The following is a 230,686-nucleotide window of genomic DNA, read 5'->3' as shown; positions in this document are numbered from 1 at the left end:
TTATTGAATACTCCATTGAACCCTTGTTTTTTCAAAAAGGATTCAACTTCATCGAAGGCAATAGGAGATGGATGTAGATTTAATTCTTTAATAAATAGTTTGGGATTGTGTTCAAATTCGCTTATAGGATTGAACTGATATCCTTTTCCTAATGTGATAGTTTTCTGAAGTAGAGCCTCTTCATTGTTTTCATCAGTGAAGACTTCGAACTTAAAGGAAGGTTCAACAACAATGTTATCTCTATAGGAAATAGAGATCTTGTCAGTTGAACTAAATTCAACTTCATTTTTTACTGGTGACTCGTTAACTAATACAGATGCATAATCATTTTCCTGGATTGTAATTTTTGCTGGTTTATCTGGGTCTTCAAAATAAAACTTGTTATGCAAAAACTTGACCTTAGAAAATTTATCGGTCTCAGATTTTGAGAACCATTTCATCGTTTTTCACCCCCGATTGAAAAGGGAAATTCTTTTGCTAGCTGAATGGTTAGATAGCAAAGGAGGAATTGCATTTGGATACACCAAATTATCAATACTTTATTCAAGAATTCAAGAAAATATCCAAAATAGATTTGACGTCATATAAAGATGACCAAATGGTAAGAAGATTAGAGAATTTCATTAAAAACAATGAATTTAAGGACTTTAAAGACCTTGCTGATAATCTAAAAATAAATAAATCATTAGTCGAAAAACTAAAAGGATACATTACGATTAACGTTACTGAATTTTTAAGAAATGAAAAGATGTGGGATGATTTTTATAAACTTGCTATACCGATGATATCGAAAGGGAAAAGAAAAATTAAACTTTGGAGTGCTGCTTGCTCGTCAGGAGAGGAACCGTATACAATCGCTATATTATTAAAGGAAAATTTTCCGTCTCTGGATTTCGAGATTATTGCTACAGACTTGGACGAAACTATACTTGAAAAAGCGAAAGAAGGCAAATATAGAATCGAAAATTTAAAAGGGGTATTTTCTAAAGGAGTAATTGATAAATACTTTGATCAATTGGATACTAATACGATACAAGTTAAAAATGAAATAAAGCGAAAAATAAAATTCGAAAAACATAATCTGTTAGAAGATTTATATCCTAAATTTTTAGATATGATTGTTTGCCGAAATGTGCTCATTTATTTTAAAGAAGATGCAAAACAAAAAATTTATGATCGATTTTGTGCAAATCTAAATGATCAAGGGATTATTTTTATTGGAGCTACTGAACAAATATTTAAGCCAGAACAACATCATCTGAAAATCGTTAAATCTTTCTTTTATCAAAAACAAAAAGAGGGCATTTAAGCCCTCTTGATATTGATAAGAAATTAAAAATTTTTTGAGAATACTTCTAATACACGATCTGGTTTAAAAGGTTTGATGATAAATTCTTTTGCACCAGTTTCAATTGCTTGTTGCACCATATTTTGTTGGCCCATAGCTGAACACATAATAACTACAGCGTCTGGATTGATGGCTAAAATATCTGATAAAGCTTCTATGCCGTTCTTTTCTGGCATAGTGATGTCCATAGTTACGTAGTCAGGATTTAGCTCCTGATATTTTTCAACGGCGTCCACACCGTTTACTGCTTCGCCAACTACTTCAAAACCATTTTTCTTCAGAATATCTCCAAGCATTTTTCTCATAAAAGCTGTATCATCAACTATTAAAACTTTTTTTGACATAATAATCACCTCTTTTAATTAAATACCTAGCAATTCACTAGCTAGCTGTTTGGCAAACGGAATATTGATAATTTGCATTAAATTTGAATGAATGACATCTCCAACTTTTAAATCAAATGTAACTTTAATCAGTTGTTTGTCAGTAAATAACTCACCAAGTGTATGGGCAGTGTCCAGATCAGTATAAACAGTGTTCGGTGGATTGATATCGATTTGCAAATTCAGAAATTCAGACATCGATGTAGAAGCAGCGCCCATCATTTGGTTCATTGCTTCTTGTACTGCGCTAAGTTCAAATTCGCCTAGTTCCACTTGTTCGACTTTTCCTTCACCGCCCATCATTAAATCAGCAATGATGGCTGCATCTCTTGGTTCTAACATTAAGACATTGTGACCTTCTAGACCTTCAGCGTATTCGATTTCCACTAATACGTATGGATTTGGAAAAGATTTCAACAAATCTTCTTTATCTACGATCTCAACTTTTGGCGTAGATATATCTATATCTTGGTTTACTATTACGCTCAAAGCCGTACTAGCGTTTCCAAACGTGATATTTCCAAGTTCGCTTACTAAGTCCAAGAATTCATTTTGAAAACTTTTGTTTGACATTTAATCACCCCTTTATGTTTTGATCTTGAGATATAGTAATCAAAAAAAATAAAAAGTAAAAAAATATTCCACATTTTTTTTAGGGAGGGAAATGAATGATACGCCTTATGCTAGTAGATGATTCTAAGTTTATGAGGACATTTACAAAAAATTTAATTATGGAAGATGGTGAAATTCAGGTTGTTAAAGAAGCAAAAAATGGTGAGGATGCGCTTCAACAAATAACAAATGATATTGATGTTGTATTGCTAGATATTGAAATGCCGAAGCTAACTGGCCTAGAGGTTTTAGAAAGATGGAATAAAGAGAACATAGAAATACCGGTGATTATGTTTAGTTCTTTGACGAGAAAAGGAGCTGAAGAAACAATTAAAGCACTGGACTTAGGTGCTTTTGATTTTATTGAAAAGCCTCATAATCCAATTCTTCTAAATAAGAAAAAGGATGAGATTATCTCAAAAATAAAAATGGCCAGTAATCAAACTAAAAGAAAAAGGCGGCTTCCATCCAATAATGCAATAGTAACTGCTCAACCAATAACGAAGCGTAACACTTCAAGTGAAATTTCTTCTAGTATTAAAAATTTGGTATTAATAGGATGTTCTACGGGCGGACCAAAAGCTCTTAAAGAGATTATTCCTATGTTCCCAGGGAATTTAAATGCTGCTATTTTGATTGTGCAACATATGCCAAGTGGGGGATATACAAAATCTTTAGCTGATTCTTTGAATAAAACATCACAATTAAATGTGTATGAAGCTCAAAATGGACAAACGGTTGAAAATGGTTGTGTGTATATAGCCCCAGGAGGGAAACAGATGAAAATTAATCTTTCTGGTAACATCGTTTTAACGGATGATTCGCCAGAGAATGGTCACGCTCCATCAGTTGATTATATGTTCAGAGAGGTTTTTAAGAAAAAAGGTAATTATAATTTGGTACCAGTTGTGTTGACTGGAATGGGCGGGGACGGTTCCAAGGAATCTTTAAGATTGTCAAAAGGAGGCCTTGAGATAATTGTAGAATCAGAAAATACGTGTGTCGTTTTTGGTATGCCTAAGAAAGTAATTGAAAGTGGGGCTAAAAATATTGCATTAGATTTAGAAAAGATCCCTAATAAAATAATTGAAAAATTGAAATAAAAATAATTGACAAATTGTAATTTACTAAATATAAATTCCAGAAAGGGGTGATAGAATAGTGTTGTTTAAAAAAGTGAATTTGAGGCAAAAGATGTTAGCTCTCGTCTCGGTTGTAGTGATAGTACCTGTTGTATCAATTGTTTCTATAAATGCAAAAGATACAATAAGCGATGCGAACGAGACTATGAAAAAAGATGCAAAAGATACAATTGGAACTTTTAATGGTGTACTTGATATTCAGTTTAGCAGTCTCAAAACTGCTGTTGAAAATGCTTCAAAAAAGTTGAATATGTATACCTCTCCTGAAAGTAAGACATTAATTGAACAAAGAATTAATAGTTTAGGTGAAGGTGACAATAATATATTAAATGCCTTTGTTGGTTATGATACTAAAGAAATGATTAATACGACTGGTGCTATGGATAAAGATTATGATCCCACCACTAGAGACTGGTATAAACAAGCTAAGGAGAACTCCGGAAAAGTCATTATAACAGCTCCATATAAAAGTGCATCTTCAGGAAAAATGGTTGTTACGATAGCTAAAGAAACTCCTGATAAAAGAGGGGTTGCGGGTATAAATGTTAACATCGATGCTATCTCTACTTTGGTAAGTAATATGCATATAGGGAACACAGGTTTTGCTTATCTCATAGATGAAAATGGAAACGTTATTTCATTTAAAGGATACTCTGCGGGTGATAATGTTAAAGACAAATCAGGATTAAAAAATATGTTTGAAAATGAAAAAGGGGAATTTGATTACACTGCTAAAAAAGAAAACCGAAAAGCTGTGTATGATAAAAATAAAGAAACTGGTTGGGTTATAGGCGGCGTGATCAATAAACAAGACATAAAAGATCAGGCAATGCCTTCTGTATATAAAGGAATCATTGCTGGAGTTATTTTTCTGATTTTGGCATTAGGTGCATCTTATCTATTTATTTTGAAAATGGTTAAACCAATAAATGAATTGAAAAAAGTGGCTGAAAAAGTAACAAATGGAGACTTAAGAGAGAAAGTCAGTGTTACCACTAGAGATGAAGTTGGGGATTTAGGTAACCAATTCAACAAAATGATAGATTCTTTGAGAGATATGGTTTCTTCTATGACAAATACATCTGTAAATCTTGCATCATCTTCAGAAGAATTGTCTGCAAGTACTGAAGAAAATGTAACATCTATTCGACAAATTTCTGAATCAATCCAAGAGATTTCTAATGGCTCGAACGATCAATTAAGAAGTACGAATGTCGTTTCAAAAGTTATTCACGATATTTCAGAAAGTATCAATAATATGACTTCTCACGTAGAAGGCGTGACGGATTCAACATTCGAAACATCAAATAGAGCAAATGATGGAGTAGAGGTTATTAACGAGGCTATCAAACAAATTGATGTAGTTAAAACAAGTGCTATTAATACTGAAAAGGATTTAAACGTTCTTGTAGACAAAGTGAAGGAGATATTGAAGTTTAATGCTTTAATATCTGATATATCTCAACAAACTAATCTTCTGAGTTTGAATGCTGCGATTGAGGCTAGCCACGCTGGAGATAAAGGTAAAGGGTTTGCTGTTGTAGCTGACGAAATCAGAAAACTTGCTGAACAGTCTAGAGATGCAGCTAAACAAATCGGATACTTAATCAACGATATTACGGTTTCCACTGAAAATGCTTCGAACTCAATGTCTGAAAGTGTTAAATCTGTTGAAAGCGGTAATGAAAAAGTTCTTGAAGCAGGGAAATCTTTTGAAGAGATTGTTGATAAGATTACTGATCTTTCACAAAAAATGGGGCACATTAAATCAGCTGTGGAAAATATTTCACAGGGTACTGAAGAAATGGTTCAATCATTTACTGAAATATCTAACGCTTCTGAAGAGATAACAAGTAGCATAGATAATGTTGCAAGTGTGACAGATCAACAAAGCGCTTCAATGGAGGATATATCCAAGGCTTCTGAATCTTTAACGAATATGGCCGAAGAATTGAAAGCGATGATAGCTCGATTTGAGCTAGAAGAAAATAAAAACTAAGTTTTTTAGACCCTTCATATAAAGAAGGGTCTTTTTTTATAAAAACTTTTCAGAAAACGAATATATAAATTGTTGAAAACCTTTATATATCAGTAATTGAGAAACAAATAAAATTGCGATTTTTTTTGACAAAGGAACAGAACACGGTATATAAAATATTAACTCAAAGGAGGGGATATTTTTTGGTTAAAAAATTTACTTTAAAACAGAAGTTTTTAACTTTGATTACTGGCGTTTTAGTGGTTTCCGCTTCTTCGATTGTTGTTGTTAACAGTATACAGACGAAAGACCAAATGTCGAGCATTGAGAAAAATTCAGCAAAAACAACAATTAGCACGCTAAACGATGTAATAAGCAATACTTTCAAGGAAGAAATAAATAAAACTAAGTTTGCTGCGTCTTCAACTACCATTTTTTCAAGTGATGTAGATAAAGACAAAATTCACCTTATGATGAAATCATTAGAAGAAGCAGACAGCTCAATATTAATGGCTTATGTCGGTTTTGATAACAAACAGATGGTTTCCTTCCCAGAAGGTAATTTTGGAACGGACTATGATCCAACTACTCGCCCTTGGTATCAAGAAGCAAAGCAACATAACGGTGAGGTTGTTGTAACAGAACCTTATGTTGACCATACAACAGGAAAAGTAGTTGTCACAGTTGCTGCCGAAACAGCAGATAAAAAAGGAGTTTATGCAATTGATCTAAATCTAAGCACTATCACTGATCTTGTTCAAAAGGCGAAAGTAGGAGAAAAAGGTTATGCTTATGTTTTTGATTCCACTGGTAAAGTAATTTATCACAAAGACTATAAAGCAGGAAAAGATGTTACTGGCTTAGCTCGTATGAAAAAAATGTTATCTTCAACTTCTGAGAACGGCAACTATAGTTTTGAAGATAATGGCACAGAGAAAGTTGTGACTTTTACAACAAACGGTTTAACTGGTTGGAAAATTGGGGCCACTTATGATATGAGTGAAATAAGTACTCTAACAAAACCTATTATTACAGGAAGTTTGGTTGTTGCTATTATTGCTCTGGTTGTTGCTATTGCGGTTACTTATATAGTAGTGGCGGCTATGATTAAACCAATCAACCGATTGAAACAAGTTTCTGAAAAAGTTGCTGATGGCGATTTAAGAGAAACTGTTGATATTAAGTCTAAAGACGAAATTGGTGATTTAGCTAAATCGTTCAATAAAATGATTGAGTCTTTAAGAAATATAGTTTCTTCAATGGGTTCTACATCTGTAAATCTTGCTTCGTCTTCAGAAGAATTATCTGCAAGTACTGAAGAAAACGTGTCTTCTATTCGTCAAATTTCAGAATCGATTCAGGAAATTTCTAACGGTTCTAATGACCAACTGAAGAGTACGAATGTCGTTTCAAAAGTTATTCACGATATTTCAGAAAGTATCAATAATATGACTTCTCACGTAGAAGGCGTGACGGATTCAACATTCGAGACATCTAGCAGAGCTAATGAAGGTGTAGGAGTAATTAATGAAGCCATCAAACAAATTGATGTAGTTAAGACTAGCGCAATTAATACTGAAAAAGACTTAAATGTCCTGGTAGATAAAGTTAAAGAAATATTGAAATTCAATGCATTGATTTCTGATATTTCTCAACAGACAAATTTACTTAGCTTGAATGCTGCGATTGAAGCTAGCCACGCTGGAGATAAAGGTAAAGGGTTTGCTGTTGTAGCTGACGAAATCAGAAAACTTGCTGAACAGTCTAGAGATGCAGCTAAACAAATCGGATACTTAATCAACGATATTACAGTTTCCACTGAAAATGCTTCGAACTCAATGTCCGAAAGTGTTAAATCTGTTGAAAACGGTAATGAAAAAGTTCTTGAAGCAGGAAAATCTTTTGAAGAGATTGTTGATAAAATTACTGATCTTTCGCAAAAAATGGAGCACATTAAATCAGCTGTGGAAAATATTTCACAGGGTACTGAAGAAATGGTTCAATCATTTACTGAAATTAGTAATGTTTCTGAAGAGATCACAAGTAGCATTGATAATGTTGCTAGTGTGACTGAAGAACAAAATGCTTCAATGGAAGATATATCCAAAGCTTCTGAATCTCTAACGAAAATGGCAGAAGAGCTTAAAAATCTTGTTGCTAAATTTGAGTTAGAAGATAAATAAAATAAGAGGGGTTCCTCCCCTCTTATTTTTTGCACAAAAAAACCGCACCTTTTATAAGATGCGGTTAAAGTGTCGAATAATAACGATTAATATAATTGTTATCGTTATAAATTATATTTATTTTTTTGTTCTTTGTAAATAACAAGATTTTTGAAATGTTTACCTGTCAAATAGGCAAAACATACAAGAGAATGCAGAAGAAATGTAGCAACGTTCCAATTAAAACAAATAAATGCCATACAGCGTGATGGTGTTTAAATAATTTCCATAAATAAAAAATGCAACCTAGTGTATAGGCAACTCCGCCTAGAACGAGGAGAATGATCCCTTGTGAACTTAAATTTTGAATCAATGGTTTCCAAGCGAATATAATCATCCAACCCATTACAACATATAAAATGGTAGACGTGAAAAGATACTTTTTTACAAAAAAAGATTTGAAAACTGTTCCGAGGATAGCTAGTCCCCAAACAACACCAAATAGTGTCCATCCCAACGGGCCCTTAATGACAACTAAAAGGAAAGGTGTATAAGTTCCTGCAATAAAATGATAAATCGATGAGTGGTCTAATATTTCAAATACATCTTTGGCTTTCCCTTTAGGAAGGCTATGGACCATAGTAGAAGATGTGTATAGTAAAAGCATTGTCACTCCAAATATAGTGAAGCTCACTATATGCCAAGCAGTTCCGTACAAGGAAGAGAATACAATCAGAATTACCAAAGCAGCAATACTTAATAGAACGCCTATTCCGTGAGTAATTGAGTTTGAAATTTCTTCTCCTTTTGAAAAAGTATGTGTATTAGCCATTTGTTTCTCCTTTCAGAAAAGGAAGGGTAGATCTCAAAGAAAAGATACTAATCATCTATTCGGTTTAACACTGGCTAATCCTCGGTTTTAAAGTTTTTTCGTTTGGACCTGACTATTGAAAAAGTTTTAAAAGTTTAAGTGGATTAAATTGCAAGCTCTTCACGGTTTTGGTATAGTACTTTTTAGGCCGAGGCAAAAGGAGGAAAACAACAATGAAAAAAATGGCTATTTTATTATCTACAGTTCTAGTATTAGCACTGGCTGCTTGTGGTGGTCAAAAGCATAGCACGCCAATGGAAACAGCAAAAACATTTATGACTGCTGTAGCAGATGGGGATTCTGATGCAATTGAGGAATTAAACCACTCTAATCCGATGCTATACCCAACAGAGCAAATGATTAAGCTTGCGAATAAAAATAAAATGGTTGGAATGGATATTGACGATTTCACCTTTAAACAAAGTAAAGATGATGAGAATACAGTCACTGTAACCTGGAATAACGGCGATAGTGATTGGGAATTATACTTTGTTAAAGAAGAAGATGGATACTATTTTTCTAAACTAAGATAGTCTAAGGTTTTACATATATAACGCGAATATAGCATATTAGTAATTTGAAAAAGGAGCCGTAACCGGCTCCTTTTTGCTTTGAGAGTGGATGATGTTGTTCTAAAAAATTAAGATGGAAAACGGGTTTATTTGAATACGTTTTTTAAAATTTTACTACATAGTGTAAATATGAATGTAATATATGAAAAATAGTGTGAGAAAGAAGTTGGAGATATGGAAATAGAAAATAACAGTATTCAGATTGTTTTGCCATTAGAAAATGAAGATTACGGGCCTTGGATAAGAACACATAATTGTGATCCTGCCGGGCGAGCTCTTGCAGATAGACACTATTCTAGGCAAACCATAGGTGCAGCAAGATTTACTAGGCCAGGGAAAAATATTGTTCTTAGAACACCAAATGGAGATGCTATCTGGGCGAGTTGGATAGGGAGATTTCGCAGAGATGGTTTAGATGCCTATGAATGCACTATATTTCGTAATGAGTCTGAATATATGAGTAGTTATTTAATCGCCTTAGCAAGCCTTATAACGTTTTCCGAAGGACATAAGAAAGATGGGATTATAACCTATGTAGACGAACAGAAAGTAAAGTCCCAAAATCCGGGGTTTTGTTTTCAAACAGTTGGATATAGGAAGATAGGTTACACAAAAGTTAGGGGATTGACCATATACCAATTAACCGAAGAAAGGCTAAATGATTATTTTAAAACGATAGATAGAAATGAAGAATACAAACAGTATTTTGAAAACTTATATAGAGAAGCGGTTTATTGGGCGGAAAATGATGAAATATATGAAGCTATTGCAATTTTTGCTAAAGCGAAATCTGTTGAGGTTGCGCTTAAAGAGTTGTATAGAGTTGCGAAGAATAAGATGAAATTCCATTTATATAACAAGAAAGATTTCAGATATGTTCCAGATTTGAGCGAATTCTTGTTATCGGTTTATGGTGATTGGGTTCCTATGGATGAGTTAACATATTGGGAACAACATATTAATGAAAATAGATTTTCTATAGCTAAATAAATTTTTAGTACAACTTATTGTTGTACTTTTTTGTTTTTTTCTATCTTAAAAAGAAAATAGAAGTATAATTCGGACAGAACAAATAATTTAACGGAGTGATTATATATGAATAACATTATTGAAATGGGTAAAGTCTGCAAACTAGGACATATTGTGTTTGTTTCTTATCGAACTTCGACAGTGCTATCTGATTGGGACACATTTCACTTGAATACTATTAATGGGAAAACAGCAAATTTTCATACACCTTCAGTAACGCAATGGCATTGGAATCCTGAAATGAAGGTAAATGAAAGTCAGTTGAAAAATTACTTACAAAATGAAAAAGATGTAGTTGATTGTAGTAAAGAGACTGATATGTGGTTTAAAAAAAGAATGGAAGATGTAATGAAGTTACTTTAATAATAAGATGAAAGGATTGGATATAATGCTTGCTAGAGAGGCAAAGAAAACAACTTTTAGAGACTGGAATCAAGTTCAGAAGAGTATTTGGAATCAACTAAATGAAAAGTGGCCGTATTTCAACTTTGTAAATATCGGCAACTTAGATTTCTTCGTATCTGAGTATGCAATGAGGAAACCAATAGCTCCGCGAAATATGTCGAATGACAAATTTCTGGATATGGTTAATGTTTATATTGATTCCCAAATTTTAGATTTGTCTCCTTTGATTGAAAATAACATTGAATTAAAAAAAGAAGTTGAGTGCTTTGAGAAATTTTGTGATATTGCCTTGGAATGGTATATGGGGAGAGGGAAGAACTCCTTTTGTTGGTATTTCAAACCTTTAAATAGAGATAATATGAGCAATATTATAAGTGGAATAAATAAATTGTTTGGCGCTGAAATTCCTAAACATTACGAGATAATTTCGATTTTTGACCCTAATTCTGATACGATTAATCGAAAAATCGAAGAAGTACTTTATGAAAAGTTTAAGATCTTCGCACAAAAATGGACACCATTTATTGAAGAAGAAAGTAAAAAAGCTAATAACGCATTGCAGACTATTTTAGACAATTTATATAGCTAAAACAAGAAGATTCCAGCTATCGGAATCTTTGCTTAAGGCTGTTTTCGTAAAGTTTGTTGTTTTTTAAAACAAAGTAAAAAACAGGTTAAAATGCGGAAATAATAGAATAACTAAAAAAAGAAGTAATGGAAGGGAAATGATTAATATGGCATTAACAAACGTAAGAGAGTTAAATAAAAAAAATTTATTTACAAGTGAACAATTATTGAAATGGAAAAAGTTTGAAGGTAAATATCTAAATGTTTATCCTCGTCATTACGATTATTGGAAAGATGGAATTGGATATGTAACGGTGTATGAGGTTAGAGGTATTACTGATGAAATAAAAGAAAATTATCAGTCAGTAAAAGAAATACTTCGTATGGCGTAGTTTGTAAAAATTTAACATTAAATGTAGCGAGACCTTGGAAAACCGAGGTCTATTTTTGTGTCTAATAACAACAATCTATACGAAAAGAGCCTTTCGTAAACATTCAGTTATCTAAGGTCTTTTTTATAAAGCAACAATCTATCTATACGAATAAGAGCCTTTCTTTATATTAATTATTTTTTTTGAGTTGAAATTTCTGATTTATAATTAAGAAAAAAGTAAAGAAGGGTAAAAATGTTTTTTGTATTATTAACATTACTTTTCACAACATTGATCACAGGTGCAGTTTTAATCATCAAAGGACAATTTTTATTTGGTGGGGTAATTATTGGATTAGCTATTATTATCTCTTTATTTATTTATTACTATTATAAGAAAACCAAATATAAGAGAAAGGATTGGGACTGTGTGCCTGATTGCGCTCCTGACTGTGGGGATTGTAAAGGTCATAAAGGTTTAGATTGCGGACCGGATTTAGATTGCAGTCCGGATTGTAATTAATGATGAAAATGTTCGATATTGTACCTTGCCACCGAATGAGAGAAAGAAGTATTGTCGTTAAAGGATATGTTTTTCCGTTGTGTGCGAGATGCTCTGGTATACTTTTAGGCTATTTATTTTTTCCTATTTTGTTTTTTGTGCCATTGAATTTCCCGATTTGGATTGGGATAATATTAAGCATTCCTATGATAGTTGATGGATGGACGCAAAAGAGAAAATATAGAATGAGTAATAACACCTTAAGAATGTTAACAGGAATCCTATGTGGACTTGGCCAAAGCATTATTATTGTAGGTATGAGCCTTTATTTGATAAAAATATTGAATTATTAAAACACCATATATATGGTGTTTTTTATTTTGTGGTTAGTTTTATTTTTTTTATCTATTTTTAAAAAAAAGAATATAATAGGCAAAAAGATGACGGAGGATTATAAAATGAACAGAATTGCACTTGTTACAGAATCGTCAGCACGAAAAAATGAACCTATGAAAGCAAAAGAATTCTTTCGTGGCCCAAGAAGTAAGTGGGTTAATAATATTATTAAATATCTTGAAGTGTCTGGGATGCCTGGTGAGAATTGTTACTTTTTAAGCTTCGATAACCAACGAATAATCCGATTTGATGATGTAGTGAATCCTTATCCATTATTTAAAGGTAAAAGAAGCGCCTCTGAAGGGAAAAGTTTCGCTGCAAAGATTTTGGATTTCTTATTAAAATTTAAGGAAAAGCCATTTGTTGAACTTCATATGGGGAAAAGTATTTCCACTCCATTGTGTAAATTGCTTAATGAATATGGATTCTCATACAAGATTTTTGCTGATTCGGTTCCTCTTGGACAAAAACCTCTAGCTTACGAAGAACTAATTGCAGAAGAAGAGAAAATTAGAAAAGTGAAAGAAATTCGTAGAGGAAGCTGGCGAGTTATTCAAACGGTTAGTCAACGGACACCTATTGAGGCAAGAAAAATTCTAGAAGAATATGAATCAGTTGCGACATTATACGGTGTAGAAGATATCTTTCAAGAACTAAGGGATTTTATGAAGAAACATTATAAGCGAAATAAAGAGATGAAAAAAGCATTGAATGAATTTGAAGAGGTGATGAATAGTCATCCTGAATCAGATGAGCTATACGAATTGATTAAAAAGATAAACAATATTAATGAATTGTTTCTAAATATTGAACAGTTTGAAAGATATAAAAGCAAGTTTGGATCAGAGCTGGCTAAGTTTATGCGTTATAAAATTAAAGAGGGTTATGTGATAGAGATTGAAAAAAATATCAGCAGCATTCTTTTTAAATTGAGTGTAGTTTTAATGAAGAAAGTTTCTTAATAAAAAGTATAAAGAGCGGAAACCTTTGGTTGCTGCTCTATTTTTACAAGAAGTATAAGGATTGGCCGAGTTTGTTGTGAAATTATCTAAAATGTTAAAACAAAGAAGTTTGGAAAGGTTTGAATGAATTGAGTTTTCGTGTTTTGTCTAGGATTGGAATTGTATTGTTATTAGTTTATTTTGTTTTGTTTTTTTCAAATGGATTGGATAACCTGGCAGTGTTTAGCCCTTGGATACCTTTCATCTTAAGCCTTATTCTTTCTATTGGGTCTCTTGTAATATCTATGTTTGCAATTATTAGGGATAAAACAAATTTATCACCTTATTTAGCTGCGTTAATTGCGCTGTTAGTAGTTCTATTCACCATTGTTGTTTATCTGTTGCCAGAAGCAGGGATTCCTCCGGTAATCCCCATATTTTTCAGAAGTCGGGGATAGGAACTCATACTTATGAAAACAAAGTAGAACATATTTTTACTTTCTTGTTCTGAAAAATAATAAATTTGGTTTTTTATTAGAAAACAGAAAATTTGGTGGTATTATCAGAAAAAAAGATGGAGTGAATGAATATGTTTACGAAAAAAGACCAAAACAGAATAAAAGAAATAGAAGTACTATTTAAAAAAATAGAAATCATATATAACGAACTAGACTCTGATGTAAAAGAATTTATTCGCGAATTTCATACTGAAGAAACCAACATTCCATATTGTATTCGATGGGGGATTAATAATACAGAAGAATTGCTTCGTACAGAACTAGTATATGATATAGGTAACACGTTCAGCGTAATTGAACAAATTGAATTAAAAAATGGATATATTCCAACTGGAACTAAAGCTAAAATTAGCGATATAGATTTGAGAATTTTGTACAGTGAATCTTCAAAACCTTTTCAAATTGAGTTTGAGGAATTTGTGGCTTATAAAGAAAAAGATGAAGCAGATGGGATTTTTGAAGAATTTAGCCTGAATGAGATTAAAAAATGTCTAAAATAGAATAACGAGATATATTAATAAATATGAAAAATAAACCTAACTTTAATTAAAGTTAGGTTTTTTAATTTTTTTTCAATAGATTCGTTTTATTGCGATATCATATGGAAAAATGAACAAGGGTGATGTATATGAATGTATTGGAATTCAGAGAAACACTTTGATTAAGGTGCGACGGAGGATTGCATAGCAGATAGATATAAGGGTATATATTTGAATAACTATGCTTTTGAGGCCAGTGTGCCCACCTCTTGCTGATCCCTCGATATGAGGAAAGTAGCGCCCGGCTTGCCCCTTGAAATGTAAGTAGGGAAGGAACAACGAAGAGTTCCGCCTCCATCCGATAATATTCGATTTTATCGGAACGGAGTGTTTTCTAATGAAAAACGAAAAAAATACAAATTCAACTGTAAAACGTATCAAAGGTATCCATTCACCAATAAGATGGTTTGGTGGAAAGCATTATCTGGCAAAAGACATTATTCCTTTAATTCCAGAGCATCATTGTTATGTAGAAACTTTTGCAGGAGGGGGTCACGTATTAACCCAAAAAGAGCCTAGCAAAGTAGAAGTTTATAATGACATTGATGGAGATTTAATTAATTTTTTACTTACTCTAAGAAATTCTAGAGAAGAATTGTTAGCAGCTTTAAAAACATTGCCGACAAGTAGATTGTTATCAGAAGAGTGGTCCAAGCAACCATTACCTAAAGATAATTTTGAAAGAGCTGTGCGTTGGTATTATTTACTTAGACACTTAATTGTTCCAGCTAATAATGAAGATTTTAAAAGCGGATTTAGAGCTGGAAAGATTAAAAACACTGCTTTTGATTACCAAAATTCAATCGTGAGATTAAAACAATTCGAGGAACGTTTACGTAATGTTTTAATTGAATGTTTGGATTTTAGAGAAATTATCAAAAGATATGATGGGCCCAACACTTTCTTTTATATTGATCCTCCATATGTAGGTAGAGAAAACTATTATAAGGGTGGATTTACTGAAAAGGATCACATTGAATTGGCGGAATTGCTAAGGAATATAAAAGGGAAGGCATTAGTAAGTTACTATCCTGATCCTTTAATTGAATCATTATATAAGGACTGGAATATTAAAAGTATGAATGCAGTAGTTGGTACCGGTGTACATAAAGCAGAAAAGGGACAAAGTAAAAAGAGAGAAACTGAATTATTCATTATGAATTATGACAGTGAGAGTAATAAGATTGATAATGGACAAGAAGCATTAGATTTATTATCGTTAGGAATAGAACTGAAAGAACCTACACAACTAAAATTATTTTAGTAAATAAAATGAAAAAGACCGGATTATTCGGTCTTTTTGTTATTGAGATCCCACATTACAAGTTGAATTTTTCCTCTCTTATCATTCAGTATTGATTTATATATATTTTGGCCTTTGTTAGTATTAAAACATTTGAAGCAAAGTCCCTTTTTGTATGGGAAAAGTACCTTCAGATTTTGAGTTTCAAACATCCTTTTGCACTTAGCACATTTTCTAGGTTCGAATTTTTTATTCATTGCCGAACGTGAATTAAGTTAAAAAACTCTAAAAGACAAAAAACGCCCATTTTTTATGGGCGGAATTTAAATAAAGTTAATAGCACAATAAAAATTTATTTTGACCATTGTAAAACGTAACTATAATTCGGCAAACAATTGTGCCAGCGAATAATATGGAAAGCGGATGGAGATCTGGAAAAGTGAAAAGTACAGCATATGATTACCAAAATGCGGTGTCTCGATTAAAATCTTTTGAAAAAAGAATTCGCAATGTTATGATCGAATGTTTAGATCTCAGGGGAATTATCCAAAGATATGACAGCCCGAATACATTCTTTTATATCGATCCACCGTACGTTGGCCGTGAGCGTTGTTATAAAGGTGGATTTACTAAGCAGGATCATATAGATCTAGCAAAAATGCTTAGGAATATTAAAGGAAAGGCTTTAGTAAGTTACTATCCCGATCCTTTAATAGAATCTTTGTACAAAGGATGGAAAATTGAGACTAAGGAAGCTCACTGTGGAAATGGAATTGTGAAAGCAGAAAAAGGACAAACAAGAAAAAAACAGACTGAACTTTTTATAATGAATTATGGAGATCAAACCAAAGAAGTTGAACTAAACAAACAACAAAATTTATTCACTTTTGGTACTGAAGTGAACCTCCCCACCTAAATGGGTATGCACCCATTATAGATGGGGCATCTTCTCGGGTAATCGAACCTAACGGTTCGAAATGGGCCGAGCTATAACCTGGATTCCGACGGCTTATGATATATATAAAATTAGGCTGCTACAATGTTTTGTAGGAGTCTTTTTCCTTCTTCTTGTATATTGATTGCTGCATTATGATCTCGATCCATAATGTTACCGCAGACGCATTCAAATAAACGTTCAGGAAGGGGGAGGCTTTCTTTAACCTCGCCGCATTTAGAACATTTTTTAGATGATGGAAACCATTTATCGATTTTGATAAGCAGTTTTCCTTGGTCCTCGAGTTTGTAAGCTAAGAATGCGGTAAACATACCCCAACCATTGTCGGAAACACTTTTGCCGAAGTTGAGAGCTTTAGACATTGATTGCATATTGAGATCTTCGATCACAATGCAATCGAATGTATTGGCAAGCTCTCTAGATTTTTTGTGTAAATAATCTCGTCTTTGATTTGCGATCTTTTCTTGAAGTTTGCTTACTTTAAGGCGTTGTTTCTCCCAACGGGAGCTATCTTTTTTGCGACGAGATAATTTACGTTGTTCTTTTTTTAGTTTTTCTAGCGATTTTCGATAAAAGCGAGGATAATTGGCTTTTTCACCTTCGCTTGTTACGAACAGGTTTGTCATTGAGAAATCTAAACCAAGAACATTTTGAATAGACACCTCCGGTGTCTCTGTAACGTATTCCGTCAAAATAGAAATATAAAATTTACCTGTGGCTGTTTTTGAAACAGTCACAGACTTAATGATATGATATTTCGGAATTTGTCTGTGCTGTCTTAATTTAATCATTGTTTTGATTTTAGGTAACTTGATATGGCCGTTTTCTAAGAAAATATTTCCGTTCACAACGTTAGTTGTAAATGTTTGCTTATGTTTTTTAGATTTGAACTTAGGAAACTTGGCATTACCTTTAAAAAAAGCTTGATAAGCTTTTTTTAAGTTCATTTGCGCGTTTGCTAAAGTGAGACTATCCACTTCTTTTAGAAAAGGGAAGTCGGGTTTATACTTCGCCGGTGTAGGTTCTTTTATTTTTTTAAGAGCTTCTTTGTCATTTTTATAAGTTTTATATGTATCTTTTCGTTCGGCTAACATTTTGTTATAGACAAATCGAACACAACCGAAGGTTTTAGCGAACATTGAAGCTTGTTCTTCCGTTGGTACCAATCTAAATTTATAAGCTTTATTTTTCTTAACTTGGGACATATCCGTCACCTCCTCAAAACAAATGTTCTGTTTTATTTTATATAAGGTTACTAAAACATTGCAACAAGACAGCTTGAAACAAATAAAAAAAAGCGATTCATCCCCTCCTAAATCAAAGATTATAGAAGGGGAATTCTCGCGAATAATTGTTAAAGATATAAATATTAAAGACCGATTATTCGAAAATCGGTCTTTAAGTTTTTTTTAGCAGGTAAATTTTAAAAAAGGGATGATTATTTCTTAAAAGGGACAGAAGAAATATGGTGAATATTTAGATATAGGATGTGAATTTGATGACGAATATAAAAACATTTATTTCTTACCTGTTATCTATTATCTCAATACTGTGCATATTGAGCTTTTTTTGTGAATTTGTTGTTTCGGAAACATTACAAGGATTGCCTATATTCTTTCCAATTGTATTAAGCCCTATTGGATTAATTCTTGCAACGAACAGTTTAAAAAAACGGAAGGATAGTTGGTCCCTTGGTGCCATTATAGTCAACAGTATTCTTTTTGTTTTCCCAGTAGTATATATGATCTTGGGATTGATTATAGTAGGGGTTTAAGATGTTTTTTGATTTTTTTCTATTATAGTTGGTTTTAATTTTATAATATCAAAAACAAGTGGGAAATGGAGAGAAGAGCGGGAATGAATAAGTTGAATAGTGCATATCTAGATGGGAAAAAAGTTATTAAGGACGCTGTAAAAAAGGAAGGGAAATATGATTATGATCTAGCAGAAAATATTTTAAATAGCTTGAGGGATCCTCATAATGAATGCGACATCGATAAAGTTGGAAACATTATGCGAGAACAACAAGAAGAAATACAAAGACTGAAAGAAAAAATAACATTATTGGAATCCAAAAGTATAATAACGATTTCAACACCTTTCGGAAACATTGAGGCGAAAAAAAGTTGTGATCCTAATTATCCAGGAATCAATATAGATATTAATGGACCAGAGGGTATTCAAAATGCTGCACTGGTCGAATTTGATGAAGGAAATATTAAAATTCATAACTGGAAACAAGAAGAAGAGGACGCCGTGTATTCTTATCAATGGAATGAAGATTCTGAGACAAAATAAAAAACTTAAAAAAGGAGTGTATTAAATGTTTAATCAACAAGAACTTTTTGAACAACTACAATACGAAATAGAAGATCAAGCGGAATTTTATGATCCGAATAATAAGGTAGTATTAACAGAAAACGAAAGTGCAGAAATTGCAAAAATGATTTTAGATAAAGATACTGAAATTGAAGAACTCTTTGGTATGGATCCTAGTATAGTTCTGACTGAAATGGATAATGAAAATTATGATTGGGCACCGTTTCACAATGCATTGTATTCAGTGATTACATATTACAAAGCTTCTATCCTACAAAAAATCTTTTCACCAAAAGAAGATTTCATATATTAAATTTAGATGGAGACCAAATGAGGTCTCTTTTTTTATGGTGGAGGGTCACTTTAAAAAGTTTTTTAATTCACAAAGGAAAGGGTTGTTTTACTAAATGAACAATTTATCCTACGTAATAAAGTGTCACAAAATTGTCACATTATTATAATCTTATGACATCATTGGGGTGAGACAACGTTGAGTATTGAGAGTATTACCGTGTTATTATTACCAGTATTTTTTGTTATTTTATTAGGTTATCTTGCTGGATATTTCAAATTCCTAAATTCGGATAATGCAAAGGGGTTAACAACCTTCGTAACTAAATTTGCTTTGCCGGCTCATTTGTTTGTAGGAATTGTGACCACCTCTAAAGAAAAATTGGCTGAAAAGCTGCCTTTCTTTTTGGTTATGACTGTCGGTATGTTAGGGTTCTTCTTTCTTGTAATGATAATTAGTTCATTTTTCTTCAAGAAGAATATTACACGATCAGCAATATACGGATTGAACTCAACACAGCCTTCTTTTGCCTTCATTGGAATTCCTGTATTAGGAGGAATCTTTGGTACTGCTGCGGTTACTTTTCCAATAGCTATTACAGGAATAGTTGTTAATGCTTTCTTGATTCCATTAGCTACATTAATTGGTTCTCTAGGAAGAAATAAAGAAGGAGACGAAAAAATATCTAAGATTGTTATTCAATCATTGAAAAATGGCATTTCTTCTCCATTAGCATTTGTGCCGTTAATCGCGCTTATTTTAGCTTTATGTAATGTTACTTTCCCTGAGACAGTGACTGGAATGTTTGAAATGATAGGTAAAACTGTTTCTGGGGTGGCGTTGTTCGCTATTGGTGCCACAGTGGGTATCAAGAAACTTAACCTTAATGCAAAAGCATTTGGTATTTCATTCTTGAAAATTGTTGTGCATCCACTGTTTATGTTAGCTGTTGCTATGTTATTTGGTCTTAGTGATCAGGAAACAATTATGGCTGTATTACTAGTGGCATTTTCTTGTTCTTCTGTGGCCGTTATGGTTTCTTCAGATTTCAAAGAGTTAGAAACTGAAACAGCGTCTGCTTTTGTTATAAGTACAATTCTTTCTGTTCTAACAATTCCGATGTTCATAGCGGTATTATCTGCCATATTAGGGTAGACAATGGATCTTAGTTTTGTTAGAATGAAATCGTAATTCAACGTCCTTTTTCAGGCGGAACTCCAATGATCATTTTTTATCCTTTCCAACCTCCTAATTTAAGAGGTCCTGTGAGATGCGCTGGAGTGAACAAAACAAAAAAGCTACCCAAAAACGGATAGCTTTTTTGTTTTGTTCACTCTATAAATTAATGCTAACTTTTCAAGTTGTATTTCTTCTTAAACCATTTTCCAATAATCAATATGAAGATGCAAAGTACGCTTATTAGTATATCGATACTGTTTTCGTAAGTAATTAGTTTTCGAGCAATAGCTAAGATCAGGATGTCTATTACAAAATAGATATCTTTTTTTATTATGAGAATGGCGATTTCTACCCCGACAGCTAAAAGTAGGATGTCTGATAAGAGGATTTTATAGTGTGTTAATAGTGTTCCTTCGCTTATCTCATTAAGAATAAGTGTTGCGATCTCTTTGAAAGTAAATAGAATGGTGGCAAGGATAAGCAGCACAATAGCCCATTCAATAAGATGGAAAGAAGAGATAGTGGCTTTGAGAAACTTAGTGGATTTTTCTTTCAATTTTTTCACTTCCTCTTCATAGAACTAATATATGTTTGTAATTGTTCGTTGGAAATCCTTTTGAAGTGGACTAATGAATATCAGAGTGCATTAATATCCAATCAATTTGGAAGTAACCTTTTTGAGTTATTAACTTTATTTTATTTTTTGTTCCATAGTCTAATAATCCTTGTAATATATTAAGGAACTAATCGGAAGATCGAGTTTGCATTGTTCGTTGGAGGATTTACCGATATAACTATTTTTAGGAGGTTTTTCGAAATGAATGAATTAGGTATAAGATTATTTAAAGAAAAAGTGGAAGTTGGAGATCGTCTGTCTGTATCTTTTGAAGATGATTCATATTCTGGTATTGTAGAGACGATTGGTGAAAAATCCGTTACTTTAAGGAATGATAGAGTTTTAGATCTTTTCGAAGCTTTAACTACACCAGCTATTCTTGAAGTGTTCTATAATAAAATCTGGTTCTATTGTGTGACGAATAATGAAGGAAAGAACATTGCTGTTTAGGGAAATGATTTTTAGATAAAAAAAGACAACTGAGTATGCAGAAGAAGCGAAAGAAGATGGTTATACAAATATTGAAGTGATAAGCAAAGCAGAGTTTATTGTTAATGGTCGTACGAGAAAAATGATTAATAAACTTAAAGTATATAGTAAGGCAACAGTTATTTTCGCTGTTTGCCTTTTTCGTTTTTTCTCTGTTTGAGTTAATTTTTGATTTAGTCTTATGGTGGAGGATCTAGTTATACACCGGAATTAGTGGAAGGTTTTATTAAACGGTATAAGAGTTACCAGTAAGAGAACTATGGTTGGTTGATATTGAAGAGGGAAAAGAAAAACTAGAAATTGTAGGGAATCTTGTAAAAAGAATGGTTAAAAAATCAGGTTTGCCAATCGATATTCATTTGACATTGGATAGAAGGGAAGCTCTAAAAGGTGCAGATTTTGTTACTACACAACTTAGAGTAGGGTTATTAGATGCTCGAGCGAAGTAGGAATGTTAACTGATCCAAAGAACAGCAGCTTTGGTGAACCTCCCCGCCTAAATGGGTATGCACCCATTATAGATGGGGCATCTTCTCGGGTAATCGAACCTAACGGTTCGAAATGGGCCGAGCTATAACCTGGATTCCGACGGCTTATGATATATATAAAATTAGGCTGCTACAATGTTTTGTAGGAGTCTTTTTCCTTTGTTGATGAAATGATGGAAGCTCATAAAAAATACTTACCAAAATTCTTCTACTGATTGTTAAAAAACGACGTGTTTATTCATTCGCGTCGTTTTTTTGGTTTAAGGCAAAAAGTAAGAAGCGAAGCATACATATTAGAAATATATATTAGAAATTAGAAAACTCGCCATTGGATTTAATGAGTGATCGGCGAGTTTGTTTTGTGTGTTTATTATATTTTAAGATTTTGGTAATTGGTTCGTTTCAACATATTCCGCGTACTGTTCCCAAGTTAAGCCTAGGAATTCGTGAAGTTCCCTTTTCTCCTTATCTGAACTGTTGTGCCAGTCTTCAATGCGTTCATCTATGTTTTCTGGAGTTACTTTTTTCATTCTTTCCTCCTCTTGGATATCTTTTAATCTATTTTCAACGAATTCGTGCCAAGGTGATCCAATAACTTCTTTCGCTGATTTATCCCAATTTTCTTCTTCCTTAAATGTACTAGCAAAATATAAAACTACATCTAAATCATAATGAGGAAATAAAGGAGCAAACTTTTCTACATCTTCGGAAGAGAATTCACATTCATCTTCATATTCATTTCCTTCATTGTCTATTTTCTTTACACTACCGTTTGCACAAAAAACATAAGTGTTTGTACCTTCTTCGTAAGATCCACTTTCGTAATCCAAAGTTTGTTCGCCACACTTAGGGCAGATAGTTGCTTTTTCAATTTCTTCTTGCACGTTTAGATAATGATTGCAAAAAATTTCAGCGGTTTCAAGAGGCATTCGCGTTAATTTTGCATATTGATCCGGGTCATTATATATAGACATAGATACACTTCCTTTAAATGATTTTTAATATTATATAAGATAAATGAGCCCGAAAGTAAAAAAATGAAAAAGCGGTCCTTATGAAAGTAAGGTCCGCTTATAAGATTTATTTTGTAACAATTTTAACAGTAGAAGAAGTGTAAGTTTCTTCATCGTGACCCTGAGCATATCCACCCACAGAGTCCAAATACTGTTTGCCGTTTTTTGACTTACTGATATAAACATATACGGTATCTTCGTTTGTCGGAATAGAAACATCATAATGGTTTGACAGAACTAATACTGCTCCCATTTGATCAGCTTTTTCTTTTAAAAGTTTTGCAAATAATTCTTTAGCTTTCTTAGCATTTTGAGAATCCAGAGAAGTATAAGTATATTCCAGGAATATTGCTAAACGTTCATTGATAGAATCAGAATTATTTGTTTCATCTACGTCAGCATTATTTGCTGTTTCGACATCAATAAATCCGAAGTCTTCTTTTGGTCTTTTCTTTTCTGGTTTTCTATCGGAAATTTTTGTTAACCTCACAACTGCTCTAGCAACATATGCGCCTTTGTAAAATGCAGTTAAGAGTTTTTTATTGGTGTCAAAATTTGACAACAATGCATCACTATAAGAACCGCCTTTCCAGTGTTGGCAAGTTTCTACAGGGTATTGTCCCAAACGAATTGTTTTTTCAAAATCAGAAGTTTCGTGTACTTTTAAAGCATCGTCGCTTAATGATAAGTCTTTTTTCCAAATTTCCTTGGCTTTGTCAGTAATCTCGAGACCGATTTCCTTCGTGAAGTCTTCGTCAACAAATTTGATATCTGTTAACTTTCCTGCGATTTCTGCTTTAGTAATAAGAACAAGGTTCTTTTTTTGTCTACTTTCAGAGTTTCTATACAATTTGTTAAAGACCTTGGTTAACCCTTTTTCGTGAAAAGCAATGTAACTATCAAGGTTATCTTTTATAAATTCATCGCTGAAGTTCGTTATGTTTTTGAACTCTTGAAACTCTTCATCGCTCTCGTATGAAATCTTTTTGATTTGTTGGAGTGAAATACCTTCTTCAAGATCGAAATCCAAGATAACTTTAATGTCATCTAATGTCTTGATTTCACTTATGAATGGTTTACATTCATCATAATAAATGATAGTAAATAACGAAACAACATCATCGTTAGTTAGGATTGAAATTTCTTTCTTTCGTTGTTTGAATCCTTTTTGAGAGAATTGATCTACTAGAGATTGTATGAAACCTGGTTTAAATTTAAATGTGTGACTGTTTACCGTAACTCCCTTGCAATCTTTAGTATAGTTAAAGTTAAACGCAGGTAGTTGTCTCAACAATTTTAAACGATCGTCGATCTTAATATTTCTTGATATGGCTTCCTGATAAAATTCAAAATGGAAAAGACTATGTTTTGTGATTAATTCTTTAAACTCGTTTAAAGTTAATAGTACATTGCAATCTTTGAAATAACTAACAATCCCTCTTGCTTTATCAAAGATATTATACGGAGAATCACTAAGACTCATTATATCTGATTTACTTAAAGTATTTAGATTTACTAACTGTCCCATTTCTTCGTATAAACCTACGTGGACAAATTTGTCTAACTTACTGTATTGTTCTGTAGCAATTTCTATCACTGTGTCTAAGAACTTTTTCTTTTTATTTTTAATAAGAAATTCCACAAAGATCTTAGAACTCTCTGATAGAAGATCAGAAGTGAACAACACACTAATTTTTGGTCCGTATAACGTTTCAAAAATGTTTGCATCCGAATTTAACTGATTGTGTGCCAATTTCATTTCCATTTTTTTCAATTCAGATAATGAAGGTGTCAAATTTAAACGATAGTATTGAGACAATATTTCATAAATTTGTTTTATTGACGTTTTTTCAATTAATGATTCTAGTTTCTGTTCAGTCTCTTTCGATAATCCCATCTCTCCTAAAATATTACTTAGTCTGCTATGTTCTGATTGAGATAGCATTTTTCTCTTATCCAGCTGAAACACTTTGTTGTAATAGAGAACCGTTGGATAATTGTGGTAGTAATGATTTTGACGCGGATTTAAGAAACTATAAAGAGAAATTTGATACCCTCTAGTTATTACTTCGAAAACAAAAGTCCATATATTGTCTCTATCATAACTTGGTAAAGTACCTTCAATAAATCGATCTAATAGTTCTTCACTAAATTCAACATTGTGTTTATAACAGGAAAGTAAAAAATATAAAACTCTCTCTTCAATCGATTTACCAAATGAAGAGTTATCATACCGTTTGTAAAGTTCATTTATATTGCTAGCAGATTTAAATAATTCCTCTAGATGTTCATTTTTCAAAGATATATTTTCAGAAATGTTGATTAACCATAAAACCAAATTCGTATCGCAGTTATAATATGATAGCCACTGTACAATTGGTTTCTGAGATATAGATTCAAGTTTCATAATATTTTTCCACTCAGAAATGTTGAATTTTTTCGATGATTGATCCTGTTGATTAAGAATATAATCTTGAACTTCTTTATTTAATGAGAAGAATGCTTTGAAGTTAGTTACGTTATTGGTTGCTTTTTTGATTTTCATCATTTGTTTTTCTAATTTAACTGATAGCATTTTAAAATGCTCCTTTCATCATTTCGTTTTTTATTTTGGTTATGTTAGATTTTATGCTGGATTTTCTCAATTCTACGAAAGATTCGTCTAATTCAATCAATTTTTCTTCGATGATAGTATTCCATTTTATTAATTCGTCATTCGATAATATAAAATGTAAACACTCTCGAGCGTATAAAAGTTTTAATTCAGCTTTATGGTGTTGAGCAGAGAGGTTTTTTAGGATATATGATCGAAGTTCAGGTATGGCCTTGATTAACTCTAGATGTTCTTTGAACAATTTAGAATAGCTTTTTAAAACATAAGCAGAATTAAATTGTTTTTTGAAATTAGTTATTTCTTTATCTAATTTTAATTTCCGAAGTTGTTCTTCGCTGCCGAATAATTGAATAACTTCCTCTTTTGTCGAATCATCCATCCAACCAGAATCTGCTAGGTACCATAAAGATTCGCTTCTTTGGTCTTGAGAAATCCCAGCAGTCTCAACAAAATGGTCATTCAATAATAGTTTAATTAGTTCATCAACGTAATTTGATCTGTTTTCAATAGCATCAAGGTATAAAGAACAGATTGAATATGTTAAACGATCCAGTGATTTAAGATAAAGAAATCTTATCTCTATTTGGCTTCTAACAATGTCTAAAGGATACATCTCGAGGTAAGCGTCAATATCTGGTGAAGATGTCTCTGATAGATAATCAAATAACCAAGAAACATAATTTTCATTAATAAAGAAATTTGTGTTTTCAGGTGAATAAATTTTTAGTCTTAGAAGTTCTTTGAAGTAAACACTATAAAATCCAATTCGTAAGTCATATTCCAATCTTTTTGATTCTAATTCTTGTGCTAATTCTAAAGGAATACCATTGTCAAAGAATGGCTGTTCTTCAATTGTGCTGATCATATAATTGAATATTTCTTTTTTCTGCTCGTCGTTGAATATATCGCAATTGTAATAATCATAAAGTTTTTCAACTTCTAAATAATCAGCGAAACTAATATCTAAGACTTCTTCTGTAATAGAAATTATGGTATTGCGATTATTTTCATTTGGAATAGCAGGAATTAACTTGGCTAAAGTGACTAATCGAGTTTCGAATAACTTTCCGCCTTTGTCTAACCAACTATGTTTGTTATTTCGCACATCAGCGAAAAAACTATTAGGAAGATCTTGATCTTTTTTGAGAATCTCGGAAACATAATTAGTATAGATGCGTTCGCAGCCTGGGTGCGTTATTTTGGAATCGATGACTCTATTTGAGAATATATTGGTTGTTACAAATATCGTATATAATTGATAGAAGTCCAGAGAAGTCCAGTTAAAAGCATCTTTGTACTTATCGCTATATTTTGTTTCGGTCCTCAACATACTTGTAAGTAAAGTTACTTTGATGTGTTGTTCTTTGTTTTTAAATAAGGATTTTTTTGGCTTACCTAAATTTAAAAACGTTTGAACAAACAAAAGAACTGAGTAATGATCATTTATATCAACTTTGTATCGATCCAAAAATGCCAGACCTAAATCTTCATAGTAGTGTTCAAAACTTTTTTGAACACTATAATACTTGTCTTGGCTGCTCATCAGTAAATAAAGTTCGTCTCCAGTTAATGTTTCAATTATTCCTTTAATTTGTTCATCTACAAATTTCAAGTATTTCTCTGCTACTGAGTCTTCTTCCGCTAATTTAACACCGATAGGGTAAAGAAGGAGTTGAAGAAAACCATCATTTTTCTTTTTTGCATATGCGTATAACTTTTTAAACGCAGTTTTCTTTTGAATTTCATAAAAATCACCAGTGATATCATAATCACCAGAATGTGTTGAGATAGTTTTAGCGAAAACCAGTGAATGATATGCTAATGCAAATGAACGCGCATCCTGAATGGAATTAACTAAATTTCTTTCGTCGAATCGTTCCATCGTTTCTCCTATATATTGGAGATTATGATTCTTTTGGAATCTAGCGATTGTCGGAATATCTTTTATCATTAGCAAAGACAGATCATTTAAAAGTTCCTTATTAAATACTTGATTATTAGTAGTCTTTTTCATTATGAACACCTCATATATTTGTTTTTTAGTTCCTTTATCTGTTGCTTATTTTAAGCAGAAAATAAAAAAAGGTTGAAAAAAAATAAAAAAGTGAAGATTTAGTTAATTTTCGTTTTTGTCACAAAATAGACAAAAAGTGATTATATACATAGGAGAACAAAGAATTAAAAGGAGCTATTATATGTGATAAAATTCAGAAACATAAATTTAAAAAAGTGGTTGTACACACATTAGAAAATGCGATGTATGAAATTAAGGTCAATCACGACAAAAATTAGATATATTTTTAACTTTTAAGGGGTGTATGTTTCTATGTCTAAATTTGAACAACTTAACAAAAGCTTTATTAATGGGGAATGGGTGGAAGGTAAAAGTAACCGAACTTACGATATTACTGATCCTTTTGATAAATCTGTAATCGCTACGTTAAAATTGGCTACTTCAGATCAATTAAAAGATACTTTTAAAATTGCGGAAATAGCTCAAAAAAAATGGGCGAAAACATCAGCAAAAGAAAGAAGAGAAGTTCTTCAAAAAGCCTTGGATTATCTGAAAGCAAATCACGATGAAATCGTAAATATAATTGTAAGAGAAACAGGCGGAACTATTTTGAAAGCAAATATTGAATTAGGTATTACTTATGATGAATTGCAAGAATCTCTTAATATGGTAGATGCTCTCGATGAGGTACGAACTGTACCTGGAGCTATTCCTGGTAAAGAGAATTACATTCATCGTCTTCCGTTAGGTGTTATTTCTTGTATTACTCCATTTAACTTTCCTATGAATTTAGGTATGAGAACAATTGCTCCAGCTATTGCATTAGGTAATGCTGTTGTTCATAAACCAGATATTCAGGTTGCATTTGCCGGTGGTCAAATTTTGGCTAAAGCTTTTGAGGAAGCGGGTCTTCCTAAAGGTGTATTCAATTCAATCCTTACTGATCTTCAAGAAATAGGGGATGGAATGTTAGATAACCCGGCTGCACGTCTAATTAGTTTTACTGGATCTACAGCTGTGGGTAGACATATCGGGAAAATTGCTGGCGAAAACTTAAAACGTGTTGCATTAGAACTTGGTGGAAACGGACCGTTGGTCGTGCTTAGTGATGCTGATGTTGATCGCGCCGTTGACGCAGCGATTTTCGGTAAATTCGTGCACAATGGCCAGATCTGTATGATTACAAACCGTATTATTGTTCAGCGTAATGTCTATGATGAATTCGTTGAAAAATTCGTAGCAAGAGCAAAAGAACTGAAAGTTGGGGACCCTAAAGATCCTTCTACTGTAATTGGACCGATTGTTAATGAACGCCAAGCTGAAAAAGTGATTGGTTTTGTTGAACAAGCTAAAGCAGATGGGTTGAAATTGGCTCTTGAAGGCGAACGTAATGGGAACGTTATATCTCCGTTTGTATTTGTTGATGTTCCAAATGATTCTAAATTGGCACAAACTGAAATTTTTGGTCCAGTTGCACAAATCATTCCTGCTGAAACTGACGAAGATGCTATCCGCTTCGCTAGTGAAACAGAATATGGCTTATCTTCAGCGATCTTCACGAAAGATCTTGAAAAAGGGCATAAACTAGCACTTCAGATTGATGCGGGTATGACTCACGTTAATGACCAAACGGTTAATGCTCAGGCTAATGTTGCTTTTGGTGGTAACAAAGCTAGTGGTTTGGGTCGTTTCAGTAATCCGTGGATTGTTGAAGAGTTCACAGTTACAAAATGGGTATCAGTACAGAACCGATACCGTGATTTTCCTTTCTAAGAAAAACTAAATAAAAGAACTTACCTATTTGGGTAAGTTCTTTTTCATTTATTTTCTAAGTGAACAATTATTTTATATATAATGAGTAAAACCAATGATAAGGTGGAAGACAAAAATGGATAATGTAAAATATACTAAGGAAGAATTCGTAGAGTTTTGTAAAGAAGTCCAAAAATACAGTGAATATGAATATGAAAATGAACAAATGAAAAAGACAGAAGAGGGATATCATTATAATGCGGAGCTTAGATGTCCGGATAATTATAGAATCCCATTTAAAATTAAATTTGATGGAGAGCGTATTACTTGGGATGAACCTGAATTCTATAGTGATAAGTTAAACGATACGAAACCTTTTTTTGAAGATGTAATGGAAGAAATCTCAACCGCTTTTATCAGTAAAAAACAAAAATAAACATATATCTATTTAACTTACCTTAAAAAAAAGGTAAGTTTTTTTATTTTCCTGCTAATTCTTTGTAATTGCAAAAAATTTTTTTTATAATAAAAAACAACGATAAATATAAAACATAGTTCTTTATATAAATAGATTAAATGTAGTAGGGAGAGATTATCTTGGGGGCAGCAAAATTAACTTTCGTAGTACCCGTATATAACCGGGAAAAATATATCGCAAAGAGTTTAAAGAGTATTTATGAACAAACATTACAAGAATGGAAAATGATAATAGTAGATGATTGTTCTAATGATTGTTCGGTACAAAAGATCAAAGAACTTACTAGAAATGATTCGCGAGTCACGTTAATTCAGAAAAACAAAAATGAAGGTGTAGGTAAAGCGTTAGGAGTTGCTTTGCAATATATAGAAACTCCGTATTTTATGGTTGTTGATTCTGATGATTGGTTAGAAAATAACGCGGCCGAAGTTTTGCTGAACAAAATTGAAAGTTCTGATGATGGTGTGTCTCTAGTTTACGGAAATACCTTAACCTGGGAAGATGGGAAGGGCAAATTAATCAAAAAAGATTTAACAGTTAATAAACCATTTGATGATAAATACGATTTTATTATGTATCCTCCTATGCCGGCACCAAGAATGTTTTCAACAGAATGGGTTAAAAAAGTAAATGGTTTTGAAAATGATGATCCGTATGGAGGAAGATTTGCTGAAGATAGATATTTATTGTTGAAGTTGATTTCCGTTAGTAGATTTGAGCACGTTGATAAGATGATTTATAACATTAGAATACATAATAAAAATACAACTAAAAAAGAAAATAGAAAATACTTTGGAGAGGTTAGAAAATACGTATATTCAAAGCTGCTAAGAGAATGGGGAGATGAATTCGAGCCTGTATTCGAATGGCTTGATTCAGGCTGGTTAAAATTATGCGCGTTGAAACCGAAACATTAAAAAACAGAGGAAATCATCCTCTGTTTTTTTGTTATAATGTTTTACTTTTCACCATCTAAGATGGAATGGATTAAGTGATAATCTTCGTTCATCAAATTGTGATTCTCCAGCGTTATCAAAGCTAATTGAATAGCTCTATGCATTCGGTCTAACTCATTTTCTTTCTCCTGTTTGTATGTATTGTATTGCTCTCTCACTCGTTTGACATCATTTTCTCCAAGCTCGATTAGTTTCTCATAATTGTAATGCGGTTGGTTACCAATCCAGAGTTCGTATTCTTCTTTTCCAGGAAGATAGTTGGCAGTAAAACATAATGGTTGACCTTCTTTTTTTAACATATTAGTTAGTTCACCGATATTCTTAATCTTAGTGTGTAAGGTACTCATTTTATTCCTCCAAATTTTTTACAATTCAAACAAACGGAACTAATTGCATTTGATTTTCGTTTGCTTGTTATTAAGGTTGCTAAATAATTGTACAATGAATAATTTCCTAATATGAAAATCATAAAAATAATATTGCAATTTAGTCTGTAAATGAATAAATGAAAAGCAGAAGGGGAGAGGTTGAAATGCACTAATAACATTAAGGAATAACTCTATATTTTTTTAAAATTCTCTTATATGGTGATTGTGGAGAATCGGAAACAAAGAGTTTCAACTTATCATTCCAAAAAATACAAACAAAGGGGTAAAGGTTATGATAATCGAATATTTTGCCAATAAGGGTATCAATCCACATTTCTTTTATTTATTTTGTTTTATTATGTGTATTGTTTTATTAATAGTTGTTCTTGCTATTGCTGTTTCTAATTTGAATGATCTTATTAAAGGACCTTTAGTTTTACTAATTGTTTTTTGGTTAGCTATTGGTGTCACTGGTTTGATTAGCTCGATTGATGAAGAAAAGAAAAGTATGCCAACTACTTTAAAAATTGAAAAAAGAATTGAATTAGAGCCTTTTAAGAACATAAAAGAATGTACATATGATAATTATCTTACTGTCAAAGATTATTCAGATATAACTAAACTTATATACAAAAAAACAACAAAATATGGAGAGGTTTTGAAAACCATTGAGGCTGGGAATAACCCTCTAATTTATAAGAAACAAGTTGATCAAGATAAAGCGGAATTGATAATTGTAAAAAAAGTCTATGCAAATGGAAATGTACAAAAATATTACCCTTATGAAGTGTATGGCCAAGATAAGGCTGAATTTTTCAAGTTAGTAATTCCTAAGAGTTGTAAGGGATAAGGTGAGGAAGAAGGTCTTTATCATCAAGAATTATATACCGTTTATATCTAGATGGGGGTTTTCATTTGTTGGTAGAGTTTCTCGCAGGATTAGGTATAGGAAGAATATTTTATTTAGTGATTTTTGTATTGATATTTTTGATTATTGTTGCTGCATTTGCAATTGAAATAAATTTCTATTCTAACATTGCGTTTAGTTTTAGGGCATTCATTTATTTTATTTGCGTTGTCATTATATTAGCGTTAGTTCATATGTGGGGGAGCATAGTCCAAGAATTGAAAAATGATTTTCCTACAAAATATGTAGAGGGAAAGGCGTATGAAATTAAGGTATTTGATGGTGAAAATGAATGTGATTTTGAGTCATACATAAAAAGTGGGGCAGTGCAAAAAGTTTTTAATGAAAAATATGGCGAGAGAATTGAAAAAGAATATTTAGATGGATTCTTTAAGCGTGTTGTTTACAACAAGAAAGAAGACATAAAGAAACCAGTTATAAAAGAGTTAAAACAAGTATATAAAAATAAAAAAATACAAGATGTATTTCCATATAAGGATACGCCTACTTACCAATTGATACTGCCTGAAAAGTGTGATAGCACACATTAAAATTTTATTTAGGGGGGGCGTTATGTTAGTTAGATTCCTAACTGATTTAGGATGGGGATTAGGACGGGGAATTGAAATCATTTTTCTGATATTGATTTTTGTTTTAATCTTCACGTTGGCTTTTTTATTAGACAATCCTAATAAAACAAAATACATAAAAGTGGTGGCTTCGGTGCTTACTTTAATTATTGTAGGAACGTGTATTGCATTGTGGATTGATTTAGAGAGAGAACTTAGTCATTTACCGACTAAATACTCAGTTGAGAAATCGATCAAAGTATCATCTTTTGAATCCAAAAAAAAATGTAGCTTTTCTTCTTATGTTGATAAATATCATTATGTTCAAAAGATAACGGAAAACGAACTTGGTAAGCATATAGATGACTATTATTTAGAAGGGCGTAATCGTGTTATTTATAATATAAGAGAGAATGTAAAAGAGCCTGTATTAAGAGTCATACAAAGAGTTTATAAAGATGAAAAAATACAAAAAGAATTTCCGTATCACGATAATGATGAAACTTATCAATTAGTTCTTCCGAATAAATGCAGTAATTAAACCAAACTATATATAGATAAGAGTTTTAATATAAGAATCAACTCTGGGTACGATTCACTGGGGAACGCTGGCAACATTCAAAAGCAGCTGGATGCGAAATCCGCTGCTTTTTCTATTGTTAATTTGCCGATAAACAATGTGCTATTAAGTGTTTTATTTAGCTTGTAAATTTGAATTTACTTCTCAAAAACCAATTAGTTATCTAAGAAGCGTCTTTTTTTATTTTTTTCTTTTTTTTCAAAAACTGATGTTATTATTTGAAAAAATAAAAAGGACTGATGTTAATGAGTTACTTTAACGCAAGATTATATTTAACGAATCCACTAAATTTTATCGAACTTAATTTAAAAAATGATCTAATAAAAGAAAAAAAGAACATTGGGAAAAATGAAGTTGAAATTTATGCAATGGACCGTTTTGATGTTTTTCTTTTAAAACAGATGGTTGAATCAGAAAAATCGGTTAAAGATCAATTTACATTGTTTAAAATGGATATGACATCAAATGATATTGAAGAAATGGTAGCTAAAGATGTACAAAAACATAAAATTGTCGCTTTTGAAAACAATGCTTATTTTTACACAGAGAATGGATATTTAAGAAAAAAATATTTATTAAAAGTAAAAGAAACGGGCAAATATTTATGTTTTGTAGAGAACATAACAACTGAAGAAAAAATTGAACAAAGAGCAAGTTGATTAATCGAGACAATAAACTCCATCAATAAATACATAGAAGCTTAACCATATCGGTTAAGCTTTTTAATTTTTCTAAATAAGAGAAGGCTAATCATAAAAATATGGTATTGAAAATCCAATTCTTTAAAGAATAGAATGTTATTTTAATAATTATTTGCAAGGGAGAAAAAAGACGTATGAACTATGAATTATTCAAGAGTATTAATCAATTTGCCGGTTCACACCCTTTCTGGGATGCTTTAATGGTTTTTGTCTCAGAAAGAGCACTAATTATTTATGCTGTCGTGCTGTTATTGATGTGGTTGTTTGGAAAAGAAGAGCATAAACACACTGTTTTAGTAGCAGCGGTAACCGGTATAGTTGCACTAGCATTTAATTTTATCATTGCTCATATTTATTTTGAACCACGTCCATTTGTTTCTCACACTGTCAATTTGTTAGTTCAGCATAAAGCAGATGCATCGTTCCCTAGTGATCATACGACAGGTGCTTTTGCTTTATCTATAGCTGTCTTATTGTGTCACAGAAAGATCGGTTTCTGGATGATTCTGTTTGCAATAATGACTGGTATCTCTCGGATCTATGTAGGAAATCATTATCCTTTTGATGTGCTTGGGAGCATTATTATAAGTATCATAGTGAGTTTGCTCGTTTACAAAATTAGGCCTCTCCTGAAACCTGTCTCTAGTTTTTTTATAACAAAATTAAGTTTTAAATTTAGATAGACTGGGGTTGTGCTGGATGACTGATATAGAGATTATTGACATATTTGATGAAAAATACTCTTGTTGTTTAATGGTTTTAGGAAGTATCCACGATTTGAAAGTAGAGATAGATAATGTGGTTAAAACCAAAGAGGTGGATGGAGAAATACTGTTAGACACATTGCTTCATTCGGGAAATGGTGATGATCGTTTTTATACCATTCAAGCCGATCAAGGGAAACTGAATTGGGATACTTTAGAATTACAGCTTATTTCTAAGCGAAGTGAAGTGAGGAAGAAAATTTCGAAAGTATTAGCTGCGGATAAGCATCTTGTTTTAAATTCTACATTAACTAATGTGCAGAAAAAAATGGTATTAGCGGGGATTGGAATATAAAATTCCTACAGACTGATATGAAGCCATCCTAGAACCAGAAGATCGTGCCTCGATATGTATACAAAAACTTAAATAATCTTAATTGTAACTTTCTTTTCTTAAATTAGAAGGTTGCAACACACAAAATCCTAGGGGGCTTCTAGGATTTTGTGTGTTTTACTGCCTTTATTTACAGCAGCCAGAAGCACCCCTATATATGCTGAAAAAACTTGCACTTTTTCGCCAAACACTTGTTTTCACAAATTTTAGAGAATAAACTATAGACGTTGATTAATTTAGTCATATTTATTCTGTATGAATCCTTTTGCGCAGAAGTCCTAGGGGAAACCTCTGGGATTTCTGTGTTTTTATATGCATTTGTCCAGCATTCAGAACCGGTACCCGAAAATAAAAGAACAAAAAAATGAGGGTATATTTTTTTTGGAAAGTACAGGGTCCCATAAGGAATCTGCTATTTTTCTTTTGGAAGAGTGTAATAAAAAACGACGCTTAAAACCAAAAAGATTATAGGAATAATAACTAAATTGCTGGCAATCAGACTTTGGTCAATCGCGCTTTCTGCTGTATCAACTGTTGAAGTCATCAGAATCACGTCTTTTAGACGGTCGAACACTTGAAGCAGAAAAAAGGAAAATAGGCTTAAAAACAATGAAATGACCGAGTATTTAATACGCATAATTAAACACTTCCTCCTATTCCGTTGAAAAAATTTTTTTGAATTTACTGTCAACTAAATGTATAATAGCATAGAACGCCAAAATAAAGAAGGAGGATTTTGCTTTGAAAGTAGGACAAAGGAAGTGTTTTAAAGGGCTGTTTAGCAAATTGTTGATGATGAGTTTGGTTTTTGTTTTAGCTCTACCGGTTTACTCAATATCTGCATCGGCTTCAGAATCAACTAACATCGAGAATTTACATCCTGAATCCGATGGAGCTACTGAGGGTGGTGTTCTTCAGGAAGCTGTATCTGACAATGAAGACTATGAGATAGTGGACGTTACTTATATTCCAGAATCTCAAAATGACGAAAAAGCCTCTGTGCAAGCTGTTTCAACTTGGTGGGAGACAACAAGAAAAGACTATCAAGGGATTAAATATGGTGGGTGGAAGACGCTAGTTGAACGGAACTCCGGAAATTCTGGTTCAATCACAATTAAGTTCACCAAAACCCGTTCAAATTCGTATTCCGGCCAATTAAAGGTTACTAAAAAGATAATGGATGCTTTTGTGGGTTTTGACATAAAGAAAGAATATCAGGTATCTGTTGACGATCGACATACTGGGCTAAGTAAGAAAAAAACGTATTTGGCTCAATACAGAACAAGAAATAAAGAATGGAAAGTTACACAAACGCAATACGAGTTAGAAAACTGGACTGGAAAAAAACGAAAAGTTGGAACGAAAGTTATAACTGTGAAAAAACAAGACGGTTTTAATACTCGTGTAAAAGCAAAATAAAGAAATGAATTCAAACATTTCAACATAAGTTGTTGCAATACGTAATGTAGGATATAATTAACTCACAATTACCATACTACTAGATTTTTTTGCAACAATTTAAAACATCCAACATCCAAACACTCGAAATCCTAGGGGGTAACCTCTGGGATTTCTGTGCGTTTACAGACCTTTTTCTACAGCACCCAGGAGTACCCCCTTGTTTTCTCGAAATAAATATAATAATCAATAGACGGCAATAATAGAGTGGAATGCAATTGCAATCTACTTATTTATTAATTTCTTTTCCAATTTCAGAAGCAAGTTATCACAGAAAAGTAATAATACTGACACAAAAATCCTAGGGGCGGCAACCTCTAGGATTTTTTTGTTCTTCTATGCTTTTTTCTAGGACGCCCAAGAGTACCCCCCATATAAGCTGAAAAAAAGAGGAGTATTCCTGATAAGAACGGGTTATCGTACCAACAAAGAAACAAAGTTTTTAAAATAATCTTCTGCATCTTCAAGACTTACACTATCAAAAAGTTCATTCACTGATTGCTCTACATAAATAGCCGCCTCTTTGCCAAAAATCATTTTAGACAATACGAAGCGAGTAAACGTTAACACATCAGATTGTGTGGTTACGTCAGGAAGCATATTCCATAGTATTCGCATAGCAGCGTTAGCAGTTTCTGGTGGTAGATCAGGAGTAAGCATCATCCCTCTGTATATGTACCCCATAGCTACCTCTTTAGTTAATTTTTTTCCATAAATAACAGCTCCTTTTTCTTTTTTTAATTCCATATGAAGTACAACCATTACATCAGTAAAAAGCAAGCTTTTTTTTTATTTTTTTGGCCAAATGTTTTGTACCAACTAAAGTAGGCGATTCTTTTAGAAAAAAATATTTTTTCGCCAACAAAAACGTTTTTTGAATAAAATGATTGAAAAATAATAAACGAAAAGGGATGAAGGTAATGTTGTCATTGGTTACGATTGAAAAAGAAAACGTGAAAGAAAAACTTTATGAACTATTCTATTTTGATAATGATATTATTGGTGAAACGGGTGAAAAATTTGTTGATAACAAAGCCAAAGAATTGGGACTTAATTCTACGCTAGATTTGTTTATATATGAAGCTGAATCTCAAACTTCTGATTACAAAGAATTAGCTAGAATGGTTGTCGATAAATTTACTAAATATCCTGAAACCAAAGAGTTTTATAAAGAAGTGACTGCTAAATTTGAAAATGTAGCAGACAAAATGGTAGTAGCTTTATCAGCGCTATGAGTAAATCTATAAAGGTTTGGCACATTTGTGTTAAACCTTTTTTATTTTTATTGAAATTTATTTTGGAAAACGTTGAAAAATCGAAATGTAAAATAATAAAATATAATTGTTGATTATGAGGGTGGCCTCGTAATTGACGAGGTCCCCAAGAAAATCAGAAGGGGATAATTGAATGACAATAATTGCAGAGAATGAAATTGAATTTAAAAATTTCTTAAATGATGGTTATGAAACAGGAGTCTTCAAACTCAAGCTTAAAAAACTTGGTGAAAATCGAGAGAAGAAGAAAGTTAGTATGCTTGTCTATAAAAGAAAAACTAAAAATAATGTTTTCACTCTTTATAAAAAAAGTGATAATAATCATAAAAGTGAATTTGCAGTGTACAAAAAGGAAAATAATACACTGTTCACCGAAGATGCTAACCAATTCATTAGTTTTCGAATTAACTTCTCAGAGAAAAATGAAACTTCTCATAAAACCATTATTCATTCTCCGAAAAAGGAACAACATATTGTCTCTAGAAAACAACCGGTTGCTGTTAAGCCTGTGAAGAATGAAGTATCTAAGAATCCAGAGTGTACAGTTCAACCATCGAATCAGATGCTAGATCGAATTAAAGAAGTATTGTCTAATGAATTAAAGAATGCAAAAAAAGTTTGGGCCATTTTAAATAATGGTGAAGAGTTGCAATTAGATAATAATGTCTTTGAAGAATCTAAAGTTACATACTTGGGTAATACCAAAAACTATGTGAAGTTGCTTGATATCCAACAACTTAAGTTTAGAAAAAAACTATATCTCTGATTCGAAAAAGCGCAACCTTTATAGGTTGTGTTTTTTTAGTTTTTGAAGGGAAGTTTCGAAAAAGAAACAATAGAATATGTAGATACGAAAAATTTTTTAATAATTTATGTGAAACTATTCACAAATTATGAGGAGTGAAAATTTTGATCAAAAGTAGAAAAACAGTCATTATAGGGACAGGATTTGTTGGATCTAGCGCGGCATATAGCATTGTAAATAAAGAAATTTGTGATGAATTGGTGTTAATTGACGTAAATGCGGAAAAGGCGAAAGGAGAAGCATTGGACTTGTCCCATTGTGCAGATTTTTTGAATTCTCGAGTCAAGATTAAAGCTGGAGAATATGAAGATTGTAAGGATGCAGATATAGTAGTCATCACAGCTGGTGCAGCGCAAAAACCCGGACAAACGAGATTAGACTTATTGGAATCGAATATGATTATTATGAAAGTCATTGTATCAAATATTATGAATAGTGGTTTCGATGGTTTGTTATTGGTTGCTTCTAATCCGGCAGATGTAATTTCTTATATTGTGTGGAAGTTATCCGGATTGCCGAAAAATCGGGTTATTGGTACTGGAACATCATTGGATTCATCTAGACTTAAAGTCAATTTGAGTGACATTTTCAACGTAGATCCTAGAAGTATAAATGGGTTTACGTTAGGAGAACACGGAGATTCACAATTTGTCCCTTGGTCTTCAATCACAATAGGAACAAAGTCTATTTTAGAAATAATGAAAGAGGATCAACAAAGCTTTAAGGGAGTAAATCTCGATGACATTGAAAACCAGGTTCGAAAAGCTGCGTATGAAATCATTGAGAAAAAGGGGTCTACTTATTATGGGATTGGTGCAGCAATAGCAGGGGTTGTTCGTTCTATATTTAACGATGAACATAGCGTAAGAACTGTGTCAACACTGTTGCAGGGGGAATACGGCCACCAAGATATCTTCACAAGTGTTCCAGCCGTGCTTACAAGCGAGGGAGTAAAGGAGATTATTCAATTAAATCTTAACGATGAAGAGAAAGAAAAATTCTCTCATAGCTGTAAGGTGTTGAAACAAAATTTGAATTCTCTGAAATTAAGTTCCTAAAAAACATTGTAGTTAAGCCAAACGATTCTCACAACAACTCAAATCTCTTCTAGATGATCTTAGCCATTTTCTTTGCCACTTAATAAGGATTCTCGTATTCCCGGCGTCTTTGTTTATCTAAAACCGTGTATAAAGGAATTTCAATATATTGCTGAATTTTAGCTGTATCAAAAAACATTCCTAAAAGCCGCTCAGTTTATTTCAACGCGGTTTTTTTTGTTTATTTTATCTAAACGTAATATTATCGTATAAGATGAAAATATAAAGGATACATAAAAATAATATAAGAAAATGGAGTGTTTAAAATGAGATTTTCTGCTGAACAATTACAAAGATTTGCTGAACAAAACAAAGATAGCGAATTGATTTCGGGTTTAATCGGAGATATTAATGAGCTTGTTTTAGCTTTAAAGTATTCGCATCGATTTGCTAAACGTGATAGCTCATACGATAAACCATTTGTTGAAGAGGTTTTAGCAAACTACCCTGCAAATTATCCTCGCAATATTTCAGCAGACAAATAAGCATTATTCGATCCATTCCTTAAAGAATTTTCTAATTCTAAAAAAATTTAAAACAAAGGATGATGTTGTGATGAATGATATTTTTGGAGAAGTAATATATAGTTATACAAGATCTCAAGCGATTGAAGATGGTGTTCTTATCGATATAACTAAAACGGCGGAAGAAAGAGGCTTGAAATTACCTACTGCCGTTACATCTGCTGTTTGGTCTTATATGATTGATAACGAGAAAGTATCTAATCCTGAACAAATTGACGTAAAGACTCGGGATGTCGTTAGTCTGTTGAAATTAGCAATTACAAGCTCCAAAGAGGACAACAATACTATTGAGTATCCAATTACAAGAAGAAGTGAAGGAAAATATGAAGAGGTTGAGTTAAAATGTGTAATTGGTCCTGGTGACAATTTAGAGCCTGTTCTCACTATTATGATGCCTGACGAAGATTGAAATCATTATAAATTTAAAAGTCATCTATTTGTGGATGACTTTTTCAAATTACAAAAAATAACTTAAAAGACCAACCTTTTAATTTTTTCAAAGGTTGGTCTTTTAACGCACCTTATTTCCAGAACTCAACGAAGAGTCTGAATGCAAATAAAGAGAAGCCGCACTCTTTGTTTGCAATTGTATTCTAACACATTAATTTCTATGGTGGAAGACCTTGGTTAAGTTAGTGATACCAGTAGTATAACAAATGATATTCACAGTTTGTACGTTCCAAGTCAAAAAAATGGAATTAAAATAAAGTGAACAAATTTGAAGAAAAACGATTATTATTGTATAAGGAACTTACAAAATAAACGAAGGAAGTATGGCTATGAACCAACAACAAGTCTTACGAGAACCATTTAATATTGAAACACATAAAAAAACTTTTATTAACTACTTGGAAGTCATCATTTCAAAGGAAGGTGCAATTATGTATGCTGTTCCTTCTCATCAACAAAAGCTGATCAACCTTGCTTGTGAAAAGCTTAAAATGTCGAGAGAGGATTTATTTAAAGCTTGTCCGCAAGAGTATTACTTAGATATTATGACTTGGTTGTGTAAAATAACTGACAGCGTTGCTTTGTGGAATGAATCTATGTTAGGTAGAGCCAATGAAAAGCAAGTCGATGCAATTAACGAATTAATAAAAGCGGATTTGTATAAAGGCCAAATCAATAAATAATATCAATATTGTATGGTTAGCTTATAAAAAAATAAAACATTAGGACACCAATTTAGGTGTTCTTCTTTTTTTCTGTGTTTTTTTGTTTTTTTTTTAAAATTGATAAATTTCAATTATAGTGAAATAGCTGAAGGAAAACATAAAGCAAAAACGGAGGAATATTTCTGATATGGTGAAACTTAGAGAGATAGATGTCCACAAATACTTACATAATCCTTATAGATTTACAATGGATGCTTTGAAATCAACAGTGGATGGTTCGACCAGAATCACATTTAATCCCTATATAGAAAATGGAGGGAAATTTGAATTAATAGTTGAATTTAATCATATTAACTTTTCTGATTATGTAATGCTAAAAACAGCATTAAATAAGAGTAAGCATATTGACGACACCGATTATAAGATTAGTCATATTATGTATAGTGATTATTATTCAAAAGAAGAATTAAATCAAATGGTAATCCCCTTTTCTCACCACAGAATAAACTTTTATAGCTGTGAGGTGGTTAAAGGGAACCTTTATCGTGCGTCTGATATGTATGGATCCGACCTTGAATACCACCTCTATTTTTTATATATAGAGGATATTGAAAAGTATGTTGCGGTGAAAATTTGTTACTTCGGATTATAGATATTTGAAAGGGAATGCTAATGCATTCCTTTTTTTAAAAAAACAGACCATCTAGAACTCTTGGGAAGTTAGGATGATCTGCTTTTTTGGCAACAAACTCAACGAGTATCCTGCCTGTGATACATAGTGAGAATTCACTTTGTACAATTACATATCTCAAACAAAGAAATGAGGGTATTACTTTGTCATACAACAAGATTTTACCACATCTTAACGAATGTAATCAAGAAAACCTTGACTGTCTTTAAAGAAGGAAAAATACTGTCATTAAGAGAATTGATAAGCAATGTAATTTTTCCTTATGACTGAATAGAGAAATCTAGGATTTCTAGAGGTCTCAGTATTTTGAGATCCAAATAATTAATTATCAAGGAGAACAATCTGTGGAAGAAATTAAATACCGAGTTGTATACAAGGAAACAAAGAATGCTCCAAATAAAGTTATTTCAAACATTTCTTTTGAAGAAATGCTAAAGTACTTCGAAAGGAAAGATGTTTGTTATTCTATAAAGGTTTATGAATTCCGAAATGGCGATGCTTGGGAGCAAACTGTAGATATCAAAGAAGGAAAAACAGTTAGAAAACAGAAGATCAAAAAACCAAATTGTACATACCAAAGACATTTTTCCTTAGATGAGATGTTAAATAAAGCTTTAAATGCAAATTCTAAACGAAAAGAAAATCCTGCTGAATTGTTATGGGATATCATAACTGGAGAGGATGTTTTAAAGCCGAAAATCTCATTGGTTAGAAAAGATGATGACGATGATTAAACTAACTGAGCAGAGTGGAAACTTTGCTTTTTAAAAAAGATCTGTATTTCAAAACATAAAACCTATGCGAAAATCAAAATTTAATATGGTTTGATGAAGCAAAAAAATTGTAGTTTTAACATATTATAACGATTATAACATAGATAGAATCAAATTCATTTTAAAGCATATGTAATTCTCCAAAAATAGAGTTAAAGCTCTGTTTTTTGCTGTTTAGGTATTTATTTTTTGCTTTTTTTCACAAAAGAGAAACTCGTTATATTATATTAAAAACATCATAGTAATGGGGGGGCTTGAATATGGTTACACAATAAAAAAAGTAGATGCCTCATAACTTGATTCCAATTATTTAAAAACATATGATTAATGCAATAAACAATGAAAGGGAGAATAACATATGACTGGTAAAGAATTGATTAGCTTGTATAAGAGCGGAAAAGAAATACAAGTGGAATTCACTGAAGAAGTTTTAGAACAAGAAACTAGATTTGAAGAAGGAATGAGAGCTTACATATCTGGAATAACTGAGCCTGATGAAGAAGGGATGATAATAATCCAATTCGAAGAAAGAGGATATAAGGAATTTAATAAATCAATGGAAACACCTAAATATTTTACAGGTGAGCCTGGTGTATATGAAAAGTACAGCGATTCTAAATATCACAAAAGTTTCAATGGGAAAGAAACCCTGTATGAAATGGATTACTTAGAAATGGAAAAGTTCACTATTATTGATGAAGGAAGCAAGGAGCTTTTTCAGAGATATTTAAAAGAAGGGCAAGAGATGTCCTATGTGAACTGGTTAGAGTCTTTAGTTTTAAAACATTAATTGTAGATAGATTCTATCTGTGACCTGACAAAAGAAAACTCAATAATTTATTGGGTATCTAAAAAACGGAGCCGGTGATGTATTAGTGGTAAATATAGCAGGTGAAAGAATAAAAACTCTAAGAGAGAGAAATAATTGGTCTCTTAGAGATTTAGAAACAAGGATGAATATTGATTACACTGTGTTGAGTCGAATAGAATCTGGAGGAAGAACTGTGACGGATTCTGAGTTACTTCAGTTCGCAGAGTTATTCGGAGTCTCGACAGATTATTTAGTAGGTAATAACAGTTCGTATAAAAATGAATATAGTAAGACCAAATCTGAATTAGATTTCAATGATCCTGATTTACAAATTGCTGTCAAAGATTTGACGGATTTCTCAGAAGAAAAACTAAGGCAAGTTGTTGAATTTATTGGTCTCTTGAAAGAGAAAGAAAGAGCAAAAGGTCGTTTTGTGAAGGACCAGGGCAATAAATAAGCCGCTCTGACCTGGATGACCTCTGCTTATAACGATGCATATAAATTTCGCCCAACTTATTTCATAATGAGTTGGGCTTTATTTTTTTGCGAAAAATAAAAAACGCACAAGTTTGCTTGTATAATCTTTAAAAATTAAAAGGAGCGTAACTAAAATGCAAATGAATATGTTTCCGTCAGAAAAACAAGAAAAAGAACAAGCGAAACTCTTGCAAGAATTGATTACTCTAAAGAGCAGCGTGATCGAGGAAAATGAGTTCAAGAATTTTTTTGGAACAGTGGAAGATATCAATCAGAAAAAGATAGAAGTGAACAAAAAAATAGAAACATTTAAGTGCAAAGTGAAAAAAACTTTTCCTAATTTGTCTATTAATTGATTTTAGATTTTCGATAAGGATGTTTTCGAAAAGATTGTTATTACTTCACCTAAATCTGTATTTTGGGTTTATAATTTAGAAGAAATCGAACAAAAAATCCTTAAAAGGGGCGTTTAATTATGCAATATGGACTAAAGCGAGAATCTATTGAAAAAATCATTAAAGGGATTTGTAAGGCATCAAATGAAATCGAATCATTAAAACAACAAAAACAAGAAAACATTGAGTTGATTGAAAATCACGTTGAAACACAGGTGGAAAAAGCTGAAATGGCTTTAACTATTTTGAGTCATACTCAAGAATTTCTAGAGAATTTTGATTTTGTGGTATTAAGCAAAGAGGAATTTGACTATGTTTGCAAGTATTTGTAGGAATAGAAATATATTATACACACAAAAGACCTTAAGGTATCTTAAGGTCTTTTTTTAACAAAAAGCGAGAATGTTTACGAAAAGAGCATTTGATAACAACCTTCAACCTAAGATGGTGAATTTAATTTATAATAAAAGCAGAAATAGTAAATTAACGAAAAGTATCCTAGGATGCTTTTTAAGATTTTGATCCATTTAAAATGAGAATTTGTAGAATCGTTTGTTATGCTCTTTGTTTTAAATGGATAGGGAGAATGAATATGATTAAGGGGGTTGCAAATTGCCTAAGTTAAAAAACTTATGGACAGGAATGCAAAGAAATAAAGATTTGATTTATTATGTTGTTATTTTGTTTTTCTTTGGGGCTGCTGCTTATTATGGTTATAAGGGTTATGAATACTATAGAACTGCTGAAGCTGTTAAAGATGGGAATGATCTATTAGGAAAGATCTTCACTCCATTTCTATTGGCTGTTATTCGCTTTATCATCGTTATGCTTCTGGGCGTATTTGTTGCGATGAATATTGTGGCTAAACCATTGAAAAGAATAAAAGTAATGCAATTTGAAGTTGAATTTAACGAAGTTGCTAATGAAATTGCGAAGGTACAGGACAAGCAATTGAATCAGGTGCATTTTCTTTCAACCATACTGAAAGAAAGGGATTATTTTATAAGTAAGGCTGTCCATCAATCGGATCTAAATGCTTTTGATGGTACTCCAATCAGTGATGAATTAGATGGGCAAGAAATGAGCTACGTACTAATTGATAATCCAATTATAAATCGGTCCGACAATAATATGTACAAAGGGGTCATTGAAGAAGTATTTTCAAGATATGAAGATTTCTTCAATAATGATTTAAACATTAATTTATCCATTCAAGTCCTTACATACGGTAACGAAAATGATGATTTGTTCTCTAATCCGCATTATAATCGCATTGCAAATAAATTGTCCACCGAAACAGATCCAGGAAAGCAAATGATTATTAGGCAAAGGTTTTTTGGTAACACGAATTTTTTAATGTCTTTTAGGGAAGAGTACAATAATAGGTTTGTTGTGCTTCTGGAAAGCGATCAGCATATATTTACTGACTATGACAAAGAAGTAGTAAATAGCATCTTGGAGTTTGGGAAGTGGGTTCAAGACACGGTCTCATTAATTCCTGAACAATAGGTTGTGATTTGCGTTGTTTTAACTACGAGTGTAAAATATGGACAAAGGAGTGATGATTATGAACACTACTTCTAATAAAACTGATTCTAAACAAAGCTTACCTAAGACATCTTCTTTTAAGAGGAGAACCAGAAAGGAACTTTTAAGGAAATACAGAGAGCAACAAGACTTTGAAATTGAAAAGGTTAATGTATCTAAAAATGATCCGGTTATTAGTAAAATGAAAAATGTGCTGGAATCTATAAAATAAAAGGCCCCTAATTAGGGGTTTTTATTTTGTCTAAAACGCTCGGAGCTAATTGCTTTAATGTCTCCTCTATAGAAGAGTAACCAATCTTGTTGATTGAAAAAGAAAGATTATCTTCTTGGAATTTTCTAATCCTCATTAAAAAATCAACTTTGCATTCTTCAATTGTTTTCTGTTCCATCTATATCACCTCATTAGTTAACTTATTATATGCGGCCATTCTTTGTTTATTCATAATTAAATCGATAATATAGAATTCCTTTATATTAAGAGGAAAGGTATTCAGTTACTCTAGGGGTTAAGATAATCTGATTAGACGAGACCAGAGGGTTTTATAGAGGTTAAATTGAAGAAACTTTTCCACATTGTTAAATATCCGATTATATTATTGTTGCAGTTTCAATAATATAATAAGGAAGGTGTCATATGTCTGACAGAAAGACGAATAACCATCTGCATTATCGAGATATGATGCAGAAATACTTCACGAAGTTTATAACAAAGGAAAATGGCTATCCTTTGCGTTCTCTCGGCATCAATACTTCACCACCGTAGGTATTGATTTGGGTATTACTGACTTCGCTATTCTTTCAACTGGCAAAAAGGTAAATAACCATCGCTTTACAAAAAGAATGGAGAAGAAACTTAAACGCGAACAGCGTAAGCTATCTCGTCGAGCACTATTAGCTAAGAAGAAGAACATCAAGTTAATCGATGCTAAGAACTATCAAAAGCAAAAAATAAAAGTAGCTCGTCTTCACGAGAAAGTAAAAAACCAACGCCAAGACTTCTTACATAAATTATCTACTGATCTCGTCAAAAACCACGACGTGATTGTGATCGAAGATTTAAATACCAAAGGTATGTTAAAGAACCGAAAGTTGTCTAAAGCTATTTCTGATGTCTCTTGGAGCGAGTTTGTCTCAATGCTGACATACAAAGCTGAATGGTACGGGAAAAGCCTCGTCAAAATTGATAAATGGTTTCCTTCTAGCCAGATTTGTAGCAACTGTGGTCATCAAGATGGTCCGAAACCGCTTCACATTAGAACCTGGACTTGTAACAATTGCGACAGCGTTCACGACCGTGATGTCAACGCTGCAATGAATATAAAAAACGAAGGTTTAAGACTTATTGCCGGCGGGATCAACGGCGTAGCCTGATAAAATAACTAAGATCTATGGCCAAAGGAAAACCGATTGGCTAAGTCTGGTGTTCTCAGGAATCTCGGTACTTTAGTTCCGAGTAGTTCAAGGTCATCGATCATAACAATGTCAAAAGGTTATGTAGAAAGTTCGACGATTAAAAAGATATGGGAGATGATAAAAATGTTAGAGCACATTGATCGTTTTGAAAGAGAACTCAGAGAAGCAGAACGTCAGAAAGGACGAGAAGAAGGGCGTGAAGAAGGGCGCGTTGTAGAAAAACTTGAAATTGCAAAAAATCTTATTGGAACTCATAATGACCAAGAAATTTTGAAAATAACGGGTATCACACCTGAGCAGCTGAAAAAGTTGAAAAACGAACAATAAATTTTCAGGAGAAACTCAACAGAGTTTCTCTTTTGTATTTTGTGAAAAAAGGACAAACGACGCAGTAATGTATTTCAATATTAAGAAAATTATGTTATATTCCAAGTGTGAAATATAAATTATTAGTTGAAAAGGATGAAACAGCTTGAAAAAATCGAATTATTTTGGAATCGCAATAGTTATCTTAGGTGCTATAATTACTTTATGCTCAGTAATTTTCTTTAAAGAAACATCGTATTACTCGGTGGTCAAATCGATAGGAATCATATTGTTGTTCATTGGAATTATAATGGTGCCTACATATTTAGGAAAGAAACAAAATGATCGAAAATAAAAAATAATGAATTCCTAAGCCTGGGATGCTTAAAAAGTCGAAAGATAAACAGTAAACACCATTGAATTAATACCAAGTAGATCGAAAAATCACCTCTGTTTTTTTTATTTTTGTTAAAAATCGTTATAATGAGCTTGTAAGTCAAAAAGTTAAAGATGAATAAAAAGCGAGGTATCTACTGTGTTTGTTGAAATTGATTTAGATGAATTAAAAGACATTATTAACTTGTTCGAAGAAGATAACGGAAAAGAAGTTGAAGCTTATATTGATAAAGGGCGTCTATTTGTAAATGGTGAAGAGAATGAATTAATGTTGCGTCTTAATAAACATACAAATATTTTAACTATAGCAAGAATCCAATTTAAGAATACACGAGTTGGAAATGGACAGAAGATGCTTGAGATTTTAAAGGAATACGGAAAAAAGAATGGATATAAACAAATTATGATAGAGAGCATATTAACTGAAGAAGGATATAACTTTGCTAAGAAACACGGATTTGAGAAAAAAGATTACTTTGGATTTATGGAAAATATGATTGAGGGAGATTATTATCTAAATATATAAAAAACAAAAAGGCCTTGATTACAGGCCTTTTTTAATTCTTATTGTACTTCTAAGTGTAGATCCCCAGGATTAGTTTTCCCTGCTCGTTTTATAACAAAATACAAGCCCAGTGTTATGAAAGTTGGGATAACCATACCTAAGACTACATACAAACTGAAAGCACTCCACCCTTGTGTAGCTAAAATATTTAAAGGGGCAATCATTGAATTCAGCCCTAATCCTGCTAATTCGTATGAAGCTTTGAAATCAAATAACGAAGTTGCTATTGGGGCACAAATAGCTGCCGCTATAAATGGCGGAATCATTAATATAGGTTTTTTTATTAGGTTCGGAAATTGAACCTTTGGTGTAATGAGAAATTGAGCTAGAAAGCCTCCGAAATCGTTTTGTCTTAGCGACATTGCTGTGAACCCAACAAATTGTACTGTGCATCCAATTAGAGCGGCCGCACTTGATACCGGATCCATTTGAAGTGCGATTGCTATAGCAGCAGATGACGCAGGTGACATTAGAAGAAGGCTCCACACTAAGGCGATAACAATTGATCCAATAATAGGAGAACCCTCGACAGAATGGGTAATCAGTGAACTTAACCATTGAATTAACGGAGTGGTTACAAGAGAAAGCCCGTATCCTGAAATACCTCCAATAAGGACAGCTCCTGTTGGTATAGCCATAATATCTAACTTAGTTTTTCCAGTGATTCTTTTACCTACATATGTAGCAATGACAGCTGCAAGAACTGCGCTTAACGGTTGGCCGGTTACGATTGTGAATGCTCCATTCTCAGTTAACTTAATAGCCGAAGCTCCAATAGAACTGCACACCATAGCACTAAACAAAACAAGTGTGTTCCCGCCTAATTGATAAGCAATTCCTGCGCCAATAGCAGGGGCCAATAGAACCTTTGCTGTGTATCCAATAATTATTAATGCTGGCCAGTGGCTAAACTCTCCAAGTGTCTGCAATAGTAATCCGACACCTAATGTAACCAAAACAGCATTAGCAATTCCTGTTGATGCTTTATACATCCTCTCAACGATATAATCTTTCATTATGCTCGTCCTTTCTTGTTGTCATTAGATCGATAAAGAGAAATAAAGCACTTTTTATGACTCTTCATATATGATTTCAAAGATTTTAACACTTTTATAGTGAGATTTAAATACTCTTTATGATTTGTTTTCTTAAAAAAATAAATTTTCTAAAAATAATTCCTGGATATTCCCTTAATTGTCATCTAGAGCATACAGTTATTGTTCGGTAATTAATTGAAGAATGTTATCTAGTTTTGCTAATCCATACTTTTTGATTTATTTATTTTTTTCTCCAAAAGAAAAAGATATTTGTATAATCTGAGCAGAGAATAGGGTTGTTTTTATATACAACTAGAATGTTTAAGGAGTGGTTGGACTAATGAACACAGAAAGAAATGAACGAGTTAGAATTAATTCTTTAACAAACGATAGAGGACCACAAAAACATTTTGCGCGTAAAGGGATCGCAGAGTCGTTAGCGGAAATGAATTTTAAAATTGACTACACTTTATCATCTACTAATGTATTAGATAAATTACATAATGCCATCAAAAAATTTGTAAAAAAACAATTATCAATAAGGGAAACACAGAAAGAAAAAATGGATTACATTAATTCATTGGACATAGACACAGTTATCAACTTGAATGTGGAAGAAGCCAATGAGTTATCTGACCAAGAAGACATAGAACATACAAAAAGAATAATATATTCTTGTATGTCAAAAGCTAATCAATCTAAAATTAATCAAGAAGAAATGAATGTAGGAAAAGTAACTGTTTATAATGATTATTTCTCTTTGATTGGTTACTTTGCTTTTGATTGTGTAATCAGTAAGAAATGGGAGGGCGCGGAAGTCTATTTTCAAAAAAGTCCTTCTAAGAAAAAAAGGCCATTTAACATAGAAGAGCTTGTGGCTACTGTTATAACGATTCAAGCATTAAGAAAATACGAGAGAGAGCATCCAGGTTTATTAAAGGAGCTTTTGGTTGAAAAGTTCATCAACAAGGAGAACCAATTAATTGGAGTTCCTCCAAGTTTTACAGGAATTAAAGAAGAATTTTTATCTGTTGCAAAATCACTGAAAGCGAACGTAAATAAACCTACCATTTTTGTGGATAGAAAAGATTTATGCTTGTCTTTTCAATACCAAGAAAGATTTGATATTGAATTGTACGAAGGAAAAAAGACGGATTGGTCAAAATCATATCCTTATCGCCAAAAAGTAAATCAAGCGTTAAGTTCAGTGAGGTTTGAGAATTTAGTGGATCTCCGGGATCTATTCCTGGATGGTTTGTCTTCTTTTGAAGAACAGGATTATAAGAACTATAAAGAACATCCGTATTTTCTTGCGCTAGTCAATGGATTTGTAAGAGATGCTAATATAGCTCAATTCGATTATGAAGAGGAAACTGACTTCAGAACTTGTGCAAAAGCATTTCAAGAAAAAAAGAATATTAAATTAGAGCATAGAAAAAGAATGGAACACAACAAATTCTTAAACTTCTACGGAAAAGTAGAATTAGATAATGATGTACGTATGCCGTTGTTCGATATTGCTGAAAAAGATCTATTAGAAATTTCAGAAGCTATACCGTTTCCTATAAGAAAAGACTATGAATTTAAGATTAAAAAATTAGGGAAACACCGCGCTGAAGGGTTGTTTTATCCAGGGCTAAAAATGGTGATCATCGATGTTCGCAGCCCAAAAAGTTTTATACACGAGGTTGGCCATCAACTGGATCATTTATTTGCTGAAGGAAAAAGAAGCCGGTATTATAGTGAAACAGCTGCATTCCGACACATTAGAAATCTTTATACTCAAGCGATGGATAAGAAAGTAAATGAATTACCAGAGGATAATTTGTTTAGAAAGCAATGGGAAGGCAATACGAAATATAGTAAGCTTTACTTTCTGAATCCTACTGAAATATTTGCTAGGAGTTTTGAAGTTTATATGTTGAAATACGGCTTATCTCTTAATTCATTGCTTAAAACAGAAGATCTTTTAAAAGAAAGCATACCGCATATTTTAGACGGTGAATATGTAGAAATCATCACAGAATTTTTTGATGATATGCTACGGAAATTCGAAAAAGAGAGTGAGGAATTCACGAGAAAAGAAACAGATAAACCTAAGAATAAACAAAAAGTTGTTCAAATGATATCTGTTAAAGAAACTCATAACAGCCATTCAGTATCAAAAGTATCTGAAATAAACGTTATGACAGGAATTGAACAATTATCGTTGTTTTAATATTTAATAAAAATAGAAGGATTACATCTAAAATGTAATCCTTTTTTCGTTGAGAAATTTAAATTTTTTCTATAAAGAATAAAAATCAGCCTATAATATGTTAACACAGACGAAGTAAATATTTAATGGAGTTGATAAAATATGTTTTATGCTTTTGTTAAGGAACCAATCAGCGAAGAAGAGTTAAAGAAAACTAAATCTTACCAGATGCTTAGACTAATCGAAGGAAAAGGTGGATACCAGAAGCTTTCTTTGGAAGAAAAGCAACTTGTAAATACATTGTTTAATGAACTAGTCTACTGCGATGCTTACAGAACCGGCCTTGTTAAAATTGGTGGATGGATTATTGACTTCACTAAATATTTGAAAACATATTTAGTGAAGGACAAATTTTATGGTTGGATGGAAATCAAGGCCTTCAATAAAACCTCTATAAGACAGAATGCTATAACTCCGTCCCATATTTTAAACATCCAGGAGCTTAAGGAATGAAGAAGGATTGCAACTGAACAATTTCAAAAATTCAAAAGAATAAATACTAGGAGTGCTAAATATGTATACATTAGAGAATTATAAAGAAAAAACTAGATCATTTGAAGAAATTCAGTCAGAATGGCAGGAAGCAGTTAAAAGAAGTGGGAGCAATGAGGAAGATTTTCTAAAGCAAGTTGTTTGGGAGGAAAGAGATGATGAAAGTTATGATGGTGAATGGTACATATACGGTCATATCACTGATCTAGATGGCAAGAAAAATGAATTAACATTTCATTATGAAAAACATACTGGTCTCACACTAGATAACGTAGTTTGTAATCCTGATATTGAAAAAAAGTTGGTAAACTTAGAAGGGGAAATCTATTCTATTATTAGAGATGTCTATAACGGAGACTTACTTCTTGACCTTTACCAATATAAACATACTGTCAGACATTTCGAGGCAATGGAACAATTAAATAAGCTTAAACATAAAAACCTGAAATTGACGGACGTATCCAGTAATTGTATTACTTTCATTGATGAAAATGGGAAAGAAATTAAACTAACTGTTCAAATAGATACTGTTAAATTTGAATAAGCGAATAAATATATAGAGCTCTTCTATGAAGTAGCTCTTTTTTTAATGAAAATTAGTAGAGACTAAAAAATCACTATATAATATGCATATACCAAGAAGGAGGAACCCATAAATGACTAAAAACAATGAAAACAAAAAACCCACGGTAGAGGAACAGGTTTCTAAATTTAGAAAGCTGGTATGGGATTGCCAAAACGAAATTTCTGCTGTAACGACTAAATCAAAGCAAGCAAAAATTGAACTTGAAAGAGCTTATATTGCAGAATCCGCTAAAAAGTTGAAAGAGTTTGTTGAAAAAGAAAAAGGTCAAGTTACTGAACGAGACTTTATTATTTTCCTGAATGACTTGGCCGCTAATTTGAGGGATACGTGGAGGTAAAGAAGAAAGTTCAATACGTATATTTAATAAATTGCAGCCGAAAGATTAGATTGGTTAGGATACAGAGAGCTTTGTTCAAACAACCTGCTAAAACAACTGGAATTCGTAATGAGAGGAAAATGAAGTTAAATGGAGAGTTTAAAAACGTTGATTAATCAGATAGAAGAGAAGCATTTAGATTTCATCCGAAAGAGCGGTAGTATGTTTCCTGGTGAATGTGTATGGTCTAGTCATCTATTGGGATCATTCCTAGCAGCAAGAGGTTATAAAACAGAAATTGTTTACGGTTCGTATGGAATGCATAATCTATTTCACGTTTGGATTAAGGTAAATGAAGAAATTTTAGATTTCACATTATTTCAGTTTTTAAACAACAAACAAAAGAGCCGTTTCTATGTTGAAACATCAATTGATGAATTGCTTGAATACATTCTAGAAGCTCAGAAAAGCTTTTGGATTGAGTCTAACAGCCAATATTTTGATTCTTATAATGAATTAGTTGCTATTGAACCATTGTATGTCGATGTGATTAAAGATGATGGCATTACATATGGAGAGTTTTTAAATAATATTTCTCAAAATATAAACCAGTATCAATCACAATTAAACTTTGAAGTGAAATTGAAGGAGACCAAGAAAAGTTTTAATGATTTTTTAAATGAGAGCGGTTTAAGAATCGGAAAAAAATTCTTCACTAAATATTGTATTGCTAAGGCCTGTTAAGATTGGACAGTGAACCTCCCCACCTAAATGGGTATGCACCCATTATAGATGGGGCATCTTCTCGGGTAATCGAACCTAACGGTTCGAAATGGGCCGAGCTATAACCTGGATTCCGACGGCTTATGATATATATATATAAAATTAGGCTGCTACAATGTTTTGTAGGAGTCTTTTTCCTTCTTCTTGTATATTGATTGCTGCATTATGATCTCGATCCATAATGTTACCGCAGACGCATTCAAATAAACGTTCAGAAAGGGGAAGGTTTTCTTTAACCTCACCGCATTTAGAACATTTTTTAGATGATGGAAACCATTTATCGATTTTGATAAGCCGTTTTCCTTGGTCCTCGAGCTTGTATGTTAAGAATGCGGTAAAAATACCCCAACCGTTGTCGGCAACACTTTTGCCGAAGTTGAGGGCTTTAGACATTGATTGCATATTAAGATCTTCGATCACAATGCAATCGAATGTATTTGCCAGCTCTCTAGATTTTTTATGTAAATAATCTCGTCTTTGGTTCGCGATCTTTTCTTGAAGTTTGCTTACTTTAAGGCGTTGTTTGTCCCAACGGGAGCTGCCTTTTTTACGACGAGATAATTTACATTGTTCTTTTTTTAGTTTTTCTAACGACGCTCTGTAGAAACGAGGGTAATTGGCTTTTTCACCTTCGCTTGTTACGAACAAATTTGTCATTGAGAAATCTAAGCCAAGAACATTTTGAATAGACACCTCCGGTGTCTCTGTAACGTATTCCGTCAAAATAGAAATATAAAATTTACCTGTGGCTGTTTTTGAAACAGTCACAGACTTAATGATATGATCTTTCGGAATTTGTCTGTGCTGCTTTAATTTAATCATTGTTTTGATTTTAGGTAACTTGATATGGCCGTTTTCTAAGAAAATATTTCCGTTCACAACGTTAGTTGTAAATGTTTGCTTATGTTTTTTAGATTTGGACTTAGGAAACTTGGCATTGCCTTTAAAAAAAGCTTGATAAGCTTTTTTTAAGTTCATTTGCGCGTTTGCTAAAGTGAGACTATCCACTTCTTTTAGGAAAGGGAAGTCGGGTTTATACTTCGCCGGTGTAGGTTCTTTTATTTTTTTAAGCGTTTCTTTATCGTTTTTATAAGTTTTATATGTATCTTTTCGTTCGGCTAACATTTTGTTATAGACAAATCGAACACAACCGAAGGTTTTAGCGAACATTGAAGCTTGTTCTTCCGTTGGAACCAATCTAAATTTATAAGCTTTATTTTTCTTAACTTGGGACATATCCGTCACCTCCTCGAAACAAATGTTCTGTTTTATTTTATAAAAGGTTACTAAAACATTGCAACAAGACAGCTTGAAACAAATAAAAAAAAAGCGATTCATCCCCTCCTAAATCAAAGATTATAGAAGGGGAATTCTCGCCGATAATTGTTAAATATAGAAAATAGAAACCATCAATTTTGATGGTTTTTTTCACGAAAACAAAAGGGAAAGACCAGCTTTAAGTGATTTTCTATTTCAGCAATAAAATTAAAGTAAATGAGGGAAGCGGGAGATGAATTTTAATTTCTACTTGTTTTTCAAAAAATAAATATTATATAAAAAGTATGTAATTATTTTTTGTAGTTGAATTGGAGGAATTACATTATGAATAAAATAGGTATTATATTAGGAAGCACGCGTCAAGGAAGAGTAAGCCCACAGGTAGGGGAGTGGGTAAAACAGATTGCAGATAAACGGGGAAATGCACAATATGAAATTGTAGACATCGCAGATTACAATTTACCTTTTGTTTCTACAACTGATGGTAGTGAGCCTGGAATCAAGGATTGGCAAGAAAAATTAAATAGTTTAGATGGGTTTGTTTTCATTGTTCAAGAATACAATCACAGCATTACAGGCGCTTTGAAAAATGCTCTTGATACAGCTCGTGATGAATGGAATAACAAAGCTGCTGGCATTGTAAGTTACGGATCAACAGGTGGTGCTCGTGCTGCTGAACATCTTAGAGGTATTTGTGGTGAATTGCAAATTGCGGATGTGCGTACACATCCTACGTTATCGTTATTTACTGATTTTGAAAACGGAACAACTTTTAAGCCGTCTGACATACATATAGAAAATGTTAATACAATGCTCGATCAAGTAAATGCTTGGAGTTCAGCTCTTAAAGGGTTGAGAAACAAAAAATAAGTGTAGTTTTAACATCGAAACTCTGTGATCCTCAGTGATTCCAGAGTTTTTTAGTTTAGTAAGCATTAGATACCACATAAGTACCTTACAGTGGATTAAATAAAGCATCTATCTATTTAGTAATAGGTTAATGACTAATGTATGAATTGTTTAAGGAAGGTGAAAAGGTTTTAATTAAATGATTGTGTAATATAATAAGGTATGAATTTTTTTAAAATGTTTCCTAAAACAAAGAGAGGTGATTAGAATGAATAGGGAAGAAAATCCAAAAAAAAACCGGGGGAACTACATTATGAATGCTCTAAAAAGTAAATCTGTCCAAGCAGCGTTTAAAACCACGGGCGATTTAGCTATGATCGATGCTAAGATCAATAATACGCATATCGTTTATATTAATAAGGACGGTCAAATGGTAAAAGAATATCCTGACGGCAAGATTGAACCTTTTGAAGGTGAAAAAAATGAATAATGATCCAAAACAACCTACTCTTATAGTGTTTGCGGGTAATAATGGAAGCGGAAAAAGTACCATTCGCAGAAGTATATTAGAAAAGAGCTTGTACGTGAGTACTAATATTGATACAGATTTAACTGCAAAAAGACTTAGAGCTGAAGGAGTTAAATCTGCTGATAGGAGAGCTTCTGAATTAGTTTTGAGACTCATAGAAAGCTTATTTGCTAAGAAAGAAAGTTTCTCTTTGGAAACAACTCTTTCTGGCAAAGGTGCAATGAGGCGAATAAAAGAGGCCGAAGAATTAGGATATTATGTAATAATGTATTTTGTGGGTTTAGATAACGTCGAATTAAACATTAACAGAGTTAAAGTTCGAGTATCAAATGGTGGCCACGACATCTCTGATGATGACATTAAAAATCGTGAAACGTCAACGATTAATAACCTACTTGAAGTAAATGAATATATAGACTACCTGCAAGTTTTGGATAACTCCGGAAAAGAAGCACGAGGTGTATTTGTTAAAGAAAACAATCAAATGACTTATTTGACTAATTGTGTGCCTAAGTGGTGTGAAGTTATTGAAAAAAGCCTTATAAAAGGAAATAAAAAATATAAAATCTAAAAAAGACTGCTACTGCGGTCTTTTCTTATTTTCTTAAACTCCATTTGTGGTATGGAAATATGAACATAATAAAAGAAACCCTTGTCTGGTTCTAAAAAAACAATTATTTCGCCTAAAAAGTCAAATTCCTGCTAATATATCAACAGTATAAAAAGACATCAAAAAAGATAAGTGGAGGAATTAAAATGGGGGCTAATAATATTAGAACAATGGAATTAATAGGTGTTGATGATTGGAATAGACCAGTTTATAAATGTCTTGAAACTGAAGTCTTGTATAAAGACATAACACTTGGAAGCGATAATCCGGCATTGTATGATTGTGGTAACGATTTTGACGGAGAACCAGGTTTCCCCATTAAAGATGATTTAGAAATACACTTCAAGGAAACAGAAAAGCAACCAAACCCAGAAGATCGATTTATTTATATGCTATTAGATAGATTAAGAATGGATTGTGAATATTATCTAGGGAATGGTGGCAGAAATGTAAAACATCTGTGGGCAGATAATGAAAAAGAACATATCGATAAAATGAAAGAGTTACATTCTGGTTTCTCTGATGACAGAAAACCGGAATGGTTATCGTATGAAGAAATTTTACAATATGAAAATCAAATGATTAGCAGCAAGTAAAATTTTCAAAAATGAAGAATATCTTTAAAAGAGTAAAGGGCGGTCGAAGATGAAAAAAGAAATTAAAGATCTATTAACACAGGTTGAAAACTTAGGTTGGAAAGTAGAAGAAGAAGGAGATAATGAATACCGATTCGGAAAGTATAGTCCGGCCGGTCAAGATTATAGTATAAGTGTTAATGGAGAAACTTACGAAGAATTGATGCAAAGTATTGATCAAGCGTATGAAGATTATGATGTATCAGAAGAAACATATCTATGGCTAGACAATACTGGTCACGGGAAAAATGGAGCACCTTTCCATATGAAAGACGTACTAGCGGATATGGAAGCTTGCAAAGAAATGATATTAACTTTATCTAAAGGATTAGCTTTATCTAATGAATTAGATTATTAATTCGATGTTTTGATAAAAAATAAAGACTTGTTCCTTTTGGAATGAGTCTTTTCTAATTTTCCGATAAAAACAATGTAAGAATCAAGGGGGACATAAATAATAATGAGCCCAGAACCATCCAAGAGTTAACACGCGAAGTTCAAAAATGATTGGGTTTTACTGGAGAAAGAACAAATTCTAATAAATTAAATTAATATGCTGCAAAAAAAGAATTAATTAAAGAAAGTTATGAGCCTGAATTATGTCTTTAAATTAATTAGAATTTATCCAAGTGACAGTTAGAGAAGAATAAAAGATGAAAATAAAAAAAGAAAAATCCGTTTTGTTGGAGATGGATTTTTTTATATGACAAAAAGAAAGAGAAAAAACAAATAACTTTTTGAATTTCGGAAAATCGGTTAAACACCCCTATTTTCAACACATTTGGCATTCCAGATAATATAGAATTATCTGGAATGTAAGGTATAAATCTCAAAATCAAAAGTAACCTTCAACAATTGAGACAGAAAAAATTTCAAAAAACATATACTTATAATCATAATTTTTTTCTAAGGTCTATCCTTCATTTAGATAGACCTTTTATCATTTAATTGATATTTAGCTTTAGCTTGGGCCTTATTTCTTCAAGTTTTTTGTGTGTATGAGACAGAATGAAATAAATTTAATTAATCTTTAACATAGCATCGTTCTTTAATTACGGTCTCGCACTTTACTTCTAATACATCAGTTTGGCCATTGGATAATCTTGTGTACACATAAACCCAAGTTTCATTGCCTCTTTTGAAGTGATCGAAATCGTAAGCATTCGGATATTTATCTCTTATCCAAATTAATCCCGGCAGAGTCTCCGCCATTGCTGGTGATCCAGATACTAGCAAAGCTCCCACAAGCGCTGTAGCTCCTGCTATCTTTTTGAGTCTGCTTTTTAACATTTCTACTTCCCCCTTTTGATTTGTTACCCACTGATTGATTGCTTGCTTAGTAGGTAATCTGATCTTATCACCTTATAAGGCAGAAAATTGTCGTATTTTGTAGGCTTTAGTTGCATTTTCATAAAATATACATATTTAATATTTATTAACAACCGCTTCTCTCTCGTACGCTTATCAAAGTATTTCATTTTCCTCTATACTTCTCTAGAAAGCAAAGTAATCTTTGTGCAATGTCTTTATGTATAAAAAAGAACCAATATACTTGGTTCTTTTTTGTATTTATGATTGCCTTATAAGTGGCATATAACTATGCTTTGATTAAATCGTTTGAATTTAAGTATCCTTGAACATAGATCATATACTCTGATCGATCTTTTTCTTGTATTTCTTCTGAAACAGTGTTTTTCCATACATAAGTCTTTTCGAATGTTTTCTCACACATAATCTTAATGATATTCTTAAGATTATCTCCGCTTCCATAAAAATCTTTTGTTCTTAAATTTCCTGGTTTTCTTATGCATTTCTCTCTTTGTTCATCTGTCATAATGAAGTGATAAATGTACTTATCAATTACTAACGAATTAGAATAAGAGTATTTGCCGCTATTTAACCGTTCAATCAAGCCGTTAATTTTGGCGGTACTAATTTTGCAAGTCTCTCCTCCATCTTTTAAATTGTATATTTGTCCGTGAATATTGGTATTGTAAAACGTAATAACCTTTTCTAAAGTGTCAATAATAATAGGGCTTTTAAGTCCAAAATCGTATGCATAATATCTTTCCATTCTAAACATTCCCTTCTTAGTTGCTATATTATTTCAGTGAGCCTTGTTTAATTTAAAATTGCACTTGGATCATTTAACAATTTTTCAATAAATAACGGGATCTGTTCAAAAGCGGTATACCTTTTATTGCTGACTTTTCTTCTCGTATTGAGTTACTACCACTTCTTTGGGTACTACTTCAAATACTATGACGTGATATCCAAATATGGTCTGAGACTCAGTGGATCCTTCCTCGCGCTCCACTTGGAAGTAAGCTGTACCGGATGAATCAGTGATCTTATACACTTGGATGGACCACTTACTCCAACGTTCATCACTATCCTCGTTACCAGAGTGAACTAGTTTAGCTTGTTTATCCATAAATGCAGACTCGATCGATTTAGCTACGTCGTCCATTTGTCCATAGTAATTGCTTTCTTCGTGCTTGCGAATAGCTTCTCGTAGCTTATTAATCATATTGTTCATACAAACATACTCCCTTATTCTAAAAATCCATTATCGCTGGTAGGTTAATATCTTTCCATTGGATTGACCAAAAATATAATGTGATTTCGATTAATCTAATTTGGTATGAGATTTCACATTTTTTGGTTTTTACAAGCTGTTTCTTTATCTTGTTCGAGTTTACTCACAATGTCCCTGTTCTCCTTTGTATCAATAATATACCAGCCTTCTAAGCCTTCAGCGCTTGAAGTGAACAGTTTGTAACCGTCTTTCTCAGTTTGCTTCCCTGCTTCTGTGTCGCTGTCAAATTTTTGTGCTGGAGTATTGGCCAAATCATCTATTATTTGAATAACTTCTATCCCTTCATCAATCCGAAAAGGTGAATAACCTCTTTTTACCTCTTCAATGCTCCAACCTGTCTTTTGGCAATAACCTTGTAATTTATGTTTTGCATTACTTCAGTTCCTCTCTAAAAATGATTTTTATCTAAAGAAATAGTAACTTGTATTTTTGATATTTGGAGAAAAAACTCAATTAATTAACATATTAGTTAGGATACTTTTTTAATGGATGATAAAAAAACGCAGAATGCTCTGCGTTTTTAAAAAATATATAAGTTACTCAATACTTTCTGTATCCCATTCCACTTTGATATCTTTATGCTTATGAATGTAGGTGTATTGACAGTCGTCACATATTCTTTTGAATACGTATGAACCTCCATACTCTATATCTTCTTTATGAATCTCATCTTGTGAATATGTCTTGTTCGTTACTTCCCCTTCTCTATTGCATAAAACACACGCAGCATATCTAGTTTGTCGTTCGCTCGCAGTACCTATCTCTCCTTTGTGCATATGTTGACGAAACGTCTCACTGAAGTCATTATATATAAAAAATCAAACTAAGTATAAATATTTTAAAAATGTTATATTATTACGTAGTATTTTTTGCAGTGAAACAGTAAGTATTATCCTTTCCTTACATTTGAAATTATTTTTCCTAAACTGAATTAAATGGATAGTATACCTATTCAAATACCGCAAAATAAAAAAACAATACAAACAAAGAGGGTTAATCTAATAAGATTAACCCTTCTTTTTGCATATGGATAACACACTTGATGTTTAATAATAAAATTGCTGAATTTTAATATGCAATAGTAGCCGCTTCTAAGGAATTCAATTTGAGAAGGAGGGTAATATAATACTTCCTGCTTCCTCCCTCCTCTTCTATCCTTTTAGATATATTTTGTTTACATATCCCAAAGGAATATCAGTAATGATCCGAGTATGGTGAATAGAGCCATAAAAATCATAAAATATATGCTTGCGTAGATAGACCATTTATCTTTTGTTTCCCCTGCGTGCATAAATACCAGGAATTGAAGTAGTGCTTGAGCAAATGCAGTTCCAATTAGAATAAACATTCCAGCACCAAATGATAGACCTGTGAAATAAACTAGTAGTGCAATCCCCGTTAAGATTAAGGAAAAAATGAATCCAGTTACTTGTTTTACAGGAAAAAGTCCCTTCATTTTACATCATCCCTTTCAAATAGATGAAACTGAAGATGAAAATCCATACTACATCGAGGAAATGCCAATATAGAGAGAAAATGAAAGATTTATTAGCAGTTTCTGGAGTTAATCCACGTTTTTTTATTTGAGTAACAATTGCTATGCCCCAGAATAAACCGAATGTGACGTGAGCTCCGTGAGTACCTAATGTAGTTAATAACATTGCCGTGAATGCGCTAGTTTGCAAGCCGGCACCTACGTGGATATAGTGGAGAAATTCATTCACTTCAAAACTTAAGAACCCTAATCCAAGAAGCAGCGTGATGATAAAGAAAGTCATCATCGCTTTTTTATTGTCTAAACGCATTGCATTGATTCCTAGACCAATAACAAAGCTGCTAACTAAAAGTAAAATTGTTTCAAAAATCACTGGAGAAATCTCAAAGATATCTAAACCAGATGGACCGCTCCCTGTTCTTCCTTCTAAAACAAAATAAGAAGTGAACAAGGTAGCGAATAGCATAATTTCCGCTCCAAGAAAGATCCAAAAACCAAAGATATTTACGTTGTTTTGATTAGTACTATATTCAAGAGGTTGATTACCGTTTAATTTCATTTCTGAACACCTTCTGTTTCATAAATTTCTTCTACAGAGATATAACGGCCGTGATCTTTTTCAAATGAACGATATGCTAAACAAACGAAAATAGCGATCGTAGAAATAATTAGTAACGGCCATAAAGCGAATACAAATGAGAAACCCCATACAAAGAAAATTGCGCCCATAATGAACGGTAATCCGCTGTTGTTTGGCATATGAATTTTTTCAATTTTTTCTGGGAATAGTTCATTTTTATTTTTCTTAGCATCCCAGAATGGTTGTTCTGAGTTTACTTGTGGAGTAACAGCAAAATTGTATTCTGGAACTGGAGTATGTGTTGCCCATTCTAAAGTGCGTGCATCCCAAGGATCTGAGCCGATATTTCTTGGGGAATATCTAAAGCTGTAGTACAAGTTATACACGATTAAAATGAATGCAACAGCCATTATTCCCGCTCCGAAGAATGCTACCATATTCAATGGACCAAATCCTGTCTCCGCAGAATAAGTGTACATACGACGTGGCTGTCCGTCTAAACCGGTAATGTACATTGGGAAGAAAGCTAAAACGAAGCCGATTGTTAATAACCAGAACGTCCATTTCCCTATCTTTTCGTTTAGCATAAATCCGAACATTTTAGGAAAATAGAATGTGAAGCCGGCAAGCATTGCGTATACAACGCCTGGAATGATTGTGTTGTGGAAATGAGCTACTAAGAACATCGTATTGTGGTATTGATAGTCTGCTGCTGACATCGCAAGCATTACCCCTGTCATACCACCAATAACGAAAAGAGGAATAAAACCTATGGAGTAAAGCATTGGGACAGTGAATCGTATTTTCCCTTTATACATTGTGAATAACCAGTTGAAAATTTTAACTCCGGTAGGAACAGAAATCGCCATAGTTGTAATAGAGAAAAAGCTATTTGATAATGCCCCTTGGCCCATTGTGAAGAAATGGTGAGCCCAAACCAAGCAAGAAAGGCCTGAAATAATGACCATAGAAGCAACCATTGATTTGTATCCATATAGGTTCTTACTTGAGAATGTTGAAATGATTTCGCTATACATACCGAAAGCCGGCAATATTAAGATATAAACTTCTGGATGTCCCCAAACCCAGAAAAGGTTTGCCCAAAGCATATCCATACCGCCATTAGTGGTTGTGAAGAAGTTTGTTCCGAATAAGCGATCCATCGAACCCATAGCGAGTGTTACCGCTAATACAGGGAATACAGTTACAACAATAAGGTTAGAGATTAATGAAGCCCAAGTGAACATTGGCATTTTCATTAGTGTCATACCAGGTGCTCTCATTTTCATAATTGTTGTAATCATATTAATACCTGTCATTAATGTACCCAATCCGGAAATCTGAAGAGCAATCATATAATAGTTAGATCCGACAGATTCACTAAATTCTGTGCCGGCAAGAGGGAAATATGAAGTCCATCCTGCGTCTGGTGATCCACCAATAACGAAGGAAATGTTAAATAGCATTGCACCGAAGAAGAAAAGCCAAAAACTTAATGCATTTAATCGTGGAAATGCTACGTCACGAGCTCCAATTTGGAGCGGAACTAAATAATTCATAAAAGAAAAGATAAACGGCATTGCCATAAACATAATCATAATGACGCCGTGAGTAGAGAATACTTCGTTGTAATGTTGAGGATCAAGCAATTTATTATCAGGTGTAGCAAGTTGTGCCCTCATCATAATGGCATCTACGCCACCGCGGAACAACATAATTAAAGCTGAGAATAAATACATAATACCTATGCGCTTATGGTCGGTTGTTGTTAACCATTCCTGCCATAAATAACCCCATTTTTTAAAATAGGTTAGCCCTACAATAATAGCGATCACGGTTAGCCCGATAGCAACCATTGACGCGTATATAGCTGGACTTGGATTAGGTATTGCAAAACGATCAAAGAAATCCATAACTATATCTCCTATTCATTTAATATAAATTGATAATGATTTAATTATCTTGTTGATTGTGGTGGTCGTGTCCGGAATGACTATGTTCTGAAGATGTTTCTGATGTTTTATTATCTTCGTTGGTCATATTAGACATATCCATACTTTTCATCGTTTTTGAGTCGTGGTTATGTTCTGGAGCTGGTGAGAAGCTTAGATGTGTTCCTGTGAATGTCAGTTGACCAAGATGTCCTGGTTCTAACAACTTGTTGAACTTCTCTTCAGTGAGTGGTTTGGCAGTTTGTTTTACTTCCTTGACCCAATCTGTAAAGTCAGTTGCAGACATTGCGGTTACATTGAATGTGTTTTCAGCGAATCCTTTTCCGCTAAAGTTTGCGTTTCTACCAGTCATTTCTCCGGGTTCATCGGCTGCTAAGTACAAAGTTGTAATCATATCAGACATTGCGTATTTTTGTCCTCCCAGTTGTGGTATCCAAAAACTTGTGATTGGTCCATACGAATACAATCTGAATTCAATTGCTCGATTTGTTGGGATGTACAAATAATTGACGGTTTCAATATTTTCTTCTGGATAGCTAAAATGCCATTTCCAGTTTGATGAAGATGCGTAAACAACTAAAGGTTTACTGTCGTCGTATCCTTTCGGTGTTGATTCAACAATGTAATTACTTTGTACGGATACAAATGACAGATAAGCGACAATGAGTACAGGAATTCCTAATACAATCCCTTCAACCCACTTGTTTCCTTTCATATAAGGTGGCTCATAATCTGGGCTTTGATTTGATGCGCGGTACTTAATTAGTACAAAGATTAAAATTGCAAAAACAACAATAACAATAAAAGACATTATTCCAATAGATAAGTAAATATCTCTAGCTTGTCTTTCTGCTTGTGGTCCTTTAGGATCCAAAACAGTTAATGGTTCACAACCTGCTAAAACAGTGATCATCATTAATATCATTGAGATAAATAACCCTTTAAATTTCATATAGTCCCCTTCCCTTCTATTAAGTGTTAATGCTTAAAAAACACCACACCATTGTTAACTAATTTTTTATTAAAACCTCTTTTGCAATTGTGGCAGTTTTAAAAACATAGGGACTCCACATTGGGCTTTGTTTTAGCAAAAAAAGAACCATTTAATGTAATGGCTCTTGTGCGAAATCATTATGATAGTTAATCCGCTTCCTTATGGTTTGTTTCCTCTCATATCACAATATAAAAGGTGCTGCTCGCTTATTTGCAAGTGCACGAAGTCTAAGTAAAAAGTTAGTATTTAAGTTCCTTTGATTGAATTGGGGTAACCATCTACTTTGTTTCATATTTTGTGTTTTTTTCCCTATTTTATTTTATGGTGTATATTATTTGTAAAACGACTAAAGGAATGAATGCTAAAGTATGAAAAAACTCTATTATCATATAACCTTAGATTTAGATCACGATGGAACTTTTTATCCTAAATTACCTTCCTATATGTTTTCTTTCGAAGACATAAAAACGAATCGGATTTGTGTATCTGATAGTCTAAAAGGTTGTTTGAGTGCTTTCCCAAAATATCTTAATGAGGGAGACTATTTGAAGGTTTTTGTCATAGATACAAATAAACTTGGGATCACTAATGGAGAAATCAATTCTCCGGAAAAGTTGTATTCGAAAGAGCTGCTTAACGATTCTTTGATTACTAATGAATCGTGGATAACAAAAGAATTCACTGTGCCAAAAGAAGATCAGTATTTTATCAAATTAAGCTGGTTGGAGACTTCAGGGAGACAAGTATTTTCTAACTCAGTTTTCCATACTATTGCTAACGCCTATGAACAAGAAATTAGAAAAGTTTGTTCGATTGATGATGAAGTTATTAACTTTTTCGATGTGAGTGAATTTTTGGAGTTTAATCGAGAAGTTTATCAAAAATTTGAAAATGAGATCGATAACATTTCGATTGTAGCTGATTTTGGTATGAATAAAGACCGAGATGAAGAATCTCGAGAAATTTTTTTTGAAGACAGAGAAGACATTTTGATGAGATTAAAACAATTCATTGTTGAAGAGTATTCTACAGTAACAATCATTAGTTATACTGAAGAGGAGATGTTGATTGAAGTGCCTCCAAATACCGATGTATCTGGAATATTCTTATATCATAATCGTCTAACAAAAGACGATTTCATAACTGCTTAAGGAGATTGCATTCGAGGAATTGATAATTCTGAGCAAAGCCGTGCGAAAAAAATGGAAACACCTACAACAAATAAAACACTAAAAAGGTCTATTTTATAGATCTTTTTTATTTCAGTTTATAAAAAAACAAACATTTTTGGTTTATTTATCAAAATTGCTTTATGTAAGGTATTATTTTAAAAACAATTCAAAGGAGACGGTAACAATGAAATTAGTGCTTCCGCAAGCAGAAGAAAAACGGTATGAAAGAATTGAAGTTTGTCTTGGAGACAAAGTGAGAATGGCTGAATGGGACGGAATTGAAGTTGAAGGAACTGTCAGTAAAGTCTCGAAAGAACAGATTGAAGTTAAGGATGCTTCTTTCTTAGGTGGAGCTTATAGTGATGATGTGATGAATTATGAACAGCTTAAAGATAAAACTGAGTTTGCGTTCAATGTTAGAGACCTTGCTTTCTTAAAAGTAGCAACACTTGAGGATAATGGACCTTTAACACTTATAAATAAAGAACTTGCGCAAAATTATTGTGGGTCTGAATGTATATTGATGTCCCCCCTATTCCACGACTGGTACAAAGCTTATGTTAAAGATTTTAAAATGTTTGATAAATATAACGGCTATAAGATTAAGATTGACCCATCGTTAAGAGGATTATCGGTGTATGCTGTACCAAATAAAGAAACGATCGAACACGAAAAAAATCCTGAAGAATATTACAGTATCTATTTTTACAAAAACGGCAAATTACAGATGAGCAATATTTTTAGCTGCACGGCAGATAAACTTGATAAAAATGTTACTGAGAATTGCAATATGTTTAAATCTAGAACGGGTAATATTAAATTTGCATACAAGTTGACAGGAGAAAATAGAGAAGTATTAGAAAGAGGAACTGAAACTAAACGTTATTCGATTCAATTTCAATAAAATTTGTTATCGATGTTCCATAGGTTAATATAAAAATAAAGACAAGTCATTTATGACTTGTCTTTTGAGTTGATTGATACAGATTTGTTTCTTTTGGATAGAGATAAATCATATCCTGATGCATCGGCCAATAAACCTGTGTATCTAGTTTGGGAAGATCTTTTCCGCTCTCCTTTCTAGATATCGTTTTTAGAGCAACTGAAGATCTATTGGCTAATTCGCGTTAGGATAACTTCTGTTGTGAACGTTATGCCATTAGTTCTCCGCCTAATTCCATTCTTGTATATAGTAAAATGTCTTCCGCTTTTTGTTGCTCTCTAAGATCAAGATCATTGAATCCTGTACCTGCGTTGTTTTTGTGTTTTATTTCATTTTTACAGAAATAAATAGTGACCTTAGATGTTATCAACCACTATCATAAATATATAAATATAATTTTTCCGCAGTCAAAGGCCGTGTTTTTGATCATTTTTTAATTATTTTTATATATTGGAATAACATTAACCATTTTATTAAGAGAAGCGAAAACAAAAAGCGACCTTACATAATGAGGTCGCAAAAATATTTATTGAGCAATAATCTTTTTTGTTTCTTCTAAAAGATGCAAACTATTGATTCGTTCATTTTTGAACAACTCCGAAATCAAACTTAATTTTTCGAAATCAGAAAGTTGATGTTTTTGTTCAACTTCTTCGCATTCGTATACTTCATCTTGAAGTATTTCCAAAAATCGAGAGTGTATGTCTTTGTTTTCTTTGGATTCGTAACTCCAATTGTCAAGGGTTTTTCAGGCGAGTCTTAACAGATCATATGCATCTCTTTCCTCCCAACTTAAAACGCTTTTTGCAAGTCCAGGAAAAAATCTGTCTCTTTCGGTTTCAAATCCTAATGGAATATCGACTGATTCTCCATCTGCGGTATAGCAGATAAGATATACTTCTTCATCTCTATCAGCGTCACCAACGACTACATTTTCAATTTTCTTTTGGTGAATATGTTGATTATAATAATCTTGTAGTTTTACAAAATCCTCATCCGTTTCTACTCCAGCATCATCATCTTCTTCCCCTGCATATCTGAAATGGATTGGGTAAGTTTCAGAACCAATGGTAACATCAGCTTGTATATAGTGGTTTGCCTCTATGTCTTGTATTCCGGTGAATCTTTTTCCAACAAGAAGTGGTTTGAAGTGTGTTTCAAGCCTATTTGCATAAATTTTTGTAAATAAATCAAGTGAAATTTGACGTGAAATAGAACCCATATATTTTTCGATCTCCTTTTGTGTTCTTCTAATTTTTTATATTGTATCTAAGTTTTTATATTTTTTTAGAAAAAACGAAAAAGAATTTTTTCTTCTCCGCTCTTAAAAATAAAAAAAGAGGAACAAAAATTGTCCCTCTTTTTAAGTATTAAATAGCGTTTGTAATTATTTTTTGATCTAAAATGTTTAAGATCTCATTTAGAATTACATTCCGGCCTAGTTCCCAAATAGCTTTGAAAGGCTTATCGTAGTGTTTGCAATAAGCTTTGGTTTTATCCATCGTTGTGTGTCCAGAAACGCTATACAAGAAAATCACAACGTCTGATTTTTTAACTAGTGTTTCAATCCTTTCTGGCTTTTCGCCTCCGTCAGCCCAAAGAAATGAGCCTCCTCTTTCTTCTATCATTTGTTTATACTTGGTTTTTTGTGTTTCGTTACCAACAATTAATATAGATTTATCTGCTAGTGTTTGTTCTACCTCTTCTTTTTCGTCTGAAGAAGTAGAATTTTTTCTTTTTGTTTTTGAAATCTTTGTAGAATTAGTATTCTTTTCTTCTCCGTTCATTTCTTCTCCCATATTTTTGTGAAGCCAAATAACTCGTGCATCATCTGGTCTTCCCGCGGGATAGGCAATGTCTATTACGTCTCCTTCTTCAAGTTTAAATTCATTGATATCATATTCCTTAATAATAATAGTATGAGGAGCTTCATTATATCTAATAGCTCCGGACGTATAACTATTTGAAACGGTTAACATACCTGCTTCTTTTTCGACGAGACAATAATCGAGTTGTATTCTATTTGGACAATTCGGGTCCTCGGACTTCTTGGCTAGTTCGTAGTGATATTTTCCTTCTTCACCAATTGGTTCAGCATATACATAACAATTGTTTTCTAAACCGAGATCTCTGATTACAGATTCAGGGACATAAGCTTTTATTTCAGGTAAAGCACCAGCTTTAATATTACGTATAAACTTATACATTTTTCTTTCATTAACTTCATCAGCGCCATCGCTTTCGTTATCATTAGAAAGTTCGTGGTCTATGTTGTTATTTGCTTCGTTTGCTGTGCTCTGTTCATTAACTCTAGTGTTTATTGCTTCTAGTTCGTTGACAGCATCCGTTTCATTTCCTTCGGTTATAATTTTTTGTTGGATAAGATTCTGCCTAAAAATTTTAAAATCATATAATTGGTCCAAAAAATCAAAGTATTTATTTATATTGTTTCTACTTGCTTGAAGGTCGTCGTCAGTCATTTTTTGAATGATTTGAGTCATTTCAGACTTAAGTTTGGTTTTCGTTTCTTTATTAAGCATAGTGCTTATGCCTCCGTTATTTTTCTTATTTAACTTAGTGTCATTGTTATAGCATTTAGACAATACAACTTCTAATTATAATGTTTTAAAAACGTTCAACTAATTTCTTTACTTTTTCCTGGAATTCCTCTTCTGTGATCTCATTATTTAGTCTAGCTTTAACTAATTCTGTGTGATCGTTTTTCACTTCTAGGTTTTCAATTTCGTTTGATACTTTTGCTTGTTTCATTGCATTCTCTAATCGTTTTTCAGTCATTGTTTTCACCATCCTCTTTTCTTAATTATTATTATTTTACCATTAAAACCCCTATCGTGTAAGCAATCGCATTTCCTTTTTATATATTTACTTAAATATAATTTTTTTCAAAAAACATATTTTTTTCTTTCCATTTGCTATATTTATTCTTATTGTGTATAGAGATATGGGAGGTGTTAAATGTTTATTAAAAATGAAGTGAGGCTATTCTTTCTATCTATTGTGCACATTTATATTTATGCCGGTTTATTGTTAGTGTTCACTAAAGGGAGTTTGCCTTTGATTTTAGCAACACTAAGAGAGTTACTGTTTCTTTCGGTTTGGTTTCCTCCTGTTATTATAGTCATCTGTATCTTACTTCCCTTCTTTCTTTTAATGTATGTATTAAAGAAAAAGAAACAATACAGTTTGAAACGGAATATCTTATACATAATCTGTTCTTGGTTATTTTTTGGTGTAATCTACAATGCAATTTTAATTGGATATAAAACCATTGAACAAAATACAGTTTTCAACTCAGAAAGTATTAGTATTGCGAAAAAATATATTCCTATGGATAGCTGTATTTATAAGATTGACAAAAAATCTGCTTTAGATAATGATTGGAATGAAGGTAGCGGAATAACACAGAGTTATCCCATTTTATTTATTCAATACTCAGATAAGGTGAACGGACATTGCGTTGAGAAACCACAGAGATTAAAACGTTTCGAACTTCAAAATATGAATGGTAAGTGGTTATCGACAATAATGGCTTATCAAAATGAATAAAGAGCGCCTAATTTAGGTGCTCTTTATCAAATTAAATTATTTAAACTATATATTTACTTTGTCCATCATCAAAATTTAAAAGTGATGTTGTATCAATTATTGTTGTTTAACAAATAAATTATTTCCTCCTCGATTTCTTTCCTCAAATCGTTCTGATCTAAATTATATAATGTTCCGATTCCAGAGTTTTTAAAACCGCCATAGTAATACCATAATTCAATTGTGGCAGCATAAAAATCATCATCAACTTGAGGATCAAAGTTAATAGCAATCTGGGAGCGGTATTCTTTTTCTAAGCATCTATCGGATGTTAAATCATTAATCTCATCTCCATCTATATCCCGGCAAACCCAAATCTTTAAATTATGTTTGCCCTGTTGCTTGAATTTATTTGCATACTGGTTTTGAAGAGATATTCCGAGTTGTTCGCCGAAACGTTCTAATTCTTCTATCTTCTTTTTTAAGTCTAAGTTTATATTGTTATTAGGAATTTCTATATATTTTTTATTTGAATTTAATTCTTTCTTTTTAAAAAAGTGTTTCAAAAAATCTCTCCTTTAGTTTATTATTTTTGCGTTATGAACCTTAAAAAGAAAGACCTACCTAATAAGATCTTTCTTTAATGTTTTAAATGCTTTTTTGGATAATTTGGGACAGAATTTCTTCTAATTTTAAAGTGTTACTAACAGAAGCAATCATCGCCTCCATAAAATCATCTTTTTTGTTATCTAATAAGCCCCAGTCTAAATTATAACCGGCAGATAGAGATAACTGGCGAATAAATTCTCTGGTAGTCCGTCCATTACCCTCTCGAAACGGGTGTATTACATTCAGTTCCGCTAAGTAATAAGTTATTTTCCTGATAAATTCATCTAAGGATAATCCTTTGAGATAGTTGTCGTTTTTCAATTCAACATTTAGTAAATAATTTAAAGCACTTTCAACAAACCTGGCATTCGCAAACTGAAAGTTTCCCTTTGCGATATTTTCTTGACGAAATTCGCCTCTTATAGAAAGTTTCCCTTTAAGATTGGCAGCGGCCATTTCCATTTTATCAAGATATACATCTTGGAAAATGTGCTTATGTAAATCTTTTAGGTGTTCTATATTAAACTTGCCTATAACTCCTTCTTCTAAGGCAAGTTCGGACAATCTTCTATAAGTATGAATAGTTTCGAACTCATTTAGCTCTTTTTGAGAAGTTAAGTGTGCCTTGTTAATTAAAATGTCTTTATAATTATCATACGTATAGCGAGAATTCATTTCCATTTCTTCACCATTTCTAAAACCGCTTTAATGTAAACTGGTTCAGAAATTTCTCCTTTCAATCGTTTTTTTATTAATTCTTCTTGCTCTTTAGGAATGATGACTCCCTCTATCTCTAAATTGGATCTAGCTTGTTTCATAGCTTGTAAAATTGTAACCATACAACTCCTCGATTCCTTAAGTTTTATATAAATATAATGAGTGATTCCAATATGTCAAAGTGAAAAAACATAAAAGTTAACAGATTTCTGATTTTTATTTCGAATCAGTTAGTTAACATAATATAGCTATTGTAAATTAAAATAATGTGAAATAAAAAAGGCATACTAGCTGCCTTTTTTAAGTATATATGAAAGTAAATGCTTGATGAAGTTTAATACAATTACCTCTCCCCTATTGTTCCGAAACTTCGGCCATTTATATAAAGTATTAATATAAAGTAATATAACGTAATACAATATATTAATATTACACTGTAATGAGTTCACAATAAGACAAAAGGTTTAAATCTCTGTCCTCCGAGCGGTATGAAGAACTTTTAACAATGGTTTTCCCGATCAGCTGTAACCACTTTTATGATTGCTGCTTGGTTCGTTCTTATAGCATTAACATTAGATCGGGGTCGTGGCTTGCTATCTTCTCATCAGTTCGCGATAAGCTTTTGCGCCTTCTTCGTTAGGTGTTATTCCTCTTTCATTGAGATAATCTAAATTCCACATACTTAATGATTTTAATAATTGTTGTCTTGCATTTTCTCCAAATACGTCCTCTTGGATATCCTCTAACTCAAATGCTGGAATAGCAATATCGCAATCCTCTTCGTAAAATAAGTAGTTTCCCAACACCGTAGCTCTATTGATAGCTGCGGTGGATAGATTCTTTTCAGCAAACCCTTTACTAATTCTCATTCCTCCGTGTGAAGATGTTGTTACGATGGACACTCCTCTTTTGATAATTTTACAATGCTGAACTGCTCCCCAAGGTGTACTCATATTAAATCTCTCCTTATTTTTTTTTCTTATCTTAGCTCTTTTTTAGCGAAAAAGCAGAAAAAACAAAAAAATTCTCCGGGCGGAATTATATCAATTAATATGATGTTTGTTATATAATATATCTCTTATTTCACCTGTGGCGTAATCGTGTCCAAAGTCAACATAATAATTATATAGTCTTTTTCTAAATTCATCGTCTAAATCCTGATTGTAAAAGAAATTCTCTAATGAAAGGATTTCAATAAAAAAAACATCTCCAAACAAATCACCTGTTAAGAAGCGCTGTCCGTTAACAAATCCTCTGTAGTCATAAAAAGTTTGTAAAAGGTCATCTATCGATTTTACTCTAAGTCTTCCCTTTTTGGTTTGAAAAGTAATTTCGAACCCAGACAGATACACATCTTCAAAAAGTGTGTTGCCTGTTAAAGTTCCTTTTATTTCAACAATATCGTCGATCAAATAATCTAAATAATAATGTTCTTTTAGTTTGTTTAATAACCAATTTTTTTCTTTGTTTAACATTTTGGTTTGTAAGTTCATTTACAGCATTCTTCCCCTTTTGAATAGTTTCGAATAAATTTTAGATTCAGTAAGTATATAATTTCAAGAAGTGGGGAAAAATAAATCTTGTCCTCGCCCACTCTGTGTTTCAGTTTGTTAAATTGGCAAACTGAAACGAGTGAGGTCCGATAAGCCGTGAATTGATCTAAAAATCTTCACGTCTTATTTATATGAAGTGAATTGTGAATATAGAACTGTTAATCATCTAAAAAAGCTTCTCTAATAAGAGAAGCTTTAGGTTTTATATCTTAACCAATCAAAGCGAGTGCTTCTTGGTTGGTTATGTTAAAGTTAGGGCCATCATATAAATAAACTTCTTTATTTTTCAAGACCTTTTCATATTCTGTTTTGCCTTGATAATCATCGATAACGATTTGTTCTTCAGTTGTCATATCTTTATATTGTTTGTTTCCGTAACTTGGTGGAAGCCAACCTTTCTTGCGACTTCCGTAGAGATTGAATCTAGCTAATAGTTCTTCATTTGTAAATTCGATATGGCAGGTTCCCTTTTTGAAGAAGGTAACCATAAAGTATTTAAGCTGAATTTTCTTTGTGGTTCCTGTACGCTTAGCGTTCGCTAAATTCTCTTCTAAGTTTGAGTCATTTATAATTCCTCTGTCTAGATAGCTTAAGGCCTTTTCAATGTCATTTAATTTCTCTTTTACCTTATAACCGCATTCAAAGGATTGATTCCAAGTAGAAAAGGCATTTAAAGGAATGATGACTTTTTTGTTTATCTTCCAGCTTTTATTTGTTTTCCACCCATTGAAGTAATGAATATTGTTACCTGTTTGTGGGTGCCAATGGTGTTTGTGCGAGAATTCTTCGAATAGATTAATGATCGTATCCTCAACGCTTTGATTCATTAATCTGCTAATATCCTCTTGAAGTTGATAAATGTTGTATAGTGAAAAATCATATTTCACTAATTCTTTTATTTTTTCGTAATATTCTCTCCGAAGATTAGTTGTGAATAACTTGTTAAATTGGTCGCTCTGAAATAAAGTGTACCAATATTTATATCTAACGGATTCGATAAAACTGTTTATTTTGCTATTGGTGGTGGATGATAAGTTATCTCCGTTAATATTTAAAGTTAAGATCGAATTCTTATAAGAATCCTCCTTGAAGGAAGTAAGAATATACGGAGACATTAGCTGAAATTCATTGATCAGCTGCACTCCTGCTTTCACTTCAAAATTGTATTTTTCTACAATTTGTTCTAGAAAATCGGTTGTTGAAAGCTCAGTATCATCCAAGTTCATTTCTTTTGTAATATGAATGTTTTCCTCAGCTCTCAGATTGTCTAAAAGAACACTATTTTTCATTTTAGGTATTCTCACCTTAATGAGAGCGACCTCAACCATTGTTTTACGTTCTGCCTCTGCGAATGCTTCTTCAAGGAATTCAATTTCTGCATTGTATTCCTCAAGTTTCCTTAAAAGATCTTTTTTTGCATTAGAGTGTGGATTCTTGATTGTTTCAGCGTTCAATAAACATACAACCTGGCCTCCGCTTTTCTGCATATCCAAGGCTTTTAATAAGTGTTTATCACCGTTACTAAATGGTGGGTTTAAGATAATCAAGTCGTATTTCTTATATGTATTGAATGTTAAAAAATCGTCGTGTACAACTCTAAAATTCTCGCCTTTAAGTATATGCCTTAATTTTTCATCAATCTCAATTACATCTATATCCAAGTTTTCAGAGTGATATTTAGATTTATATAGATTGAACTTTTTCAGAACAGCTGTGGCAATATCTCCTTTTCCCGCGCTTGGTTCTAGAACGCTTTTTAACTTCTTAAAATTAACTCCATCTAACATCTTCTCAATAACATCGTTTGGTGTTGGATAAAATTCAGTGTGCGTGAACATAACTTAAACTCCCCTTGATCTTTTTTTAGATTATATATGTTTTTTTAAAAAAATATATTTTTTTAAAAAATAATTGAATTTATAATAAAGTTTCTTTAATATAAACATTAATCAAAGAGATATATTAGGGAAATCACTATTTAGATGTTTTGACAAACTATACGGAAAAGGTTGTTGAAAAGATGAAAAGAGGTATTGTGCAAGACATTATTGATGGGGCGAACACTCAGATTAATCCAGTGGTATTAGAGACTGCGGGAATTTTGAAGGACTGTTATTTTGTTTGGAAGATAGATGAAAGACGTAAAGAGCGCGGGATATCTCAAAAGGATCTAGCTAAGTTAACAGGGCTAAGAACAGGGACAATATCAAACTGGGAAAATGGTAAGCAAGGAGGCGTTATTAATTTAACAATATTGCTTACTTTAATGTCTGCGCTTCAGGTTACAAAGATATCTGATATTGTTGAAATAAGGGTTACTCCTAACATTGAGGGTGAGTTTGGAGGAGCACGAAACGAATGGATCTCATCTAAAGAAATGCCGTTTAAAATAAAAGAAATGTTTCATAAAAATATTAAAAAGAAAAATGCAATTCTTAATCTAAAACATACTGAACAAATATAATTACATAATAAAAAAGACTTTCTTGTAAGAAGGTCTTTTTAATATTTTATTTTTTGATCTCTGTTTGAACCTAAAAGGTTTTTTTCTGTATTGGGGAACTTTTAGAAAACCAAAATAAATAACGTTCTTATAACATTCTTTTGGTGTGATGTTTTTCTTGTTGAATTTCTTGTTTTTTGCGCTGTTTATTGCTTATTTTCGGACAAAAAAGGAAAAGACAATGGTTGATTTCTCCATTGCCTTTTTATCAGTTATTTCTCGGAATGTAAGCCAAATCGTATAAAAGTATCCATTTGATTTTCATTCAATTCTTGAAATCTTGAAATTTCTAATGCTTGGCCGCTAGTGGGATCAATATATTTCTTCGATTTTTCAATAGTTACTGTTTTCAAATTCCAAAAACTTTTGAAGTGATCATCTACTGCGTCTTCAAGAGATCTCCCTCCTAAAGCAATGGCTACAGGCGATCCTTGAATTTTATGATTTCCAATTAAAACGTCATACTTAACAAGAACAAATTCCAAGACTTCATCCTCCTAAAATTGAAAAAGTGCAATTACTAAATGTTTAATTTTTTAATCTTCCTAGAAACCAAATGATTAAGAAATTCATCGCAGCCATACCAATAAATAGAACAGAAAATGCTAACAAGTTTCCAAAGAATAATGGTTTAAAGTCTCCGTAAATAGGTTCGGAAACATTTGATAAGGTAATGATATAGAATACAAAAGCCATCCAATAGCAAAATTTTATATCTTTTAGTAGGCTTTTTATTTTCTCCTTTGTAAACTTTTTGCGATTTTTATTTTTCATAATTCATTCCTCTTAAATTTAAAAATATGATGTTTAAATTCATATAAAAAACAGAGATGAATTAAAAAAGGCCCCTATTGAAGGGGCTCTTCACCAATCAAGTTTCCATTCTTTCTGCTACTTTGAATGTTCCGCTCTGAGTATGGAGAAGTGAAGTTCCTAATGTTCCGGCTGCACCAAGTAAAAGAACCGCGCAAATTAATAATTTAGTTTTCATATTGCATCTCTCCCCTTTTAATGTTTTTTCTACCTTTTATGGACCAACGGTAAAACTCGTTAGCCCCATCGAATTCACCCTTCTTGGTCAGTAACTCAGCAACCTCAATACCGTATTCCTCCATATCCGGATAATGCCTATGCTTATCGAAGAACTCGAACGCTTCAGTTATCACTGAATAGTCTGACTTCAGAAAAAGGCCTTCGACGATTTTGAGTTTTTCTTTAATCAAATCAATTCCGTGCTGATCGGCAATTTGTTTTGATTCTTTGTAATATGTTTCTGCTCCTGAAATATCCCCCTTCTTCCCAGTGATGAAAGAAATCAAGAACAAGGCTCTCGCTATATATGCCTCATTAGCGTCAGGGATTTCAAGGGATTTGAGGAAGTATTGGGTTGCTACGTCAAGTTCTTCCATCTGATTATAACATAAACCGAGGTTAAAAAGGGCTTTTCTGCGCAAATGGCTCGCATTTTTTTCGGTTCCGTCAAGATCTTTGGCATCTTCTAAAGCTTTCTGGGCGAAATGTAAAGCCTCTTGAGATCTATGATTGTCCAGCCAATTACCTGAAATGACAAATTGACATTGTATTTTTCTTTCAACATATGTAGGCTTTCCATCTTCGGTTTTGTCGCAGTTAGAAAATATTCTGTAAGCGCGTTGGGCATAATTCATTGAGAAATAAGTTTGTTTCATATGATAGAATACTTCTGACAGTTTGAAATAGAATTCTGCTTTTTCTAGCTCTATATCGTCGCCTTCTATTTCATCAAGATATTTTTCCGCAAATCGGTAAAAACTAAGTGAATCGATTAACTCACCCTGCTTGAAATGAAACATCCCAGTGAAAAAGTTGTAATAATACTCGAGCAATGATGTTAGTTTTGAGTGATTTTTGGATAAATTTTTGTATTGATTATTGACGTCTTTAGCTTTCTTCTCGGAAATCTCATTTTTTATTTTCGGGTACTTATATTCAAGCATTAATTGGTGACGAAGTTCCAATAAACTAAAGTATAAACATACATCTTGATTTTCTTGCATCTTATGGGCATTAGGATCAACTATTGGTCGGAGTTCCATTTGAAGTTCTTCTGCTTTCCCCACCCATTCATTTTTAATGGCTTTGTAGTATTGGTTTAATTTAATGGCGACGTTCTCATAGGGAATCAATGTTTCTTCAGTGGCCAACTTATACACCCCTTTACAAATAATCATTACCATATATTAATAATTATAGCACAGATTGGGTAGGTGGAAAGATGCGTATTTGAACGTTTTGAAATTTTTTGAATAATTTGTTTTGACTATGAACACTTAAATTGCCTATTTAAGATGTGTATTCCTAGCTACGTCGTTTACCTTATATGTACTAAGTTCTTCTATATGACAATTTTATTTGGATGTTTATTTATTTTTTGCTTTGAATAAAGTTATTTGTATGTATTATTAAGGTAGACTAAATGAAGAAGGAAGTAGTTTATATGAAAAAAGAGACGGTAGAAAATATAATTGAAGGAATGCATAAACTAACGAATCCAACTGTTAAAGCGACTGTAAGTGTTCTTGAAGAATGTTATCTGGTATGGAAAATAGACGAAAGAAGAAAAGAACGCGGACTAACGCAACAGCAATTGGCTAAAATGACGGGGCTACGTCCAGCTACTATTTCAAAATGGGAAAATGGAAAGCAAGGTATTGATGTTAACTTCACTATATTTTTTACAATAATGGCAGCTTTAAATATTACTAAATTGTCCGATATTGTAGAGGTTAGAATTCCACCCGAAATGAACGATCGTTTTGAATCAAATAGTAATGAATGGATTTCTGATAAAAGAATTCCTTTCCAAGTCCTTGAGATGCAGCACGAAATAGCTATGAAAGCTGCTCAAAAATAAAAAAACAAAAGACTTCCTTATTTCAGGAAGTCTTTTTTTATTGCTGCCGGTTACTTATCAACGTACATAATAAAAATAAAGGAGTGAAGACTATGAAAAAAGATGAAGTAAATATTAAATGGCAAGGTTTTTTTGTTCCAGAACATATTCAAGCTTTGAGAGAACGACAGAAAGAGCAAAAAGAAAAATCTCCTGTCTTAGATGAACAAAAACTTGAAGAAATGAACAGTATAGTGGCCGAGGGAATGGAACATAACATCCCTTTAAGCTTTAATGTTTATAATGAAAAACTTGGACACTTCGAAAATATAAATGGATTAGTTCATTATGTTGATGCTCAAAACAAACAATTTAGAGTAATGGATAGTGAAGAAAATATCCGTTTAATTTCTTTTGATAAAATAGCCGATATCTCTATGAACTAAAAAAAGACCATTATAAAATGGTCTTTAATATTTTTATTTGTTCAGATGACGAAGAGAAAATTCAAACAAAATGGGAACTTCCATTAGATGTATCGGGTAATCTATACCTTCGACTTGAGACATAAAATCTTGTCTTAACTTGCGTACTACACCATCAGCATCTAAAACACTAGACTCTCTCCATTTAATGATTTCTTTGATTGCTTGTTTGAGTTCATCGGTAGAGAGCTCTTTTGCGAGTTCTTCAATCGTTTTCATTGAAATAAGTTCTCCTTTTCTTATGTTTTTTTAAATTCATAAATAAAATATATTTTTCCGCGGCTTTATTATTCATTTTCCCAAATCGCAATGAAGTTATCATCGCTGTGTTGTGATCTAGACAAGATCCAAGGTTCTTTGATTTCTCTGTGCTTTAATTCAAGGAGCGGTTTTTTACTATGAACGTGTTTATTACCGACAAAAATATACTTATTGATATTTGATAATAGTGTTTCTTCATTAACGCCGAATTCACTTCCTCCTCTCCAATGTTGGTCTGGATTATACTTATGTGTAACCCAGGCTGCGATCACATTTTCTGGTTGATATTTTCGAACAGCTGCTAAAGCATCTAATTTCTCTACATTTTCCCCATAAGGGACAATTGTTTGTTGTAAGAGTTCATAATGGGCCTTAACTTCTGGTCTATGTTGCAAATAATTATCTGTTCCTTTGATGCCCAAAGACTTTGCTATAGTTCCGTTGCCAGATCCAATTTCGATTGTTGAAATGTAATCTTCTTTAATTTCCTCATAAATGAATGAAATTAATTCTTTGGTAGGTATCGAATAAAATCCTTTTTTTACGCAAAAAGTGGTTAAATGTGTTTGGGGTACTTCTTTTAGATCTTCGTAAGAAAGAATTTTCAGGTTCCCTTTTTCATCGAGTAATAATTCATCTAAATAAGAAACATCTTGTTTTTCAATGAAGGAAAAATCAAATGATCCAAGATTAACGTTTACCAATACTAAATCCTCCTAAGAATAGTTATAGAATTAATATACATCATTTATTTTTTTATAAAATAAATTCTCTAAAAAAACTGATTTATGGTGATTTTAAGATTGATTGTTTTGTTATTCTTTTATTCGCTATGCTTTATCAATTACTATCTGAATTTGTGGCATTTTTTATAATCTTGTTAACCTTTTCAAAAAAAGGTTAACATTAAAAGGATAATGATGTACAATCATCATATCATCCCGTTTTTATACAAGAGTTTTAGTGTTTGGAAAAGGAGATGGATAAGTAATGAACAAAAAAATTGTTATTACCACTTTAGTAATAGTTGCGATAATCTTAGCTGGTATTATATCAGTCAACTTTTTTTATAATTACCAAGCTAAAAAAATAGCATCTAAGACGGAAACTTATTTAATCACTGAAGAAAATAAGAAAAAAGAAGATCTTAAAGAAGTAAAAGGCATTCGATCTAAAGTTGGAGACTATGGGATTTTGGTTAGAGTCATTTATAAAAACAAGCCAAACATACATTACTTCTACATATCAAACAATGGCAAAATTCAATATGAAGGGAAGGAGGATTTGAGTAAAGCCAAAGATCCTGTTCTCAATAAAAAATGATTGATAAAACAAAGGAGGAACAATTTTGTTTGTTCGTATTTTGACTGTCTGTTTAGTGGTTTTAGGTTGTTTGTTCACTTCTGGATTACAATCAGCTGAAGCAGTTAAATACAGCAATGGTCAGACAGCAAAAGCTGGTGATGTTTTAATTTCAAAAAAGTCATTAGACAATTATTTGGTTGGTCACGCTGCTATAGTTGGAGGAGATGGCTCGACTGCAATAGAGGTTTATAAGGGTCGATCTACCGTGAAAAGTTCTAAACTGGGTGATTGGTTCAAAAAACAAGACAGAGGATACAACGTAATGCGTTACAAAAATTCCGGCATAGCAAGCGGTGCTGGAGCTTGGGCGAGTTATAATGTGGGAGCTAAGTATAACTATAAGATTGTTTCCACTTCAGCTCTGAGAGACTGGAAAGACCTATATTGTTCCAAGTTTGTTTATCAAGCGTTCTATTTTAGTGGTGGAGTTAAACTTAAAATGATAGGAGATCAAGGTGAGATGTGGGAGTATCCCCCAACATCAAGCTGGGTGATCAATCCAAACTTAATGACTGTTATGGAAAACTTCACTCGAGTTAAGTAACAAAAGAGCATATTCTCGGGCGAAAAATAGTGGGTTTAAAAAGGAGATAAGTAAAACTTATCTCCTTTTGGTATATAGTTATTTAAATTTTCACCTAATTTTCACCTTTTCTTTGAAGTTTGTTGATCAGTGAACCTCCCCGACTAAATCAAAGATTATAGTCAGGGCATCATTTGACTTAAATACGGTCTACGCAAGCTGTTTAGCACCTTCGGTGCTTAATGCCTGATGTAAACTAATGAATGAAGCCAAAGTCAGCCGAGTTCTAGTTGCCAGAGAAGGAATTTTTGCCTCCACAGACAACCTTTTCTTTTCAGAAAAGGATTTAAGAAGTTCTCTAATAAAATATCGAGCTCCGATATTATAAGTTGCATTTAAATCAGCGTGATAGACTTTGCCTGTTTGGAAAACGGCAAGGTCTTTTTTGCTATTTCTAGTCAGTTCACCTGATCCGTCAAAAGCTAGTGCAGATGTGTATTTTGCGTTCACACGACGAATACGCATACCACGATAATGGGCCATTTCTTCTACTTTGTTTTGGATGCCAAGCTTGCACCAATGGTGCAACCTATGACGAAGTTTCTTGGATCCATAATAACCTTTTGGCATTTTCATTTTCCCAAGGTACTCAAATACAATTGCGTCTGCATTAAATTCCTCTGCAAACTTGATGATTTCAGAAGAAGTGTTGTTAATAATGTGTTTCTGCAATCCATTTATTTTGCGCCAGAAATGAGGTGCAGCAATTTTGCCAGAATGAGATTGTGCCTTTTTCAGTTTGTTTACTTTCGTTTTTAAACGGTCTTTTTCTAATGGTTGATTGATAAACTTTCGTCCAATGACAGTTCCATCAAAACGCATAGCTGAACAAACTGCTGAATTAGTTAGACCTAAGTCAACAGCTACAATCACTTGATCTCGTAATTTTGTTTTATGTAAAGAAATCTTTTTGCTGTAAGAGAAGTTTAAAAAGTACTTTTTCCCGACTTTAATAAGCGTCGGACTATTTTCTTTCCAACTCTTATCGACTCTGTTTTTTAGGTTTTTATCGTTGAAAACGACTGTTTCCCAAACCCAGTCATTGTTTTTGAAAACTTTAATTTGTGCCTCGTTTTTAGAAATTTGATTAAACATATTATTTTTATAAAAAACCGGAAATGCCTCGTGTCCGAAGCTTAAAACAGGCGGGATCTTCTTGAACTTCTTTCCTTCGGAAAGAACCTGCTGTCGTTCCTCTTTCCAGTTTTCTAAATTAGAACGATAACTTTTCACAATCCCGAATGCTTTAGAGATCGCAGATCTCCTAAAGTAAGAAGGAAATTTATAAAACTTAACTGAGAAATCATACTTTGGCGAAGGATTGAACTTTGTTCGATGGATTAATTTCTCGACAGCTGTTACACAGGATTTTGTGCTCAAACTACCTAAACTATTAAATTCAGAATCAATTACACACACGATAAAACTTAAAGCTTCTCGATATACAATGAGTGTTTGCTCAAACGTTTTTTCTCCGTGAGATAGAATTTTACACTTAATCGTTTTAGTTTGTTCTGCCATCGAACTAATCCTCCTTTCCAAACGTATGTTTTATGATATAATCTTAATACATAATACATTTAGTTGTAAAGGAATGATAGCCGTATAATGTATGAATTTAATAGGAATAGACACTCTGTTTATAGTCTTAACTATCATTTAGTTGTTGTCACAAAATATAGAAAAAAATGCATCTCTGAAGAGATGCTAAATCGTTTAATAGAGATAGCAAATAATGTTTTTTCTTCGTTTAAATGTGAATTAATAGAAATAAACGGAGAAGAAGATCACATACATCTCTTGTTTAAAGCTCCTCCTCAAGTACAATTATCAAAGTTGATAAACAATTTTAAGACAGTATCTTCTCGATATATTAGAAAAGAGTATCAACAGGAGCTGGCTAAATTCTATTGGAAACCCTATTTTTGGAGCAATAGCTATATGATTTTTTCTGTCGGGGGAGCTCCTTTGGAAGTGATAAAAAGGTATATAGAAAACCAAGGTGAAAATTCCTCGGCTAACCCCTCCTAAACGCTACGCGCTATAGAAGGGGAATGCGCCGAGTTGTTTCGTTCAAAATGTTCAATAATTTGCAGTAAAATAAGATAAAATGATTAAGGTGTTGGGAAAAGGATGAGGCCTCTATACAAAGAAACATTGGAATTAGTTGAAGTTAAAATTAAGGATTCCAAAAAATTCATTACATCTAAAAAGATATTAAACCTTGTAAGTTTCTTAGTTTATTTTTCACTAATTGCTTTTAACGCAAAATTTTTAATTTCTAATATTGTTTCTCAGGATAAAACATTAATTTTATTTTCTTGCATTTCCCTATTTGCTTTAACTATGATGTTAAAGGTTCTCTATAGATTTTCGGATGAAATGAAAGGTGCTATTTCTGTTGAAAAACAAAGAATAGAGAAACTAGAAAAAATTAAAGTTTTAATTAATGATAAACAACTGACAGATATTAAATTAAAGGAGAAAATTAAAAACATCCTTGTTGATTTAAAATGAAAAACTTTGACCAGGAATATAGCAGTGAGTCCTGATCTGCTTCAGTATTCGTTCATAAAATGCATTAAATAAACAATGCGTATTATTTGGAGGTTTAAATGGAGTTACCTAATGCCAAAGAAATGTTGAAATTGATTAATGAACAAATAAATGAATATAAAGAGTTGAACAAATTAAGAAAAAGAAAAAAACTTATTTATAATTTAGTTTTTTATTTAGCGGTAACTCTAAATGCACTATGTCTCATTTCAAATATTCTCTATCACAATAAGACACAACTATTACTACATACTGTTACTCTTTTATGTCTTGCGGCTGCTTATAAATTTTTTCTTCGACTTATAGATGCATTAAATGGTTTAATCGATGATGACAAGGAAACGATAGGGAAATTAGAAGAAATTAAGAAGCTAAATGTTGGTATGCAAGTAATAAAACAGAATGTAGACGAAATTAACGGAAAAATAGCTAAGATTAGGGAAACTGATGATTTAAAGAATTGATTACGTTAATACAACAGAAAAAGATGCCTCTTGGCATCTTTTTTTATAATATAGATTTATATAAGGGTATTTTCAAAAGAAAATAATTCTTTGTTTTTTTCTTTTAGAAGGTTGATTAACGCTATATCGTCTGTATCTGAATAATACCTTTGAATTAATTTTTCGCTAAGTATATTGTTTGTCCCTTTTTCTTTGAGTACCTTTTGCACAGCATATTCAGAAATGGGATTTGTAAATTCGACACTTATAGGATATTCATTATATTTTTCCTCATATAAATTGAAGAAGTGTGACAAGAGTTTATGTGAAAGTCCGTATCCACGATAATTTCGAAAAATGATAATGAGGTCTAAATGAAGAAGTTTATCTAAATGACCGCAAATACTTCTGTTTTCCTTTTTAGCACAGATAAAGGTATCTTCTAAAGAAACCTTTTCGTGTAAAGAAAAATCTATTTTCCCTAATGTTTCTTGATCACCATTAATACCTTTTTGGGTACACAGAAAAAGTATAAAGCGCTGACGGGACTTACCTCCTTCTATTTTTTTATCATATTCTCTTAAGGAGAACTTCAAATTTTCCGCTTTTATTGCCATTTCTATTTTCTTTTGCTTCTCAATTTGCTGCTTTTTTTCAAATTCATTCTTCTTTTCAAGATCTTCAGGAGAAAAATTAAATAAATCATCAATCCAGCTGTTTATCATAGGATTTTTACCCCTCATTCCTAATTGTATATTCCTTGTAATATTTTTTTTATTATATACACATATATTGTTTATTTTAATTTTTTATGAAAGAATAGCAGGTCGTTATCCTACTACTTAGACCCTATTTTTTATTTATTTATTATTTTTCGTAATGTTTTGAGCATACTCAGAAAGTTCTTTTGCCGTTTCGCTGATTTGATTGATACTATTTATTAAATTTGTTGTAATAACGTTTTGCTCATTGGATTCTTCGCTAATTTTTTGAATGTTTTCGTTTAGGTTGGATAAAAGTTCATCAATTTTATCTATAGTTGTTTTAATCGACTCTGAATGAGCTTTTGAACTTCCTGCTAAGTTTCTAATTTCGCTAGCAACAATGCCAAAACCTTTTCCGGCCTCCCCTGCCCTTGCTGCTTCGATTGATGCATTTAAGCCTAGTATATTAGTTTGTTCGGAAACTTCTTTTACGAGCCTAACGATCTTATCTATGTCTTTATTGCTTTCTATTATGTTGTTAGACTGATCAGAGACTGAATCGATGTTGTCAGCGAGTAATTGATATGAATCAGTTAAATATTTTAATGATTCACTGAAAACTCTAACTAAATCAAACAAGCTTTTAGAAATTTCATTTATTTTTTCGTAATTCTTTACACTGCTTGCGACACCGATGCTTCCAATCAAGGTTCCATATTCATCTCTTACTGGTATAGTATTAGCCACTAATGGGACACCGAACACACTCTCAGGTATGAAGCTGTTAATTGGCTTGTTCATCTTGACTGCTTCATACATCCCGTCTCCCTTTTGTAGCAAATAACCTGGTGATATACCTAAAGTAAAAGTCTTCCCAGGAATGCTAATCAGCATATGTTTTGTGTTAGAAATACCTATGGTTACATCTTCGATAAATAAGTCAACCATAGTTGGAGCTAAATGAACTAAATTTTGCAAAATTGGATGAGTATCTTCGATATTCAAGTATTATTCAACACCGTTCTATTTAGAAACATTTAAATTATACAGTGCATAAGCAGCATTTCCTTTAATTGAGAAAACAGGGAATAATTAAGTGTGAACAATTTGTCGCCAATGGCTTGCATATGGAGTATAATGTTTACTGTTAATCTTATTTGTATACTTCTTTTTTGGCGATCTTATTGAAAGGATCGTCTTTTTTTATAAAACGTATGCCCTCTATTCTCAAACCACTTTTTTTAGTGTATGATAATAAGACCAACCAGTCTTTTGGCGAATTCTATTATTAAAATATGAATTCGTCTTTTTTTATTCTGTTTTCGTAAAGTTTGTTTAGTTTATGAGAGATATTTTTCCACATTTGAAAAAACAACGTTAAGATAGTAAAGTAAAGACGAACCTATAAGGAGTGAAAAAAGTGGAAATCATAAGCGCCCCATTAACAATAAAAGAAATCAAGAAAAGAGCAGATGAAAATAATTTTATTGGTGGTGTTGTAATTGTAAAAGCAAGTGAAATGTACAACCACACTTATGAAGATTTCCTTGATACCCTATCAAAAAGATTAACAAATAAAACAACTTTAAGGGATATTGAATGGGAAATTGTAGGCCATAATGATGGCGGTTCTGTTCTTATTGAAGTTTCAGGAGATGTAACTGGCATTATTAAAAAAGATAATTAGAAGTAAGAGCTGTATATTTATATAGCTCTTTTTTTATGATCTTTTGAACATTTTGGTGGTATTATGACTTCATCATATTTGACAGTTAGAAACCAGCGCATTTACCGCTCTTTTTCAACGTACTCGAAAAAGATATTCAATTTTCAAGAAAGCATCTCTACACGAAAATAACGTGTTTTAAAAATTAAATGAGGGCGAATCCTAGAATTCGCCCTCATTTTTATAATGAATGATGGAATATATAAAGGTTTATGTTCAGTCTTCCCCTATTATTTTCACTTCTGTTTCGAGTTGAACGCCAAATTTAGAATAAACTGTGTCTTGAACATATTCGATTAGTTGAATGTAATCAGTTGCTGTTGCAGAATCAATATTTACAATAAAACCGGCGTGTTTAGTTGAAACTTGAGCTCCACCAATTTGTTTACCTTGTAACCCACTTTCTTGAATGAGCTTTCCTGCGAAATAACCTGGTGGTCTTTTGAAAACACTTCCGCAAGATCGATATTCGAGGGGCTGCTTTGATTCTCGTTGGAATGTTAAATCATCCATTTTTACTTTTATGCTAGATACTTCCCCTTTCTTGAGTTCAAATGTTGCCTCAAGGACGAGAATCTTTTCATCTTGGAATCTACTTTTTCTGTAGCCCATCCTCATTTCATTCTTGGTGATGGTTTTTAGATTACCTTTTTCATCTAAGACCAATGCTTCTTTGATAACTTCAGAAATCTCTCCCCCATATGCTCCAGCATTCATATAAAGGGCTCCGCCTACTGTTCCGGGGATTCCACAAGCAAACTCCAACCCAGTTAGACTGTGTGATAATGCAAAACGTGATGTTTCTATAATAGCCGCGCCACTTTGGACAGTGATCTGTGTATCGTCTTTCAAACTGATTTTGTTTAGATCTGATAGAAGGATAATAATCCCTCTAATTCCGCCATCCTTAACAATTATGTTAGAGCCAAATCCTAAAAACGTGAGCGGTATATCTTTATCTCTAGCATATTTATAAATGGCTTGTACATCTTCGTAAGTGGTTGGCTTAATAACAATGTCGCCATTTCCTCCTGTTTTTGTATAAGTGTAACGGCTTAAGGGTTCATTTATTTTGATATAGGTTGTATTTAAAATGTTTGATAGATCATTTTGAATGTTGTTCGGTGACATATGTTTCTCCTCTTAATTCAATGTATGGATTAAGTCATTAAATTATGACTTCTTTTTTAGTAACAGGTGCTTATTATATGATTTGTTTTGTGAGAAACCAAGGAAGGTTAACTTGTTTATATATAGATTTAGAAATGTTTTATCTGGTTGGTTGCTCTTTCGATGTAATACTTTGAAATGGCCAAATACTCTCTAAAGTACCATTTAGGGGCTTCTTCGGGAGGGGTTTTTGCGGGAATTGAATATAAGGCGAAGCCTTGATCTTTTGCAATTAACCTAGCTCTGTAAATATGAAAGTAATTACTAACAACAATCCCTTTTCCGTTTTTAATCTTTTTCGGAAGTAATCTTTCAGAAAAAGAGATATTCTCAACAGTTCGAGACGATCGATCCTCAATCTTAATTCTAGACTTAGAGATTCCTTTTGATACTAATGCATCTTTAATTGCTTGAGCTTCGGAAATTCTTTCGTTTGGTCCCTTTTGTCCGGATGCAATAGCAATTGTGTCGGGGTTCTTTTTTAGATAGTCAGACGCGGCATCTATTCTTTCTTGAAGAGTTGGAGAAGGGTGTTTTCCGTCCACCTTAGTTCCTAGGATTATTATATAATCAGCGTTGATAGGTACATACGTTTTGGCATTTAGCATTATCTGTATCTGTAGAAAAGCAAAGTAAAGGATAAAAACTACTGAGAATAATAAACAATATATAAATAGCTTTTTATTCAGTTTTTGGCGAACGCTTGGTATATGTAACACCTCTCTTCTTTTTGAAAAAATTTTCTAGAGAATAAAACAATGTAGTTAGCGTGTCGCTTTGCAACTGTTCGAGCGGAACTCGAAAATAAAAAAACAGGAATTAATCTGTTCCTGTTTCGCTTTTTGTGATTTTTTTATAAAACCTGCAAAAAAAGAGCTGGAATATGAATTCCGCTCTCTAGGTTTATTGATTATATAAGCTTAGTTTAAGGTTTGCTTTTTTGTAATATTTTTAGTGACTACTCCATAGTTTTCGTAGAAGTCTGCTTCGTAAATATCTTTTAACTCCACGGTAATATCTTCGCCCATTTTGTGAGACAAGATGTGAAATACGTTACCTTCTTTAATGGGGCGAACCAGGAAATCACTTTTTTCTGAGAGTACAAATTCAGATGACATAGATTTAAATAAATTAATAATGCCTTTTTCTGAATAAGAGGTTTTTTGTAATAAGTTTTGATTAACTTCTTTAAACTGTATTGTTTTTTCATTATACATTATCATAATTAGGTGCACCGCTTCCCTTTTGTTTTTTTCATATTATACCTTACTTGAATGTAAGTTTGGAGTCATCTACGTATTTAGCGAAAAATTCCCCGTTATCTTTTGTGGCCAGTTCAAAAACTTTATTACCTTCTTTGAAATAAGTCGATTCAAAAGATCTAAATGGAATAACCGTTTTACATAATACTTCATCCATTTTTGTGCTTTGATCTATGCCTGTGTATTGGAATACAAAGCTAATTTTGTTTAAACTGTCGGCTAAGACAACCCAATCACCTGGCACTAAATCAAAGACTGATGGTAGCTCCTCTCCGGATCTAGGGTCTATTCCATCGTTTCCAAAGAAAGCTTCCATTGCTAAAAAGAATGAATCGGGTGATACGAAACGTTCTTCGCAACGTAAAGGTAAGTGTGGATCGATATCCATAGATATGTTAGCGTCAAAAGAAACGTAATGTGAGGGTTCAACTTGCTGCTGCCAAAACGTATTAGTCGTTTGAAATGATTTTAAAATTTCTATTCTTTCTTCTTTGGTGAACACTTCATATGTATACATATATAATTAACCTCTTTCCGTTTATGTTTTACTGAGATTAATCATATTCAGAAAGTGAAAAAACGGTGGAAATTATAAAAAAAGTACGCAGCAAGCTTTTTCGGTTTTCTTCTTTAGGTTTTAATAATGTGTGTTATCATTTTTAAAACTTCAAGGAGGAAGATGGATTGAAATTAGCGGAAATAGCAACACTAAATCTCAAAAAAATTGAATCAGCGGGGCCTTTCCTTGTGCAAAAAGTGATCAATGGGACAAAGCCGAAGACAAAATGTAATTGTAAGATTTGTGGTGAGCCATTAGATATTGGTGAAATTGCGAGGATAGAAGCAGTTATGGGATTTGGAAAACCTATTACAGTATCATTCTTCTGTGAAAGAGATGTAAAGCAGTTTATTGATCTGCTTATCACTCATTATGATTGGAGTCCTAAAGGTTCTATTGCTTTGAGTGATTTTGGACCAGATGGTGAAATTGTTCAAGAGTTTAGAGGCGAATTGGTACATTGTTTATAATTTGAGCATACTCTCAAAAATAAGTCTACATTGCACTTGAAAGAAATATACAGAGTACTTATCTAAAAAAGAAACATTTGAGGAGAAATACTGTTATGAGAATTTTAACTTACACTGATGAAGAAATTCGTCAGAACATTAATGAAATCGTCTTTATTAAGATGGATTTTTCATCAAATAGGTTTGAAACGATTCAAGTAAAAATTGAAAAAATAACTGCAAAACAATTCAATGTAGTAAAACCAGTTAAAAAGATTGTAAGATTTTCTGATGTAGGTTTATTTTCTTCTTACTATTGTGGATATTTTTTCAAAAAAGATGTAGAAGTTGCTGTGAAAGAGTTTAAAGCGAAAGAAATTGAAAAACTTGAAAATAAAATTCGTAACGCTAAAAAAGAAATTGAAAAAATAAAAAATATTGAAACAGGCAAATAGAAAATAAAAAGCAGAGCTCTATAGTTTCTCTGCTTTTTATAATTTAATCATTAACTTATGAGCTCTTTTACTTTAGATTGGTTCTTTTTTTAAAAAGAAAATAAAAAAGCAATTAGGATTAACCTAATTGCTGCGATTTATTTTACATTGCTATAAGTTCTTTTTGTAGATTAATTATATTATTTTCCTTTTCCTCGAACCCGTTTTCAAGAGCAAACTTTTTCATTTCTTCGGTGATAATGCAATCAAGAGTTATTTTTTCAAATCCATTTTTATTTGCGTACTTCGTTAAAAATTCAAGAGTTTCCAAAGCAACACCAGATTCCTTGTTCTTGAACTGTATATTTCCAATAACCAATTCTTTATTTGTCGCATTAATCTTGAGTATGAATTCATTCACACCACTGGAAATGAATAATCGATTATGTGAAACCCAGTGTTCGGGTACGCAGTAGTTAGCTGCATCTTTTTCGAATAAATCAACCAAAGTTTCAAATTCCTTGCTTGTGATTGTTTCTATCATTTTTTAAAATCTCCTTATTGCCTAATTTTTTAGAAAAATGTGAATTTGGAACATTGTTCTTTTTATATATCACGTACAAAACAAACAGCGAGGTTTATTTAAAGTCTCTTTGATTTTTTTAATTTTTAGAGCCATTAAAGATGAAACAATATTTGAAGCAATTGCTTCAATTGGGCGAACATTCACTGAATTTCCCAATATTTCATATTTACGAGTGTTGGAAATCCCTTCGGGGAATTTGAACCACTCAGGATAGTTCATCATTCTCATCACTTCTTTTGGACTAAATAATCGCCACAGATTTTTTTTTGGGTGTTTCAGATAAGAGCACACTGTTTGCCGCTTCATATAGCCTTTAACAAAGCAAGATACTTTGCTATCATTTGGTTCAACCAAAATGTTATTGTTATCTGCTGTGAAACCTGTGTGTGCATATTTTATTTTGTGTGTTGTTAAAAATGTTTCCATAACTGTGCCTTTTATTGGACTCCACTCATCTACTGGTACATCATCTAAAAAGTCCTTTACCTTTTTCCTTCTAGAAATCGGGATACTTGGTCTTTCAGGAAATTCAAAATCAGATTTCTCTCTAAAAGCAACTGCATATCCTCTTTTTCTGGTTTCAACTGCTCCTAAATCATAGCTATCAATTGTTTCTTGGTGCCATTCCGGAAATACAGGTGATAACATCTTTTTGATTTTATGGAATGTTTTGCTTTTGAAATAAGTTGGTACATTTTCAAAAAAGATAGAACTTGCTCCAGATTCCAATATAATTCTTACGATGTGGAATGAAAAATGTTCAATTATGCCTTTCATTTTCAAACCTAGGCCGCTATATTCCACGCAAGGAGGTGAAACTAAGACAATGTCTGCTTTTGGGACATATGCAGGGTTAACGCTCCTTATATCTCCCCAATACAAAAGAGTTTTTGAAAAGTTATTTCTAAATGTTTCGACTGTCCAAGACATATAACCAGGTTCTTTTCCTTTTCTTTCGAATGAATCGGGATTATTTTCTGGGATATCGGAATCAACAGCAAAAACCGAGTCGCAAGCTTGTGTATTTACAAAGGCAGAAGTCATTGCGCCTCCTCCGGCAAATAAAGAAATCACCTTAAATTTTCGAGGTTCATCATTCCAAAAGTCATTCGTTTTAACTCCATTCAACATCTCGAAAGACATTTCTTTGTAAACGAAAATTTCTTTATCTTTTACAACTACATCGATTTTTACCCCTATGCCAAGTACTGAATCCACATTACGGTTGCAAACATCAAGAAGTGGTTCACCTCTTTTTTTATGTACTTTATGTGTTTGTCGTTCTAATGCATTAGCAGCTCTAATATGAACTACATTATCTTCTGCTGAAACAATTAAACCCATACCAGGTTTAAAGTTTCCAGCTCTTAATACTGCTTTTTCTAGCCATAAACGTGTGATGCTTTTATTTTTTGAACTATAAGATGTGCGATAATTTCTAATCATAATTGCATTTTTTAATATGTTCTTTAAGTTAATCATTATCTCAAAACTCCTTTGAAGTTTAGTATCTGAAAAATTATAAAATGAAATATTAATAAATGCTAAAAAACAAAAAAAAGAAGCAACGATATTAAGTTGCTTCTTTTCTCTAATTGCTACTTACAAGATTATCAAATTGGTTTTGAAATGACATAGGTATTTTTTATAAATTCGTTTTCGATTAGTTCGAAGTTATCTTTATTAATCTTTTCGTCTTCGTATAAATCAGCTGTTTTTAGCCCATTTTCAATTAGTTTTTTTCTTGTTGGTTTATCTGTTAAAATTTGTTCTACTTGTTTTCTCATTAAATCATAGTTTTTAAAATTAAACAACATAGCGTTTTTGTTATCAACCGCGTATTGTTGGATTCCTAGATTATTAGAAGCTACTACTGGAGTTCCACAGGACATAGCTTCTAATGGAGGTAAGCTGAAGGCCTCGATTAAAGATCCATTTATATATACTTCAGCTAACTGAATGATACGAACAAGATCGTTTTGTTCAGGATTTACTATAGTGTCTACTAAATGATGAGAATACTCTCCGGGATTTGGAGTTACCCATTTAATTCTCATATTATGTTTTTCAGCAATGGGGATTAAATTATCGATTGTTTCCTTAGTGTTTTTGAAAATGTTTGTTGAGTCTCCGATTACTAATAGATAATCTTCCTTATTAGAATCCGGATTATAATTAAACTTTTGCTTGTTAACACCATTTGGGACAATCCAAGCTTTCCGTCCGTAATTATTCTCCATTAGATGTGAAATAAAAGACGAAACCCCCATATGAAAAACAGGAAGTGAATAAAATAGTTTTAGTTTGTTTATTTTTTGAGGATCATTAGAGAATGTGTCGTAGTCTCCTTGTGAATAGAAAACTGCTTTTTTAAAATGTCTGTATAAAGGGAAAATTAAATCCCAATGCGTAGCAAATGCAACTTCGTAATCTGCTGCAAACAATGATATTGATTCATCGCTATCATAAGTTAATACTTTCTTTGTGATTGGACCTATCTTTAACTGATGTTCTTCGAGAGTCGTGTTATACGGAATAAAATAGTCTATGTCATACCCTTTCTCTGAAAGCATATCTCCTAATTTAAAAATCATTTTAACTCCGCCGGTCCAAGCGGCGTGAGGTAAAAATACCGCAATTTTTTTCACTTGTTTTTGTTTTTCTACTTGGTTAATGATTTTTTTATTTGAAATGCCATTCTTATAATAATTTCTTTTTTGGGGATGGCTTGAATAGAACTTGTATAAATTATAAAGGTCAAAATCAGTTTTATTATTTGTTGATACGAGCGTTTCTAAATATTCGGGGTCTCCATCGATTAATTTTCCTGTTGCCAATATTCTCTGAATGTGGATTTGGCTTTTAGTTTTCCAAAAATGTTCTACTTCTTCCCCTCTTTTCAAGAACAAATCTAGCGCTTTGCTTTGAATTATGTTTGTGTCCAAGATTATTGCCTCCCTAAATAAAAGATTTAATACGAGATAATGAATGTTCGTCTTATTTTTATTTTTTTATATTTTATCCTTTTGGATGGAGCTAAAGGATGTAGATATGAGTGTATATAATAATTGAAATGAAGTTTAAAATGTGTGAGGTGTTTTATGTATTTTAGAGTAAAGAAGAATACGCATTTAGTTATTTTATTTTTAGGAATTTGCTGCATTGTTTGGTGGGGAATTGTGTGTAAAATGACCTTTAATTCGTTAGTTCGTATTCCTTTTCTTCATTTTTTACCGTACATTTCTTTCTTGGGTATGATGGGATTTAGTATTTTTGGTTGGGTTAAATTGTATCTTGCAGAAAGAAAGATTACAAAGGCTTTAAAAATTGAGGATAAATAGTTTTTGTAAATTGTTGTTGCTGTATAAGTAGTAGTATAATTAAGAATGGAATTGGAGGTAATTATATGAAAAATAAATTCCAAGTGAAAACCATCATAGCTTGCCTATAAGTGACTAATTAGACTCCTTGAGATCCCTTATAGGCGAGCGTTTTATTCAAGGGGGTTTTCACTATGAGAAAACGTAATAGTGGTTATTATCGGCATCACAGAGAAAGAGTGATCAAAAAAAAATTAAACATTCTAAAAAATGTTTGGAAAGTAAATGGCGACAATCATCCTTGGATCGAATGTCCAGGTAAATTATCGAAAGCGAAATTAAATTGTTCTTGCAAGCTATGTAAATATGAAAAACACTATGAAATTCCGACGTCTAAAAATAAGTCGAAATTAGATATTATGAAAAAAGATATTAAAAGCTATCTTGAAGGTGATTTTGAGTAACAAAAAAAGCAATGGAGATATCCATTGCTTTTTTTTATTCCACTTGACCTTCAAATCTGATTAGTGGACAAGTTTTCCAATTGTAACTTTTGACTTCTTCCCACGTTTTAAAGTATGCGATTAGGGATTCGCTGATCATTAAGTTACAGTACTCCTCCTTTTCGTGGAATATAAAGATTGGTTTTCCAATAGCATAAGCAAGGCCAATTTCAAACATTGTGCCGCTATCAGTTTCGTCATAAATGGCAAAAACCAAGTCAGCACTTTTGACGTTATCTACGTCATTTTTAAATACTACGTCACGCCAAGGTTGTGTATTGTATATATACTCAGAAAATTGATGTTCTCGTGGGCTAAACACGTCAAATCCCATTTCACGTAGAACTTTCTCTGCTATTGATAACCTTTTTTCTTGGGTTTCGTTAAACCAACCGCTAGCTAAATAAATACGCTTGCCTTCTAGATTCATAATTATCCCTCCTATTTGATCGTAAAAGTTTTCATATGTTTTTATTATTCTCCTTGAGCATTATATATAAATTCTATCTCGAATTTATATACATAGTGAAAAAAACTTAAAAACAGCAGCTTGCGAAAACAGTCTAAGATGAACTTAGCAATCATTCATTTTTTTGTTTTTTTCTTTTATCTCTAACACGTTCTTTCTCTAGTGAAATTTGATTTTTTATTGCGTCGATAATTATTTTTTGTTCACCTTTGGTTACTGTCCTTTTTGGTTCGTAACGCTCAAGATATTCTCTAAAAGAAGAATTAAGAGTTAAAATAGGAATTTGCTTGGAATGAACATCAACTTTTACGGATGGATTTACAAAATAAACTATACCTTGGATCCAATATTGATACCCTACCTCTTTTAGTATTCCAGATAGGCGATAAACGTGGGTTTTAACTTGTTTCGTAGGATTATAAAAAGGATTGGCATATTTTCCACCTAATTTTGTTTCTTTGAATTGAACCCATCTTTTGTCTTCACTTTTGCCAGTTATAACGCCGTTGTGATTTTTAACTTCGATTAAGAATACACCTTTTTTTCCTACTACAATAAGATCTGTTTCGCTTTCTTGATGTTCGTATAATAAAGTTACGTTAGAAAACACAGTGTAATCAGGAGGTAAATTTTTAACTAATCCTAATGCTCGCTTTTCTCCTGAAAGACCATTTAAATTTATTTTTACTTTTCTGCCTAAATAACCTGTCATTAAACATACAAATCCTAGATAACCAAATCCGTAGTATTGCATAATATTAAGAACATCCATTAAAACAAATATAAAAAACGAAATGAACCATAAAATTGTAATAAAAATTAAGTACCTATAAGTATCTATCCGAAGAGGGTTGTGAGCTTTATACGTTCTAGCCATTTTACACCTCCTCGAAGAAAAATGGATGCCTCAGTTCTTTAACAAATTTTTCGGCAGCATTTATTTCTGTGAGTTGTCTATAAGTAGATAGCTCCCAGCTTTTATCCTTTCTATGTAAAGTTAATCTATTGAAAGAGTATGTTGGAGCTCCAGGCAGAAATGAGATATAAACTAAATTTGGATCTTCGATTAAATTAGAGCCTGTTTGAAACCTTGTTTCAGCAACTATGGTTTTGCTATAGTCTTTGAATAATCCTTCGCCAAAATCAAACATTGTTAATACAGCTCTTTTATAAGCGGCGGAATCTAATGTATGATACATACAGAAATTCCAGGCCGCTTCTTTGTTTGGGAATTGCCTCTCATCTAAAACAAAGTTCATATAATAATCAGCTCCTTTTTTTAAGTTCTTTAGTTCCTCGTCTTCTTGAATAATATCAAGCTTTGCTTTCTCAACTTTTAGGAAAAATTCTTTTTTTACTTTCTCGACTTCCTCGTATATATCGAAAATCTGAATAACATTTTTTGTGTTAACTAATCTTTCTGATATGTTGTTGTACATAAAAAGAATGTTTGTCATTTCTTTAGACTGATCTAAACTGATCACATTGAACTTGCGAAAGTAAATATATTGGCTTCCTATTCTTAGTTCAGAGCCAGGTTTATATATCATATTGATATACTTAAAAGCTAAGTTTAAATGAAGCAACGTTAGGAAATCTGCTACATCGGGGTATATAAGGCCATTTGTGATATCGTCTATATAAGGCTTGGCATTAAAAGATAGAGAAAAGAAGACTATTTTCTCTTTTCTTTTGACTTTGGATTTTATTATGTCCAGAGAACTTTTGTATTTAAATTTTTTGTAACGTTCTTCATCTTTGTTACCCGTAGTTGTCATAAAACCAGGATTAACAGTTAATAGCTCAACAATCTTTTCTTCTACTGAAAGTGAGCTGGATACTATTTTCTCGTACTCTTTCTGACAATTAACAGGGATAAAATAGTTTAAACCGTATTCTTCTATTGAAAACATATGTGGTTCCCCCCTTAATTTCGAAGAAAATACCAAAAAAGTTGTTAAAAGTCAAAGTAATTTAAGAAAATAAAAAAACGCAAAGCTTCTTTGTCTTTGCGTTTTATCTTTATATGTATTAATCGTTGTTCCTGATACCTAAATAAAATCCATCTGAATGAACATAGTCTTCTAACGACCAAATTCCTTTTTTTTCTGTTCTAGCCTCTTCTTGAATTTTTTTAAAATCATCAACATAACGTGTGTTTGGAGCATAAACATATGCAACTCTGGCAAGCCCTTCTTTTAACAAAAGTTTATTTATCATTTGTCCATTCACATAAACATATGCCAATAGCCTTCCATATTTATCTCTTTCAGACACATCTTTTTCAATTTGAACTTCAGTCCCTTTTTTCAACATACTTTTTGTATAATTGCTCGCTTTTTTTCCAAAAGGTTGTACGCCTACTCTTGGAGAAACAGTTTCGGGAGTATCGACTAACAAAAACCTTACTTTTTCTTCTTTGTTATTGATTGATACTTTGATGGTGTCTCCGTCAATGACTGATATAACAGTTGCTTGTATTGTTGCATATTCCGAGACATTTTTTGCATCGGTTTTGGTTTCTGATGAAGATTGCGTTTCTGTGATTTTGTTTGATTTTATTTGGTTTAAGCTGCACCCATTTAATAAAAAGAAAACAGAGCATAGAAAAACAAACCATTTTTTCATTTCTATATTCCCTCCTTGAAGTGGAAATATTATAAAATGAAAAAATGGTTTTAGGTGCATAAAAATCTAAATAATAAGAAGAATAAAACAAAAAAACTTAAGAACTGTATCTTGATAAGGCTTCATCGAAGAAATCGCCGTAATCAAGCATTATTCTAGTAAGAGTGGTGGCTGCCAAAAAAGTAATTTTATTGTTCTTTATAATTTTGACACAAGGATAATAAAATAGATCCTTTTTCAAATAACGATAGTTATCATCCTCTATAACTAATTTTGCATTATAAAGATTATTAATCACAATCTTTTTAGCTTCTTCAAAACTAAGTGATGGATTTCTGGACCTTATAATATATTCGTTTACTGCGTGAATTGAGGCATCGTATTCAACGTTGTTAAAGACCATCTCTCAATTTCGATTCAGCTTCAGACAACATTAATAGTCCTAGATCTGATGTAAAATCTTTGGCAACGTCATTTAAACCTATAGTGAATTTAAACAAACCGTATTTTTGTATTAACTCTTTTAACTTGTCTCTTGCAATTGGTGATAGAGGTCCTACGTGAGATTTAATATAATTGACTACCTCTGGCCATTCATCTGAGATATTAGCTTCTATCTCTTCTAATGTGGAAGTTGAGATTGAACTATTTTTTTCAGATGGACTCATAGAAGATATTTGTATCTTTTTTGAATTGTCCGAAGTGTTACGATTAAGCTCTCTTGTGCTTAAACTTAATTTTTCACCGGTTTTAATGATCTTCGCTTCCATTATTTGATCTACGTGGAAATAATCATTAATGTCTTCTACGTAACCATTTAATATCTCAGAAATATGGATAAATCCGTTGATTTGAGGACAATCGATAAACTCAACAAAAGCACCATATCCCATTATTTTTACGACTTTAACTGTTACAACGTCTCCGATTGATAAGGAATCTTTATATTTACTTATTCCTTCTTCATCAAGTTCGTTCTCTTTGTTCGGCACTTCTTCGGCGTCAAATTCTTTCTCATTATTATGCAACAATGAATAAAGATCCTTGGCTTGTCTACTATATAAATCAACTCTGGTGAATTTAGAAAAATCTATTAAGATATTTAGAAGTTCTTCTTTTTCAATTGTTTTAACAACCTCAACTTCATTGGGGACATCGAAATATTTCATTTTTGCATTGAATTTTTTAACAAATTCTTTAAATGCCTTGCCACTGAAATATTTAAACACTTCTATTAAATTAATCCATTCTTCTAAAGAATTGGAGTCCAATAAATAAGAATGAATATCTTGTATTTTAGAAGTGTATATTTTAGTCATATGTGGTGTGTGAGTGTTATTTTCAATCACTTCTTTATTGTTAATAGAATCTAAATTATCCTTATCTTTTATATCTAAAGTTTTGTCAGTATTAGCTGATTCGTTACCTAAATCATTTTCCAATTCTTTTTTTAGAACTCTGTAATAATAGGATTTCACTGTTTCAGGATTTTTACCATATTGTTCTGCAAAGCTCAGAAAAAATTTTTTTAATTCACCTCTTTTGAAACCGCCATTATTCATTTTTTCTTGAAGTGTTTGCTTTAATATTAACGCCAGGCTTTCTTCCATAAAGATCCTCCTTCGACTTAACTTCTAATATAAATAAACATCGATCAGATGGAACTATACTACTTATAGTAAAGAAATAAAAAGTCAAATGCAAATTGTTTTTCTTGTTTTTAAAAGATGAATTTGGCAAAGAGACAATTTAAAATAATTAGCCTTTTTTATTTTAGAACTGGAAATATAGTTTATAACCAAAATATAAAATAAAGTTTTATTAATTTTTTTCTAAGGGGCTGATTATTTGAGTTTAAACAAACAACAAATCGAGGCTGTCGAAACTGTTGATGGTCCTCTGCTTATTTTAGCAGGAGCTGGGTCAGGTAAAACAACTGTATTAGTCAATAGGATAGAGAACCTTATAAATAATAGAAAAATTGATCCTGAAAATATTTTGGCGGTGACGTTTCAAAACAAAGCTGCTAAGGAAATGACTAATAGAGTGTTATCTAAAATAATACATCCTAATATTAATGCTATAACCTTAAGCACTTTCCATTCCTTGTGTTTAAATATCCTTAAAAATGAGTCATTTAGGACAGATGAGATAGGATTTAATTTTAAAATTTACGATCCGGATGATTGTTTGACTTTATTAAAGCAATGCATTAAACAATTGGGATACCAATATTCGAAAAAAAATAAAGATAATTACGTTAATCCTGCTTCTATGTTAACTTCTATTTCTACTTTTAAAAATGAAATGGTTAATTCAAAATGTCTTATAAACGAAACGAAGGAAAATGATTATCAGGATTGGGACCGTATTCTTCAATTAATTGAATCTTATGTTTGGGAAGAGTTAGAGATTTTGCATAAAGTTTATGCTATGTATGAGGAGGAAATGAAAAGATTGAATGCTATAGACTTTGATGATTTTTTATTTAAAACAGTTAGGATTTTTCTAAAACATCCCAACATATTGAAATATTATCAAAGCAAATTTCGTTATATTATGATTGACGAATATCAAGACGTTAATAGAGTGCAATATACTTTGGCAAAATTGCTAGCATCGAAACATAGAAACTTAGCCGTTGTAGGTGATGACTATCAAGGGATATTTGGTTGGAGAGGAGCTGATATAAGAGGGATTTTGTCTTTCGATAAAGAATATCCGGATGCTAAAATTGTTAAATTGGAACAAAATTACCGGAGTACAAAAAGAATTATTCAAGCAGCAAATGAAGTCATTTCGAATAATGTTAATCAAAAGCACAAAAAATTATTTACAACCAATGATATTGGAGAAAAAATTAATTTATATTGTGCATATTCAGAACATAATGAGGCTGCATTTGTCGCACGAAAGATCGAAGAAATGAGAAGGAAAAAAGGATATGAATATGGTGATTTTGCCATTCTATATCGTTCAAATAAAAAGTCTGCCATAATTGAAAGTAAATTGACTCAAGAAATGATACCAAATAAAGTTCTCAGTGGTAAAAGTTTTTTTGATCGAAGTGAGATTAAAGATTTGATGTATTATCTGAAATTTATTGATTCTCCTGATGATCCCATATTTATGAGAAGGATTATAAATACTCCGAAGCGAGGTATAGGTGATGCTACTGTTGAAAAAATTCAGATGTTGAGTCAAACCTTTCCGCTATTCAGTATATTGGGGGATCCTAAAGATCTTAATAGGGTTAACCAAAATACTAAACTAGGATTAAATGATTTTTATAAATTAATCTCTAAATTTTATGAAATGAAGAAGCGAACAAGTGTATCTAAATTGATTGAAGCGTTAGTTAAAGAGTTAGACTTGGTAAATACCGTATATTTTTCTGATGATAAAAAAAAGAGAAAAGATCGTTCAGAAGCAATCGAACAGTTTATTGTTATTTCGAAAGAAATGGATAAAGAAAGAGAAAATTTAACACTTAACTCTTTTGTTGAGGAGTTATTGTTAGATTCAAGCACTAAAGAGAGTGAAGAGGGATTTGTGAAGTTAATGACGATGCACGCTTCTAAGGGGTTAGAATTCCCTGTGGTATTTCTAATTGGTTTCGATTCGAAATCATTCCCTTCGCTACAATCAAAAACTCCTAATGAATTAGAGGAGGAGCGGAGATTATGTTATGTAGGAATAACTCGTGCTAAAAAAGAATTATTTATAACCTATTCAGGTACATTAATGGTTAGAAATAAACAGGGTTTCCTTGAAGAAAAGAATGTTGGGATGTCGAAATTTCTAAATGAATTCGATTTCAAATTGGTGGATGTAATAGAAACAGGTTATTTTTAATATGTTTAAAAATAAAAGCTACAGAAACTTAATATGAGTTAAGTCTCTGTAGCTTTTTATTTATTTCTAGGAAAATGAATTATGTTATTTTGTTTTTTTGGATGGTAAGTGTATTGGTACACTTCTTTGACCCAATCTAAAATTATCTCCTGATGTTCAATGAGGATTAAACAATCTTTAAGGTCTTCTATATTGTGATTTTGTTTTATATTCTCGCAAAAACAATCGGTGTTACTATGAATAAACGTAGCAGAAGATACATCAAGTATGATATCAGATTTTGTTTTGATTACCCTTAAACCATAAATAGAGTAACTATTATCTAATATATTAAAAGAAATATTTATTAAGCCATTGTCTTTGTTGATATTGTTTAACGTAAAAAAAATATCAAACACTTCTTTTGATTTTTCAATATATATTCCAAGCTTAATCTCTTCCTTGTTTTGTTTTAAAAATAATATGAAATTATTTAATAGTTCTTTTCTTAAGTCGGAATCAGTAAGGATTTCCTTGTTCTTAGCGTCACTGTATACAATAAACTCTGCTTCAGAATTATTGTCTGCTTGAAAAGTTAAAAAATATATATTGTTATAAAACTTTATGTACGCTTTTAGCCCTGTATCCAATGGATGTATGAATAAAACTTTAAAATCCAAGATACCCCCTCCTCAACATATGAACTTTGTTGACCATATTGACTTATGGAAAAATGTCAAGAAAAGGCGTTTTAAAGAGGTGGTCCGATTTTGTTATTAATTTGATGATCATCACTCACACTCTTTTGACTTTAGTTGTCAGTAGTTCATATTGTCTGAAGGTTTTTACAATTTCTCGTTCCTTGCAGTTGTCAGAGATCTCAATTCGGAAACCCAGAGAGAATTTTTCAAATATGAATTTGTTAATTTTGAATTAATGGTTATAATCTCTTTCAAATAAGGCGGGTGATAAATTGAAGATTTTTGATGAAGGGATTTTTTTAAGCCATTTGGAACTAGAAGTAGCTAAGAGCGAAAGATTTGGGTACCCTTTTTCGATATTAGCGATTAAAGCTTTGGATGCATATATAAATACAGTTATGTTACTTAACTCTATTTTGGAAGCTAATTATCGAAAAACGGACTTAGTTGCAAGACTAACTGATGGAACATATGTAATTCTACTGAATGGCACAAATGAAAATAAAGCTCAACAATATCTAAGTCGTTTAATACAGACAGCTGTCTCTGAAAATAATATAGCTGTCATTGCTGGAATAACTAATTATCAGGATTCAGATGATGCTAAAAAAATAATGAATCGCTTATTAGAAAAAATAAAATAACCATCGATATTTTTCGATGGTTATTTTATATAGTAGATAAATTAATTATTGGAAGTGCGCAAAAATGACACTGAAGTCCATCCTTTTTGGATAACTAACTTGGAAGTTTTTCAAGCTGATAGTCTTTAGGATATCTGTTGGGTGATTTCAATTTGTTTGTTTTGCTTGTGCAATATAGATCTCTTATAATAGATTCAGCCTCTTTTAAGTCTCTTGCTCTCCAACCTGTATCAATATGTTGGTTGAATGGCATATCAATCAATATAGCTTTTCTTCCCTCTTCTTGAAACCTCTCGAAAGTAGAAGGCTTGTCATCTATAAGAATGTCTCCTTGAATCATCCACTTACAACTACAAAATATAATATTTGATTGAGGAAAATCAGGAAAATGTTCTTTTACCCACATTCGTTTATCATCAGCAGGATTTGAAGTGTGTGCTTGATTCAAAGAATTATTATTAGCATCAAAGAACACACTTTCTTGAAAAGCTGTTCCAGTAGGAGAATCGCTAACTATATAAACATCTGCTATCTCTTGTAAATTTTTCATAAATTCCTTGGCATAAGGTTTAACTTCTAATTCTCTAAATAATCCTGGATATTTAAAAATCTTATAACAATCTTTCCCTTTGCTTGAAAACTTGCTTAAATCCCAATCATCTACTTTTTTATGGTTTATTTTTTCACCAAATATTTCATTATGTATATTCCAATATGATTTTGCAAAATCTGCTAATGTATCATCCATATCCACTAATATAACAGGTCTTTGTTTTTTTGATGTTTCTTGAGCGTGAATCATCGGTCGCAATCTCCTTTTCGGATTCGTTTTTATGTTTTTTCGTTTTTTTATTTTTTTTATAATTATATACAAAAAACGCATATTAATCTAATCATCAGCCTGCTTTTTAAAATATTTTTAAAAAATTATTTTAAAACAGTTAGTGGATCAACATAGGTAAACGTTGATGTTGAATCATCATAGTTTGTGGCTATTGAAAAATGCAAATGGCTACCAGTTGAAATTCCTGAGTTCCCCACTTTAGCTATCAATTGTCCTTGATTGATGCGCTGACCTGGATTGACAAATAGATTACCAGTATCCATATGACCGTAAATGCTAATTAATCCATTATCGTGTTTAATAACAATCCAGTTTCCGTAACCGCTGCTAGTTCCTGATAACAAAATAGTTCCTGTTCCAGCGCTATAAATAGGTGTTCCTGATGGTGCGGCCATATCTATGCCGTTATGTAATCTAGAAATTCCTAAAACAGGGTGGAATCTATAACCATAAACTGAGGATATAGTATACGAACCAGCTTTTAAAGGTGATACTAATACTTGATCTGGAGAAAGAGGTATATCGGCTGTTCCTTTATTTTCATTTCTTTTTTTCACGGCTTCATTAATTTTCTGCATTATTTCAGAGCTTGCTTTTTCTTCTTCAACTAATTCATTTTGCATTTTTAATTCTCTATCTTTATGTTGGCTAAGAATTGTGTCTTGTTGAATTTTCTGTTTTTCTTGTTGTTGTTTTAGAGTTGTTAGTGTGCTTTTATATTTTTCAAGTATTTTCTTGTCTCTTTCCAAATTACTTTTTTGTTCCTTAAGTTCGTTTTGTTGTATCTGAATCGATTCATACAGCTTTTCATTTTCGTCTGCGATAATGTTAATCAAATCAAGTGTTTTTAAAGAATCAGATAAGTTTTGTGTTTGGAAGAAAAACTGAAAAAAACCATAATCTTTATTTTCGTACATAAAGGAAATTGTTTGTCCAAGTTTCTCTTTTTGGCTATTTATTTCTGTTTGTTTTTTTGAAATTTTAGTTTGAGTACTAAAAATTTTTTTTGTTAAGGTATCAATTTTAGATTCAGTATTATGTATCTTTGAATATGTATCATTTAATGTGTTTTCTATATTCATAATTGATTCTTCAGTGTCATCTATGTATTTTTGAATTTCACTAATTTGAGTTTTAATATTTTCTTTATTGTCTTCAACTTTTTTTAAATCGTCTTTTAATATATCTACTTCTTGATTGTCGTCTAAGGCTAGTATATGCACATTTGGAACGACTGATAATAGTAATGATGCAAATGTTAATAACAGAATTTTTTTATTCATATTAACCCCTCATCTTTAAAAAGCCCTTTTATTCTATTTTAAAATTGTTTTTTATAATACATAATTAAAAGTGGTTTTACATACACCTAATTCTTTGTTAAGTTTATTTTCCTTTTTAATAGATGACTTTTAAAAAAAGGTGCAAATTTTGCACCTAAACATAAATCAATATGGTGTTTGATTTTGTTTCGAAATAAAACAGGCCTTTATCCAACCTGACTTTTGAATCTTCGACAAAAGGGAATTGTATGACTTTATCGTTTATTGTGAATTCTATATAACTGTATTCATCCTCGTCTAATTGAATTTTAGTAATAGACCCATCGTTTGGAGTACCGTTATAAATTAACTTCACTTCTCTATCCAATAAAGTTGCTAAAAGAAAGTCGAAAAGCAGAAAAATAATTTGGTCTTTCGTATTTGATACGTATAATCTCAAATCCATCACCCTTTCTTTTGATATTTTTCTAGTCCTTTTCATAATTAATTAGGTAACAAAAGTAAAGAAAAACAAAACAAAAAATGGAGTGATAAAAATGAAAAAAATTTTAATAGGTGGTATGATATGTGGAATATTTATTGTTTCGGGATGCCAAGGCAATAAAAATGATTTTATGGCTCAAACTGTAGAGGCGCAGCCTAAGAAAACTTCTATCTATAATGTTGATTATGATCTTAACGTAACATCAGAGGGCAGTACAATAAATGTAGAAGTAACTATTGATAACAAAGAAAATAAAACAATCCCTTTGTTAACAGAGAGCAATGATTTATTTGATGTTAAATTAAAAGATAGAGATGGCCACCTGATTGACCAAACGAAAATAAAAAAAGACGGTAGAAAAGAAATTTTAAGTAAAGAAAAGGTTAGTTGGAGTACATCATTTAAAGTTAATATGAATAAAGAATTTAATGTAGAAGCTGATTTGATGCTGAAATCTAAGCCTTATAATAAATACGTGTTAATTGATGAAATCAAAGATAAACCAGTGTATGTGTGGATAAAAAATTCGACTGATACTGATATATCTTTTGTTCCTAATGAAAAAGCCGTGTATACATATCAAACATCAGATAAAAAGAAACAAAAAGAAGAGTTTAAATTCTTTAATAAAAACAAGGTTCAGTCTTTTTCCAAAGAAAAAGGTGTGACGTTATATTCTCAAGAAGATGACGGTATTTATAACTTCATATCGCCAGATCCGGTAGGTGATATTGATGGCACGGATTTTATCAGCAAGGAAAATATGAGTTTGTTAATCCCCTTTCCTATTGAAAAAGGTACGACTTGGAGTGCGGGAAAGAAAAAATACGAAATAACTGATACTAATGTAAAGGTGAAGACAAAATTAGATGATTTTAAAAAATGCATTGAGATAACAGAAATTGATGGAAAAGAAAAAAGATATTATTATTATCAAGAAAAAGTAGGATTGGTTAAAATCAAAAAAGCTAGAAAATTAATGCCTTCAAAGACAGAACTTGAATTGATTGAAATTGAAAAACCAAAAAGTTAGTTGTCAAAGAAACCCCGTATTTAAAATACGGGGTTTCTTGTTAAAAGTTTTTAAATAATTCTATGTCGTATTGATGGTGTACTTTAATCACTTCGTCTTCTCCGAATATGTCGTATCTTACCTCCCCTGTTTCTAATGAAAAATGATCTTCAGGATTTTTGGAAGGAAAAATAAAGCCATTGTGAATTATGCTGTTACCTTTAATTTTTTGAATGCACTTTTTATAAAGAATTTGTTTTGAAATATCTTGTATACCTGGCTGATGAATATTGGTATCATAATATTTTGCATCATATAAATAAACTTTGCCATTATTCTCGAAAATTATATCAGGGCGATGGGAACTCGTCTTATTTTCATTTCCTTTTATAAGCCAAGTTGCCTTGGGGAAATAACGACTCCACATATAAGAACAGTCATTTGTATATCTCTTGCATAATTGTTCAAAAAAGAAGTGAGGGTTTTTAGTTCCTATTAAAAGCCCTTTGTTATGAAGGTTTTGATTTTTAATTATATTGTACATTGATGTTAAAACTCTTTTTTCTCTGATTAAGTTAGTTTTATTGAGTTCTTTTTGAATTTCAAAACATAAATCCTCTTTGCTAGGAGCTGAAAAATTAGGTAACGAAGATAAAAACGTAAAAAAAGTTTTTAAAATTGGATATTGTGATAACAAAAAATTTATGCTTAATATATGTACTTTTTTTATATCTTGGCTGCTTAAAGTAAATGAACTTGAGATCGGATTGTCCCAATATAAGTTGGTATTAATTATTTTTGGTGTTTGATTGAATATTCTTTCCCAAGAAGGATTAGACCAATCATTTTTGCTGATACGATGATAGCTATTTAATAAACCATTTATACAATAATCCTGGACAACAAAGAATATATCCTTATAATGGCTATCCTCTTCTTCTAAAGGGGCGGCAATTGAATTGGAAAACTTCAATAAACAATTATGGAATATCTCAGTTTCCTTTGTTGTGAAAAAACAGCTGCTACCATTTCTATATTTAGGGTGTACTAAAAAATGATCGTTTTTTTTATAATATGAACCAATAAAAACAAATTTAATAGAGTCCCCACTCTTTTCGATTAATTTTTCCTTTTCTAATAACAAAAGGGTAGAATTATCTACCCCTATATTTCTTAATTCAGAAATATTGTACAATTGATTTTCAGTGAAATTGTATCTTTTCATATTGTAGTATTTCTATATTTCTAATCCTTAAAGGCTGAAATGAAATACGTCTCCTCCGTCCATAAAAACTTTTTTGATTTCACTCGTATAAGAATGGGTAAAAAAATGATTAGAGAGGTCTTTGAATACATTCTCTTTTAGGTACAACACAACATCATAGAAAAATTCTTCTGATGTGATATTGTTGTCTTCAGATGGCTTTATAAAAAATGGGCCAAGTAATTGATCTTCTTTTATAAAAGGAATGTCGGATAGATTTTTATTTATTGTTTTCCTAATTTTGTTCCAGGGTACCGATTCGTTTCTGTTCGGTAATGTTAATGAATATTTATTTGTTATATGTTCGTTTTCGTCAATACCAATATGATGGTGCTTCCATCTTCTAAAAAACGCTGAATCAATGGGTAATGTATATTGATCGCTGTTATTCAAAGTTCCCCATATATATAAATTACTCGGCAATGACATTTTATGAGGAAGATCGGGATGATTTATTTCTAAATAACTTAACAAATCCTCGGTGGGTTCGATTTCGTATGTACTTCTTCCATTTTTATCTCTTTCAATTAATTGAAGAAAATCACCAAAAATTTCGTTTGTGTTTCCTCTATTTAATTCATCGATAATTAGCACATATTGTTCTGTTGGATTCTTTAAAGATTCTAACAATACTTTTAATAACATTCCGGGTTGATACCTATAAACCAAGTTATTACTTTTGGTTTGAACTGGTTTAAAAGTTCCGATGAATTGACCATATGTATAATTTTGATGAAAAGTAACTCTATAAATGTTCTCTTTTTTAAAAAATTTCTCGGATTGTACTTTTAACATATGGCTTTTCCCTGTTCCTGGTGCACCTGAAATCAACCATTGGTGAGGATTTGGAATGTCAGCAACAATATCAACCGCTGTGTTGTTTTCGATCGAAAAACTAGTAGTATGTTTTATTTTATTTTCTTCTTGAATAAACAAATTAGTTTTTTCTAAGTCCAAACTTGTCCCTATTAAATCCTCTTTTTTTGCACCAAGAAATAAAAATCTCGCCTCTTCAAAGTATTTGCAAACTATTAAATAGTCTCCCTCAAATAGAAGTTTTCTAAACTCATAAAATTGGTGATCATCTTTTTCTTTATAACCTAAAGATATTCGTTCCCCTTCTCTTTTCTCTTTAGAAAGATGAACTTTTACAAATTCTTCGTCTATATGATCTAGACCAGAAAAATAAAAATTACGCTCAACTTTATATTCAGTGGGTATCTTATGAAACATATGCCCACAATTTTCTAAAGAAAAACGTACTGGTATTTGAGTTAAATACCACTTTTTAAAATGCCCTTTATTTGTACTATCATTTTGATACCTGAAATTTTCAACAACAGGAAATATAAATCTTTCATTTCCTTCGAATCTAATATCGGCATCTCTTGTTTTTTTGTCATTTATATTTTCAGTAACTATATGTCTTTTTTTCAAAGGTTTTATTAGTATCGAATCAAATATTGGCTTTGGATTAAATAAATATTTAAATTCGTCGTTGCCTTGGTTGTCAAAAATATTTTGCAGAACTTCTAGGCCAATTTCTAAACTCACTTTGCTACGCTCCTAAGAAAGTTTTATTTATTATATTTTTTTCTTTTTTTAAAAAACAAGGTTTTTTAAATTTTTCTTAAAAAATATTTTATTTCACAAAAAACAAATAACTAAAAACGACCTTATAAAGGTCGTTTTTAGTTAATCTGACTTCAATTCTGAATATGTATATATTAAGGTTAATCCATTGGATGCATTGGATGGATTAAGTATGTATTAGTTATTTATGAATATGATATCTGAAAAAACTGTTTTTCTGTTATTCAACAAAACTTGATTAAACGGGATACCTTCGTTGTGCAATTTTTTTTCCGAATAACGAAGATAAGCGTTTATTTTTTTTTGTATCTGATCGAAGTCTTTTTTTAGAAGTAAGTTTGCTTTTGAATTACATCCTGTTTGGTGCTTGCAAATTATAAACAATCTATTGGAGTCGTGTTTTCTTCTTTCTTTGCTTTGGTTTTCATAAAGCCATCTAATCAAATCATTTCGGTATGCGCGATCGCTGTCATATTGAAATCTTGTTTTATTAAACTTAGTTGGATAACTAGAAACTTTTAGATCGAATGGTGTATCCATAATGTAAAAATCAATTGTTTTATGCGCAAAGTTCTTTTCTTTTTTTACAATATTGTAAGAACAGAATAACGTTTCGGCCATCTTGCTTGTTTGTGTATTGAACCACCTATGAATTAGGTAATTGAAATCTCCTGAAGGTTTCTTCTTGTATAGATAAATCAATTCGTCAAATGATTTGGCTGTGTATACAATTTCATCTGTCAATTTATCGTTTCTGTTGTTCTGTATTCCCCATTTTTTCTTTAGATAAGGTACGGCTTTGTCTAATTCTTTTGAAAGATGTTTGTAATATAAAATTTCTTTTCGCTGTATCGGGGTTGTTTTGAATTTTTCGTATGGGTTAGGAAGATCAAAACTTCTATTCTCCAAATGTCATCACTCCAATGATTATTTTCAAATCATTATAGGAGATATAAAAAAAACATCGGAAAAAAATTTTTAAAAAATATATAGTTTTTCTAAAATAAATATTTTTTAAAGAAAATAAACAAAAAATAAAATATCTTTTATCTTGTATGCTAGACCTGCTTATCCAGTTGTGATTGATTGAGTGAGTAAATTCTTATTGATTACCGTCGGCACCCTAGCAAACTATAAAAGGACTCGTAAGTCTTTTAACTAATTTTGAATATAAAATGACATAAATTTTGGGAGGGGCTTTTTTTGAAATTAAATTTACCAGATAAGATTAATTTGTATGATGAACTTAAAAAACAAGCTAAAAAAAACCAAAACAAAGTTATAATTGAAGATCTAAATGGTGCTCTTTCATATAATGACCTTTTGTTGAATATAAATGTTTTAAGCCGAAAAATTAAACAGATTACAAGAGGAGAAGAAAGGATTGGCCTATATCTGCCTAATATTGTTGGTCAAGTTGTTGTCTTGTTTTCTTTGTTTAAAAATGGTCAAGTGCCCTGTGTTTTAAATTTTTCGATGGGGACTCAAAGCGTTTTGGATTGCATTGAAACAGCTTCTTTGAAAACAGTTATTACGTCTAGAGACTTTGTTAAAGTTGCAGATTTATCATCTGTTATTGAAGAAATGGAAAAGAAGGTAACCATCGTCTATGTAGAGGACTTGAAAAACAGTATTGCTGCAAAACATAAAATAATTGGACTTTTAGAAACGAAAATAAAGATACCAAGAAAAAGCAATAAAGAGGAAATAATTTTATTTACATCGGGAACAGAAAGTAAACCAAAAGGTGTTGTGTTAAGTCATTTGAATTTATATGCAAATGTAAAGCAAGCATTGTCGGTGATTGATATCAATGAAAATGATAAGATATTTAATTCACTTCCTCTCTTTCACTCTTTTGGATTAACAGTGTGTGTTATTCTACCTTTAATTTCGAATATAAAAACGTTTTTATATCCTTCCCCCCTTCATTACAAAGAGATTCCTAAAATGATACGAAAAGACGGGAGTACAATTACTGTTGCTACAAATACGTTCTTAGATAATTTTGCGAAATATGCAACCAGAGAAGATTTTAAAAGCCTTAAGTATGTAATTTCTGGTGCGGAAACTTTAAAAAATAATGTTTATGAGAAATACCAAAAAGAATTTGGGATAGATATACTACAAGGATATGGAGCAACCGAAACTGCCCCTATCATATCTTTAAACACTCCTAATTTCAGTAAATTTGGCAGTGTAGGAAAGCTAATACCTTTGATGGAAGCAAAAATAGATAAAGTTGAAGGGATTGAAAGTGGAGGAAATCTAATTGTCAAAGGTCCGAATGTAATGAAAGGTTATATAATAAATGGAAAGGGTTTTGTTCCCTCCAATGAATGGTACAATACTGGAGATATAGCAAACATAGATGAAAATGGATATATCACAATTCTTTCTAGGTTAAAAAGATTCAGCAAAATAGCTGGAGAAATGGTGTCTTTAAATAAAGTTGAAGATTTAGCTATAGAATGTTATGGAAGAACGTCATTTTACTCTGTTAGTATCCCTGATAAGAAAAAAGGTGAACGAATAATTTTATTTACAACAATTGATAACATTTCAGAAAAAGAACTTAAGAAATTTATTAAAAGCAAAAAAATATCTTCTCTGTATATACCGAATAAAATAATCTTTATTAAAGATGTGCCATTACTGGGAAGCGGAAAACCTAATTATAGAGAATTGGAAAGAATGGCTTCTGAATAAAAGAGGGCCATCTTTGCTGAAAAATAAAAAAAGCAATGTTATATTGCTTTTTTTAAATTAATGTTATTGTTGAGTTTTTTTGATTTTTATCTCATTATTGAATAACCATAAGCTAAAATATCCTTTTTCCCACAAAGATTTCATAATGACTAAGAAAATTGGTGCTAATATTATGCCAATCACTCCGAATAACAAAGAACAAGTTACCATACCACTCAACATTAAGAAAGGTGATATTCCCAAAGAGTTTCCCGTTATTCTAGGTTCCATTATATGCCTGAAGCTAACAATTACTAACCATAATATCGTGAGTTTAATTGCTGTGGCAATTTGGCCAACGATTATTAAGTAAACTATCCACGGGATAAATAATGTTGACACGCCTAAAAGTGGAAGTATATCAAAAACTCCGCTTATGAATGCAAGAAATAAAGAATTATCGACACCAATGAAAGCTAATGATATCCATACAATAACGAAAGTAAATGTTATTAAAATAATTTGAGCTTTTATATAAGATTTTAATCCTTTGATAGTATCTCCAAAAACAGAAATTGTAAAAAATTTAATGTTTGTAGGCACGTTTTCAGAAAGGAAAAGTCCAAATCTTTTCCATTCGAAAGCTAAAAATATTGATAGTATATAGCCGATAATAATCTCTACAAGTAATTTTGAAATTAAGCTGACATTTGAAAATAACGCAGTAGCTATACCATAAATCCATCCTGTTATTTTAGAAGAAACTGAACCCATTTGTGATTTCGCGTTATCTGTTACTACGTGAGGTACTTGATTAATTTGAGATTTAATAGATCCAACATATTTTTCAAAAGTTTCTTGTAACCAAACTATCCATTCCGGTAAGTTCTTGCTAACGTTCTGTGCCTCAAAAAATAATAAAGTTCCAATTGAACCGATTAAAATAAGTAAAAATAAAGTTATTAATGTAATACTTATTGTTACGGAAAATTTATACGAAAGACCTCTTTTATTCAAGAAATTTATTAAAGGTCTATATAGTGCATAAAACAACAAAGAAAAATACAGTGGAGCAGCATATATGAAACTAAATTTCAAAATATAAAATAACATAACGAAGGCAATTAAGAATAGACATAGGTTTGTTATGTATCTCCAATTTACTCTCAAATAATTTAACAAAATGACTTACCTCCTCTCTCTTAATTCCTAGAATATAGATGATGATTTAGAGTTTATTTCAACAAACCAACTTTTTAACTTGTTCTAATGCCATCAATTTGGTTCTATAACACCTTTTGTGGATTTATATGTTTCTTCACTAATATAGTGTCGTTCTACATAAGAATCGTTGCTAAGTATTGTTATCCCTGAAGAGTCGACATTTGCGGTACCTTTCTGGATTGGGATAGCACTATCTTTAGTTGCATTGTCTATAATAATGCTAATTTTATTATTTTTTATTGTTTTTCCTATTAATAAATAATTGTAAGACATTGTCGGAAGGTTATATCGACCAATTAATATGTGTTCAGTCTCATTATTAGAAAAAGGGATCACACCTTGGACAAAATAAACTCTATTTTTATTGTAATCAGTCTCTTTTTTATAAATCTTCTTAAAATTTTCTGTTTTAGGGTTGAATGAAAATACTTTAAAAAATGTTTTGTTTTTAGTATGCGATAAAACAAACAACTCTTTTCCTTCGTAGTTACCGTCCATTTCTAAATAAAGTAGTTTATCAATAGTTTCATTTTGTTTGTGTTTGGATTTATATAATTCGAAAACTTCTTTGTTCTTTAATTGATTGTAAGAATCGTTATCACTCTCCCCGTTTGCTAGGACGGGCTCGAATTTTGAGTTGCTGCACGCTGAAAGGGTGAGTAAAAAGAGCAAAGAAATAAATAGATATTTCTTTTTCACATTGATCTCCCCCCTTATTAAGTTAAACTGTAAAGATTATATGTTTTTCGAAAAAAAATTCAATAATAAGTTTCCAAAAAAATAAATTAAGTCATTCCCTTTTAAAGCAATTTAAAAATATAATTTCTTTGATTTAATACTGATTTTAAGGAGTAGATTACTTATGAAAAACGATTTTGGAAAGATTGTTACAGCTATGGTGACTCCATTCGATAATAAGAACAATCTTGATATAGCAGCTATAAAAGGTCTGGTAAATCATCTAGAGAAAACAGGATCTGAATCCTTAGTTTTAGCCGGAACTACAGGAGAAGGACCAACTTTAACTGAGAATGAAAAAATGATTTTGCTTAAAGAGGTTCTAAAACAGAAAGCTCCTGAAACGAAAATTATTATGAATGTTGGGACAAACAATACCAATGAAACCATTTTGAATGCTAAAAAGTGGAGTGAACAAGACGGCGTAGATGGTATTATGGTTGTTTGTCCATACTATAACAAGCCCAGTCAAAGAGGATTGTACGCTCATTTCGAAGCTGTAAATAGAAATGTTAATAAACCGATTATGGTATATCATATCCCAGGAAGAACTAATGTCATAATGGAATCCGACACAATGATAAAAGTGGCACGGCTCTCAAATGTAAGTATGTTGAAAGATGCAGAAGGCAATATTGAAAAACTTAGTATGGTGATTTCTGATACTAAAGAAGATTGGTTCGTTTATAGTGGAGATGATCCTTCTATCTTGGAATATCTTGAGATCGGAGCAAAAGGTGTTGTGTCTGTTGCGTCACATATTAAAGGTTCTAAATTACAGGAATTATTTACACACTTTGAGAATGGTAATAAAACTAAAGCCCGTGAAGTACAAAAGGAAATTAAAGACAGCTCGAAATTTCTCTTCCCTTCTTATGCACCTAATCCTGTCCCGATTAAATATGCATTAAGTAAAATGAAAATGATTAATAGTTCTGTAAGATTACCACTAACAGAAATGGATGTTGAAGAAAAAGACAATGTTGTGAATGGTTTGAGGATTAGCTAAAGTTTAGGACGAGGAGAATCCTCGTCCTTTATTTATACTTTTATTTAGTTTTATTTCGCCAAATAAATCGTCGTAGGTTATAGAGCTTAGACCTCTCCCTAATTTAGATATTTCGTTAGCTTCTATCCAATCTTTTTGAGTTAACTTATTGAATTTATTGTTTTTGAGTTTAATTTTTTTAAGTTTGTTTTTTTTCATAGCATTACCTCGTTTCATTTTACATTTTAACAAGTATTCGAAAAATATTTTCTTTGTATAATAAGAAAAACCTCTAACACAACATAGTGATAGAGGTTAGGTTATATTATTTAGAGGTTTAAATAAGGAGTTGGGTCTACTGCGTTTGCTTTATCGTAAGTCCATTCTCCTTTGTGCAGTTCGAAATGTACGTGCTGACCCGTTGAGTTTCCAGTGGAACCCATCCAACCAAGGAATTGGCCGCTCTTAACTTTGTCTCCTACTTGTACTGCTCTGGAGCCACTCCGCATATGTGCATAAACAGTCTCGTAATTTTGTCCATTTATTGTGTGTTTGATAAATACTACCTCTCCGTATGAGTCTGAAGTATACGATCTTGATACTACTCCGTCGGCAGCTGCTTTAACTTGGACATTTCCGCTTTTTGCGAAGTCTATTCCATAGTGGAAACTCCCCCATCTCGCCTTGAATCCCGAACTAATTACGCCATCGGCTGGACGATTAAACAAAGATTTTGTTTGTGGATTAGTGCCAGACACTTTTAGTGATTGTCCTACGTAAATGACATCGCTGGATAATTTATTTAATTTTTTCAGATTAGACACGCTCAAATTAAACTTGCTTGCAATTTTAAATAAAGTATCCCCTTTTTGAACTTTGTATGATGTTGTGGAAGGAGTAGATGTATTAGTGGGTGTATCTGTTGTGGGGCTGGATGTTTGCGCTGAACCTTTAACAATTAATTTTTGTCCTTTATAGATTGTTTCTGAAGTTAACTTATTTAATGATTTTAAGGTACTTACAGATATATTATGTTTTGAGGCGATACTCCATAATGTATCTCCGGGGGAAACAGTGTATGTAGTGGTTAAGGACGAGGTTCCAGATGAAGATTTAACTGTTTCGTAAGTTGGATCAGAAAAATAACTTGAGTAAGAGTAACCTTTTTTTCCATTCACAGAAATGTAGTACCAGCCACTTTTTGTAGACAATATTTCTACCTTTGCCCCTTTTTTTATGGTGGTAACGATATTATAATTGTTTCCTGCTCCACTTCTAACATTTAACCAAGAAGCTCCAGTAACAGTTCTATATTCTTTTTTAACTGTAGAGGTTGAAGTGCTTGATGTCTGACTTGTAAATAACTTTTGACCTGAAAAAATTGTATTCGTCTTTAAGTTGTTTATCGATTTTAGTTTATCTAATGAAATGTGATTATTTTTTGCAATGCTGTATAAAGTGTCACCATTTTTCACTGTAATCGTACTTGCAGAGGCTATAGTTGGCACGGATAAGGCGGCCACCAATAAGCTTGTTGTTGCAATTGTGAGTTTTTTCATATTAAACCCTCCTGTTAGAAAAGAAAAGGAGTTACTTTGCTAGGTTATATGGATGATCTATGAAAATTCAAGAAAAACAGAATAAAAAATGTGAAACTTTCACAAAAAACTTGTTTGCAATCTTTATTTTCAACGGTTTTTAAATACTATCTCGTTGTATAAGTCCAACAAGCTAATTCCCGTTGTATCCATAATATCTTTTTTTTGTGCATTTATTTCTTTGTTAATTGTATTTGCTATAGGAATAAGTTTTTCCGGAAGCAAATATTCAACATAAAGGTGTAGATTCTCTCTTTCTTTGTTGTAATAAAAAACTAACGGTAAGTATTCTATATCGTTCGGGTCTAAAACGTCCTGAAAAAGTAATATTTCTTTATTATATTCAAAGATACATTGAATGTATTTCCCTTCGCATACCCCGAAAAAAAGACTTTTAAAATTTTCAAGATGAATGGAATTTAAACCATCGTAGTAAGAATCATCATTTTGATTATAGTAATAAGACATTAAGGGAAAAAAAATCTTGCTACTTAAATTGTTAGTGAAAATATCTACTTTTTCTTCTGTAAGCGATTTGCAGATTTCGAGATCGTTAAATTTATTCCCGCAAAAAGGACAGAATTCTATACCTGATTCTATATTGTTGTAATGGTGAATTGAACCATATAAATATTTAATTTTATCTTTTAATATATCTTCGATATGAAGATCTTTTAATATATATAGACATTGGTTTATTTTAAAAATAATATCGAAAACCATATCTTTCCCTTGGTATTTAACATCTACATATTCGATCTTCTTATAGTCTTGGAACTTAAATATCCTCGCGCTCATTTCATTCACCTCCAAAGGGTCTTTTATCTTCTTCTTAATCGCATCTATCTTTCCTTTTTTAAAAGGGAAAACCAATAATGATATAAATGTAATAACAGAGGTGATGTAAAGATGAAACTAAAATTATTTGCCATTACTGGGATTGCTGCTATTGCTTTAGCCGGTTGTCAAAACGTTCAGAATGGGGAAACAAATCATTCAGATGCTGAAAATGAAAGTAATAATTCAGTGAAAAAAGATAATTCAAGTGAAAGTAAAAGTTCTACGAATAAAAACCAGGAAACTAGTCAAGTTGAAAAAGCAAAAGATAATGAAGTTTCGAAAAAATTCAATTCAGAAATATCTACAAATAAACAGGCGGGATCAATTACTTCTTCAAAGAAACAGGAAGATAAACACACTGAAGATGATCAAAATGCATTAAAAGCTGAGAACATTATAGTTACCTATTTTAACGCTATATCTGCTGGTGATCTTAATACATTGGATAAAATATACCCCTCTGGAATAGAAGAAAATGAACAATTAAAAAAGATGTTTGAGACCAGTAAAATTACTGCTGATATAGTCGATATGAAAAAAGTTTCCTTAGATCAGAATAAAGCTCAATACAATGTAGTGGTAAAACTATTTACAAAGAAAGATGACCAAAATTTTACAAACAACAAGTCGAAGTACACATTGATGCTTGATGTTTCAAAAGGAACAATTACAAACAAAGCAATAGATTCCACCGATTTCTTGGAATGATTTGAAGAAAGTCCTTGAGAGTTTTTACTGTCGGGACTTTTTTTGTTTTTTTCATTTTATCTAATTTTTAATTTTATAATTATCCATATAAAACAAAAGGAGAAATATACATATGATTAAAACTTTGAAAAAAGATGTTGTAATAGTACTAAATGAAGAATTATCCAAGGAAAAAGGTTTTTTGTATGGGGATGATGTTTTTGTTGGTATGGACCATAGTAAGCCTAAGACAATTTTTAGCCGTAATGATACTAATAGGAAAGATATACTGAAAGCATTGTATGCAATAGAACTTCATCTTAATTTGCTTGGTCTTGAATTGAAAGAAAATAGTAATTTTTCGGAAGAAGAAATTGGAGAAAAACTTTTAGAGGCTTTTAATCCCCCTCACGAAGAAACAGATTTCGATCTTATTACTAGTGGAACCGAGTTAGCGATCTTCCCTACTGATCGTTCAGAGGAAATTGAAGAGAAAAATGATGATAATCAAAGCGAGCATATTGATTTCACTCAAACTGACCAGAACCAAAAACCTGAGAAACAATTTAAAGAAAAATTAGGCGAAAAGATTTCAATCGATTTAGAGGACACGGAGTCTAAAAAACTTTCGCGAGAAGAAAAACGGAAAATTGTTAATGAAGGTATTCTCAGTGCGCTTGAACAAGGTAAAGAAAAACTTGTTGACATTTCTCAAGTAGTCAATAAAAGGGTTGAAGTATCTGACACAACTATTAGAAACAATTTGATTGATATGGTTGACTCAGGAAAAGTTGAGTTAGCTAAACGAGGAACATATAGACTCGTTAAGTTAAATGAACAGTTAGTTGGAAAAGATTCTGATATTAATATGAAGTTTCAAGATCAGAAAAAATCTCTTAAAGATATAGAAGTTACTCCAACGAATAATGTCGAGGTCGTTAAAACAGATAAAGCTATCCTTGATAAAAGACAAAGTAATATTGAAGATAAACATCAACAGAATACAGTTTGTAGGTTTAATAAAGAAAATGTTGAAGATCAAAAAAATAAAATTACAGCTTCTACCTATCCTCCGCTTTATCGTGATAATGAAGCAATTAGACATTATCTAGAAGAACGTGGAGTAAAAGAGATGATTATCAAATGGGTGCTAAACTATCGTTCATATAATGCGGACCGTTTTGAAAATGCTGCACAAGAAATTGTAGATCGTATTGAAGAGTATCCTGTTTATATTGGTCGCGGGGTTTCTGTATTAGAAAAAACGCTTGCTGCTATGATGAGAGATCAGCCGTTATCACTTAAAGGGGAAGCTGGTACAGGAAAAACCACTCTTGTAGAAACAGTTTCGAGTTTGTTGAACTTACCTTTATTTTCCGTCAATGGATCATTAGAATCTAATAAAGCAACACTCGTAGGTGAAAAAGATATATCTGATAAAGGACGTCTTATCACTAAGGATGGGCAAATGACTAAGGCTATGAAATGTGGAGCCATTCTATATATTGACGAAATCAATATGATGAGACCTGATGTATTAGCAATTGTAAATGCTGCCACTGATCACCGAAAAACATTCTTTAATGATGTATCTAAAGAAACTATTGTCGGACACAAAGATTACCGTTTTATTTCTGCTATGAATGTTGGTTATGCTGGTGTTAAAAAAATGAATGAGGCAACTATGGATAGGACCGCCTCTATAGTTTTAAGTTATCTTGGTAAATCGGAGATAAAGACGTTGCTAAATGAAATTGCAAAAAGAGAAAATGAAAAGGCTAGATTAGATAATTCCCCAGAATTAGGAATAGTTGATATCACTAATTTAACAAACATTTATTTAAAGTTAACAAGCGCGGTTATGACTAGCGGATCTATTCCTGTGTTGGCTGCATCTACTCGAAATATCATTCTATTGGCTAAGTTAGTTCCTATTTTAGGTTACGAATTAGCGCTTGAAATGATGTTGGAGAAATTTGAACCAGAAGAAGCTTCTGTGATTGTTGGCGTTTTGTCTAAGGACGACTTGTTCGAAAAATTGAATATCAATGTCGCGAATCTTCTTCAAGAAAATTAAATTTTTATAAATAATAGCCTCTCTCCCCTACTTGAGAGGCTTTAATAAAAAGGAGAAAAAAATGATTTTAGATAATTTTTTAATTCAAAATTCAATAAATGGTTTCTTTAAAAGTTCGATTTGGGATTTTGAAGATATTGTGTCAGTAGATGCAATGAAACAATTAGAAATGACAAGGTTGATATTCGATGATGGAGAGGAATGCTATACGACAGGAAAAACAATTGTAATCGGTAAGAGCTTTCCTGTTTTTAGAGACGAGTCAAATAATATTGCTTATAGAAGAGTTCAAGGGGTTTTAATACACGAACTTGCTCATTTGCTTTATACAGACTTCAGAGAATACAGCAGCTTTATCAACACAGCTCCTCATAAATTTAAAACAAGCAAAAATATCGCCAAAAATGTATTGAATATTTTAGAAGATTACCGAATAGAGAAAAAAATTGGTGAACGCAATGAATTTTATAAGAAGCTTTTTTTAATGGTACGCTATCATATCATAAACGATCTTAAAAATCACATTAACGTTAATATTGAAAACGATGCAGATAGACTTAATGTACTAATCAACTCACTTTTATTGATAGGTTATATTGGAAGCCCTTTTAAGACAAAAGATAAAACAACTAATGAGATATTGGTTGAATTTGTTCCATTGGTTAAAAAAGCTACATACGCTTCCTCTACTAAAGAAGTGTCAGAAGTAGCTGGAAATATAATGAGTTTATTAAGAAATTTAAATATAGAAGATACAGATTTGGCACTTAGTGATGAAATAAAATCACTGATGGGGAAATTAAAACAAAAAGGTTCATATTTCGCTTCGGAGGCAAATACTACAGGAGCTAATATTGATATCCTTTATACAGGAAATAATGAAGCTGAAGAGGTAGATCAAGTAACCGATATAACGAAAATGTTAGAAAAAGAAGAACAAAAAGCTAAAGAAAGTTTATCGGAAATGGGAAATCTAATTCAAGAAGAAATGTTAAAACTCGAAAGAGAAGATATAACGGACAAGATTTTGAATAACTACTTAAATTCCGACTCGGAAATAAAAAAAGAAAAGAAACTGAACCAAGAAGAATTGGCTATTGAAGAATTAAAAAAAGAATTGCCAGACCACCATTCTCATAAACGTATTCACATTAAAAAATCTGTCAACATCGAAACGTATAGCTTGGATCATTATGAATTGATTAAAAAAACTTTGATTTTACATATAAAAAAAACAATCTCTCAATTAAATAAGCTGATTGAGATAAAGTTTGATGATTGGCAGTATAATCAAAAAAGAGGCGTTCTAGATACTGATTCCTTAGTAAAATTCTTAAAGTTTGATGAAATGGATATTTTTAAAACCCAATATCCGGAAGAAGAGAAAATGGCTATGGATGTTATGTTATTAGTTGATTGCTCCGGATCAAATTCAACTAAGGTTTTAAATAAAAAGAATAATGAACGCTTATCCCGTTATAAGGTGAATCAAATGATTTCTTTATTTCTTCACGAAATATTAAAAGGAATTGAATGGAAGCATTCAATTTGGGGATTTTATTCAGGGACGTCTGAAAACATCTCCCCTATCGTTCCATTCACTGATTGTTTCGGAAAAAAATCAGGATTAAAAATAAGAGATATTGGTGCAAGAAGTGCAAATAGAGATGGGTTACATATTCGTATGGCCGGCAGACATTTGGCCGGAAATGCTGATACAGAAAGAAAGCTGCTTATCGTTCTTTCGGATGGACATCCTTCGGCTAAGGGATATAGCGGGGAATCAGCAATGAAAGATGTTTTTGAAGCTACACAGGAACTTAAAGAACTTGGAGTAAAAACAATCGGAATTTTCTCTGGCGATGAATCTGAGAATAGATACTTTAGTAAAATGTATGAAAATCACATTTTTTTGAATAACGAGGGTATATATGATTTTCCAGATGAAATATATAAGATTTTGGTCAAAGAGTTTGAATCTGAAGACGTTTGATAGAATTTGAAAAGCAGGACAAATCCTGCTTTTTATTATTTTCTTTTTTTTTCGAATCAATCAAATAAGTGATTATAATTTATCCATACATAACGGAAGGGGTTTTTATTAATGGAAATAAAGCTTGCTGCAATAACAAATCTTAAATTTCGCGCAAAAAGAATTCATAATCGATTTGATTTTAAAACAACAGATACGATGAAAAAAATCGTTTCTCCCACAAACGCTTTAGATTTTGAGGGTGATATTGAATCGATGTTAATTGATGCGAATGAATTAGTGTTTATTGCGCTTGATGATAATCGAGATTATGCTAACGAGATTTTCAAAAAAACAAAAAAATTATTAATTGATGGGAGTAAAATTATTTTGAATAAAGGATCAAATCGAGAAATGAGCGATTTGGTTTTAAAAGAATCCCAAGATATATTAGACCTTTTATACGTAATTGAAGAAAATGGCGAGCAATTCAAAAGTTTTATCTATAAAGATAAACACTTTTTTGACGAGAGATGGTTTTTCAAAATTGCACAAAAAATTAAATTGTTAAGTGATGTTAATATTTTTTTTAACGAATTAAATGGCGGAAACAATGCAATCAGAGTAAAAAATACAATTTTAAATCCTTACGGAAAAGAAATTCATCTATATGGAATAGATAGAGATATTGATTGGGGAGAAGAATCCCGAAATAAAGGAATTGAAACAGCTCGTGGTGGGATTCACGAATCTAGTTCTTATTGGGCTGATATTTGTTTCTGTGCAAATCATCAAATAGATTTTTCTAACGAAGAGTATAAAAACACTGTTAACTCTGAGATATATAATTTTTACCGCGAACACTTGGTTCGAAAAAATGGTGGATATTTTGTTTTCAATTATCCTTATTACCGAATAGACAGAATAAAACATATCTTCAACAACTATGAGTTAATTGCAGCAATAAATACAGATGATGAATTAGGGAATATTATTTTTGTTATGAAATACGTGAATTCATCAGATGCTACAAAACGTAAGATTAAAAAAATAATGTACAGTCATCAAAAATTGCCTAATGAAATTTCTTTTGAAATCGAGTATCGATCAGAAGGTTTGTTAGAAGTTAGAACTTTTAGAGGTAAGTATGTAGATTTGAATGATATAAAAGCTGAATTTAGGCACTTTGATGACTCTGCATCGTTTTTGTTTAATTATTACCATCCGCAAAACAAATTGAAAAATCTTAGCCGCCCACTTATTGAATACAAACCAGGACACATTCCGGCAATGGCGACTTCTGAGATTATTAATGGCAGATATGTTGATGAGGTTTTAGAGAAAAAAACAGGACATAATTTTGGGTTTGATCATTTGTTTTCTACAAAAATTGTAAAAAGAGATGTTGAAGAGTATGAAGAAAAGATAGATAAAGAAGGTAATAAAATTACAGAAATCAGTCTGAAAAAAAGTAATATTATTGTTTCAATAGCTTTGACAGCACTTGGAGAATATATCGAATTGTTTTCAAATGAAAACAACGAATAATATTAATATTATATATTAATATTGCATTACATTATATTAATACTTTTTGGAGGTATTTTTTTGGGCAATTATAGATTGAGTTTCAACAATGGTGAAAGACAGTTTGAAATCAATACTGATTTATTAATAGCTAAAAGAACGGAAAAAAGAAATGAAATGCAAATTCTGGCTGTTTCGCTTTATCATACAAAAACGGAGCTAAATAAATTGATAAAGAAAAACAGCGGAGCTAATGCTTCTTTGAATGGTCATCCTGCTTACAAAAAAACAAAGTTTATTATCAATAAATTTTCTAATTATGAAAAGAATGAAGTACAAGGAAAATATCATCAACGAGTAACTTTGGTTAGAAAAAAAGAACTTTTGATTGATGAAACGAAAGAATCTTATCCTATTGTTATGTTGCCAAAGGAAGAAACAAAAGATTTACAGACAATCATATTTGAATATGTGAGAGACAATATTGTATCTCCCCTATTCCCTGATGTTAGGTACCCTCAAGTGCTTGCTGGGGAACTATTCATAAGTTGTGATCAAGCAGAAGAAATACTACAAAATATTGAAAACGGAATAATTGAAACTGAAGAGGAAAAATTAGCATCAGAAATGTTGGTTATGTATCATCAGTGGGCAAATTACTTGACCACCGAATTAATAAAAAGAAATAGACTTCATCATTTAGAGGTTATTGCTTGTCCTCGTGAAATTATTGCTTATGAATTAATGATAAATGAAAAAGAAATCCGTGATATTATTAGTACTGGTTTGCAGTATGGATATATTTATCTTTCCAAGAATAACAAGGTAGAAAAAAGATATGACAAATTTGATGAATATATGCCTGTTTTTTCTGGAACTTTTAAAAAGCGTATTGAATCTATTGCACAAACCGAACATTATTACGGCAACATTCGCAAACAAACTCAAATATTTTTAGAGAGATTAGGAAATAGTCCGATTTCTATACAAATAGATGCTATTGAAGCTGGACTGAAATCGTTAAAAAAACAAAAGCGATTTAACCTGGTTGGCCAACCTGGTGTAGGGAAAACTTATATGATGTCTTCAATAGCATTTTTGGATTCATTGTACAATAAAAAGCCTATGAAATTATTGGTCTACTCTCCGGACCATTTGGTTGAATCTGCTTGGCAAAGAGAAACAGAAGAAACATTAATTGAGGCTACATATCATCATATTACTTCTGTATCTGACATTATCAAATATGATAAAGAGGGCTACTTAACAGATACTAAACATAGAGTGTTTATTCTTAGCCAATCAGCAGCAAAGAATGGATATTCATTGATACCAAACGTTCATTGGGAATCAAAGTTGTTGCCTGCGCCGGAAGAAAGTATTGTGAGTTTAATTTCATCAAAAGTTTTTGTGTGTACAGATTGTGGTGAGGTTATTACTAAGAGGATAACAAATCCCAATAGAGAAAAAGGAGAACCAAAAATCATTGAAGTCCCTGTTCCTATTGATCATTTCAATACTGAGCGATACAACAATAGAAAATGCAACTCTTGTGGCTCTATTTTATGGGGAGTATCTAATAAAAAAGGTATTTCTTTCAAACAGTTTATGTCTGGTGATAAAAAACAAAGTAAGTTTGTTTTAACTGATATGGGATTTTTACCAAGGGACGAAAAAAGTTTGCTATCTATAATCAAAGACTTGAGTGAAAAACAAGCTAAGGATCCAAAAAAATCTAGGGCCTCTAAACTTAAAAGTTTGAGAAAAGCGCTGGAACAATTAAGGGGTAATGAAAAAACAAAAAATATTATTTCCTTATATAAAGTCCCTGTAGCAGAATTCATCTTCAAGAAATACAAAAGTGTATTTACTCATTTGATAATTGATGAAGCGCACGAAATACAAAACAACACTTCTTCTAGAACTCAAGCAGCTGGTAAACTAATTGCATCAGTACCTAAAATTATTACGGGAACAGGTACAATGATGAATGGTTATGCTCGATCTTTATTCTATACTTTTTTTATGTTATATCCTAGAAAAATGAAAGAGGCAGGGTTTGAAGTATCTGATATCGAAAAATTCCAAGTGGCATTTGGAGTTACTGAAAAAAGATTTAGATTGATCGATGGAAAGAAAAAGCCAATAGCTCCGAAGTCTAAACCGGGCATATCACCTGTTATTTTCCCAATGTTTTTACAAGATACAAGTGTGTTTATGTCAATGGATGACTTAGACGAGGAACTGCCTAAATTAGAAACAAAACCGATCGGTGTAGAAATACCGAAAGAAATAATACAAGGGAAAGAAGAATTAGAAAAGGTTGTAAAAAAAATAGCTAAAGGAAACATTAAATTATTTAAAACGATAATACCTGCTCTTTATTCTTATTTGGATATGCCAACCGTTCCAAAGATTATTAAAGATGAAAGTGGTAGTGTTGTATACAAAACTAAGGTCATTCCTGATGCGAAAGACTACAAATTAGAAAAGTTAAAGGAAATAATCAAACACGAAATACACAAAAATAATAACAGGGTAATTGTTTATACTTATTATACTGGTGATGGGATTAACGATTATCTCAAAGAAAAACTCCTTGAAGAAGGTTATCAAGTGACCGTTCTAAATAAGAATGCAGAATACAGTTATTCCTGCGAAGGTTCTAAAAAGAAAATCCCTAAAAAGAAGCGAGAAGAATTTATTAAAGAAGAAGTTAAAAAAGGAGCTCAGATTCTTATTACCAATCCGGAACTCGTTAAAACTGGTACAAACTTAGTTGATTTTGCCCCTATTGTGAGATACCAAATGGATTATCAAGTGTATACAGAAAGACAAGCAAGAGGAAGAACAAGAAGAATTGGCCAAGTAAAAGATTGTACAATTTATTATCTGTATTACTTTGACTCATTACAAGAAGATATTACTAAACTAATGGCCACAAAAATCGTTGCATCCGAGGCGATCGAAGGAAATATGGATGCTGCTGGTTTGGAAGCAATTACTGATACTAGGAGTCCTGAAGAGGAACTTTCCAACCTCTTCTTTAAAAGTATGGATTTATACTAAATATAAAAAAAGATCGAAATTCAAATTTCGGTCTTTTTAGCTTTTTTGAAGAACATTGGGAAATTATATTCTTCGAAAAACACTGGGGAAATTTTTTTATTCTTCATATCCAACCAGGGCACCATTTCCCAATTGTTATCGAATATTGTTATCTTTGAATGTGTTCTTGTTTGAAAATGCGGATTTAACAGTATGTTGAAGAATTTGCTTCTTTTTGTAGTGTGGGCTATCAAGAGATTAGGGTGTTGTTTTTGAAGTAAATCCAGTGCTTTCCCTTCTCTAAAAATTAGATTATTAAATGCGCGTATTCGGCACCCTTCTTTTGTTAAAAAGAAATCAATAATTTCGTTATAAGTCTGATCTACGTCCATCAATGGAAGGAAATCATCTTTCCAATTTTCTATTTGGTTAAAATAAGGAGCTTTTTTATCTGACCATAATCGATAATAATGTTCTGTTTTAAGAGTCCATCTTGTTTCAAATTCTCCTAATGAATCACCAAACATTTCTGGCCAGCGATTAAGTACAACAGAGTTTCTTGTTCCAGTAAGTTTCTCTGCTGCAAGGTTGAACTCTCGAACAATATTGAAAGTTGTGTCGAGTTCTTCTTTGGACCATCCCCCTACCCTCTCATATAAATCGCCTTTGAAAGCAATGATAAAGCGGAAATTATAAGGATATATCTCTCTTATTGCTTTGGCTATCATCTGCAAATGAACTAATGTAATATACTCTGCTATATCAGGTTCGTATCTACCGTTGGATACTTCTTGCTTTTTAAACTTTGGGGAAAATGCGGTAAGGAAAAAATCAATTGGTGCCCCCTTTGAAATTTGTTTCTTTAATTTTGTTAAATATGTCTCTTTTATATACTGAGGTGTAATATCGCTTCCTTCTAAGTGAATGACTGAGTTATCAGAGAACAAAAAACGAAAAATAGCATCAGCTATAGTGTCCTCTTCCCTTATTTCTAGGTTGTATCTATTTAAAAAAGAATTAAACTTTAGATCATCGAATGTTAACTCTGTAAGTTTCAACCTAATGCCTCCCTTTATATTTAATTGGTATAAGTATACTCAGAAATTAAATAAAATTAGAAACAATTATTAATTTTTACTGACTTAGATAATTGTTTTTAGAAGCTAAAGAAAAATATAATGCCTATACATTCAACATAACCGGTTAATAAAAGGGGAAAAACTGTGAAGATACAATTTAGAGGACATAATTTTGAATTATCGGAGTTCAACAAAGAAATTGTTATTGATAAGATTAACACTCTGCAAAAGTACTTTGAAAGTGAACAATTAACAGTCAAGGTTTCAGTAACAAAATTTCAGCGTAGCACAGAAGTTGATATAACTATTGTTGTTGACAATAATTTGAGGGTGCATTCAAAGCAAATAAACTATGATTTTTATAGTGCGCTTGTTCTTGCGATTGATAAACTTGAGACGAGAATTAAAAAACGAAAATACACATCTGGCGGTTTTAAAGTGAATAAATAAATAAAAAAAGACGAGATATATTCTCGTCTTTTTTTATGATAGTTCGGTAGAACACCGAAAAATAATCATCAAAATTGATAGATGATTTTCTTCTAGTCAGATTTGTAGCAATTGTGGCCAACAGGGCGGACCGAAATTACGTTACATCAGGACCTGGACTTGTATCGAGTTCGGCTGTGTTCACGATCGTGATATCAACGCTGCAAATGAATATGAAAAACGAAGGTTTATGACTTATTGCCGCTGGAAACAACGGTGTATCCTGATAAAATAACTAAAATCTATGGCAAAAAGGAAAACCGATTGGCTAAGTTTGGTGTTCGCAGGAATCTCGATACTTTAGTGCCGAGTAGTTCAAAATCTAGTAATTAAATTTTCTGCTATTTGAACTGCATTTAATGCTGCCCCTTTTAATAAGTTGTCCGAAACAACCCAATAAGATGCTGCGTTTTCTTTGTAAATATCTTTTCTAAGTCTTCCTACCGTAGTATCAAAAACACCTTCTGAATTTCTTGGCATTGGATACATTTGTTCTTTTGGATCATCAATAACTTTGAGGCCGTCAAAAGAGTTCCAAAGTGCCCTTAAGTCATTTTCGTTAATTTCTTTTTCAGTCTCGATATAAACCGATTCGCTATGTCCCACAAACACCGGTATTCGAACGCAAGTTGCGTTAACTTCGATATTGTTATCGTGCATTATCTTTTTTGTTTCATTAATCATTTTCATTTCTTCTTTTGTAAATCCGTTATCTTCGAATGAGTCTATTTGAGGTATTACATTAAAGCTAATTGGATGATTATAAACTCTAGGTGAATAGTTCTCTTTTTTTAGAAATGCGGATGTTTGATCTTTTAATTCTTCGATAGCCTTTTTCCCGGTGCCTGAAACAGCTTGGTATGTCGAGACTACTACACGATTTAAACCATAATTATCCAAAACAGGTTTAAGAGATAAAACCATTTGTATGGTTGAACAATTAGGGTTAGCAATAATACCTTTATGTTTGAAAATGTCTTCTGGGTTCACTTCTGGTACTACTAACGGAACATCTTCTTTCATTCTAAAATGGCTAGTATTATCGATAACAACAGCTCCACTTTTAACAGCATATGGGGCAAACTTTTTAGAAATGCTGCCGCCGGCTGAAAAAAGAGCAATATCTATTCCTTCAAATGATCTTTCCGTTAATTCTTCTACAACAACTAATTTTTCTTTATAAGTTAAAGTTTTCCCAACTGATTTGGATGAAGCTAAAAGCTTCAACTTATCAATGGGAAAATTCCTTCTTTCTAAGGTTTCTATCATTTTTTGGCCAACAGCACCTGTTGCTCCTACAACTGCAACATTATATCGTTTTGTCATTATAAACACCTCTAAATAGATTTCCCGTGAGATTTTTTTTCGGGTTTTTTTGAATCTTCTCGTTATATTTGTATTTTCAAAGTGACCACATTAGACTGACACATATTTATTTGTATAAAGATAGCATTACCCTTCTTGTTGGCCCGAGCCAAGTAAAAAAATAGAAAATGAAGGGGTTATAAAAAGGATAAAGAAAGTATTTAAAAACTTACTGTGCATTTGGTGGTGGTCATTCGATGATGAAAATACAAAGAAAAATCGAAAGAAAGTTACAAGAAATAGATGAATTGCTAGAAAATTGGAAATGTAATGATGATGACTGTTTAAATATAGAAAATGAATTAAGAATAAAATTCGAACAAATCTTTAATCAACAGTTGGTTTTAAATAAAAAAATGCGTCATTTAAAATTAGAAAATGATAAAAAAATATCAATTTACCAAGACAAAATTGAAGAGTTTTTCAGATCAGTTTTTCTTAATTATAAGAATAGATATCCTATAGAAATTGAATATGAAGACTTAATTAATAATTATAAAGATGATCCTAAAGTATTTTTGGTTTTAGGGGTAAGTGGAATAATTCAAAAAGAAAAACTCATTGAAAAAATATATCATTCTGAGTTCAAAAGGAAAATGTCAAGTCATCCAAAGAATGACTATCCTCTTGCAAGATCAATTAAAAGAAAATTTATAATCCATTCTGGACCTACCAATGCTGGAAAGACCTATGAATCGTTGGAAAAGTTAAAAATGAATGAAACAGGTATTTACCTAGCTCCTCTTAGGTTGCTCGCTGTGGAGGTATTTGAAAAATTAAATATGGAGGAAGTGCCCTGTTCCTTGAAAACCGGAGAAGAAGAAATAGAAGTTCCTTTTTCAACTCATATTGCTTCAACAATTGAAAAAGCGGACTTTGACACCTGTTATGATTTAGCTATCATTGATGAAGGACAATTAATTGGAGATCCAATAAGAGGGGCATCCTGGACAAGAGCTGTATTAGGTTTATTTGCCAAAGAAATTCATATATGTTGTTCTGTTAACGCTGTTCCAATACTTAAAAAAATAATTACTGATTGTGGTGACGAAGTTGAAGTTATAAAACATAATAGAAATACACCTCTAATATTCGAAAAGGAAAATTTCTCATTCCCCGAAGATGTAAAACAAGGAGACGCTTTAATTGTTTTTACTCGTAATAAAGCATTAGAAGTTGCATCGATTCTAAGTAAAGTGAATATAAAAGCTAGTGTTATATATGGGAATCTTCCTCCTGGAACTAGAAGAAAACAAGTGAAACAGTTTATTGATGGTGATACTAAGGTTGTAGTCTCGACTGATGCTATAGGTATGGGAATAAATTTACCTATTAAACGAATTGTGTTTCTTGAAACAGAAAAATTCGACGGGAATTCCCCGCGAGAATTGATTGATCAAGAAGTTAAACAGATTTCGGGAAGAGCTGGTCGCCAAGGTATATATCCTGAAGGGTATGTCAATAGTTTCAAAGATAAAGAAAAAATAAGTGGTCAATTGAAAAAGAAAGATGAAATTATATCAACTTTATTTATAAAACCAAATAAAGAGGTACTCTTGTCCATTAATGTTGGAACCCTAAAAGAAAAACTTATTTATTGGTTAACGTATGCTACTGAAATACCTTATATTAAAAAAGCGGCTATAGATGAACAACTCATTTTAATTGATGAAGTTGATGAAAAATTAAATGGAATATTGAGTGAAGAACAGTTATATAAGGCTATACATATACCGTTTGATTTCAAGAACGAATATCTTTTAAAAATTTGGAATAAGTATTTAACAGAAACATTAATCAAGGAAATTCAATATACACGGCCGGATATTATCCAAGATGGAGAACTAGATGAACTAGAAACTTTATATAGACAAATTGATTTGTATTATTCTTTCAGTAAGACTTTTAATAAAAATGTGGATGACAATTGGGTTAATCGACAAAGAACGATTTTGTCTGAGAAGATACATAAGAAGTTGATCGAAGATATAGATGAGACCGCTTTTAGGTATTAATATTGGCAACAAAACTAAAGAATATAAAAAGACCGCCTAATAAGGCGGTCTTACTTTTTAACATCGTACTGATTTTGTCTTTTTATAAATTCATAAAAAAGTTTGTAATTATCCATCTCTTTGGAGAAAAAATCAGTGTCAATATCAGTTGTTGTTTTAATGCTATCTTTGCAGGTGTACTCAAAATATTTGTAATCTTTTTTTCCTAAAGGTTTTCTATCGGTTCTAACTTTATTGTGAAACAATTGATAACATTTTTCTGATGGAATGTTAAATTTACTTTCAGATGAGAACTTTTGAATTTCTCCGCATTTGTAATGGATGATATTTTGTTTCTCAAAAGCATCTAACTGATGTTTGTTTCTTGGGAAATAAAATCGTTCTTTTTTATCTGGTTCTTGCGAAATGTTCCATAGTAGTACAATTTCTAACCGATCTTCATATAAATGGTGTGAATGAAGTTCAAATTTATTGACTTGGCTAAAGGTTACTTTATGTTTACCGAAAGATTCTACATATCTTTTTATTTCTAGAGTCGAGAGATTATGCTTTGAATTAATTAAAATTGGATAATTCATTCTTATCCCCTCTTTTTTGAAATTAAATACTTAGTATGTTATTTAATCATTGATTTATATTTACCTCTTACTTATGAAGAAAAACCGTACCAAGGCGGGGTCAAGGTTAATTGGAGGATTTTATATTACCTGACAATAGGAACGTGTAATTCAAATGCTCGGTGAAGTTCATTTATTGCGGATACTGAATCTGATGATGGAACTAGAATCCATATCGTTGTATGGGAGTCAGTTGTTTGGAAAATTGGTATATTCCTTGTATACAAAGTTTGTACGACTTTTCTAATAATACCTGGAACTCCTGTTATGCTAGCCCCTACTAATGAGATTTTAGTAACATCATTTCTGGATTGAAAGGTTAGATTTAGGTTTTTTAATATCGAACCAACTTTTTTTGATTTACAAGATTGAACAGTAAATGAAACTTTATCTTCAGTTATATTTATCAAATCTAATGAAATATTACTTTTTTCAAGTTCGCTAAATAATTCGTTTTGAATGGAATAAGACGTTTTACAATCAACAGTGAATTGAATGATCTCGTCTGTTTGAGTAATTCCCGTTAAATATTGTTGGTTGTTGCGCTTGTTTTTGCTATCTAATTCGCATTGATTAGTAATCAATGTACCTTCGTTATCAGAAAAGGTTGATCTCACTCTAATGGGAATATTATATTGCATTGCTATTTCTACTGCTCTTGGGTGAATTACTTTTGCTCCCATATAAGCTAAATTGCATATTTCGTTATATGTTGTTTTGCACAAGATTTGTGCATCTTTTACAATACGAGGATCGGCTGTCATTACTCCTTCGACATCGGTGAAAATATCGACGTATTCAGCGTTGATGGATGCGCCGAGAGCTGTGGCAGAAGTGTCGCTACCCCCTCTACCTAAAGTTGTTATCTCATTCTGCTTTGTTTGTCCTTGAAACCCTGTTACGACTACAACATCAATTTTTTTTAATTCGTTATAAATTCGCTCGGGTCTAAGTTCAGTTATTGCGGCTTCGTTATAAAAATTGTTCGTTATAATGCCAGCTTGCCCGCCTGTCAGAACAGTATTAGAAATTTCTAATTCATTTAACTCACTGGAAAATACACAGGCTGAAATTAATTCGCCTGTATTCATTAAAAGGTCTTTTTCTCTTCTCTTGATATTTGGAGCAAGGCTTAAAAGCGTATCGGTTGCATAAGATTCTCCTTTTCGCCCCATTGCTGATACAACAACTACAACTTTATAACCATTGTCTATTTGTTTCTTTATATGATCATAGCAATGATTTCTATTCTCTTTGTTGGACACTGATGTTCCTCCGAATTTTTGGACGATGACTTTCAAGTTAATATACCTCCGCAGCTCTTTGGGTTAAATTTAATTGGTGATTAATAATTGTTTCATCTAATATAGTAAGAAAATGATATATCTCTTTTTCAGTTATGATTAACGGCGGTAGTAGTCTTATAATATTACCTTGTATGATATCAACTAATACTCCGTTTTTTAAAAGTTTAAGTTGAAATTCTTTTGCTTCTTTTTTTGTAAAACTTAAAGTTATGCCAAACATCAAACCCTTGTATCGTATTTCTTTAATGATTTGAGGAAATTTATTCTTAATAATATTTAAGCCGTCTAATAATATTGACGATTTATCTTTAACATTTAGAAAGTCGTTTCTAATTAGCACTCTTAGTAAAGTTAATCCTAAAGCTGTTGCTAGTGGAGGATTTGCCCAGGTTGTTCCGTGATCTCCTGGATTATAAGTATCCGAAATTTTTTTATTTGCAATTACCCCGCCTAGCGGAATTCCTCCTCCTGCTCCTTTCCCGAATAATATGATATCCGGTTTAACTTTGGCGCTTTGGTAGCTAAACAATAGACCAGTTCTTCCCATACCTGTTTGTATTTCGTCAACAACAAATATTGTATTTGTCTCCTCGCATAGCTGTTTAGCTCTTTTGATAAAGCTATCTTCTATTGGAATTATCCCTCCGGAACCCAAAACAGGTTCCATCATAAATGCAAGTGGTTTTTCTTTTCTTAATAAATTTTCAAACTCGCGAATATTATTGGGACTGCATTCTATTGCATCGAATAAATTGTTTGAAGGATAATCTTGGTACACTGATTCTTGCCTTGTGAAAGTTAGTGATCCAAAAGTTCTTCCGTGAAAGCTGTTTTTTAAAACAATAATTTTTCTTCTTTCATCGTTAGTTCTTATTTTAAACTTGAATAACATTTTTAACGCTGCCTCTGTTGCCTCTGTTCCACTCGTGGTAAAAAAAACTTTCCCTTTTGTAGAAAGTTCTGATAATTTTTCAGCGTATTCTATTGCAGAGGGTGTAAAAAAGTGGAGCGGAGAATGAATTATTTGCACAGATTGTTCCTTAATAGTATTTATAAGGATAGGATGATTGTAACCAAGTTGATTTACTCCCACTCCAGAAAACATATCTAGGTAGGCATTATCTTTGTCGTCATATAAATAACAACCTTGCCCCTTTGTAATCGCAAGTGGTAATCTATGATAAGCGGGAAGTAAATATTCAACGTCTTTTTTTAGCCAAGACAAGGAGATCCCCTCTTTCAAAAATTAATTAGTTTTTCTCTTTTTATTTACTTTTGTCTATTTGTATCAACAAATAAAAAAACCTTTATCAACAAAAAAGAAAACCAATTAGCTTTTAATTGATTTTCTTTTTGAAAAGTATCTTATTAAATAATAAATAAGATCTACCAATAATGAAATTAACAAGTAAATGTATAAATAACTAAACACAAGAAATATTGGTATGAAAAAGAACACTGCGCTACTTAATTCCGGCCATAAAAAATATAATAAGGCTACGAATATCAAAGTAGCTATTCCGTTTTTAACATTGTAATTAGTATATAAAGATTTCATCTTAATACACCGCCTGAACAAAAAATTATCTATATTTTAGGTTAATGCCGTGATAGTAGACTTTTCTTTCCTTGTCGAAATTTGTCCAACAGACTTGCCCCATAGCTCTTCTTGGAACATTCTCTTCGTCGAAAAATATTTCAACAAATTCTGCTTTTATTTCATAGTCTGTTTCTATCCTTAAACCTGAATAACTGATATCGAGTATCGTTACAATTCCTATTTGATTAAAGTCAGATACTACCGCTTGATATTCTACGCTTTTTCTTTCTTCTTTTCTTAAATTTTCAACTACTGTGTATTCTTTTACCGAAAATTCATAAACCGGCTTCCCGTCTAATTGAGTTAAGTTTTTAAAGAATATCTTAAAGAATTGTATACTTTCATATGATGAGTAAATAAGGTTATATTCTTCGTTAGTCGAAAATGGGACGGGTGAACCTGTTAAACTTCTAGGAATAAGTGTGTAAAGTTCTTGTTTTTCTTGGTTGTAATCAACTATTTTAACATTTGTGAGAAATCTATGATCATTTGTAATAACTTCTGCTGTTTGATGGAATTGCATCTATACACCTCCTGTTTAGTGGATTATACAAAAAAATATTTTTTTTTCAAAAAAACAATAAAAAAAAGCACCTGCGAACAAGGTGCTTTTTCAATCTAACCTTAAAAGAATTCTACTCTTCAAGTAAGTCATTTAATTTGTGTCCTACTTCTTGGATTGCTTCGTCTTTGGCAATAACATAAGAAACCCCGTTGATCATATCTGGTCCGGATTTAAAGTCTACTGTTTCTATGTTTTCGCTATTTAAATTTCTCATTTTCAAGGCTAATAACCCTAAATCTTTGTAACTTATATTTGAATCGAAATTATTATCAACTACTTTTATGATGTCGATTATTTTCGGAATATTACGCAAAGAAATAGTTTGGTCAACAATCGCTTTAATTACTTGCTGTTGTCTTCTCATTCTTCCGTAATCACCCTCGGCATCTTTTCTAAATCTAGCATAGTTTAAAGCTTGTATACCTGTTAACTTTTGTTTCCCTTTCTCTAAAGTAAACATAGTATGTGTTATGCGGTCACTAAACTTGATATCCTTTTCTACATCAATTTCCAACCCACCAATTGTATCGACCATTTCTTGGAACCCTTTGAAATTTATCGTTGCATAATAATCAAGCGAGATTCCAAATTCATTTTCGATAGTCTTAGCAGCTAGATCTACTCCTCCCTTTGCAAAGGCAGCATTTATTTTATCGTGCCCTTCGTAACCTGGTATTGTAACTCTAAGGTCGCGAGGAATAGAAAGTAATGACACTTTGCTTTTTTCAGGATTTACTACTGCAACCATAATAGTGTCGCTTCTATTTGATTTAAAATCATCACCGTCTACTCCAAGTAACAACATAGCAAAAGGCTTTTTTGTATTCAAACTAGCATTTTCATCAAAATGTTCGATGTTTGAAATTTTTTTCACTTCCTTCACAAACTGTTCTTCTGCTGTTGGATCCGGATTGATTGCTTTCCATATGTATTGATTAAACAAAAAGTATCCACCATATGCTATGATTCCTAATAATAATATAGAACCAAGAAACTTGATAAAACCAAGAGCTTTCATATTTACACCTCTTTGAATTTAAAACATAAGCAATTATCAATTTATTCTGTAATAAAAATTAATTCCCTACTGAACAATTATTTTTAATAAAATAACACGCAAGCGGGTTTTTTACTAGGTTTTGGTTTATATATATAATATAGAGATAATTTAAGGAGAATTAGATAATGAAAAAAAACGAAATTAATTATCAAGAATTCAAAAATATGATTACAAAGTTTATTAAGTTGCCAATAATCGAAAGTCAAGGTGATCCCTGGGTTCTTAAAGTTAAACTGACTGATGAACTTATTTTAAAGATGGAATTAGAAAACATTTGGAATCAATATCTAAAAACCAGAGAGTTCTCAATTTTATTGAATTATATACAAGCACAAAAAGAAGGCCTAATGTCTTTACAGACCAATGGCAATGATTACGAAGAATTAAAGGGGAATTTGATTCCAACTATAAGATCTGACAAATTTATAGATAACTTGAAAGCTGGAGATAATGTTATCAAAAAAAATATAGGCGGGGATTTAAACGCTCTTGTTATTTTAGATGAAGAAAAATTCACAAAAACAATTGACAGAGAATTATATGATTTTCTTCCAGAAGATTGTGTGGTTTTTAAAGATGCTATGAATAATCTTCTGCAAAAGGGTTGGATTGAAGAAACTAAACTAATGATTAACGAGTTATTTGATTTGTATATTTTTGAAGAAAAAACTAATCATTCGTCCCACTTTCAATTTTTTGTAAATGAATGGATGGATATGCGATTTGGAGATTGTTATATTGCGTTTCCAACAAATAAAATAGCGTTGGTATTAAAATTAAAAAATATTGGGTGGAAAGATCACATTGAATCTTTGAATTATTTCGAAAAAGTTGTGAGAAATATTTACATTTCAAAAGAATACTCTCTTTCGGACACAATAATTAAATACCAAGATGGAAAACACGAGTTATTGTAAGTTCGAGTTTTAATATACTATATTGCATTATATTATTTTGTATTACAAAGTAATATAAAATAATATATTGTATTAAAACATATGCGATACACACTTCATTAAAAATGAAAAAACATACAAAGGTTATGGAGGGAGAAACAATGGGTATTTTGAATTTTGGGAGATCTACAACAGCTCCCCTATTTAAAGTTGTTCGAGATGCAAATTATTATTATGAAGTGAAATTAAGAAAATCAACAATAAGTTTTGTTCGTACTGAAAAAGAAGCTTATGAACTTATTTCGAAACTAGAACCAAAATACAATTGGAAAAAGATAAAAGACTTGAATGATTTATCTAGAAAAGATCGGGAGTTTTACGAAAGTATTAGGCCGTTATTAAGACAGTATAGTGTTCCTGAAAGATTTAATGGAAATTACCTGATCAATAAAGATGAATTCGGAAATGTTTTTTATAGGCTGCAAAAAAATAATCAGACTGTTTGTGGTAAACATTTATCAGATGGTTTAGCAATCCGCGAAAATGATGATAATAATAACTTGTACCATCTAGATAATGTTTATAAAGGCGAGACTATTACAATTATGAATTCAGAAGATCAAATAATTGAATTGTATAACAAAACAAAAGAATTTATTCCCTATCATTTAGAAGATATTAATAACTATATTGTTGATGAGCCTCTAATTAAAAAATTTTTAGAAGATGCTAAAATCTCTATTGTTGAAAATAAAGAAATACCTAATGTGAATCTAGAGGCCTTAAGCCGATTTCAATTTAGAATTATGGGTGGAACAGATCCAGAAAAGATGAAAGTTTATGTTGAATCGATGAAAAAACTTAATAATATGATCGGTTTGAATGCAGTTAAGCAAAAAATAAACATCTTTATTAAAAACGTTTATGCCGAACGAAAATTAGAAGAAATTAATCTAAGAATCAATTCATCTTCGTTGCATTCTTTATTCGTCGGACCACCAGGTACGGGAAAAACTGAATTTGCGAGAATTATAGTTGAGTTGTTTTGGTCTTTGGGGATGATTGCTGAGAAAAAAATCATAGAATTATCTAAAGAAGATCTTGTTTCTTCTGCGATTGGTGGTACTGAGGAAGTTACAAAAGAGAAAATCCAAAGGTCTATTGGCGGAATTTTGTTTGTCGATGAAGCGTATATGCTGAAAGGAATAAGCGGGAGTCAAGAAGATTACGGAAAAATAGCTTTAGAAATCATTATGAGAAGTATGGAAAATCACAGAGATGATTTAATGGTGGTATTTGCAGGATATCAAAACGAAATTAATGAGCTTTTAAATGAAAATCCTGGTCTAAAATCTCGTTTTGCTCTAACTTTTAATTTTGAACAATATACACCACTTGAATTATCGCTGATCACTCAGAGAATGATCGAAAATCAGGGATTTGTAGCAACAAAAATCACTGACGCATTGAAGATGCTAATGAGTAAAAAAGCAAAAAACGCAGCTCTTCAAGGGAATGCAAGAGATGTTAGAGTTTTCGCTGAACAAATAATCAGAAATCATAAGAATAGAATTGCCGAAAATTCCGAAATTAGTTTAACTGTTATAGACCCTGAAGATGTTCTTTCGTTAATCAATAATACTAAGATTGAAAATAAAGAAGGACTTTATCAGATTAAATTGGAAGCTGAGAAGGAATTGAATGACTTAATTGGGCTAAACAATATAAAAGAAGAAATAGTAAGTTGGTCTAATTATGTTACTGTTGAAAGAAAGAGGCAGGAAATTGGCGGATCCGCCTCCCCTATTAGATTGCATATGACATTTGAAGGTAATCCAGGCGTAGGTAAAACCACTGTGGCCAGAATTATAGGAAAAATTTTGAATGGAAATGGTATGTTGTCCAAAGGTCATTTTGTCGAAGTGTTTGGTAAAGATTTGGTTGCGGGATATATGGGACAAACTTCTGAAAAGGTTAAAAACATTGTTAACAGTGCTCTTGGTGGTGTTTTGTTTATTGATGAAGCATATAGTATGGTCAAAGGCAAGGAAGATACATTTGGAAGAGAAGCTGTTGATAGGTTGATAGTTGAAATGGAGAATAATGTAGATGATTTGGTTGTTATTCTAGCGGGATATACAGATGAGATCAATGAATTATTTCAAGCGAATCCTGGATTCCAATCAAGAATTGCACGGAGATTTTTATTTGAGGATTATTCTTCTGCTGAACTTATTAGCATATTAAAATCAATAATAAATAAAAATAATTTCACTTTAACGGACGAAGCTGAAGCAGAAGTTGAAAAGTTGATCATCAGCCGCCTTAATGACGATAACATTAATGGAAATGGTAGATGGGTTAAAAGCTTATTTGAAAAAATAAAAATGTCGCAAGCAAATAGGTTAATGAATTCAGTAACTGAAAAACCAGATTTTTATAATATAGAAGCAATTGATGTAAAAAAAGCGGAAACTAAAATATGAAATGAAAAACGCTGCTAAATTAGGCGGCGTTTTTTGTGATCAAGAAAGACTTCTCTCTCCCCTTCGCTCCCCTGTTTATTTTGCAATCTTTTTATTTGTAACTTAAATATATTAACATCATATCGCTTATATAATCACATTACATTTTTAATATATTATTAATATATTGTATTAATAATATATTGTATTAATAATATATTTTATTGATTTAGGTGTTAATTATACCTTGTACACTTTCGCCTCACGTATAACTCAAAACTTTATCCTTATTTAGAATAAATATTAAATCCAGTAAAAACATCTTAGTTAAGAGTATTTAGAGTGTGATATGCAATGACTGTTGTTAAGCTGCAAGAGATGCCATTGACGTTCAAATAAGCCTAAGCTCCCCTACCCTATCATAATCATAAAAATGGTAGTTAAAATCAATCGCTCTTTTAATAACAATATAATTTATTATAGTTTTAATATATTATTAATATATTGTATTAATGCTATTAATAGTCATAGATATGATTGAGTCGTTTTCAAAATGCTTTCTTTCCTTCTTTCTGATATTAAATAAAATAGCCGTCATCAACTTAAAAGATCCATTTCTGATTTTCTATGAACTTGCCCCCTAACAAATCAGACTCCAATCAATTTTCAGAGTAATAATTGATTACAAATTATTGATTTCCGAATATTAAGGGTTTTCAATCTATACGCTCGAAATCAATATTTTTGATCAATAATTATTAATAACATTTTTGATCTCTTCTGCAATTGATCGATATTTATTGATTATTTTTTTGATTGGAGTTATTCATTTGCGATAATTATCAATAATTATTGATCGTTTTTTTGATGTAAAGTGATTGCTGGTAATTACATCTTTTTATTGTTTGAATAAAGTACGATTTATTGTTTTTGATTTATTTTGATTGATAATTATCGATCAATTGTTATTGATCGATCAACTGTCATCAGTTGAATGCGGTGAATCAATTAATAATTATTGATCTCGATTGATCAAAATAATCGATTCTTAAATTTGATTGAAGTTGATTACTTTTGATTGGTTTTAAACTTAAAATCACTAATACAGAATCAAAAAAAATCTATCCAGAAATTGATTGGATTTGATTGATTTTGATTGGAAATACATCATATTATTATGTATCATTATTATTAGGAAATCGATTGTGGAGGTGGAGAAGAGAATTGGTCGATAAACAGGAATTGAAAAGTTTTTTAGAAGAAAAGTTCACAGATGATCCGCTTATGAAAGAAGTCAGGGATCTTAATTTATATGATGAAATATATAAAAATGGTTTTTTAGACAATTTGAATATACGAGATACATATTCTTTACCTCAAGCGGCTGAAATGCTGGGAATGAAAGATTATGCTCTCCGGAACAATTTGCATAGGCACTCTTTAGATCAATATTTTGAACCTATAAAGGTTGGGAATCAGTATAAAGTTGATTATAAAGGAATTTTTAAATTTCGTTTAATGGAAGTATTAACTGACAAAGCTGGGAAAACGCCAAAAGACATTGCTAAATGTGTCGGAACAATTCCAACTAGCGGTTTTGTCCATAGAAGAGGGAGTTGGAATAACCAAAATGTAAGTAACGAACCAGATTTAGCTGCAAATCAACAAGAATTGAATAACAAATTAAATAGTATTGAAAGAAATATATGGCTTATGAGGTTTGAAAAAGAGGTTGATAATTTTAAATACTCTTATGAACAAGCAAAAAGGTCAATTATTGACTGGGAAAATAAAGTTGCTTTGATAGGAATAGAGATAGAGAATTTAGAACTACAGAAGCAACTAAAGAAACAAGAGGAAAAAACACAAGCCGTAATAAGAGAAAGTCATAAAAAAATAGGGGGAGTAAATGGTAACTCAATTGGATTTAGCTTTAAAAACCTTTTTAAGAGTAAATCAGTTGACTACGACAAGGAAATAAGCGGGGTTATCTCACAAATTGATTCTCAGATGTTGAATTTTACTCCCGACCAAACAATAGAAAAAAACTTAAAAAGGCTTAAGGAACAACTTAAAGAATTGCAACAAGAAAAAGAATCTTTAATTTTGGAAGCACAACAAAAAGAATTGGAGTATAATGAAAGGAAAAATAAGTATTTTATGGCAAAAAAACAATTTGATTCATTGTTTTCTAATTCAACTAAAGAATACTTGATTGAAGATAATCAAAACAGGGGCCCAAAGGAGTAGTGGTTTAACCTCGACTTATATTATATAAAAAGCGAATCATAACATAATATGATTCGCTTTTGTATTAAACATCCCGGTCATAATTTACAGAATGATTCGTAGATAGTCTCAAGTCTCATTCCTCTTGAAGCCTTTAAGTAAAAAAAGCTATTATCAATTTTTTCATTTTGTAAATAATCAATTAACTTTTGGCTATCTTCAAAGTATCTAATATTGTTGTTTGAGTTACAGATGTCATATGCAGCTTTCATTTCTCCGCCTACTAAAAAAAACTTACAATCTTTAATATGGCTTATAAGTTTCCCTACGCTTTGATGAGTCTTTTTTGATTGATTTCCCAATTCAAAGATATCACCTAATATTGATATCTTATTTTTATTTATATCTATTGTTAAAAAGGTTTCTAGTCCTCTTTGGATAGAAGAATAACTAGAATTATAGCAATCTAACAAAAATGAATTATTATCATATTCAACATACTCTAATCTTAATGGCTGATTGATGAAACTTTTTAATCCCTCAGAAATTAGGGTAGGGGAGATCCCTAGTTCAATAGCAACTTTAATTGAAAATAAAGCATTCTTTGCGTTATGGAAACCAAAAGTGGGTAAACTATAATTATAACCTTCGAAATGAAAACTTAGCCCGTTTTCATTTTGCGTAAACATACATATTTCTTTTTGACTGATAGTTTTGCCATCTACTCTTTTTAAAAGTGGTTCATCACCATCAATAAAAACAGAGTGATCGTTCTTTAACCCCTCTAATATTTCCATCTTTGCTAATGCAATATTTTCTCGAGAACCTAAAAGGCCTATATGAGACTCTCCGATGTTTGTGATAAGGGCAATATTAGGTTCAGCAAGATTTGAAAGTGCGCTAATTTCTCCTAAATGATTCATTCCCATTTCAAGTATGCAAACTTCTGTCTTCAGAGGCATTGATAATAATGTTAGTGGTACTCCTAGATGATTATTGAAATTCCCTTTATTTTTATGCACTTTGAATTTTGTTGATAACACTGAATACAACATCTCTTTAGTAGTTGTCTTTCCGTTAGATCCTGTAATAGCAATTACTATGGGATTTATTTTTTTGCGATATTCAGAAGCTAGACTCTGAAAAGCATTTAAAGTATCGTCAACGAAGATGTAAGTTATTTTATCAATAAGATGATCAGGAATTTTGTTTTTTCTATCCCATAATGCTGCTATAGCACCATTATTAATTGCGTCCTCTATGAAACTGTGGCCGTCTTTAAGTTCACTTTTTATAGGAATAAATAGTCCATTTGTGGTTATTTCTTTACTGTTAAAATGAAAGTTTGTTACACCAAGTTTTATAATATAATCTAACACTGTTTTTTCCTCCTAAAATTATTTTATTAATATTTTTTAAAAAATAACCTAACCCATTGTTTTTTATTGTAAGAATTAAATATGATAATTGAGATTGTAAAAGGTGTTATTCACCTTATTAAAAATAATCAATAATTACTTATCAGGAGGACAAAATATATGTGTGGAATAGTAGGCTATATCGGGCGCAAAAAAGCGCAAGATCATTTAATTGCAGGATTAAGTAAACTTGAATACAGAGGATACGATTCAGCTGGTATTGCTACGATTCAGGAAAATCAAGTTAGAGTGGACAAAGCAAAAGGGAGAATAGAAAATTTAAGAAAGATTCTTGATTCTAATAACCAGGCTACTGCTGGTATTGGACATACTAGATGGGCCACGCACGGGCCTGCGACAAGGAAAAATGCACACCCTCATACAAGTAACAGTGAAAGATTTGTGTTGGTTCATAATGGCATCATTGAAAATTACCAAGAACTAAAAAATGAATATCTAACAGATGTTGAGTTTCAAAGCGATACAGATACAGAAGTAGTAGTTCAATTAATGGAAAAAATGTATTATAAAACAAACTCTACATCTGAGGCCTTCAGATTAACGCTAAATCTGTTAGAAGGAAGTTATGCTATTGCTATGATTGATCTGGAAGATGAAAATACTCTATATGTTGCTAAAAATAAGAGTCCTCTACTTATTGGTAAGGGAAGAGGAGAAAATATGGTAGCTAGTGACGCAATGGCAGTCATCAATCTAACAGATGAGTTTATCGAATTAGAAGACGAAGAAATGGCTTTCTTAACAGCTGATTCTATTTCTCATTTTAAAATTTCTGGTGAAAAGGTAGAAAGAGGAACATTTAAAGCTGAAATAGACCCAGGTGATTTAGAAAAAGGGACGTACAGTCACTATATGTTGAAGGAAACTGATGAACAGCCAGCAGTAATCCGTCAATTAATTAATGAATACACTCATAAAGAGCAGTTCGACATAGATAATAAATTAAAGAAAGATATATTATCAGCAAAAAGGTTATATATTGTTGCTTGCGGAACAAGTTATCACGCTGGTTTAGTTGGGAAAAAACTATTGGAGAAACTTGTTGGAATCCCAACTGAAGTACATATTGCTAGTGAATTTACTCAAGACCCCCCGATGTTTGAAGATAAATCCTTCGCAATGTTTATTTCTCAAAGTGGAGAAACAGCAGACAGCCGAGAAGCCCTGCAAATGGTAAAAAAATTAGGAATTAAAACACTTACACTTACAAACGTAAAGGGGTCAACCTTATCTCGGGAAGCTGACCATACATTGTTGTTGTTTGCGGGACCAGAAATAGCAGTTGCATCGACAAAAGCGTATACAGCTCAAATCGCGGTAATGAGCATCCTCGCAGATGTATTACGCAATGAAAAGGGGCTTCCTGAACAATTCGAACTAAGAACAGAACTTTCTAAAATAGCACAAGGTATGGAGCAAATGGTCGATCAAAAAGACATCTTTGAGGATATTGCTAAAGAATATCTTTCCAATGCAAGGAATTGTTTTTTCATTGGAAGAACGATGGATTACAATGTCTGTCTTGAAGGTGCTCTTAAATTAAAGGAAATCTCTTATATTCAGGCAGAAGGGTTTGCTGGGGGAGAGTTAAAACACGGTACTATTGCTCTAATTGAGGAAGGCACGCCGGTAATCGTTCCAATTACATCTGAGGATGTTAATCTAATGATTCGAGGCAATGTACAAGAAGTAAATGCAAGAGGAGCTAAAAGCTGTATATTAGCTATGGAAGGTCTTGAACAACAAGAAGATCGATTTGTGTTACCAAAAACTAATCCTTTGTTATCTTCTTTGATTAGTGTTGTTCCAATGCAATTAATAAGTTATTATGCTGCTTTACATAGAGGTTGCGATATTGATAAACCACGAAATCTAGCGAAAAGTGTTACTGTACAATAAACAATTCGTATAGTAAGTAATACATCATTGACTAGTTTGCATTACTTACAAAAACTTAGTAATAACGGCTTAAAAAATTAAGCAAATTTCAGTAAATACTGGGATTTGCTTTTTTTAAAAACTAAAGGAGAAGTTAATAAAATGAAACTTAATACATTATTGAATCAAGTAAATTATGAGCTTGTTACAGGAAGTTTAAACATTAATATTACCAACATAACTTATGATTCTAGAAAAGTACAAAAAGGTTCGTTATATGTATGCATTCAAGGAGAAAAGTTAGATGGTCACTCTTTTGTTGAAGAAGCAATAAAAAAAGGGGCAGCTGCGATATTGGTGCAAAAACCCGTAAAAATTAATGATAAAAGGAGAACAACTGTAATTAAAGTGGATAATTCCAGGGTTGTGTTATCACAAATATCAAACATTTTCTTTGGTAGTCCGTCTAAAAAAATGAATATTGTCGGGGTAACAGGGACAAATGGAAAGACATCAATATCATATTTAATCTCAGAAATGTTAATGAGAATTAAAAAGAATGTTGGAGTAATAGGAACTATAGGAATTCAATTAAATAATTCGGATCTAAATTTATCAAAAACTACACCAACAACGCCTGACTCATTGGAACTTCATATGATCCTAAATGAAATGATAAAACAAAAAGCGACAGATGTTGTTATGGAAGTAACATCAATCGCTTTAGATCAACACAGAGTAGATGATTGCAGTATAAACGTCGGTATTTTCACAAATTTAACAGAGGATCATTTGGATTATCACGGGGATATGGAAACTTACCAAAAAGCCAAAAAAAAGTTGTTTGATCTATGTAAAGTGGCTGTTATAAATACAGATGACCCGACCGGAAGATATTTTACTGACTATTTCAAGGAAAAAAACATAGAGAAAGACGCACAATTAATAACATATGGTATTGAAAATGATGCTGATATTACTGCTAATAATATTGTGTTGAAGGCAACTGGTTCATTATTTACATTGGATTTCAAAGGGGAAGAATACGCAGTCAAAATAAATCTTCCAGGTAAATTTAATATTTATAATACGTTGGCTGCTATAGGTGCTGCAACATATTTGGGAGTCCCTATAGAAAACGTTATTGAAACTCTTGCGCGTATAAAAGGTGCTAGAGGGCGTTTTGAAAGCATAGAAACTAAAAAGGGGGCATCTGTTGTAATTGACTATGCACACACTCCAGATGCCTTGGAAAACGTGTTAAAAACGATTGTCGAATTCAATCCGAGAAAGATTATAACTGTTTTTGGATGTGGTGGAGATAGAGATAAAACAAAAAGGCCTATTATGGGTGGAATATCCTCGAAATATTCAGATCTAAGTATCATCACTTCTGATAACCCTCGAACAGAAAATCCTTCAGAAATCATAAAGGACATAGAAAAAGGTATAAATAGATCGAATTATTTGATTATAAGCGATAGGGAAGAAGCGATTAAATCTGCTATTGAAAAGGCTGGAAAAGATGATCTGGTATTAATTGCTGGAAAAGGGCACGAGACTTATCAAATGATTGATCAAAAGACAATTCATTTTGATGATATGGAAGTTGTGAAAAAATATATATAAACAAAAAGAATGGGTTTTTATAACCCATTCTTTTTGTTTTATAGTAGCTGATAAATTTATAGTTTGTTTTCGCTAATAAAAGGGTTGTAAAAAAATATAAATAAGAAGAAATGGATTTTAAAACTAGATGTGGAGGTAAAGATGAGAAAAAACGCGGGGAAAATTGCTATAATAATTTTGTTTATTGGACTATTATGGGGCAAAGTAAATTATGTTCAAACTAATGTGTTCGATTTAGACCTTGAAAATAAAACGCAGCATTTTATTTTAAGTTTCAATCCATTAAGTAGTGTTTTGCTGCTGCTTGGTATAGGAATGTTATTTAAACATTGGGGAATATTCACTGCCTATCTAGTTGGAACATTTGTTTTGTTTGCTAACGTTTTATATTTTAGAGAACTTAATGATTACATAACGATACCTGTTCTTCTACAAACCAGTAACGCTAGTACTCTGACTAGTAGCCTAGGAGACATATTGGAATGGAAAGATATTTTTTATTGGATAGATGTAATTTTATTGTTTGTTTTAATGTTGTGGGTCAAGAGAAAAAAAGAAATCAAATGGAATGGTAAACAAGCAAGCATCTTTATCTATTCATCAATACTTATATTTTTAATTAATATGGGTTTATCAGAAAAAGAAAGACCTGATTTATTATCTAGAACGTTTGATAGAGAAATTCTGATCAAAAATATTGGTTTGTATAATTATCATATCTATGATGCCTACCTGCAAAGTAAAACTTCTGCACAAAAGGCAATGGCCGATAGTGACGAGATCAACACAGTTTATAAGTACATAAAAAGCAAGCATAAAGATGTAAATGAAAACTTCGCTGGTATTGCCAAAGGTAAAAACGTGATAGTGGTTTCCCTAGAAAGTACACAATCCTTTGTCATTGATAACAAATTAAATGGTCAAGAAATAACTCCGTTTATGAACAAATTTAAAAAAGAAAGCATATACTTCGATAATTTCTATCACCAAGTGGCACAAGGAAGGACGTCTGATTCAGAATTTCTTTTAGAGAATTCGTTATACCCTTTGGATAGGGGATCGGTGTTTTTCACCCACGGAAGAAATACCTATTATGGGCTACCTAAAGTGTTAAAAGAAAATGGTTACTATACAGCCGTGCAGCACGCAAATAACAGTTCATTTTGGAATAGGGATATTGTTTATCCAAACTTGGGGTATGATAAGTTTTTTGATGTGAATTCTTATGATGTTAACGAAAAAAATTCGATTGGTTGGGGATTAAAAGACAAAGACTTCTTCAGACAATCTATCGAACATATAAAAAATATGCCACAACCTTTTTATACAAAAATGATTACTTTGACAAATCACTACCCCTTTGTTTTAGACGACGCAGATGCAACAATCGATCAAGGTAATTACCCAAGTAAAACGTTAGATCGTTATTTTCAAACTGTTAGGTATACAGATGAGGCTTTGAAGCAATTTGTTGAAGAATTGAAAAAAGAAGGGTTATATGAGAACTCAGTTTTGATAATTTATGGAGATCATTTCGGTATATCAGAAAATCATAATAGATCTATGGGAATGTATCTAGGAAAAAATATAAACGACTTTGAATACTTCCAACTTCAGAGGACTCCTTTATTTGTTCACATTCCGGGATACACTAATAATAAAATTATGAGTAAAGTATCTGGGCAAGTAGACTTGCGACCTACGATTTTAAGTCTCCTCGGAATTAATGATCCTAACCCGATCACTTTTGGACAAGACTTATTATCTGAAGAAAGACCAAGTTTTGTGATAGAAAGAGATGGTTCTTTTGCGACCAGTGATGTGGTATATAAAAATGGAGTTTGTTATGATAAGTATACTGGTGGAGAAACAAATATTGATAGTTGTAGACCTTATATAGAAAAGGTGAAAATGGAGTTAACCTTCTCTGACCAAGTAATTTATGGGGATTTATTAAGATTCCTTAACAATATCGACATTGAAAAAACAAAAAAATAAACCACAAAAAAGATGAGACTATACAATCGTCTCATCTTTTTTGTGATTAGAGGGAAATCAAATAAAGAGAATAACAGATCAAGTGGGCTAGGGAGGAGGAGTAATAATTGGTTTTTAATTTATCACTTCAAGAGTCACTGGGATATATGCTATTATTTTGGGTCATACTGGAGTATAGAATTTTTATTATTCAAGGTAAAAGACCTAAGAGGAATGACAAGAAATTAATAGTAAAGTTTGCGATAATGACTTTCACATTCGCGATCACCGCAGCAATATTTATGTCTATAAGCGAAATAGGTGATATAAAAGAATATCAACAGTTTTTTTATTGGTTGGGAATTTTCATAATGTTGATCGGTGTAGTTTTAAGACAATACAGTATGCATATATTGGGTAATTATTATGCTGCAACATTGCAGCTCCAAGAAGCTCCCAAACTCATACTAAAAGGCCCTTTTTCACTTTTAAGACATCCTTGTTATGCTGGATTTATGTATGCTTTATGGGGGATAGGTCTAGCATTGTTGAATTGGATTTTACTAATATGTATAGTAGCATTTTCGCTAACTATATTTCTTATTCAAATTAATGTTGAAGAAAAGAATTTGAAAACGTTTTTTGGAAGCGACTATGTTGACTATCAAAAAAGAACAAAAAAAATAATACCGTTTATTCTATAAAAGGTTGAAAAAGCAGCTCCTATTAGCTGCTTTTGTTTTCGATATTATAGTTAAACTTGTATTCTACACAGTAATCCTTTTTGCAAACATTTTTCATCCAAAAATTACAATAGCCTTCATTATCTGTTGAAGGTGTATATAATGAACAGTTTTCGCAAGCTTTTTTCATATAAATCTCTCCCATATTTATAACTTTCTATTTCTGGCCTTTATCAATCTAGAAATATTTTTATTGAATTGATGGAACAACTCATATTTAAATTCATTAAGGGTCTGAATTAAAAATATATCATCTTGATTAATAGGCAATCCTGATCTCTGCAAGAAAGTCCGAGAATGAAATGGTCTTTCATATTCTTCTATCGTTTTTTCTAAAAGCCTTAATTCTGTTGGAAAATTGTTAAAAGATTCTTGGAAACCTTCTAATAGTTCCTGGTAACTAATAGGGAATACTTTAAAAAATTCTGGATTCATTTCTAATTTTAAAAATGGAAAATAATCAAGAAGGAAAAAAACATAAAGTTGTTTTATTTGATTTGGCTTTAAGTCTTTTAATTTTTTTATATATTGATTTTTTGTTGTAAAGGGGAAATCTTCTGATTTAATTGAGTCTATGGTGGTAAAGAATAGCTCGATTATTGTAGATGAACTAATTATCATATAAGAGTAAATTGATGGGGAGTCATCTTTTTTAATTTGTTTGGCTAGTTCGAAAGCAGCTTCGGACCATTTTTTTAAAATTTTATTATTCAATTTATCACCTCTTTCACAATTGGTTGGGTTTGGGTGTTACTTTTTTAAATATTTTTTTTCAAATTCGTTGGCAGGTAAAGGTTTTGAGAAGAAATAACCTTGAATTCCATCGGTGCCGATTGACCTTAAAATTTTTAATTCCTCCTCGGTTTCTACTCCTTCCGCAATAACCTCTAAATTCAATACGTGTCCGAGTACAATTATTATTTCTACAATTTGTTTCATTTTTGAATCTGAAAGGATTCCTTCGGTAAAAGATTTATCCATTTTCAACCGATTAACTGGAAAATCTTTTAGATAAGATAGAGATGAGTAGCCAGATCCAAAGTCATCTATTGCTAATCCACAACCTAACTCTTTAATTTTATCTAGTACGTTTAGAACATTTTTTTTGCGTTTCATAGCAACTGTTTCGGTAACTTCTATGGTTAAGAGATGTGGCTCTAACCCAAATTTTCTTAAATTTCGTTGGATAGTTCGATAAACATCTTGTCGTTCAAATTGTCTCCCTGAAACATTAATACTAATTGGAACAACTTTGTTTCCATTGGATTTCCACTCTTTTAATTGTCTACAAGCTTCTTGAATTACCCAAGCACCTAAAGTATGAATCATTCCAGAAACTTCTGCTAAGGGAATAAAAATTCCTGGAGAAATTATTCCTTGTTCTTCAGAGTACCACCTAATTAGAGCTTCGGCGGATATGATTTCTCCTGTATTGGCATCAACTATTGGCTGGTAATGGAGTTTGAATTCATTGTTTTCAATTGCTTTTCTTAGATTCCCGTTAAGATGGAATTGTTCGCTTTGATCAATAATCATACTTTCATTGAAAAAGCTGTAATAATTTTTCCCTTTTTGTTTAGAGTGATACATTGCAGAGTCAGCATATCTAGTAAGATCCTCTGAACTATTTGTGTCATCTGGGAATGTGGCTATTCCGATAGAAGAAGAAATTAAAATTTCGTGACCTTCAACTTCAAAAGTGTCTTGGAACCCTCCCAATATTATTTTTGCGATTTCAGTTAATTCGGATTTTCTATGGAAAGTATCAACAATGATAGTGAATTCATCGCCGCTCATTCTGTACAAATGACAATGAGAGGGCAACAAGTCTTTTATACGATCAGAAGTTTGTTTCAATAAGGAATCGCCAGCTGAGTGTCCTAATGTATCGTTTACATTTTTAAAATTGTCTATATCAAAAAAGATAAGAGCAAATTTATTAGAGTTTTCTTCAGCTTTGTTTACTGTTTTGATAATTTCTTGTTGGAAGCTCGCTCTATTCGGTAGGTTAGTTAAAGTATCTTTATAGGCTAACTTATAAATGGTTCTTTCGTATTCTTTTTGTTTGCTTATATTTTTAGCGATTCCGTGTATACCAACAATAATGTTATGTACATATATAGGGAATAGAGATAAGGAAACAAAGATAGGGCTCCCTTGTTTTTTGATCATAACTGTATCATAGTTTTTTCTAACGCCATTTTTAACGTGTATAAGGCTCTCTACGACCTTTTTAAAGTATTCAGGTAGTATAAGGGTAGAAAACGGTCTATCGAGTATCTCGTCCCTTGTAAAGCCTGTAGCGTCTAACATTGCGTCGTTAATATCAGTGAAGCAAGAATCTAAATCTAAAGAGAATACAAAATCAGGATTTTGATCAAATAAAGATTTAAATCTATGCTCCCTTTCTATAACATTTTGTAAATCTCTATTTTGTATATCTAAATCTCTCATTATGATGACAACATATTGTACTTCGTTATTTTTCCCTATAACTGGGTTAAAGCTCCCGTTAACTACAATGTGATCATTTGCCCCATTGATTCTGAAGCTAATTTCGTGTCTTTCGTTCTTTTCGAAAACTCTATTGATAATATGAGTTATATGAACATTATCATCTTCGTGTATGAATTCAAGGAAAGGTCTTTTTTCGAAAAAAGATGGGGGAGATTCAAGATAAGTTTGGTGTGAAGGTGTTGCAAATATAATTTTTGATGAAGAGTCAATAATAGATATCATATCGTTTGTTTGGTTTGTTATAGTTTTATATATTGGGTGATTTTCAAGTTCTACATTTTCGTTCCAAACGATATATAACGTGTATTCGCCATCTGAAAATAAGATTTTACTTTTTTCGAAGAAAACAGGTATATGTTTACCAGTGGAATGAATTAATGAGTCTTCCTCTGATGAAAACAAGCAATCTATAGGTTTCATTAGTATGTCGTCTTCATACTTATCTGTTAAATGGCAAATATAATGATTAACGGATACGATTAATGATTCGTTATTAACCAAAAAAGTGCCAGTGTGATAACGGTTCTCCATAAGTTAATTCCCCCTAATCTATAATTTTTGAAGATAATAATCTATATCCCCGAAAAAATCCATTATTTAAGAAAGAAAAGTGCTTATCTTTTGTTCAACTTGTCAGTAAGTCTTGTTCGGTGTTTTTTTTGATAGGGTTTCACCTAAGAAAAGGGGATAGAAAAGTGAGATGGTTATGTAAAAAAGCCGGCATATTCATACCGGCTTTTTTATTTTTTGGTTAATTCCAACCATTCTTTTTCATATTTCTTTCTGTATTCTTCGTGTTGAGGAAAGGTTTCTGCATAAAATGTTTGTCCATTTGGTCTAGCATAAAAGTATATAGCTTTAAATTGTTTTCCTGCTGGATTTAAAGTTGCGTAAAATGATTCTTTACTCGGAGCATTAATTGGTCCAATTGGTAATCCAGGGGTTACATAAGTATTATATGGTGAAACAGTATCTATATCGTCGTAAGTCATAAAAACCTTATGTTCTTTATTGGCATAAGATGCTGTGATATCACTTTCCAATTTCATACCTTTAGCTAGCCTATTATAGAAAACCTGAGCAACTTTGGGTCTATCCTCGGAAAATTTCGATTCCTTTTCTACAACAGAAGATAAAGTCAATAATTGATCAAATGTGTAACCTGAGTTCATTATTTTTATTTTATTCTCTATGTACCATTTGTTTGTTTCCTCCAACATCTTTTCTATTATTACGTGAGGAAGTGTGTTCTTCTGGAAATCATAAGTGTCTGCGTGTAAATACCCTTCGAGCTGAACCATTTTTTGCTGATTATATTCTGGTAACCAAAGATATTTTTTTCGTAGCTCACTGTAATAATCTTTGTCATTCACTGTTCTTAGAAAGGCATCTTTATTTACTATGTTTTTTTCTGAAAGTATGTTGCTCATTTGTTCAATTGTGGTGCCTTCTGGGATCGTAATATAAGCATTTGAGGATTCGTCTAATGCCGAATTATCGACTTTATTCAATTCAGCGATTAGCGAATCAAATGTTTTAGAATCCAATTTAAAAGTTCCAGATTTGAAACTAACTTCAAACTTTTTGCTTGTCCAAGGTGCTAGATCATAATACAATTGCTTAACCCTTATGTAATAATAAAAAACATCTGCATCCTTTATTAATCCGTTTACTTCTAATAAGTCTGCTACTTGTCTAACTGAAGTTCCCTCGGAAATGTCTATGCTTCCTGGAGAAACATTTGATTTATCTTTATACCATAAATAACCCCCAGTTGCAGCAAAAGAAATCGCCGCAATGAAAATAATAAATTTGATAATTAAACCTCTCATTGGTAAATTTCCTCCTAAAAAAAAGTTCCTTCTAAGCTATTCGACTAGCGAAAGAAGAAACCTTAAAAAAAGGGACAACTAATTAAACCAATTCCAATGATTTTTTTTGTTCATACCTACACCCATTAAAAAGTTTGCAGGATAAATATAATTTTCAGTGTATTGGTACACTTTAAAACGACGGTCGTAGATGCTTACCTCGGTAACTTCTCCGAAGTCATTCATAACAACAAATGATTCATTAGACCAATGGATGCCTAGAACTTCGTAATCTAAATTGTTTTCGAAGCTAAGATCATCGTGAGTTTCGTGGGGGATATTTGCTAAGCAATAAAGAGAATCAACTCTTTTGTTGCAATTTTTCATATGATTTTTTAAATATATTGATGAAAATACCTGCATTAATTTATTCCCTTTCTTAGTGATTATTGATTTTTCAAATTATAAAATACTTTTTTCTATGAAGGCAATATAGTAGACAGGTTAAATTGGACTTAAAATGTATCCCCGGATTTTTTAATATTTTTTAAGTTTTTGCTGAAAATTTCGTTATAAGAGAACGGGGAGGGATAATATGATGTGTGATCATTGCAAACGCAGATATGATTATGATGAAGAAGAATTTTACGAATGTGATATATGTGATTATTGTATCTGTGATAAATGTATGCGTAAGCAAGGAAAGCAATGTAAAAAATGCAACGAAGGCCGCTTAAGTTATCGATAATCCTTTTGGATTTCTTTATAGCCTAAATGCTTTCAAAAAATTAACCCCTTGATGTTTTTATTCATCAAGGGGTTTTTATTATGAAATATTTTTAATTTCTTTTGCTATGCTGCCTGTCAATTCTTGAACAAGTTTGAGATTTTCGCCTTCCACCATAACACGAATAAGGTTTTCTGTTCCGGAGGCTCTAACTAAAACTCGTCCATTACCAGAAAGCGTTTCTTCTGCTTTTTGTATGGCCTTGTTGACAGAAGGGCTGTTTTCCCAAGCTTTTTTGTTGTTAACTCGTATGTTGGCTAATTCTTGAGGATATTTTTTAAAGTCGCCTAGTAACTCTGAAAGGGAAGACGAAGATTCTTTTAAAACATTAATTAATTGAAGTGCGCTTAAAATTCCATCTCCGGTAGTATTGTAATCTGAAAAAATTATATGTCCGGATTGTTCTCCTCCTAAGCAATGTCTTCCTTTAATCATTTCTTCTAAAACATAGCGGTCTCCAACTTTTGTTTCCACTGTATTTACGCCGATTTTCTTTAGTGCTTTTTTGAAACCGAAGTTACTCATTACTGTTGAAACGACTGTGTTGTTAGAGAGTTTTCCTTTTAATGATAATGACTTAGCACATAAATATAATATCTGGTCCCCATCTATAATATTTCCTAGCTCATCAACAGCAATTAATCTGTCCGCGTCTCCATCAAATGCTAATCCTATATCAGCATTATGCTCTAACACTTTTTCTCTTAAAAAGTCTGGATGTGTGGATCCGCAACCTGAATTTATATTTGTCCCATCAGGATTAGCGCTATAGGTATAAACATCCGCACAAAGACTTTTGAATAATGTTGGTGCAATTGTTGAAGCGGCGCCGTTAGAACAATCTAAAACAATCTTCAAGTGCTCAAAAGATTGATCGATAGTATCCTTTAAAAATTTAATATAAAGATTGGCAGCATCTTTGTTGCTAATTGTCATTCCTATATTATCGTTTGTAGGATTGGGAAGTTCGTTAATATTTTCTAAAAAATATTCAATTTGCAACTCTATTTCGTCTGCTAATTTAAATCCGTTGCTGTTAAAAAATTTAATGCCATTGTCTTCAAATGGGTTGTGAGAAGCAGAGATCATCGCTCCACCATCAGCAATTTGTTTTGTTAAAAATGCCACTCCTGGTGTTGGTATGATGCCTAATTGTATTACGTCTACCCCCGAAGAAGTAAGACCAGAAATAAGAGCATATTCTAGCATTGGACCAGAAATTCTTGTGTCTTTTCCTATAACAAAAACTGGTTTCTTTTTGAGTGTACTATTTGCTTTAAAATTCTTGGTTAAAACATAACCAGCGCTTTTTCCAAGTTTGTATGCTAATTCTGGTGTAAGGTCTTTGTTAGCGATTCCTCTTACTCCATCAGTACCAAAATACTTTCTCATAATATATATTACCTCCAGCTATACTTTCTTTTTGAACAATTTTTGAAAATGGTGGATATACCTTGTTTCTAATAAAACAAAATTTAAAATGTTTCACGGGAAACATTTCGCAAGAATATTCAGTATATTTTTGGATTTTTCTTAAAAACAAGGAACAAAGATAAAATTTAGCAATATACCAACATCGATAATAACAAGCGAGGTGAGGATGGTGGAAAAAAAATATTACATTCTAATAGGAATACTGATCGGTTGGGCAAGTTATTTTGTTTTTCCGATTGAGAAACCAGCACTAACGTACTTTATTGGAATATTTATAGGGTCTATATCCTTGTTTTATATCCGACAAGAAAAATATACTCATAACATATGGATTCAGTTGGCTTTATGGGCGATTTTGATTGTTTTGTTCCCTTATTATTTTGTAGCTGGAATGGCTGTTGGTATAGGGACACACATAGGTTTAGATCTAATGAAAAAATTAGTTAAAGGAACGCAACTAGGATTTTATCAACAATGGATGTTCACAATGTTTCTGATTTTAATTAATTCCATTGTTGTAGTTGGAACAGCTATAGGAAAGTTTTTAAGTTATTGAACCCGCCGCATTAATTGCGGTTTATTTTTTTGAAGTAGGTGAGGTATAAATGGGGATCCAACAAATGTTAGACAATAAGCGTATCAAGAAATATATGAAAACTGTAAATTTGATATTAGAAGAGCATCAAAAATTATCTGAATTAAAAGATGATCAATATAAAGTGTTAACTGAAGAATTAAAAGATAGAGTGAAAAATGAAGAAAGCGTAGATGATATTAAAATAAAAGCATTTGTGCTGGCAAGAGAGGCTGCTAAAAGAGTCCTTGGTCTAGAAGCATATCCAGTACAATTAGTAGGAGGACTAATATTATCAGATGGAAATGTTGCTGAAATGAAAACAGGGGAAGGTAAAACCCTTGTCTCTTTATTTGCAATATATTATCAAGTTGTATTAGGAACCAAAGTTCATTTGATAACAGCTAACGATTATCTTGCAGAACGTGACAAAGAAGAAATTGGGAAAGTTTTAGAATTTCTTGGTGTTTCTGTTGGTTTAAATGCAACTCATCTTTCTGCTGAAGAAAAAAAGAGTGTATATAAAAAAGATGTTATATATGGTACTGCTTCTGAGTTTGGTTTTGACTACCTAAGAGACAATATGACAGGTTCACAAAATGATAGAGTTCAAACTGGTTTAGAATTCGTATTAATAGATGAAGCTGATTCGATACTCATTGATGAAGCGCGTACTCCGTTGATAATTTCTGGACAAAAACAAGAAGATTTAACTCTTTATAAAAAAGCTAAATTTATTGTTAGTACCTTTACAAAAGAAGATTATGAGTATGATATAGAAAAGAACACGGTTTGGATGACCGAACAGGGGATAGAACGTGCACAAAAATTTTGGAAAGTAGATGATTTGTTTGCAGGAAATGAGAATATATTAAGAGCGACAAACTTACTTTTAAAAGCATACTTCACATTGAAAAAGGATAAAGATTATGTTGTGCAAGATGGGGAAATCCTGTTAGTAGACCAAAACACTGGGCGAATAATGGAAGGTCGTAGATTTAGTGAAGGGTTACATCAGGCTATTGAAGCTAAAGAAGAAGTTGAAATTAAAGACGAAACTATAACCCTTGCTACAGTAACTATCCAGAATTACTTTAGGATGTATCAAAAAATTGCTGGTATGACTGGTACTGCAAAGACAGAAGAAGAAGAACTTCAAAAAATATATGGTTTAGACGTTCTTGTCGTTCCAACCCATAAGCCTATAGCTAGGATTGATGATGAAGATGAAATTTATTTAGACAAAGAGCAAAAGGCAAAGGCAATTATAGAAGAAGTGAAAAAACGACACGAAAAAGGTCAGCCAGTTTTAGTGGGTACATCTTCAATAGAGGATAATGAATGGTTAAGTAGGCTATTTAGACAAGAAAATATTCCTCACGAAGTCTTAAATGCGAAGAATCACGAAAAAGAAGCTGAGATTATATCGAGGGCTGGAGAAAAAGGCGCTGTAACTATTGCAACCAATATGGCCGGTCGTGGAACAGATATAAAGCTTACTAAAGAGACTAAAGAACTTGGAGGGCTAGCTGTGATAGGAACAGAAAAACACGAGAGCCGAAGAGTTGATAATCAATTAAAAGGGCGTTCTGGGAGACAAGGGGATCCAGGATACAGTAAATTTATTTTGTCTTTAGATGATGAATTAATTAAGAGATTTAATGGTGAAAAAATCAAAGAATTAGCTCTCAAATTAAGATTTCCTAAAGAAGAGCCTATCAAGCACAGGATGGTTGTTAAAGCCATAACAGGTGCCCAAAAAAGAATGGAAGGTTCTAACTTTGATATGAGAAAAAATCTATTACAGTATGATGAAGTAATGGATATACAAAGGAAATTCATTTACAAAGAAAGAAATGAAATAATTGAAATGAATGAAACAAAAGATTTCACGAAAAAAATGCTGCAAGAATTTGTTTCTTATGAAGTTAATATCAGATACAACCCTGGTGATCCCAAAAAGATTATGAATTGGTTAGTTAATGAAGTTACAGGTGCTGTAGATGAAAAGAGCTTTGATTTGGATGATGTTAAGGATATAGAAGAGAGAGTTATAAAAATTGTATTGAAACAATATGAAAAGAAAAGAGGAGAGCTTGGTGATGAACTAATGGACAAAGTAGAGAAACCTTTGTTTATGGATTTATTAGATCAGTTCTGGATAAGACACCTCGACCAATTAGTCCAATTAAAACAAGGGATTCATTTAAGGGCCTATGCTCAAAACAATCCGCTTGTTGAATACCAAAGGGAAGCATCAGAAATGTTTCAAGAGGTGCTTAGTGAAATAAAAAGACAATACTGTATGAATGTGATTCATATGAAAGTTGCCCATATAGCGCAAGGTTAATCATTGATAAGTTGCCTTGCTAGAATTTTTCTGTTTATTATGTTTTAGAGTATATTATTTGTTACTTGGAATTAGAGAATTGTAAACAAACGATTAATTGAAAAAGAAAAAGCCTTTCACAAACGTGATAGGCTTTTCAAAGTTATACTAAATATCTATTTTTTCTTGTAAACACCCAGTTATAAAACACAACTATTAACAAAAATACAATGAACATACATACAAACATAGAGATTACAAAAGCTATTGTTTGTAAAAATGATAGAAGTGGCAGCGCATAAGAGATTCCTTTTGAAACACTTAATAAAACCAACACAAAAGGTGAGAAAGTTAATACAATCAGAGTCCATTCTGTTAAATTTCGGGCAAACCAACCAAACCAGGTGACAGCGGGGTTATCGCGCATTTTTCTTAATTGTTTGATGGACACATTTTCAAAAAATGAATAGTATACATACGAAAATATACATAAGAAAATAACTGATATTGCGCTCAAAACATAAAACGTATAGGTTGATCCTGCGAAACTGTTTGAAGTTCTAGTAAATAAAAAGCCCACAGAAACAATATAACCCAAGATATACGCAAGTAGTTTCATTCTTACACCTCCCTTAATATAGTCCTTAGATCAAACTTTGTTTAAAAAAGAAAATATCCTTATAAATTGAACGCTTTTGCCAAAGGAATAAAATAGTTTTTCGAAAAATAATTCAATATTAAATTAACGAGGTGCGAAAATGCAATTAAGAAAGAACAACATAGATCCAAATCAAACAATTAATTACTTTGTTCATAATAAAATTAAATCTGGGCAAAAATGCGAGAATAACGAAGAATGGGCAAATGAGTGGCTACAGCAATATGTTAAAAATAATTCCAGGAAAGAAGAGAAACTTTATAAAGCTTTTCACAGCATTCCTAAATATATTGAGGTTTGGGAGCAAAGAATAAACAAAAAGTCCGCGGAAGTCAAATCAATCAAGGAAAAAGTAATTCCAATTGATTTTTCTTACAGAATGAGAGCTAAAGAATTACTAGAAAAAAACAGATATATGACTAAGGTTCCTTTTGAAGAGTTGCATCCAGAAGAATATAAAATGATTGTTGAATGGTTTGAATATAAAAAGGATTTACCTGAATATCTCAAAGGGATTTTAAAATATCGTCTAACTCTTGAAGAGAAAATTGAGAAATTACTTGGGGAAAGCATTAAAGAACTCATTTTAAGATCCCAGAATTTCATTTTTTATTTTTTCTTAGTGTTTTTCTTTGCGATTTTAATGCTTATCAATCTATAGAAGAAGAGTTATTTATGCATTATGATGCGCTTTCGTTTCTAAATTAGGTTTTAGACGAGAGATAATACTATGACTATGAATTTAAAAATATTTGTTGAAATAAAAAGGCTACTTTAAGGTCATTCCTTATAGTAGTCTTTTTGCGTAAAAGGGAAGTTTTTTTGGAACGATTTGCTTGAAAAAAAAGTTCCAATCTTTATGTAAAGATTGGTACAGCTCCCATAGGAGGTGAAAATGGGTGGAACAGCAGATAAAGCGAATGTATCAAGCATCAAAAAGATTAAAAGGGGATAGAAAAATAGAACATCTAGAATGTCTTTTGAAAAATTGTCTTAACAACAATAATCAAGTTTTGTATGAATATTTGGTTAGATTGGAATTAGTAAACGAATATAAAGACACAGGAAGTATCAAAAAAGCTATAAAACATTATTTAGAATGTTTAGAAATACAGTCAAGTGAAGAGTTTAATGTTAAGCCGCTGTTTAATTTGTTTCCATTCATTGCAAAACATATAGACTCAATATTGGATATTAATCTAAATGAAATAAATAACTTCTTTGAAAGAATGCAAAGGCTTTTTGAATTACATTCGAATTCCCTTCGGTGTTATTACCAGGAATATTATAATTATCTTATGAGGGTTGGGAAATGGGAAGAGGGTTTCGTTACATATTCTAAATGGATGGTAGAGAGTAGAAGTGGTTATTCGGAGAGTATTGGGGAGGAAGAAGCGGATCGAGCTTTTTACTATTTTTCTGTAGGTGATTATCAAAATGGAAAGTATGTTTTTGATACAGTTAAAAAAGGTATTGAATCCTCTCCTGGTACAAGGGCTTACGCATACCCTAAAGCTATTAGATATTTTTTGGAACTTAGAGATTGGGAAATGACAAACATACTAACACAACAAGGGTACAGTTTTTGCAAAGATAAAATTGATCGGTTGGAGGGGGTTGCGGATATTCTAAAGACATTATCAATTTTAAACCCTAAAAAGGCTATAAAGTTATGGAAACATCACCGGTATGACTTTTTAAAGACTGATAACTCTAGAGCAAAGTTTTCTTTTGGTATTTCTGCATTTATTTTAAATAAGGTGTTTAAACTTTATTCAAACGATGAAGTTATTCAAAATAAGTTCAACGAAAATATAAAGGAAATGTATGATATACAAAGTTTGATGGATAATAGGAATAATAATGAAGCCTATCAAGATGAATTGATGTATTGGGTAGAGATACAAGATGCTCTTTATAAGGAAAAATCAAGCTTATAGAAAGCAGGAATTTTGAAAAAGCACTAAAATATAAACAATGTAACAATTTATAGGAGGCATTTTAATGGGTAATATATTCGAAAAATTATCAGAATTAATCGTTGAACGTATGGGCGTAGACAAAGAGCAGGTTACACCAGAAGCCAGCTTTAAAGAAGATCTTGGGGCAGATTCCTTGGATGTAGTAGAATTTATAATGGAGCTTGAAGATCAATTTGAAATTGAAGTTCCTGATGAAGATGCTGAGCAACTTCGAACTGTAGCCGATGTTGTTAAATATATTGAAGATAAGCAATAGAAGAAGATTAATATAAAGATTGTGTTGTGTATAAAAATATAAAGGCTGTTAGCATATAAGCTAACAAGCCTTTATATTTTTTTGACTTTTTTGTGATGTGGCTCATATTTATCAATAAAAAACTGTCTAAAATCTACCCGGCTTGTAATCAAAGAGAATCCGTTCTTTGTGGCAATTCTAATTGACCCTGTTTCCTCGCTGACTACGAATATAATAGCATCAAAATTTTCGGCAGTTTCAATTGCAACCATATGCCTTGTTCCTAACGTACCGAAATTGTCTCTTTTCTTTGCGGATAGGGGAAGCTTACAACCTGCATATTGAACGCGTCCCTTATTAATAATTACTGCTCCATCGTGTAACGGAGTATTAGGGTAAAAAATGTTGCTAATCAGAGAGGAATTTATGTGCGCATCAAGATGAGTCAAATTTTCTGAAGCTGCGGAAATATCTCCACTTTCATCCATAATAATAAGTGCTCCGTGCTTGTGCTTTGATAAATTAAAGAGGGAGTCTTCTAATGTTTTTAAAGTGGCGTTGCTCGGCCGTTTAGGGCCTGAGAATCCTCCAAGTTTTTTCAAAAACATTCTTAGTTCGGGAGAAAAAATTAATATTGTTCCAAAAATTAAAGTCTGCGTACCTAATTTGAGTAAAAAAGAAGTTTTTTCAAGATCGAACTGTTCTGCAATATACGAGAGTAAATATATCACTAATATGCCTAAAGCAATTTTTAAAGCTTCTGTTTTTCGAATAAATCGATATAAAACGTATACGATTATGATAATAAAGAAGTAATCTAATAGATTATGCCATAACAAAAGTTTCTCCTCCTTAATAAAAAACGGCACCAATTTTCAATTATTTAATTATCTCTAGAAAAGAAAAAACCTTATTTTTAAAAATAAATATTTTAATTTCTCGTTGTTATCAGAGAAATCTTGAAAAGATCTTTTTTTTAGATATAACCCCTTATAAGGGGGGGGAGTAGTTTGTGGAACGGTATTAAAGAATACTTTGTCTTTGAGCAAGATTCAGAATACGTTATTAGCTTTAGACTAAAAAAGTGTTATAAAAATATAATTAATCAATCGTTTAGATACTTATTAATTGATCAAGAAGACAGGTTTGTAGTTTATCGTTCTATTACAAATGAAAATGACTCTTTAGTGATTGATAAAAACGTCTTTTTGGTCCAAGAAGATGCAATTTTATTTATAAGAGAAGAGATCCAAGGAATGATCGACAAGAATCTTTTATATTTCATATTCGGCAAGTGAAAAACTAGAAGATTCTGAGTTTCTCTTTTTTATTTAAAAAAAAGTTGAAGCTGGCTTCTTTCTTTTTTGAGACTCTACAGTTTAAAATTACAACGAAATTAATTTATTTTGTCGGAGGAATTATGATGTTCGAAAAAGAAAAAGAAAGCTTGCTAAAAAAAGGTGTCAATAGTGAGGTTAAAAAAATAGATGCTTTATTTATATATGACGGAGAGGGATACGTAACGGGGATTAAATATCCTGATGAGTCCTCTTATCTTGGTAAAGACATAAAGAAATACGGAGAAGGGTAACCTTCTCTTTTTTTATTTTTCTTAAAAAAAACGGGAGTAAAGTTGACAAGAATCTTTTCAAACTTATAACAGATTTAAAGGGGGATTGATTGATTTGAAGAATCAAGTATATTCAATTGGTTTATCCATTCTATTTCTGTTATCAACAATACTCTCAAATATCATTTTAAGTTTATTTGGAATAAATCTCTCCTCGATGATTAATTCAATGATGTATGGTGAGTTTGGTCCGATAATCATTTTTTTAGCAACTGATATTTTATTAATTATTATTTTTGCTATATGTGTGTTCTTTTTTGCAAAAAAAATGGGCTTCAAGGGGAAAACGCAAAAAAAATTAGGCACCTCTAAATTGGCTTCTATTAAAGAAATGGAAGATATAACTGGAGATGATGGGGTTCTATTAGGAAAAAAAATAAGATTATCTGCAAATCATAGTTATTCACACATTCTTTTAACAGGTGTAACTGGGAGCGGGAAATCCACTAGTTTCTTTATTCCAAACCTTGTATCTCTTCCGGACGCAAGTTTTATAGTAACGGATCCGAAAGGGGAGTTGTTTGAGAAAACAGCTATGACTAATTTGAAACAAGGGAAAAGAGTATTAGTGTTTAGCCCATTTAAAAATGATACCTTGAAATATAACCCTCTATCACTGTGTAGAAATGAAACTGAAATCAGAGAGTTAGCTCAATCTTTATTAATTAATGGAAATGCAGCTATTGAAGCTCAAACCGGTCAGAAAGGCGGGGGTTCCGAGTGGATAAATATGTCTACACCTTTATTATCAGCTTTCTTGATATATGTAAAAATGCTAGGTGCTCCTAAAGATAATATCAGTTATGCTTTAGATTTAATTATAGAAAATGATTTAGATACTTTGAAATTTATGATTGAAGACTCTCATCCAGTTGCCGAAAAGCAATTCAATATTTTTTTGCAGTCGGCGGGCAGTGAACAAACTGCGTCCTCAATTAAAACTGTACTTTCTACAAATCTTCAAATGTTCGTAGATCCAATGATTCAAGACTTAACTTCGGTTAATGAGATTCACCCGGAAATGTTAAGGGAGAAGCCTACGGCTTTGTATGTGGTGGTCCCTGAACATAGAAGTGATTTTATGAGTCCATTAATGGCCCCGTTTTATTCACAAATGATTGGTAGGTTAATAGAGATTGAAGGAACGCCGGTATTTTTCTATTTAGACGAATTTGCTAACATTGGAGTTATAAATGGTATTGACAAGTATTTAGCAACAATCCGCTCACGAAATATGTCTATCTCATTAGGTATACAAAGTATAAACCAATTGAAACAAAGATACGGGCAAGAAACAAGCGGGACAATACTTGATAATTTAAAAACCAAAATGATACTACCAGGATCAGCGTATGAAACGGCACATTATTATTCTCGACTTATAGGAAGCGAAGAAATTAGCACCTATAGTACATCTGATCAGGGAAGGAGTCCAAAAAGTTATTCTGAAAGCAAAACAAAGAGGGAACTGTTTTCACCGGATGAAATTAGAAGGCTTCCTAACGGTAAAGTTTTAATTGTTACTGATAACAAAAACCCGTTTATGGATGATCAAAACAGATATTATGAAAATCAAAAATATCTTGATTTAACAAGTGAAAAGGCAAATATCGATGAGTATGTAAAATGGTATAGGGGAAGATTGAATAAAAAATAAAACCGCATTGATATGCGGTTTTATTTTAAGATTATATAGAAATATGAATCAGGGTCATTTTTGTTATCCTGCAACCATTTTTTTGCTTTGGCGATGATTGATTTTTTGCTATTGCCAGAAAAATCTTTTCGACCATCTACAAAAATGTTCTTATCTTTTTTTTTCGACCAATTAAACCTTACTTGTACGTGAATTTTCTCGTACTCCTCAAGTTCTTCGACGTCATCCGTATCTAGATAAGAGTCGAAATAAACATCTGAAAATCCCATATTTAGTAAGGCCTCTTTCAATTCTGATAATTCTTGTTTTAAGGCTTGTTCGTAAACAGGCATATGATACCCCCGTGGTTTAGTATGTACTTATTTTACTTTCTTTTTAATGTTTTGTTTAAAAAAACAAAAAGGGTATTAAATACCCTTTATTTTGCTAAAGCCTTTTTAGATTCTTTCTTGGATTCAATTTTTTGCTCAATTGAAGCTGCTTTAGATTTGTTTGCCTCAACATTATCTCTATAATTTGAAACAGCTTTGTTGTAAGCATTTTTAATACCTTTGATTAATTTAGAGTTGGCCGCAACATTTGCGATTTTTTTGACGCCTGACTTTTCAATCATTTTGTCTGATGCAGCAGCGGCATACATAATAGAATAATTTAAAGCAGTTTGTTTATTCAGATCTTGTTTAGACATTTCTATATTTACCTTGTTATGGATTAACTCGATTGATTTTTTGCTTTCTTTGTATTTTTGGGCTGTCAAATTGGCAACAGGTTTTAAAACTAATTCATTGGAAGACTTTAAAAGAGCGCGAGTTTTTTGAAATCTGCTGTGATAATTTTTCTTACGCTCTAATATGAAATCTTCTTTCATATCTTTTCCCTTTGTTACCGCTGAATTAACTAGCTGTTTTCCTTTCGTTGCTGTATTGTTAGCTAATTTCTTTCCCTTGTTCAAAGCATCAAGAAAAACGGAATTCACTTTTTCTCTGGCTTTTTTATACGATTTGGAGGAAAAGCTAACTTTTTTCTTAGTGTTAAAATGTTCAATAGGCATACTCACTTCTGCTTGACGGGTCCTCATTATTAAATTTTGTTTCCTTAATTCTCTATTATTTGTTTTTAAACTATTATTTGAAGTAGTTAATTTGCCATTTTCTATCTCTAAGTTATGAAGTTTATAAGCAGTATTGATGTAATGTTCAATTAAATTTTCTCTGCTCACATTTTTTAGTTGATCTCTCATTTGCTGCTTCATTTCTTCAGGTAGTTCGTTATCTCTTCTATTTGTCATTGAGATTCACCTCCTATATTTTTTACATCATAATGCAAATTTTATATCTTTCAAGGAGAAATAAAAAAAGATTGTCCTATTTTTCTAAATAAGACAATCTAAACAAAATCATCACGTAGGCTCTAATGTTTGTGGGTCGAAACCTTCCTTCTTGAAAACTTTGTTTACGACGTGATTCCAAGCGTGTTTTAAGGTTGGGAATTTTTCAAACTCCGTTTCAGCTTCGTAATCTATTTCTACTTTATAGAGAAAATGGAATTCTATCATAACCATACCGAATTTAATTTGATCATTTTTAGAAAACTCTTTTGTGTTTGAATCCCAATCAATTTTGTATGCGTCTATATCGAAATGGTCTTCAATTAAAACAGCAAAGGTTGCAAGTGTTTCTTCCATAATATCATTTGGGTCTTTCATTGTAATTCCTCCTAGAGATTAACAAATATAATAATAAATATGTAGCTTTTAAAATCAATGTTTTTATAGATTAATTACTTCTATTAGTATTATAAACAAAAAGGATCTAAATTCCCCGTTTTTCACAAAAAAGAAGCCTTTGAATGAAAAAGGCTTCTTTTATATTCACTTAGATATTTGATTGATTTTCATTTTCACTTTTTCTAAGACTGTGTCGGCATCTTCTTTGTTTTTTACGACATCTAATTTATCCATATCAATTATTAATATGTCGCTATCTTTGTATTCGGTTAAAACCCAATTATCGTAACCTTCCCAAAGTGTTCGGTAATAATCGATAAGTTTTTCGTCTTGTTCAAACGCTCTTCCCCGTAAGCTAATTCGATGAATAACTGTATCGAAGCTTGCCTTTAGGTAAACCATAAGATCTGGTTTTTTTGAGTAAGGTAATTCATTGATATCCGCAATCATAGTGTTTTTAAGTTGATTATACATTTTTAATTCTAAATCGTTGATTCTACCTAATTTGTGATTGATTGTAGTGAAATATTCATCTTCCGCTAAAGAACGATCTAGTACATTGAAACGATTTTTTTTCGCTTCCCTTATACTTTCTAGTCTTGTATGCAAAAAATGAAGTTGCAGCAAAAAGGGGAGACGTTGCTCAAGTAGTTCTTTTTCGCTTAATGTGTAAAACAAGGGGAGAATAGGATTCTCTTCTTGTTTTACACTTTCATAAAATACTTTAGTTCCAAAATTTTCAGCAATTAGTTCTGCGACCGTGGTCTTCCCTAACCCGATCATTCCTCCAATAGTAATTATAATGCATTCCTCCAGTTTTTTGGTTGTAATTAATTTTAAGATTTAGCATTTTTAAAAGAAAAGGGGATAGAATACATTTTTTGTTTTATGATAGTTCGGCAGAACACCCGTGACTTCAGTCGTGGGATGAATGTCGAACGGTCTTTTGCTTTGAAAAGGAAATAACGTTTGCTATAATCAGAACATATGTTTCTGAAAAACAAATGAATGGAGGTGAAGAACTTGCTCAGACACCGCGCTTATAAATTTCGAATTTATCCCACAAAAGATCAACGGATCTTAATACATAAAACCTTCGGTTCTTGTCGTTTTCTCTTTAACCATTTTCTGCACGAGTGGAATCAAACGTATGAGAAAACCGGGAAAGGACTTTCTTATAATGCTTGTGCGAATCAATTGCCTCAGTTGAAAAATACATACATTTGGTTAAAGGAAATTGATTCTACCGCGCTTCAGAGCTCTGTTCGTTTTTTAAGTGATAGTTTTACTCGCTTCTTTAAAAAGCAGAATCGAGCACCACGATTCAAGCGAAAAGGTGATGAAGTCCAATCGTATAAAACGGTGATTCAAGGTAAAGCGCAGAACGCCAATGTTACGATTCAAGACAATAAAATTAAACTACCTAAGCTAGGTTGGGTGAAATTTGCAAATAGTCGCAATGTGAACGGCCGGATTCTATCCGTCACCGTCAGAAAAAATGCAGCTGGCAAGTTCTTCATCTCTGTTGTGTGCGAGGAAATGATCAGCCCAAAACCCAAAACCAACAATACCGTAGGTATTGATTTGGGTATTACTGACTTCGCAATTCTTTCAACTGGCAAAAAGGTAAATAACCATCGCTTTACAAAAAGAATGGAGAAGAAACTTAAACGCGAACAGCGTAAGCTATCTCGTCGAGCCCTATTAGCTAAGAAGAATAACATCAAGTTAATCGATGCTAAGAATTATCAGAAGCAAAAGATGAAAGTAGCTCGTCTTCACGAGAAAGTGAAAAACCAACGCCAAGACTTCTTACATAAATTTTCAACGGATCTCGTCAAAAACCACGACGTGATTGTGATCGAAGATTTACATACCGAAGGTATGTTAAAGAACCGAAAGTTGTCTAAAGCTATTTCTGATGTCTCTTGGAGTGAGTTTGTCTCAATGATTACCTATAAAGCTGACTGGTACGGGAAAACAATCATCAAAATTGACAGATGGTTTCCTTCTAGCCAGATTTGTAACAACTGTGGCCATCAAGATGGACCGAAACCACTTAACATCAGGACCTGGACTTGTAATAATTGTGGCTGTGATCACGACCGTGATATCAACGCTGCAATGAATATAAAAAACGAAGGTTTAAGACTTATTGCCGGTGGAATCAACGGTGTAGCCTGATAAAATAACTAAGACCTATGGCCAAAGGAAAACCGATTGGCTAAGTCTGGTGTTCTCAGGAATCTCGGTACTTTAGTGCCGAGTAGTTCAAATAGGTCTATGAATATTAATCTCTTTGAATAATGTAACTTGTTGGGAACGAAAAGAATTGAATTGTTCGTTTATATAATTTAAACAATCTGTTCGGTGCTTATCGAGTTTAAGTTCTATGTTTGCTTTTATCTCATTAAAATATTCCCTCACAATCTTATAATAACTATTAGGATGAATAAAAAGAGTTGTTATATCTAAACAATCAGTAGTTACTCCGTGCTTTTTTAAGAATAGCAACAACGTGTCTCTTGATATCTCTTTGTCTATTAATGACAGTGTACAATTATTGCAAGCTTTTAGAAATCCGTTGTACCTATGCATAAGTAAATCATAGCCTACATAAAATCCATAATTCATATATTCTTTGAACAATTCTTTATCGTCTAGACTAAAAGTTGATAGTTCACTTAATATAATTGGATTGATGTTACAGGTAAATGTGTCCTTTGAAAAATATAATAAAGATCCGTTAATAAATTCATCTAAGTTCATATGTTCTTTGTTGTGATGTAAGCCATTCCCCCAACATATCCAATCATATAAATGAGAATAATATGTTTTGCTTGTTGTGGATGGAAACATAATGGGTTCTATAGTTTTTTTGTATATATTAGAAAAACTTGATAAATGTTTAATAATTTCAGATCTCTTTGTTTGATAAGTTGTTTTCATTTTTTCTCTCCTTTCGTATGATTTTAAAATAGAATGAGAAGGAAGTGAAAAAAAAGATAAAAGGAGAAGATGCTATGTATTTTGTTGTCTCGGATCCCCACGGTTGTATAGATGAATTAAAGGAAATTTTGACTTATTGGGATAGAAAGAAGGATACTTTAATATTAATGGGTGATTTAATAGATAGAGGGCCAAACAGTTTAGCTTGTTTGAATCTTGCTTTGGAATTGAATAATGAAGGAAATGCGATAGTTTTGAAAGGAAATCACGAAGAATTATTTCTTGAGTGGTTGGAACTCGAAGGAAGAGATAAAAGTTTAGAGGGTTTTTATTACCTGGAAACGTTTAATGAGACGGTTAATTCTTTTTTTCCTAACGAAAATGTTCTGTTAAAGTATACCAAAACAAGAATATCTGAAGAAATAAAGAGAAATCATAAAGAACTAATTGGATTTATGAAGATGAGACCTATTTATTATGAAACAGAAAAACTAATATTTGCGCACGCGGGATGTAACGGAAAGAGAAACTGGAAAGATACAGCTGAGAGAGATTGCACAACAATCAGAAATGAGTTCATTTATTCTGAAAACAATACCGGAAAGAAAATCTTTTTTGGTCATACAACTACTGAAAACATAAGGGGAGTTAAGGGATCGAATGAAATATGGGTATCACCCTGCAAAACGAAAGTAGGTATAGACGGAAGTTGTGTGTTTGGGGGGCAATTAAATGCAGTTTTGCTGGATAAAGAGGGGTCAATTATTAATTCATATAAAGTTTTAAAAAAATAAAAAGTGAGGATTGAACCTCACTTTTTTAGGTACTCTTTTAAGAAAGTATAATCTCCGTCTATAATAATTGCTAAAGCTATAATGTATTTTCTGTTTCTTTCGATTGTGACTTTACTAACTGGGACTATAGGGATTAAATTTTTGATAGGTAACTTCTTACTTGTCCAAAAAATCTCTCTCAAATCATCTGTATTAATCAATTTTTTTGCAACTAGCAGCGCATTTTTTCTGGCATCTGAATGTTTTGGAGCCTTCTCATATAAATCTGAAAGATCTACTTTGAATTCTTTTAGAACATCTTTGAAGCGAATAATTTCTTCTTGTCTTTCGTTTTTCTCTACCGTACGGTTATATTCACCAATAGAAATATCTACTTCTATTTTTGTTGTAGCTGTTGTTTTTCCGTATTCATTTTCGTAATGATCAATATCTTGAGTGCTAAAGTTGATTAAATTTCCATCTCTGTCTTTAGCTTCTTTTCTTATATAATCAATCACTCTATTTGAAATAACGGTTTGTGCAAAAGATAGAATAGATCTTCCTTTTTCTGGTGTGTATTTTTCGATCGCTTCGTTAAAAGCAATTAAACCGATACTAAATTCATCATCATATTCGTTTATACTACGCTTGCACACATTGGCCACTGTTTTCGCAATAAAAGGCCTGTATTGATTGATGAATTCGTTTTGTATATCTTTGTCTCCATTTTGGATCTTCAGAACGGTTGATTCTAAGCTTTTTTTACTTTTTATGAAATAAGAGAACATCTTAGCTATCTGGAGCACCTCCCGTTCTCGTTCTTAGAGTGATCATATCTTGTAAACTAAATCATAATATCATATTTCAATTATAACTGAAAGAAGTTTTTAATATACTGCTTTTTAAAGGTAAAAGATAAAATACTAAAAAATATATAAAAGTTCAAAGGTTTAGGGGAGGCGTCTAATGGCAGGAATATTAATGAGTTTTATATTGTTTCTAAAACAGTTTTCTTATTTTGGGGTGCTTTTCGCTTTGTGCTTTGAGTTTGTTCCAGCTGAAATTGTTTTGCCACTAGCAGGTTATTGGATATACCAAGGTGATTTCAATATTCATTTAATGGCTCTGGCAGCATCTATAGGGGGAGCAATTGGGCCGATGACTTTATATGCACTAGGTCGATATGGCGGCAGACCAGTTATTTTAAAATATGGTAAGTTTTTTTTGATAAACGAAAAACAAGTAAATGCATCAGATCGATTCTTTAATAAGTTTGGCTCAAGTGTTGCTTTTTTTGCAAGGTTTTTGCCAGTCGTAAGAACAGCGATATCTATCCCTTGTGGGATGGCGAGAATGAGTTTTTTAAAATTTTCGCTATACACTTTCCTTGCAACTTATCCTATTACTTATCTTTATTTGTATCTCGGATATAAGTTAGGTCCGCATTGGAAAGAAGCAGCAGGATTGTTTAACCAATATATGAAACCAATTGTTTTGGTTTTGTTACTCTGCTTCTTGATAATAATCGCTTTAAAAATATTTAAGAAAAGAATAACTAAAGTAAAAGTGCAAAAGTTATAATTGCACTTTTTTATTTTTTAATTTTTCCAAAATCACAAAAATCAAGTTATAAATATATAAATTACCAAACTTCTACGTTAGGGGAATACTCAATGGAAAAAGTAGCTGAATACAATATAGACGGAGTAACAGTTGTAAAAGGGCAGGTATTAGATCATTTAATGGAAATCTCAAGTTCAATGGTTAAGGATGCGGATAATTTTCAAGAGTTGTTACCAAATAGTAGATGCGATTTTAATTTGGGTGAAATCTTAAAAGAGTTTGCAAAAAGTAATTTTCTAAAAGATGAAATTGTCAATGAGATTTTAAGTATTGAGCAACATTTGAAAGTTCTAAGCCTGGGTTCGGTTGATTTATTCTTTCTAAAAAAAATTAAAAGAATCGCTTTAACAGAGTTTGAATATTATGAGTGTCCATTTGTAATAATCGAGACTGAAGATAGCGAAACATATTTGTTCTCATACCGAGACAATCCTAACACTACATATTGTGTATGTTCGGAAGATGATCAGAAATATAATCAAAAATATGAATGTTGTGGTATTAATTGCGATTGGGATATTCCTGTTATTGTAAAAATAAAAATGGATGGAACGGTAATTAAGTATACATACAAGGGGGAACAACATTATCTTTGGAATTGATAAATATAAAAGGTTGAGTTTATTTTCAACCTTTTTTTATTTTCTTGAACAACCGAATTATATCAATATATTTGAAATCTATAATAAACATTGAATTTTATGTTATAAAACCTAACACACTTTTTTTGATTTACTGAAGGTATTAGAATAATTAGGTTAAATATGTCATATAACTTTACATCAAAATTAGGAGGGGTTTTATGGATAGTGTTTTTATGTTTATTTGTACTTTGTTGGTTTTATTGATGACTCCGGCTTTAGCATTGTTTTATGGAGGGCTCGTGAAGAGTAAGAATGTACTAAGTACCACAATGCATAGTTATACTAGTATGGCTGTTATTTCAATACAGTGGGTATTAATTGGATTTACGCTGGCCTTCGGATCAAGTCAATTTGGGCTAATTGGTAGTTTAAACTTTTTTGGATTAAAAGATGTTGGTTTTTCTGTAAACAGTGTTTATTCATCAACTATTCCATTTAGTCTGTTTATGATGTTTCAAATGATGTTTGCTATTTTAACTCCAGCTATAATGTCAGGGGCATTCGCTGAGCGTATGAAATTTAGTTCTTTCTTAGTTTTTATTTTGTTGTGGACTACGATAGTGTATGACCCTTTAGCGCACTGGGTTTGGGGGGTTGGAGGTTGGTTAAGAAAACTAGGAGCTTTAGACTTTGCTGGTGGAACTGTTGTGCATATTGCAAGCGGAGTTTCTGGATTAGTTGTCGCATTGGTACTTGGTAAAAGAAAGCAGAGTAAAGATAACGGGGGTCACCATATTCCTCTTACTGTTCTTGGGGCAGGATTGCTATGGTTTGGTTGGTTTGGATTTAATGTTGGAAGTGCATTAACGTTAGACGCTATTGCTATGAATGCTTTTATTACTACAATGATTGGTGCGACAGGCGGATGTCTTTCTTGGATGGTTAGTGAATGGGCTAAAAATAAAAAACCAACTGTTTTGGGCGCTGTTAATGGGGTTGTTTCGGGATTAGTTGCCATAACTCCGGCTTGTGGGTTTGTAGATGTTCCTTCATCCATTTTAATAGGTGTAATATCAGGAGTGATATGTAACTTCTCAGTATCTTACATTAAAGAAAAATTTAAATATGATGATGCATTGGATGCTTTCGGGCTGCACGGATTCGGTGGAATCTGGGGAGCTATTGCCACGGGTTTATTTGCTTCCACCAAAGTAAATGAAGCTGGGAATAACGGATTATTTTTTGGTGGCGGATTAGATTTAATTTTTAAACAAGCAATAGCTGTTGGGACTACGGTGACGTTTTGCTTTGCTTTTACTTTTATTATCATTAAAGTTGTTGATTTCTTTCTTCCAATAAGAGTATGTGAAGATACTGAAGAAACTGGATTAGATATTTCCTTGCACGGAGAAATAGCATATAAATGAATAATGATAGGTTTGTTTTGTTTGCTGAATTTAACTTTTAAAATGATTTGGTCTGTGCTAACATATCTATTTGTTAGGAAATTCATCTGACAAAAGTGATTGTTTAATTGGAGATCAAAGTTTATATAGTAACAAGGCCTGTAAAGAAATTCTGAAAATGGAGGCAACTCTAATATGGATGATAAAAAAAAAGAAATAGAAGAAATTATCCGTATTGTATATCATAATGAGAAACTATATGCTTTCCTAAAGAAAAGCATTAAAATCATCGCTCATATTTTAACATTGTTTTTTATTATGTGTTTATTATTAGCTTTTCATTGCATAGGGTTATTCTCTAAGTGGTCAGAGGAGACTGTTATGATTACTCATATAACAGCAATAACGCTTGGAATGGCTGTTTTGATAAATGGATTCTCTTATTATTTAAAAGGTGACGATTACATTGATACCTTGTTAGAGGACATTAAAGCTATGAAAAAGATTTTAGAAAAAAATAAATCTTAATTCACTGATTTGTAAAAAGCCCATAATTTTTAAGGGCTTTTTTATATTAATTCCACCATTTATCGAACATAGTTGCTGGAGGGTTTCGTTTGTGTTCCGTTGAGTTGTATCTTTCTTCAATGATTTTTGTGATGTTGCTAGGAACATTTTTCCCTTCTAAATAATCATCTATTTGATCATATGTAATTCCCAATTCGGTTTCATCTGTTTGTTGTGGTTTTTCATCTAATAAATCCGCTGTTGGTTCTTTTAAATAGAGTTGCTTGGGAGCGTTTAATTCTTTTAAAATCAATCTACCTTGCCTTTTAGATAGTCCATTTAATGGCAAAAGGTCAGCTCCTCCATCTCCGTATTTAGTGAAGAAACCAGTGATTGCTTCTGCTGCGTGGTCTGTTCCTATTACCAATAAACCATCCATCCCGCCAATAGCATATTGGGAAACCATTCTGATTCGAGCTTTTACATTTCCTTTGTGATAATCTGACAAAGGTGTTCCAATAGCTGTTTGATAATCTTTATTAAGAGCTTCTACAGTATTATAAACATTAAATATTTTAATAACATCAGGATTTATAAAATTCAAAGCTAGTTGGGCATCATCTTCATCTTTTTGAGTGCCATAAGGTAATCTAACCGCTGTAAATGTTGAATCGTGCCCTTCGTTTCTTAACTGATAAACTGCAATTTGGGCTAGTTTTCCCGCTAAAGTCGAGTCTTGGCCACCGCTGATACCAAGGACAAAACCATTGGCTTTTGAAGTCAGTAAATAACTTTTCAAAAAATCAACTCTTAATTCAATTTCGAGTTTGGGATCGATATTAGGTTTTACGTTTAATTCTTTAATAATTTGCTGCTGTTTAGTAGTCATAATTTTATTCCTCCGAAATCATCGCTTTTATTTTAATCTACTTGGCTGTATATCTTGTTCTTCACTATATAATCGTAAACTTCGTCTCGCATTAAATATTGAGGATACCTTCCCATTGAGATTTCATCTCTAATATAACTAGAGCTGATTTCCATTGCTATTCCTTTGTCTACCAAATGGAATCTTGAACCATCGTGATATTTTCTTAGAAGGGGGCTTTTTGAAATTTCTTTTAACATATCGATATTCTCTCGTGACATTACCACAAATTTGTTTTCCTTTATCAAGTTTTCCCTGTGTTTCCATCTAAGGTGAGGTTGGACATTTTGGTTATCGATCTCTGCTAAAATATCTGCTCCCATAATGAAATGGACTTCGTCGTCCGGATATTTTTCTTTAAAGTATTTCATAGTGAAGTATGTATATTGCTTTCCGATTCCCGCTCTTGCATTCATTTCATAATCATCGGCCTCGAATAAAGGATTTTTTTTAATTGCGAGTTGAATCATATTCCATCTGTGTTCGTCACTTACTTCGATTATCTTTCCGTCGCTGCGATTTTTGAAACAAGGGACAAATACTACGAGTTTAAAATTACATAAATCTGCTAAAGTTTTCGCTAAAAATAAATGTGAGTCTGTTATAGGATTGAAAGACGAGCCGAATATTCCGATTTTGCCCATTGTTAGGACCTCCTGAAAACAATAATAAAATAGGTTGGGGGAGGCAATGCCTCCGACAGTTGAAAAAGTTACTTTGAGACCTCTTTACGTATTTCTTCGATTTTGTTCATTTTGTTATCCCAACAAATCTTACTTAGATCTACTGGGTATTCCTCTGGACGAATAAGTCTTTTGTACTCAGACCACAAAACATTTAGATTTTCTTTAACAAAAGATCTGATTTCATCCAAGTTTGGAATCTCGTAAATAAGTTTTCCGTTATCAAATATCGTGTGATGTAATTCTTTTGCTTCAAAGTTTGTCACGATCTTGCTTACAAATGTGTGAACCGGATGGAACATATTTAATTTGTATTCATTTTTTGGGTTTTCAAAATCCATAGTTATATAATCACCCTCTGATTTCCCGCTGGATTTATTTATTATCCTATAAACTTTCTTTAAACCAGGAGTTGAAACTTTTTCTGGATTGGCGCTAATTTTTATAGTATCTATCATTTCGCCATTTTCTTCGATAGAAACTAATTTATATACTGCACCTAAAGCCGGTTGATCAAAAGCTGTTATAAGTTTAGTTCCGATTCCCCAAATATCAATTGCTGCACCTTGCGATTTCAAATTCATAATTGTGTTTTCATCTAGATCGTTGGAGGCCGATATTTTTGTTTCTTTAAAACCTGCTGCATCTAATAACTTTCGAGATTCTTTCGATAAATAAGCAAGATCTCCGCTATCAAGCCTAATTCCTTTGAAATTGATTTTTTCTCCTTCTTCTTTTGCGACTTTAATTGCATTTGGAACACCTGATTTTAATGTATCGTATGTGTCTACTAAAAAGGTGCATTCGTTGTGACTGCTTGCATACTTTTTAAAAGCTGTATATTCATCGCGGTATGCTTGAACCATAGAATGAGCGTGTGTTCCCGCAACGGGTATTCCAAATTTTTTGCCAGCTCTTACATTAGATGTGGCGTGAAATCCAGCAATATAAGCTGCTCTAGTACCCCAAATAGCTGCATCCATTTCTTGGGCTCTTCTTGTGCCAAATTCCATAGCGATATCATCGCCTATAAGCTGTACTATTCTTGAAGCCTTCGTCGCAATTAATGTTTGATAATTGATTATATTTAAAAGTGGGGTTTCAATTAATTGTGCCTCTATTAAGGGTGCTTCTATTCGAAGGATAGGTTCATTAGCAAAAACAATTTCACCTTCCTTCATAGCTTTGATTGTACCAGTGAACCTCAGAGTGCTTAGAAAATTTAAATATTCTTCTTCGTATCCCAATTCACGTAGGTATTCAATATCGCTTGATGTGAACTTGAAATTTTCGAGAAATTCAATTACGCGTTCAAGTCCTGCGAAGATCGCATAACCATTTCCGAAAGGTAGTTTTCTGAAATAAAGTTCGAAAACAGATTTTTTATTTTGAAGTCCATCTCTCCAATAAGTTTCTGCCATATTAATCTGATATAAATCTGTATGTAATGTTAAGCTATCATCATTGAAATTTTGATTATTCATATGATACGACCTCCGAAAATAATAAATTTTTTAGTTTGAACATCGATTAAACAATTTCTGCTCCTAAAGTTTTCTTGAAGTGTTCTAACGCCCATTTGTGTCCTATATCGTTAAAACTTGCTACAGCATCTTTGTGAATAACAATTTTAAATCCTTTGTTATAAGCATCTACGGCTGTATGTAGAACGCAAATATCGGTGCATACTCCAATTAGATGGAGTTCGTTGACGTTTCGCTCTCTTAATATAAGTTCAAGATTAGTTCCAGCGAATGCACTATATCTTGTTTTATCTAACCAATATACAGAAGAGGAGCGTTTGTGCTTTTCGTACAACGATTGTAGGTCACCATATAAACAGCGTCCTCGACTCCCTTCTATATTGTGTGGTGGGAAAAGCCGGTGTTCAGGGTGAAATATGTCTTTTTCTTTGTGAAGGTCAACTGCAAAAACAACAAAATTATTTTCAGCTAAAAATTGCTTTGTTATCTCTGAAATATTCGCCTCAATTATTTGTCCTGGTTCACCACAAGTGAGTTTCCCGCTGTTGTCAACAAAGTCAAAAGTATAATCTATATTTAGTAAGGCTCTATTCATTATTTATCCTCCTAGTTCTATAATTAACACTTTGTTAATTATAGTATGTAAAAAAAATTAGTATCTTGCAGTATAAATTGGTTTAATGATGTCCATATCTATAAATTCATATAGTTGTGTAGGTATTTTTGAAGTTCTTTGAGTTTTTAGCCCTGGAACTGCTTTGATAAAGGGAAGTGTTTTTATTTTTCTCAAAAATGATTGGTTGCTAGAGATGGCTGGATCGTTTGTGACGGTTAGAAGTACCGCTTGTAATTCTGAAAAAGTAAAATGCTTTGGCAAAAAGCTTTTCGCTATAGTTGTCTGCAATAAATCCGCTTTAATTATTTTAATTGCATCTTTAATGATGTCGTAATGATCAAAAGCTAAATCTATTTTTAATACTTCATCTACAGGGAACAATTGAACATCAACTGCGTCATCATTAGCTTTTCTTTGAGATAAGTACAGTTCGGGAACTATTGCGTAATGAGCGTTTGAAATTATCCAACCGCGCGGATCTCTTCCAGGAGAATCGTAAACTCCAAAATGTTTGATGTGGATACCTCCAATACTTGTCTCTTCAAGTAATTCTCTGTTTGCTGCCTGATAAGCGGATTCGTTTTCTTGTACGAACCCACCTGGTAAAGCCCATTTACCAGCCTCGATATTCATTTTTCCTTCAGCATTGCGTTCAGCACGTCTTATCAGCATAATTTTCAAATTCATTTTCGGTGGTTTGTAAGGTCCTAAATCCTCGCGAACTACTGTGAAAACAGCAATATCAGAGGTATAGCCGTCTGGTGTACGAAATTGTTTCACATCGTATTCTTCTAGTGCTTTTATGTTTTTATCGGACATATGATTACCTCCTATGTTTATACATTATATAAAGAATTGTTTAACCCTCTCTTTCAATTAACATTTTGTTAATTATTCATATTATATTTTCTTTCTTTTGAAAAAACAAGTATTTTCAAATTTTTTAGAAGTTATGAACAAAACAATATATAATTTTTAAAAAGGATGTGGATTTATTTGTATAGTTTGACACAAGAAAAATGGAATGTATGTTTAGATGAAATTATTTTGGAAGTATATAAGTTGCACCCAGAAATAACCCCTATTAATAAACCAATAGTCAAATTTAATTTGAAAGAATATTCGGAAGAAGACGTTATTAGAACTATCATAGAAGATAATGACTGGTTAATAGAACCTGATAATAATGAATTGTTTCAACAGGCTAAAATTGATTTTAACAATTTATTTACGGGAGCTGATTTTTACTTTCAATGCTATAACAAGATTAGGATTACGAACTATTCCGAGGTTTATGATGTGTTAGGGAATTGCGATAATCCTGAACAAATCCTGAATGCAGTTAAAGTGTTAGACCCTGAAAATTATGACGCCTTGAAAATACAATTTATGTTCTCTTCGGATACAAAATTAATAGAAAAAACTGTAGACAGGTTAGATATTCTAGCAATTAAAAAAGCAACAGAGTATAGTGGTTCTCTTGACTTTACTAAATATGTTGATGAAACGTCTGAAAGTATTATGGCTATAACAAAAAACATAATTAATAAATATTATTAAGCAGTCGGGATTCCGCTACTTTTCTTATTTGAGAAAATGTCTAATATTTTTTGTTTAGAAAATATTTTCCCATCTTTCAAAAAAACAATCTATATTTTCTAAAAAAATAGGAGTGTTAATTATGGATAAAATCAACGAAAAACGAATGTGTTGTCTAAATGAAATTATTGAGGAGATTAAAAGAGCACATCCTGAATTAATGGATAATGATCTTATGACAGTAATAAAAGGTGATTCTGAAGAATCTATCCTAAATGTAATTAAAGAAAACCATTGGGATATTGTGCCCGAATTTAATGAAATATTTCAATCCGAAAGAATTGATTTTAATGATTTATATTGTAGTGTTGAATTCCGTTTTATTTGTTTTAATGAGATTGAATGTTTTATTAGTTCTGATTTAAAATTAATTCTCGAGGAGGCCGATGATGAAACCTTTTTGGATACTGTTAAAGAATTAGATCCAGATTGTTATAATGAAACAGAGATTAAGCTTATGTTTACATCTGATAAGAGTAGTCTTCGCAAAAGTGTTTTAGAAAAATTGGAAGGTTTATCTTTAGATAAAGCGTATGAGTTAGAAGCTGAATTGAACTTTGAGAAATATGTTAAAGAAACGTCTGAAAGTATTATGGATATAACAAATAACATAATTAATAATTATTATTAAAAAAGCAGCGGGATCGTCCCGACTGCTTTTCCTTTTTTAACCATTCCGGAGCGTCCTGGAAGAGACCTAGCTAATTTAATTGAAGTTTCAGCAATGGACTGAGGCTTAAACAACAAGGTTATAAGAAAAAGGACTAAAAACAACTAGTTCATATCTAGTTGTTTTTATCTGAAAAAATTGCAAAGTTTAAAAGTTTTTTGCTGCTATTTTTAATAACTTGTCTATCGCTTTTTCATTGTTCCCATCTGAAAAAGATTGGATAAAGTTAATCCATAACTTTGATAACAATTCTTCTACGGTAAAGTGTATTCCTAACAACTCATCTAATTCTGCAAGTATTATTTCTCCTCGTTCGATATTCTTCTTTGAAACAGTATAGTCAATCTCGATTTCGGTTGATCCATAATTTTGGTAAGTATATTTTTTATTGTTCATAGGATCGTTGATCATAACTTCTCCAAGAGAAAAATCATACTTTGTTAATTCGTCGTACATTTTACGAGGATTATGTTTTTTCATATGTCTATGTATGAAATCGACGTACAAAATGTTTATGAAGTGACTAGTATTCATTGGAGAATCATAAACGCTTCTTATATAATCACATATTAATCTGGTCCGCAAATAAACAGAATGGGGAATAGTAACAGTTAATTCGGCTTCGGTGACTCTTATGTCCAACCAACATTCTATCCATTGAAATATAGAATTTTTCCTTTTTGATTTTTCGTATTCATTCCCCAAAAGATCTAATGAACTGTAAGTTTTCATAAGTTTTGATCCTCCTATTAAAATAACTGTTGATCTAATCTATGAAGGTAGAATGCATACTATGTATATTTTTTTGTTTTTCTGTGAAAACTGGGCTTAAACAAAAAAGTATATAATGGAGGAATAAAATGAACAAAATTAAGAGCTGTGAAAATAAAAAAAAGAAAGTACAAAAATTAATAAAGAAGATTGAAAAAAAAGGGCCCTTAAAACAAGTTAAAGTACGCAAGTTTTGTTAGATAATTTAAACATAAAGAAACTAATATTTTTAGTTTCTTTATGTTTTTATCCCTATATTGCTTGTTGTCGTTTAGAATATTATAAAAGTTATAGAGAGAGGTATAGGAGTGACATTATTGAAATATCTTTACAGTAATAAAATTAACTTAAAAATGCTTAGGGATGAGCCAGAGACTTTTGAAAACATTAAAATTTATACTTGGTATGCAATGAATTTGAAAGGGTTAAAACCTATTGACTGGTTTATAATGAATAACGGTACTCGAATTTCATATAAAAAAATTCTCAATGTCAAAGAACGGATTAAAGAGGATAGGAGATTAAATGATTATTCGCGAGAACAAATAAAAAGATTTAATAAGGGTTTTGATTTAAAAATGCCTAATTGTGAAAGATGTAAAAAAGGAGCAATTACTTTTAGAAAAAGTTGGTTTAACAATGAAATGATTTGTTATCAATGTCAAGAAGAAGAATTGAAGCATCCTTTGAAAGAGGTTGGGAATTAAGAGTTTTGAAAAACTTGTCAAGAGAAATCTATGAATGAATTATGATAAAGTTAAAAGCTAGTAAAAATTACTAGCTTTTTGATAAGCTCAGGAGGAAAATCAAAATGGCTTTTGGCAATTATGAAAAGTATAAGTTGATTGAAAAAAGTGAAGAAGAAATAAAAAAAATTCATTCTGGAATAAAAGTAATTTGCAGTAACAAACAGTGCAAAAATAAATTAACCTTTAATCACGATGAACTGAATAGAAAAATAATGTGCACAAAATGCAATTCAGGATTTTTTATTGAGGAAAAAAAGAAGAAAAGAAAGAAGAATAACAGATTCAAAAAAAATAGAAATGACTGAAAGCAGTTCAGTTTGATTTTTATTAATTTATTACCAAAAAAGACCTTGGTTATTCCAAGGTCTTTTTTTATATAAAGATTGATTTGCAACGCGATCTCAATTTCTCTATATAGAAGTAACTTCTGTGAACCTTCCGCTTTAATGGGTGTGTACCCACCATTAAAGATGTAGAAGGGAATGAAGGGGGGTTCTCACAAATAATTGTTGAAAACAAAAAACCCGATCTTAATGATCGGCCAACAGCAAACACCGGCAATGCTTCTGATAATTATTGGCATCGATCCCACAAATAAGTCAGGGTGTTATGCCGAACTAGCATAAAAAAGCAGTTTTTTTTCAAAAAAATAATTATGAAGATAAAATAATTGAAAGGAAAGAAACATAATGGAGGTTTGCAATGAATTTTATTCTATTTTATTATTTCGTGCTTACTGGGAGTGAAAAAACATCAACCTGTTTGGATAAACCAAACAAATTCTTCGGATTAATAGTGACTCCATTTATTTGGATGTTGATTCAATTGATTATAGGATTGATTACTTCGAGTTGGTTGATAATATACTTATTATTCCTTTATATTCTTATTATTAGTTTGAATATAGTCATTGTCTGTAATACAGAAAAAAATTGTCGTAATGTGCGTAGAAAAAAGATCAAAGAAAGAGCTACATATGATGATTCATACAGAAAATATCTTTATCAAAAAGCAAAAATGCAACACAAACATAAAAGTTTTGATAAAGGTTACTTTAGTAAAAGCGAATATAAAAAACTTAATGATAAAGATAAAGAGGAAAAACAAAGTAATAACGATGGACCTATGGAAAAAGCGCTGCGCACACTAGATATTTCTGATCCATATAATAAAGAGTTAATTAGGGGACAGTATAGGAAGTTATCTAAAAAATATCATCCAGATATGCCAAGTGGTGATAATCAAAGATTTATAGAAATAAAAAATGCTTATGATTTAATCAACCAGATAAATTAAAAAAACCTTATTTATAAGGTTTTTTATTTTGTTTCTTAATTCAAATTGGAAAATGAAAGTGTATTTTAGGAGAAAACAATGTGTTAATTTGTTACAATGGTAAGAGAATGTTTGTTCTTAGAAAGGAGTCCTTTTTATGGGAGAACACAAAAGTCGATTTTTAGTCAAACAAAGAGCATTCTTAAAAATTTATTTAATTTCAATGGCAGAGAAAGAGCAACTATACGGAAAGAAATATCAAGAAGTCATAATAAACAAATTCAAAAACTATGGATATAAACCTAACCATTCAGAAATTTATAAATCATTATATGAACTTATAGATGATGGAATTTTGGCAAGGAAAGAAAAAATCAAAGAAGGTATGAAATACCAAAAAGTAGTAAATTACATAATTAAAGATACGGACAAGGTTAAATTATATAAAAAACAATTGAAAGTGGAATTAGATCGATGCTATGGTTTGCTAGGGCAAGCAATCCAGGATATATATAAATAAACCTCTATAATAATTAGGGGTTTTTTTGTTCACCATTTGTGAAATATTAAAATTATTTTTAAGAAACTTCTATAAAATTTAAGATGATTTCATAAAATAAGGATTTTGATACAAAAAAGGATATAAAACCTTGTGTTTTTCTGGAATTAATAGCAATTATCCTTAAAAATATTGTTTTTTTTGAAATTTGTTTATTTTATAAGCTTTTTTATCAAAGAATTAAGTTATAAGGTATATTGTTTGAAAGGAAAGGAGAAAACACAATGCAGCAGGATTTAAATTTGTTACTTGAAAAATCAATTGAATTAGCTTTTGAATTTCATAAAGGACAAGTTGATAAAGGAGGGAATCCTTATACGGATCATTTACTGAGAGTTATGAACGGTTTAACAACAGTTCCAGAAAAAATTGTGGGAGTTCTTCACGATATAGTAGAAGATACTGAAATGACGTTTGCTGAGTTGAAAGAACGCGGTTATCCATTCTTAATAATAGAAGCAATTGACTCTATTACTAGACGAGAAGATGAAACAAGAGATCAATTTATATTTCGTGTTTCTCAAAACCCTATTGGAAGAAAAGTGAAATTAGAAGATCTAAGGGATAATATGGATCTATCTAGGATAAAAAAAATAACTGAAAAAGATGTCAAAAGAATTAAAATGTATCAGAGAGATGTGTTAATATTGACTCAAGAAGGCTGGAGGTTTAACGGTAAAAAATTCAAAAAAACAAAATAGAGGTGGCAGTTATGAAAGAATTGGGATTGGTAAGAAAAGTTGATGATTTAGGACGGATTGTGGTGCCTGTCGAATTAAGAAGAAATTTAGGAATTGATATAAAAGATCCAGTTGAATTTTTTGTAGATGGAAATAAAATTGTTCTTAAAAAATACGTACCAAAGAACGCTTGCGTTGTTACAGGAGAGGTATCTCCAAGAAATATGAGTTTAGCTGATGGAAAAATTGTTATTAGTGAAAGAGGATTGAAAATATTGCTCGAAGAAATTAGAGCAGAGTTTGCAAATAAAAAACAAATATAAAAAGCGCTAGAGTTTCTCTCTTGTGCTTTTTTTGTGTTTGTTTATTTTTTCCTTTCTTTCTAAAAAAAAGATGTAAAATAAAAGTGTGAAATTTTAAGGAGCAAAATAATATAGATTAGATCAAAAGCGAGGAAAGAAAGGAAGGTAGATTTTGAGACTAGACCGGATAGAGAAGGAAATAATTAATATGTTTAAAAAAGAGAAATATTTTTTGGGATGTCAACTGGGTTTTCACTCTAATTGTTATATGTTTATCGATAACGTGCCTAAGAAAAGTACAGAGAGAGGGAACATAGAAATATTTAAAGACGGGTCGTTACATTGGTTTTTTACAACAAACACAAATACAGACAAACAAACTTTTATTGAAGAATTAAAAGTTACACCACGCTGGTTTCAGAAGCTTCACGAAAGTGTGTACGTAATTCTCCATAATAATATTTATATCAGTGATGATCATATGAATAGAAAAAGTGAAAGTTTTTTACACAAATCAAAAAAACATAATAAAATAAAGGTATAAAAACAGCGAAAAATATAACAGAAAGAAAAGGGGAAAAAAATGAAAACGGCTAAACTATATGTGAATACTAGTTGTACATCTTCGAGAAAGGCGGTAGATTATTTTAAAAAAAATAACATTCCATTTAGAGAGATTAAACTTACAAATGAAACTATTTCTAAAGAAGACTTGGAATTGATAATGGAATCATCGGATGGTTTTGAGGATCTTATTAAAAGTACAAAACTAAATGATATTCTTGATATGAGTACTAATCAATGTAAAGAATATATTATTGAAAATCCTACTATTCTCAGGACCCCAGTTATAGTACAAGGTTTAAAAACTTACATAGGTTTTAATGATGATGCATTGGGAATGTTTTTAAACAGAGAACAAAAAACAAGAGAGTACAGAAGATTGGTAAGTGCGATTGCCATTTAAATAACAAAAGAGAAGCTGATTTATTCAGCTTCTCTTTTAAGATGTTTTGACATATATTTTGGGATTTTGAAAGACTTGGTATTAAGCCTTTAACATACTTTGATAGAAGGTTGAAAAGAAAAAAAGCTTTTTAAAAAAGACCTATAGATGCTATAGGTCTTAGATTTTAAAATAGTTGATTTTTTGTTTAAGTTCTTCTGAAAGCTGAGAAAGGGCATTTGTAACAGAAACTATTTCTTTAAAAGATTCATTTTGTTCAGTTATTGCATCGGAAACTTCATAAGTGTTGTTTGCAGTGTCTTCGAGAATTTCTAATATGTCTCTCATTTTTTGAACTATTTCTTCTATTTCTTTGGATATATTGTTAACGGAAGTTGACGATAACAATATATCGTTGCTAACTTCTTTTACCTTAGATGAGATATGCTGAAATGAATCTCCCGCTTCTTTGGCTTTCGAAAGTCCTTCTTTTGTTTCTTTATTTCCTTCCTCAGTTTCAATAAGTGCTTCGTTTATTTCGCTTTGAATAGAATTTAAAAGTTCGTTAATTTTTTTGGTTGAGTCAGCAGATTCTTCCGCTAGAGAACGAACTTTACCAGCTACTACAGCGAATCCTTTGCCTGCTTCTCCAGCTCTTTCTGCTTCAATTGTTGCATTTAAAGAAAGGATATTTGTTTGGCCAGAGATGTCATTTATTAATTGGATGATCTGATTAATTTCTTTTGATTTGGATTGTAATGAAATCATAGTGTTGGTTAAATTTTCAATCTTATTGTTTATATTTTGTATTTGAGTGTTTGTTTGTTTAATTATCCTTTCTCCGGTGACAGATTCGTTAACTGTTGTTTGAGATACCGATGAAAAGTTGTTCAATTGTTTCGATATTGATTGGATATCTCCGGAGAGTTTAAGAATTATTTCGTTTATACCTGCCATATGGGTTGATTGTTCTTCTGACATTTTATTTACATTGTCTAATCTCGATGTATTTTGGGATGAAATTTTTGAGATGTTCTGTGAACTTGAATATAATTCTTCGGAGGTTGAGGATAGTTGAGAGGTATTTAGTGAAACATCTTCTAAAATGCTTCTGAAGCGTTTTGTTAAAGAATTGAAATCATTTGCTAATAACCCGATTTCGTCTTTGCTATTAATCTCGATTTTAACAGTTAGGTTTCCTTTGCTCACTTCTTTTATTTTCTCAGAAACAATTTTGATTGGTTTTGTTGTTCTCTTGATAAAGATTGCTGTAACAATTAAGACTAAGATTAAAGGTATGGAACCTCCTAAAAGAGTCACTTTGATAGTTCCCAAAGTTCTTTCATTAACGATAGAGGAATCAAAATCAATTGCGCTGATTGCAATGACCTCTTTATTTGGATCGTTATCTTTATAAATAGGAGCTAACCCAGTAAGAACCTTTTCTCCATTAGAAGTGTATATATCAGAATATGTTGGATGTTTCATTTCTGAAACGTGATCTAATATCTCTTTGCTTAATTCGTGTTTATCTCCGGATTTAACACCTTTGTCGGTTGAATTCTTATCAGCAGCTATAATGTTACCTTTGGTATCTAGTATGTATTGAGTTTTAAAGATAGACTTATGTTGGGTTGTCCAGTTAAGAGTATCGCCTATAGAATTGATAGCACTTATATCTCCGTTAATAGCTTTCTTAATTTCTTTTGCATCTAATAAGCCGGTTGTAATATTTGCACAACCGTAAGCTTCTACTCCAGCTGACTCTAAAGTCTTGTTATAAACACTGAAATACATTAAGAGATTCGTAATAATAAAACTGATTGTAAGGGAAATGGTTAAAATCAAAACTATTTTTCTGGATATCGTTTTCAATAAATCACCTTCTTATAGATAACAAAAATAAGATAGTCATTTTTCTTAACTATTGCAATGAAAAAGTTCCGTTTTTAGACTAGGGAAAGTACTCTATTCAAAAAAAACTTTGTAATTACACAAAATGTTAACATCTTCTTTTTTATGGATATGATATAATATTTTTGAAAATTGAATATATTTTTAGGGGGAGTATCATTTTGAAGAAATTAGTTGCTTCAGCTTTAGCGGTTTTCTTGCTTACAATTGGTTTTGTTTCACCTGTATCAGCAAATACAGGAGCTGTAAGTGCCCGGCTTGGAGAATCAAAAGATCTGATTATTACGGGCGAAGGCAGATATGTAAAGTTTTCGTGTGATTTGTATGGTGAATCTTCTGGATTCCCTTATGCTTCAGGAGTTTGTCATTTGCGTAAAGTTTCTAACTTTGAAGGTAGTGTTCTAGTTGTAGACTTTACTGATCGTAACGAAAGTGATGATGTTTGGTTGGAAAAAGGGGTTAAATACAGACTTACTGCAACTAATGTAGATGAAAGAATGCCGAATACAACAGTTGTTGCTAGAGTACAGTAAGTTTAAGAGAGCTTTTATAGCTCTCTTTTTGCTTTTTGAGTACGAATATTGTAAATATGAGGGTAAGATACTGGGAAAACGGAAAAACCTCCATTATAATTAATCAGATTCAAAAAGATTAGAGCTCTTTGTGAGGTTTGGTGAAGATAAGATGAATAAAGAAAAACAAATGGTCAATCTATATTTAGATGATAGAAGAGATTGTCCAGAAGGGTTCGTTTTAGCAAGAAATATGGATGAAGCGATCACTGTGTTCTCTAATTACACTGTAAATATGCTTTCATTGGATCACGATTTAGGTGAAGATGAAAATAAAAAATTATTGCCTAGTGGTCAAGATTTTGTTAAATACTTTTGTGAAAAGGGGCTTCACGCGAATAAGATTTACATACATACCGATAATGGACCAGGTAGAGAAGCGATGTATCAAACATTAAAAGCAGCAAGAAAAAGAGGGTTTATTGCTTCCGACATTGAGATTTACCATTATTCCATAACTGTAAATAAATATTCTGATTACGAAGAATAAATAAGTAGAGGAAGTCAGAAATAAGAACTTATGATAAATTTTGTTATATTTCAATCAAAATAGGAAGTTTTGAACTATAATCTAAACAAATTGAATAACAATCTTAGAAGAAAAGGAGAAATTTAAATGACTTTTAAAATGGATGACATTGTTACTGATAAAAATGGAGTTTTGGGAGTTGTTATTGAAATTGGTGAAAAAGAAGAACTTCCTATAGGTGTTTTGTTTGCTGATGTTGACGAAGACCACGGGGTATGGTGGAACTCTGCTGATTCACTAGTCAAAATAGATGTTAACAACCCAGAATATACATTGTTTCATAATTGGTATTCTGAATACAGCGATTATTTCAACAAAGGTGTAAGACCTGATAGAAAAACATTAGACAAATTGTACAAAAAATATTTTCCAATTTAATAAGCCATTAGAACTTTTTATAAAAATTTAAGACCTAGACTCACTTCTAGGTCTTTTTTATGTTAAAAAGCAACAATCTATTTGAAAACAGCGAAAAAGAAAAAGTTGATGTTGTTTTGGTGCAGGACGAAACAAGAATTGGGCGCGGAGATGCTAAACTGGCATTTATGAGATATATCGAAAAGGAAAATGTTAAAATATCCAAATACATTAATTGTTGCTAGAGTACTGTAACGTTTTTAAGAGAGCTTTAAAAGCTCTCTTTTTGTTTGTAAAATGAAGGGGGAATGTAAAATGAAAAGGAACCGATTATAATTAAGAAAAAATTATTAAAAGGTCTGGTGAGGAAAGTTGAATAAAGAAAAACAAATAGTTAATTTGTATTTAGACGATAGGAGAGATTGTCCTAAAAATTTCGTGTTAGCCAGAAATATGGAATGGGGCAATCACTGTGTTCTCTAATTACACTGTAAATATGCTTTCATTGGATCACGATTTAGGTGAAGATGAAAATAAAAAATTATTGCCTAGTGGTCAAGATTTTGTTAAATACTTTTGTGAAAAGGGACTTCACGCGAATAAGATTTACATACATACCAATAATGGACCAGGTAGAGAAACGATGTATCAAACATTAAAAGAAACTCTGACATTAAGATTTACCATTATTCCATAACTCTAAATAAATATTCTGATTACGAAGAATAAATAATTAGACGAAGTCAGAAATAAGAACTTATGTTCCTCAATATATAGACAGTGAATTTGTCAGGTTTTATAATATAGGGGGGGTATTCCTAGAAAAAGAGAAAGAAGGAATAAAAGTATGAATGCTGTTATATACTGTCGTGTTAGTACGCAGAAGGAACAACAAGAAACTTCTTTAGAAAGACAAGAACAAGAACTCGTAAATATGGCGAAAGTTCATAATATGACAGTATTGAAAATTATAAAAGAAAAAGCAAGTGGTTATGAGGCAAATCGTGAAGGTGCTCTTGATTTGTTAGACTTTATCAAAAAAGAAAAAGTTGATGTTGTTTTGGTGCAGGACGAAACAAGAATTGGGCGCGGAGATGCTAAACTGGCATTTATGAGATATATCGAAAAGGAAAATGTTAAAATATATACCTTAAGCCAAAATGGAGAATTAGAACTGTCAGAAGCAGATACGATGGTTCTACAAATTGTAAGTCGAGTTGAAGAATTTCAGCGAAAGATCCATAATGCCAAAATAAGTAGAGGAATGAAAAAAGCTGTTAGTGAAGGTTATAGGCCTCATAATAATATAGCTAATCAAGAAAACGGTGGAAGAGAAAAAATTGATATTCCAATAGAGCAAATTGTCATTTTGAGAGAACAAAATAAATTAACATTTGCTGAAATAGCTGCAACTATAAGAAATTTAGGGGATGTCGAGGTAAGTAAAGCTACAGTACATAGAAGATATAAGGAATATAAAAAAGAACAAGAAGAATCTTTGAAAAGTCTTAATTAGTTCAAAAAGTAAGAACGGGATATCCATTCCGGTCTTATTTTTTTTGCAAAAATTTTTTTTACAAGTGTTTATTGTTTTTATAGTAAAATATAAAAGAGCAATAAGTTATAAAGAATGGGGAGAAGAAATAAATGAAAAAAGTAATGCTAATTTTATTATTTGCGATGATGATAGGTGCATTGGTATTGCCGAACTTTGCTCAAGCAAAAGGGTATAGTAGTGGAAGTAGAAGTCATTCTGGGTTCAGCTCAAGTAAATCAAGTTCTAGTTATTCGTCATCTCGGAGTAGTACTGGGGGATATTCTTCATCGAAAAGTTCATCTAGTGGTTACTCTTCTAAAGGAAAGTATTCTGGTGGGGTTGCTAAGAAAAACTATTCTAGCAAAAAAAAATATTCTTCAGATTCATCAGAATCGTCTAGCTCTAAAAGCAAAACAAAAAGCAAAACAAAGAGTATCTTAACGCACGCAGCTGCTTTTGGAGCTGGAACGTTTTTAGGTAGTATGATTCATCCATTTGGCGGTGGCGAAGGATATAGCGGAGGATCAGGAGGAAATGGATCTTATGCGGGATCAGGATTTTCATTTTTGGGATTTCTAGTAGATATCTTGGTTATTATCCTTATCATTTGGCTAATTAGAAAGTTGTTCTTTAAATCCCGAAATAGCCGAAGATGAGGACGATGTCTGGTGGATTTTAATCTTATGAAGTATTATGATACCTGTTTGCAATAATTGGGCATCGAGATGTATTGGATAAGGCGTTATCAGGAAACAGGGTGCAAAGTGTTAAGTTGCTTAAAAAATAGGATGGAAGCAAATAAAAGAGGAAGTTATTTGTCCGTTTTGTTATGAAGGAAGACAGCGACCTTTTCAAAGATAAGTGTTAATGAATATTGAGATAAATCAATAAACAATTAAACTAAAGCGAGGAATTGAAATGCAAATATTTTTCAGTGAACAAGATGTCATAGATAGTATTGCTGTGTATGTAGCACATAATGAAAATAAGGTTCATCGTTCTGAGGTTGAAGTGAAATTAAACACCGAGGACTTTAAAAATTTTTATGCTATTATTGAATTTAATGGTGTAGAAAAAGAATTGTCCGAAGAAGATATGATAGACGCTATCATTCAATATTTAGAAAATGATCATAATTTTGAGCCTGGGCGTCTAAAAGGAAAAATATATTTTGAAAAAGATGAAGGTATTATTGCAGATGTAATTGTACAAGGAAATATTAGTTTGAATAAATGATACATAAAAAAGTATTGGTTTATAACCAATACTTTTTGTTTATTTTGCTTTATGTGGTGGAACAAAACAACTACGGCATCTTGGTTCATAAGATTCTGTATCACCTAATACTACAATTGGACCGCTTTTCACTGGTTTTCCATTTAAAATTCGTTGAGTATGAGTACCTTTCGGGCTACCACATACTGAACAGAAAGAGAAAAGCTTTTCAATTTCGTCAGAGATAGCCATTAGTCCGCCAATATAACCAAATTCCTTTCCTCTGTAGTCCATATTAAGGCCATCTACTATTACCATCTTCCCTTTGTAAGCTAGTTCTTCGACCAACTTCATTATATTCTTTTTGAAAAACTGAACTTCGTCTATGCCTACAACATCATATTCTTCTGTTTCTTTTAAAATTTCTTCAACAACTTCGTTAGGTAACTCTTCAGGTATTTTTGTTGCCGGAAATTCATATCCCATACGAGATACAATTTTGTCTTCTGAAAAGCGATTTTCTTTTGATGGCTTATACGCTTTTACTTTCTTTTTTCCGTGTTTTTCAAGTTTTAAGAGTCTTCTAATCAGCTCTCCGGATTTTTCTGAGAACATTGGTCCTGTGATGACTATAATGGTTCCAAGATCTTGATTATTTAATGTTTTATTTTTATTCATTATTATTCACCGCTCTATGTGTATTTTATTAAAAGTGACTAGTTCGTGTAAATCGTTTAACTAAAACATTATACTGATTTTTAGTAAAACCGAAAAAATCATCCGCTCTTCTCAGCCATATAATGTTGGTATCTTTGCTTTTATAAACAACGTAAGGGATATCTGTGTCAGTTACAATTAAGCCTGAGTTTGAAGGCTGATTTGATATACCTTTGATTTCATAGAGATATGTATCTTCTAGGTTTTCTTCAAACTTTGCAATTTTTGTTTTCTTTAAATTTGTGGCATTGATGTTGATTAATGAATCTTTTAAAGGGATTGAAATTCCTATGAATTCGTACAATCCACATTTGTAATGTTTGTATAAATCGCCTTTGTTCATAATAGATTACTCCTTGTCTTGTATGGATTTATGAATATATTTTATTTTATTGTTTTGTAAAAGTGAAAAAAAATTTAAATAAAAACATTCAAAGTGTTTAAAAATGAGTAAGATAATTAAAACAGCAATTTTAAAAAGGGTGAAAAAAATGGGATTTGTTGAGGAAATAATCAATAAAGGGAAAGTATTAAATGATACAATCTTAACGAGAGACTTAAAAGCTAACTATTCACAATATTCAGCTTTCAAGAATTACAAACAAACTGTAGAAAAGCTACAAAGAGATTTTGAAGAAGCTGTATATAGGGGGGGTATACGAAGCGTTTTTGTTGGAAAAAGAATGTGAAGACAGAAGTCGAGTTTACTCAAAATAAACTACATCTAGTTAAAGAAGGAGAGAGTTTACAAAATGAAAAGTGCAAAAAAAGAAAATTTCATAAATGAAACAAGAAGTGGTAAATGGTTTGAAGTGAAAGACAAATATATCCAATATCTTCTGAATGTAAAGTCTTTAATTGTTGATGGAAAGGAACAACTTAATATTCTTTGGTTATCTTCACAAGATACTCAATCTATTTCGTTTAGTGAGTACGGAATTGACAAATGGAGCTTTGATGATGAAGATGTTTTGAGTTTGAATGATCCATTTACTTATCTTATTGGTGAAGACATACCCGATGATAATGAAAATATATATAACTTAGAAGGTGAACTGATTGAATCGAAGCTGGTAGAAGTGATCTTGAACACAGCAAAATATTTGAAAAAGGAAGAAGTCTTAAAAGCTTGGGCTGATTTAAAAGAAAAAAGTCTAGATGATTATAAAACATTGACTGTAAAATAAAACAATAAAGACCTAAATTGATTTAGGTCTTCTTTTTTTATTTATTGAAAAACTGTTCCGCTTCATTTTTAAATTGATAAAAGAATGCTGGGATATCTTTTTCATCAAGTCCGATAAAGATGTTATTTGCGACGCTTAAATGATACCACTTCTGCTTTTCGTATCCTCGCTTAAATGTATCCCAAACTTTATCTTTTTTGACCGCATAGGATTCAACTAACGAACGTAGGTTATCAAGTTTATCTGCTGCGATCAGTGCTTTTACTTCTATAGGGCCGCTCTTAGAAACATCTATTGTATGTTGTTTTCTTTCTTCCCACGATTTTGTTTTGTCTTCGGTGTGTGCTGCTACTATATTAGAAACAATTTCGCCGAAATGATCAGCTATATCTTCTATGGTAGCAGGTGTATCTTCTACAGTGTCGTGTAGTAAACCCGCAGCAATGACTTCTTGTGAGAGTCCGGATTCTTCTAAAATTTTCGCAACGGCAATTGGGTGCATTATATAAGGAGTATTGCTATTCTTTCTTTTTTGGCCTTCGTGTGCTTGTTTTGCAAATTTCAATGCTCTTTCTACTATGGACAAAAAAATCACCTCTGATTATTTTAAAATGGTTGAATTAATCATATTCTTTCCCTAGACAAAAAAACAATGAGACAAGACGAATAAAAAAGACCTTCTTAATTAAGCAAGGTCTTGTTTTTGTTTATTTTTTCTTTTTTTCATCATAAACATAGAGATGAAAATCATTGGAGTTCCAATAACAAGAAAACCAATAAATGAACCCTTATAGATTGATTCACCGTAAGAATAATTTGAATCAATAAAATTCATCACAACGAATACTGTGAAGAAACCTAATATGCCTAAAATGCTAAATAATGTTCCGTAATCTCTAACCCCAGTTACTCTTAATGTTGCAAGTCCATAAACAGTGGAAGCACCAAATAAGATAATCTCTCCTGCTGCACTATTTATCAGTCCTTGGAACATTACGAAAAATAGAATCCCAACTAAAATAGAAATTGTTAATCTTGTTCTCTTATTAAGTTTCATATGTATTTCTCTCTCCTTTGAATGTAGCTAGCTATGTTTTGTTGGTTAATACACCATTACTATAAACAAAATGGTGAGTGCTGTGGAAAAAAAATAAAAAAATTGATATAGTTATAACAAAAATAAACTAGGGGAACGGTACATTGTTTTTAAGGTACGCTATAAGGATTGAATTAAAAATTAGATTTTTTCTAATTTGTTTTTCAACATTTTCTTTTCTGTATATTATGGTGGATGAGATTTTTTCTAAGTATATCTATTTTGTAAACACTGATAATGTTTTTATCTTGGCAATTTTAATAGTATTGGCTTTTCTTATAGCACTGTTTATTAAACTTGAGTTGCTGGAGTTTTTCAAAAAGGATTGGGAATGGAAGCCGAAAAATTTTATACAAAAAGCTCAAAATGAATTTTTTTGCATTGTTGGCATAGGTTGTTTGTATTATTTCTCTCAAGTTGGTGCGATGATTATTTTTTTTCCTTCTTTTGAAGAGATTGCGATTCATAGCTATAAATTGTATAATACTTTGTTTATTTTTTCTTCGGTGGTTATTTACATAATATATAGATCAACTATTTTAAAATTCAAATGAATTTACCTGTTAACGAATTTAGGCCTTGTGTTCTCACAAAGGCTTTTTTATTGCAACGAATTAAAGTTTTATTTTTTTTCATTGTTGAAATAAAAAGAAATTATAATCTATACAGAGAATAATAATTGGAGAGTGAAGACCGGATGAATAAAGAATTTCAAATTATTATACAAAAAAAGAAAGAATATAGTGAGTTTGTTGAGAGTATTAACATAGAGGAATTAGGTAAAAAATACACCCGAGAGGAATTAAAAACACTTGAAGACGAACTTAAAAAAATCAATTTAGAGAGTATAAAATATGAACTAAGCAATGTGATCGAAAAGAAAAAGAAAGAGGAATATCCAGAACTACAAGGGGTTCACCATTATCCTGTTATTAAAGAGTTGGATTTCTTAACAGAAAATGAAAAAGTATTATTGGATAAACATCTATTAATGATCAGAAAAGGGAATATTATTGGTGGGTTAACAAGAAAAATGCATTATGGAAAAGTGGGAAAAGTGGAGAATTTTTTAATTGAAAAGGGGATAGCGGAGCCAGAGTACATTGCGATATGTCCAAGTTGTGGAAGAGGGACAGTATCAGGTATGCTTTCGGATAAAGAAAAAAATGAATTAGAAGAAATAATAAAAGATGTAAACAATCCTAGAAGAGAAGTGATAATGGAAAATACGCTAAATTATACTTGTCAGGAATGTGAGGAATTTGAAGAGGTAGAGGGTATTAAGGAATTGCAATTTAAAAGAACTTGTAGACTGGTGGCAGAACGAGATAAAAGTTTAGATAATGTTTGAATGATTAAAATGATAAAAGTAAAAAGCCGCAACCACTTAATGGTTTTGGCTTTTTTTTTCGTTTAAATTGCTTTGTAAGTCTTTAATGTTATGATGCACAACATTACTGTCTTGATCTATGATTAGAACCTGAGTGGAGTTCAACAAAGGGATTAAATCTAATTCGTGAAGATATTCACCCTCAAATAAGTTAAGTTTTTGATGCTTAGGTTCAGATTTATAGATTTGATATATCCCGTTAGTTATTTTTCGAACGATCAATTTGAAGTTTGAGAAAAATGGATTTTCCATAGAGTCACTCCTAATGTATTTAGCTAATTTTAATATCACTAAGAATGAAAATAAAGTAGTTAAGACGATTAATTCACAAAAAACATTTCATAAATTGACCCATATCACCGCTCCTTGAGGATGATTGTAAGGGAATGGTTCATTGTATCTTTTTGGATTCTTTAAAACCCAGGCATAAGTTCTCTTGTAGGGAAGAAAGGTTGTTTCCGGAATACAGTGATAACGAAATGAATCTTGGTAAATGTTTAAGTCTAATTCGATACAATCGTCTATTTCAGCTGTGCCAAATACTTTTCCGGATTTACTTTTGATTAAAGCGATTTCTCCTCTCAGTTTTGTTCTAGAGCCTCTGATTTCCCAAGTTTTTTGTCCATTTAAAATTAAATCGATCCAAGGTTCTTTAATAATTAGACCTTTCATAAGGATACCTCTCATCTATATAAGATATAACTATCATATTCTAGCTTTTTTAAAAAACGTGTTTTAATAATCTTAAATTAATTTAGAGACTTTTAGAAATATGTGTATAACAAAATTATGATAGTGCTGTTTTACAATTAAAGCGAGGAATAAGATGTTTGAAAATAGAAAGTCAATTAACTCTTTTAGGTATATTTTTTTATTGTATATCAGTGTAATCGTAGTATTTTCCTTACTTTATATTATTCCTTTTTCTAATCAAGGGACGTTAAAGTATATTGATGCCTTGTTTATTTCTTCGAGTGCGCTTAGTGTAACAGGCTTATCAACTGTTGATGTATCGCAAACACTATCGAGAGTTGGTCAAGGGATGTTAATAGCGGAAATGCAACTAGGTGGGATAGGTATACTTGTCCTGGTAAGTTATTTATTTTTGATGATGGGAAAAAGAATTACAATGTCCAGTATGTTGTTGATTTCTAAAGATCAAAATCAAAATAATCTTAAGACGATTAAATCATTGAGTTTTTCCGTTTTGATTATTGCTGTGATTATTGAAACACTGTTGACGTTAGCTATTTATGGGGATGTAAGGAAAGTTGTGCATAATTCATCAGATGCGTTATTTATCTCGATATTTCATTCTGTGGCTAGCTTCACAAATGCAGGATTCTACCTAGTAGATATGAATTATTTTAAAACTGATGAATCATTTTTGTTAGCTACCGCTGCAACAATATTCATTGGGAGTATAGGTTACCCAACGATAATGGAGTATATATTTTCTTTCAGAAAGAAAAAAAGTCTTTTCACAAAGATCAATATTAGAATGCACTTTTTATTACTGGCAATAGGGGCAGTTTCATACCTAGTGTTAGAAGGACAAAACATTCTTAAGAACTTAAGTTTAGGCGACAAAATAATAAATTCATTATTTCTATCCGCTTCAACTCGAAGCGGAGGGCTATCTACAATTGAAATAGGTGGCTTGTCTTCGACAACTCTGCTTATATTAATGTGTCTTATGTTTATCGGAGGAGCTTCTTCCAGTACAGGCGGAGGAATAAGGTTAACGACATTTAGAGTACTAATAGCAAAAATGGCATCTGTTGTTAGATCAAGGGAGAGTACGGTTATTGGAAAAAAAACAATAACACAGGAGGCAATAAATAAATCTTTTTTAGTCTTTGTCAGTTTTGTTTTGTTGAGTTTCATATCGACAATTATATTATCAATGTTTGAACATCAATCGGTAGATACTCTTTCATTCGAGGTAATGTCCGCTCTGACGAATACGGGGCTGTCAATGGGGATTACAAGTCAATTATGCGGTTTTTCTAAGTTCGTATTAATGATATTAATGATTATCGGTCGAATTGGAATATTCACCTTCATATACCTCATATTCAAAGTTGAGAGTTCTAAAGTTAAGTATCTAAAAGAAGATTTAGCTGTTGGTTGATTATAAGGGGGGGGCTTACGTGAAACAATATTTAGTTATAGGAGCCGGAAGGTTTGGAAGCGGTATTGTAAAAGAATTATCAAACAAAAATCAAGATGTTGTTGTGTGCGACCAAAACGAAAAGAAACTTGATGAAATTGATCATTATGCAACGCATTGCATTATAGGTGACTTCAGAGAAAATGATATTATTGATGAATTAAATATTGAAGATTTTGATACAGTGTTTGTAGCTATTGGATCTGATGCTTTCTCCGCCATTATGATTACGAAAAAAGTAAAAGAGAGGAATGCAAAGCGGATTGTGGCCAAAGCAATTACAACTGAAGTGGGAGAAATACTGTATAGTATGGGGGCCGATCGAGTAATTTTTCCTGAAGAGGAAGCGGGTATTAAAATCGCTAGGCAAGAAATGATGACAGGAGTAATTGAGTATCTGGAAATAACCGAAAATGTTTCTGCTATTGAAATAGAAGTTCCTGAACAGCTATACGGTAAGACATTACTTGAATTAGACTTTTCAAAAAGATTTGATTTAACAGTATCTCTTATTATCAGAAAAGGAGAGCCTTTATTGGCTCACTATGCAAAGATACCTTTCAGAGAAGGGGATTACATACTATTGATAGGCGAGAATAAGAAAATTGAAAAGTTCAAGAAGAAGTTTTCTTGAAAAATTAAAGCGGAGGATTTTCATAAAATTTTTAAACGTTCATTGATTTCAACGTTAAAATAAGAATATATAAATAATAATATATAGAGTAAAGTGGTGAAGAATATGAAAACACTTAAAAGTGTCCAAGATATAGACGGCCCTTCTAAACAAAGAAAGAATACAACACAACAAGCAGCCAAATTTAAATCTCCGCTTGTTGGGAACGTATCGAGGTTTTCTATTGAAGTGAAAACTTGTATTAGTGAAGATAGTAGAGAAAACATTAATCATAACGATTGGCAATATACAATAGAACATAAAGCAATTTCAGAAGCAATATATGAATATTTTGTTGGTGATGAGCGATTGAAAGAACTTCAGTATATCGTCGAGGGGAAAATTAACGAGATGATTAATGAGAGAAAGCGGATGAACGAAAACCTTCATAAAGTAGGTTGGGAAATGAATAAATAACTTAGAGACCTTAGACTGAATATGTCTAGGGTCTTTTATATGAAAGAATGGAAGTGGAAGTGAAGGTGATCTTTTTTACTTATTTCAAAAAAATAAATGGAAAAAGAATATAATGAAAAAAAGAAATTTAGAGGTGTAATAATGAATAATGATAAAGAAATTTTAGAAATACCTTCTTACAACAAAAGAAAAGCTATGGATACGTTCAATCAAAATTATGGTTATGAAACAATGCTGATAGATGCTTGTAGCCCTGCTATCCAATCTGGCGGTCATTTAGCAACAGGTATTCAGGAGTTGGTAGATCAATTTGAATTATTGTATGGAATTTTTTGTAGATTTGACGATGCCTTGGAATACTATGAGAAAACAATGGATGAATTTAAAAACGATGTTGTAAATAAATATATTGAATTAAAAAGGATAATTAAAAAAGAAGCAAAAAGACAGGAGAAATAAATAATATGTCCTCGGTTTATTTTGAAATTCATAGCAAAACAAAAGCAAAATATTTTTTCAAAGATGGCACTGAAATTGATAAGACAAATTACATAAAAACGAAAATAAAAGAAGCTGACGAAATATATGAGAAAGTAGTGAGGAAAGCAAAAGAGAATGGCTCGGTCCATTGTTCTTGGATCCAGAGAGTTTTCGGCATAGATTGGTATGGTTCTGCTCATATTATTGAGAGAATGCGGGATGAAGGCGTATGTGAACAATTTCATCCTGATTCTCTGTCGAGTAAGATTATATCCTATGCATAATAGAGAAAGAAAAAGGCCTTTTGGTAGAGGTCTTTTTTATGAAATTTTCAAGCCCTTGATCACAGATCAATAAAAGTATTTGGCTGTAGCAATTGAATGTCTCTCTTATAAATTTTATTAGAATGATTCGAGATTTTCAGTTGATATTTGCCTGGGATTAAAGGACCTATTATTAGTGTTTCAGATTCTTTTTTGATTAAACTTTTGTTAACAAGTTTATTATTCAGGAAGATTTTATAACCGTTTATGTTTTCAAAAGGGGAAATCTCTATATAAACCTTTCTTAATTCGAATGAATAACCACTAAAGAAATTACCTTTCAGAATAAAAATAGGAGATTTAACGTTGTTAATTAAACCCGCTTTCGTTTCTGGTGTATTTGTTCTGGAATTAAAAGATCCTGAAGAATGTTTAGATATCTTACGGGTTAAATTAATCTGTGTTTCTATTGCTTTTTCATTATTTTCGGCTAATTGTATAAGAGGGGTTATATCTTTGAGGTGTTCCTGTTTTCTAATAATTAATTCGTTTAATTTGTCTCTATCATTACTGAAGATACTTGTTTGAAGAGAGTTGATACTGTTTTCAATTAATGAATCATTTAATTTTTCGTAAGTGTAGATAGATATGCTGATTGCTATAGGAATACCAATCATTATTATCGAAATGAAAAAGAATATTTTTTTTAGGATCTTGAAATGACGAAGCAAAAGATGAACCCCCTTATAAATGAGATGAATTATTCTTTTTTGGTTATGGATTGGCCTGAAGTATGTATATAACTAAAACGGAATTAAAAAACATACATAACAACCAAGCAATTTTTTATGAAAGTTATTTATTTTTCAGAGTAGTTAGCAACTGATGTAAAATATAAAAAGGAGATGATGAAATTGAAATATGAGAAACAAGAGCGTTTCTCTCCGTTGGAGAATGCCGCTGCAACTTTAAAAAATAAGGCGGTGGCTATTGTAGGCATAGGAGGTTTAGGTAGTCACTCTTCAGAATATTTGGCTCGTGTGGGTGTGGGTACTCTTATATTGATAGACGGAGATATCGTTGAAGAAACAAATTTACCCAGGCAAGGTCTGTATCGTTATAAAGACCATAAAGATAGTCGTTTCAAAGTGGAAGCAGCTAAAGACGCGTTGATTGAGATTAATCCGGATATAAATATTATTGCTCATAGAGAAATGTTAAAAAAAGAAAACTTGTTAAATTTCCTAAGTAAAGCGGATTTAGTATTAGACGGGTCCGACAACTTAGCAACTAGGTATCTAATTAATGATTTTTGTTTTCAAAGGGAAATTCCTTGGATATATGCTTCAGCTACATCTAGTGTAGGTGTGGTTTCGAACTTTGTCCCAGGAAATACTCCTTGCTTCCGATGTGTTTACGGTCAACTAGATGAAGACGAAGTAACTTGTGACGCTAATGGGATCATTCTTCCTATTTTGACATTAGTAGCATCTTATCAAACTACTGAAGCGATAAAAATCCTTCTTGAGAAAGAGTTTCGGAAAGGGGAATTCCGATACAACATTTGGACTGGCCAGAATTCCGAATTAGATTTAACTACCTTGTATGATGAATGCTGTCCTTGTCAGACTAATAAATGGCATTCGTCTCAAAAGATAAATCTCTATCTTGTTTGCAGAGGAGAGACAACACAGGCTAATACCAATTTAACTAAAAGGCAAATAAAAGATAAGTTAACCGCTTCCGGATATCAAATGGCAGGCGAGAATGAAACGTTTGTTGTGTTAAAAAAACCGCATCTAGAAGAGAAGAAAATTATCGCATATAAAACAGGAAAAGTTATTTTTCATCAATTTAACAATGAAGAAATCTTAGAATTACTAGGATAGGAGAGAGTTATTAAAAATGGAACAAAAACAATCAATTTATTTAAGTATTCAAGATCACACTGGAGATAGAAAACTGAAGTTGGATTGGAATCCTAAAGATGAAACGGCAACAAAACATATTGAAGAAATGTTTGTAGATTTACAAGCTGCGGGATATCGATTCTTTTCGGTTAAAAAGGTAATGGGTGTATTCAAGCGGAAAGGTGAAGAGGTTGAAACTTATGACCCTTCGCTCGGCGAGTTGATTTATGAGAAAGATAAAACTTTTGTAAAAGAAAAAATGAATTCTTCAATCGCTAAACAGAATGCAAATGGATCTACTAATGATAATGTAGGCCAGGATACAAAAGAAACAAGTGTGAGAATGTTTGAAGTTGAAGAAGAAGGACATAAACAAAAATATGAAGACCCCAAAAAGTATGATCCCAAGAATGAAGAATTGGACTCTTCTAGAGATTATATTGCGACAAAACCTTTAAGAGCTGGGTGAGTTCGTTTATGGATAAAAAATCTTAAATAAACGTTTGTTTAAAGAAAAGGAGAATAGTGAAATGAAAGATTTATATGAAATTAAAGAAGATGTGGTTTGTCTTAAGTGCGGAAATAAAGGTGCTATCCAATATTATGGGAGATATTATCCTAAAGGTGTAGGCGATTTAGCAGATGAAATTAAAACGTATGAAAATGTTCGTGATAAACCTTATATGTCTCCTGCAATGGGGTATGGAGGTACAATTCCATATAGTTGTTTGAACTGCAAAAGTACTGGGCTTATCGATTTTGAAGGGCTTGAGGGCTTTAAAATGGCATTTAAAACGATTTCCAACGATCCTAAAGGAGATGAGAAGGAAGATTAATATGGATATTTTTATAAAGGAAAAAGACGCAGCTAAAAACACAACAAAATTTCTTAACGAACAATTAACATATTTAGAAGAAAATATGGATATGATTTGTGCTGAATATTATGGAAAGAAACTAGGGATGGATTTAAATTTTGAAATATATTTTGGATCACTAGCTATATATGAATTATCGAAGGTGTACGATGATATTCACGGTGAAATTTTGACAGGTAGCCATATAGTTATTAAATTGTTCAATAAAGTGATGAATTCTTGCTTAATTAAAGAAGAAAGTGATTTTTCACTGAAAGAAAGTCTCAAAACAGAAGTGAAATTATCTTTGATTACAAATGTTGTGCTCCAAATGGAAAAAAAACCAACTTATAATATGATTGAACTTATAACAAAGGTTGAGAAGGCGCATCAAAGAGCTTGTGAGAATATCGAAACATACTTTGGAGACAGAGACATTAAATATTCAGAAATAAAAGATGTGATCGATGTCTTTGAGGTGAGGGTTGATACAGACGGTGAATTAGTAGATTTCCACACTTGGGGGAAAGGTTTTTCTTTGAATAGAGAAAATGCCTCACAAGAAATTTTAGAATTTGTGGCGAAGGAAAGAGGTCGTTTTAAGGAGGAGCTTACCGCTCTGAATGAATTGAAAGTTCAAATCGATAAATTTAAACAAAAAATGATTGATGGTAATCTCATTGATAAACGGATCGTTGATAATTGTATTAAACCGCCGCATAGTACCTTGCCAATTTTGATAGCAGAGAATTCTGTTGAAGAATATGAAAGATTCTTAATTAACCTGAAAGTATTTCATAAGTTTTTGTTAAATATGAAAAAAATCGATGTCGTGTTACCAAAGAAAGCGACAGTTGATATTCCCAATAATAAAATTACATACTCCTCATTTACGTTTGACTACAACGAGTGTAACGCTGATAAATTCTCTCAACAATGGGCTAATTATCAAAAGATAGGTGGGTTTATTCGAGCGATAAAGGACCAGATAGAAGAGAAGGGCTTAAGAACATTTATTACGTATAAAAATAATATCTTAAAAATAGAGGTAAGTAAAAAACGCGTGTTTACTATTGGTTCATCAACTCCTGGAATAGGGTTGAGAGGAGTAGAAGCTTTAAATAATTGGAACAGGGAGAGGGCTTCAATCGTCCTTTCGGTTAACGAGGGAAGTATCTACAGGAATACAGGAGAACAGGTGTTAACTACTGAAGTTATTGTGTTCGAACTAATAGAGAAAATCCGTAATGCTGACAAAGAGTACTTTATTACATTAGAAAGAGCGAAACAGATGCTCTTGTCTGTTTTATCTCCTGTAGAGGAAAAGATGATGGACACTGAGAAAACTGTATTGCTAGAAGGTAAAGAGAACTATTATGCCTTATTGAACAAATCTTATAACAACGTGGTGAAGATACCAAAAAATCTTCAATCGCTGGATGACATTAAAGCTTTATGCATTCACCCTGATGCCGAAGTACCTATGTATGATGGCTTTGCTTCAATAGCTTTGTCAGTGAAGAGCGGGGATGAAGAATACATTATGAAAAATAGTAATGAATTCACTTTAAAACCAAATCTCAAAGAAAAAGTTATTCGTTTGATGAATGCGTACAAACCTAATCACGGATTAAGATTTTCGATATAGTAACAAAAGCATCGAGTGAACGATGCTTTTTTGTATAATAAAAACTTTTTTTCAAGTAGTTAGATTATGAGTTTATAATGAAAAAAAACTACTTGAGGTGATGAATTTGGAAGTTTATTACGGGGAAAGATATCACAACATTAAAGGTGTAGTATCAGATTATTATCAAGATGATATTAGCGAAAAAGTGACGTTTCAAAGGAAAGTGAATTGTTTAGGAAGCGAAAAAGCGGCAATTCACAGGAAAGTAAATTGTTTGGAAAGCGATATTAAATCCTCCATTACAGAAATATTCCCAGATCATTTGTCAAAGGATGACATAGTTTTTGCTTGCATAGGAACGGATAGGGCAACTGGAGACGTACTTGGACCGATGGTTGGAACAAAACTAATGGAGAATGGATTTAATGTTATCGGAACAATTGAACACCCGCTCCACGGTAATAACCTCCAAGAGAGGATGGAAGAAGAGGCAGAAGAAGGAAAGGTGATAGTAGCAATAGATGCAACATTGGGTCGAAGTGTAGGTAAAGCTATTATTGCAAACAGAGGTTTGGAACCAGGGGATGGAGTAGGTAGAGACTTGGGGAAAATTGGCGATTTCAGTATTAAAGGAGTTGTAAATGTTTCTTGGGATGACATAAAAATTAATTACGGAGTATTGCACACAACAAGGCTCTTTGAAGTTATGAATATGGCCGATGAAATATCTAAGGGGCTTGTTTCGCATTTTTCAGATAAAATGGCTAAAAAACACACAGCTTAACATATTTCGTTGCAATTTATTACATAAACTTGAGTCATACAAGATGATCCGTAATCCAAAAAGCATTATAAATAAATGGGGAATTTTCATTGGCTATTATAAATAATTTAGAAACTCAACAAGATATTGATAACTATAAGAAGTGGTTGTCACAAATACAACTTCAAAAGATATTCTTGATAAAAAAGAATCTAGAATTTGATAAAATATATAGACCAAACAGGTGGAAAAATGTCGATTTGAAAATTGAGTTAATGGAAGCAGAAATTAAATCAAGAATGTAGATATACTCGCAGGTGATAAGAATAATATACATATAAAAGCAGGGGATACTCTGCTTTTTTTTATTATCAAATTTTTAAAAACAAAAAGAGGAATCTTAGTTGCATTCCTCTTTATTGCACGAAAAGGTGATAGATTTAATTTGTTACTGGTCTTTTGCTTTTGAATAATCGGATCACAAAAGTGAATAGTGATGAACAAATCAAACTAACCAATAGCAAATTGAAAATCGAAATGGCTTGTAATCCGTCTGTGTTTAATTGGAATCCATAAAACAAAGCGAAAAAGAGAAATGAAAATGTGAAGGATTTAGAAAGAAAAAAATGCTTCATTAATAATCACCTCCTTTGTTTATTTTACGCTTGTTTTCTTATAAACAGATCCTTTTTTATTACCTGTTAAATAAACTTTAATGTACTGGTCTTGAACAATTAAACCATAACCATTAACTTCGAGGCCGAAGTGGAAATTTCCTCTTCCGTATACTTCAGCATAATTGGACCCTTTTTTGTAAGTGCTTTTTTGCCAATTGGAAACTTGCCAAATGGATAAAAAGCCTTTTGTATACCAAGCATCATTCAATTTCGGTTTGACATCAGAACCATTGTATTGGAAATACCCCTTTGTTTTAACTGTGAAAAGCTTCATATTTAAAAAGTTTTTGGCGGTATAGCTGTGTGTATACGTTTTTGTGTTTTTATATTTTTTTGCTGTAATTTCTGCGTCAGAAGCGGATTGCGGCGTGTCTTCTTCGGTGGTGGACTCAATGAAGTAAACTGGAGTGTTTGTGAATGTGACGGAGATGTTTTCGTTAAGTTTGTGTGTGATGAATTGCCCCATATCAATGTTAGTTTGGATGTACTTTTCAATATCGAGTTCTTTTCTTGTGTTTTCAACGTTTGGCAAAATTGTTTTACTGTTAGTCTCAACATAATATTTGGTCAAGGCCTCTTCGGTGAATGCGTTTTTGGAATTGAACTGATTTACAGCGTCATCTAATTGTTCTTCGTCTTGAGGATTAGAGAATTTCAGTGTTGACAAAAGCAAGTCTTGATATTCTTGAATCGAATTAATTTCATTCTTTTCGCTTGCGCTCGCTGCTTTAGTTCCAAATGAAAAAGTGAAAGATGACAGAATTAACACCAAACCCAAAATTGAAAAAAGTGCTTTTTTAAGCTTTCCCATAGTAACAGCTCCTTTAAGAATTAATGATAGAGCCTTTCTATGTTGGCTGACCTGATGTAGGCAGTTTCCTATAAAAAATGTCCCTCCTTTCAAATAGAACCATAACATATAACCTATCTCCAAATCCATACGTTTGAGTAAATTTAAGGAAACAAAAATAGCGCAATAGGGAATACAACCCATTTGCGCTATGAATGAAAAATGTTACGTCACTGATATTCTTTGAGATGCTGAGCTATTTCTTTTAAATTGTTAGGAGTTTGGTGAATTCCAAAGCCTAATAAAAGCACTGAAGTTGGACCTCTAGATATAATTTTCACCTTTAATTTATTTTCCTTGATATAGAAGGCTAAATTATAACATTGGTGTTTTGTATTCAAGCATTCGAGGACATACTTGACGCTTTTTTGGAGATAGGCTGCTAAGAGGTCTATTCTATTTCCATCATTGATCGTTAAATTGATTTCATAACCTTCACTTCTAGGGAAAGTAGAAAGATTCCAATCGATTAATTGATTGGAAATAATTGATTCTCCCTCGAAATCAATAGAAGAAATATCTTCGTTATAATCTGTATTCTCAAACCCGATAATTTGCATATGAGGGTGTTTTATACTTCCTCCAGAGAATATACCGTGATTTTTAAAGAATGCTATTGAGGTGAATTTTGAACTTGATTCTAATTCTCTGTAATAATCAATAGCAAACATAAGTAGAGCGGTTAGATATTCTAAAGAATAAGTAGCTATGTGTTGATCACAGTCCTTATGTTCAATTACTACTGTGGCAAAAGCATTCTCCATAACAGGATATTTATTTTTAACTATGAGGAAGTCGTCCGTTTCTTTCAAAAAGCGCTTTTCTTTTGCTAGTTGTGAACGATCACAAAACGGACATTTGGAAGAGTGGTTTAATATTGTATTTGGTTTTTTCTTTGCGGTGTTTGCTTTGAAAGGTATGTAAGTCAATTTAGATTCCTCCAATGACATTAAAAAGAGAGCAATATGTAGTAAAGATATAAAGGATCTATTGTCTCGTAATCATTATAGAATGTTGTTAGAACTGATGACAAAAAAAGAAAAATTCTAATTCTTAATTTGATTTTCAATGGAAAGTATAAAAACCTCTTTTAAATAAATTAAAAGAGGTTTTTAGCTAGCTTAACTTACTTGGTCTCAGTTTTATTTTGTGTTTTCGGTTTATTTAGGAAGAAAGCTAAGAATAAAGCAACAACAGTAAAAAGGGTAGCTACTAAGAAGGCGTCATTTATACCATTGATTGTAGCTGTTTTTGCTGCTTCTGTATAAGCTGAAACCATACCGCTCTGACCAACTTGGCTCAGATCATTCATTAGGAAAGAATCTGTTTTGCTAAAGTTATTTGTAAAGTTTGAAAGATGGTTTGTCGTTTGATTTGTCATTACAGTTACCAACAATGCTGTTCCTATAGAACCGGCAACTTGACGAATTGTATTTGTTGCTGCATTTCCGTGTGCGATTAATTTTGCAGGGAGTTGATTAAGGCCAGCTGTCATTATAGGCATCATCAAAAGAGACATACCGAATGAGCGGAGCATATAAATTCCTAGTATCGTTTTGTATGGTGTTTGGCCAGTAAGTTTGGTGAATTCATATGTAGCATATGTTGTGATTACCAAGCCTGTGATTGCTAATACCCGAACACCATATTTATCGAAAATCTTTCCTGCAATAGGTCCCATCAACCCCATAATAAGAGCACCAGGCAAGAGCAATAGGCCGGATTGTAACGGTGTAAATCCGCGGATTGATTGTAAATATACAGGGAGTAACAACATACCACCGAACAATGCCATTGTGACAATCGCATTTATTACGAGTGTGAGGGTGTATATGTTGAATTTAAATACTCTCAATTCTAACAAAGGTTCTTTGAGCTTGAATTGTCTAATAACAAAGAAGATCAAGAAGATGATGCCCAATATTAAAGTGATTAAAACACTTGGACTATCCCAACCATCGTTACCCGCTTCACTGAATCCGTACAGTAGACCGCCAAACCCTAAACTTGAGTAGATAATGCTCTGTAAATCGAAAGAAGCAACGGATCTTTCGCTTTTTGGGTGGAACCAAGCAAATGCGAACAACAAGCTAATGATTCCAAGAATAAACATACCATAGAACATAATGTTCCATTGATAGTTTTCTGCAATCCAACCTGAAAGGGTAGGGCCGATTGCGGGAGCTAAGATCATAGCAATCCCCATAGTTCCCATTGCTGTACCACGTTTTTCAGGTGGGAAGGCATTCATAAATACATTTGTACCGAGCGGCATTAACACACCCGCTCCAATTGCTTGAATGCATCGGCCAATCATCATTAGGGTGAAGTTTCCGGATAAAGCGCATATTAAAGAACCAAATGTGAATGATATCATCCCAAATATGAATAGTTTTCTATAACCGAACCTAGCAATTAGGAAAGCACTTAGAGGAATGAGGATACCATTTACAAGCATAAAACCAGTGGTCAGCCATTGAGCTGTAGAAGTGGAAATGCTGAAGTCTGTCATAATAAGAGGTAGCAATACATTAATAACGGTTTGGTTTAATATTGCGATAAACATACCAAACATTAGGACGAATAGTATCTTGCCTAATTTAACTTCTTTTGCTGGTTTAGTGTCTGCGTCTTTAATAGATGTTTTTTTGTTTACTGGTGGTTTTCTGTTTTTGAGTATAAACGTGTTAACTAAACCTACTATCAAGAAACACAAAACAACATAAATGAATAAGAACATTTGGGGCATATGTATCCCTCCTTACTTATGTACCTTGACGGTTACATTCATACCAGGTACAATTTGAGACCCTTTATGTTCATCAATTGAAATTTTAATAGGAATAACTTGTGTTACTTTTGTATAGTTAGAGTCAGAATTACCGGAAGAAGTTAAGGAAAATTCACTAGCAGTTGATAATCCGATCTCTTCCACTTTGCCTTTGAGTGGTGTATCTCCTAAAGCATCTACGTAAATATCAACATCTTGTCCAACTTCAACATCGTCGATTTTAGTCTCCTCGATATTTGCTGTAACATATAGATTATTGAAGTCATAAGCGTAAGCTAATGCTGTACCAGGTGACACAAGTGTATTGTTTGCTGCTTTATCAGCTACGATAGTAAGGTCTGACGGAGAATTGATACTAACAGTTGAGGATTGTCCATTTGTATCTGTGGAAGGGACAGAAACTTGTCCTAAAGACGTGTTAGGAAGGAACTCTTTACCTAAAGTACCTTGCCAATTCGTTAATACGCCTGAAGCAGGAGACGTGATAACATATTGTTTCCCATCGATTTTTGCATTGTCAGTTTTTATATAATTAGTAGCTTGATCATAGTAATAAAAACCTCCAACACCAACAGCAGAAAGTGCTGCTACTGTAATGATATTAATTGCTAATAGTTTTTTTATATTAATAGCCAAGATGAATACCTCCTATGTAAAAAAACATCTTGTAAAAGTTAAATCAATTTTTTATAAATGCTGTTAAGTGATTTTCGTTCGATTGGAGTTAGACTATCGTGAAGTTTTTGAACCATTTTTGTTCTCTGGGATAATAATTCGTTAGAGAATGATTTGCCTTCATCGGTCAAGACCAAACGAACGATTCTTCTATCGTTTTGACTTCTTTTTCTGATTATATAGCCAGAACCAATTAACTTTTCAGACAAGCTTGTAATAGCACTGAGAGTTAATTGCATATATTCCGCTAACTCAGAAATTTTTTTTGGTCCGTGTTCATTTAAAATACAAAGGATAACAAATTGAGATTCCGATATATTATTTTCGAATGCCACGTTCCGAAAAGTCACTAAGGATTTCTTAAGAAAACGTTCGAAATTATGTTCAAGTTCGCCAATGTTCATTGCATCCTCCTTTGAATAGAAAAATGTTAAATGCTCTAAATAGTTAAGGCACTTAAGTATTATACACACTTTTTTCCATTCCTTTTAAAAAATAAGAAAATCTATGAAGAGTATGGGAATTAAGAAAGTTTGCCAACAGTTGAAAATTTTTAGTAAAATAGACATAAATACTAGAAAAGAGATGAAGGTGAAAATTAATGAAAAAGAAACAGAAAAATTTAGAAGCAGGTATGAGATCTTCACAGAAATATTATTCCGAAGATAAATTTTGGGATAAATTGAAGAAGTTTGGAAAAAAGGCTGGAGCGTCTGTGGTCTATGCAGTTTTATTGCTTTATTACACGCTACAAAAACCTGAAGTGCCTATGAAAGCTAAAACTGTTATCATAGGAGCATTGGGATATTTTATATTCCCGTTTGATATAATTCCAGACCTTACACCGGTTGTAGGGTATTCAGATGATTTGGCAGCTTTAGGAGTCGCGTTATTACAAGTAGCAATGTTTATAGATGAAGATATTAAGAACAAAGCGAAAAATAAACTTAAAGACTGGTTCGGAGAAGATATAGATGTATCAGATGTAGACGCCAAATTAGCCAGATAAAATAATAACATATAGTTTAGTAAAGGCTTGGTATTAATACCAAGCCTTTTTTAATTAAAGAAAAACATTAACAAATTTAATTAATTTTTATTTAGGGAAACGAAATTTTTACGAGTATTATATGAGGGGATTGGAAGAATGAAAAAAATTTACGGACAAATCCTTATATATATGTTTTTTACACAAACAGGGGGAATGTATTTTGAAAATCAAAGCAGCATTAACAAGAGGTCTAGGTAAAGACTTTGAAATAGGGGAAGTGGAAATTAGTGAACCAAAGGCTAATGATGTGCTCATTAAAATCGTAGCTTCTGGTGTTTGTCATACAGATGCCGTGGCAAGAGACTTAGGGCTTACTCCATTTCCAGTGGTTCTCGGACACGAAGGTTCAGGTATTGTTGAGAAAGTGGGGACAGGAGTTAAAGGTCTAGAACCAGGAGACCACGTAGTTCTCAGCTATGCATATTGTGGAACTTGTGAAAGTTGTTTGACTGGACATCCAGGAACTTGTCATAGATTTAATGAACTGAATTTCGAAGGGAAAATGGAAGATCATACTCACCGTTTACATCACCACGATCACGGTGTATCTACTTTCTTCGGACAATCATCATTTGGAACTTATGCAATAGCTCACGAACGAAATGTTGTTAAAGTAAATAAAGATGTGGACTTAGCTTTACTTGGACCGCTCGGTTGTGGAATTCAAACAGGAAGCGGTACAGTATTAAATCGTTTAAAACCTAAATTCGGAGAATCAATTGTAATATTTGGTGCTGGAGCGGTTGGACTGAGCGCAGTAATGGCAGCTAAAATTGTTGGTTGCAAACATATAATTGCTGTGGATATCCACGATAACCGTTTAGAACTTGCTAAAGAGATTGGCGCTACACTCGTACTTAATGGGAAAAAGGTAGATGTGGTTGATGAAATTAAAAAAGCTACAGATGGAGGTACGCACTACGCTGTTGATACTACAGGTGTATCGCCGTTAATTCGTCAGGGCCTACAAGCATTACGACCACTTGGAACTATAGCGATCGTTGGTGTTACAGGTGAAATGACAATGGATGTACATAATGATTTGATGGCAGAAGGGAAAACAATGATGGGTGTAATCGAAGGAGATTCAATCCCTCAACTGTTTATTCCGGAATTAGTTGAATACTACAAAAATGGACAATTTCCGTTTGACAAACTCGTTAAATTTTATGAATTTGATCAGATTAATGAAGCGTTTGAAGACTCTAAAACAGGCGTTACAATTAAACCGATTTTACGAATTCAATAACAGTTTTTGTTTTAAGCTGCTCAATGATCGGGCAGCTTTTTTGTTTGGTGAATAACGAAATAGGGAATTGGATAATGAGTTAAGTACTGTTAATTTAATGTATTTTCATTGCTATAAAAGACACACGCACAAATACCCTATATTTGCTTAATATGTTTATGTTAGTATGAAGTCTGAGAAAGGGTGGGATGATGAAAAATTATGGTGTTATCTCAGTTTTATTGTTCTTGATCTCGTTAATTGTCTTTGGAATTTCGTTTTTTAGTGGTGACCTTTTTTCAGGACCAGTTATGATATTCTTTTCGATTGTTATTCCGTTAATTGGATTTATAATGGCGTTTTTAAGTAAGAATACTGGATTACGGATTGTTGGAATTGTTGGCAATGCAATTATTCTTATTGTTGCCGGAGTGATACCGGCAATTTCGACTATGTTTTGGAATCAACCATAAAAGGCAATGTGGTATACCACATTGCCTTTTTTATTTGAGACTGGAGGTGAATAGATTTTTTCACAAATTGGACATTTGATAAAATTATGGACTATAAGTTTGTGTGTTTTAAATCAAATTGGCACACAATAATTTATCCCCGAACAAATTTCGCCATATAATAGCACGCCGCATTTTCATATGGTTTTATCACACAATTTATTTATCTGTTTTGTGTCAGTTAATTAGCACAACCAACCACGAGGCTGGAAGTAAGTGTTGATTTGGAGCCAAGACCAGTAATCTTGATCTTGAAATGCATCGATACAACTTGCAAGTGTTTTGTCGCAGCATTTATCTCCATCGCCAAAGTTTATCCAACAACGATCGTGAGAACGGCAGCAAGAATCAATTCCGTTGATAGGGGTCCCACCACCTAAACCCATTCCGTCACCACAACCAGGACCACAATGGCGATACCTTTTTCCTGCTTTTTCATTGTCTAAGCAGAACTTGCCGTCAATCCAATCTAAGGCCTGTGTAGTAACTGTATTACCAGGGGTGTAGTCTGGGTTGTTAGGAAGCGCTTCTACTCCGCTAGGATTGAGAATTTCGCCATCTTGAGAAAACTTAAGAATGACTTCCTCTCCAATAACTTCGAAGCCTTTGTAATTTTCGTTTTCGGCCATTGTTTCGATACGGGCTGTGTAAATTGTTCGTGTTTCATTGTTGAGATTGAACGTAAGAACGTTAACAGCTACAGTGTTGGAAATGTTGCGAAAATCAAGAAGTTCAATCTGAGCAACTTCCTCGATCGCAGTTAAAGCGTCAGCTTGATACGCTAGTTTAACTTCTAGATCAGAGAGTTTAAATTCTGGGATGTGTTTTTTGATTTCTTCTTCTAGAAGTTGAAATTCTTTTGTTGTTTCGAATGAAGACGCCAGTGGTGAAATGATTTCCTGTTTGTCTAAAAATTTTCCGTCTAAAATAGTATTCTGAGGAATAGCCATAAAAACACTCCTATAGTTTTATTGTTTATAGATGAAGGTATGTCGGGGCGCGCACCCAACATCCGTAAACAGAGTGGAGGTGACAGTCGGATTTGAACCGACGATCAAGGTTTTGCAGACCCTTGCCTTACCGCTTGGCTATGCCACCGTTACATTTTGCATTTTCTTAGGTGAAGTGTAACTATGAAAATTAAAACATTTTACAAAACTTTGTTAGTTTTTTATTTCGTTAAAAAATATGGAGGTGACAGTCGGATTTGAACCGACGATCAAGGTTTTGCAGACCTTTGCCTTACCGCTTGGCTATGCCACCGTTTCGCTTTGCATTTTCTTAGGTGAAGTATAACTTTAGAAATTAAAACAACTGCTCAAAAAAGTTTTTTAAATATGGGGGCAAAACAATCACTCTCTATATAAAGAGAGGAGGGTGGATGACAATGGGTCCCCTAGATATAGAGCATTTGTTATCACAGATCGGAAATTTTGGATTCCCTTTAGTTTTGGCGATTTACCTATTAGTAAGGTTTGAAAAAAAGATAGAAAAACTGACTGAAGTGATTTCTCAATTAGAAAGCAATATTAAAAAACTCAAAAAATAAAGTTTCCTTTTAATTTTCCTCCTGTTTTTTCACTAATGAAGGTGAAAAGAAATATAGGAGGTTTTTTTTATGACTAAAATTACTGTGTTCACACAAACTGGTTGCTATCCTTGCATTGTGTTAAAGCATTGGTTGAAGCAAGAAAATATCGATTTTATTGAAAGAAACATAACCGAAGATGAAAAAGCACTTAAAGAATTTAAGGAATTGAATCTTGAGTTCACACCGGTTAGTTATATTGAACACAAAGGTGTAGTACACCAAGTATTAGGTGTTTCACAAAAAAAGTTTTCAAAAATTCTATCCAGTTAAAAACCCCGCCGAAAGGCGAGGTTTTTTATTCTTCGAATTTACAGCATCCACAAATTTTTACGCCATATATGTCTTCTAAAGTGTTGTGCATCCGTTTTAATTCTTTTGAATATTCGATCGCTATGTTTTGAAACGTTTCTTTCTCTGATCCTGTTTCGCAGCATTCAATACATTTGGAAATTTTCAATAGATCTAATTTCAGTCTGTTATACTTGCTGATTTTATTTTCAATATCCTGTTTCATTGGATGCCCTCCTTTTTTTAGTATATGTGAATTCCAATGTGAGAAATTAAAACGTTTTGTCTCATCTAACTTTTTAATTTTCAAGTGATTTATTCACATTAAGTGAAAAAGGAGGGGAAAGATATGAGTAGCATTGTTTTGCCAACTTTTAAAATCGAAAAAAAAATAAATTACGGGATTGACATAATTGGTGTGAAAAGAATGTGGAGTCGATCAATAATGGGCAAGGGGATTAATATTGCCATTATAGATACAGGGTGTGATATAGACCATCCAGATTTAAAAGGTAATATTGTCGGTGTATTCAACTTTACAACTGATGATAAAGGAAATTCTAACACCGTTACGGATTACTCTGGGCACGGGACTCACGTAGCAGGCATTATAGGAAATCTGAATAAAAGACACATAATAGGTGTTGCACCTAAATCTAATTTGCTCATCCTTAAAGTGATTAATAAAAATGGCACAGGAGATACAAAAACTCTAATTGAAGCCATTGAATATGCTCTAAATTGGAGCGGTCCTAATAATAACAAAATTGATGTTATTAATATCTCTCTAGGAACAAACAAAGATAATCCAATGCTTAAACAAGTTATAACTAAAGGTTTGAAAAATAATGTGATTTTTGTAGCTGCATCTGGTAATAACGGAGATGGTCGAGGAGATACAGATGAAGTTAATTTTCCGGGTTATTATGAGGAAGTAATTCAAATTGGTGCTACGGACCAAAAAAATTTGCCGACTATTTTTTCTAACAGCAATAAAAACATAGATTTTTTAGCACCAGGCAAAGATATTATTTCTTGTTTTCCAAATAACCAATACGCTGTTCTTTCTGGTACTTCTATGGCTGCACCGCACGTTGCTGGTGTTATTGCTTTAATCAAGAATCAATATAGAAATCAGGGCCTAGAAATAACAAATACTACAATCTTAGATTATTTAAAACAAAAATCATTGTATCTACCAAATGTTCCAGTAGGAATTCAAGGACTGGGTTTAGTACAAATATAATAGATGGGCTGTGGAAAATGAATATTTTTTCACAGCTTATTTGAATTGAAAATATGGCTAAAAGACTCGAAAAAACACCAAAAAAGTGGAAATAATGAGAAAAATAAGAGAAAATAGAACATATGTTTGCGTTTCTGTTTTAATTTTTCCGCTTTCACGTCACTTATATAGAAAAAAGGAGGGGGAAATATGTCCAGTTGTTTTAAAACAGAAATCAGCAACGAAAGTAGTGAGGAGCGATGTTTGCAAAAATTAATTAGAGAAAGGTTCGAGGATATTAAAGAGCTTCCTTTAGTCAAAAAGTTTATAGAAAACAAAGAAAACGAACAGCTTTTAAACGAGGCTTTTGAAAAGGGTGATGACCGAACAATTCAAAAACTGAATATAAAATTCCAATCGTTCTCAAAAAAGATGGAAGCAATTAGATATGTGAATGGCATTCTAAAAAGGTATCCTATTGATTTTGACAAGCGTGTTAAAAAGAGAAACAATCGGTGTGTGCTATATTTGGATAAAACAGTTACCGGCATCAATTGCTCCGAAACTCCAGTCATCGAAATGATTCCTGATCCCCACCAAGAAGATATAACAAAAAATCTCTTAAAAGATAGCATTTTTGACATCAGAGACGAAAAACTTAAAGATGCTATTAACTCACTTAAACCAAACCAAAAAAAAATTTTAAAGTTAATTTATGAGGATAACTATAGTCAAAGAGAAATTTCCAAGATAATTGGCCAGACTGAACAAAATATCCATTACTGGCACAAAAAAACGATCAAGCAATTACGAAAAAAAATAACAGCAATATGAAAGAGGAGATGAAGAGGTTTGTCTGATAAATTCAAGGAAATTGAAGAAATTCTAAATTTAGTTGCAAAAAAAAAGAAATTTTATTTAAATCAGACCAATCCAAATGATCGTGAAGATTTATCTCAGGAATTGGATATATTAATCTTTAACAAACTTCAAACTTACCTGGAAAAAAACACATCACCTGACTTCTATAGGTACCTGAAAGAAAATATAACCGAGTGATTAATACAACGAAGATCAAAAAGGGGGCACTAGTAGACCTCCTTTTTTATTTGTGACTTTGTGAAAATTCTATTTGAATGGAGCAGCATAAAAAAAAAGGAAGGCAAAAGCCTTCCTAGGAAAATAGGGACGCGATCCTTTTAAAAACTGAGGGGCTATTAATAATAACAGCAAGTCCCAGTTTTAACCGGTTTTCCGTTTAATACTTTAATTTCTTGATAGCAGTTTGGATTTGCGATACAACAAGAGCGTTTCTTATCTCCGCAGAAAAGTTCATATTGAGGAGTTACTTCTTCTGACTTTTTGTTTAATGAATCTTTCTTGTTTGTCATTTGTCACACCACCTTTCGATACTTATAGGTGAAGTTAAGGGGCAATTATTAAAAGAAGAACAAAAAAAAGTCTCAATTTATGAGACTTAGTTGGTGAAGAAATGATGTTGTATGAATCATCAGTTAACGAAAACAATGAAACTGAAAGCTTCGCAGTAATAACCGGAACTACTCAATACTAATGTCACGAGTGTGAAAACGATAGTATAAACATAATAAAAATTTTTTTCTAATTAAAATTTAGGACTTACAAGTTCACCGTACGATTTTAAATCGATCATTTTTTCTCTTTTTTTATTAAACAGTTGAATTTCACTTTCTGTTGCTTTACGTTTAATTGAATCTTTAACCCAATCAGTTGTATACATATTACGCACTTGACCGTCTTTGACATACAATGTTTCTGCACGTGCAAAGGCATCCAAAGTGTGAAGTTTGTTTGGGATTATTTTAATTATATTTACCTCTGTACTTCCGTCTGACTCAGTGTATTCGTGAGCATAATATTGTCCTACCTTTATCTCCATCGCTTTTTCTCTCCATTCTGAATACTATTTATAAGGATCTTTTTTGTTTGTAAAAAGTACCTATCACTTTTGCATTAGGAAGATTTGACCTTTGAATCTAAAAGAAGATCAAGATTTAATGCATTTAAAGTTTTTAGCAAAGTATCGATGGTATAGCCTTTGCAGTTTGTTATCTTAGCGATCTGAGGACGGTGAAGTCCTGATTTCAATGCTAAATCGCTTTGAGAAAGGTCTTTATGTTTACGTTGCTTTTCGACTGTATAAGCTATTTGTGCTTTGAAGTCATCGTCGAAACGAATTTCTTCTTTTTCATCTGTTTGGATGATTAATTCCATTTCTAAGCCTTTAATTATTTTTGCTAATGTATCGATTTTATAGTTATTAGCCCCCAGTACTCTGATAATTTGAGGGTGTTTCATACCCAGGCATTTGGCTAATCCTCGGATAGAAAGATTTTTATTGTCCAGCTCTTCCTTAATAGCCTTAGTAATGTTTAATTTCGGCTCGCTGACAATGTAATAATCTTTTGGTATATCCATAATCTCTTCTATATTCATTACCTTAATATTTGAATTCATAAAAACACCTCTTTGCATCTTTTGTGTTACCGTTGCATCTTTTATGATACCACTATCTGAAAGTTTTGCAACCAAGAAATAAAAAGATCGGAGAACAAATTGTCTCCGACTTAAATTTACAAACAAGAATTTATTTTTTTGACTTTAAAAAGTTATACACTTTATCGCTTACAACCGTATCGTACCAACCCCATTGTATTGCTGTTTGCTTAATATCTAGAGGGATTTTTAAAAAAATTGATCTAACTTGTTCTTCGGTTGGGGAAGCGCTAAAAACAGATACGTAAGAATCATTGATTGCATCAAAGGCATCAGAATTTTTTATGAAAGATCATCCTTTTTTCATCTCCAAACCTCTTGTAAGGTTGATTTGAATATAATGTTTAATTTTTCTGTTGGATTTTCAACTTTCGATTTAACGCTTTTCGCATAGTTTTGAAGCCTTTCAATCTCGGTATCCAAAAAGTCGTTAATGATTTGGATCCTCGGTTCTGAATCAAATTCATCGCCAGCAATTTTTCTCTTATATAATGTTGTAATTTCTTTTTTTAAATCTCCTTCAGGTATTAGTCGTTCTAGAAGGGCCTTGAATTCCAATGGAGGAAATTCGTTGTATTGTTCTATCCATTTTGAAGCTAGAACCGGACGTAACACATAGAAATATTTCTTGATTTTGACTTCATCGCTTTGAAGATATACCCGAAAATTATTCTTGGCCATATTTAAATAATGATAAATGGCTGAGACCGGTGAAAAAATTTCCGGAATTAAACCTTTCATTTGTTTGAGGGTGGAATAGTTATGATAATAAACAATATTAGAGTTCATCCATTCGAGAAGGGGAGGGTTTCCTTTTCTAAATAGTTTGAGTGCCTTTGTTAGTTCCCAACCATTGATATCTAACATATCGTTGATAGGAAGTTCGATCACATCTCTTTTAGTTCCAACTCCCATCGGATCAATCACTAGATAATCATCTGGATGGTGGACATAAATGAATCTTACATCATAGTCACTATCCTTGGAAGGGAATCCCCAGGCTCTGCTTCCTGATTCGCAGGCATATAAGATCTTCACTCTATAATTTTCTTCGATTTCTTTTAATTTGATTTTTATCGTTTCGCGGATATGCATAGGATTTATACCTCTTTCTTTTTTTAACATTATAACTCTATTAATTGGAAAGTTTAAAAAATCTTTAGTATTTGAAAAACTAAAAAAGAAGAATCGAATGTCCTTCTTTTTTAAATGTCATTTATGCAGTTTTTAGTGAGTGAGATGATTGGTCTAAGTATTTTTGGACATTATTAAGTAACTCCGTAATCTTATTATTATCTGTGAAAATTACTTCTTCTACACTTAAAGATAATAGGGGTTTACCCATTACTGGTTCTTGGCCTTTCTCATAAAAAGTTAAAGTGAAACTTCTATGCGAGAAAGCGTATGTGAAAGATAAAAGAGTAACGAATCCATCCATAATAAAAACTTTTCCTTTTGATTCACTGTCTGAATGAATAACGAAATCATAATTTTTATTTGCAGCTGTTTTTTCTAAAGCGTTAAACAACTTTTCTTTAAATTTTATTGACATCGAAGCACCTCTAATTCATTTTTTGTTATAACAAACTTTTTTATAAAAGTTAGATTATCCTGCTTATAATTGGATTAGGTGTTGAGAATAAAATGCCCAATAAAAATATTAACAAGAAAGGTGGCTATTTGTTTTGGATTTAGAAAAAGAGCTCAATAAAGAAATAAGTGAATTACAAAGAAAAATTCAGAGACTTGAATTATTGAAAAAACTAAATCTAAAGTACCCATCAATGAAAAGATTAAGAATTTTTGGAGAAGGACTGTTTTATTTTGCTTCAGAAATTAATTCTGAGGTAGAACATTGCGAGATTTTCACTCCAAATTATTCTGGTTATCCTGATGGACCACTTTTGGCTAAGTTCTACAAAGAAGAAAAGGGGATAAAAATATACTCCGATCCATTAAGAATTCAAATTGGTACAGATTTTTTGGATGGGGGAGTATCTCCACTTGAGGACTGGAAAGATGTTTTAATAAAACACGGTATACCTTTAAAATTCGTAGAGCAAATAGAAGGATTTTTTGAAGAGCATAAACTTGAAGAAGATGATGATGAGTAAAAATCGAATTGAAAAATCTAAAAAACAGATTAAAGGAAGTTATTTATGATTGCATTCATATGTGTCGGTTATCTACTGTTCGGAATCATTACTTTGTTTTTTTGTGCATATGACCCCTTTACAAAGACGTATGATTTCGGCTTTTCTGATGGTTGGGAATTCTTTTTTTACCAACGATATTTATTTTGGTTAATCATCCTTATTTTTTCCCCATACTTTTTTGTTCGAGAAATAATAAAGAAGACTTCAGACAAAAAATACGTAAAAGAGTGGAGAAAAAAAGGGCATTTTACCAGAAAACTGTAGACATTTAAAATTTTCAAAAATTGGTATGATGATGGTCAAGTTTATAGAAGAAAAAGAGCGGCAAAGAAAGCTGCTTTTTTTATTATTTTCTCCTTTTTTGATGGAAAATGATATTATCTATAAAACAAGGAATTGGAGGATTTAAAATGATTGATTTGAGAAGAGATATCGATGATGAACTAATTAAGAAGGGGATTTCCTGTGTTGAAATAGAAACTCTTGATAAATTGGTTGAGTCTTTGGAAAATAATCTTATTAATAATGGTTATTGGGACCTTATAAAAGAAACGATTGATGAATCCGGTATAAAAAAAGAAGAATTTGCAATTGAGATTGGCGAGGTATATTTATTGAAAAACGCCGAATATTTAAAGAAAGAAATTAGAAATAAGAAAGTGAAAGTCGTTGATAAATTTGAAGATGGGTCAATTCTAGTAGAAGTTCTTGAAGGAAGATTTAATGGACAACAAATGAATATTAGCTTGTCTCAAGCTTTTAAAAAAATATAATTCCGATTTATTTAAGACTACCCCCGAAAGTCTGTCATTTTATCCAAAAAAGTGTTATATAGAAGAGGAAGGAAGTTTTGAAAATGGAAAAGAATATTAGAATTAAACACGAAATGGACAAAGAAGCGAGAATGATGACATTAGATGAGGCGTTTTTTGAAGCCCTTCAGTTATCGGAAGGAAGAAGTTCTGACATTGAAAATCAAGAATACGCATTGTTTGAATACTTGTCTCAATTTCCTGAGTTTGTCCAAAACATCTCTGAACAATACAAAAAAAATGTATTGGAAAAGTGGGGTTTTAAAGTATTAAGGTGAACTTCCCCGGCAGGAGACGGGATCGGTTATGTATCTAAGACAAAATTTGACTGGCGCGTCAATTATTCTGTATAATTCATTTTATACATCTTTAAACAATACAAATAAGAAGAAAAAGGTGAGATATATGCAAAAGAATTGGATAAAGTTTGACGATGATGATGGTGCTGATGTATTTTACAATATCAATGATGAGGAAAGAACAGTCGATCTTAAGGTTATTTCACCTGAAGGCGAAAAAGAAATAACATTGTTATTTGAGGAAGTTAAAGAAGTGTACGACAACGACAAAATTAAAAATAAAATTTAATAAAAAGAGCCTATCACATTAGATAAGCTCTTTTTTTATTATTTGCTTGATGATGTGCTAGTGCTTGTTGAATTGGATGTGGAACCTGATGTTGTACTTGAAGAAGTACCGGTTGCTGCACTGCCAGTGCTGCTTGCCGATGTAGCAGATGAAGAAGAGAGTAGATTGTCAACTGCATCTTTGAGATCTTCGTCTTTGATGGATACATTGGATTTCTTTTTGAGTTTTTTAATGACATCGGCATATGCATTTGCGTGAGCAAGTTTGTAGGCCTCTTTGATTTCATCTTTGTTTTTCTCAAGCGTCTTTTGGGTTCTCTTGGTTACTTTAATAATGTGATAGCCATAATCAGTTTTAACAGGATTGCTGATTTCGTTAACTTTTAAAGAAAATGCTGCATTCGAGAATTCTTTCAACATATCAGATTTAGTGAATTCGCCTAAATCTCCGCCGTTAGAAGCAGTTGCTGTATCGGTGGAATTTTCTTTTGCAAGCTTAGAAAAATCTGCACCTTTGTCTAATTCTGCTTTTAGTTTTTTCGCAGTAGCTTCATCAGCAACGAGTATATGTGATGCTTTAATTGTTAAGAATTTATCGATGTTTTCTTCATAATATTTTTTGAGTTGCGTGTCTGAAGCTTTTACTCCATCAGTAACAGCTTTTACTTGCAATAAAGAAAGCTTGATTTGATCTTTTAAAGCATCTACATTTTTGAGACCGTTACTTTCTAACGCTGATTTAAAATCGTTATCAGATGAAAATTGAGCTTTTACTTCTTTTAATTTTGCCTCGACATCTTTATCAGAAATTTTATAATTTTCTTCAAGAACCTTTTTCTCAATCATATTTTCTAATACTTGAGCTCCTGTGCTGCTTGAAGATAACTCTTTATAGAAATCGTCTTTTGTAATACTTCCGGAGTCCGTTTTTACAATTGTGTTTCCACCGACAGAACAAGCTGATAAACCGATGATTGAAACACCTAAAGTTAAAGCTACTATTGCCTTTTTCATAGTTGGTTTATTCTCCTAACTCTTTTAAATTCTTATAAAATATATTTCAAAAACCGACAAAAGAAAAGATGCTATATAATTTATTTTTTTAAAAAACATATATTTTTTAAAAATAAATATTTTTCCGGAAAAATATATGTTAATATTAAAACATAAAAGGAGGGCAGGTAAAATTGGATTACAAAGAAATGTGGATCGAACAAATTTCCTGGTTGGAAAAATCCATTGATTATCTTCTATCTTTAAAAGAAGGTAGGATAGGGGAAGAAAAACAAAGAATAATAAACAAAGTAGATGGTATGAAAACGGCTCTAAAGCATATGAAGGAGTCGGAAAAGATTTACGCTATATCTCAGGAGTAACGGAGCAACCTGTGGATTGATGAAAGCCTGTCTTGCAATTCTAATTTTAAAAATCAATTTTGTTTAATAACAAAAATGAATTTTCTTATTACTAACACTAACAAACACTAACAGTAACCGATTTATTTGTATTAACACTATTTCTTATGTACAAAAGATGACCGATTTGCAAATGAATCAATCATTAACAAAAAAAACATAAATAGACAATTCGCGCAACACTAAGTTTAGAGCTATTTGCATTACATAGTATTTCACAAAATCTTGTTTACATTACACCTTTTCCAAACAAAATTTTATTGACATTACAACTTATCAAACAAAATAGATACTGGGAGCAAGGATAAACTAATTATCCTTGTTTTTTTATACAATTTTAAGAAAGTAATATAATAATCCTGGAACTACTCGGCACTAAAGTACCGAGATTCCTGAGAACACCAGACTTAGCCAATCGGTTTTCCTTTTGGCCATAGGTCTTAGTTATTTTATCAGGCTACACTGTTGCTTCCTCCGGCAATAAGTCTTAAACCTTCGTTTTTTATATTCATTGCAGCGTTGATATCACGATCGTGAGTACAGCCACAATTATTACAAGTCCAGGTCCTGATGTTAAGTGGTTTTGGTCCATCTTGATGGCCACAGTTGCTGCAAATCTGACTAGAAGGAAACCATTTATCAATTTTGACGAGGCTTTTCCCGTACCATTCAGCTTTGTATGTCAGCATTGAGACAAACTCGCTCCAAGAGACATCAGAAATAGCTTTAGACAACTTTCGGTTCTTTACATTTGGATTTTAAACGAATGGAGAATATGAGCCAGGCCCTTGTGCTGGTGGAGTACTTTAGAAAGGTTTATAAACATATAAGTTTTCTTAAGAATTAGTTTGTAGTGAAAAGGCGAAAATAATTATGTCTGATAGATGAATGAGATAATTATTTTGACGTCCATATCACAATAATTGAAAAAACATTGGAATATTTTTATTAGTTTATGAATAGAAATAGAGTGTGAGATTTATCTCCTTTTTTCATAATCTTATTAAGAATAATATTTATACCCTTATTTAAGAACAATAATTAAGTACCTTCAACAAAAAATGAGCGTGAGCCTTGATGTGAAGCAAAAGAGGGGGGAAAAGAGAAGAAAGAAATTATGACTCACGGTATCAAATTGCTTAATAACAACATAAAAGATGCTAATCACTTAAATTAAATGCAATAACCAAGTAATGATTCTATATTCACTAACTAAAATAGCAAATAACAAAATCAAAATTACAATTCACAGACTTAATAAGCACAAAAAAAAGAGCTCATAATAATTTTTTGGCTCTTTTTTTATCGAAATCGGGGATTGTAAATTTGATTAGGATCCATTTGATATAAGAGATAATAACGTTTTTAAAAATAAAGCAACACAAAGTACACTCGCTAAGTTGCCAGTGTTTTCCTTTGTTTATTCATTTGTTAAAAAATTCAAGCTGTCAGTTTGTATTGCAAAATAAGAACTGATGGCTTCTTTAGCTTCTTTCAATATGTTGGTCCTCTTGTCCTTATTTATTGCTTTGTTTCCGAGTATAGATAGCTGATTTGTCAAAATGTTCAACTGTTCATATGCAAATTGCTTGAGATCATTTATATACTTTTTAGCGTTTTCCGCGGTATGATCGGTCCAGCCTCGTTTTTGTTTAATGCCATCTATAACTTCCTCGCTAGAAGGGCCAGAAAGCACTTTAAAATCGTCTACAGTAGATTTAACACGAGAAATAATCCATTCTTCGCACCAATTTTTTAACGTAGAATAGATATGTTTAGTCAGTTTATATTTTTCTCGGATAGGGGTGACGTGTTTATCAATGGCTATAAAACCAGCATTTCCCCCTTCGTAATTTTCTGATATTGTTTTGTGCAAATAATCGTTGTCGAGTAATGATTTAATACTTTCAGATTGATGAGCATATTTGGCCATTTCATCTAAAGAAATGTCGTAAACAATCTTGCTAAAATATGCAGCAGCTTGTTTAGGATCATCTAAAAAATGCTTGTTTGAATGTAGTGACTTGGCTAATCTTGCAATGGCCGTATTATAAATAAAACGAGCTAAACTTAACATCTCGTCTTTCCCATCACAAATAGAGCCCTTAGAAGCGTTATTTTTTTCAGAACGCAAAAGGGAATTATATAAATACTTACCAATCTTTTCGATCTCAATACAAAATTGGTCACCAAGGTGTCCTTGGAAACCAGATTGAAAAATCTTCTTACGAAGAAGATATCTTTCTGTATGGTTGTTGAGATAACTATCTAATGTTCCTTTTTTAAATTGAAAAAGAACATTAGGTTTTCTTGTAAAGATGTTGCTGCTCCAAGATACAGATACAATAGAGTTCAGATCAGATGTTTGGATCTCTTCTATTGCATCCATTAAACGGCCTTTTGTGAAGAAAGGGATACCAGATGAGTATTTAGAAGGAACGATATCATTGTAATCAAAATATACAGACTCATTCTTGTCTGTGGACATTCGAAAAGCAGCCATTAACAATAAACGTTTTGCATTGATTGAAAGTTCTTTGAAAGCATTTTCGTAAAAGAACGTATATTTTTTGCAGTAACGATCAGTCTTATTGTTAAAGCCCAGATTACGTGTGGGACCTAAATTAAATTTATATTTTGTGCCTTCGTCTGTATTAACAGGAACAAATACATATCGGCGTTTATAAGAAGTGAAACGTTTAATGATTTGTTTCAAATATTTTATTTTAGTGCCGGATTTAGATGCAATAAGAGAAATAGGCGCTTGAATAGTCCCATCCCAGTCTGTATGTAATAGGGAATACAAACATACATCAAATTCAGTAGAAGATACGTTGTGTAATAAGTATTGATAAGTTTCTTCGAATATCATCTGGTTCATCTCCTTTCTCTTAAAATATATGAAAGTTGCTATGTGTAGAGTTATGTATGTTCTGAGTATAGATTTCGACATTCATTGTGTAAATAGAAAGAAAACTACGGAAAACTGGTCACAAATCTTCTTGAAATGCGTAATGAACAAGAAAAAAAACTACGGAGTATTGGTCACAAATTTATAATTAGAACTGCATTTACCTTATGAATAAAGGGATGTGGATAAGTTTCTAAAAAAAATTTCAAAATCTTACTACGGATAAGTGGAAACAAAATTAGTTTTACTACGGAAATTTGGTCACGAAATAATAAAATAAAACAACTAGTTATAAAAACTACGGAAGAGCGGTCACAAATTAAGTTAAATCACATACTAAACATTTAAAAAAAATCAATTTAACTACGGAAGAGTGGTCACAATAATGGAGGGAAAGTTTAAATATGAATATGAAGAATGTTTCTACGGAGAATGGGTCACAATCTAAAAGTTCCTACGGAGAATAGGTCACAAAAAAGATGCTGGAGATAAAAACTAACTACGGAAGAGTGGTCACAAATAACAGAATGAAATAATAATTTTAGTTTACAACGGAAAATTGGTCACAAGATTATTCAACAACGGAAAATTGGTCACAAAAATTTAAATGAACACCTAATATAGGGGCCGGTTTACAACGGAAAATTGGTCACAACAGAGCAATGTAAAAAGTGTTCCTAAATAATCTTTCTTTCTACGGAGAAAAGGTCACAAAATAAGTTTTTTGTTCAGAAAGTTTACAATCTCTCTACGGAAAACTGGTCACAAATTAACATTTAAATTTAACTACGGAGTATTGGTCACATAAAATATTTTAAATTAAAAGGGAAGTCAAAAAAAATGCTACGGAAAATTGGTCACAAATAATCTAATAATTGTTCCTACGGAATTTCGGTCACAGTTTTAACGAAAAATTGATAATAACTGTAAGAGGATTTAAGGATGTGCGTTTAACTACGGAGTATTGGTCACAAAAAAATGGAATATAAGCAAGTCATTAATTAAGGGAGCCAAATAAACAATAAGAAAAAGTGATGAGCCGAAAAAAAGTAACTAACTACGGAAAACTGGCCACAAAAAAATAAGAACTACGGAATAGGCATACTTAAAAAATGAATTAAAATTTATTTTTGCTGGGATAGTGGAACTTTTTTGTGCATAAAAGGAAGATAAAATGAAATGTTGCTACGGAAAATTGGTCACAATTTCAAGATTAAAAAAACACCCTACTTAAAAGCAGGGTGTTAAATGCTAGTTTCTAAGAAAGAAGAGGGATTGAAATCTTGTTCGATTTGCCACGATGAATGTATTAAATCTTCTATTTCATATTGTGTTACTTCTATATATTCAATCTGGATAGTATCACCGTTAAATTTAAAATCTTTGACAGCAACTTTATGATGTTTAATCTCATCTAATGCAGCAGCAAGTATTTTAAAGTTTTCTCCTTTGCTGCGGCTTTTAAACCGAAGTTTATGTGTAAAAAAGGAATACGGATATTCTTGAACATAAGATTGTTGCTCTGAATGACATAAAAAACGTTCTTTTTGTAATATGAAAATTAAGCTCTTGGATATTGGTAATTCAAGGTTTTTTAAAACATCTTTGTACATTCGGATAGTTTGTTTTTTTAAGTACTCTTGGTGTATTGTATCATTTATTGTGATTTCTGCGGTCCATCCATTTTCGTAATCAATGTTGACATAGTCGAAAATACCGAAGCCAATTGAATTTTCTGTTCTCTGGATTTTAAATCTCATATTAAACATTTTATAAATTCTTGATTCAACAAGTTTATAATTTTCAATGCCGTCTGATTTAAACGAGTTTTTCAC

The 230,686-nt window shown here is 32.0% G+C and carries 267 protein-coding genes, 2 tRNA genes and 2 pseudogenes (2 of these 271 cut by a window edge); 153 read left to right on the top strand and 118 right to left on the bottom strand.

Going from position 1 to position 230,686, the window contains the following annotated elements:
* Positions 1–440, bottom strand: the start of a protein-coding gene (locus tag AAGG74_RS18110) for a FapA family protein (RefSeq protein ID WP_429676613.1). 1,258 nt of this gene lie to the left of the window's left edge; only the first 440 of its 1,698 coding nucleotides appear in the window; its start codon is at positions 438–440; its stop codon lies off the left edge, out of view.
* Between the two features lie 74 nt (positions 441–514).
* On the opposite strand from AAGG74_RS18110, the gene AAGG74_RS18105 reads away from it, so the two are divergent.
* Entirely contained in the window at positions 515–1,309 is a 795-nt protein-coding gene (locus tag AAGG74_RS18105) for a CheR family methyltransferase (protein WP_429676612.1), read from the top strand.
* A 23-nt stretch (positions 1,310–1,332) separates the two neighbouring features.
* On the opposite strand, the gene AAGG74_RS18100 is transcribed toward AAGG74_RS18105, so the two are convergent.
* Positions 1,333–1,692, bottom strand: a complete 360-nt coding sequence (locus AAGG74_RS18100; RefSeq protein WP_429676611.1) for a response regulator — start codon at positions 1,690–1,692, stop codon at positions 1,333–1,335.
* 18 nt (positions 1,693–1,710) lie between these two features.
* Entirely contained in the window at positions 1,711–2,304 is a 594-nt protein-coding gene (gene fliY, locus AAGG74_RS18095) for a flagellar motor switch phosphatase FliY (protein WP_429676610.1), read from the bottom strand.
* A gap of 95 nt (positions 2,305–2,399) precedes the next feature.
* On the opposite strand from fliY, the gene cheB reads away from it, so the two are divergent.
* The 3 genes from cheB to AAGG74_RS18080 all read left to right on the top strand — a co-directional run bounded on the left by cheB (position 2,400) and on the right by AAGG74_RS18080 (position 7,646).
* On the top strand, positions 2,400–3,446 hold the full coding sequence (cheB, locus tag AAGG74_RS18090; RefSeq protein ID WP_429676609.1) for a chemotaxis-specific protein-glutamate methyltransferase CheB: 1,047 nt from the start codon (positions 2,400–2,402) through the stop codon (positions 3,444–3,446).
* 58 nt (positions 3,447–3,504) lie between these two features.
* Entirely contained in the window at positions 3,505–5,484 is a 1,980-nt protein-coding gene (locus AAGG74_RS18085; RefSeq protein ID WP_429676608.1) for a methyl-accepting chemotaxis protein, read from the top strand.
* A gap of 182 nt (positions 5,485–5,666) precedes the next feature.
* Positions 5,667–7,646 (top strand): methyl-accepting chemotaxis protein, encoded by a 1,980-nt coding sequence (locus tag AAGG74_RS18080; protein WP_429676607.1) that lies wholly within the window; start codon positions 5,667–5,669, stop codon positions 7,644–7,646.
* 166 nt (positions 7,647–7,812) lie between these two features.
* Here AAGG74_RS18080 and trhA read toward each other — a convergent pair whose 3' ends face one another.
* Complete coding sequence (gene trhA, locus AAGG74_RS18075; protein WP_429676606.1) at positions 7,813–8,457, bottom strand: PAQR family membrane homeostasis protein TrhA; 645 nt, start codon at positions 8,455–8,457, stop codon at positions 7,813–7,815.
* A 212-nt stretch (positions 8,458–8,669) separates the two neighbouring features.
* On the opposite strand from trhA, the gene AAGG74_RS18070 reads away from it, so the two are divergent.
* From AAGG74_RS18070 to AAGG74_RS18020, 11 genes are all read left to right on the top strand, one after another.
* Positions 8,670–9,029, top strand: coding sequence for a nuclear transport factor 2 family protein (locus tag AAGG74_RS18070; protein WP_429676605.1), 360 nt, complete (start codon positions 8,670–8,672; stop codon positions 9,027–9,029).
* Between the two features lie 213 nt (positions 9,030–9,242).
* Positions 9,243–10,058 (top strand): hypothetical protein, encoded by an 816-nt coding sequence (locus AAGG74_RS18065; protein ID WP_429676604.1) that lies wholly within the window; start codon positions 9,243–9,245, stop codon positions 10,056–10,058.
* Between the two features lie 105 nt (positions 10,059–10,163).
* Positions 10,164–10,460 (top strand): hypothetical protein, encoded by a 297-nt coding sequence (locus AAGG74_RS18060; protein WP_429676603.1) that lies wholly within the window; start codon positions 10,164–10,166, stop codon positions 10,458–10,460.
* A 25-nt stretch (positions 10,461–10,485) separates the two neighbouring features.
* On the top strand, positions 10,486–11,091 hold the full coding sequence (locus AAGG74_RS18055; protein ID WP_429676602.1) for a hypothetical protein: 606 nt from the start codon (positions 10,486–10,488) through the stop codon (positions 11,089–11,091).
* Positions 11,092–11,236: 145 nt separating this feature from the next.
* Positions 11,237–11,461 (top strand): hypothetical protein, encoded by a 225-nt coding sequence (locus tag AAGG74_RS18050; protein ID WP_429676601.1) that lies wholly within the window; start codon positions 11,237–11,239, stop codon positions 11,459–11,461.
* A 234-nt stretch (positions 11,462–11,695) separates the two neighbouring features.
* Positions 11,696–11,962, top strand: a complete 267-nt coding sequence (locus AAGG74_RS18045; protein WP_429676600.1) for a hypothetical protein — start codon at positions 11,696–11,698, stop codon at positions 11,960–11,962.
* Positions 11,962–12,294 carry a DUF2085 domain-containing protein gene (locus AAGG74_RS18040; RefSeq protein WP_429676599.1) on the top strand — a complete coding sequence of 111 codons (333 nt, stop codon included), beginning with the start codon at positions 11,962–11,964 and terminating at the stop codon, positions 12,292–12,294. Before AAGG74_RS18045 ends, AAGG74_RS18040 begins: the two co-directional genes overlap by 1 nt.
* Positions 12,295–12,399: 105 nt before the next feature.
* The gene (locus tag AAGG74_RS18035; protein ID WP_429676598.1) at positions 12,400–13,299 is read left to right on the top strand and encodes a hypothetical protein; all 900 of its coding nucleotides are present in this window, start codon (positions 12,400–12,402) and stop codon (positions 13,297–13,299) included.
* Positions 13,300–13,867: 568 nt separating this feature from the next.
* Complete coding sequence (locus AAGG74_RS18030) at positions 13,868–14,296, top strand: hypothetical protein (protein WP_429676597.1); 429 nt, start codon at positions 13,868–13,870, stop codon at positions 14,294–14,296.
* Positions 14,297–14,672: 376 nt separating this feature from the next.
* The gene (locus tag AAGG74_RS18025; RefSeq protein WP_429676596.1) at positions 14,673–15,599 is read left to right on the top strand and encodes a DNA adenine methylase; all 927 of its coding nucleotides are present in this window, start codon (positions 14,673–14,675) and stop codon (positions 15,597–15,599) included.
* 418 nt (positions 15,600–16,017) lie between these two features.
* Complete coding sequence (locus AAGG74_RS18020; protein ID WP_429676595.1) at positions 16,018–16,494, top strand: DNA adenine methylase; 477 nt, start codon at positions 16,018–16,020, stop codon at positions 16,492–16,494.
* A 110-nt stretch (positions 16,495–16,604) separates the two neighbouring features.
* Here the strand turns inward: AAGG74_RS18020 and AAGG74_RS18015 are convergent, their stop codons facing one another.
* On the bottom strand, positions 16,605–17,738 hold the full coding sequence (locus AAGG74_RS18015) for an RNA-guided endonuclease InsQ/TnpB family protein (protein WP_429676594.1): 1,134 nt from the start codon (positions 17,736–17,738) through the stop codon (positions 16,605–16,607).
* A 293-nt stretch (positions 17,739–18,031) separates the two neighbouring features.
* On the opposite strand from AAGG74_RS18015, the gene AAGG74_RS23545 reads away from it, so the two are divergent.
* The 4 genes from AAGG74_RS23545 to AAGG74_RS18000 all read left to right on the top strand — a co-directional run bounded on the left by AAGG74_RS23545 (position 18,032) and on the right by AAGG74_RS18000 (position 20,299).
* A complete protein-coding gene (locus tag AAGG74_RS23545; protein WP_488167951.1) occupies positions 18,032–18,307 on the top strand; it encodes a hypothetical protein in 276 nt (91 codons plus the stop codon).
* An 83-nt stretch (positions 18,308–18,390) separates the two neighbouring features.
* On the top strand, positions 18,391–18,831 hold the full coding sequence (locus AAGG74_RS18010; protein WP_429676593.1) for a hypothetical protein: 441 nt from the start codon (positions 18,391–18,393) through the stop codon (positions 18,829–18,831).
* A 25-nt stretch (positions 18,832–18,856) separates the two neighbouring features.
* On the top strand, positions 18,857–19,165 hold the full coding sequence (locus tag AAGG74_RS18005; RefSeq protein ID WP_429676592.1) for a hypothetical protein: 309 nt from the start codon (positions 18,857–18,859) through the stop codon (positions 19,163–19,165).
* Between the two features lie 177 nt (positions 19,166–19,342).
* Positions 19,343–20,299, top strand: a complete 957-nt coding sequence (locus AAGG74_RS18000; protein ID WP_429676591.1) for an AEC family transporter — start codon at positions 19,343–19,345, stop codon at positions 20,297–20,299.
* A 193-nt stretch (positions 20,300–20,492) separates the two neighbouring features.
* On the opposite strand, the gene AAGG74_RS17995 is transcribed toward AAGG74_RS18000, so the two are convergent.
* Positions 20,493–20,879 carry a hypothetical protein gene (locus tag AAGG74_RS17995; protein WP_429676590.1) on the bottom strand — a complete coding sequence of 129 codons (387 nt, stop codon included), beginning with the start codon at positions 20,877–20,879 and terminating at the stop codon, positions 20,493–20,495.
* Between the two features lie 261 nt (positions 20,880–21,140).
* On the opposite strand from AAGG74_RS17995, the gene AAGG74_RS17990 reads away from it, so the two are divergent.
* Both AAGG74_RS17990 and AAGG74_RS17985 read left to right on the top strand, forming a co-directional pair.
* Complete coding sequence (locus AAGG74_RS17990; RefSeq protein WP_429676589.1) at positions 21,141–21,389, top strand: hypothetical protein; 249 nt, start codon at positions 21,141–21,143, stop codon at positions 21,387–21,389.
* Positions 21,390–21,641: 252 nt separating this feature from the next.
* Positions 21,642–21,874 (top strand): annotated as a pseudogene (locus tag AAGG74_RS17985) (family 4 glycosyl hydrolase); the annotation flags it as partial.
* A gap of 419 nt (positions 21,875–22,293) precedes the next feature.
* On the opposite strand, the gene AAGG74_RS17980 reads toward AAGG74_RS17985, so the two are convergent.
* The 3 genes from AAGG74_RS17980 to AAGG74_RS17970 form a co-directional block, all read right to left on the bottom strand.
* Positions 22,294–22,890, bottom strand: coding sequence for a hypothetical protein (locus AAGG74_RS17980; protein WP_429676588.1), 597 nt, complete (start codon positions 22,888–22,890; stop codon positions 22,294–22,296).
* Positions 22,891–22,996: 106 nt separating this feature from the next.
* Complete coding sequence (locus AAGG74_RS17975; RefSeq protein WP_429676587.1) at positions 22,997–25,504, bottom strand: hypothetical protein; 2,508 nt, start codon at positions 25,502–25,504, stop codon at positions 22,997–22,999.
* Position 25,505: 1 nt separating this feature from the next.
* Positions 25,506–27,557, bottom strand: a complete 2,052-nt coding sequence (locus tag AAGG74_RS17970; RefSeq protein ID WP_429676586.1) for a hypothetical protein — start codon at positions 27,555–27,557, stop codon at positions 25,506–25,508.
* 312 nt (positions 27,558–27,869) lie between these two features.
* Between AAGG74_RS17970 and AAGG74_RS17965 the strand changes: the two genes are divergently transcribed.
* The 3 genes from AAGG74_RS17965 (at position 27,870) to AAGG74_RS17955 (ending at position 30,704) form a co-directional block, all read left to right on the top strand.
* A complete protein-coding gene (locus AAGG74_RS17965) occupies positions 27,870–29,330 on the top strand; it encodes an aldehyde dehydrogenase family protein (RefSeq protein WP_429676585.1) in 1,461 nt (486 codons plus the stop codon).
* Positions 29,331–29,445: 115 nt separating this feature from the next.
* Positions 29,446–29,745, top strand: coding sequence for a hypothetical protein (locus AAGG74_RS17960; protein WP_429676584.1), 300 nt, complete (start codon positions 29,446–29,448; stop codon positions 29,743–29,745).
* Positions 29,746–29,906: 161 nt separating this feature from the next.
* Positions 29,907–30,704, top strand: a complete 798-nt coding sequence (locus AAGG74_RS17955) for a glycosyltransferase family 2 protein (protein WP_429676583.1) — start codon at positions 29,907–29,909, stop codon at positions 30,702–30,704.
* 41 nt (positions 30,705–30,745) lie between these two features.
* Here the strand turns inward: AAGG74_RS17955 and AAGG74_RS17950 are convergent, their stop codons facing one another.
* On the bottom strand, positions 30,746–31,090 hold the full coding sequence (locus tag AAGG74_RS17950) for a hypothetical protein (protein ID WP_429676582.1): 345 nt from the start codon (positions 31,088–31,090) through the stop codon (positions 30,746–30,748).
* A 313-nt stretch (positions 31,091–31,403) separates the two neighbouring features.
* On the opposite strand from AAGG74_RS17950, the gene AAGG74_RS17945 reads away from it, so the two are divergent.
* The 6 genes from AAGG74_RS17945 (at position 31,404) to AAGG74_RS17920 (ending at position 34,927) form a co-directional block, all read left to right on the top strand.
* Complete coding sequence (locus tag AAGG74_RS17945) at positions 31,404–31,961, top strand: hypothetical protein (RefSeq protein WP_429676581.1); 558 nt, start codon at positions 31,404–31,406, stop codon at positions 31,959–31,961.
* 65 nt (positions 31,962–32,026) lie between these two features.
* Positions 32,027–32,569, top strand: a complete 543-nt coding sequence (locus AAGG74_RS17940; protein WP_429676580.1) for a hypothetical protein — start codon at positions 32,027–32,029, stop codon at positions 32,567–32,569.
* A gap of 22 nt (positions 32,570–32,591) precedes the next feature.
* Positions 32,592–33,128, top strand: coding sequence for a hypothetical protein (locus AAGG74_RS17935; protein ID WP_429676579.1), 537 nt, complete (start codon positions 32,592–32,594; stop codon positions 33,126–33,128).
* Between the two features lie 284 nt (positions 33,129–33,412).
* The gene (locus AAGG74_RS17930; RefSeq protein WP_429676578.1) at positions 33,413–33,826 is read left to right on the top strand and encodes a hypothetical protein; all 414 of its coding nucleotides are present in this window, start codon (positions 33,413–33,415) and stop codon (positions 33,824–33,826) included.
* Between the two features lie 176 nt (positions 33,827–34,002).
* A complete protein-coding gene (locus AAGG74_RS17925) occupies positions 34,003–34,551 on the top strand; it encodes an undecaprenyl-diphosphatase (RefSeq protein ID WP_429676577.1) in 549 nt (182 codons plus the stop codon).
* 16 nt (positions 34,552–34,567) lie between these two features.
* Positions 34,568–34,927 (top strand): type II toxin-antitoxin system RnlB family antitoxin, encoded by a 360-nt coding sequence (locus AAGG74_RS17920; protein ID WP_429676576.1) that lies wholly within the window; start codon positions 34,568–34,570, stop codon positions 34,925–34,927.
* A 451-nt stretch (positions 34,928–35,378) separates the two neighbouring features.
* Here the strand turns inward: AAGG74_RS17920 and AAGG74_RS17915 are convergent, their stop codons facing one another.
* Positions 35,379–35,603, bottom strand: coding sequence for a hypothetical protein (locus AAGG74_RS17915; protein ID WP_429676575.1), 225 nt, complete (start codon positions 35,601–35,603; stop codon positions 35,379–35,381).
* Between the two features lie 104 nt (positions 35,604–35,707).
* On the opposite strand from AAGG74_RS17915, the gene AAGG74_RS17910 reads away from it, so the two are divergent.
* Positions 35,708–36,385 carry a hypothetical protein gene (locus tag AAGG74_RS17910; RefSeq protein WP_429676574.1) on the top strand — a complete coding sequence of 226 codons (678 nt, stop codon included), beginning with the start codon at positions 35,708–35,710 and terminating at the stop codon, positions 36,383–36,385.
* Between the two features lie 453 nt (positions 36,386–36,838).
* Here the strand turns inward: AAGG74_RS17910 and AAGG74_RS17905 are convergent, their stop codons facing one another.
* Positions 36,839–37,171 (bottom strand): hypothetical protein, encoded by a 333-nt coding sequence (locus AAGG74_RS17905; protein WP_429676573.1) that lies wholly within the window; start codon positions 37,169–37,171, stop codon positions 36,839–36,841.
* A gap of 173 nt (positions 37,172–37,344) precedes the next feature.
* On the opposite strand from AAGG74_RS17905, the gene AAGG74_RS17900 reads away from it, so the two are divergent.
* From AAGG74_RS17900 to AAGG74_RS17835, 14 genes are all read left to right on the top strand, one after another.
* The gene (locus tag AAGG74_RS17900) at positions 37,345–37,659 is read left to right on the top strand and encodes a hypothetical protein (protein WP_429676572.1); all 315 of its coding nucleotides are present in this window, start codon (positions 37,345–37,347) and stop codon (positions 37,657–37,659) included.
* Positions 37,660–37,831: 172 nt separating this feature from the next.
* The gene (locus AAGG74_RS17895; RefSeq protein ID WP_429676571.1) at positions 37,832–38,464 is read left to right on the top strand and encodes a hypothetical protein; all 633 of its coding nucleotides are present in this window, start codon (positions 37,832–37,834) and stop codon (positions 38,462–38,464) included.
* A 143-nt stretch (positions 38,465–38,607) separates the two neighbouring features.
* Complete coding sequence (locus tag AAGG74_RS17890) at positions 38,608–39,561, top strand: L-lactate dehydrogenase (RefSeq protein ID WP_429676570.1); 954 nt, start codon at positions 38,608–38,610, stop codon at positions 39,559–39,561.
* 305 nt (positions 39,562–39,866) lie between these two features.
* The gene (locus AAGG74_RS17885) at positions 39,867–40,085 is read left to right on the top strand and encodes a hypothetical protein (protein WP_429676569.1); all 219 of its coding nucleotides are present in this window, start codon (positions 39,867–39,869) and stop codon (positions 40,083–40,085) included.
* A 70-nt stretch (positions 40,086–40,155) separates the two neighbouring features.
* Positions 40,156–40,533, top strand: coding sequence for a DUF6573 family protein (locus AAGG74_RS17880; RefSeq protein ID WP_429676568.1), 378 nt, complete (start codon positions 40,156–40,158; stop codon positions 40,531–40,533).
* 370 nt (positions 40,534–40,903) lie between these two features.
* On the top strand, positions 40,904–41,257 hold the full coding sequence (locus AAGG74_RS17875) for a hypothetical protein (RefSeq protein WP_429676567.1): 354 nt from the start codon (positions 40,904–40,906) through the stop codon (positions 41,255–41,257).
* 169 nt (positions 41,258–41,426) lie between these two features.
* A complete protein-coding gene (locus tag AAGG74_RS17870) occupies positions 41,427–41,891 on the top strand; it encodes a hypothetical protein (RefSeq protein WP_429676566.1) in 465 nt (154 codons plus the stop codon).
* Between the two features lie 383 nt (positions 41,892–42,274).
* Positions 42,275–42,664, top strand: coding sequence for a hypothetical protein (locus AAGG74_RS17865; protein ID WP_429676565.1), 390 nt, complete (start codon positions 42,275–42,277; stop codon positions 42,662–42,664).
* A gap of 397 nt (positions 42,665–43,061) precedes the next feature.
* Positions 43,062–43,493, top strand: coding sequence for a hypothetical protein (locus AAGG74_RS17860; RefSeq protein ID WP_429676564.1), 432 nt, complete (start codon positions 43,062–43,064; stop codon positions 43,491–43,493).
* An 85-nt stretch (positions 43,494–43,578) separates the two neighbouring features.
* Positions 43,579–43,971, top strand: a complete 393-nt coding sequence (locus tag AAGG74_RS17855; RefSeq protein ID WP_429676563.1) for a helix-turn-helix domain-containing protein — start codon at positions 43,579–43,581, stop codon at positions 43,969–43,971.
* A 154-nt stretch (positions 43,972–44,125) separates the two neighbouring features.
* Positions 44,126–44,347 carry a hypothetical protein gene (locus tag AAGG74_RS17850; protein ID WP_429676562.1) on the top strand — a complete coding sequence of 74 codons (222 nt, stop codon included), beginning with the start codon at positions 44,126–44,128 and terminating at the stop codon, positions 44,345–44,347.
* 119 nt (positions 44,348–44,466) lie between these two features.
* Positions 44,467–44,718 carry a hypothetical protein gene (locus AAGG74_RS17845; protein ID WP_429676561.1) on the top strand — a complete coding sequence of 84 codons (252 nt, stop codon included), beginning with the start codon at positions 44,467–44,469 and terminating at the stop codon, positions 44,716–44,718.
* A 280-nt stretch (positions 44,719–44,998) separates the two neighbouring features.
* Positions 44,999–45,895, top strand: coding sequence for a hypothetical protein (locus AAGG74_RS17840; RefSeq protein ID WP_429676560.1), 897 nt, complete (start codon positions 44,999–45,001; stop codon positions 45,893–45,895).
* Between the two features lie 58 nt (positions 45,896–45,953).
* Entirely contained in the window at positions 45,954–46,145 is a 192-nt protein-coding gene (locus tag AAGG74_RS17835; protein WP_429676559.1) for a hypothetical protein, read from the top strand.
* Positions 46,146–46,152: 7 nt separating this feature from the next.
* Here the strand turns inward: AAGG74_RS17835 and AAGG74_RS17830 are convergent, their stop codons facing one another.
* On the bottom strand, positions 46,153–46,323 hold the full coding sequence (locus tag AAGG74_RS17830; protein WP_429676558.1) for a hypothetical protein: 171 nt from the start codon (positions 46,321–46,323) through the stop codon (positions 46,153–46,155).
* A gap of 245 nt (positions 46,324–46,568) precedes the next feature.
* Here AAGG74_RS17830 and AAGG74_RS17825 point away from each other — a divergent pair, with 245 nt between their 5' ends.
* The 4 genes from AAGG74_RS17825 (at position 46,569) to AAGG74_RS17810 (ending at position 48,575) form a co-directional block, all read left to right on the top strand.
* Entirely contained in the window at positions 46,569–46,697 is a 129-nt protein-coding gene (locus AAGG74_RS17825) for a hypothetical protein (RefSeq protein WP_429676557.1), read from the top strand.
* A 2-nt stretch (positions 46,698–46,699) separates the two neighbouring features.
* The gene (locus AAGG74_RS17820) at positions 46,700–47,305 is read left to right on the top strand and encodes an RNA-guided endonuclease TnpB family protein (RefSeq protein WP_429676865.1); all 606 of its coding nucleotides are present in this window, start codon (positions 46,700–46,702) and stop codon (positions 47,303–47,305) included.
* A gap of 36 nt (positions 47,306–47,341) precedes the next feature.
* Positions 47,342–47,674 carry a hypothetical protein gene (locus tag AAGG74_RS17815; RefSeq protein ID WP_429676556.1) on the top strand — a complete coding sequence of 111 codons (333 nt, stop codon included), beginning with the start codon at positions 47,342–47,344 and terminating at the stop codon, positions 47,672–47,674.
* Positions 47,675–48,188: 514 nt separating this feature from the next.
* Positions 48,189–48,575, top strand: a complete 387-nt coding sequence (locus tag AAGG74_RS17810; protein ID WP_429676555.1) for a hypothetical protein — start codon at positions 48,189–48,191, stop codon at positions 48,573–48,575.
* A 38-nt stretch (positions 48,576–48,613) separates the two neighbouring features.
* Here the strand turns inward: AAGG74_RS17810 and AAGG74_RS17805 are convergent, their stop codons facing one another.
* Positions 48,614–49,630: a PTS sugar transporter subunit IIC gene (locus AAGG74_RS17805; RefSeq protein WP_429676554.1), complete on the bottom strand. Its 1,017-nt coding sequence runs from the start codon at positions 49,628–49,630 to the stop codon at positions 48,614–48,616.
* Positions 49,631–49,991: 361 nt separating this feature from the next.
* Between AAGG74_RS17805 and AAGG74_RS17800 the strand changes: the two genes are divergently transcribed.
* From AAGG74_RS17800 to AAGG74_RS17780, 5 genes are all read left to right on the top strand, one after another.
* Positions 49,992–51,869: a hypothetical protein gene (locus tag AAGG74_RS17800; protein WP_429676553.1), complete on the top strand. Its 1,878-nt coding sequence runs from the start codon at positions 49,992–49,994 to the stop codon at positions 51,867–51,869.
* Positions 51,870–52,010: 141 nt separating this feature from the next.
* On the top strand, positions 52,011–52,361 hold the full coding sequence (locus AAGG74_RS17795; protein WP_429676552.1) for a hypothetical protein: 351 nt from the start codon (positions 52,011–52,013) through the stop codon (positions 52,359–52,361).
* 61 nt (positions 52,362–52,422) lie between these two features.
* The gene (locus tag AAGG74_RS17790; protein ID WP_429676551.1) at positions 52,423–52,944 is read left to right on the top strand and encodes a hypothetical protein; all 522 of its coding nucleotides are present in this window, start codon (positions 52,423–52,425) and stop codon (positions 52,942–52,944) included.
* Between the two features lie 112 nt (positions 52,945–53,056).
* Entirely contained in the window at positions 53,057–53,323 is a 267-nt protein-coding gene (locus AAGG74_RS17785; RefSeq protein WP_429676550.1) for a hypothetical protein, read from the top strand.
* Between the two features lie 129 nt (positions 53,324–53,452).
* Positions 53,453–54,046, top strand: a complete 594-nt coding sequence (locus AAGG74_RS17780; RefSeq protein ID WP_429676549.1) for a hypothetical protein — start codon at positions 53,453–53,455, stop codon at positions 54,044–54,046.
* Positions 54,047–54,187: 141 nt separating this feature from the next.
* Here AAGG74_RS17780 and AAGG74_RS17775 read toward each other — a convergent pair whose 3' ends face one another.
* The gene (locus tag AAGG74_RS17775; protein ID WP_429676548.1) at positions 54,188–55,321 is read right to left on the bottom strand and encodes an RNA-guided endonuclease InsQ/TnpB family protein; all 1,134 of its coding nucleotides are present in this window, start codon (positions 55,319–55,321) and stop codon (positions 54,188–54,190) included.
* A gap of 366 nt (positions 55,322–55,687) precedes the next feature.
* Here AAGG74_RS17775 and AAGG74_RS17770 point away from each other — a divergent pair, with 366 nt between their 5' ends.
* The 5 genes from AAGG74_RS17770 (at position 55,688) to AAGG74_RS17750 (ending at position 58,344) form a co-directional block, all read left to right on the top strand.
* Positions 55,688–56,233 carry an NADPH-dependent FMN reductase gene (locus tag AAGG74_RS17770; RefSeq protein ID WP_429676547.1) on the top strand — a complete coding sequence of 182 codons (546 nt, stop codon included), beginning with the start codon at positions 55,688–55,690 and terminating at the stop codon, positions 56,231–56,233.
* A 247-nt stretch (positions 56,234–56,480) separates the two neighbouring features.
* Positions 56,481–56,702, top strand: coding sequence for a hypothetical protein (locus AAGG74_RS17765; RefSeq protein ID WP_429676546.1), 222 nt, complete (start codon positions 56,481–56,483; stop codon positions 56,700–56,702).
* The gene (locus AAGG74_RS17760) at positions 56,695–57,312 is read left to right on the top strand and encodes an ATPase (RefSeq protein ID WP_429676545.1); all 618 of its coding nucleotides are present in this window, start codon (positions 56,695–56,697) and stop codon (positions 57,310–57,312) included. The genes AAGG74_RS17765 and AAGG74_RS17760 overlap by 8 nt, the downstream gene beginning before the upstream one ends.
* A gap of 185 nt (positions 57,313–57,497) precedes the next feature.
* Entirely contained in the window at positions 57,498–57,947 is a 450-nt protein-coding gene (locus tag AAGG74_RS17755) for an LPD11 domain-containing protein (protein ID WP_429676544.1), read from the top strand.
* 49 nt (positions 57,948–57,996) lie between these two features.
* Positions 57,997–58,344 carry a hypothetical protein gene (locus AAGG74_RS17750; RefSeq protein ID WP_429676543.1) on the top strand — a complete coding sequence of 116 codons (348 nt, stop codon included), beginning with the start codon at positions 57,997–57,999 and terminating at the stop codon, positions 58,342–58,344.
* 665 nt (positions 58,345–59,009) lie between these two features.
* Here AAGG74_RS17750 and AAGG74_RS17745 read toward each other — a convergent pair.
* From AAGG74_RS17745 to qoxA, 8 genes are all read right to left on the bottom strand, one after another.
* The gene (locus AAGG74_RS17745) at positions 59,010–59,231 is read right to left on the bottom strand and encodes a hypothetical protein (protein WP_429676542.1); all 222 of its coding nucleotides are present in this window, start codon (positions 59,229–59,231) and stop codon (positions 59,010–59,012) included.
* A 352-nt stretch (positions 59,232–59,583) separates the two neighbouring features.
* Positions 59,584–60,060: a hypothetical protein gene (locus tag AAGG74_RS17740; RefSeq protein WP_429676541.1), complete on the bottom strand. Its 477-nt coding sequence runs from the start codon at positions 60,058–60,060 to the stop codon at positions 59,584–59,586.
* A gap of 123 nt (positions 60,061–60,183) precedes the next feature.
* Positions 60,184–60,525, bottom strand: coding sequence for a hypothetical protein (locus tag AAGG74_RS17735; protein WP_429676540.1), 342 nt, complete (start codon positions 60,523–60,525; stop codon positions 60,184–60,186).
* Between the two features lie 113 nt (positions 60,526–60,638).
* Positions 60,639–60,836 carry a hypothetical protein gene (locus AAGG74_RS17730; protein ID WP_429676539.1) on the bottom strand — a complete coding sequence of 66 codons (198 nt, stop codon included), beginning with the start codon at positions 60,834–60,836 and terminating at the stop codon, positions 60,639–60,641.
* Between the two features lie 923 nt (positions 60,837–61,759).
* Entirely contained in the window at positions 61,760–62,041 is a 282-nt protein-coding gene (gene qoxD, locus AAGG74_RS17725; protein WP_429676538.1) for a cytochrome aa3 quinol oxidase subunit IV, read from the bottom strand.
* A 1-nt stretch (position 62,042) separates the two neighbouring features.
* Complete coding sequence (gene qoxC / locus AAGG74_RS17720) at positions 62,043–62,639, bottom strand: cytochrome aa3 quinol oxidase subunit III (protein WP_429676537.1); 597 nt, start codon at positions 62,637–62,639, stop codon at positions 62,043–62,045.
* Positions 62,636–64,573 (bottom strand): cytochrome aa3 quinol oxidase subunit I, encoded by a 1,938-nt coding sequence (gene qoxB / locus AAGG74_RS17715; RefSeq protein WP_429676536.1) that lies wholly within the window; start codon positions 64,571–64,573, stop codon positions 62,636–62,638. Before qoxB ends, qoxC begins: the two co-directional genes overlap by 4 nt.
* Positions 64,574–64,613: 40 nt before the next feature.
* Positions 64,614–65,564, bottom strand: coding sequence for a cytochrome aa3 quinol oxidase subunit II (gene qoxA / locus AAGG74_RS17710; protein WP_429676535.1), 951 nt, complete (start codon positions 65,562–65,564; stop codon positions 64,614–64,616).
* 410 nt (positions 65,565–65,974) lie between these two features.
* Here qoxA and AAGG74_RS17705 point away from each other — a divergent pair, with 410 nt between their 5' ends.
* A complete protein-coding gene (locus tag AAGG74_RS17705) occupies positions 65,975–66,757 on the top strand; it encodes a hypothetical protein (protein ID WP_429676534.1) in 783 nt (260 codons plus the stop codon).
* 205 nt (positions 66,758–66,962) lie between these two features.
* Positions 66,963–67,682, top strand: a complete 720-nt coding sequence (locus AAGG74_RS17700) for a hypothetical protein (protein WP_429676533.1) — start codon at positions 66,963–66,965, stop codon at positions 67,680–67,682.
* Between the two features lie 787 nt (positions 67,683–68,469).
* On the opposite strand, the gene AAGG74_RS17695 is transcribed toward AAGG74_RS17700, so the two are convergent.
* The 3 genes from AAGG74_RS17695 to AAGG74_RS17685 all read right to left on the bottom strand — a co-directional run bounded on the left by AAGG74_RS17695 (position 68,470) and on the right by AAGG74_RS17685 (position 70,517).
* Positions 68,470–68,943, bottom strand: a complete 474-nt coding sequence (locus AAGG74_RS17695; protein ID WP_429676532.1) for a hypothetical protein — start codon at positions 68,941–68,943, stop codon at positions 68,470–68,472.
* Between the two features lie 148 nt (positions 68,944–69,091).
* Complete coding sequence (locus AAGG74_RS17690) at positions 69,092–70,261, bottom strand: DUF2325 domain-containing protein (RefSeq protein WP_429676531.1); 1,170 nt, start codon at positions 70,259–70,261, stop codon at positions 69,092–69,094.
* An 85-nt stretch (positions 70,262–70,346) separates the two neighbouring features.
* Positions 70,347–70,517 (bottom strand): hypothetical protein, encoded by a 171-nt coding sequence (locus tag AAGG74_RS17685; RefSeq protein ID WP_429676530.1) that lies wholly within the window; start codon positions 70,515–70,517, stop codon positions 70,347–70,349.
* Between the two features lie 180 nt (positions 70,518–70,697).
* Here AAGG74_RS17685 and AAGG74_RS17680 point away from each other — a divergent pair, with 180 nt between their 5' ends.
* On the top strand, positions 70,698–71,288 hold the full coding sequence (locus tag AAGG74_RS17680; protein WP_429676529.1) for a hypothetical protein: 591 nt from the start codon (positions 70,698–70,700) through the stop codon (positions 71,286–71,288).
* A 92-nt stretch (positions 71,289–71,380) separates the two neighbouring features.
* Here the strand turns inward: AAGG74_RS17680 and AAGG74_RS17675 are convergent, their stop codons facing one another.
* The 6 genes from AAGG74_RS17675 to AAGG74_RS17650 all read right to left on the bottom strand — a co-directional run bounded on the left by AAGG74_RS17675 (position 71,381) and on the right by AAGG74_RS17650 (position 75,933).
* Positions 71,381–71,833: a hypothetical protein gene (locus tag AAGG74_RS17675; protein WP_429676528.1), complete on the bottom strand. Its 453-nt coding sequence runs from the start codon at positions 71,831–71,833 to the stop codon at positions 71,381–71,383.
* A gap of 82 nt (positions 71,834–71,915) precedes the next feature.
* Complete coding sequence (locus tag AAGG74_RS17670; RefSeq protein ID WP_429676527.1) at positions 71,916–72,551, bottom strand: Fic/DOC family protein; 636 nt, start codon at positions 72,549–72,551, stop codon at positions 71,916–71,918.
* Positions 72,548–72,715 (bottom strand): hypothetical protein, encoded by a 168-nt coding sequence (locus tag AAGG74_RS17665; protein WP_429676526.1) that lies wholly within the window; start codon positions 72,713–72,715, stop codon positions 72,548–72,550. Before AAGG74_RS17665 ends, AAGG74_RS17670 begins: the two co-directional genes overlap by 4 nt.
* Positions 72,716–73,186: 471 nt before the next feature.
* Positions 73,187–73,546, bottom strand: a complete 360-nt coding sequence (locus AAGG74_RS17660) for a DUF7007 domain-containing protein (RefSeq protein WP_429676525.1) — start codon at positions 73,544–73,546, stop codon at positions 73,187–73,189.
* Positions 73,547–73,636: 90 nt separating this feature from the next.
* On the bottom strand, positions 73,637–74,086 hold the full coding sequence (locus AAGG74_RS17655) for a hypothetical protein (protein ID WP_429676524.1): 450 nt from the start codon (positions 74,084–74,086) through the stop codon (positions 73,637–73,639).
* A gap of 269 nt (positions 74,087–74,355) precedes the next feature.
* Entirely contained in the window at positions 74,356–75,933 is a 1,578-nt protein-coding gene (locus AAGG74_RS17650) for a class I SAM-dependent methyltransferase (protein ID WP_429676523.1), read from the bottom strand.
* Positions 75,934–76,166: 233 nt separating this feature from the next.
* Between AAGG74_RS17650 and AAGG74_RS17645 the strand changes: the two genes are divergently transcribed.
* Entirely contained in the window at positions 76,167–76,610 is a 444-nt protein-coding gene (locus AAGG74_RS17645) for a helix-turn-helix domain-containing protein (protein ID WP_429676522.1), read from the top strand.
* 251 nt (positions 76,611–76,861) lie between these two features.
* Here the strand turns inward: AAGG74_RS17645 and AAGG74_RS17640 are convergent, their stop codons facing one another.
* The 3 genes from AAGG74_RS17640 to AAGG74_RS17630 all read right to left on the bottom strand — a co-directional run bounded on the left by AAGG74_RS17640 (position 76,862) and on the right by AAGG74_RS17630 (position 78,832).
* Positions 76,862–77,134, bottom strand: coding sequence for a hypothetical protein (locus tag AAGG74_RS17640; protein ID WP_429676521.1), 273 nt, complete (start codon positions 77,132–77,134; stop codon positions 76,862–76,864).
* A 43-nt stretch (positions 77,135–77,177) separates the two neighbouring features.
* A complete protein-coding gene (locus AAGG74_RS17635; RefSeq protein ID WP_429676520.1) occupies positions 77,178–77,423 on the bottom strand; it encodes a hypothetical protein in 246 nt (81 codons plus the stop codon).
* 206 nt (positions 77,424–77,629) lie between these two features.
* The gene (locus tag AAGG74_RS17630; protein WP_429676519.1) at positions 77,630–78,832 is read right to left on the bottom strand and encodes a response regulator aspartate phosphatase; all 1,203 of its coding nucleotides are present in this window, start codon (positions 78,830–78,832) and stop codon (positions 77,630–77,632) included.
* Positions 78,833–79,125: 293 nt separating this feature from the next.
* On the opposite strand from AAGG74_RS17630, the gene AAGG74_RS17625 reads away from it, so the two are divergent.
* Positions 79,126–79,542, top strand: a complete 417-nt coding sequence (locus AAGG74_RS17625) for a helix-turn-helix domain-containing protein (RefSeq protein ID WP_429676518.1) — start codon at positions 79,126–79,128, stop codon at positions 79,540–79,542.
* A 92-nt stretch (positions 79,543–79,634) separates the two neighbouring features.
* On the top strand, positions 79,635–79,967 hold the full coding sequence (locus AAGG74_RS17620) for a YolD-like family protein (RefSeq protein WP_429676517.1): 333 nt from the start codon (positions 79,635–79,637) through the stop codon (positions 79,965–79,967).
* 33 nt (positions 79,968–80,000) lie between these two features.
* Here the strand turns inward: AAGG74_RS17620 and AAGG74_RS17615 are convergent, their stop codons facing one another.
* Positions 80,001–80,225 (bottom strand): hypothetical protein, encoded by a 225-nt coding sequence (locus AAGG74_RS17615; protein WP_429676516.1) that lies wholly within the window; start codon positions 80,223–80,225, stop codon positions 80,001–80,003.
* Positions 80,226–80,293: 68 nt separating this feature from the next.
* Entirely contained in the window at positions 80,294–80,971 is a 678-nt protein-coding gene (locus AAGG74_RS17610; RefSeq protein ID WP_429676515.1) for a hypothetical protein, read from the bottom strand.
* Between the two features lie 286 nt (positions 80,972–81,257).
* Here AAGG74_RS17610 and AAGG74_RS17605 point away from each other — a divergent pair, with 286 nt between their 5' ends.
* Both AAGG74_RS17605 and AAGG74_RS17600 read left to right on the top strand, forming a co-directional pair.
* Positions 81,258–81,590, top strand: a complete 333-nt coding sequence (locus AAGG74_RS17605; RefSeq protein WP_429676514.1) for a hypothetical protein — start codon at positions 81,258–81,260, stop codon at positions 81,588–81,590.
* A 25-nt stretch (positions 81,591–81,615) separates the two neighbouring features.
* Positions 81,616–82,176: a hypothetical protein gene (locus AAGG74_RS17600; RefSeq protein WP_429676513.1), complete on the top strand. Its 561-nt coding sequence runs from the start codon at positions 81,616–81,618 to the stop codon at positions 82,174–82,176.
* Between the two features lie 189 nt (positions 82,177–82,365).
* Here the strand turns inward: AAGG74_RS17600 and AAGG74_RS17595 are convergent, their stop codons facing one another.
* Positions 82,366–83,736, bottom strand: coding sequence for an RNA-guided endonuclease TnpB family protein (locus AAGG74_RS17595; protein WP_429676512.1), 1,371 nt, complete (start codon positions 83,734–83,736; stop codon positions 82,366–82,368).
* Positions 83,737–83,823: 87 nt separating this feature from the next.
* On the opposite strand from AAGG74_RS17595, the gene tnpA reads away from it, so the two are divergent.
* From tnpA to AAGG74_RS17580, 3 genes are all read left to right on the top strand, one after another.
* Positions 83,824–84,246, top strand: a complete 423-nt coding sequence (gene tnpA / locus AAGG74_RS17590) for an IS200/IS605 family transposase (protein WP_429676511.1) — start codon at positions 83,824–83,826, stop codon at positions 84,244–84,246.
* A 102-nt stretch (positions 84,247–84,348) separates the two neighbouring features.
* Complete coding sequence (locus AAGG74_RS17585; RefSeq protein WP_429676510.1) at positions 84,349–84,732, top strand: hypothetical protein; 384 nt, start codon at positions 84,349–84,351, stop codon at positions 84,730–84,732.
* Between the two features lie 98 nt (positions 84,733–84,830).
* Positions 84,831–85,235 carry a hypothetical protein gene (locus tag AAGG74_RS17580; RefSeq protein ID WP_429676509.1) on the top strand — a complete coding sequence of 135 codons (405 nt, stop codon included), beginning with the start codon at positions 84,831–84,833 and terminating at the stop codon, positions 85,233–85,235.
* Between the two features lie 56 nt (positions 85,236–85,291).
* On the opposite strand, the gene AAGG74_RS17575 is transcribed toward AAGG74_RS17580, so the two are convergent.
* Together AAGG74_RS17575 and AAGG74_RS17570 are read right to left on the bottom strand one after the other, a co-directional pair.
* Positions 85,292–85,939 (bottom strand): hypothetical protein, encoded by a 648-nt coding sequence (locus tag AAGG74_RS17575; protein WP_429676508.1) that lies wholly within the window; start codon positions 85,937–85,939, stop codon positions 85,292–85,294.
* Between the two features lie 135 nt (positions 85,940–86,074).
* Positions 86,075–86,923, bottom strand: a complete 849-nt coding sequence (locus tag AAGG74_RS17570; RefSeq protein WP_429676507.1) for a methyl-accepting chemotaxis protein — start codon at positions 86,921–86,923, stop codon at positions 86,075–86,077.
* Between the two features lie 415 nt (positions 86,924–87,338).
* Here AAGG74_RS17570 and AAGG74_RS17565 point away from each other — a divergent pair, with 415 nt between their 5' ends.
* Positions 87,339–87,605, top strand: a complete 267-nt coding sequence (locus tag AAGG74_RS17565; RefSeq protein WP_429676506.1) for a hypothetical protein — start codon at positions 87,339–87,341, stop codon at positions 87,603–87,605.
* A 255-nt stretch (positions 87,606–87,860) separates the two neighbouring features.
* Here AAGG74_RS17565 and murB read toward each other — a convergent pair whose 3' ends face one another.
* The 4 genes from murB to AAGG74_RS17545 all read right to left on the bottom strand — a co-directional run bounded on the left by murB (position 87,861) and on the right by AAGG74_RS17545 (position 90,593).
* Positions 87,861–88,775 (bottom strand): UDP-N-acetylmuramate dehydrogenase, encoded by a 915-nt coding sequence (gene murB, locus AAGG74_RS17560; RefSeq protein WP_429676505.1) that lies wholly within the window; start codon positions 88,773–88,775, stop codon positions 87,861–87,863.
* Positions 88,776–88,903: 128 nt separating this feature from the next.
* Positions 88,904–89,422 (bottom strand): YdcF family protein, encoded by a 519-nt coding sequence (locus AAGG74_RS17555; protein WP_429676504.1) that lies wholly within the window; start codon positions 89,420–89,422, stop codon positions 88,904–88,906.
* Positions 89,423–89,734: 312 nt separating this feature from the next.
* Positions 89,735–90,037 carry a hypothetical protein gene (locus AAGG74_RS17550; protein WP_429676503.1) on the bottom strand — a complete coding sequence of 101 codons (303 nt, stop codon included), beginning with the start codon at positions 90,035–90,037 and terminating at the stop codon, positions 89,735–89,737.
* A 43-nt stretch (positions 90,038–90,080) separates the two neighbouring features.
* Entirely contained in the window at positions 90,081–90,593 is a 513-nt protein-coding gene (locus tag AAGG74_RS17545) for a hypothetical protein (RefSeq protein ID WP_429676502.1), read from the bottom strand.
* Between the two features lie 167 nt (positions 90,594–90,760).
* Here AAGG74_RS17545 and AAGG74_RS17540 point away from each other — a divergent pair, with 167 nt between their 5' ends.
* Positions 90,761–91,105, top strand: coding sequence for a hypothetical protein (locus tag AAGG74_RS17540; protein WP_429676501.1), 345 nt, complete (start codon positions 90,761–90,763; stop codon positions 91,103–91,105).
* Positions 91,106–91,200: 95 nt separating this feature from the next.
* The gene (locus AAGG74_RS17535) at positions 91,201–91,539 is read left to right on the top strand and encodes a hypothetical protein (protein WP_429676500.1); all 339 of its coding nucleotides are present in this window, start codon (positions 91,201–91,203) and stop codon (positions 91,537–91,539) included.
* 142 nt (positions 91,540–91,681) lie between these two features.
* Here the strand turns inward: AAGG74_RS17535 and AAGG74_RS17530 are convergent, their stop codons facing one another.
* The 3 genes from AAGG74_RS17530 to AAGG74_RS17520 form a co-directional block, all read right to left on the bottom strand.
* A complete protein-coding gene (locus AAGG74_RS17530) occupies positions 91,682–92,062 on the bottom strand; it encodes a hypothetical protein (protein ID WP_429676499.1) in 381 nt (126 codons plus the stop codon).
* A gap of 69 nt (positions 92,063–92,131) precedes the next feature.
* Positions 92,132–93,586, bottom strand: coding sequence for a DNA cytosine methyltransferase (locus tag AAGG74_RS17525; protein ID WP_429676498.1), 1,455 nt, complete (start codon positions 93,584–93,586; stop codon positions 92,132–92,134).
* Between the two features lie 131 nt (positions 93,587–93,717).
* Positions 93,718–95,049 carry a glycosyltransferase family 4 protein gene (locus AAGG74_RS17520; RefSeq protein WP_429676497.1) on the bottom strand — a complete coding sequence of 444 codons (1,332 nt, stop codon included), beginning with the start codon at positions 95,047–95,049 and terminating at the stop codon, positions 93,718–93,720.
* A 569-nt stretch (positions 95,050–95,618) separates the two neighbouring features.
* Between AAGG74_RS17520 and AAGG74_RS17515 the strand changes: the two genes are divergently transcribed.
* Entirely contained in the window at positions 95,619–95,888 is a 270-nt protein-coding gene (locus AAGG74_RS17515; protein WP_429676496.1) for a hypothetical protein, read from the top strand.
* A 34-nt stretch (positions 95,889–95,922) separates the two neighbouring features.
* Here AAGG74_RS17515 and AAGG74_RS17510 read toward each other — a convergent pair whose 3' ends face one another.
* From AAGG74_RS17510 to AAGG74_RS17490, 5 genes are all read right to left on the bottom strand, one after another.
* Positions 95,923–96,357: a nucleoside 2-deoxyribosyltransferase gene (locus AAGG74_RS17510; protein ID WP_429676495.1), complete on the bottom strand. Its 435-nt coding sequence runs from the start codon at positions 96,355–96,357 to the stop codon at positions 95,923–95,925.
* Positions 96,358–96,508: 151 nt separating this feature from the next.
* Entirely contained in the window at positions 96,509–97,273 is a 765-nt protein-coding gene (locus AAGG74_RS17505) for a nuclease-related domain-containing protein (protein WP_429676494.1), read from the bottom strand.
* A gap of 1 nt (position 97,274) precedes the next feature.
* The gene (locus AAGG74_RS17500) at positions 97,275–98,309 is read right to left on the bottom strand and encodes a hypothetical protein (protein WP_429676493.1); all 1,035 of its coding nucleotides are present in this window, start codon (positions 98,307–98,309) and stop codon (positions 97,275–97,277) included.
* A 118-nt stretch (positions 98,310–98,427) separates the two neighbouring features.
* Positions 98,428–99,024: a thermonuclease family protein gene (locus AAGG74_RS17495; protein WP_429676492.1), complete on the bottom strand. Its 597-nt coding sequence runs from the start codon at positions 99,022–99,024 to the stop codon at positions 98,428–98,430.
* Positions 99,025–99,416: 392 nt separating this feature from the next.
* Entirely contained in the window at positions 99,417–100,634 is a 1,218-nt protein-coding gene (locus AAGG74_RS17490) for a S1 RNA-binding domain-containing protein (protein WP_429676491.1), read from the bottom strand.
* A 238-nt stretch (positions 100,635–100,872) separates the two neighbouring features.
* Here AAGG74_RS17490 and AAGG74_RS17485 point away from each other — a divergent pair, with 238 nt between their 5' ends.
* Positions 100,873–102,879, top strand: a complete 2,007-nt coding sequence (locus AAGG74_RS17485; protein ID WP_429676490.1) for an ATP-dependent helicase — start codon at positions 100,873–100,875, stop codon at positions 102,877–102,879.
* Between the two features lie 56 nt (positions 102,880–102,935).
* On the opposite strand, the gene AAGG74_RS17480 is transcribed toward AAGG74_RS17485, so the two are convergent.
* Positions 102,936–103,538 (bottom strand): hypothetical protein, encoded by a 603-nt coding sequence (locus AAGG74_RS17480; protein WP_429676489.1) that lies wholly within the window; start codon positions 103,536–103,538, stop codon positions 102,936–102,938.
* A gap of 293 nt (positions 103,539–103,831) precedes the next feature.
* Here AAGG74_RS17480 and AAGG74_RS17475 point away from each other — a divergent pair, with 293 nt between their 5' ends.
* Complete coding sequence (locus AAGG74_RS17475) at positions 103,832–104,203, top strand: hypothetical protein (protein WP_429676488.1); 372 nt, start codon at positions 103,832–103,834, stop codon at positions 104,201–104,203.
* Between the two features lie 94 nt (positions 104,204–104,297).
* On the opposite strand, the gene AAGG74_RS17470 is transcribed toward AAGG74_RS17475, so the two are convergent.
* From AAGG74_RS17470 to AAGG74_RS17460, 3 genes are all read right to left on the bottom strand, one after another.
* Positions 104,298–105,005: a 5' nucleotidase, NT5C type gene (locus AAGG74_RS17470; protein WP_429676487.1), complete on the bottom strand. Its 708-nt coding sequence runs from the start codon at positions 105,003–105,005 to the stop codon at positions 104,298–104,300.
* Positions 105,006–105,130: 125 nt separating this feature from the next.
* Positions 105,131–106,330, bottom strand: coding sequence for a murein hydrolase activator EnvC family protein (locus tag AAGG74_RS17465; protein WP_429676486.1), 1,200 nt, complete (start codon positions 106,328–106,330; stop codon positions 105,131–105,133).
* 154 nt (positions 106,331–106,484) lie between these two features.
* Entirely contained in the window at positions 106,485–106,769 is a 285-nt protein-coding gene (locus tag AAGG74_RS17460) for a hypothetical protein (RefSeq protein WP_429676485.1), read from the bottom strand.
* Between the two features lie 97 nt (positions 106,770–106,866).
* Between AAGG74_RS17460 and AAGG74_RS17455 the strand changes: the two genes are divergently transcribed.
* The gene (locus AAGG74_RS17455) at positions 106,867–107,847 is read left to right on the top strand and encodes a BPTI domain-containing protein (RefSeq protein ID WP_429676484.1); all 981 of its coding nucleotides are present in this window, start codon (positions 106,867–106,869) and stop codon (positions 107,845–107,847) included.
* Positions 107,848–107,887: 40 nt separating this feature from the next.
* Here the strand turns inward: AAGG74_RS17455 and AAGG74_RS17450 are convergent, their stop codons facing one another.
* From AAGG74_RS17450 to AAGG74_RS17440, 3 genes are all read right to left on the bottom strand, one after another.
* A complete protein-coding gene (locus AAGG74_RS17450) occupies positions 107,888–109,051 on the bottom strand; it encodes an LlaJI family restriction endonuclease (RefSeq protein ID WP_429676483.1) in 1,164 nt (387 codons plus the stop codon).
* Between the two features lie 27 nt (positions 109,052–109,078).
* Positions 109,079–110,644: an AAA family ATPase gene (locus AAGG74_RS17445; protein ID WP_429676482.1), complete on the bottom strand. Its 1,566-nt coding sequence runs from the start codon at positions 110,642–110,644 to the stop codon at positions 109,079–109,081.
* Positions 110,645–110,860: 216 nt separating this feature from the next.
* Positions 110,861–111,592: a hypothetical protein gene (locus AAGG74_RS17440; protein WP_429676481.1), complete on the bottom strand. Its 732-nt coding sequence runs from the start codon at positions 111,590–111,592 to the stop codon at positions 110,861–110,863.
* A 294-nt stretch (positions 111,593–111,886) separates the two neighbouring features.
* On the opposite strand from AAGG74_RS17440, the gene AAGG74_RS17435 reads away from it, so the two are divergent.
* Entirely contained in the window at positions 111,887–113,392 is a 1,506-nt protein-coding gene (locus AAGG74_RS17435) for an AMP-binding protein (RefSeq protein WP_429676480.1), read from the top strand.
* Positions 113,393–113,455: 63 nt separating this feature from the next.
* Here AAGG74_RS17435 and AAGG74_RS17430 read toward each other — a convergent pair whose 3' ends face one another.
* Complete coding sequence (locus AAGG74_RS17430; RefSeq protein WP_429676479.1) at positions 113,456–114,553, bottom strand: AI-2E family transporter; 1,098 nt, start codon at positions 114,551–114,553, stop codon at positions 113,456–113,458.
* 93 nt (positions 114,554–114,646) lie between these two features.
* Positions 114,647–115,294: a hypothetical protein gene (locus AAGG74_RS17425; protein ID WP_429676478.1), complete on the bottom strand. Its 648-nt coding sequence runs from the start codon at positions 115,292–115,294 to the stop codon at positions 114,647–114,649.
* A 163-nt stretch (positions 115,295–115,457) separates the two neighbouring features.
* On the opposite strand from AAGG74_RS17425, the gene dapA reads away from it, so the two are divergent.
* Complete coding sequence (gene dapA, locus AAGG74_RS17420) at positions 115,458–116,342, top strand: 4-hydroxy-tetrahydrodipicolinate synthase (protein WP_429676476.1); 885 nt, start codon at positions 115,458–115,460, stop codon at positions 116,340–116,342.
* 3 nt (positions 116,343–116,345) lie between these two features.
* On the opposite strand, the gene AAGG74_RS17415 is transcribed toward dapA, so the two are convergent.
* The 3 genes from AAGG74_RS17415 to AAGG74_RS17405 all read right to left on the bottom strand — a co-directional run bounded on the left by AAGG74_RS17415 (position 116,346) and on the right by AAGG74_RS17405 (position 118,717).
* Complete coding sequence (locus AAGG74_RS17415; protein ID WP_429676474.1) at positions 116,346–116,540, bottom strand: hypothetical protein; 195 nt, start codon at positions 116,538–116,540, stop codon at positions 116,346–116,348.
* 110 nt (positions 116,541–116,650) lie between these two features.
* Entirely contained in the window at positions 116,651–117,880 is a 1,230-nt protein-coding gene (locus tag AAGG74_RS17410) for a LysM peptidoglycan-binding domain-containing protein (protein WP_429676472.1), read from the bottom strand.
* Between the two features lie 129 nt (positions 117,881–118,009).
* Complete coding sequence (locus AAGG74_RS17405) at positions 118,010–118,717, bottom strand: hypothetical protein (RefSeq protein WP_429676471.1); 708 nt, start codon at positions 118,715–118,717, stop codon at positions 118,010–118,012.
* A 111-nt stretch (positions 118,718–118,828) separates the two neighbouring features.
* On the opposite strand from AAGG74_RS17405, the gene AAGG74_RS17400 reads away from it, so the two are divergent.
* The 5 genes from AAGG74_RS17400 to AAGG74_RS17380 all read left to right on the top strand — a co-directional run bounded on the left by AAGG74_RS17400 (position 118,829) and on the right by AAGG74_RS17380 (position 128,091).
* Positions 118,829–119,467, top strand: a complete 639-nt coding sequence (locus AAGG74_RS17400; protein ID WP_429676469.1) for a hypothetical protein — start codon at positions 118,829–118,831, stop codon at positions 119,465–119,467.
* A 112-nt stretch (positions 119,468–119,579) separates the two neighbouring features.
* Positions 119,580–121,523 (top strand): AAA family ATPase, encoded by a 1,944-nt coding sequence (locus AAGG74_RS17395; RefSeq protein ID WP_429676467.1) that lies wholly within the window; start codon positions 119,580–119,582, stop codon positions 121,521–121,523.
* 61 nt (positions 121,524–121,584) lie between these two features.
* The gene (locus AAGG74_RS17390; RefSeq protein ID WP_429676466.1) at positions 121,585–123,516 is read left to right on the top strand and encodes a vWA domain-containing protein; all 1,932 of its coding nucleotides are present in this window, start codon (positions 121,585–121,587) and stop codon (positions 123,514–123,516) included.
* A 111-nt stretch (positions 123,517–123,627) separates the two neighbouring features.
* Entirely contained in the window at positions 123,628–125,043 is a 1,416-nt protein-coding gene (locus AAGG74_RS17385; RefSeq protein ID WP_429676465.1) for a hypothetical protein, read from the top strand.
* Between the two features lie 60 nt (positions 125,044–125,103).
* Positions 125,104–128,091, top strand: a complete 2,988-nt coding sequence (locus tag AAGG74_RS17380) for a helicase-related protein (RefSeq protein WP_429676464.1) — start codon at positions 125,104–125,106, stop codon at positions 128,089–128,091.
* 20 nt (positions 128,092–128,111) lie between these two features.
* Here AAGG74_RS17380 and AAGG74_RS17375 read toward each other — a convergent pair whose 3' ends face one another.
* Positions 128,112–129,128 carry an L-tyrosine/L-tryptophan isonitrile synthase family protein gene (locus tag AAGG74_RS17375; RefSeq protein WP_429676463.1) on the bottom strand — a complete coding sequence of 339 codons (1,017 nt, stop codon included), beginning with the start codon at positions 129,126–129,128 and terminating at the stop codon, positions 128,112–128,114.
* Between the two features lie 165 nt (positions 129,129–129,293).
* On the opposite strand from AAGG74_RS17375, the gene hpf reads away from it, so the two are divergent.
* Positions 129,294–129,599 carry a ribosome hibernation-promoting factor, HPF/YfiA family gene (gene hpf / locus AAGG74_RS17370; protein WP_429676462.1) on the top strand — a complete coding sequence of 102 codons (306 nt, stop codon included), beginning with the start codon at positions 129,294–129,296 and terminating at the stop codon, positions 129,597–129,599.
* Positions 129,600–129,699: 100 nt separating this feature from the next.
* A complete protein-coding gene (locus AAGG74_RS17365) occupies positions 129,700–129,873 on the top strand; it encodes a zinc ribbon domain-containing protein (RefSeq protein WP_429676864.1) in 174 nt (57 codons plus the stop codon).
* A gap of 80 nt (positions 129,874–129,953) precedes the next feature.
* On the opposite strand, the gene AAGG74_RS17360 is transcribed toward AAGG74_RS17365, so the two are convergent.
* Positions 129,954–130,964: an aspartate-semialdehyde dehydrogenase gene (locus AAGG74_RS17360; protein ID WP_429676460.1), complete on the bottom strand. Its 1,011-nt coding sequence runs from the start codon at positions 130,962–130,964 to the stop codon at positions 129,954–129,956.
* A 236-nt stretch (positions 130,965–131,200) separates the two neighbouring features.
* Between AAGG74_RS17360 and AAGG74_RS17355 the strand changes: the two genes are divergently transcribed.
* Entirely contained in the window at positions 131,201–133,018 is a 1,818-nt protein-coding gene (locus tag AAGG74_RS17355) for a helicase-related protein (protein WP_429676458.1), read from the top strand.
* A 50-nt stretch (positions 133,019–133,068) separates the two neighbouring features.
* On the opposite strand, the gene AAGG74_RS17350 is transcribed toward AAGG74_RS17355, so the two are convergent.
* The 5 genes from AAGG74_RS17350 to AAGG74_RS17330 all read right to left on the bottom strand — a co-directional run bounded on the left by AAGG74_RS17350 (position 133,069) and on the right by AAGG74_RS17330 (position 138,125).
* Complete coding sequence (locus tag AAGG74_RS17350) at positions 133,069–133,596, bottom strand: hypothetical protein (RefSeq protein WP_429676457.1); 528 nt, start codon at positions 133,594–133,596, stop codon at positions 133,069–133,071.
* Positions 133,597–133,721: 125 nt separating this feature from the next.
* Entirely contained in the window at positions 133,722–134,936 is a 1,215-nt protein-coding gene (gene dapG / locus AAGG74_RS17345; RefSeq protein ID WP_429676455.1) for an aspartate kinase, read from the bottom strand.
* Between the two features lies 1 nt (position 134,937).
* Positions 134,938–136,167 carry an aspartate aminotransferase family protein gene (locus tag AAGG74_RS17340; RefSeq protein ID WP_429676454.1) on the bottom strand — a complete coding sequence of 410 codons (1,230 nt, stop codon included), beginning with the start codon at positions 136,165–136,167 and terminating at the stop codon, positions 134,938–134,940.
* A 358-nt stretch (positions 136,168–136,525) separates the two neighbouring features.
* On the bottom strand, positions 136,526–137,065 hold the full coding sequence (locus tag AAGG74_RS17335) for a PilZ domain-containing protein (protein WP_429676453.1): 540 nt from the start codon (positions 137,063–137,065) through the stop codon (positions 136,526–136,528).
* Between the two features lie 112 nt (positions 137,066–137,177).
* A complete protein-coding gene (locus AAGG74_RS17330) occupies positions 137,178–138,125 on the bottom strand; it encodes an LCP family protein (RefSeq protein WP_429676452.1) in 948 nt (315 codons plus the stop codon).
* A gap of 167 nt (positions 138,126–138,292) precedes the next feature.
* Here AAGG74_RS17330 and AAGG74_RS17325 point away from each other — a divergent pair, with 167 nt between their 5' ends.
* The 3 genes from AAGG74_RS17325 to AAGG74_RS17315 all read left to right on the top strand — a co-directional run bounded on the left by AAGG74_RS17325 (position 138,293) and on the right by AAGG74_RS17315 (position 143,778).
* The gene (locus AAGG74_RS17325; RefSeq protein ID WP_429676451.1) at positions 138,293–139,084 is read left to right on the top strand and encodes a hypothetical protein; all 792 of its coding nucleotides are present in this window, start codon (positions 138,293–138,295) and stop codon (positions 139,082–139,084) included.
* 140 nt (positions 139,085–139,224) lie between these two features.
* Entirely contained in the window at positions 139,225–141,549 is a 2,325-nt protein-coding gene (locus AAGG74_RS17320; RefSeq protein WP_429676450.1) for an AAA family ATPase, read from the top strand.
* 1,203 nt (positions 141,550–142,752) lie between these two features.
* Positions 142,753–143,778 carry a coiled-coil domain-containing protein gene (locus AAGG74_RS17315; RefSeq protein ID WP_429676449.1) on the top strand — a complete coding sequence of 342 codons (1,026 nt, stop codon included), beginning with the start codon at positions 142,753–142,755 and terminating at the stop codon, positions 143,776–143,778.
* Positions 143,779–143,855: 77 nt separating this feature from the next.
* Here the strand turns inward: AAGG74_RS17315 and AAGG74_RS17310 are convergent, their stop codons facing one another.
* Positions 143,856–145,136, bottom strand: a complete 1,281-nt coding sequence (locus tag AAGG74_RS17310) for a UDP-N-acetylmuramoyl-tripeptide--D-alanyl-D-alanine ligase (protein ID WP_429676448.1) — start codon at positions 145,134–145,136, stop codon at positions 143,856–143,858.
* 159 nt (positions 145,137–145,295) lie between these two features.
* On the opposite strand from AAGG74_RS17310, the gene glmS reads away from it, so the two are divergent.
* The 4 genes from glmS to AAGG74_RS17290 all read left to right on the top strand — a co-directional run bounded on the left by glmS (position 145,296) and on the right by AAGG74_RS17290 (position 151,384).
* Positions 145,296–147,095, top strand: a complete 1,800-nt coding sequence (glmS, locus tag AAGG74_RS17305) for a glutamine--fructose-6-phosphate transaminase (isomerizing) (protein WP_429676447.1) — start codon at positions 145,296–145,298, stop codon at positions 147,093–147,095.
* Between the two features lie 141 nt (positions 147,096–147,236).
* Entirely contained in the window at positions 147,237–148,703 is a 1,467-nt protein-coding gene (locus AAGG74_RS17300; RefSeq protein WP_429676446.1) for a UDP-N-acetylmuramoyl-L-alanyl-D-glutamate--2,6-diaminopimelate ligase, read from the top strand.
* Between the two features lie 141 nt (positions 148,704–148,844).
* A complete protein-coding gene (locus AAGG74_RS17295) occupies positions 148,845–150,701 on the top strand; it encodes an LTA synthase family protein (protein ID WP_429676445.1) in 1,857 nt (618 codons plus the stop codon).
* A gap of 107 nt (positions 150,702–150,808) precedes the next feature.
* Complete coding sequence (locus AAGG74_RS17290) at positions 150,809–151,384, top strand: methyltransferase family protein (RefSeq protein WP_429676444.1); 576 nt, start codon at positions 150,809–150,811, stop codon at positions 151,382–151,384.
* Positions 151,385–151,570: 186 nt separating this feature from the next.
* Here AAGG74_RS17290 and AAGG74_RS17285 read toward each other — a convergent pair whose 3' ends face one another.
* The 5 genes from AAGG74_RS17285 to glmM form a co-directional block, all read right to left on the bottom strand.
* The gene (locus AAGG74_RS17285; protein ID WP_429676443.1) at positions 151,571–152,137 is read right to left on the bottom strand and encodes a hypothetical protein; all 567 of its coding nucleotides are present in this window, start codon (positions 152,135–152,137) and stop codon (positions 151,571–151,573) included.
* A 36-nt stretch (positions 152,138–152,173) separates the two neighbouring features.
* Complete coding sequence (locus AAGG74_RS17280) at positions 152,174–154,471, bottom strand: EAL domain-containing protein (RefSeq protein ID WP_429676441.1); 2,298 nt, start codon at positions 154,469–154,471, stop codon at positions 152,174–152,176.
* Positions 154,472–154,680: 209 nt separating this feature from the next.
* Entirely contained in the window at positions 154,681–155,772 is a 1,092-nt protein-coding gene (mltG, locus tag AAGG74_RS17275; protein ID WP_429676440.1) for an endolytic transglycosylase MltG, read from the bottom strand.
* A 78-nt stretch (positions 155,773–155,850) separates the two neighbouring features.
* Positions 155,851–156,174 carry a hypothetical protein gene (locus AAGG74_RS17270; RefSeq protein WP_429676439.1) on the bottom strand — a complete coding sequence of 108 codons (324 nt, stop codon included), beginning with the start codon at positions 156,172–156,174 and terminating at the stop codon, positions 155,851–155,853.
* 403 nt (positions 156,175–156,577) lie between these two features.
* On the bottom strand, positions 156,578–157,930 hold the full coding sequence (glmM, locus tag AAGG74_RS17265) for a phosphoglucosamine mutase (protein ID WP_429676438.1): 1,353 nt from the start codon (positions 157,928–157,930) through the stop codon (positions 156,578–156,580).
* 211 nt (positions 157,931–158,141) lie between these two features.
* On the opposite strand from glmM, the gene AAGG74_RS17260 reads away from it, so the two are divergent.
* Together AAGG74_RS17260 and secA are read left to right on the top strand one after the other, a co-directional pair.
* Complete coding sequence (locus tag AAGG74_RS17260) at positions 158,142–158,528, top strand: hypothetical protein (protein WP_429676437.1); 387 nt, start codon at positions 158,142–158,144, stop codon at positions 158,526–158,528.
* Between the two features lie 55 nt (positions 158,529–158,583).
* Positions 158,584–160,896: a preprotein translocase subunit SecA gene (gene secA, locus AAGG74_RS17255; protein ID WP_429676863.1), complete on the top strand. Its 2,313-nt coding sequence runs from the start codon at positions 158,584–158,586 to the stop codon at positions 160,894–160,896.
* Positions 160,897–161,038: 142 nt separating this feature from the next.
* Here the strand turns inward: secA and AAGG74_RS17250 are convergent, their stop codons facing one another.
* The gene (locus AAGG74_RS17250) at positions 161,039–161,494 is read right to left on the bottom strand and encodes a hypothetical protein (protein ID WP_429676436.1); all 456 of its coding nucleotides are present in this window, start codon (positions 161,492–161,494) and stop codon (positions 161,039–161,041) included.
* Positions 161,495–161,633: 139 nt separating this feature from the next.
* On the opposite strand from AAGG74_RS17250, the gene AAGG74_RS17245 reads away from it, so the two are divergent.
* From AAGG74_RS17245 to acpP, 3 genes are all read left to right on the top strand, one after another.
* On the top strand, positions 161,634–162,194 hold the full coding sequence (locus tag AAGG74_RS17245; RefSeq protein ID WP_429676435.1) for a hypothetical protein: 561 nt from the start codon (positions 161,634–161,636) through the stop codon (positions 162,192–162,194).
* Positions 162,195–162,432: 238 nt separating this feature from the next.
* On the top strand, positions 162,433–163,473 hold the full coding sequence (locus AAGG74_RS17240) for a hypothetical protein (RefSeq protein WP_429676434.1): 1,041 nt from the start codon (positions 162,433–162,435) through the stop codon (positions 163,471–163,473).
* 64 nt (positions 163,474–163,537) lie between these two features.
* A complete protein-coding gene (acpP, locus tag AAGG74_RS17235; protein WP_429676433.1) occupies positions 163,538–163,771 on the top strand; it encodes an acyl carrier protein in 234 nt (77 codons plus the stop codon).
* A gap of 71 nt (positions 163,772–163,842) precedes the next feature.
* Here acpP and AAGG74_RS17230 read toward each other — a convergent pair whose 3' ends face one another.
* Positions 163,843–164,589, bottom strand: coding sequence for a diadenylate cyclase (locus AAGG74_RS17230; RefSeq protein WP_429676432.1), 747 nt, complete (start codon positions 164,587–164,589; stop codon positions 163,843–163,845).
* A 171-nt stretch (positions 164,590–164,760) separates the two neighbouring features.
* On the opposite strand from AAGG74_RS17230, the gene AAGG74_RS17225 reads away from it, so the two are divergent.
* From AAGG74_RS17225 to AAGG74_RS17215, 3 genes are all read left to right on the top strand, one after another.
* Positions 164,761–165,048: a hypothetical protein gene (locus AAGG74_RS17225; protein WP_429676431.1), complete on the top strand. Its 288-nt coding sequence runs from the start codon at positions 164,761–164,763 to the stop codon at positions 165,046–165,048.
* A gap of 125 nt (positions 165,049–165,173) precedes the next feature.
* Positions 165,174–165,341 (top strand): hypothetical protein, encoded by a 168-nt coding sequence (locus AAGG74_RS17220; RefSeq protein WP_429676429.1) that lies wholly within the window; start codon positions 165,174–165,176, stop codon positions 165,339–165,341.
* Between the two features lie 94 nt (positions 165,342–165,435).
* On the top strand, positions 165,436–167,037 hold the full coding sequence (locus AAGG74_RS17215; RefSeq protein ID WP_429676428.1) for a VirD4-like conjugal transfer protein, CD1115 family: 1,602 nt from the start codon (positions 165,436–165,438) through the stop codon (positions 167,035–167,037).
* Positions 167,038–167,057: 20 nt separating this feature from the next.
* Here AAGG74_RS17215 and AAGG74_RS17210 read toward each other — a convergent pair whose 3' ends face one another.
* From AAGG74_RS17210 to AAGG74_RS17195, 4 genes are all read right to left on the bottom strand, one after another.
* Entirely contained in the window at positions 167,058–167,369 is a 312-nt protein-coding gene (locus AAGG74_RS17210; RefSeq protein WP_429676427.1) for a hypothetical protein, read from the bottom strand.
* 86 nt (positions 167,370–167,455) lie between these two features.
* Positions 167,456–168,325 (bottom strand): hypothetical protein, encoded by an 870-nt coding sequence (locus AAGG74_RS17205; protein WP_429676426.1) that lies wholly within the window; start codon positions 168,323–168,325, stop codon positions 167,456–167,458.
* A gap of 111 nt (positions 168,326–168,436) precedes the next feature.
* The gene (locus AAGG74_RS17200) at positions 168,437–168,742 is read right to left on the bottom strand and encodes a hypothetical protein (RefSeq protein WP_429676425.1); all 306 of its coding nucleotides are present in this window, start codon (positions 168,740–168,742) and stop codon (positions 168,437–168,439) included.
* Between the two features lie 165 nt (positions 168,743–168,907).
* Positions 168,908–169,561, bottom strand: coding sequence for a deoxynucleoside kinase (locus tag AAGG74_RS17195; protein ID WP_429676862.1), 654 nt, complete (start codon positions 169,559–169,561; stop codon positions 168,908–168,910).
* A 225-nt stretch (positions 169,562–169,786) separates the two neighbouring features.
* Between AAGG74_RS17195 and tnpB the strand changes: the two genes are divergently transcribed.
* Complete coding sequence (gene tnpB, locus AAGG74_RS17190) at positions 169,787–170,947, top strand: IS200/IS605 family element RNA-guided endonuclease TnpB (RefSeq protein ID WP_429676424.1); 1,161 nt, start codon at positions 169,787–169,789, stop codon at positions 170,945–170,947.
* An 87-nt stretch (positions 170,948–171,034) separates the two neighbouring features.
* Here tnpB and AAGG74_RS17185 read toward each other — a convergent pair whose 3' ends face one another.
* The gene (locus AAGG74_RS17185) at positions 171,035–171,712 is read right to left on the bottom strand and encodes a hypothetical protein (protein WP_429676423.1); all 678 of its coding nucleotides are present in this window, start codon (positions 171,710–171,712) and stop codon (positions 171,035–171,037) included.
* Positions 171,713–171,786: 74 nt separating this feature from the next.
* Here AAGG74_RS17185 and AAGG74_RS17180 point away from each other — a divergent pair, with 74 nt between their 5' ends.
* Complete coding sequence (locus tag AAGG74_RS17180; RefSeq protein WP_429676422.1) at positions 171,787–172,506, top strand: metallophosphoesterase; 720 nt, start codon at positions 171,787–171,789, stop codon at positions 172,504–172,506.
* Positions 172,507–172,523: 17 nt separating this feature from the next.
* Here AAGG74_RS17180 and sigI read toward each other — a convergent pair whose 3' ends face one another.
* Positions 172,524–173,273 carry an RNA polymerase sigma-I factor gene (gene sigI / locus AAGG74_RS17175; RefSeq protein WP_429676861.1) on the bottom strand — a complete coding sequence of 250 codons (750 nt, stop codon included), beginning with the start codon at positions 173,271–173,273 and terminating at the stop codon, positions 172,524–172,526.
* Between the two features lie 178 nt (positions 173,274–173,451).
* Here sigI and AAGG74_RS17170 point away from each other — a divergent pair, with 178 nt between their 5' ends.
* The 4 genes from AAGG74_RS17170 (at position 173,452) to AAGG74_RS17155 (ending at position 176,626) form a co-directional block, all read left to right on the top strand.
* Entirely contained in the window at positions 173,452–174,066 is a 615-nt protein-coding gene (locus tag AAGG74_RS17170) for a DedA family protein (protein ID WP_429676421.1), read from the top strand.
* Between the two features lie 92 nt (positions 174,067–174,158).
* Positions 174,159–174,710: a hypothetical protein gene (locus AAGG74_RS17165; RefSeq protein WP_429676420.1), complete on the top strand. Its 552-nt coding sequence runs from the start codon at positions 174,159–174,161 to the stop codon at positions 174,708–174,710.
* Between the two features lie 200 nt (positions 174,711–174,910).
* Entirely contained in the window at positions 174,911–176,119 is a 1,209-nt protein-coding gene (locus tag AAGG74_RS17160) for an ammonium transporter (RefSeq protein ID WP_429676419.1), read from the top strand.
* A 174-nt stretch (positions 176,120–176,293) separates the two neighbouring features.
* Entirely contained in the window at positions 176,294–176,626 is a 333-nt protein-coding gene (locus AAGG74_RS17155) for a hypothetical protein (RefSeq protein WP_429676418.1), read from the top strand.
* A 46-nt stretch (positions 176,627–176,672) separates the two neighbouring features.
* On the opposite strand, the gene nadE is transcribed toward AAGG74_RS17155, so the two are convergent.
* The 5 genes from nadE to AAGG74_RS17130 form a co-directional block, all read right to left on the bottom strand.
* Positions 176,673–177,494 (bottom strand): NAD(+) synthase, encoded by an 822-nt coding sequence (gene nadE, locus AAGG74_RS17150; protein WP_429676417.1) that lies wholly within the window; start codon positions 177,492–177,494, stop codon positions 176,673–176,675.
* A 32-nt stretch (positions 177,495–177,526) separates the two neighbouring features.
* Positions 177,527–178,177 (bottom strand): nicotinate (nicotinamide) nucleotide adenylyltransferase, encoded by a 651-nt coding sequence (nadD, locus tag AAGG74_RS17145; RefSeq protein WP_429676416.1) that lies wholly within the window; start codon positions 178,175–178,177, stop codon positions 177,527–177,529.
* 68 nt (positions 178,178–178,245) lie between these two features.
* Positions 178,246–179,700, bottom strand: a complete 1,455-nt coding sequence (locus AAGG74_RS17140; RefSeq protein WP_429676415.1) for a nicotinate phosphoribosyltransferase — start codon at positions 179,698–179,700, stop codon at positions 178,246–178,248.
* Positions 179,701–179,746: 46 nt separating this feature from the next.
* A complete protein-coding gene (locus AAGG74_RS17135; RefSeq protein WP_429676414.1) occupies positions 179,747–180,295 on the bottom strand; it encodes a cysteine hydrolase family protein in 549 nt (182 codons plus the stop codon).
* Between the two features lie 57 nt (positions 180,296–180,352).
* The gene (locus AAGG74_RS17130) at positions 180,353–181,135 is read right to left on the bottom strand and encodes an NUDIX domain-containing protein (protein WP_429676413.1); all 783 of its coding nucleotides are present in this window, start codon (positions 181,133–181,135) and stop codon (positions 180,353–180,355) included.
* Between the two features lie 177 nt (positions 181,136–181,312).
* Here AAGG74_RS17130 and AAGG74_RS17125 point away from each other — a divergent pair, with 177 nt between their 5' ends.
* Together AAGG74_RS17125 and AAGG74_RS17120 are read left to right on the top strand one after the other, a co-directional pair.
* On the top strand, positions 181,313–181,876 hold the full coding sequence (locus AAGG74_RS17125) for a hypothetical protein (protein ID WP_429676412.1): 564 nt from the start codon (positions 181,313–181,315) through the stop codon (positions 181,874–181,876).
* Positions 181,877–181,997: 121 nt separating this feature from the next.
* On the top strand, positions 181,998–182,546 hold the full coding sequence (locus tag AAGG74_RS17120) for a hypothetical protein (RefSeq protein WP_429676411.1): 549 nt from the start codon (positions 181,998–182,000) through the stop codon (positions 182,544–182,546).
* Positions 182,547–182,732: 186 nt separating this feature from the next.
* On the opposite strand, the gene AAGG74_RS17115 is transcribed toward AAGG74_RS17120, so the two are convergent.
* Positions 182,733–183,317 (bottom strand): hypothetical protein, encoded by a 585-nt coding sequence (locus AAGG74_RS17115; RefSeq protein WP_429676410.1) that lies wholly within the window; start codon positions 183,315–183,317, stop codon positions 182,733–182,735.
* Between the two features lie 356 nt (positions 183,318–183,673).
* Here AAGG74_RS17115 and AAGG74_RS17110 point away from each other — a divergent pair, with 356 nt between their 5' ends.
* From AAGG74_RS17110 to AAGG74_RS17075, 8 genes are all read left to right on the top strand, one after another.
* Positions 183,674–184,063 (top strand): hypothetical protein, encoded by a 390-nt coding sequence (locus tag AAGG74_RS17110; protein WP_429676409.1) that lies wholly within the window; start codon positions 183,674–183,676, stop codon positions 184,061–184,063.
* Between the two features lie 104 nt (positions 184,064–184,167).
* Positions 184,168–184,410: a hypothetical protein gene (locus AAGG74_RS17105; protein ID WP_429676408.1), complete on the top strand. Its 243-nt coding sequence runs from the start codon at positions 184,168–184,170 to the stop codon at positions 184,408–184,410.
* Positions 184,411–184,807: 397 nt separating this feature from the next.
* Positions 184,808–185,401: a DnaJ domain-containing protein gene (locus AAGG74_RS17100; RefSeq protein ID WP_429676407.1), complete on the top strand. Its 594-nt coding sequence runs from the start codon at positions 184,808–184,810 to the stop codon at positions 185,399–185,401.
* Between the two features lie 136 nt (positions 185,402–185,537).
* On the top strand, positions 185,538–185,900 hold the full coding sequence (locus tag AAGG74_RS17095; protein WP_429676406.1) for a Replication termination protein: 363 nt from the start codon (positions 185,538–185,540) through the stop codon (positions 185,898–185,900).
* Between the two features lie 263 nt (positions 185,901–186,163).
* On the top strand, positions 186,164–186,640 hold the full coding sequence (locus tag AAGG74_RS17090) for a GTP pyrophosphokinase (protein WP_429676405.1): 477 nt from the start codon (positions 186,164–186,166) through the stop codon (positions 186,638–186,640).
* 11 nt (positions 186,641–186,651) lie between these two features.
* Positions 186,652–186,942, top strand: a complete 291-nt coding sequence (locus AAGG74_RS17085) for an AbrB/MazE/SpoVT family DNA-binding domain-containing protein (RefSeq protein WP_429676404.1) — start codon at positions 186,652–186,654, stop codon at positions 186,940–186,942.
* A gap of 187 nt (positions 186,943–187,129) precedes the next feature.
* Entirely contained in the window at positions 187,130–187,465 is a 336-nt protein-coding gene (locus AAGG74_RS17080; protein ID WP_429676403.1) for a hypothetical protein, read from the top strand.
* 39 nt (positions 187,466–187,504) lie between these two features.
* Complete coding sequence (locus AAGG74_RS17075) at positions 187,505–187,888, top strand: ArsC/Spx/MgsR family protein (RefSeq protein ID WP_429676402.1); 384 nt, start codon at positions 187,505–187,507, stop codon at positions 187,886–187,888.
* Positions 187,889–188,047: 159 nt separating this feature from the next.
* Here AAGG74_RS17075 and AAGG74_RS17070 read toward each other — a convergent pair whose 3' ends face one another.
* Positions 188,048–189,742, bottom strand: coding sequence for a methyl-accepting chemotaxis protein (locus AAGG74_RS17070; RefSeq protein WP_429676401.1), 1,695 nt, complete (start codon positions 189,740–189,742; stop codon positions 188,048–188,050).
* A 200-nt stretch (positions 189,743–189,942) separates the two neighbouring features.
* Between AAGG74_RS17070 and AAGG74_RS17065 the strand changes: the two genes are divergently transcribed.
* From AAGG74_RS17065 to AAGG74_RS17035, 7 genes are all read left to right on the top strand, one after another.
* Positions 189,943–190,314, top strand: coding sequence for a hypothetical protein (locus tag AAGG74_RS17065; RefSeq protein WP_429676400.1), 372 nt, complete (start codon positions 189,943–189,945; stop codon positions 190,312–190,314).
* A 151-nt stretch (positions 190,315–190,465) separates the two neighbouring features.
* The gene (locus AAGG74_RS17060) at positions 190,466–190,843 is read left to right on the top strand and encodes a cyclic-phosphate processing receiver domain-containing protein (RefSeq protein ID WP_429676399.1); all 378 of its coding nucleotides are present in this window, start codon (positions 190,466–190,468) and stop codon (positions 190,841–190,843) included.
* A gap of 126 nt (positions 190,844–190,969) precedes the next feature.
* Positions 190,970–191,260, top strand: coding sequence for a hypothetical protein (locus AAGG74_RS17055; protein WP_429676398.1), 291 nt, complete (start codon positions 190,970–190,972; stop codon positions 191,258–191,260).
* Positions 191,261–191,735: 475 nt separating this feature from the next.
* Positions 191,736–191,936, top strand: coding sequence for a cyclic-phosphate processing receiver domain-containing protein (locus AAGG74_RS17050; protein WP_429676860.1), 201 nt, complete (start codon positions 191,736–191,738; stop codon positions 191,934–191,936).
* A gap of 150 nt (positions 191,937–192,086) precedes the next feature.
* On the top strand, positions 192,087–192,755 hold the full coding sequence (locus AAGG74_RS17045; RefSeq protein ID WP_429676397.1) for a YneB family resolvase-like protein: 669 nt from the start codon (positions 192,087–192,089) through the stop codon (positions 192,753–192,755).
* Between the two features lie 131 nt (positions 192,756–192,886).
* Complete coding sequence (locus AAGG74_RS17040) at positions 192,887–193,432, top strand: hypothetical protein (protein ID WP_429676396.1); 546 nt, start codon at positions 192,887–192,889, stop codon at positions 193,430–193,432.
* Positions 193,433–193,694: 262 nt separating this feature from the next.
* Positions 193,695–194,012 (top strand): DUF2653 family protein, encoded by a 318-nt coding sequence (locus AAGG74_RS17035; protein ID WP_429676395.1) that lies wholly within the window; start codon positions 193,695–193,697, stop codon positions 194,010–194,012.
* Positions 194,013–194,051: 39 nt separating this feature from the next.
* Here AAGG74_RS17035 and AAGG74_RS17030 read toward each other — a convergent pair whose 3' ends face one another.
* Complete coding sequence (locus AAGG74_RS17030; protein ID WP_429676394.1) at positions 194,052–194,669, bottom strand: thymidine kinase; 618 nt, start codon at positions 194,667–194,669, stop codon at positions 194,052–194,054.
* Positions 194,670–194,697: 28 nt separating this feature from the next.
* Positions 194,698–195,051, bottom strand: coding sequence for a hypothetical protein (locus AAGG74_RS17025; RefSeq protein WP_429676393.1), 354 nt, complete (start codon positions 195,049–195,051; stop codon positions 194,698–194,700).
* A 103-nt stretch (positions 195,052–195,154) separates the two neighbouring features.
* On the opposite strand from AAGG74_RS17025, the gene AAGG74_RS17020 reads away from it, so the two are divergent.
* Together AAGG74_RS17020 and AAGG74_RS17015 are read left to right on the top strand one after the other, a co-directional pair.
* Positions 195,155–195,397 (top strand): hypothetical protein, encoded by a 243-nt coding sequence (locus AAGG74_RS17020; RefSeq protein ID WP_429676392.1) that lies wholly within the window; start codon positions 195,155–195,157, stop codon positions 195,395–195,397.
* A gap of 63 nt (positions 195,398–195,460) precedes the next feature.
* Entirely contained in the window at positions 195,461–195,895 is a 435-nt protein-coding gene (locus tag AAGG74_RS17015; protein WP_429676391.1) for a hypothetical protein, read from the top strand.
* A gap of 37 nt (positions 195,896–195,932) precedes the next feature.
* Here the strand turns inward: AAGG74_RS17015 and AAGG74_RS17010 are convergent, their stop codons facing one another.
* The gene (locus tag AAGG74_RS17010) at positions 195,933–196,490 is read right to left on the bottom strand and encodes an HD domain-containing protein (RefSeq protein WP_429676390.1); all 558 of its coding nucleotides are present in this window, start codon (positions 196,488–196,490) and stop codon (positions 195,933–195,935) included.
* A gap of 90 nt (positions 196,491–196,580) precedes the next feature.
* Positions 196,581–196,952, bottom strand: a complete 372-nt coding sequence (locus tag AAGG74_RS17005) for a hypothetical protein (protein ID WP_429676389.1) — start codon at positions 196,950–196,952, stop codon at positions 196,581–196,583.
* Positions 196,953–197,095: 143 nt separating this feature from the next.
* On the opposite strand from AAGG74_RS17005, the gene AAGG74_RS17000 reads away from it, so the two are divergent.
* Positions 197,096–197,545 (top strand): hypothetical protein, encoded by a 450-nt coding sequence (locus tag AAGG74_RS17000; RefSeq protein WP_429676388.1) that lies wholly within the window; start codon positions 197,096–197,098, stop codon positions 197,543–197,545.
* Positions 197,546–197,688: 143 nt separating this feature from the next.
* Positions 197,689–198,342, top strand: coding sequence for a hypothetical protein (locus tag AAGG74_RS16995; protein WP_429676387.1), 654 nt, complete (start codon positions 197,689–197,691; stop codon positions 198,340–198,342).
* A gap of 36 nt (positions 198,343–198,378) precedes the next feature.
* Here the strand turns inward: AAGG74_RS16995 and AAGG74_RS16990 are convergent, their stop codons facing one another.
* Together AAGG74_RS16990 and AAGG74_RS16985 are read right to left on the bottom strand one after the other, a co-directional pair.
* A complete protein-coding gene (locus tag AAGG74_RS16990) occupies positions 198,379–198,633 on the bottom strand; it encodes a hypothetical protein (RefSeq protein WP_429676386.1) in 255 nt (84 codons plus the stop codon).
* Between the two features lie 87 nt (positions 198,634–198,720).
* Positions 198,721–199,053 (bottom strand): ASCH domain-containing protein, encoded by a 333-nt coding sequence (locus AAGG74_RS16985; RefSeq protein ID WP_429676385.1) that lies wholly within the window; start codon positions 199,051–199,053, stop codon positions 198,721–198,723.
* 154 nt (positions 199,054–199,207) lie between these two features.
* Between AAGG74_RS16985 and AAGG74_RS16980 the strand changes: the two genes are divergently transcribed.
* The 5 genes from AAGG74_RS16980 to AAGG74_RS16960 all read left to right on the top strand — a co-directional run bounded on the left by AAGG74_RS16980 (position 199,208) and on the right by AAGG74_RS16960 (position 202,408).
* Positions 199,208–200,515: a TrkH family potassium uptake protein gene (locus AAGG74_RS16980; protein ID WP_429676384.1), complete on the top strand. Its 1,308-nt coding sequence runs from the start codon at positions 199,208–199,210 to the stop codon at positions 200,513–200,515.
* Between the two features lie 19 nt (positions 200,516–200,534).
* Positions 200,535–201,188, top strand: coding sequence for a potassium channel family protein (locus tag AAGG74_RS16975; RefSeq protein ID WP_429676383.1), 654 nt, complete (start codon positions 200,535–200,537; stop codon positions 201,186–201,188).
* Positions 201,189–201,293: 105 nt separating this feature from the next.
* Positions 201,294–201,644 (top strand): hypothetical protein, encoded by a 351-nt coding sequence (locus tag AAGG74_RS16970; protein ID WP_429676382.1) that lies wholly within the window; start codon positions 201,294–201,296, stop codon positions 201,642–201,644.
* A 141-nt stretch (positions 201,645–201,785) separates the two neighbouring features.
* Positions 201,786–202,103, top strand: coding sequence for a hypothetical protein (locus AAGG74_RS16965; protein ID WP_429676381.1), 318 nt, complete (start codon positions 201,786–201,788; stop codon positions 202,101–202,103).
* Positions 202,104–202,108: 5 nt separating this feature from the next.
* On the top strand, positions 202,109–202,408 hold the full coding sequence (locus tag AAGG74_RS16960; protein ID WP_429676380.1) for a DNA translocase FtsK: 300 nt from the start codon (positions 202,109–202,111) through the stop codon (positions 202,406–202,408).
* 59 nt (positions 202,409–202,467) lie between these two features.
* On the opposite strand, the gene AAGG74_RS16955 is transcribed toward AAGG74_RS16960, so the two are convergent.
* Positions 202,468–203,118 carry a zinc ribbon domain-containing protein gene (locus AAGG74_RS16955; RefSeq protein WP_429676379.1) on the bottom strand — a complete coding sequence of 217 codons (651 nt, stop codon included), beginning with the start codon at positions 203,116–203,118 and terminating at the stop codon, positions 202,468–202,470.
* 183 nt (positions 203,119–203,301) lie between these two features.
* On the opposite strand from AAGG74_RS16955, the gene AAGG74_RS16950 reads away from it, so the two are divergent.
* The 6 genes from AAGG74_RS16950 (at position 203,302) to AAGG74_RS16925 (ending at position 207,852) form a co-directional block, all read left to right on the top strand.
* Complete coding sequence (locus tag AAGG74_RS16950; RefSeq protein WP_429676378.1) at positions 203,302–204,276, top strand: HesA/MoeB/ThiF family protein; 975 nt, start codon at positions 203,302–203,304, stop codon at positions 204,274–204,276.
* A 16-nt stretch (positions 204,277–204,292) separates the two neighbouring features.
* Positions 204,293–204,766, top strand: coding sequence for a hypothetical protein (locus tag AAGG74_RS16945; RefSeq protein ID WP_429676377.1), 474 nt, complete (start codon positions 204,293–204,295; stop codon positions 204,764–204,766).
* A 61-nt stretch (positions 204,767–204,827) separates the two neighbouring features.
* Positions 204,828–205,133 (top strand): hypothetical protein, encoded by a 306-nt coding sequence (locus tag AAGG74_RS16940; protein ID WP_429676376.1) that lies wholly within the window; start codon positions 204,828–204,830, stop codon positions 205,131–205,133.
* Between the two features lies 1 nt (position 205,134).
* Positions 205,135–206,802 (top strand): hypothetical protein, encoded by a 1,668-nt coding sequence (locus tag AAGG74_RS16935; RefSeq protein WP_429676375.1) that lies wholly within the window; start codon positions 205,135–205,137, stop codon positions 206,800–206,802.
* Between the two features lie 106 nt (positions 206,803–206,908).
* Positions 206,909–207,568, top strand: a complete 660-nt coding sequence (gene yyaC / locus AAGG74_RS16930) for a spore protease YyaC (RefSeq protein ID WP_429676374.1) — start codon at positions 206,909–206,911, stop codon at positions 207,566–207,568.
* An 89-nt stretch (positions 207,569–207,657) separates the two neighbouring features.
* Positions 207,658–207,852 (top strand): hypothetical protein, encoded by a 195-nt coding sequence (locus AAGG74_RS16925; protein ID WP_429676373.1) that lies wholly within the window; start codon positions 207,658–207,660, stop codon positions 207,850–207,852.
* A 135-nt stretch (positions 207,853–207,987) separates the two neighbouring features.
* Here the strand turns inward: AAGG74_RS16925 and AAGG74_RS16920 are convergent, their stop codons facing one another.
* From AAGG74_RS16920 to AAGG74_RS16895, 6 genes are all read right to left on the bottom strand, one after another.
* Positions 207,988–208,182, bottom strand: coding sequence for a hypothetical protein (locus AAGG74_RS16920; protein WP_429676372.1), 195 nt, complete (start codon positions 208,180–208,182; stop codon positions 207,988–207,990).
* Positions 208,183–208,201: 19 nt separating this feature from the next.
* The gene (locus tag AAGG74_RS16915) at positions 208,202–209,035 is read right to left on the bottom strand and encodes a hypothetical protein (RefSeq protein ID WP_429676371.1); all 834 of its coding nucleotides are present in this window, start codon (positions 209,033–209,035) and stop codon (positions 208,202–208,204) included.
* A 209-nt stretch (positions 209,036–209,244) separates the two neighbouring features.
* On the bottom strand, positions 209,245–210,003 hold the full coding sequence (locus tag AAGG74_RS16910; protein ID WP_429676370.1) for a DUF4931 domain-containing protein: 759 nt from the start codon (positions 210,001–210,003) through the stop codon (positions 209,245–209,247).
* Between the two features lie 197 nt (positions 210,004–210,200).
* Positions 210,201–211,823 carry a DHA2 family efflux MFS transporter permease subunit gene (locus tag AAGG74_RS16905; RefSeq protein ID WP_429676369.1) on the bottom strand — a complete coding sequence of 541 codons (1,623 nt, stop codon included), beginning with the start codon at positions 211,821–211,823 and terminating at the stop codon, positions 210,201–210,203.
* Between the two features lie 12 nt (positions 211,824–211,835).
* Positions 211,836–212,495, bottom strand: coding sequence for an HlyD family secretion protein (locus tag AAGG74_RS16900; RefSeq protein ID WP_429676859.1), 660 nt, complete (start codon positions 212,493–212,495; stop codon positions 211,836–211,838).
* 44 nt (positions 212,496–212,539) lie between these two features.
* The gene (locus AAGG74_RS16895) at positions 212,540–212,944 is read right to left on the bottom strand and encodes a MarR family transcriptional regulator (protein ID WP_429676368.1); all 405 of its coding nucleotides are present in this window, start codon (positions 212,942–212,944) and stop codon (positions 212,540–212,542) included.
* Between the two features lie 197 nt (positions 212,945–213,141).
* On the opposite strand from AAGG74_RS16895, the gene AAGG74_RS16890 reads away from it, so the two are divergent.
* The 3 genes from AAGG74_RS16890 to AAGG74_RS16880 all read left to right on the top strand — a co-directional run bounded on the left by AAGG74_RS16890 (position 213,142) and on the right by AAGG74_RS16880 (position 215,292).
* Positions 213,142–213,549, top strand: a complete 408-nt coding sequence (locus AAGG74_RS16890) for a YkvA family protein (protein WP_429676367.1) — start codon at positions 213,142–213,144, stop codon at positions 213,547–213,549.
* Between the two features lie 202 nt (positions 213,550–213,751).
* Positions 213,752–214,840, top strand: a complete 1,089-nt coding sequence (locus AAGG74_RS16885) for an NAD(P)-dependent alcohol dehydrogenase (RefSeq protein ID WP_429676366.1) — start codon at positions 213,752–213,754, stop codon at positions 214,838–214,840.
* A 191-nt stretch (positions 214,841–215,031) separates the two neighbouring features.
* Positions 215,032–215,292: a hypothetical protein gene (locus tag AAGG74_RS16880; RefSeq protein WP_429676365.1), complete on the top strand. Its 261-nt coding sequence runs from the start codon at positions 215,032–215,034 to the stop codon at positions 215,290–215,292.
* A 224-nt stretch (positions 215,293–215,516) separates the two neighbouring features.
* Here AAGG74_RS16880 and AAGG74_RS16875 read toward each other — a convergent pair whose 3' ends face one another.
* From AAGG74_RS16875 to AAGG74_RS16865, 3 genes are all read right to left on the bottom strand, one after another.
* A complete protein-coding gene (locus tag AAGG74_RS16875) occupies positions 215,517–216,281 on the bottom strand; it encodes a phospholipase A2 family protein (RefSeq protein WP_429676364.1) in 765 nt (254 codons plus the stop codon).
* A gap of 74 nt (positions 216,282–216,355) precedes the next feature.
* Positions 216,356–216,429 (bottom strand) — tRNA-Cys (locus AAGG74_RS16870).
* A 91-nt stretch (positions 216,430–216,520) separates the two neighbouring features.
* Positions 216,521–216,594 (bottom strand) — tRNA-Cys (locus AAGG74_RS16865).
* 124 nt (positions 216,595–216,718) lie between these two features.
* Between AAGG74_RS16865 and AAGG74_RS16860 the strand changes: the two genes are divergently transcribed.
* Together AAGG74_RS16860 and AAGG74_RS16855 are read left to right on the top strand one after the other, a co-directional pair.
* Complete coding sequence (locus tag AAGG74_RS16860; RefSeq protein WP_429676363.1) at positions 216,719–216,880, top strand: YvrJ family protein; 162 nt, start codon at positions 216,719–216,721, stop codon at positions 216,878–216,880.
* A gap of 69 nt (positions 216,881–216,949) precedes the next feature.
* A complete protein-coding gene (locus AAGG74_RS16855; RefSeq protein WP_429676362.1) occupies positions 216,950–217,192 on the top strand; it encodes a glutaredoxin family protein in 243 nt (80 codons plus the stop codon).
* A 25-nt stretch (positions 217,193–217,217) separates the two neighbouring features.
* Here the strand turns inward: AAGG74_RS16855 and AAGG74_RS16850 are convergent, their stop codons facing one another.
* The gene (locus AAGG74_RS16850; RefSeq protein WP_429676361.1) at positions 217,218–217,436 is read right to left on the bottom strand and encodes a hypothetical protein; all 219 of its coding nucleotides are present in this window, start codon (positions 217,434–217,436) and stop codon (positions 217,218–217,220) included.
* Positions 217,437–217,559: 123 nt separating this feature from the next.
* Here AAGG74_RS16850 and AAGG74_RS16845 point away from each other — a divergent pair, with 123 nt between their 5' ends.
* The 3 genes from AAGG74_RS16845 (at position 217,560) to AAGG74_RS16835 (ending at position 219,494) form a co-directional block, all read left to right on the top strand.
* Positions 217,560–218,456: a S8 family peptidase gene (locus AAGG74_RS16845; protein ID WP_429676360.1), complete on the top strand. Its 897-nt coding sequence runs from the start codon at positions 217,560–217,562 to the stop codon at positions 218,454–218,456.
* Positions 218,457–218,699: 243 nt separating this feature from the next.
* Entirely contained in the window at positions 218,700–219,269 is a 570-nt protein-coding gene (locus AAGG74_RS16840; RefSeq protein WP_429676359.1) for a sigma-70 family RNA polymerase sigma factor, read from the top strand.
* A gap of 18 nt (positions 219,270–219,287) precedes the next feature.
* The gene (locus AAGG74_RS16835; protein ID WP_429676358.1) at positions 219,288–219,494 is read left to right on the top strand and encodes a hypothetical protein; all 207 of its coding nucleotides are present in this window, start codon (positions 219,288–219,290) and stop codon (positions 219,492–219,494) included.
* Positions 219,495–219,652: 158 nt separating this feature from the next.
* Here the strand turns inward: AAGG74_RS16835 and AAGG74_RS16830 are convergent, their stop codons facing one another.
* The 5 genes from AAGG74_RS16830 to AAGG74_RS16810 form a co-directional block, all read right to left on the bottom strand.
* Positions 219,653–219,826 (bottom strand): hypothetical protein, encoded by a 174-nt coding sequence (locus AAGG74_RS16830; protein WP_429676357.1) that lies wholly within the window; start codon positions 219,824–219,826, stop codon positions 219,653–219,655.
* Between the two features lie 233 nt (positions 219,827–220,059).
* The gene (locus AAGG74_RS16825) at positions 220,060–220,353 is read right to left on the bottom strand and encodes a hypothetical protein (RefSeq protein ID WP_429676356.1); all 294 of its coding nucleotides are present in this window, start codon (positions 220,351–220,353) and stop codon (positions 220,060–220,062) included.
* A 74-nt stretch (positions 220,354–220,427) separates the two neighbouring features.
* Positions 220,428–220,931 (bottom strand): helix-turn-helix transcriptional regulator, encoded by a 504-nt coding sequence (locus AAGG74_RS16820; RefSeq protein ID WP_429676355.1) that lies wholly within the window; start codon positions 220,929–220,931, stop codon positions 220,428–220,430.
* A gap of 342 nt (positions 220,932–221,273) precedes the next feature.
* The gene (locus AAGG74_RS16815; protein ID WP_429676858.1) at positions 221,274–222,059 is read right to left on the bottom strand and encodes a nucleotidyltransferase domain-containing protein; all 786 of its coding nucleotides are present in this window, start codon (positions 222,057–222,059) and stop codon (positions 221,274–221,276) included.
* Positions 222,060–222,186: 127 nt separating this feature from the next.
* The gene (locus AAGG74_RS16810; protein ID WP_429676354.1) at positions 222,187–222,522 is read right to left on the bottom strand and encodes a hypothetical protein; all 336 of its coding nucleotides are present in this window, start codon (positions 222,520–222,522) and stop codon (positions 222,187–222,189) included.
* A gap of 133 nt (positions 222,523–222,655) precedes the next feature.
* Here AAGG74_RS16810 and AAGG74_RS16805 point away from each other — a divergent pair, with 133 nt between their 5' ends.
* The 4 genes from AAGG74_RS16805 (at position 222,656) to AAGG74_RS16790 (ending at position 224,526) form a co-directional block, all read left to right on the top strand.
* Positions 222,656–223,084 carry a hypothetical protein gene (locus AAGG74_RS16805; RefSeq protein ID WP_429676353.1) on the top strand — a complete coding sequence of 143 codons (429 nt, stop codon included), beginning with the start codon at positions 222,656–222,658 and terminating at the stop codon, positions 223,082–223,084.
* 452 nt (positions 223,085–223,536) lie between these two features.
* On the top strand, positions 223,537–223,899 hold the full coding sequence (locus AAGG74_RS16800; protein ID WP_429676352.1) for a hypothetical protein: 363 nt from the start codon (positions 223,537–223,539) through the stop codon (positions 223,897–223,899).
* 83 nt (positions 223,900–223,982) lie between these two features.
* On the top strand, positions 223,983–224,216 hold the full coding sequence (locus tag AAGG74_RS16795) for a hypothetical protein (protein ID WP_429676351.1): 234 nt from the start codon (positions 223,983–223,985) through the stop codon (positions 224,214–224,216).
* Between the two features lie 127 nt (positions 224,217–224,343).
* The gene (locus tag AAGG74_RS16790) at positions 224,344–224,526 is read left to right on the top strand and encodes a hypothetical protein (protein ID WP_429676350.1); all 183 of its coding nucleotides are present in this window, start codon (positions 224,344–224,346) and stop codon (positions 224,524–224,526) included.
* 38 nt (positions 224,527–224,564) lie between these two features.
* Here the strand turns inward: AAGG74_RS16790 and AAGG74_RS16785 are convergent, their stop codons facing one another.
* Positions 224,565–225,539, bottom strand: coding sequence for a peptidylprolyl isomerase (locus tag AAGG74_RS16785; protein WP_429676349.1), 975 nt, complete (start codon positions 225,537–225,539; stop codon positions 224,565–224,567).
* A 173-nt stretch (positions 225,540–225,712) separates the two neighbouring features.
* Between AAGG74_RS16785 and AAGG74_RS16780 the strand changes: the two genes are divergently transcribed.
* Positions 225,713–225,901 carry a hypothetical protein gene (locus tag AAGG74_RS16780; RefSeq protein WP_429676348.1) on the top strand — a complete coding sequence of 63 codons (189 nt, stop codon included), beginning with the start codon at positions 225,713–225,715 and terminating at the stop codon, positions 225,899–225,901.
* Positions 225,902–226,392: 491 nt separating this feature from the next.
* Here AAGG74_RS16780 and AAGG74_RS16775 read toward each other — a convergent pair.
* The 3 genes and pseudogenes from AAGG74_RS16775 to AAGG74_RS16765 form a co-directional block, all read right to left on the bottom strand.
* Positions 226,393–226,689: pseudogene (locus AAGG74_RS16775) on the bottom strand (RNA-guided endonuclease TnpB family protein); the annotation flags it as partial.
* Between the two features lie 671 nt (positions 226,690–227,360).
* The gene (locus AAGG74_RS16770; RefSeq protein ID WP_429676347.1) at positions 227,361–228,812 is read right to left on the bottom strand and encodes a hypothetical protein; all 1,452 of its coding nucleotides are present in this window, start codon (positions 228,810–228,812) and stop codon (positions 227,361–227,363) included.
* A gap of 1,283 nt (positions 228,813–230,095) precedes the next feature.
* Positions 230,096–230,686, bottom strand: the 3' end of a protein-coding gene (locus AAGG74_RS16765; protein ID WP_429676346.1) for a hypothetical protein. It continues 849 nt past the right edge of the window; the window shows 591 of its 1,440 coding nt (coding positions 850–1,440); its start codon lies beyond the right edge, outside the window; it ends in the stop codon at positions 230,096–230,098.

The sequence above is a fragment of the Bacillus mexicanus genome (genome assembly GCF_050445615.1).
Classification (GTDB): Bacteria; Bacillota; Bacilli; order Bacillales; family Bacillaceae; genus Bacillus; species Bacillus mexicanus.
This window is presented reverse-complemented; position numbering and strand designations above follow the sequence as displayed.

Bases quoted from the DNA above. Each gene is read 5' to 3' on its own strand.
- AAGG74_RS17200 (WP_429676425.1), bottom strand. From the start codon at position 168,742: ATGAAAGACCCAAATGATATTATGGAAGAAACACTTGCAACCTTTGCT.
- AAGG74_RS17515 (WP_429676496.1), top strand. From the start codon at position 95,619: ATGAGAAAACGTAATAGTGGTTATTATCGGCATCACAGAGAAAGAGTG.
- AAGG74_RS17465 (WP_429676486.1), bottom strand. From the start codon at position 106,330: ATGAATAAAAAAATTCTGTTATTAACATTTGCATCATTACTATTATCA.
- AAGG74_RS17850 (WP_429676562.1), top strand. From the start codon at position 44,126: ATGCAAATGAATATGTTTCCGTCAGAAAAACAAGAAAAAGAACAAGCG.
- AAGG74_RS17960 (WP_429676584.1), top strand. From the start codon at position 29,446: ATGGATAATGTAAAATATACTAAGGAAGAATTCGTAGAGTTTTGTAAA.
- AAGG74_RS17795 (WP_429676552.1), top strand. From the start codon at position 52,011: ATGTTTTATGCTTTTGTTAAGGAACCAATCAGCGAAGAAGAGTTAAAG.
- AAGG74_RS17695 (WP_429676532.1), bottom strand. From the start codon at position 68,943: ATGGGTTCTATTTCACGTCAAATTTCACTTGATTTATTTACAAAAATT.
- dapA (WP_429676476.1), top strand. From the start codon at position 115,458: ATGAAAAACGATTTTGGAAAGATTGTTACAGCTATGGTGACTCCATTC.
- AAGG74_RS16965 (WP_429676381.1), top strand. From the start codon at position 201,786: ATGAATAATGATAAAGAAATTTTAGAAATACCTTCTTACAACAAAAGA.
- AAGG74_RS17330 (WP_429676452.1), bottom strand. From the start codon at position 138,125: ATGAAAGCTCTTGGTTTTATCAAGTTTCTTGGTTCTATATTATTATTA.
- AAGG74_RS16875 (WP_429676364.1), bottom strand. From the start codon at position 216,281: ATGGCTATTCCTCAGAATACTATTTTAGACGGAAAATTTTTAGACAAA.
- AAGG74_RS17220 (WP_429676429.1), top strand. From the start codon at position 165,174: ATGTTCGAAAAAGAAAAAGAAAGCTTGCTAAAAAAAGGTGTCAATAGT.
- AAGG74_RS17135 (WP_429676414.1), bottom strand. From the start codon at position 180,295: ATGAATAGAGCCTTACTAAATATAGATTATACTTTTGACTTTGTTGAC.
- AAGG74_RS17185 (WP_429676423.1), bottom strand. From the start codon at position 171,712: ATGAAAACAACTTATCAAACAAAGAGATCTGAAATTATTAAACATTTA.
- AAGG74_RS17500 (WP_429676493.1), bottom strand. From the start codon at position 98,309: ATGTTTTCAATAGAAGAATACGGTTTAAACTATTTTATCCCTGTTAAT.
- AAGG74_RS17495 (WP_429676492.1), bottom strand. From the start codon at position 99,024: ATGAAAAAATGGTTTGTTTTTCTATGCTCTGTTTTCTTTTTATTAAAT.
- AAGG74_RS17295 (WP_429676445.1), top strand. From the start codon at position 148,845: ATGAGAAAAAACGCGGGGAAAATTGCTATAATAATTTTGTTTATTGGA.
- AAGG74_RS17055 (WP_429676398.1), top strand. From the start codon at position 190,970: ATGACTTTTAAAATGGATGACATTGTTACTGATAAAAATGGAGTTTTG.
- AAGG74_RS17250 (WP_429676436.1), bottom strand. From the start codon at position 161,494: ATGAAACTACTTGCGTATATCTTGGGTTATATTGTTTCTGTGGGCTTT.
- AAGG74_RS17165 (WP_429676420.1), top strand. From the start codon at position 174,159: ATGGAAAAAGTAGCTGAATACAATATAGACGGAGTAACAGTTGTAAAA.
- AAGG74_RS16890 (WP_429676367.1), top strand. From the start codon at position 213,142: ATGAAAAAGAAACAGAAAAATTTAGAAGCAGGTATGAGATCTTCACAG.
- AAGG74_RS17005 (WP_429676389.1), bottom strand. From the start codon at position 196,952: ATGAAACTTAATAAGAGAACAAGATTAACAATTTCTATTTTAGTTGGG.
- AAGG74_RS17870 (WP_429676566.1), top strand. From the start codon at position 41,427: ATGGTGAAACTTAGAGAGATAGATGTCCACAAATACTTACATAATCCT.
- AAGG74_RS17035 (WP_429676395.1), top strand. From the start codon at position 193,695: ATGCAAATATTTTTCAGTGAACAAGATGTCATAGATAGTATTGCTGTG.
- AAGG74_RS17085 (WP_429676404.1), top strand. From the start codon at position 186,652: ATGAAAGAATTGGGATTGGTAAGAAAAGTTGATGATTTAGGACGGATT.
- qoxD (WP_429676538.1), bottom strand. From the start codon at position 62,041: ATGAAGGGACTTTTTCCTGTAAAACAAGTAACTGGATTCATTTTTTCC.
- AAGG74_RS17405 (WP_429676471.1), bottom strand. From the start codon at position 118,717: ATGAGCGCGAGGATATTTAAGTTCCAAGACTATAAGAAGATCGAATAT.
- sigI (WP_429676861.1), bottom strand. From the start codon at position 173,273: ATGTTCTCTTATTTCATAAAAAGTAAAAAAAGCTTAGAATCAACCGTT.
- AAGG74_RS17385 (WP_429676465.1), top strand. From the start codon at position 123,628: ATGGAAATAAAGCTTGCTGCAATAACAAATCTTAAATTTCGCGCAAAA.
- AAGG74_RS17895 (WP_429676571.1), top strand. From the start codon at position 37,832: ATGACAATAATTGCAGAGAATGAAATTGAATTTAAAAATTTCTTAAAT.
- AAGG74_RS17535 (WP_429676500.1), top strand. From the start codon at position 91,201: ATGAGAATTTTAACTTACACTGATGAAGAAATTCGTCAGAACATTAAT.
- nadD (WP_429676416.1), bottom strand. From the start codon at position 178,177: ATGGGCAAAATCGGAATATTCGGCTCGTCTTTCAATCCTATAACAGAC.
- AAGG74_RS18005 (WP_429676592.1), top strand. From the start codon at position 18,857: ATGTTTAATCAACAAGAACTTTTTGAACAACTACAATACGAAATAGAA.
- AAGG74_RS18065 (WP_429676604.1), top strand. From the start codon at position 9,243: ATGGAAATAGAAAATAACAGTATTCAGATTGTTTTGCCATTAGAAAAT.
- AAGG74_RS17660 (WP_429676525.1), bottom strand. From the start codon at position 73,546: ATGAGTACACCTTGGGGAGCAGTTCAGCATTGTAAAATTATCAAAAGA.
- cheB (WP_429676609.1), top strand. From the start codon at position 2,400: ATGATACGCCTTATGCTAGTAGATGATTCTAAGTTTATGAGGACATTT.
- AAGG74_RS17900 (WP_429676572.1), top strand. From the start codon at position 37,345: ATGTTGTCATTGGTTACGATTGAAAAAGAAAACGTGAAAGAAAAACTT.
- AAGG74_RS17120 (WP_429676411.1), top strand. From the start codon at position 181,998: ATGGATAAAATCAACGAAAAACGAATGTGTTGTCTAAATGAAATTATT.
- AAGG74_RS16990 (WP_429676386.1), bottom strand. From the start codon at position 198,633: ATGGAAAATCCATTTTTCTCAAACTTCAAATTGATCGTTCGAAAAATA.
- AAGG74_RS17140 (WP_429676415.1), bottom strand. From the start codon at position 179,700: ATGAATAATCAAAATTTCAATGATGATAGCTTAACATTACATACAGAT.
- glmM (WP_429676438.1), bottom strand. From the start codon at position 157,930: ATGAGAAAGTATTTTGGTACTGATGGAGTAAGAGGAATCGCTAACAAA.
- AAGG74_RS17645 (WP_429676522.1), top strand. From the start codon at position 76,167: ATGAAAAGAGGTATTGTGCAAGACATTATTGATGGGGCGAACACTCAG.
- AAGG74_RS17245 (WP_429676435.1), top strand. From the start codon at position 161,634: ATGCAATTAAGAAAGAACAACATAGATCCAAATCAAACAATTAATTAC.
- AAGG74_RS16845 (WP_429676360.1), top strand. From the start codon at position 217,560: ATGAGTAGCATTGTTTTGCCAACTTTTAAAATCGAAAAAAAAATAAAT.
- AAGG74_RS17395 (WP_429676467.1), top strand. From the start codon at position 119,580: ATGATTAAAACTTTGAAAAAAGATGTTGTAATAGTACTAAATGAAGAA.
- AAGG74_RS17805 (WP_429676554.1), bottom strand. From the start codon at position 49,630: ATGAAAGATTATATCGTTGAGAGGATGTATAAAGCATCAACAGGAATT.
- AAGG74_RS17450 (WP_429676483.1), bottom strand. From the start codon at position 109,051: ATGAAAAGATACAATTTCACTGAAAATCAATTGTACAATATTTCTGAA.
- AAGG74_RS17170 (WP_429676421.1), top strand. From the start codon at position 173,452: ATGGCAGGAATATTAATGAGTTTTATATTGTTTCTAAAACAGTTTTCT.
- AAGG74_RS17040 (WP_429676396.1), top strand. From the start codon at position 192,887: ATGAAAAAAGTAATGCTAATTTTATTATTTGCGATGATGATAGGTGCA.
- AAGG74_RS17920 (WP_429676576.1), top strand. From the start codon at position 34,568: ATGACTGATATAGAGATTATTGACATATTTGATGAAAAATACTCTTGT.
- AAGG74_RS17510 (WP_429676495.1), bottom strand. From the start codon at position 96,357: ATGAATCTAGAAGGCAAGCGTATTTATTTAGCTAGCGGTTGGTTTAAC.
- AAGG74_RS17325 (WP_429676451.1), top strand. From the start codon at position 138,293: ATGAAAAAAAACGAAATTAATTATCAAGAATTCAAAAATATGATTACA.
- AAGG74_RS17990 (WP_429676589.1), top strand. From the start codon at position 21,141: ATGAATGAATTAGGTATAAGATTATTTAAAGAAAAAGTGGAAGTTGGA.
- AAGG74_RS17625 (WP_429676518.1), top strand. From the start codon at position 79,126: ATGAAAAAAGAGACGGTAGAAAATATAATTGAAGGAATGCATAAACTA.
- AAGG74_RS17875 (WP_429676567.1), top strand. From the start codon at position 40,904: ATGAACCAACAACAAGTCTTACGAGAACCATTTAATATTGAAACACAT.
- AAGG74_RS18015 (WP_429676594.1), bottom strand. From the start codon at position 17,738: ATGTCCCAAGTTAAGAAAAATAAAGCTTATAAATTTAGATTGGTACCA.
- AAGG74_RS16855 (WP_429676362.1), top strand. From the start codon at position 216,950: ATGACTAAAATTACTGTGTTCACACAAACTGGTTGCTATCCTTGCATT.
- AAGG74_RS16770 (WP_429676347.1), bottom strand. From the start codon at position 228,812: ATGATATTCGAAGAAACTTATCAATACTTATTACACAACGTATCTTCT.
- AAGG74_RS17775 (WP_429676548.1), bottom strand. From the start codon at position 55,321: ATGTCCCAAGTTAAGAAAAATAAAGCTTATAAATTTAGATTGGTTCCA.
- AAGG74_RS17270 (WP_429676439.1), bottom strand. From the start codon at position 156,174: ATGCAGGTATTTTCATCAATATATTTAAAAAATCATATGAAAAATTGC.
- AAGG74_RS17915 (WP_429676575.1), bottom strand. From the start codon at position 35,603: ATGCGTATTAAATACTCGGTCATTTCATTGTTTTTAAGCCTATTTTCC.
- AAGG74_RS17530 (WP_429676499.1), bottom strand. From the start codon at position 92,062: ATGATAGAAACAATCACAAGCAAGGAATTTGAAACTTTGGTTGATTTA.
- AAGG74_RS17050 (WP_429676860.1), top strand. From the start codon at position 191,736: ATGCTTTCATTGGATCACGATTTAGGTGAAGATGAAAATAAAAAATTA.
- AAGG74_RS17350 (WP_429676457.1), bottom strand. From the start codon at position 133,596: ATGAATTATCCAATTTTAATTAATTCAAAGCATAATCTCTCGACTCTA.
- AAGG74_RS17735 (WP_429676540.1), bottom strand. From the start codon at position 60,525: ATGAACAATATGATTAATAAGCTACGAGAAGCTATTCGCAAGCACGAA.
- AAGG74_RS16935 (WP_429676375.1), top strand. From the start codon at position 205,135: ATGGATATTTTTATAAAGGAAAAAGACGCAGCTAAAAACACAACAAAA.
- AAGG74_RS17605 (WP_429676514.1), top strand. From the start codon at position 81,258: ATGAACAAAAAAATTGTTATTACCACTTTAGTAATAGTTGCGATAATC.
- AAGG74_RS16860 (WP_429676363.1), top strand. From the start codon at position 216,719: ATGGGTCCCCTAGATATAGAGCATTTGTTATCACAGATCGGAAATTTT.
- AAGG74_RS17650 (WP_429676523.1), bottom strand. From the start codon at position 75,933: ATGTTAGATGGAGTTAATTTTAAGAAGTTAAAAAGCGTTCTAGAACCA.
- AAGG74_RS16795 (WP_429676351.1), top strand. From the start codon at position 223,983: ATGGAAAAGAATATTAGAATTAAACACGAAATGGACAAAGAAGCGAGA.
- AAGG74_RS17490 (WP_429676491.1), bottom strand. From the start codon at position 100,634: ATGGAAGAAAGCCTGGCGTTAATATTAAAGCAAACACTTCAAGAAAAA.
- AAGG74_RS17090 (WP_429676405.1), top strand. From the start codon at position 186,164: ATGCAGCAGGATTTAAATTTGTTACTTGAAAAATCAATTGAATTAGCT.
- AAGG74_RS16945 (WP_429676377.1), top strand. From the start codon at position 204,293: ATGGAACAAAAACAATCAATTTATTTAAGTATTCAAGATCACACTGGA.
- AAGG74_RS17825 (WP_429676557.1), top strand. From the start codon at position 46,569: ATGTCTGACAGAAAGACGAATAACCATCTGCATTATCGAGATATGATG.
- AAGG74_RS16825 (WP_429676356.1), bottom strand. From the start codon at position 220,353: ATGGAGATAAAGGTAGGACAATATTATGCTCACGAATACACTGAGTCA.
- AAGG74_RS17760 (WP_429676545.1), top strand. From the start codon at position 56,695: ATGAATAATGATCCAAAACAACCTACTCTTATAGTGTTTGCGGGTAAT.
- AAGG74_RS17965 (WP_429676585.1), top strand. From the start codon at position 27,870: ATGTCTAAATTTGAACAACTTAACAAAAGCTTTATTAATGGGGAATGG.
- AAGG74_RS17020 (WP_429676392.1), top strand. From the start codon at position 195,155: ATGAGTAAGATAATTAAAACAGCAATTTTAAAAAGGGTGAAAAAAATG.
- AAGG74_RS17705 (WP_429676534.1), top strand. From the start codon at position 65,975: ATGAAAAAACTCTATTATCATATAACCTTAGATTTAGATCACGATGGA.
- AAGG74_RS16995 (WP_429676387.1), top strand. From the start codon at position 197,689: ATGAATAAAGAATTTCAAATTATTATACAAAAAAAGAAAGAATATAGT.
- AAGG74_RS17880 (WP_429676568.1), top strand. From the start codon at position 40,156: ATGAATGATATTTTTGGAGAAGTAATATATAGTTATACAAGATCTCAA.
- AAGG74_RS17505 (WP_429676494.1), bottom strand. From the start codon at position 97,273: ATGGCTAGAACGTATAAAGCTCACAACCCTCTTCGGATAGATACTTAT.
- AAGG74_RS17355 (WP_429676458.1), top strand. From the start codon at position 131,201: ATGATGAAAATACAAAGAAAAATCGAAAGAAAGTTACAAGAAATAGAT.
- AAGG74_RS16940 (WP_429676376.1), top strand. From the start codon at position 204,828: ATGAAAGATTTATATGAAATTAAAGAAGATGTGGTTTGTCTTAAGTGC.
- AAGG74_RS17470 (WP_429676487.1), bottom strand. From the start codon at position 105,005: ATGATTCACGCTCAAGAAACATCAAAAAAACAAAGACCTGTTATATTA.
- AAGG74_RS18050 (WP_429676601.1), top strand. From the start codon at position 11,237: ATGGCATTAACAAACGTAAGAGAGTTAAATAAAAAAAATTTATTTACA.
- AAGG74_RS17095 (WP_429676406.1), top strand. From the start codon at position 185,538: ATGGGAGAACACAAAAGTCGATTTTTAGTCAAACAAAGAGCATTCTTA.
- acpP (WP_429676433.1), top strand. From the start codon at position 163,538: ATGGGTAATATATTCGAAAAATTATCAGAATTAATCGTTGAACGTATG.
- AAGG74_RS16800 (WP_429676352.1), top strand. From the start codon at position 223,537: ATGATTGATTTGAGAAGAGATATCGATGATGAACTAATTAAGAAGGGG.
- AAGG74_RS18040 (WP_429676599.1), top strand. From the start codon at position 11,962: ATGATGAAAATGTTCGATATTGTACCTTGCCACCGAATGAGAGAAAGA.
- AAGG74_RS16830 (WP_429676357.1), bottom strand. From the start codon at position 219,826: ATGACAAACAAGAAAGATTCATTAAACAAAAAGTCAGAAGAAGTAACT.
- AAGG74_RS16980 (WP_429676384.1), top strand. From the start codon at position 199,208: ATGTTTGAAAATAGAAAGTCAATTAACTCTTTTAGGTATATTTTTTTA.
- AAGG74_RS17100 (WP_429676407.1), top strand. From the start codon at position 184,808: ATGAATTTTATTCTATTTTATTATTTCGTGCTTACTGGGAGTGAAAAA.
- AAGG74_RS17525 (WP_429676498.1), bottom strand. From the start codon at position 93,586: ATGATTAACTTAAAGAACATATTAAAAAATGCAATTATGATTAGAAAT.
- AAGG74_RS17615 (WP_429676516.1), bottom strand. From the start codon at position 80,225: ATGAAAACGATTGAAGAACTCGCAAAAGAGCTCTCTACCGATGAACTC.
- AAGG74_RS17780 (WP_429676549.1), top strand. From the start codon at position 53,453: ATGGAGAGTTTAAAAACGTTGATTAATCAGATAGAAGAGAAGCATTTA.
- AAGG74_RS16850 (WP_429676361.1), bottom strand. From the start codon at position 217,436: ATGAAACAGGATATTGAAAATAAAATCAGCAAGTATAACAGACTGAAA.
- AAGG74_RS17410 (WP_429676472.1), bottom strand. From the start codon at position 117,880: ATGAAAAAACTCACAATTGCAACAACAAGCTTATTGGTGGCCGCCTTA.
- AAGG74_RS17755 (WP_429676544.1), top strand. From the start codon at position 57,498: ATGGGGGCTAATAATATTAGAACAATGGAATTAATAGGTGTTGATGAT.
- AAGG74_RS18030 (WP_429676597.1), top strand. From the start codon at position 13,868: ATGTTTACGAAAAAAGACCAAAACAGAATAAAAGAAATAGAAGTACTA.
- AAGG74_RS17115 (WP_429676410.1), bottom strand. From the start codon at position 183,317: ATGAAAACTTACAGTTCATTAGATCTTTTGGGGAATGAATACGAAAAA.
- AAGG74_RS16880 (WP_429676365.1), top strand. From the start codon at position 215,032: ATGAAAAATTATGGTGTTATCTCAGTTTTATTGTTCTTGATCTCGTTA.
- fliY (WP_429676610.1), bottom strand. From the start codon at position 2,304: ATGTCAAACAAAAGTTTTCAAAATGAATTCTTGGACTTAGTAAGCGAA.
- AAGG74_RS17015 (WP_429676391.1), top strand. From the start codon at position 195,461: ATGAAAAGTGCAAAAAAAGAAAATTTCATAAATGAAACAAGAAGTGGT.
- AAGG74_RS17860 (WP_429676564.1), top strand. From the start codon at position 43,062: ATGACTGGTAAAGAATTGATTAGCTTGTATAAGAGCGGAAAAGAAATA.
- AAGG74_RS17555 (WP_429676504.1), bottom strand. From the start codon at position 89,422: ATGCTAAATGCCAAAACGTATGTACCTATCAACGCTGATTATATAATA.
- AAGG74_RS17580 (WP_429676509.1), top strand. From the start codon at position 84,831: ATGGAGTTACCTAATGCCAAAGAAATGTTGAAATTGATTAATGAACAA.
- AAGG74_RS16915 (WP_429676371.1), bottom strand. From the start codon at position 209,035: ATGGGAAAGCTTAAAAAAGCACTTTTTTCAATTTTGGGTTTGGTGTTA.
- AAGG74_RS16920 (WP_429676372.1), bottom strand. From the start codon at position 208,182: ATGAAGCATTTTTTTCTTTCTAAATCCTTCACATTTTCATTTCTCTTT.
- AAGG74_RS18010 (WP_429676593.1), top strand. From the start codon at position 18,391: ATGAATAAGTTGAATAGTGCATATCTAGATGGGAAAAAAGTTATTAAG.
- AAGG74_RS17950 (WP_429676582.1), bottom strand. From the start codon at position 31,090: ATGAGTACCTTACACACTAAGATTAAGAATATCGGTGAACTAACTAAT.
- AAGG74_RS16895 (WP_429676368.1), bottom strand. From the start codon at position 212,944: ATGAACATTGGCGAACTTGAACATAATTTCGAACGTTTTCTTAAGAAA.
- AAGG74_RS18100 (WP_429676611.1), bottom strand. From the start codon at position 1,692: ATGTCAAAAAAAGTTTTAATAGTTGATGATACAGCTTTTATGAGAAAA.
- AAGG74_RS17155 (WP_429676418.1), top strand. From the start codon at position 176,294: ATGGATGATAAAAAAAAAGAAATAGAAGAAATTATCCGTATTGTATAT.
- AAGG74_RS17750 (WP_429676543.1), top strand. From the start codon at position 57,997: ATGAAAAAAGAAATTAAAGATCTATTAACACAGGTTGAAAACTTAGGT.
- AAGG74_RS17670 (WP_429676527.1), bottom strand. From the start codon at position 72,551: ATGAATTCTCGCTATACGTATGATAATTATAAAGACATTTTAATTAAC.
- AAGG74_RS17935 (WP_429676579.1), top strand. From the start codon at position 32,592: ATGTTAGTTAGATTCCTAACTGATTTAGGATGGGGATTAGGACGGGGA.
- qoxC (WP_429676537.1), bottom strand. From the start codon at position 62,639: ATGAAATTAAACGGTAATCAACCTCTTGAATATAGTACTAATCAAAAC.
- AAGG74_RS17930 (WP_429676578.1), top strand. From the start codon at position 33,413: ATGAGTTACTTTAACGCAAGATTATATTTAACGAATCCACTAAATTTT.
- AAGG74_RS17550 (WP_429676503.1), bottom strand. From the start codon at position 90,037: ATGATAATGTATAATGAAAAAACAATACAGTTTAAAGAAGTTAATCAA.
- AAGG74_RS17320 (WP_429676450.1), top strand. From the start codon at position 139,225: ATGGGTATTTTGAATTTTGGGAGATCTACAACAGCTCCCCTATTTAAA.
- AAGG74_RS17905 (WP_429676573.1), bottom strand. From the start codon at position 37,171: ATGGAATTAAAAAAAGAAAAAGGAGCTGTTATTTATGGAAAAAAATTA.
- AAGG74_RS17980 (WP_429676588.1), bottom strand. From the start codon at position 22,890: ATGTCTATATATAATGACCCGGATCAATATGCAAAATTAACGCGAATG.
- AAGG74_RS17970 (WP_429676586.1), bottom strand. From the start codon at position 27,557: ATGAAAAAGACTACTAATAATCAAGTATTTAATAAGGAACTTTTAAAT.
- AAGG74_RS17690 (WP_429676531.1), bottom strand. From the start codon at position 70,261: ATGCTTAATAAAGAAACGAAAACCAAACTTAAGTCTGAAATGACTCAA.
- AAGG74_RS17210 (WP_429676427.1), bottom strand. From the start codon at position 167,369: ATGCCTGTTTACGAACAAGCCTTAAAACAAGAATTATCAGAATTGAAA.
- AAGG74_RS17945 (WP_429676581.1), top strand. From the start codon at position 31,404: ATGATAATCGAATATTTTGCCAATAAGGGTATCAATCCACATTTCTTT.
- AAGG74_RS17335 (WP_429676453.1), bottom strand. From the start codon at position 137,065: ATGCAATTCCATCAAACAGCAGAAGTTATTACAAATGATCATAGATTT.
- AAGG74_RS17620 (WP_429676517.1), top strand. From the start codon at position 79,635: ATGAAAAAAGATGAAGTAAATATTAAATGGCAAGGTTTTTTTGTTCCA.
- AAGG74_RS16970 (WP_429676382.1), top strand. From the start codon at position 201,294: ATGAAAACACTTAAAAGTGTCCAAGATATAGACGGCCCTTCTAAACAA.
- AAGG74_RS17845 (WP_429676561.1), top strand. From the start codon at position 44,467: ATGCAATATGGACTAAAGCGAGAATCTATTGAAAAAATCATTAAAGGG.
- AAGG74_RS17975 (WP_429676587.1), bottom strand. From the start codon at position 25,504: ATGCTATCAGTTAAATTAGAAAAACAAATGATGAAAATCAAAAAAGCA.
- trhA (WP_429676606.1), bottom strand. From the start codon at position 8,457: ATGGCTAATACACATACTTTTTCAAAAGGAGAAGAAATTTCAAACTCA.
- AAGG74_RS17390 (WP_429676466.1), top strand. From the start codon at position 121,585: ATGATTTTAGATAATTTTTTAATTCAAAATTCAATAAATGGTTTCTTT.
- AAGG74_RS16785 (WP_429676349.1), bottom strand. From the start codon at position 225,539: ATGAAAAAGGCAATAGTAGCTTTAACTTTAGGTGTTTCAATCATCGGT.
- AAGG74_RS18060 (WP_429676603.1), top strand. From the start codon at position 10,164: ATGAATAACATTATTGAAATGGGTAAAGTCTGCAAACTAGGACATATT.
- AAGG74_RS17280 (WP_429676441.1), bottom strand. From the start codon at position 154,471: ATGGAGAACCGTTATCACACTGGCACTTTTTTGGTTAATAACGAATCA.
- AAGG74_RS16905 (WP_429676369.1), bottom strand. From the start codon at position 211,823: ATGCCCCAAATGTTCTTATTCATTTATGTTGTTTTGTGTTTCTTGATA.
- AAGG74_RS17835 (WP_429676559.1), top strand. From the start codon at position 45,954: ATGAACACTACTTCTAATAAAACTGATTCTAAACAAAGCTTACCTAAG.
- AAGG74_RS17785 (WP_429676550.1), top strand. From the start codon at position 53,057: ATGACTAAAAACAATGAAAACAAAAAACCCACGGTAGAGGAACAGGTT.
- AAGG74_RS17130 (WP_429676413.1), bottom strand. From the start codon at position 181,135: ATGTCCGATAAAAACATAAAAGCACTAGAAGAATACGATGTGAAACAA.
- nadE (WP_429676417.1), bottom strand. From the start codon at position 177,494: ATGACTACTAAACAGCAGCAAATTATTAAAGAATTAAACGTAAAACCT.
- AAGG74_RS17830 (WP_429676558.1), bottom strand. From the start codon at position 46,323: ATGGAACAGAAAACAATTGAAGAATGCAAAGTTGATTTTTTAATGAGG.
- murB (WP_429676505.1), bottom strand. From the start codon at position 88,775: ATGTCACCGAACAACATTCAAAATGATCTATCAAACATTTTAAATACA.
- AAGG74_RS17740 (WP_429676541.1), bottom strand. From the start codon at position 60,060: ATGGAAAGATATTATGCATACGATTTTGGACTTAAAAGCCCTATTATT.
- mltG (WP_429676440.1), bottom strand. From the start codon at position 155,772: ATGAGAGGTTTAATTATCAAATTTATTATTTTCATTGCGGCGATTTCT.
- AAGG74_RS17300 (WP_429676446.1), top strand. From the start codon at position 147,237: ATGAAACTTAATACATTATTGAATCAAGTAAATTATGAGCTTGTTACA.
- AAGG74_RS17160 (WP_429676419.1), top strand. From the start codon at position 174,911: ATGGATAGTGTTTTTATGTTTATTTGTACTTTGTTGGTTTTATTGATG.
- glmS (WP_429676447.1), top strand. From the start codon at position 145,296: ATGTGTGGAATAGTAGGCTATATCGGGCGCAAAAAAGCGCAAGATCAT.
- AAGG74_RS16820 (WP_429676355.1), bottom strand. From the start codon at position 220,931: ATGAATTCAAATATTAAGGTAATGAATATAGAAGAGATTATGGATATA.
- AAGG74_RS17575 (WP_429676508.1), bottom strand. From the start codon at position 85,939: ATGATAAACAGCTGGATTGATGATTTATTTAATTTTTCTCCTGAAGAT.
- AAGG74_RS17635 (WP_429676520.1), bottom strand. From the start codon at position 77,423: ATGAAAAATAAAAATCGCAAAAAGTTTACAAAGGAGAAAATAAAAAGC.
- AAGG74_RS17415 (WP_429676474.1), bottom strand. From the start codon at position 116,540: ATGAAAAAAAACAAACTTAAAAAAATTAAACTCAAAAACAATAAATTC.
- AAGG74_RS17455 (WP_429676484.1), top strand. From the start codon at position 106,867: ATGAAAAAAATTTTAATAGGTGGTATGATATGTGGAATATTTATTGTT.
- AAGG74_RS17685 (WP_429676530.1), bottom strand. From the start codon at position 70,517: ATGACTGAAAAACGATTAGAGAATGCAATGAAACAAGCAAAAGTATCA.
- AAGG74_RS17545 (WP_429676502.1), bottom strand. From the start codon at position 90,593: ATGTATACATATGAAGTGTTCACCAAAGAAGAAAGAATAGAAATTTTA.
- AAGG74_RS17360 (WP_429676460.1), bottom strand. From the start codon at position 130,964: ATGACAAAACGATATAATGTTGCAGTTGTAGGAGCAACAGGTGCTGTT.
- AAGG74_RS17080 (WP_429676403.1), top strand. From the start codon at position 187,130: ATGTTTAAAAAAGAGAAATATTTTTTGGGATGTCAACTGGGTTTTCAC.
- AAGG74_RS17025 (WP_429676393.1), bottom strand. From the start codon at position 195,051: ATGAACAAAGGCGATTTATACAAACATTACAAATGTGGATTGTACGAA.
- AAGG74_RS17060 (WP_429676399.1), top strand. From the start codon at position 190,466: ATGAATAAAGAAAAACAAATGGTCAATCTATATTTAGATGATAGAAGA.
- AAGG74_RS17400 (WP_429676469.1), top strand. From the start codon at position 118,829: ATGAAACTAAAATTATTTGCCATTACTGGGATTGCTGCTATTGCTTTA.
- AAGG74_RS17700 (WP_429676533.1), top strand. From the start codon at position 66,963: ATGAAATTAGTGCTTCCGCAAGCAGAAGAAAAACGGTATGAAAGAATT.
- AAGG74_RS17885 (WP_429676569.1), top strand. From the start codon at position 39,867: ATGAGATTTTCTGCTGAACAATTACAAAGATTTGCTGAACAAAACAAA.
- AAGG74_RS16810 (WP_429676354.1), bottom strand. From the start codon at position 222,522: ATGTCAATAAAATTTAAAGAAAAGTTGTTTAACGCTTTAGAAAAAACA.
- AAGG74_RS18070 (WP_429676605.1), top strand. From the start codon at position 8,670: ATGAAAAAAATGGCTATTTTATTATCTACAGTTCTAGTATTAGCACTG.
- AAGG74_RS17595 (WP_429676512.1), bottom strand. From the start codon at position 83,736: ATGGCAGAACAAACTAAAACGATTAAGTGTAAAATTCTATCTCACGGA.
- AAGG74_RS17105 (WP_429676408.1), top strand. From the start codon at position 184,168: ATGGCTTTTGGCAATTATGAAAAGTATAAGTTGATTGAAAAAAGTGAA.
- AAGG74_RS16960 (WP_429676380.1), top strand. From the start codon at position 202,109: ATGTCCTCGGTTTATTTTGAAATTCATAGCAAAACAAAAGCAAAATAT.
- AAGG74_RS17205 (WP_429676426.1), bottom strand. From the start codon at position 168,325: ATGACAAATAGAAGAGATAACGAACTACCTGAAGAAATGAAGCAGCAA.
- AAGG74_RS18055 (WP_429676602.1), top strand. From the start codon at position 10,486: ATGCTTGCTAGAGAGGCAAAGAAAACAACTTTTAGAGACTGGAATCAA.
- tnpA (WP_429676511.1), top strand. From the start codon at position 83,824: ATGTATGAATTTAATAGGAATAGACACTCTGTTTATAGTCTTAACTAT.
- AAGG74_RS16790 (WP_429676350.1), top strand. From the start codon at position 224,344: ATGCAAAAGAATTGGATAAAGTTTGACGATGATGATGGTGCTGATGTA.
- AAGG74_RS16985 (WP_429676385.1), bottom strand. From the start codon at position 199,053: ATGAAAGGTCTAATTATTAAAGAACCTTGGATCGATTTAATTTTAAAT.
- AAGG74_RS17765 (WP_429676546.1), top strand. From the start codon at position 56,481: ATGAATAGGGAAGAAAATCCAAAAAAAAACCGGGGGAACTACATTATG.
- AAGG74_RS17045 (WP_429676397.1), top strand. From the start codon at position 192,087: ATGAATGCTGTTATATACTGTCGTGTTAGTACGCAGAAGGAACAACAA.
- AAGG74_RS18045 (WP_429676600.1), top strand. From the start codon at position 11,696: ATGTTTTTTGTATTATTAACATTACTTTTCACAACATTGATCACAGGT.
- AAGG74_RS17925 (WP_429676577.1), top strand. From the start codon at position 34,003: ATGAACTATGAATTATTCAAGAGTATTAATCAATTTGCCGGTTCACAC.
- AAGG74_RS23545 (WP_488167951.1), top strand. From the start codon at position 18,032: ATGACGAATATAAAAACATTTATTTCTTACCTGTTATCTATTATCTCA.
- AAGG74_RS17655 (WP_429676524.1), bottom strand. From the start codon at position 74,086: ATGAACTTACAAACCAAAATGTTAAACAAAGAAAAAAATTGGTTATTA.
- AAGG74_RS17585 (WP_429676510.1), top strand. From the start codon at position 84,349: ATGAGGCCTCTATACAAAGAAACATTGGAATTAGTTGAAGTTAAAATT.
- AAGG74_RS17075 (WP_429676402.1), top strand. From the start codon at position 187,505: ATGAAAACGGCTAAACTATATGTGAATACTAGTTGTACATCTTCGAGA.
- AAGG74_RS17665 (WP_429676526.1), bottom strand. From the start codon at position 72,715: ATGGTTACAATTTTACAAGCTATGAAACAAGCTAGATCCAATTTAGAG.
- AAGG74_RS17680 (WP_429676529.1), top strand. From the start codon at position 70,698: ATGTTTATTAAAAATGAAGTGAGGCTATTCTTTCTATCTATTGTGCAC.
- AAGG74_RS17800 (WP_429676553.1), top strand. From the start codon at position 49,992: ATGAACACAGAAAGAAATGAACGAGTTAGAATTAATTCTTTAACAAAC.
- AAGG74_RS17030 (WP_429676394.1), bottom strand. From the start codon at position 194,669: ATGAATAAAAATAAAACATTAAATAATCAAGATCTTGGAACCATTATA.
- AAGG74_RS17790 (WP_429676551.1), top strand. From the start codon at position 52,423: ATGTATACATTAGAGAATTATAAAGAAAAAACTAGATCATTTGAAGAA.
- qoxB (WP_429676536.1), bottom strand. From the start codon at position 64,573: ATGGATTTCTTTGATCGTTTTGCAATACCTAATCCAAGTCCAGCTATA.
- AAGG74_RS18025 (WP_429676596.1), top strand. From the start codon at position 14,673: ATGAAAAACGAAAAAAATACAAATTCAACTGTAAAACGTATCAAAGGT.
- AAGG74_RS17770 (WP_429676547.1), top strand. From the start codon at position 55,688: ATGAATAAAATAGGTATTATATTAGGAAGCACGCGTCAAGGAAGAGTA.
- qoxA (WP_429676535.1), bottom strand. From the start codon at position 65,564: ATGAAATTTAAAGGGTTATTTATCTCAATGATATTAATGATGATCACT.
- AAGG74_RS18035 (WP_429676598.1), top strand. From the start codon at position 12,400: ATGAACAGAATTGCACTTGTTACAGAATCGTCAGCACGAAAAAATGAA.
- AAGG74_RS17180 (WP_429676422.1), top strand. From the start codon at position 171,787: ATGTATTTTGTTGTCTCGGATCCCCACGGTTGTATAGATGAATTAAAG.